This window comes from Agrobacterium sp. MCAB5 (assembly GCF_052114365.1).
GTDB lineage: Bacteria > Pseudomonadota > Alphaproteobacteria > Rhizobiales > Rhizobiaceae > Agrobacterium > Agrobacterium tumefaciens.
Genome location: NZ_JBFREP010000001.1, coordinates 283,683 through 512,060 on the forward strand (window position 1 = coordinate 283,683; position 228,378 = coordinate 512,060).

Below are 228,378 nucleotides of genomic sequence, written 5' to 3' on the forward strand. Positions count from 1 at the left end.
AATCGGTTTTCGTCGAGGAAAAATGGGTGCCTTTCTTCAAGACGGGCAAGGAACTGCGTGAGCGCCTGAACCCCGGTATGGGTGACGAAGAGGACGATTGATCGTTCTCACCCGCCGCCCCGGAAACGGAGCCGACGGAATGCACGCCGCGATGGAGTAATGTCGGATGTCGAAAAAAATCATCAACCTCATCATCCTGCTTCCGCTGGCGATTATCCTCGTCATCCTGTGCGTGGCCAATCGTCAGTCCGTGACGCTCGCGCTCAATCCGTTCCGGCCGGAGGATGGTGTACTTTCCTTCACCGCGCCGTTTTTCGTGTTCCTGTTTCTGGCCGTCATTTTCGGTGTGCTTCTGGGATCTTCCGCCACATGGTTTGCGCAGGGCAAGCATCGCAAGCGCGCCCGTATCGAGGCGAAGGAAGCCGTTCGCTGGCATGACGAGGCGAACCGGCACAAAGCGGTAACAGCCGCGCAGCTTCCGAATGCGGGCCAACTCCCGGCAAAGTGATGGTGCCGACATTCGTTGCGGCTCTAGTCGAGCGACGCTTGGAATGCTATTTGCTGGCGCGATAAGACGCGGGCAGAAGCGGAAAGATTTCCATTGAAGAAAAAAGACAGCCGGCCGGGCAATCGCGTGCGTGCCGGGAGCGAGAAAAAACAGGTTCATGCCGCAAAGCCGGCACGGCGAGTGGACGCGGCGCCTAAAAAGCGCGAGCCGGACGCGGTGCGCAGCGCGCCCAAATCTGCGCCGAGGGAAAAGATAGCCCCAGTACCGGCCGTTGAGCAGGTGCCTGCGCGGCCCCTCAAGCATCGCACCGGCGAACGTCCCGCAGAACAGGTTCCGGTGATTCTGGAATCGAGTGGCGCGGGTGATTTTCATCTCATCGACAGCGGCAATGGCCTGAAGCTTGAACAATACGGCGAATATCGCGTCGTCCGTCCCGAGGCGCAGGCTCTCTGGCAGCCGTCGGTTCCCGACCGCGTATGGCAGAATGCCGACGCCATTTTTACCGGCGACACGGATGAAGACGGCATGGGCCGTTGGCGTTTTCCAAAGGCAGCACTTGGCGAAACCTGGCCATTGTCGCTGCTCGGCGTCGAGTTTCTCGGCCGTTTCACGGCCTTCCGGCATGTCGGCGTCTTCCCGGAGCAGATTGTCCACTGGGAATGGCTGAAAAATGCCGTCGAAACGGCTGACCGGCCGCTGAAAGTACTGAACCTGTTTGGTTACACCGGCGTCGCTTCTTTGGTCGCCGCTGCTGCAGGCGCTGAAGTGACCCATGTCGACGCCTCCAAGAAAGCGATCGGCTGGGCAAAGGAGAACCAGGCGCTTGCCGGGCTCGAACAGGCGCCGATCCGCTGGATTTGCGAAGACGCGATGAAGTTCATCCAGCGCGAGGAGCGTCGCGGCAGCACCTACGACATCATTCTCACCGACCCGCCGAAATTCGGCCGCGGCACCCATGGTGAAATCTGGCAATTGTTCGACCATCTTCCGTTGATGCTCGATATCTGCCGGGAAATCCTGTCGCCCAAAGCGCTCGGTCTGGTGCTGACGGCCTATTCTATTAGGGCCAGCTTCTATTCGATGCATGAATTGATGCGCGAAATCATGCGCGGCGCCGGTGGCGTCGTTGCGTCCGGCGAGCTCGTCATTCGCGAGGCCGGGCTTGATGGGAAGACGCCGGGCCGGGTGCTTTCCACATCGCTGTTCAGCCGCTGGGAGCCGAAATGACGAACGACATGCGCGAAAACACGACGCGCCGGGTTGGCCAGGTCAAGGAAATCACCAGCCTTGCCAATCCCATCATCAAGGATATCAAGGCGCTTACCCAGAAAAAGGGCAGGGAAGAGACCGGCACCTTCATGGCGGAAGGCCTGAAGCTGGTTATCGACGCGCTCGAACTGGGCTGGACCATCCGCACCCTGGTTTACGCCAAGGCGGCCAAGGGCAAGCCGCTGGTGGAGCAGGCGGCCGTAAAGACGGTCGCTTCCGGCGGGCTGGTGCTCGAAGTCAGCGAAAAAGTCATCGCCTCGATCACCCGACGCGACAATCCGCAAATGGTCGTTGGCATCTTTGACCAGAGATGGAAGCCATTGAAGGATATCCGTCCGGAAAAAGGCGAGACCTATATCGCGCTCGATAGGGTGCGTGATCCCGGCAATCTCGGCACCATCATCCGCACGGCGGATGCGGCGGGTGCCTCAGGCGTCATTCTGGTCGGCGATTGCACCGATCCGTTTTCGCTGGAAACGGTGCGTGCGACCATGGGTTCGGTCTTCGCTACGCCGGTTGCCCGCGCCTCGGTTGAGGAATTCCTCTCATGGAAAAAATCAGCCAATGTCAGTGTCGTTGCCACCCATCTTGCCGGGTCGGTGGATTATCGAAAAATCGATTACGCCGGAAAGCCCGTCGTGCTTTTGATGGGTAACGAACAATCCGGCCTGCCGCCTGAACTGGCCGGCAAGGCAGACCAACTGGCGCGCATTCCCCAACAGGGCCGTGCCGATAGTCTCAATCTCGCCATCGCAACCGCTGTCATGCTTTTCGAGGCGCGGCGACATCTCCTCGAACTGGCACCGGTGAAGTAATGGCCAAAGCGGCGTTGTTTTCGAAATTCGGCCCGGCTTTCGCGCTTATCGTTGCTGCCCTTGTGCTGGACCAGGTCGTCAAGCAACTGGTCGAGACCTATCTGCCGTTGCAGGAGATGGTGCCGGTCATTCCGTTCCTGGCGCTTTACCGCACCTATAATCTAGGTGTGGCGTTTTCGATGCTGGCGGACATGCACGGCTGGTTCATCGTCAGCATGCGGCTCGTCATCGTGGTCTTCGTTCTGTGGCTCTGGCGCAAGACGGCGGCGGATCGGACTTTTGCCCATCTTGGCTTCGCCTTCATCATCGCTGGAGCGGCCGGCAATCTTCTCGACCGCTTTTTCTACGGTCACGTCATCGACTACATCCTGTTTCACACCGATACATGGTCGTTCGCGGTCTTCAATCTGGCAGACACTTTCATAACAATCGGTGCCGGTTGCGTCATTCTCGATGAGTTTCTGCACGCCCGGGCGGCTAAAAAGTAAAATTTTAGCGTTTGAGCCAAACATATCAAAACCGCTGCCGTGGTAGCGGTTGTGCATGAGCGAACTGGCACGACTGCGGGAAAAAGTTTCAGATGGCCTCGCCGCCACCCCGGCGCAGCCGGCGGATCGCGTCGACACGACATCTCACCATGGCGGTGCGGGGCGCGGGATAGATGCCAGATCGATCACGCTATACGTTGCCGCGTCATTGTCGGTGGGTGCCTTCTCCGCAGCCTTGATCGCGCTTGCGGTGCCTTATTCGGTCACCGTCGCCTTGGCATCCTTCTTCGGTGCGGTGCTGGTCGGTCTCCTGTCCTACGCCATGTTCGGCAAATCCTTCCAGTATCCCGGCAAACTATCTGCAGATGATTTGGATGTACGGCTACGCCAAACTCAAAATCGATCGCTGATTGCCGAGATCCAGGAGGCCATGGGCGATATCATCGTCATCCGCAATATGGATCGGCGCATCGTCGAGGCGAATGCGGTTTTTCGTGAAGTGACGGGCTGCTCGGCACCCGAAGGGCTGAGCTGTGAGGAAATCGGCATCGCTTTCCGGCCAGGCGACAAGGCCCACACTTATAATGTGGAAATCGCGACCCCGTTCGGTCAGCGCATTTTCTCCTGGCACGATGTCGTCACCCGCGATCTGGCAAGCAGTCGTCTTCTCATCAGCAGCATCGCGAGAGATGTCACCGAGGAGCGGCTGGCACTCGGCGAGCGGGAAAACGCCCGGTTACGCGCGGAAAAGGCCGATGCCGAAAAGGCAAGGCTGCTGGCAACTGTTAGCCACGAGATCCGCCTGCCGCTTTCCGGCATGCTCGGCATGAACCATCTTCTATCGCAGACGAAGCTCAATGAAGAGCAACGTAATTATCTCGACGGCATGAAGCAGTCCGGTCAGTCGCTGGTACAGTTGGTCGAGGACCTGCTGGATTATTCGACCATGGAGGCGGGCCGTTTCAAACTCAATCCGCGTGCGGAAAACCTGCGCCGGCTGATCGAGAGCATTGTCGAGATGCTGGCGCATCGCGCCCACGAAAAGGGCATCGAAATCACCTCCTTCGTCACGCCGGATGTGCCTGATTATCTGGATTTCGATCCGGCAAGGCTGCGTCAGGTTCTGTTCAACCTCCTCGGCAATGCCGTCAAATTCACGCAGGTGGGCGGGGTCGTCATCCGAGCGCGCATGGTTGAAGGCGAATTGCATATCACCGTCGAGGACACCGGCCCCGGCATGAGCCAAGCGGAACAAGCCCGTATCTTTGGCGAATTCGAACAGGCAGGCCCGATGTCGCAGCAAAGTGGGGGAACAGGGCTTGGGCTCGCGATTTCCGCCCGCATCGTCCGGGAATTCGGCGGCAGCCTCACGGTCTTCAGCCGCAAGGGTGAGGGCAGCACCTTCAAACTGGCATTCCGTCCGGGCAGTTCGTCCACCGGCACGCCGGACCCGGACCGGCACCATTGCCTGGAGCATACCAATGTCCTGCTGGTCGCGCCGAGGGGCGTGGCAGCGACGGTGACGATGGAGGCGATCGAGGCTTTCGGCGGTAAATGCGCTCTTATCCACGAACCGGAGGATTTTGAAAGGCTGCACGGTACAGTTGCCGATCTCACCGATATCATTGTCGACAGGCGTATTTCGCCTCTGTTCAGAGACGCGCTAAGGGATTGGCCGCAACAGAATGTACGTCGCACGTTGCTGGTCAGTCCCGAAGAGCGGGCGTCGACCATGCATGGGTCCTTCGACGCCTGGTTGATCCGGCCGCTGCGCGAAAAGTCCCTGATTGACGTCCTCTGCGGTCGTCTGCGCGGCATAGAACGGCGCGATGCCATCAACGACAACCATCCGGATGTGGGGTTTTCGTCACGGGTGACGGAGGGGGTAAGCGGCATCGATATCCTCGTGGCCGAGGACGACGCCGTCAATGCGCGCATCATCCGGGCCGTTCTGGAAAAAAGCGGTTACATCGTGCGCGGTGTCGACGATTTTCAGGCCCTGCAGCAAGCCGTGGCCCCCGGCACAACCCGCCTGCCGCACCTCATCATATCCGATCTCAATATGCCGGGCGGCGAGGGGCTTGAGGTGCTGCCGGAGCTTCTCGGCACGCTGAAGGGTGGAAGAAATATTCCGCTCATCGTGCTCAGCGGCGATGCGAGCGTTGAAACCGCCGAAATCCTGCTGAATGCCGGTGCGGCCAAGGTTTTGACCAAGCCTGCCGACCCGAGACGACTCGTCGAGGAAATCCGCCGCTTGCTGGAGGCGAAACGCCTGTTGCCATCATGACTTGAGAGACTCGCAATGGCTGCATTTTGTCACTATTCTGTCGTCAATTAGTGATTTATGACAGGAAAAATCTTTTGGTGGCGGAGCGATTCCCCATGGTTGCCGAAATCTACAGTCACGACATTTGTGAAAACAAAGTTGTTATTCATCCTCGTCCAGACACCGCTCAGGACAATGAGGGGCTTTTCGGCCGTATCGGCTCGCTGGAAACACGGCTCGCAAGAAACGAGCGGGAGATCGACGCGGCGCAGTCCGTGCGTTACCGGGTTTTCGTTGATGAAATGAAGGCGCGCCTTCCCGCAGACGCCATGCGCCGCAAGCGCGACATCGACGCCTGGGACAGTGTCTGCGACCATCTGCTCGTGCTCGACAAGGCGATTGAAGGCGACAGCGAGGACCAGATCGTCGGTACCTACCGTTTGTTACGTCAGGAAACTGCACTCGCCAATAACGGTTTTTATTCCGCAAGCGAATTCGACATCGCCGGGCTGGTAGCGCGCCATCCGGGCAAGCGCTTCATGGAGCTTGGCCGCTCCTGCGTGCTGCCGGAATATCGCACCAAGCGCACGGTTGAGCTTTTGTGGCAGGGCAACTGGGCCTATGCCGTGAAACACCGCATGGATGCCATGATCGGTTGCGCCTCGTTCCCCGGCGTGCAGCCGGAAGCCCACGCGCTTGCTCTGTCCTTCCTGCATCACAATTGCGTTGCAAAGGGCGAGTGGGCGGCTTCCGCTCTTCCCGAGCTTTATCACGAGATGGACCTGGTACCGGCTGAGGCGCTGAACGCCCGCAAGGCGCTGAACGCCATGCCGCCGCTGATCAAGGGCTATATGCGTCTCGGCGCTATGTTCGGCTCCGGCGCCGTGGTGGACCATGCCTTCAACACGACAGATGTTCTCGTGGTCCTGCCGGTTTCCTCTATCGCCGGCCGCTACATCAGCTATTACGGCGGCGAGACCGAGCGCATCAACGGCTGACCGGTTCTAACTCGGATCTAGCGGGATGTTCCTGTGGGCAGCGATGTCGTGTGTGTTGTCTTGGTGCGGCCATTGCCGCTAGTGTCGGCGCTCCCTTTCCGCAACACGATATGACATCGGCAAGCCATTGACGGACGTTTTGACCACCGCTTCCCTGATCTCGGAAGAGAGCCGCGCTACGGCCACTCCCATGATGGAGCAATATATCGAGATCAAGGCGAACAACCCCGGTTCGCTGCTGTTTTACCGCATGGGCGATTTTTACGAATTGTTCTTTGACGATGCGGTGGAAGCCTCGCGGTCGCTCGGCATCACGCTGACGAAACGCGGCCAGCATATGGGGCAGGATATTCCCATGTGCGGCGTTCCCGTTCACGCCGCCGATGATTATCTCCAGAAGCTCATCCTGCGCGGTTATCGCGTCGCCGTCTGCGAGCAGGTGGAGGACCCGGCCGAGGCGAAAAAGCGCGGATCGAAATCCGTGGTGAAGCGTGATGTGGTGCGGCTTGTCACGCCTGGCACGCTCACCGAAGAAAAGCTCCTGTCGCCGACGGAATCCAACTATCTTATGGCGCTCGCTCGTATTCGCGGCAGTGCGGAGGCACAGTTTGCGCTTGCCTGGATTGATATTTCCACCGGCGTCTTCCGCTTGGCGGAAACCACGCTGACGCGGCTCCTCGCTGATATCTGGCGCATCGATCCGCGCGAGTTGATCGTTGCCGACAGTCTGTTCCATGACGAAGAGTTGCGACCGGTTTTCGATATGCTTGGCCGTGTCGCCGTGCCGCAGCCGGCCATTCTGTTCGACAGCGCTACGGCGGAAGGGCGGATCGCGCGTTACTTCAACGTCTCGACCCTCGATGGTTTCGGCACATTTTCGCGCGTGGAAATGGCCGCTGCCGCTGCCGCGGTTGCCTATGTTGAAAAGACCCAGATTGCCGAGCGCCCGCCGCTTGGTGCGCCGGAACGCGAAAGCGCTGCCTCCACGCTGTTCATCGATCCCGCGACCCGCGCCAATCTGGAGTTGGTGAAGACGCTATCGGGCGAAAGGGACGGATCGCTCCTGCATGCCCTCAACCGCACGGTCACGGGCGGCGGTGCGCGGCTTCTGGCCGAGCGGCTGATGTCTCCCTTGACCGATCCGGAAAGGGTTAATGCCCGTCTCGATGCGGTCGCCTATCTCATTGATGACGTATCCCTTTGCGATGGCCTGCGCGATGCCTTGAAACAGGTTGCCGATATGCCGCGCGCGCTCTCCCGTCTTGCGCTGGAGCGCGGTGGCCCGCGCGATCTCGGGGCGATCAGGCAGGGCCTGGCGTCGGCCGAGAGAATTGCCGCCATTCTCGATCAGGGATTATTGCCGGAGGAGCTTGCTGCTGCACTTGCGAATCTGAAGGCTTTGCCGGGCGGGCTGGAAGCCATGCTCGGATCGATGCTGGCCGACGATCTGCCGCTTTTGAAGCGTGATGGCGGTTTTCTGCGTGAGGGCGCCAATCCAGAACTCGACGACGTGCGCGCATTGCGTGACCAGTCGCGCCGGGTGATCGCCGGGCTGCAGCTGCAATATGCCGAGGAAACCGGCATCAAGTCGCTCAAGATCAAGCATAACAACGTGCTTGGTTATTTCATCGAGGTAACGGCGGGCAACGCCGATGTCATGATGGCGACGGATGAGGCGAAGGCGCTCTTCATTCACCGCCAGACCATGGCCGGCGCCATGCGCTTCACCACCACCGAGCTTGCCGATCTCGAAAGCCGCATCGCCAATGCCGCGGCTGAGGCTCTAACCATGGAGCTGGAAGCCTTCGAGCGCATGGTCGAGGCCGTGGTGCAGCAGGCGGAGGCGATCAAGGCGGGTGCGCTGGCGCTTGCGGTGATCGATGTCGCCTCAAGCCTTGCTTATCTCGCTACCGAACAGGCCTATTGCCGCCCGATCGTCGATGCCTCCATGACCTTTGCGATCACAGGCGGGCGCCACCCCGTTGTGGAACAGGCGCTGCGGCGGCAGTCGGCTGGGCCATTCATCGCCAATAATTGCGATCTGTCGGCAATCGATGGTGGCAAGAACGGTGCGATCTGGCTGCTGACCGGCCCTAATATGGGCGGTAAGTCGACTTTCCTGCGTCAGAATGCGCTCATCGCCATCCTCGCGCAGATCGGCTCCTTCGTTCCGGCAGAAGCCGCCCATATCGGCATCGTAGACCGGCTGTTTTCCCGCGTCGGCGCGTCCGACGATCTGGCGCGTGGCCGCTCGACCTTCATGGTGGAAATGGTGGAAACGGCCGCCATCCTCAATCAGGCGACGGATCGCTCGCTGGTCATTCTGGATGAGATCGGCCGTGGCACGGCAACCTTCGACGGCCTTTCGATCGCCTGGGCGGCGGTGGAGCATCTGCACGAGGTCAATCGTTGCCGTGGCCTCTTCGCCACGCATTTCCACGAACTGACGGTGCTGTCGGAAAAACTTGGTCGCCTTTCCAATGCCACGATGCGGGTGAAGGAATGGGAGGGTGACGTCATCTTCCTGCACGAGGTCGGACCGGGTGCTGCGGATCGTTCCTACGGTATTCAGGTGGCAAGGCTCGCCGGACTTCCGGCATCGGTGGTGGAGCGCGCCCGTGAGGTGCTGACGAAGCTCGAAGATGCCGATCGCAAGAACCCGGCCAGTCAGCTGATCGACGATCTTCCGCTGTTCCAGATCGCGGTTCGCCGTGAGGAAACCCGCAAGGCTGGACCATCGAAGGTGGAAGAAGCTTTGAAGGGGTTCAACCCGGACGAAATGACACCGCGTGAGGCATTGGACGCGCTCTATGCGTTAAAGAAAGAACTTGGCAAGGCTTAAGAGGATAGACTGCCTGTCCATCGCCTTTGAAACTCGCTATAGGACAATCCCATCGCAAGCGGTGGCTTTCCCACAGGACATGGATAACGGCATAAATGGCCATCAAGGACCTGGATTTTTCCGAAATTCTCGATGTTTCGGCGCTGAAGCGCGAATGCGACATCATCTTCAAGAACGACGGCAAGCGCATCGCCGATGTCAGGTCAGACCTGCTGCCGATCTTTCGAAAGGCCAGCACGGAAGGCCGGGAAAAGGCTCGCGAACTGCTGAAATCCGACGGCAGCGGCATCGATTGCGCCCGACGTATCTCCTGGCTCCAGGACCGGCTGATCGAAATCCTCTATGATCTCGCCTGCCAATATGTCTATCCGAAAGACGCGCCGCAGATCGCCGTTGCAGCGGTGGGGGGGTACGGTCGCGGCACGCTGGCGCCGGGATCGGATATCGACCTACTGTTCCTGCTGCCGGCCAAGAACACGCCGGATATGCACAAGGCCGTGGAGTTCGTGCTTTATCTGCTCTGGGATCTCGGCTTCAAGGTCGGCCACGCCACGCGCACGGTGGATGAGTGCGTCCGCCTGTCGAAATCCGATATGACCATCCGCACCGCCATTCTGGAAGTGCGGGCAATCTGCGGCAAAAAATCCCTGACCGATGATCTCGAAAAACGTTTCGAGTCGGAAGTTGTCACCGGCACCGGGCCGGAATTCATCGCCGCCAAGCTGGCCGAGCGTGACCAGCGTCACCGCAAGGCGGGCGATACGCGCTATCTGGTGGAGCCGAACGTCAAGGAAGGCAAGGGCGGCCTGCGCGACCTGCACACGCTGTTCTGGATCGCCAAATATTATTACCATGTCCGCGATACAGCCGATCTCGTCAAGCTTGGCGTCCTGTCTAAGCGCGAACTCAGGCTGTTCGAAAAGGCCGATGATTTTCTCTGGGCGGTCCGTTGCCAGATGCATTTCATCACCAACAAGGCGGAAGAGCGCCTTTCCTTCGACATTCAGCGCGAGATCGCCGATGCGCTGGGCTACCAGCCACGCCCCGGGCTTTCCGCCGTCGAACGTTTCATGAAGCATTATTTCCTGGTGGCGAAGGATGTGGGTGACCTGACCCGCATCGTCTGCGCCGCACTGGAGGACAGGCAGGCAAAGGACGTGCCGGGCCTGTCGGGTGTTCTCAGCCGCTTTGCCCACCGCGTCCGCAAAATTCCCGGCTCTGTTGAATTCGTTGAGGATCGCGGCCGCATCGCGCTGGCCAAGCCGGACGTGTTCAAAAACGATCCGGTCAATCTGATCCGGCTCTTTCACATCGCCGATATCAACAATCTCGAACTTCACCCGGATGCGCTGCGTGTCGTTACCCGGTCGCTGTCGCTGATCAATGACGGGCTTCGCGAGAACGAGGAGGCGAACCGGCTGTTTCTGGCGATCCTCACCTCGAGGCGTGATCCGGCGCTCACCTTGCGGCGCATGAACGAGGCTGGCGTCCTCGGCAAGTTCATTCCCGAATTCGGCAAGATCGTCGCGATGATGCAGTTCAACATGTATCATCACTATACGGTGGACGAGCATCTGATCCGCTCTGTCGGCGTACTCTCGGAGGTGGACAAGGGAACGGCTGTGGATGCCCATCCGCTTGCCAACCAGCTGATGCCGGGTGTCGAGGAGCGTGAGGCACTTTATGTGGCCGTTCTGCTGCACGATGTGGCCAAGGGCCGGCAGGAGGATCACTCGATTGCCGGCGCGCGGGTGGCCCGCAAGCTTTGCCAGCGTTTCCGGCTGACCGGCAAGCAGACCGAAATGGTGGTCTGGCTTATCGAGCAGCATCTTCTGATGTCCATGGTCGCCCAGACGCGCGACCTGCACGACCGCAAGACCATCACCGATTTCGCCGACAAGGTACAATCCATGGAGCGGCTGAAGATGCTGCTTATCCTGACGGTCTGCGATATCCGCGCGGTCGGTCCGGGTGTCTGGAACGGCTGGAAGGGTCAGTTGCTCCGCTCGCTTTATTACGAGACCGAGCTGCTTCTCTCCGGTGGCTTTTCGGAAGTCTCCCGCAAGGAAAGGGCGCATATTGCCCGTCAGGCGCTTTACGACGCGCTGGAAGACTGGGGCCAGAAGGCACGGCGCAAATACACCAAGCTGCACTATGAGCCCTATCTGCTGACGGTGGCGCTGGAAGATCAGGTGCGTCACACCCGCTTCATCCGCGAGGCCGACAAGCAGGAAAAAGCGCTGTCGACCATGGTGCGCACACATTCCTTCCACGCCATCACCGAAATCACCGTGCTGGCGCCCGACCATCCGCGCCTGCTGTCGATCATTACCGGCGCCTGTGCTGCGGCCGGCGCCAACATTGCCGACGCGCAAATCTTCACCACATCCGATGGGCGGGCGCTCGATACGATCCTGATCAACCGCGAATTTCCGATCGACGAAGACGAGACGCGGCGCGGCAACAATGTCGGCAAGCTGATCGAAGAGGTTCTGTCCGGTCGTCAGCGCCTGCCGGAAATGATTGCCACCCGCACCAAGAGCCGGAGGAAGAAAAGCGCCTTCACCATTCCGCCCTCCGTCATCATTTCCAACGGGCTTTCGAACAAGTTCACCGTTATCGAGGTCGAGTGCCTCGACCGGCCGGGGCTTCTGGCGGATATGACGGCTGTCATTGCCGATCTGTCGCTGGATATTCATTCCGCACGCATCACCACCTTCGGCGAGAAGGTCATCGACACATTCTACGTGACTGATCTCTTCGGCCAGAAGGTTACCAACGACAACCGGCAGGCCAGCATTGCCACGCGCCTGAAGGCCGTGATGAGCGAGCAGGAAGACGAATTGCGCGATCGCATGCCAAACGGCATCATCGCCCATCCCGATGTGGCGGCGCTGCCGGCCACGCGCACGGCAAAGGCTTGAAATTCCCATGAGCTTGATCGGAAAGTTCGCCACGGTCGGCACGGCCACGCTCGGAAGCCGTATCTTCGGTTTCCTCCGCGAGACGCTGATGGCCGCAGCCGTCGGTACCGGCCCGGTCGCCGATGCCTTCAATGCTGCCTTCCGGTTCCCGAACACCTTCCGGCGCCTTTTTGCCGAAGGCGCGTTCAACTCGGCCTTCGTGCCGCTTTTTGCCAAGGAAATCGAGGCGAACGGCATGGAGGGCGCAAGGCGCTTTTCCGAAGAAGTTTTCGGCGTTCTGTTCACCGTGCTTCTGGCTTTGACGATCCTGATGGAACTGTCGATGCCGTTCATCGTGCGCACCGTTATTGCGCCGGGCTTTCTGGAAGACCCGGTGAAATTCGACAACACCGTCCGTCTCGCAACCATCATGTTCCCCTATCTCGCCTGCATGTCGCTGGCGGCGATGATGGGCGGCATGCTGAATTCGCTGCACCGCTATTTCGCTGCCGCGATTGCGCCGGTCTTCCTGAACATCATTCTGATTGGTGTTCTGATGCTGGCCTGGTGGAAGCATTACGACCCGCTTCAGGTGGGTTATGCCCTGTCCTGGGGTGTCATGGCGGCGGGTGTGGTGCAGCTTGGCATCGTCTGGATTGCCGTGCGCAATGCCGGCATGCGGATCGGTTTCCGCAGACCCCGGCTGACGAAGAATGTCCAGCGCCTGCTGGTCCTTGCTTTGCCGGCCGCGATCACCGGCGGCATCACCCAGATCAATCTCCTGATCAACACCAATATCGCGTCTGCCGGTGAGGGTGTGATCTCCTCGCTCGCCTATGCCGACCGGATTTACCAGCTGCCGCTCGGTGTCGTCGGCATCGCCGTTGCCACCGTGCTTTTGCCGGAGCTGGCGCGGGCTTTGCGTGGCGGACATATGGTCGAGGCGGGAAGCCTGCAAAACCGCTCGGTCGAATTCGTGCTGTTTTTGACATTGCCCGCTGCCGCTGCCCTTCTCGTCATGGCGGAGCCCATCGTGCGCTTTCTGTACGAGCGCGGCAATTTCGCGCCTTCGGCCACCGTCACCGTCGCGCAGATCCTCGGTATTTATGGCCTCGGCCTGCCGGCTTTCGTGCTGATAAAGGCGTTCATTCCCGGCTTCTTTGCCCGCGAGGACACCCGCACCCCGATGATCTTCGCGGCGATTTCCGTGGTTGTGAACGTCTCTCTGGCGCTGACGTTGTTTCCGCGTCTCGGAGGTCCGGGCATCGCCATTGCCGAGATCACCGCCGGCTGGGTCAATGCCGCCCTGCTGTTCGGCATGCTGTTGTGGCGGGGTCACTGGCATGTGGACATTCCGCTCCTCACCCGCATTCCGCGCTTGCTGCTGTCCGCCGCCCTTATGGCGGGCTTCGTTCACTATGCGCTGACCTATCTCAGCTTCGAGCTGTCCTCCGGCTCCTCCATTTTCGTCCGGGCCGGAACCATCATGAGCCTCGTGCTCTCCGCCATGCTCGTTTATTTCGTGCTCGCTTTCGTTTCGGGTGGTGCCGATCTCGGCATGGTCAAGAGAGCCATCAAAAAGCGCCGCAACAAGAATGCCCAGACGGAGACAAGCTAATGTCCTTTGCAGAAAACCGTCGCATCGCCCTCATCACACTCGTGGTGGACGATTATGACCGGGCAAAGACGTTTTATTGCGAGGTTCTGGGGTTTGACTGCCTTTCCGACCAACCTCTTGATGACGGCAAGCGCTGGCTGGTGGTGAAGCCTCAAGGGACCGATGGCTGTGCCCTCTTGCTTGCCGAGGCGGATGGCGAAGCGCAGCGTCTTGCCATCGGCAACCAGGCCGGCGGCCGTGTCGGGTTTTTCATGCATACCGACGATTTCGGTCGTGACTACGAGACGATGCTTGCGCGCGGCGTGCGCTTTCTGGAGGAACCGCGCCATGAGGTTTATGGCTCCGTCGCGGTCTTTGCGGACCCTTATGGAAATCACTGGGATCTTCTTCAGCCGCGCGGCTGACGCGCCCTGAAACCGCTTGATTGCGAGGGGCTGTAGGTGCATAAGCGCGCGTGCAATTCCAACCACGGGGCGGGGCCCTCCACAAGCCTTTTCGAGGACGACAATGAACGCATTCAAGCCGCTGGTTTTCTCGGGCGTCCAGCCGACCGGCAATCTGCATCTCGGCAATTATCTCGGGGCCATCCGCAAATTCGTGGCGTTGCAGGAAGATAACGACTGCATCTATTGCGTCGTCGACATGCACGCCATCACCGCCCAGCTCGTTCATTCGGACCTGAAGGCGCAGACCCGCTCGATCGCTGCCGCCTTCATTGCCGCGGGCATCGATCCGGTGAAGCATATCGTCTTCAACCAGTCGGCTGTGCCGCAGCACGCCGAACTCGCCTGGATCTTCAATTGCGTGGCGCGTATCGGCTGGATGGAGCGCATGACGCAGTTCAAGGACAAGTCCGGCAAGAATGCCGAGCAGGTGTCGCTTGGGCTGCTTGCCTATCCGAGCCTGATGGCTGCGGACATTCTCGTCTACCGCGCGACCCACGTTCCTGTCGGCGACGACCAGAAGCAGCATCTGGAACTGGCCCGCGACATCGCCCAGAAATTCAACATCGATTTCGGCGACCATATCCGCAACGCCGGTCTCGGGCTCGACATCACCGTGGGCAATGAGCCGGTGCATGCCTATTTCCCGATGGTGGAGCCGCTGATCGGCGGTCCGGCACCGCGGGTGATGTCGTTGAAGGACGGCACCAAGAAGATGTCGAAGTCCGATCCGTCGGATCTGTCGCGCATCAACCTCATGGACGATGTCGACGCCATTTCGAGAAAGATCAAGAAGGCGAAGACGGACCCGGATGCACTGCCGAGCGAAGTGGAAGGCCTGAAGGGCCGCCCAGAGGCCGAAAACCTCGTTGGTATCTATGCGGCACTGTCTGACAAGACGAAAGCGGAGGTTCTTTTAGAATTCGGCGGACAGCAGTTCTCGGCCTTCAAGCCGGCTCTCGTCGAGCTTGCCGTCAATGTGCTGGCTCCGGTCAACAACGAGATGCGCCGCCTTCTCGACGATCCCACCCACATCGATGCCATCCTCAAACAGGGTGGTGAGCGCGCGCGCGCGATCGCTGAAAACACGATGAACGAGGTGCGCGACATCATCGGGTTCCTGCGCTGACCACGCATCGCCTTGCGGATCACGGCGGGCGGTTTGCGCCTGCCGTGATTTGATATAATCTCCGCCCGAACCGTCGGGCGGTTTTTCGGATCGCGGCGGACACAGGGAGTGCGGAATGGTTTCAAAACGGCTGTCGCGTCTGGAAGGGCATCGTCGCAAATTTCTCGCTGTTATCGATGACACACCGGAATGCGAAAGGGCCGTGCATTATGCCGGTCGTCGCGCCAAGAACTCCAATGGCGGACTGGTTCTGCTTTACATGATACCGGAAGGCGATTTCCAGCAGTGGCTGGGCGTCGAGCAGATCATGCGGGCCGAGGCGCGCGAGGAGGCGGAAGCAACGCTTGCCAAGATCGCCCAGAAGGTCCGTGAGACCATCGGCATCGAGCCGGAAGCGGTGATCCGTGAAGGCGGCGCAACCGAGCAGATCCACGGGCTCATCGAGGAAGATCGCGATATTGCCATTCTGGTTTTGGCGGCAGGATCAACGAAGGAGGGGCCGGGACCGCTCGTCTCCTCCATCTCAGGACGCGGTGCGGCCTTCCCCATCCCCGTCACCGTGCTACCGGATACGCTGACGGATGAGGAAATCGACGCCCTTTGCTGACCTTCGTTCGACCCCGAAAGGCAGGAACGGATTCGGGCAAGAATTTGGGGCTGACGATTTCTTGAATGTAATTATCATGTCAGGGCTTGAAGTAAGGCTTCGCCAGGCGTATTTTTTGGAAGAATTCTAAATTGCGGGGCGTGAACGGCGACCTCGAAGGAGACAGATAATGTTCATTCAGACGGAAGCCACGCCGAACCCCGCGACCCTCAAGTTCCTGCCGGGCAAGGTGGTGCTGGAAAGCGGCACGGCTGAGTTTCTCAACCCTGCGCAGGCGCAGGCCTCGCCGCTGGCAGAGCGCCTCTTCACCATTCCGGGTGTCACCGGCGTTTATTTCGGCTTCGATTTCATCACCGTCACCAAGGATGACGCCGAATGGCAGCATCTGAAGCCCGCCATTCTCGGTTCGATCATGGAGCATTTCATGTCTGGCCGCCCCATCATGGGCACTGCCATTGCGGCTGAAGTGTCGGATGAGGAAGGCGAGTTCTTTGAAGCGGGTGACGAAACCATCGTCGCCACCATCAAGGAACTGCTGGATACCCGCGTCCGCCCCGCCGTGGCGCAGGATGGTGGCGATATCACTTTCCGTGGTTTCCGCGACGGCACCGTGTTCCTGAACATGAAGGGCGCCTGCTCCGGTTGCCCGTCCTCCACCGCCACGCTGAAGCACGGCGTCCAGAACCTGCTTCGCCATTTCGTGCCGGAAGTGCGCGAAGTCGAAGCTGTATGACGTTGTAAGCCAGGCCGCGCCATGATTGTTCTCGCACTCGATACCTCAGGTGTGGACTGTTCCGCCTGCGTCTATGACAGCGCCTCCGACACGGTGCTTGGCGAGGTATGCGAAACCATCGGAAAAGGTCATGCCGAGCGGCTGATGGCTGTGATTGATGGTGCCCTGCAGCAGGCGCAGCTACCGCTTCAGAAAGTCGGGCGCATCGCGGTAACGATCGGACCGGGTTCCTTTACCGGCATTCGCGTCGGCGTTGCCGCCGCGCGTGGTTTCGCCCTGTCGCTCGGCATAGAGGCAGTCGGCGTAACCACGCTTGAGACGATCGCCTTGCATCATCTGCTGGAAAATCCCGGCCGGCCAGTGGCTGTCGGGCTCGACGCCAAACGGGGCGAAGCCTACCTCCAGACATTTGCAGAGGATGGATCGCCGCTCCTCGAGGCCGCGCTTTTGTCTCTGGCGGATGCCAAAACGGCTCTCTCCGGTTTCGATGGCGCCATTATCGGTTCCGCCGCACCCCTTTTTCAGGGTTTCGACACGGGGTCAGGTCCCGATCATTTTCCGATTTCCACTGTAGCGCGGGCGGGTGGACGCAAGCCGAAAGGCATGTCGAAACCCGCACCGCTTTACCTTCGCGGCCCGGATGCCCGGCCGCAGACGGGTTTTGCGCTGGCACGCCAGAGCGTTGCCTGATAGGTGGCACCCGTAAATGCGTGCGGATGATTCCTTGTTATGTTTGACGAATATCTAAGCTGGAAGCCCTATTTCGAGATCGTACCGATGCAGCATGAGGATTGCGCCGGAGTGGCGGAATTGCATGCGCTGCGCTTTCCGCGCCCCTGGAATGACGGGGAGTTTTCCGGGCTGTTGACGCAAGGCTCGGTTTTCGGTGCCGTCGCGCGGCAGACGAACGCATTTTTCAGCAAACCGCTCGGTGGTTTCGTGCTTGCGCGCGAAGTGGCCGGCGAGGCGGAAATCCTGACCGTTGCGGTGGCCGACAAGTTCGCGCGCACCGGCCTCGGCTGGCGCCTGATGCAATCGGCCGTCCGTGAGGCGATGATGCGCGGTGCCGAAACGATGTTCCTGGAAGTGGACAGCAACAATGCCTCCGCCCTGGGACTTTATAAAAAGCTCGGCTTCAAAACGGTCGCTGAGCGCAAGGCCTATTACACAGCCAAGGATGGCGCGAAGTCGACGGCGCTTGTCATGCGCCGCGATCTTCGCTAGTTCCCTGCGACAGGCATTTTTCGGCGACAGCCCCGAAATTCAACCGGAATACTCAAAAGGCCAGAAGACGTGATAGACCTTTCGAAAACGCTGGAGGAACTTTGTGCCGAACGCGGCATGCGGATGACGGACCAGCGCCGTGTCATCGCCCGCGTGCTGCAGGAATCGGCAGACCATCCGGATGTCGAGGAGCTTTACCGCCGTTCCTCCGCCGTGGATCCGCGCATCTCGATTTCTACCGTTTACAGAACGGTGAAGCTGTTCGAGGACGCCGGCATCATCGAGCGTCATGATTTTCGCGATGGCCGCTCGCGTTACGAGACCGTGCCTGAGGAACATCACGATCATCTGATTGATCTGAAGAACAGCGTGGTCATCGAGTTTCATTCACCCGAGATCGAGGCGCTTCAGGAAAAGATCGCCAGGGAGCATGGCTTCAAGCTCGTCGATCACCGGCTCGAACTCTACGGCGTACCGTTGAAGCCCGGCGAACATTGAGACGCTGGTGAGCAAGCGCACGGTTCAATCATGATGTGGCTTCGGACAGCCTATATTGCGGTCGTTCTCCTGATCGTCACGCTTATATTGCTGCCGCTGCAACTGTTGGGCCTTGCCTTCGACTGGCAGCTTCGCCGTCGCATTCCACGCATCTGGCACCGCATAGCCTGCCATGTCCTTGGCATCCGCGTGCATGTCCATGGGGATGTGGAGCGGGCAAAACCGCTGATGCTGGCGGTCAACCACGCCTCGTGGAAGGACATTCTCGTTCTCGGCAGTATTGCGGACGTGGTGTTCATCGCCAAGACGGAAGTGCGTGACTGGCCCGTCTTTGGCTGGCTCGCCCGTCTGCAGAAAAGCATCTTCGTCCAGCGCGAGCAGAAGCGCAGCACCGGTGCGCAGGTCGGCGAGATCGCCGCCCGCATGGCCGATGGCGAGATCGTCGTGTTGTTCCCGGAAGGCACTACCTCTGACGGCAACCGCATGCTTGCCGTCAAATCCTCGCTGTTTGGCGCAGCCTCCACGGCTGCCGAGCAGGTTCCGGGCAAGCTCGTCTATGTGCAGCCGGTCGCAATCGCCTTTACGCGTGTGCAGGGCATGGCCATGGGACGTTACCACCGGGTCATTGCGGCCTGGCCGGGCAGCATAACTCTGGTGCCGCATCTGCTCGGTATCATCAGGGCAGGTGCTATCGACGTCGACGTTACATTCGGTGACAGCGTTCCGTTTCACAGCACGGATAACCGCAAGCGTCTGGCGACCGATATTGCCGCTTCTATCCGTTCCATGTTGGCCTTCAGCCTGCGTGGTGGCTGGCGGAAATAGAGCATTGCAGCTTTTCCGGTATTTTTCTGTTTAATCCGGGCGTGAAAAACACTAGATAACCGCCATGACCCAGGAAACGCTTGGCCTCGATGCCCCCGAAATGATTGCCCGCGAGGGCTCTAACAGCAGGAAGGTCTTCATCAAGACCTATGGCTGTCAGATGAACGTCTACGATTCCGTCCGCATGAGCGATGCGCTGGCGAAGGACGGTTACGTTCAGACGGAGGATATGGGCGAGGCGGATCTGGTGCTTCTGAACACCTGTCACATCCGCGAAAAGGCCGCTGAAAAGGTCTATTCGGCGCTCGGCCGCCTGCGCGACATGAAAAAATCGCGCGAAGAACAGGGCCGCGAATTCGTGATCGGCGTTGCCGGATGTGTGGCACAGGCAGAAGGCGAGGAAATCCTTCGCCGTGCGCCAGCCGTCGACGTCGTCATCGGCCCACAGACCTATCATCGCCTGCCGGACGCCCTGAAGCGGGTTCGCGGCGGCGAGCGCGTCATCGAGACCGAATATGCCGTTGAGGACAAGTTCGAACATCTGCCGGTGGCCGAAAAGGCAACACTGCGTACGCGCGGCGTCACGGCATTTTTGACGGTGCAGGAAGGCTGCGACAAGTTCTGCACCTTCTGTGTTGTGCCCTATACGCGTGGTTCGGAAGTTTCGCGTCCCGTGCGCCAGATCGTGGATGAGGCGATGAAACTGGTAGATGCCGGTGTGCGCGAAATCACGCTGCTCGGCCAGAACGTCAATGCCTGGCAGGGCGAAGGCCCGAAGGGCGAAAAATGGGGACTTGCCGAGCTTCTTTACCGGCTGGCGGAAATTCCCGGTCTTGCACGCCTTCGCTATACCACCAGCCATCCGCGCGACATGGATGACCGCTTGATTGGCGCACATCGCGACCTGCGCATTCTGATGCCCTATCTGCATTTGCCTGTTCAGTCCGGGTCGGATCGCATTCTGAAGGCGATGAATCGTCGCCACACAGGTGAGGAATATATCCAGCTCATTGAAAAAATCCGGGCCGCCCGCCCTGATATCGCCATGTCCGGGGATTTTATTGTTGGCTTCCCCGGCGAGACGGATCGTGATTTCGAAGACACGATGGCGATCATCGAACAGGTGAAATATGCGCAGGCCTTTTCATTCAAATATTCCACACGCCCCGGAACGCCGGGCGCCGATCTGACGGATCAGGTTGCGGAAGAGGTGAAGGCCGAGCGGCTGGAACGATTGCAGGCGCTGCTCTTGCGGCAGCAGAAGGAATTTGCGGAATCGCTGGTCGGAAAGACGATGGATGTGTTGCTGGAAAAGCCCGGCCGCATGCCTGAACAGTTGATAGGTCGCTCTCCCTGGCTGCAATCTGTGAATCTTGATGCAAAGACTTTGAAAATCGGTGACATTGTTAATGTACGAATCACCGCAACGGGTCCAAACAGCTTGTTTGCCGAGGTGGCAGAGAGTTAGAGTGAGGAGCCGACACTGATTGGGACAGGAGCCTGACCGCTTGAACGCACATGAATTGGTATCACCTTCATCGCGCCAGCCACGCCAAGCCGCGACCGACGCCAATCACTTCGTCCTCACGTTCGAGAATAACAGGATAGCGGGAGAGCTATTCGGTCAGTTCGATCAGAACCTCAAATTGCTGGAACAACGCCTCAACATTGATGCGCGCCCGCGCGGCAATTCCGTTGCCATCACCGGCGATGTCGTTGCCACCAATCAGGCTCGCCGGGCGCTGGATTTCCTTTACGAGCGTCTGCTCAAGGGCGGAACCGCCGAGGTTTCCGACGTGGAAGGCGCGATCCGCATGGCCATGGCGGCAGATGACCAGCTGACCTTGCCGACGATGGAGCGCAAGGCGAAGATCTCCATGGCGCAGATTTCCACGCGCAAGAAGACCGTCGCTGCCCGAACGCCCACCCAGGATGTCTACATGCGGGCGCTGGAGCAATCCGAACTGGTTTTCGGCGTCGGCCCCGCCGGCACCGGCAAGACCTATCTTGCCGTGGCGCATGCAGCGCAACTTCTGGAGCGTGGTGCGGTCGACCGCATCATCCTCTCGCGTCCCGCAGTAGAAGCGGGCGAACGCCTTGGCTTCCTGCCGGGCGACATGAAGGAGAAGGTCGATCCTTATCTGCGCCCGCTTTACGACGCGCTTTACGACATGATGCCGGGTGACAAGGTGGAGCGCGCCATTCAGGCGGGCGTCATCGAAATTGCGCCGCTGGCCTTCATGCGCGGACGCACGCTTGCCAACGCCGCCGTCATTCTGGACGAAGCCCAGAACACCACGACCATGCAGATGAAAATGTTCCTCACCCGTCTCGGTGAGAAAGGCCGCATGATCGTGACCGGCGACCCAAGCCAGGTGGACCTTCCGCGCGGCGTGAAGTCGGGCCTTGTCGAGGCCCTGCAAATCCTCACCGATGTGGAAGGTGTATCCGTCGTGCGCTTCAAGGATGTGGACGTCGTGCGCCATCCGATGGTGGCGCGCATCGTGCGGGCCTACGAATCCCACACGGCGGTGCCGGATGAAAGCCTCCTGAAGGGCAACTGACGCAAGACAATGACAGCTCTGGATATTCAAATCAGCGTCGAGGCCGAAGGGTGGTCCTCGGAAGAGGACCTTCTTGCCTTTGCCACCAAGGCGCTGGATGCGGCGGTTGATTTTTTGAAGCGGGAAGAGAAACAACCCTTCCCGAAAATGCCGGTGGAACTGTCGCTGGTCTTTACCGACGATGAAAATATCCGGGAAATCAATGCCGAATGGCGCGACAAGGACAAGGCAACCAATGTCTTGTCTTTCCCCGCTTTTCCGCTGGAACCGGGCGGCATGCCCGGCCCGATGCTGGGCGATATCGTCATCGCGCGCGAGACGGTTGAACGCGAGGCTCTTGAACTTGAGAAGAGTTTCGAGGATCATCTGACCCATCTTCTTGTTCATGGGTTCCTGCACCTGTTCGGTTATGACCACATGGATGAGGAGGAGGCGGAAGAAATGGAGTCGCTTGAGACTCGCATTTTGGCGGTGCTTGGCCTATCTGATCCTTACGCGGGACAGGAACCGCTTTGAATATTGTCTGGAGCCATGAACGAACATTCTGCACGACCTGCCAATGAGGGCAGAGAAAACGGCGAGCAGTCCTCCTCGGAGGAGGGCAGTAGTCATTTACGGAACGACTCCAATGCAAAGCCGAGATCGACGATCTGGTCGCGCATTGGACGGTTGCTGAAACCGTCACAGGGCGAGCGCCTGCGCGAGGATTTGACCGACGCGCTGATGGACGACACCGAAATCGGTGCAGCCTTTTCGCCCGAAGAGCGGGCGATGCTGAACAATATCCTGCGTTTCCGGGAGGTTCGGGTCGAAGATATCATGATCCCACGCGTGGATATCGACGGTCTCGACCAGAATATGACCATCGGCGAAGCTCTGATCCTCTTTGAGGAAACCGGGCGCTCCCGCATGCCGGTCTACGATGAGACGCTGGATAATCCGAAGGGCATGATCCACATTCGCGATCTGCTGGCCTATGTCGCCAAGCAGGCGCGCAACAAACGCCGAGTGGGATCGCGTGGCGTTGCCTATGGCGAGACGAAGGCTCCGCGCTCGCCGCGACCGAATTTTGACCTGGCTCGGGTGGATCTGGAACAGACGGTCGCCGATGCCGGGCTGGTGCGTAAAATTCTTTTTGCACCCCCCTCCATGCTGGCCTCCGATCTTTTGAAGACCATGCAGGCACAGAGAACACAGCTTGCCCTGGTGATCGACGAATATGGTGGCACGGACGGTCTCGTCAGCCATGAGGACATCGTCGAGATGGTCGTGGGTGACATTGATGACGAGCACGACAAGGACGAGACGATGTTTTCGCGTTTGTCCGCCGACGTGCTGGTGGCGGATGCCCGCGCAGAGCTTACAGAACTTGCCGAGGCAATCGGACCGGAATTCGATGTCCGCGAACATCTTGAAGAAATCGATACGCTCGGCGGCCTGATATTCTTCGCACTCGGCCGCATTCCGGCCAAGGGTGAAGTGGTCAGGGCCGTACCTGGTTTCGAGTTCCAGATCCTCGATGCGGATACAAGGCGTATCAAGGGTGTCCGTATCGTCCGCGATCATGGCTCGGAAGGGCAGGATGACCGCGCGCCGGGCGATGCCGATGCCGATGAGGTTATTCCGCTGCCCGCGCCGGATGTTCGCCTCATCACCCACCAGCAAAACGCTGACTGAGGTGGGCGACGGGATGCTCCCCGTCGCCGCCGCTCCTTGAACGCGTCATCAAGAGTCCAAAAGGACGCACGGTGCTCCGGCGATCATCCCTTCTGTGGACTGCGAATCTTTTTTCCTTTACGTCGAGTCTAAAGGGAAATTCCTTTGCGCGGCCATGCCGGGTTGGGCTTTTCCGGGTGGGCATTAAACGGAGATGGCATGGAGCGTCTTGCAGGCAGGGTAATGCTGGCCGGCGGCAAAAGCCGCGCAGTGATGGCGATTGCCGCAGGCGCGGTTGGAGCGCTTGCCTTGCCTCCGGTTGGCTTTTTCGCAGCGCTTTTTTTGTCTTTCACCCTGCTTGTCTGGTTGGTCGATGGCTGCACCGGCAAGCCGGGCGGCGGCATCTTCAGCCGCATCATGCCCGCTTTCGGCATCGGTTGGTGTTTCGGCCTTGGTTATTTCGTGGCGGGCCTGTGGTGGCTGGGCAATGCGCTCCTGCTGGAAGCTGACGAGTTCGCCTGGGCGCTACCGCTCGCCATCCTCGGCCTTCCGGCTGTTCTCGCCGTGTTTTACGGTTTTGCGGTCGCAGCCGCCAATATCGTCTGGTCGGACGGTCTCGGCCGTATCGCCGCACTTGCGGCCGCATTCGGCCTTTTGGAATGGCTCCGCAGCTTCATAGCAACTGGCTTTCCCTGGAACGCTATCGGTTATGGCATCATGCCTGTGCCGATCATGATGCAGTCGGCGCATCTGCTTGGTCTTTTTGGTGTCACCACGCTTGCCGTCTTCATCTTCGCCTCGCCTGCCTTGATCGGCACGAAAAAAGGCATGTGGCCGGGTCTCATTGTGGCGGGCCTGCTGCTGGCTGGCCATTTTGGTTATGGCTTTTACCGCCTTCAGACACCGTTGGAGACACCTGCGGATGCGCTGACCGTGAGGATCGTGCAGCCGTCGATCGACCAGTCCCGCAAGATGCTGAATGCAGACAGGGCCGAGATTTTCAGCGAGCATCTGCGCTTGACGGGCCTGCCGCCCGGCGAAGGAAAAAAACGCCCAGATATCATTGTTTGGCCGGAAACCTCCGTGCCTTTCATCCTGACGCAAAATCCGGACGCTCTGGCGGAAATCGCCAAGACGCTTGAGGACGGGCAGGTCCTGTTTACCGGTGCGGTCAGAATGGAAGATGCCGGTGCCGGCCGGCCTCCGCGTTACTACAATTCGGTCTATGCGATTGACAGTCAGGGCGAGATCATCGGCGCGACCGACAAGGTCCATCTGACACCCTTTGGAGAATATGTCCCTTTCGAAGATATTCTACGGGGATTCGGCATCAATAATGTCATCAGTCTGCCGGGCGGCTTTTCAGCCGCGTCTTCGCGCACGCCTTTGACGCTTCCTTCCGGTAAAACCCTCTATCCCCTGATCTGCTACGAGATCATTTTTCCCGAAGAGATGACCCCTGGTCTGGCGGGCGCCGCAGCGATCCTGAACGTCACGAATGATGGCTGGTTCGGCGATACACCCGGCCCTTATCAGCATTTTCTGCAGGCAAGAGTACGGGCCGTTGAAACGGGAGTGCCGGTGATTCGCGGCGCTAATACCGGAATTTCAGCCGTTATAGATCCCTATGGTCGTATTATTGCCGGGTTGGATTACGGCCGGGTCGGAATTGTTGACGCCACCTTGAGTGGTGGGGCAAATGACGCTGTTACTTACGACATACATCGGACGTATTTCTGGTTGATTTTTTCTATCATGCTGACCGTTTCGGTATTTTCTGCCTGGCGTTTTGCCCGGCGCCAGAATTGACCGGGAACCCCTACAATTGCATAGTGAATACGTCAGTCGTAAAACAAGTTTAGACGCTGTCGAAATACCAGCTCATTTCTTCGAATAAGCAATGAAACGAGATATCAACCCTTTCCGAGTGTCAGGACCGCATGATGACCGAAAATAAGAAAAAGCCTAACCCCATCGACATTCATGTCGGAAGCCGAATTCGTCTTCGCAGAACCATGCTGGGCATGAGCCAGGAAAAGCTGGGTGAAAGCCTCGGAATTACTTTTCAGCAAATTCAGAAGTATGAAAAGGGCACGAACCGCGTGGGCGCCAGCCGCCTGCAGAATATCTCCGCGATCCTGAATGTGCCGGTTTCCTTCTTCTTCGAGGACGCGCCGGGTGATCAGGCCGTCGGCACGACGGGCATGGCAGAAGCATCGAGTTCCAATTACGTGGTGGATTTCCTGTCGTCTGCCGAAGGCTTGCAACTGAACCGCGCTTTCGTGAAGATCGCCGACCCGAAGGTTCGCCGCCGCCTCGTTGATCTCGTCAAGTCGCTCGCCGCCGAAGGGGATGCCGAGTAGCACTCGCAGGCGACTGCTTTATTTTCCAGCGTACGGCGCTGGACACTCAACGGTCCGCAAGGGCCGTTTTTTTGTGCCCAATTAGAAAGGAATTCTCACATAAAGATATATTTATGTGGTTGTGTCCTTGTCTTTCATGGCCGAAATGACTAACAAACTCGAAGACCGTTCTTTGAGGGGAATCCCGCATGCGTGCCAATTACCTGTTCACCAGCGAGTCCGTGGCCGAAGGTCATCCGGACAAGGTTTGTGATCGTATTTCCGATGAAATCGTGGATCTCATCTATCGTGAGGCATCCAAGACGGGTGTCGACCCCTGGACCGTGCGCATCGCATGCGAAACGCTTGCGACGACGAACCGCGTCATTATCGCCGGTGAGGTTCGGGTTCCCGATACCCTGCTGAAAAAGGACAAGGACGGCAAGGTTCTCAAGGATGCTGCTGGCCACCCGGTCATCAATCCCTCGAAGTTCAAGTCGGCTGCCCGCAAGGCGATCCGCGACATCGGCTACGAGCAGGATGGTTTCCACTGGAAGACGGCGAAGATCGACGTTCTCCTGCATCCGCAGTCGGCGGATATCGCGCAGGGCGTGGACAACGCCTCCGACAAGCAGGGCGACGAGGGTGCCGGCGACCAGGGCATCATGTTCGGTTACGCCTGCAAGGAAACGCCGGACCTGATGCCGGCTCCGATCTATTATTCCCACCGTATTCTGCAGCTGCTCGCGACCGCCCGTAAAAGCGGCGAAGGCGAAGCTGCGAAACTCGGTCCCGACGCCAAGAGCCAGGTGACGGTTCGTTACGTCGACGGCAAGGCTTCGGAAGCCGTTTCCATCGTTTTGTCCACGCAGCATCTCGATGCCAGCTGGGATTCGAAGAAGGTTCGCGAAGTTGTCGAACCTTATATCCGCGAAGCGCTGGGTGACCTGAAGATCGCCGATGATTGCCAGTGGTATATTAACCCGACGGGCAAATTCGTCATTGGTGGTCCGGATGGCGATGCGGGTCTGACCGGCCGCAAAATCATCGTGGACACCTATGGCGGTGCTGCCCCCCATGGCGGCGGTGCATTCTCCGGCAAGGACACGACCAAGGTCGACCGTTCCGCGGCCTATGCTGCCCGCTATCTGGCCAAGAACGTGGTGGCTGCCGGTCTGGCCGAGCGCTGCACCATTCAGATTTCCTACGCGATCGGCATCGCCCAGCCTCTGTCGATTTATGTCGATCTGCACGGTACCGGCAAGGTCAGCGAAGATCAGGTCGAAGGCGCCATCCGCAAGGTCATGGATCTGTCGCCGTCGGGCATTCGCCGTCATCTCGATCTCAACAAGCCGATCTATGCCAAGACGTCCTCCTACGGCCATTTCGGTCGCAAGGCGGGCCGTGACGGTTCCTTCTCTTGGGAGAAGCTCGATCTGGTGAAGCCGCTCAAGGAAGCTTTGAGCGCTTGAAGCATTTCCAGTAAAATTGCGTAGCGATTTTACGTTCGGAAAATGCGGGGACTTGTTCTAAGCCTTGTCATTCGACGGGGATTGAGAGATACCGGTTGCACCATTTGTAACCCGCATAGTGCCATTCAAGTGGCCCTGTGCGGGTTTAGTCTATTTGTTCTTGAGAGTATGACATGACGGAAGAGCGGCGTTCGCGCGCAACGGAAGCGTTTTTTGGCAGACGCAAGGGCAAGCCCCTGCGCAATCAGCAGATCGATACAATCGAAAACCTGCTGCCTTTGCTGAAAATCGATCTGGAAAGCGCGCCTCCGAAAAATCTCGTCGCTCTCTTTCCGGCGGATGTGAAATCGGTCCGTCTGGAAATCGGTTTCGGCGGCGGCGAGCACCTTGCCCACCGCGCGGCTGAAAATCCTGAGACCGGCTTTATCGGCGTCGAGCCCTTCGTCAATTCCATGGCCAAGCTGCTGGCAAGCGTGCGTGAAGGCGAGTTGATGAATATCCGCCTTTACGATGATGACGCGACGCAATTGCTGGATTGGCTGCCGGATGGGTCGATCGATCACATCGATCTACTCTATCCCGATCCCTGGCCGAAGAAGAAGCACTGGAAGCGCCGTTTCGTTTCCGACGTCAATCTTGCCCGTTTCCATCGCGTCCTGAAACCCGGTGGCAAGTTCTGCTTTGCTTCCGATATCGATACCTACGTCAACTGGACGCTACAGCATTGCGCCCGCCACGGCGGTTTCGAGTGGACGGCGGCAAGTGCCGAGGACTGGCACACCCCCTATGCCAACTGGCCGGGCACGCGTTATGAGAACAAGGCGAAAAGAGAAGGCCGCAGCTCGGCCTATCTCACTTTCATTCGCATTTAACAGCTCGAACCGTCAGATATTCGCGTCCACTTCGGCAGCAACCGGAATGGAAGGCTGTGCGCCGGCGCGGGTGCAGGCGAGCGAGCCTGCGACGGCGGCGCGCTTCAGCGCCTTTTCGAAATCCATACCCTGATCGAGGCTGGCGGCGAGATAACCGCAGAATGTATCGCCAGCGCCAACAGTATCGACCGGCTCGATCTTGAGACCGGACGCCTTGAAGACCTTGCCGTTGCGAATGGCGATTACGCCATCAGCACCAAGCGTCACGATCAATGTCTGGCCGGTCTGCTCATGCAGGGATTTGAGTTCATTTTCCCGTTCGGAGGCTGAAAGTCCGTTTTTGCCGATCAGCAGTTCGAACTCGGTTTCATTGGCGATGACGATATCGGAAAGGCTGGCAAGGCGCGGCCCGTCCGCGGTCAGCGGCGCGGTATTGATGATAGTGGTGATACGTTTAGCCTTCGCGGCCGTCAGTGCTGCTTCGATTGAGGGTGCGGGCACCTCGAACTGAAGCATCAGAATATCGCCCGCTGCCATCTCCGCCACGGCTCTTGCGGCGTCGGATGCGGAAACTTCGCCATTGGCGGCGGGAATGACCGAGATCATGTTCTCCCCGCCTTCACCGATCAGGATTACGGCGGTTCCCGTGGGGCCGGGCGCAGTCTTGACGAGCGACAGATCGGTGCCGGCATCGCGCAGCAATGTCAGCGCTGGCGCGGCAAAGGTGTCATCACCCGTAGCGCCCGCCATTTTGACCGTTGCACCTGCGCGCCGTGCGGCAAGCGCCTGATTGGCTCCCTTTCCGCCGGCCGCCGTGGAAAAGGTTTCTCCCGTCACGGTTTCACCGGGTTTGGGCAGGCGTTTGGCGGTGGCGACGAGATCCATGTTGATGGAGCCGAAAACAGTAATCATCAGGGCATGTCCGTATGAAATTCAAAGCAAGGCGGCGACTTTGCCCGAGGGGATCACTCGTCGTCAACCACCCGCAACTTGGCCGTTCCTGCCCTGTTCTCTGCAAAGCGTCGCGCCTGCTCGATTTCGCTATGGGAGGTCTCCTTTTCCGTCGGCGAAAAATCGAGGCCCTCGATCTTCTGGCCACGCGCCAGCACCTTGTCGGAGGAGATCAGCATCATGTCGACATCTTTCTGCGCCAGCCCGAAATGGGCTTGCAGCTTGCGCGTCCGGTCGTCCAGCCGCCGCACGTCATCCATGAGAAGCGCGACTTCACCCTGAATGAGGTGCGCCTGCTCGCGCATGCGCTGGTCCTTCAGCACCGACTGGATAACCTGCACCGACAGCATCAAAAGCGATGGCGAGACAATGACGACACGAGCGCGATGGGCACGCTGTACCAGATATTCGAAATGCTGGTGAATATCGGCGAAGATCGATTCCGACGGCACGAAGATGAAGGCCGTATCCTGGGTTTCGCCGCGTATCAGATATTTCTCCGCCACGTCGCGAATATGCACTTCCATATCGCGGCGGAACTGCTGGGTCGCAGCCCGTTTGCCCTCGGGCGTTTCATCCGCCTTCAGCGCATTCCACGCCTCCAGCGGAAACTTGGCGTCGATGACGAGGGACGGGGCGTTATTCGGCATCCTGATGATGCAATCCGGTCGGTAGCCATTCGAAAGCGTGGGCTGAAGCTGAAAGGCCCCGGCGGGAAGCGCATCGGCGATCAGCGCTTCCATGCGCGCCTGCCCGAAAGCGCCGCGCGTCTGCTTGTTGGAGAGGATCGCCTGAAGCCCGACCACGTCCTTTGCCAGATCCTGAATATTACCCTGGGCGGCATCGATAACCGCAAGCCGCTCCTGCAGGCGGCTTAGATTCTCGTGTGTCGACCGGGTCTGCTCGGTCAGCGTCTCGCCCAGCCGCTGCGACATGCCGTCGAGGCGCTGGTTGATCGTCTGGCCCATCTCGCTCTGGCGCGTGCCGAGCGTCTCGGCCATCGCCGCGATCCGGCCGTGCAGTTCCGACTGGGTCTTCAACAGATCGGAAATTTCACCATCGGCTTCCGCTTTTTTCCCACGACTTTTCGTGACCATCCAGAAAGCGGAAAGGCCGAAAACGAGAGCCGCAAGAAGCCCGCCGAAGCTGATGTCGACGGAGCCGGCCCGCAAGGCGGGATCGAGGAGAAAAGAGAAATCGATGCTCATGGCTAAATCTACCAGATTTCCAGTGATTCGTAAGATCAAAACAAGAACATTCATGCGGCGGAATTGAGTCGGGCAAAACCAGCCGAAGGTCCCATTTCGACCGCGTATTTTTTATTTCCTCCGCGCAAGAGATACGTTATGGGAAGCCATGACTATCAAACCGCTTATCATTTTGCCCGATCCCGTGCTGCGCCAGCAATCAAGGCCCATCGAACAGGTGGATGCCGAAGTGTTGCGCCTTGCCGACGATATGCTCGAAACCATGTATGATGCGCCGGGTATCGGCCTTGCCGCCATTCAGGTGGGCGTGCCGCGCCGCATGCTGGTGATCGACGTTTCGCGCGAGGACGAGGAGAAAAAGCCGGTCGTCTTCATCAATCCGGAAATCCTCAGAGTGTCGGACGACGTCTCGGCCTATGAGGAAGGGTGTCTCTCCATTCCCGATTATTATGCCGAGGTAGAGCGTCCCGCATCCCTGACAGTGCGATATGTCGATCGTGACGGAAAGCAGCAGACGGTCGATGCGGACGGACTTCTGGCGACGTGTCTGCAGCATGAGATCGACCACCTGAACGGCATTCTGTTCATCGACCATATTTCGCGCCTGAAGCGAGAAATGGTCATCAAGAAATTCACCAAAGCAGCCCGCGCTAAGGTCTGATTCGTCTTAAATATGTAGACGGACCGGCATAGAGGGCAGGGGGCGATATGGCTCTTCGCATCATTTTCATGGGCACGCCGGATTTTTCCGTTCCCACGCTGCGTGCATTGGTGGACGCTGGTCACGAGGTCGTTGCCGTTTATACGCAGCCGCCGCGTCCAGGCGGTCGCCGTGGCCTCGATCTGCAGAAATCGCCGGTGCATCAGGCGGCCGAACTGCTGGGTCTGCCCGTGCTGACGCCGGTGAATTTCAAGGCCGAGGAAGACCGGCAGCAATTCAGGGAATTCAACGCCGATGTCGCTGTTGTCGTTGCCTATGGGCTGCTATTGCCCGAGGCAATCCTGAGCGGTACGCGTCTTGGCTGCTATAACGGCCACGCCTCGTTGCTGCCGCGCTGGCGCGGCGCTGCTCCCATTCAGCGGGCGATCATGGCTGGCGATGCCGAGACGGGCATGATGGTCATGAAAATGGAAAAGGGGCTCGATACCGGCCCGGTGGCGCTGACCGCCAAGGTCACGATCGGTGAGAATACCACGGCAGGTGAATTGCACGACAGCCTGATGCTGACAGGCGCGCGGCTGATGCGGCAGGCGATGGACAAGCTGGAAGCAGACGATCTTCCTCTCGTTGCGCAGCCGGAAGAAGGCGTCGTTTATGCCTCGAAAATCGACAAGGGCGAGACCCGGATTAATTTTTCCCGGCCGGCACAGGACGTCCATAACCATATCCGCGGCCTTTCGCCTTTCCCCGGCGCCTGGCTGGAAATGGAAATCGGCGGTAAGGCCGAGCGCGTGAAGGTTCTGGCGTCAGAGCTGGCGAGCGGTATGGGCGAAGCGGGCGCTGTGCTCGATGACGCCCTGACCATCGCCTGCGGCAGTGGCGCGGTGCGGCTTACCCGTTTGCAGAAGGCGGGTGGCAAGCCGCTGTCGGCTGCCGATTTCGTTCGTGGCACACCCGTTCCCGCCAGAACGAGGCTCGGCTGATGCCGCGTTTCCGCATGACCGTCGAATATGACGGTACGCCTTACTTCGGCTGGCAGAGACAGGATAACGGCCCTTCAGTTCAGGGCGCGCTTGAAGCTGCCGTCCGGTCGCTGACCGGCGAAACCGTTTCTATTCGCGGCGCTGGCCGCACCGATTCCGGCGTGCATGCCGTGGGACAGGTAGCTCATGTCGATCTTTCCCGCGATTGGGCGCCATATAAGCTTCGCAATGCTCTCAACGCCCATCTGGCCATGGCGAAAGAGGCCGTCTCGGTTGTCGACGTAACGGCGGTGACCGAGGATTTCGACGCGCGCTTCTCCGCGCTTCGCCGCCATTATCTGTACCGCATCATTTGCCGGAAAGCGCGGCTGGCACTCGAGCACAAGCGCGCATGGTGGGTATCGAAAGATCTGGACCACGAACACATGCATGAAGCTGCACAGATGCTCGTCGGCCGGCACGATTTTACCACTTTCCGCTCGGTTCATTGTCAGGCGAGCAGCCCGGTCAGAACGCTCGACCGGCTGGATGTGACGCGCAATGGCGATCTTATCGAGATACGCGCCACCGCGCAGAGCTTTCTCCACAACCAGATACGCTCTTTTGCCGGAACGCTTAAAATGGCCGGTGAAGGCAGCATGACACCGGAAGACGTGCGCGCGGCACTGGAAGCACGGGATCGCAAAGCCTGCGGCCCAGTCGCGCCGCCGGATGGTCTCTATTTCATGCAGGTCGATTATCCCGACGTCATTCCGCCGCGTGTCTATTCAAAGGTCGAGACGGTCGAAGACACGGACTGAAGTCCGTCTCGTTTCTCAGGCCGGATAAACGCCGAGAAAACGCTGCAGTGCCTCGGACAGAAGCATGCCCGGCACCAGCAGGGTCATAACGATCGCCGAGACAAGCAACGACTGGTCGCGGATGAAGAAGCGCACGATCCGCGAAAAGGCGAAGACCAGCGACAGCAGGAGTGCCAGCCAGAGAATGGCGATCAGCCCCTGCAAGGGCGGCAGAAAAAACGCGATCAGGATCAGAACCGCATAGGCATAGGAAAATGGCAGCGACAGCCAGTTCATGGTGGTGACCAGTGCGGTGAATTTTTCCCGTGCGCCAAAGGCGAACAGCAGCATGCCGATCAACAGCAGCGGCACGATCCAGCAGATAGCCTCGACCATCGCAAGGCGGAAAAAGAAGATGAACCCCGTTCCTGTTCCGGGCGGATAGCTTGCCAGGAACGCAGCGCGCAGCCACAGCCAGGACACCAGCATGGCGGGCAGGCACCAGAGGGCGGAGTAGAAGGACCGCCACATGCCGCGCTCGGAAAGATCCAGATAACGCGCGCCGGTATGGTCGCCGAGCAGCAGCAGCCAGAGGCCTTTCAGATAGAGCCTTACTTCACTTGCCGTCGGCATGGGAGAACCAGCGTTCGATGAAGGTCTCGTAGATGCGTGTCAGCGTCTCCAGATCGGCGACTTCCACGCGCTCATCGACCATATGCATGGTCTGCCCGACGAGGCCGAATTCCACGACGGGGCAATAATCCTTGATGAAACGCGCATCCGACGTGCCGCCGGTGGTCGAGAGCTTGGGCTCCTTGCCTGTCACGGCTTCCACGGCGCCGGAAAGCGATGAGATGAGCGCATTGTTCCGGGTCAGGAAAACATGGGCCGGACGGTCCGCCCAGACGATCTCATATTTGACCGGGCTGCGGTCGGGACGAAGTTCTCCCTCGGCAGCGGCGGCATCGAGGCGGCGGATGATTTCCGCCCGCAGGCTCTCCACCGTCCAGCTGTCATTGAAACGGATGTTGAACGACGCCGTCGCCCGCGCCGGAATGACATTTGTGGCGGCATTGCCGGTGTCGATGGTCGTCACTTCCAGATTAGACGGCTGGAAGTCGTCCGTGCCGTGATCGAAGGGCGGATGCATCAGCGCGTGGGTCAGTTGCAGCAGCCCGCGAATGGGGTTGTCGGCCAGATGCGGATATGCGGCATGACCCTGCACGCCATGCACGGTGATGCGGCCCGAAATCGATCCCCGGCGGCCGATCTTGATCATGTCGCCCAGCTGGTCGGGGTTGGTCGGTTCACCCACCACGCAGGCATCCCATGTCTCGCCTTTGGCGGCGGCCCATTCCAGCAACTTGGAGGTGCCGTTGATCGAGGGGCCCTCCTCGTCACCGGTGATCAGGAAAGAAACGGAACCTTTCGGTTTTCCGTGTTTCTCGATGTAGCGGGCGATGGCAGCAACGAAACAGGCAATGCCGCCCTTCATGTCCACCGCACCACGGCCGAACATTTCGCCGCCGGCAATTTCAGCGGCAAAGGGCGGATGGCTCCATGCCGCCTCGTCGCCCACCGGAACGACATCGGTATGGCCCGCAAACATCAGGTGCGGACCTTCCGTGCCAAGCCGGGCGTAGAGGTTTTCAACGTCAGGCGTTCCCACTTCCCTCGCCACCATCTTTTCCACCGCAAAGCCAAGCGGTGAAAGCAGGGTGTCTAGCAGCGATAGCGCGCCACCTTCGGCGGGCGTCACCGAAGGGCAACGGATGAGGGCAGCGAGATTGGCAACGGGATCGGTCGTGGTCATGGTATCAGCTTTTATCAGTCGCGCAGAAGCTCGTTGATGCCGGTCTTGGAGCGGGTCTTTTCATCGACGCGCTTGACGATGACGGCGCAATAAAGGCTCGGGCCCGGCTCGCCGTTCGGGAACGGCTTGCCCGGCATGGTGCCGGCAACGACGACGGAATAGGGTGGCACTTCGCCATAGGTGATCTCGCCGGTGGCGCGATCGACGATCTTGGTCGACTTGCCGATGAAGACGCCCATGCCGAGAACGGCGCCCTCGCGCACGATGCAGCCTTCTACGACTTCCGAACGGGCACCGATGAAGCAATTGTCCTCGATGATGGTCGGGCCGGCCTGAAGCGGCTCCAGAACGCCGCCGATGCCAACGCCGCCGGACAGATGCACGTTCTTGCCGATCTGCGCGCAGGAGCCGACCGTCGCCCAGGTGTCGACCATCGTGCCTTCATCGACATAGGCGCCGAGATTGACGAAGGAAGGCATCAGCACCACGTTCTTGGCCACATAGGCCGAGCGGCGCACGACGGCGTTAGGCACTGCGCGGAAGCCCGCAGCGCGGAACTGGTTTTCACCCCAGTTCTCGAACTTCGACGGCACCTTGTCCCACCAGGTGGATTCACCGGGGCCGCCGGTGACGATCTCCATGTCGTTCAGACGGAAGGAGAGGAGCACGGCCTTTTTCAGCCATTGGTTCACTTTCCAGTTCCCGTCCGCCTGCTTTTCGGCGACGCGTACCTTGCCGCTGTCGAGAAGTTGAAGAGATGTGTTCACCGCGTCGCGAACCTCGCCCTTTGTCGATACGTTCACACCGTCACGGTTGTCGAAGGCTGTTTCGATGGTGGTTTCGAGAGAGGTGAGGTCCGGAAGGCTCATGGAAAATTCCTTGAATGTCGCGTGTGTTCGTGGCCACGGATGGTCCCGCGCCGCTGGAAGGCTCTGGTCATTTGATCTAAGGGAGTGTTGGAAAGGCGTCAATGTGATTTGGGTGATTTGGCGCACCAGACGAAAGGCTTGGAAATGACACGACTGAAAAACGGCAAATTGCGGCGCAAGGATGGGGTGTGGGACCCGTTGAAGCGTAGCTCTGCGGACAAGCAGCAGGCCGATGTCATTCCCAAAACACCGCAGTCGGATTCCCCATCCTACCGGCTTGCCTACGCGGATATGGATTTTCTTTGCCGCGAGGAGTTGCGCCCCGTCAGGCTTCAACTCGAACTTCTGAAGACGGAAATGGCGCTGACCGAGCGGGGCATCAAGTCCACCGTCGTCATGTTCGGCGGCGCGCGCATTCCCGAGCCCGGCGGCGAGGCTTGGGCGGCCCGCAACGAGACGCAGAAACGCAATCTGGAGCAATCCTCGGTTTATTACGAGGAGGCGCGCAAGTTCGCCCGGCTCTGCACCGACTACGGCGCGAAATCGGACCATCTGGAATATGTCGTGGTCACCGGCGGTGGTCCCGGCGTCATGGAAGCGGGCAATCGCGGCGCAGCCGATGTCGGAGGCCCGTCCATCGGCCTCAACATCGTTCTGCCGCATGAGCAGGCGCCCAACCCCTATGTCACGCCGGAGCTGAGCTTCAACTTCCACTATTTCGCCATCCGCAAGATGCATTTCCTGATGCGGGCCAAGGCCGTGGTGATCTTCCCCGGCGGTTTCGGCACGCTCGATGAACTCTTCGAGACGCTGACGCTGATCCAGACGAAGCGCATGGCGCCCATCCCGCTCGTTCTCTTCGGAGAGAAATTCTGGCGCTCCGTCGTCAATTTCGAATTCCTCGCGGATTTCGGAACCATTGCGCCCGAAGATATGGAGCTGCTACATTTCGCCGAAACGGCCGACGATGCATGGAACATCGTATCCGCCTATTACGAGCACTGATTTCGGCTTGATGCGACGGGGGAATTTTAGGGGTTAATTAGCAAAGATATTCTAATTTCCCCTCGTCGCGTTGCAGCGCACTGCCCCTAGCGGGCGGGCCTCCATGACGGAGATTTCTCATCCGTTGACGCCAGCCTTTTCGGCCGGCGATTTGATCGAGGCCAAAATGTTCAATTTCAAAGTGAAGTCGCTTGCGACCAAGCTGATCCTTGTAACCGGCTGTGCAATCACCACGGTCCTTGTCGCATCGAATTCCTTCCTCATTTCCCAGACCAGCGACCGTGTCCATTCGCTGACCATGGATCAGGCGAACACCGAGGCACGCGCCATCGCCAACGTCATCGCCGCAGATGTCGGTGAACTCGGCAGTGCTGCCCGCTCCATGGCCGGTATCATCGGCCGTGCGCACCAGGCGAAATCGATGGACCGCCCCGGCATCGTCAACATCCTCAAGGCCAATGTCGAGCAGAATGCTTTCGCTTTCGGAAGCTGGTTCTGTGAGCAGCTGGGCCTTTTCGACGGACAGACCACCGAGATCGCCAACAGGCTCGATCTCGGCACCAATGCAACGGGTGCATTTGCCCCCTACTGGTCGAAGACCCAGAAAGGCGACATCCAGTTTTCGACCTTCAAGAACGACTATGCGGCGGAGTGGTATTCGCTGGCCGCCAAATCCGGCAAGGGCGCCATTACCCAGCCCTATCTGGCCGAAGGCACGGAAGTGCCCACCACAATGACCTCGCTTGCCTATCCCGTCATGTCTGATGGTAAGATGATTGGTGTGGCGGGGGTCGATATCTCGCTGGCAGCTCTGTCGCAGAAGCTGCAGGCGCTGCATCCTTTCGAAACCGGCCGTGTGACACTCATTTCGCAGGGCGGCCAATGGCTGGTACCGCCGACGCCCGAGCAGAACATGAAGGCCTATGACGGAGAGGGTGCAAGCACCGTTCAGGCGGCGATCACATCCGGCAAGCAGGGTCTGATCGAAAATCTCGGTCTTGATACCGACGCGCCCTATAACCGCCTTGTCTATCCGTTTGCGGTGCCGGGCCTCAATGCCACCTGGGTGGTTCTGGTGGATATCCCGCATCAGGCGTTGAACGCGCCGGTGCAGGAGCAGACTTATCTGATGATCCTTGGGGCGATCGTCATTCTTGCGGCGGTTATTGCCGCGCTCTATTTCTCCGTCCGCTATTTCGTCCGCAATCCGCTCGCCTCGCTGGTCTCCGATGTGAAAACACTGAGCGACGGTCGTTACGATGTGCCGGTTTCCGGACAGGAACGCAGGGATGAGACGGGCGCGGTGGCAACGGCTCTGGAAGGCTTCCGTGCGAAGCTTGCCGGTATCCGCGAAATGGAAGCGGATGCCGCCGTGCAGCGTGGCAATGCGGAAACGGAGCGCCAAAGGTCCGAATCCGAGCGCAATGAGAACAGCCGGATGCAGCAACATATCGTGAGCGTACTCGGCGCGGGTCTCAATGCGCTCTCGCAGGGCAATCTGACCTATCGTATCGAGGACCAGTTCCCCGGTGAATATGCAAAGCTGCGCAACGACTTCAACTCGGCGCTCGCCAGCCTCGAGGAAACCGTTTCCACCGTCAACGGAACCGTTGCCAGCATCGGCAACGGCACCGGCGAGATCACCCGCGCTGCGAGCGATCTCTCCCACCGCACGGAACAGCAGGCTGCAAGCCTGGAAGAGACCGCTGCCGCCCTCAACCAGCTGACGGCGCAGGTCAATTCCAGTGCGGAAAACGCAGCGCAGGCGGCGACAGCTGTCAGCAATGCCTGCGACGACGCCGGCAAGTCGGGCGAGGTCGTGCAGCAGGCCGTCAGTTCCATGGAAGGCATCGCTCAATCCTCGGCGGAAATCTCCCGCATCATCGGGGTAATCGACGAAATCGCTTTCCAGACCAACCTTCTGGCGCTGAATGCCGGTGTGGAAGCTGCCCGTGCGGGCGAGGCTGGCAAGGGTTTTGCCGTCGTCGCGCAGGAAGTACGTGAACTGGCGCAACGTTCCGCGACAGCCGCGAAGGAGATCAAAGGTCTGATCAACACCTCCGCAAGGCAGGTGGGCGAGGGCGTCCAGCTGGTCGGCAAGGCCGGCGAGACGATGAGAAAGATTGCCGATCAGGTTCTGCAGATCAACCAGCTGATACGGCAGATTTCGGCCTCCGCCAGCGAGCAGGCGGTAGGTCTCAAGGAGATCAACTCCGCCGTCACTCAGATGGACCAGGTCACCCAGCAGAATGCTGCCATGGTGGAAGAAACAACGGCGGCAAGCGTGACGCTGAACAGCGAGGCGGAAACGCTGAAATCGCTCGTTGCCGGCTTCTCCGTATCCGGCGGTCATTCCAGCCAGTCGAGCCAGCAATTGCGCGCCACCGCGGCGGCAATGCGTGCGCCTGTCGCCTCGTCACAGGCATCGGGCCGCTCGGCTGCGACCCAACGTTCCCGCCCAAGAACCAGCGGCGCAAACGCGCTGGCACAGGACGACTGGACCGAGTTCTGAGAATATCCCGTGGTTCCAAATGAAAGGGCCGCTGGTCATGCCAGCGGCCCTTTTCATGTCTGCGTTCCCATCAGAGGCGGGCGAAACGTTCCGTCAGCAATTCGAAAAAGCCGTCCGCATCCACATTTCGCATCACGCGGGCGTTGACCGGGCGCTCGGTCACCCGCCACCAGTCCACCACCGTCATGCCCATGGTCAGTTCGGAATTGACCTCGATTTCGACATTGCAATCGCGGCCCTGAAACAGCTCGGGCTTGAGGAGATAGGCGATGACGCTTGGATCGTGCAGGGGGCCGCCGTCCGAACCGTATTTCTCGATGTCGAAACGCTCGAAGAATTCCAGCATTTCCGCCATGGCGATTGCCGGGCGTGTGCCTATATCGCGAATGCGGCTGACACGCGCCTTGGTGGTCAGCAACTGGTGGGTTACGTCAAGCGGCATCACGACGATGGGCACGCCGGAACGGAAGACGATATCGGCAGCCTGCGGATCGACATAGATGTTGAATTCCGCAGCCGGTGTGATGTTGCCGCCTTCAAAGAAGCCGCCACCCATCATCACCAGTTCCTTGACGCGGCCTGCAATCTCGGGGGCCTTCTGCAAAGCCAGCGCCACATTGGTCAGCGCGCCGAGCGTGCAGAGCGTCACGGTGCCCGCAGGCTCCCGCAGCAGCGTTTCGATGATGAAATCGACGGCGTGCTGCTTTTGTGCCTCCATCGTCGGCTCGTCGAGAACCGGGCCATCAAGGCCGGTGCTGCCGTGAACATGCTCGGCAGTGATGGGCTTTCGCACCAGTGGCCGCTCGGCACCCTCATAGACGGGAATATCGGTGCGGTCGCACAATTCGCAGATGATGCGGATGTTGCGGCTGGTCAGTTTCAGCGGAACATTGCCGGCGACGGCGCACAGACCGAGAATTTCAATTTCTTCCGGGCTTGCGAAAGCCAGCATGATCGCTGCCGCGTCGTCCTGACCTGGATCCGTGTCTATGATGATTTTTCTGCGTTCTGCCATGTCTTGCCCGCCGTTGAGATAAGGCGCTTTTTTCGAGCGGCGGACGCTCACTTGTCAAGTCTCATTCCTCGGCGTGCCTGCCTTTGCCTTGTGGCCCCGCCTTGCGCATCGTGGTTTTGCTTCCCATATTGCGTACAGCCGGTAAGATTGACCGGCAGGGTTGCCGGAAGCGGGACCGCGAAACGTCGCTTGGTTGCAAGGACAGAGACGATATGAGCCGCATGACGCCATTCACCCACCCGCTTTTGCTGGGTTTTGATGCCATGGAAAAAACGCTGGAGCGTATGGCGAAGGCCAATGATGGCTATCCTCCATACAACATCGAGCGCCTGCCCGGCGCTGAAGACGTGCCGGAACGCCTGCGTATCACGATTGCAGTCGCCGGTTTTTCGCAGGACGATCTGGATGTGACGACGGCCGACAACCAGCTCGTCATTCGCGGTCGCCAGCAGGAGCAGGAAAAGCGGGATTTTCTCTACCGGGGTATCGCTGCCCGGCAATTCCAGCGGGTCTTCGTGCTTGCAGACGGCATGCAGGTGAGGGACGCGCGCCTGCGCAATGGCCTTCTTGCCATCGATCTGGTGAAGCCCGAAATTTCAAACGTGGTAAAGAAAATTAATATTTCCGTCTCAGAGTAGAACGTGAACGCCGGAATCCGACACGAATCGCTCGGCGTGAAGAAGGAGGCTGAAATATGCTTTTAAAAGAAGCGCATGCGCGTCTCACCCGGTCCCAGCTCGCTCATATCGGCGAGGGAGAAGTGGGCTATATCCGTAAAATCCGTGCGGAAGACGTAAGCCGCTGTTTCCCGGAAGCGCCTGATCTCGATCCGCAACTCGATCTCTGGGCCCTGTTTGGCGCGGATGGCACGCCGATCCTCCTGACAGACAATCGTTCCAGCACGTTTTTCAAGGCTGCCGAAGACGATCTGAAAACCGTCAGCCTGCATTGAAAGGAAAAAAGCCCGCCGATTGAGCGGGCTTTTTCTTATGTGATTAAAGGAACGGGCGGTCTGGCATATCATCGATAGAGATGACGCCGTCCTTGTTCCTGTCCAGCCGTTCGAACATTTTTTCGCCGGCTGCGGTGAATTCGGCCTTGCTGACTTGGCCGTTTTCATCGGTGTCGGCCATGCGCATCATCGCGAACGCCCCACCCTTGCCGCCATGCTTGCCCCAGCCCTGACGACCGCCATGTTCGCGTTCGGCGCGCTTGCCCTCAGGTCCCTTGCCTTCGCCCGCTTTGGCGTCAGCAGCCTCTGGGCGCGGATGAGCCGCACGGAACGCCTCCATTTTGGCCTGGCGGTATTCACGCATTTCCTTTGGCGTGATCGAACCGTCCTTGTCCTTGTCGATCTCGGCAAAAAGCGCGTCCTGACGTGCGGCGAACTCTTCCTTGGTAATCTTGCCGTCCTTGTTGGTGTCGGCCACCTTCAGCAGCTGAACGAACGCCAGTTCCGGGCGGAACGGCATGCGCTCGCCGTGGCCTTTGCCGTGCGCTGGCGGGGCCGCAAAGCTGGCTGTAGCGGCCGAGCCGAGCAAGAGGGCTGCGCCAAGAGCAGAGAGTGCGATCTTTCGTGTAGACATCGTCATTACCTTCCGTTGGTGTCCCTGAGGAGGAAGATAGTGGCGCAGGTGGCAGTTCACTACTTAAACATCCGTAAGGTGCATGAAGCTTCGGTAATGTCGTCTGCGCTCGATTTCGATGTTACCTGTCAGCGGGCGATCGTTTTGATCAGGAAACCGGTCAGATCGTCAGTGATGTAGTCGATATGCTCATCCGTCGCGGCGGGGATCTCCCAGCGCTCCATGATGACGCCTTCGAGGTTCGAAGGAACGAGCAGCACGGTCTTCATGCCAAGTGCCTTGGGTGCCGCGAGATTGCGCGGCAGGTCCTCGAACATGGCGGCTTTTCTGGTGTCGAGCTTCGCAAGCGCGGCAAACTTCTCATAGGTCGCACTGGCCGGCTTTGGCAGATAGTCCGCGGCGACGATATCGAAAATATCCTCGAAATGGTCGAGAATGCCGAGCGCGCCCGCCGCTGCCTGTGCATGCTTGACGCTGCCATTGGTGAGGATGAACTTGCGGCCCGGCAACGCCTTGATTGCCTCGCCGAGCTCCGGATGCGGGCTCAGCGCGGAATAGTCGATGGCATGCGCGCGCTCCAGAAACTCGTCCGGGCTGATGCCGTAGTGGATCATCAGGCCCTGAAGCGTGGTGCCATGTTCGTGGTAATAGCGCTTCTGAAGCGCGCGAGCCTCGTCGGGCTCGAGCTTTAAAAGCTCCGCAACATAGGCCGTCATGTTACGATCGATCTGGGAAAACAGATTGACGTGATGCGGATAGAGCGTGTTGTCGAGGTCGAAGACCCATTCGCTGACGTGGGCGAAATCGGCGGCATCGGGCAGGTTTTTCGGCTTTGTGTCCATGGGCAGCTTTATGCCCGTTTCGAATGCCGAAGAAAATCGAAAAGACGACGACAGACGGGAAAATCGGGCTTGGCTGCGGCCTCCAGCGCATGATACCGCCAAGACCATGGAACTCTGGATAGGCATAACCTTCGCAAGCGCGTTCTTGCAGAACCTGCGCTCGACCCTGCAAAAACACCTGAAGGGCATGATGGGCACCACGGGCGCAACTTTCGTGCGCTTCGTTTTTGGAATGCCCTTCGCTCTTGCCTATCTCGGTTTTCTGCATGGTGTACTTGGCCGGCCGCTGCCGGTGCCGAACATGTCATTCGCCGTCTGGGCGATGGTCGGGGCCATGGCGCAGATCGCCGCCACTTTCCTGTTGGTGCACCTGTTTTCCTTCCGCAACTTCGCGGTTGGCACGGCCTATTCCCGAACTGAGCCGGCGCAGGCGGCATTGTTTGCACTGATTTTCGTTGGCGAAAGCGTCAATGGCGGCACTCTTGCGGCCATCGCTATTTCGGTGGCCGGCGTCATGCTGATTTCGGTTGCGCGCACGGAAGTGACCCCTGCCTCCATTCTCACCTCCATCTTCAGTCGGACGGCGGGCATCGGCCTCGCCTCGGGGGCTTTTTTCGGCCTGTCGTCTGTCGCTTACCGTTCGGCCTCGCTGGCGCTAGCACCCAGCCTGCCGGCACCGGATGCGGTGATGCAGGCCGGCTTTACCCTCGTCGTTGTCATCGTGACGCAGACCTTGGCGATGTTCTTGTGGATCATATGGCGGGAGAGGGACGAATTGCGGCGGATCGCGAAGGCATGGAAACCGTCGCTTGCGGTCGGTTTCGTGGGGGCCACGGCGTCATTCGGCTGGTTCACGGCGATGACGTTGCAGCAGGCGGCTGTGGTCAAGGCGCTGGCGCAGGTGGAGATGCTCTTCGCCTTCGCCTCGACCGTGCTCTTCTTCAAGGAAAAGATCAGCCGGCTGGAACTCTCGGGCTGCCTGCTGATCGTGCTGGGCGTGCTGTCGCTTCTGATATTCGGCTGAAAGTGTTGTCGTGGCGGACAGGCATTCCCGTCCGCCACATGAACCGTATCAGGGCACGATGAGCGTGCCCGCGCCTTCCGTGAAGATTTCCAGAAGAACGGAATGGGCGGTCTTGCCGTTGAGGATCACCACGCCCTGAACGCCAGCCTTGATGGCCTCGATGCAGGTCTCGACCTTCGGGATCATCCCACCGGAAATCGTGCCGTCCTTGATCAGCGCACGCGCCTGGGAGACTGTCAGTTCCTTGATGAGTTCCTTGTTCTTGTCGAGAACACCAGGCACGTCCGTGAGGAACAGGAGGCGGGTGGCGTTGAGCGCACCGGCGATTGCGCCGGCAAAGGTGTCGGCATTGATGTTGTAGGTGGCGCCATCGCGACCGGGAGCGACGGGAGCGATGACCGGGATCATCTCCGACTTGGCAAGCAGGTCGAGCAGGGTGCGGTCGACCTCGACGACTTCACCGACAAAACCAAGATCGAGAACGCGCTCGATATTGCTGTCGGGATCGACGACGGTCTTTTTCGCCTTTTCGGCGAAGACCATGTTGCCGTCCTTGCCGCACAGGCCAATGGCCCATTCGCCCGTCTGGTTGATGAGCGCGACGATCTCCTTGTTGATCGAGCCCGCCAGAACCATTTCGACAATCTCGACTGTCTTGGCATCGGTGACGCGCAAGCCGCTTTCGAACTTCGATTCAATGCCCATCTTCGTCAGCATCGCGCCGATCTGCGGGCCGCCGCCGTGCACGACGATGGGGTTGATACCGGACTGCTTCAACAGGGCGATATCTTCCGCAAAAGCCTTTCCAAGTGTGGAGTCGCCCATGGCATGACCGCCATATTTCACCACGATGGTCTTGTTCTCATATTTCTGCATAAAGGGCAGAGCTTGTGCGAGCAGCCGCGCCTGAGTCTCGCTTTCGGAAGCAGTCATGGAAAAACCTCGGTCTGTGGTTGCGGCCCTTGAGAGCCTTTCATCGCTCTACAGCATCGGCGCAAAAATCGGAATCGATTTTTGCGGTGCAGGATGCGCAGATTCGACATGTCGATGCGTTTGCAAAGACAGGTGAATACGCGGGGTGAATGAATGAAGTAACCTCCGGGCCATATTGTGTCGGCGCATAGTAAAATTCCGCTTTTGGGCGGCATGCGGCGCGTAATGAGATTGACATAAAGCACCAATCGGACCAGCCTTGTGGCGAGCAGGGGAGGGGTTATTCAGCAGGGCGACGGAGGATCGTTGCGCATCGCAAAAAACGATGCTGGCCTGAACGACCGAGGAGTTTGAAAACATATGACAGTACCGGATCGAGACAAGCAAAGCGGTTTGCGGGACGAAGTACTCGCTGGCGAATATGTGCTGGGTGCCTTGCCACCGGAAAGCATGGCGGAGCTTGCAAAACGCGTCAAACGCGACCGCCAGTTTGCGGCCATGGTCAGGCGCTGGCGGGACAATCTGGCGGAAACCGAATATCGCGAAAGAGCGGGCGTCGCAGCCCTGCTTGACAGGGATCCGCTTCGCTCCGGTCTGCCATTCAAGGGCCAGCCGCTTCGCAATGGCAGCATATTCGCCGCGATGCTTTTGGAGGTGTGGAATTCCGTGCGTTTCTGGCGGCTTCTGGCATTGACGGCGATGCTGTGGACCGCCGTCCTGCTTTTCACCATCGCCTGAAGGCGATGGTCTTTTAGAGCGAGACCGTTCGTACGATCTCGGCGCGCAGGCTATCCAGCCCGAAGGATTTCTCCGAAGAGGTAGCGAGAACTTCCGGATAGGCGGCGGGACGCTTGCGGATTTTCTCCAGCGTTTCACTGATCAGCCGGGGAACGCCAACGTCCTTGATCTTGTCCGTCTTCGTCAGCACGACCTGATAGGACACGGCCGCTTTGTCGAGCAGGCCAAGAACCTCCTCGTCGTTCTTTTTTATTCCGTGGCGGGAATCGATCAGCACGTAGACGCGCTTCAGTGTCGCACGTCCACGCAGGTAATCGAAGACGAGCTTCGTCCAGGCATCGACATGGTCCTTAGGCGCCTGCGCATAGCCGTAACCCGGCATATCGACTAGCGCCATCGGCGGCAGGTCGCCCGGCTCACCGGAATAACCCTCAGGAACGAAGTAGTTCAGTTCCTGCGTGCGTCCGGGTGTGTTGGAGGTGCGGGCAAGGCCTTTGTGGCCCACCAGCGCATTGATGAGCGAAGACTTGCCGACATTCGAACGTCCGGCGAAGGCAATCTCCGGCGGGCCTTCGGGCGGCAGGAATTTCATCGCGGGAACGCCGCGAATGAATATCCAGGGTCGCCCGAAGAGGGGCTTTTCGGTTGCCGGGCCGGTTTCACTCATTTCGATTGCACCGGCTTTCGCTTGAATAGCCCTTTGAGATTATCGAACAGTTCGATCTTGGCACCGTGACGCTTCATGATGAGGGCCTGCTGCGAGATCGACAGCGTGTTGTTCCATGCCCAGTAGATAACCAGACCGGCGGGGAACGAAGCCAGCATGAAGGTGAAGATCAGCGGCATCCAGGTGAAGATCATCGCCTGTGTCGGATCGGGTGGGGTCGGGTTCATGCGCATCTGCAGGAACATCGTGATGCCCATGACGAGCGGCCAGACGCCGATCATCAGGAAGTGCGGCACGTCGTAGGGCAGAAGGCCGAACAGATTGAAAAGCGAGGTCGGATCGGGCGCGGAAAGGTCGTGAATCCAGCCGAAGAACGGTGCATGCCGCATTTCGATGGTGACGTAGATGACCTTGTAGAGCGCGAAGAAGACCGGAATCTGCAGCAGCATCGGCCAGCAGCCGGCAACCGGATTGATCTTCTCTTCCTTGTAGAGCTGCATCATCGCCTGCTGCATGGCCATGCGGTCATCGCCATGCTTGGCCTTCAGTTCTTCCATCTTAGGCTGCATGCGCTTCATGTTCGCCATGGATGCATATTGCTTGCTGGCGAGCGGGAAGAAGAGAGCCTTGACGACGATGGTGGTCAGCAGGATGGCCACACCGAAGTTGCCAAAATAACGGAAGAAGAAATCCATCATTTTGAACATCGGCTTGGTGATGAAGTAGAACCAGCCCCAGTCGATCAACAGGTCGAACTTCGGAATGGAATATTCGGTCTCATAGCGGTCAACCAGCGGCACTTCCTTGGCACCGGCGAAGACAAGGCTCTTAAGTTCGATGGACTGGCCGGGTTCGACCGTCATCGTGTCGCTCTTGAAATCGGCCTGGTAGCTCGGCTGATTGCCCTTGATGTGCGAGTAACGCGTTTCGAACGGCGTCATCTGCGGCGGCACAATGGCAGCGGCCCAATATTTGTCGGTGATGCCGAGCCAGCCGCCGGTCGCCTTGGCAATCGTTACCGGGGTTTCTTCGACATCCTTGTATTTTTCTTCCGTCAGGCTGCCGTCTTTGCCCGAGACGCCGAGGAAGCCTTCATGGATGACGAAAACGGGCGGTATTGCGGGCTTGTTGTTGCGCGTCACGCGGCCGTAGGTGGCAAAGGAGACGGGCGCCTGCCCGGGGTTCTCGACCTTGTCGTTGACCGTGATCATGTAATGCTGGTCGATCGAAACGGTACGGGAGAAAACGACGCCATTCTGGTTGGTATACTTCAGCGTAACCGGTGTGGTCTCCGTCAGCTTGTCACCGCTTGCGAGTGTCCACACGGTCGCAGGACCGGGAACGCTGCCGGCATCGGCACCGCCAACGTAACCGAGTTCGGTGAAGTAGCCGTCCTTGGTGTCGGAAGGCGAAAACAGCGTGATGATCGGGCTCGAGTCATCGACGGTCTCATGGTAGCCCTTGAGCCGGATGTCATCGAAGCGGGCGCCGGTCAGATTGATCGAGCCGGCGATGGCGTTGGTGTCGATGGCGACACGCTGGCTTTTTGCAATCGCTTCTTCACGCGTCGCCGTGGCGGCGGCCTGCGTGGAGGAGGCAGGCGGTGCGCCGTCGACGGTCACGCCGGGTGCGGCACCCGGTGCCGGCTGTTGCTGCGTCGTCTGCTGCTGCGCCTGGCGGGCCTCTTCGGCGCGGCGCTGCTGCTCGATGCGCGGATTCATGTAAAGGAATTGCCAGGCGAGGACGATGACAACCGAAAGGGCTATCGCGATGAAGTAATTGCGGTTCTTTTCCATCATTCTTTCCTGGAGCGGGTGTCCTGGGACCGTTTCGGTTTCGCCGTTCCTTCAATTCGCTCGGTAAGGAGAGACTGAAGTTTCGGGAAGGCCGTCTCGAGCACGTCCCTGCGGGCGACAATCACATAGTCATGGCCGGGCTTCATTGCGAATCCGGCAGAAAGCCTGACGGCTTCCTTGAGACGGCGGCGCATGCGATTTCGCTCGACCGCGTTGCCTTGTCTTTTCGTTACGGTGAAACCGACCCGAGGTTCGGTTTCCGGGGTTTTCCTGTCGAGAACCTCCAGAAGAAAGGTGCCTCCCCGACGCTTTTCCCCCGTCTGCACGGCAAGAAAATCCGACCGGTTTTTAAGCCGGCCGGGCAGTTTTTTTGTCTTGCTCATGTGCCCGCGACTTTCATCGGGCCACAGAGACGGCAATTAAGCCGACAGACTTGCGCGGCCGCGCGCACGGCGGGCTGCGAGAACTTTGCGACCGCCGGCAGTAGCCATACGGGCACGGAAACCATGACGACGCTTGCGAACAAGCTTGGATGGCTGGAATGTACGCTTCGACATTTATTTAATACCGCGGTGTGCGGCCCTTCTTGAATTTGCACTATTTGCAAGAGCGTTTCGTTTTTTGCACGGCTAACCCCGCCTGGGCGAGCTTTTAATGGCCGAGCGTGCGCGGCTTATAAGGGCATAGGCCGAGCAAAGTCAATTGCCGAAGGGGTTTTCGCGCTTCACCTTTTGCGGAAGCGCCATGAAATCGGCTTCGCTCACGGGCGCTGCGGGCGCATTCCGATCGCACGATCGGTAAATTCTGAAATTCTTTCTTAAGGCGGTATTGATAAATGTTGTGATGGGAAAAGTTATGCCAGCTTCCCATTTTCCATCGTGCGGCTGGCTTTTGGGGGAACGAAATTGAGAATTCGCGGTCGTATCAATCTTCTTGTCGGGCTTATGAGCCTTGTGGCCTGCACCATCGGCGGCCTGTCCATATATGCGGTCAGCGAATTTCAGGTGCGCACGGTCGGATACGAAAAGGCAGCGGAGCGCGCCTATAAGGGTGAAGCGCTGAACCGGCTTGTGACTGCGGTCGTCATGGAGGCGCGCGGGGTCTACGCTGCGCCCGATATCGAAAAGGCGGCACCTTTTGCTGATGGCATCGTCAAGAACCTCGACGCCATGGAGAAGCTGATCGCAACCTGGACCCCTCTCGTTCCGGCAGAACAGAAGGCGGCCTTCGACAATCTCTCCAGTCGCTTCAAGGAATTCAAGGCCTTCCGTCTGGAAACGGCGCGGCTTGCCCGCGAGGCCGGCCCGCAGGCCGCCAACCAGCAGGGTAACAACGACGCGAACCGGGCCAACCGCAAAGCCTATCAGGCGGAAATCGATGCTGTCGTGAAGAATGACATCGCCGGGCTTGAAGCCGTCAAGGCGGGCATCGACGGGTTTGTAACGACGACCTTCTGGCTGGTCATCATCGTCACCGGCAGCGGCATATTGGCCGGCGCGGCGTTCGGCCTCTACATCGGAGCGCGGCAGCTGAGCGCGCCCATCCGCAAGGTTTCGGAAGTGATGAATGCCGTTGCGGACGGAAATCTGGATGCGGACGTTCCCTATCTCGGCCGGACCGACGAAATCGGCGAAATGGCAGCAGCAGTCGAAGTCTTCAAGAAGAACGGTCGTGAAGTGCGCCGCATGAATGCGCAGGAAACCGCCATGCGTGCCAAGAGCGATGATCTGCAGGCCGGCATGGCCGTTGTCGTCGACGCTGCGGCCCAGGGCGATTTCAGCCGCCGCATCAACAAGGATTACGGCGACGAAAACCTCAATCGTTTCGCTGCGACGATCAATGCCCTGCTCACCGGCGTGGACAATGGTGTTTCCGAGACCAGCCGCGTCATCGAAGGTCTGGCGCGGGGCGATCTGACGGAAAAGATGGATGGCGAGTTCCGCGGCGTGTTCGCCGAGCTCCAGACCAATGTCAACGAGACGCTGGCCAAGCTGCGGGAGACGATGCGGGAAGTGCGCAGCAGCACGGAAGGCATCAGCGGCAATGCGAACGAATTGCGTTCGGCGGCCGACGATCTTTCGAAGCGGACGGAACAGCAGGCTGCGGCACTGGAGGAAACCTCCGCCGCCCTCGACGAAATCACCGCCGTCGTTCGCAATTCCACGGATCGGGCGCAGGAAGCCAGCACCATGGTGGCCGAGACCAAGCAGAAGACGGCAGAATCCGCCAATGTCGTGCGCGATGCCGTCTCCGCCATGGATCGGATCGAGCATGCCTCGCGGGAAATCAGCCAGATCATCAATGTCATTGACGAGATCGCCTTTCAGACCAACCTCCTGGCGCTGAACGCCGGCGTTGAGGCCGCGCGTGCGGGTGAGGCGGGCAAGGGCTTCGCTGTCGTCGCACAGGAAGTGCGTGAACTGGCGCAACGCTCTGCGACGGCTGCGAAGGACATCAAGGCGCTGATCACAAAATCCGGCGAAGAGGTCGGACGCGGTGTGTCGCTGGTGCAGAGAACCGGCAGCGCGCTGGGCGAGATCGAGACCCGCGTTTTGGCTATCAACGAACATATCCATTCGATCGCCACGGCGGCGCGGGAACAGTCGACCGGCCTGCATGAGGTGAATACCGCCATCAACCAGATGGATCAGGTGACGCAGCGCAATGCCGCAATGGTCGAGGAAACCTCGGCCGCAACCCACAAGCTGAGCGGTGAAGCGGGCCATCTCGTCACGCTGGTGTCGCGCTTCAAGGTCGGCGTAGAGGATGGTCAGATCCGCTCTCGCGCAGAACAGCCGATGCGGCCCGTGGCGGTGTCCGGAAGGGCAGCGGCCGTGGCCTCTCCGGCACGTAAATTGATGAGCAGCGTCAGCCGCGCTCTCAACGCCCAACCAGCCGCTGCCGTAGCGAACGGGGACTGGCAGGAGTTCTAAGCCATTCCGCCTGCGGTTTCGCTTGAGACCGGTTCTAAGTCAAACGCCGCCCTCCCGGGCGGCGTTTTGTTTTTCAGGCGATGGAAACGTTTGTTTTGCAACGCATTTGAAAAATATCTGTTAGGTCCTATTATCGTGCTTGCATATAAACCGAGCCGTTCCACCGAAGCGGCGGCGCGCATACAGGATCAGGGCCCGGTGTTTTCTAAAGGCGTAGACAGCTTGGACGGCACGGAAGACAATCCGGTGCACTGCATGCCGGGATTGACCGGGGGGCTTTCCGGGCGCCTGCTGTTGCTCACCGTTATTTTCGTGATGATTGCCGAAGTGCTGATCTTCGTGCCTTCGGTCGCCAATATGCGCCTTTCATGGCTGCGGGACCGTCTGAACACGGCGGCAGCAGCCGGCGCGGTGATCGATGGCTTGCAGGCCGAATTGCCGCGGAGCGTGCAGAACGACACGCTGATGGCCACCGGGGCGAAGCTGATTGCGCTGCGCAAGGATGGCACATCGCGCCTGCTTGCCGTGGCGGAAACGCCACCCGGGGTCGATGAGCAATATGATCTATCCGATGTCTCGCAACTGGCAGCGGTGCGGGATGCCTTCTCCACATTGCTGTTTGGCGGCAATCGCGTCATCCGTGTTTTCGATGTGGTCGGAGACAGCGACACCATCATTGAACTCGTGCTGGGTGAAAACAAACTACGGGCGGCGATGCTGGCTTATGCCCGCAATGTTTTCCTGATCTCCATCGTCCTGTCGCTTGTCACCGCCGGTCTCATCTTCGTTTCCATCAACCGCATCATGATCCGGCCCATACGTCGCCTGACGCTCGGCATGCAGCGTTTTTCCGAGGAACCGGGCAATCCCGAGCGGATTTTCGTGCCGGAGGAGGGAAGCGACGAGCTGTCCGTCGCGGGCCGTCACCTGGCCGACATGCAGACGGAGTTGCAGAAAACCCTGCGGCAACAGAAAAACCTCGTGGATCTCGGTCTGGCGGTTTCGAAGATCAACCACGACATGCGCAATATCCTGTCATCCGCACAGCTTATGTCGGACCGGCTGGTGGACGCCAAGGATCCGATGGTCAGGAGCTTTGCGCCGAAACTGCTGCGCACGATCGACCGCGCCGTGGCCTATACAACCGAGGTTCTGGCCTACGGGCAGGCGACGGAAGGCGCGCCGAAACGCAAGACGGTGCAGTTAAGTCTTCTGGTGCGGGATGTGCGTGACATTCTGGCGCTCGATCCGGAAAGCGGCATCGAGTTTCACGATAGCGTGCCGCCCGATCTAACCGTCGATGCCGATGCCGAGCAGCTTTTCCGGGTGATCCACAATCTCTGTCGCAACGCCGTTCAGGCACTGCAATCCGACACGGCGAACGCGGCGCCTCGGCATCTGTCGATTGCAGCCCAGAGGGCCGGCAACGTCGTCAGCATCGTGATAGACGACAACGGGCCGGGAATGCCGCGCAAGGCGAAAGAGAACCTGTTTTCCGCCTTCAGGGGATCGGCCCGCTCCGGCGGCACCGGTCTCGGCCTCGTGATTGCGCGGGAACTTGTGCTTGCCCATGGCGGCACGATAGCGCTTGTCGAAAAACCCGGTCCCGGCACGCAGTTTCGCATCGAGATCGCCGACCGCGCCGCCTCCGTACATGCCGCTCGAACCGCCTGATGACTTCGCCTGAACATGGTCCTGCACAATCGCCGCACCTCCCGGAATATGCGCCCCATATGGCCACTCAAAAATGCCCTTGATGGAATTTCTAGTATAATCAATAAGATACATGAATTGCTGCGGAAAAATGACAATTTCGAAACGAAATCGCTTGCAATCGGAATGAGGACGTTTTAGAGGATCGCCACGCCACCGGAAATGACCGGAACGGCACGCACCCGTAGCTCAGCTGGATAGAGCACCAGACTACGAATCTGGGGGTCAGGAGTTCGAATCTCTTCGGGTGCGCCATTTCTCTTCCCACAAAAATACTATGATACGGCCTTCGCCTAAAGCTGTTTGTCGTGTCGCTAGAATATCGGCACCGTTGGCATATACGTAAAACCCATGTGGCCGAACAGATTCCGAATTTCCCTCATATGTGCTAAAGTTCCGGGGTCATCAGCTGACCGCAGGGTGAAAGCCATGTTGGAAACGGACAAGGTTTTTGCCGGCTCTATCCCGGAGAACTACGACCGCTATATGGTGCCGTTGATTTTCGAGCCATTCGCCCGCGATCTGGCACGGCGGGCGGCGGGGTTGACGCCGATCAATGTTCTGGAAATCGCCGCAGGTACCGGGGTTGTCACGCGTGAACTGGCACCAGGATTACCGCCCGCGGCAAACTATGTCGTGACAGACCTCAACCAGCCGATGCTCGACTTTGCGGCGTCGCGCCAGGTGCCCGACAATCGCATCCAGTGGCGCCAAGCCGACGCTCAGGCGCTGCCGTTCGAAAATGCTGCTTTCGATCTCGTTATCTGCCAGTTCGGTGCGATGTTTTTTCCCGACCGCCCGTCTGCCTATCGCGAAGCGAAGAGGGTGCTGAAGCCCGGCGGCCATTATTTATTCAACGTATGGGACCGCATCGAGGATAATCATCTCGCGAATGAGGTGACGAACGCCCTTGCAAGCCTGTTTCCCGACGATCCGCCGCGCTTCATGGTCCGCACCCCGCACGGCTACCACGATACGACATTGATTCGTGGTGAGCTGGAAAGTGCTGGCTTCTCTCGGGTGGTGATCGAGACGATAGCGGCGCAAAGCCGTGCATCGTCACCGCGCATTCCTGCCATCGCCTATTGTCAGGGAACCGTTCTCCGGACCGAAATCGAAGCCAGAGCGCCGGGAAAACTTGAAGCCGCGACGGACTGCGCCGCATCCGCCATTGAAGCGCGCTATGGCAGCGACGAAGTCGTCGCCAAAATTCAGGCTCATGTGATTCTTGCAGCCGTTTAGAAACCGGGCCCGCGAGGCTCGCGGAGCCGGTGAACAAGCGTCGAGCTCGGATAGTCGAACTGTCCCCTGATATTAGCGGCTTTTTGTGAAGCTCGGCATCGCAAGGCATGGCGATGAGCCGGGATTGCCGGGCTTTTCAGTGTCACGGAACTTTCTGCAAACCTTCGTCATATTGTCATACAATATAAGCATATGCGCTCCAGAAAAGGAGCGCAGAATGACGCCACAATCACTTGAACTTTCGGGTATCGGAAAAGGCTTTGGAGCTGACGATGTTCTGAAAGAAATCGATCTCTCGATCCGTCCCGGAGAATTTTTGTCCCTCGTCGGCATGTCCGGCTGCGGCAAGTCAACGCTGCTGCGCATCATCGCGGGGCTGGAAACGCCGGATCGCGGTTCGGTGACGATCGGCGGTCAGAATGTGACGGAGATCGATCCAAGTGACCGCAATCTGGCGATGGTGTTTCAGTCCTACGCGCTTTATCCGCATATGAGCGTGCGTCAGAACATCGCGACGCCGCTTCGGATGCGACGTCTGCCGCTTGCTGCACGCTTGCCACTGATCGGAAGATTTGCGGCGCCTGCCGAAACTTTGCGCCAGATCGATGCTGCCGTCGAACAGGCGGCCGAGACCCTGCAGATCGCGCATCTGCTGGACCGCAAGCCGGCCCAGCTTTCAGGCGGCCAGCGCCAGCGCGTGGCTCTGGCCCGGGCACTGGTGCGCTCGCCTGCCGCATTCCTCATGGACGAACCACTCTCCAACCTAGATGCAAAGCTTCGCGCCCACATGCGCGAGGAGCTTGCCGGGCTGCACCGGCGGTTGGGCGCGACGTTTATCTACGTCACCCATGACCAGATCGAAGCGATGACAATGTCGGACCGCATCGCGCTGATGTCGGAAGGTCGTATCGAGCAACTGGGCACGCCGGACGAGCTTTACCGGAAACCGGCGACACTGACGGTTGCGCGCTTCATTGGCACGCCGTCGATCAACCTGCTGCCGGTGGAAATCCATGCTGAAGGTAAGGTCACGGCTTTCGGCCGCGATCTTGGCGTCGAGGCTTCTGGTCGTGATGCCGGCCCGGCGACGCTTGGCCTTCGCGCCGAGGATCTGCGCCCGGGTGCGGAAGGCTTCGCGGTGCGGGTGACCCGCAGCGAAACCCACGGCGCGGACCGTTTCGTGAACTGCCGTCTTCTGAGCGACGAGACCGTCGCCATTACCCTGCGTCAGGCCGCGGGCGAGGTGTTGGGCGCCGATGAGAACGGCGTGATGAACCTCGGCTTTGCGCCGGAGCGCGTGCATCTTTTTGCCGCAGACGGCCTGCGTCGCAAGACGACGGTGCGTGAAATGGTGCCGGCATGACGGCGGTTGATTTCTCCTCGGCCACGCGCGCAAAGTCTCGCCCGCGCCTCTCGAAGGCGGACCGACGGATGATCTGGCGTGGCCTGATGTTCGCGGCACCGGCAAGTCTGCTGCTTTTGGCGATCTATATCGTTCCCATATTCGTTCTGGCCGGTTTTTCCGTCACAGATTACAAGCTCGGCGCACTCTCCACCCGCTTTGTGGGTCTCGACAATTTCGTGAAGGCTTTCCACGACCCGGTCTTCCTGCGCGCGCTGGCGAATACCGCCATTTATGCGGTCATCGTCATTCCCTTCGGCGTGTTCCTGGCGCTCGGCGTGGCTTTGCTCGTCTATAATCGCAAGCGCAGCCGTGCCTTCTGGGAAGTCGCTTATTTCCTGCCCGTCACCGCAACGCTCGTCGCCATGGCGACCGTGTGGCAATTTCTGCTGCATCCTTCGCTTGGCCCGGTGAATGCGGCGATCAAGTGGTTCGGCTTCGAGCCCGTCGCGTTCCTCTCCAACCCGGTCATGCTCATTCCCACCATGGCGCTGATGGGTGTCTGGCAGGTTCTGGGCTTCAACATGGTGCTGTTTCTCGCCGGCCTCACCGCCATTTCGAAGGATCTGCACGAGGCATCGAGACTGGACGGCGCGAAAAACCCGATCGACCGGTTCCTTACGGTGACTTGGCCGATGCTGGGGCCGACGACGATGTTCGTGGTGGTCACCACCTCGATCTCGGCCTTCAAGGTGTTCGAGACGGTTGCCGTGCTGACCAAGGGCCGCTTCGGTTCCGAAACCCTGCTTTTCGATCTCTATCTTGAAGGGTTCGAATATTCCAACACCGGTTATGCCGCCGCGCTGACGGTGATCTTCCTCGCTATCGTGTTGATCCTCTCGATCGGCCAGACGCTGCATATGGACCGGAAGGTGCACTACTGATGGCCGCGCTCCGCAAATACTTCCCGCATCTCGTGCTGGCACTCGGCGCTTTCGTGATGCTCCTGCCGTTCTACTGGATGATGTTGACGTCGATCCGCTCGCCTGCGGAAATATTCGACGTCTCGCTCTGGCCGATCCCGGCGAAATTCGATGCCGTCGAAAACTATACCCGCGCAGCGAGCCAGGTGCCGATGGCACGTTTCATGCTGAACGGCGTCATCGTCTGCGTCGGTATCCTCGTCGTGCAGGTCCTGACATCGGTGCCGGCGGCCTATGCGCTGGCGAAGCTCAGGTTTCCGGGCCGCAAGCTGCTGCTGGGTCTCATCATCGCGGCACTCTGCGTGCCAATTCAGGCACTTGCCCTGCCGCTTTTCGTCGGTCTGGCGAAGACGGAACTGCTGAACACCTATTTCGCGATGATGATGCCGTTCTTCCTGTCGGTCTTCGCCATCTTCCTGTTCAACCAGTCCTTCCGCAGCTACCCGGATGAAATCATCGAAGCGGCCCGCATGGATGGTTTTTCGGAAATGGAGATTTGTTGGGGACTGGTGCTGCGCGGCTCGCTGCCTTCGCTCGCGGCTTTCTCGATCTTCTCGCTCGTCGCCCACTGGAACGACCTTTATTGGCCGATGATCGTGGTCTCCGACACCAATCTCGCCCCGCCGCCGCTCGGCATGATGCTTTTTGCGGATGTCGAATCCGGCGCCAATTACGGTGCCCTGATGGCGGGCGCAACACTGATTACCGCGCCAATGGTGCTGTGCTTCCTCCTCGCACGGCGGCATTTCATCGCCGGTATTACCATGACCGGCGTCAAGTGACGTCGTTCGAACTCCTCCTCCCAACCCATTTTGGAGAATGACATGAAAATCAACCGACGCGCTCTGATGGGCGGTCTGGCACTCGGCGTGGCCTTTGCAGGCCTCGCAACGCCGGTTCTTGCCAACGAAATCACGCTGAACGTTCTCTACAACCTGCCGGGTTTCACGAAATTCCATCAGCCGCTGGCCGATGAATTCATGAAGAAGAACCCGGATGTGAAGATCAACTTCCTCGCTCCGGCCGCAGGCTACAATGAAGGCCAGCAGCAGGTCTTGCGCTCGGCCGTCACCGGCAATCTGCCTGATGTTTATTTCTCGGGTTACAACCTGACGGCGGAACTGGTGCACACGCTCGCACCGCGCAACCAGATCACCGATCTTAGCCCATTCATCCAGGCTGAAGGCGGTCAGGCCTTCCTCGACAAGAACTACAGCCCGAAGATGGCAGCTCTCGGCCAGATCGATGGCAAGCAGTACGGCCTGCCGGTCAACGCTTCCTCGCCGATCATCTACATCAACTCCGACCTCGTCACCAAGGCTGGCGGCGACCCGGACAAGATGCCGACGACCTTCCCGGAGCTGATCGCTCTCGCCAAGAAGATCAAGGCACTCGACCCGAAGTTTGCGGGCATGAGCTACGACATCAATGGCTGGCCGGATGACTGGTTGTGGCAGGCGCTCGTTTTCGAACAGGGCGGCAAGCTCGTTGACGAGAAGACCAAGACCGTTGCGTTCGACAACGAGATCGGCCTCAACGCCCTGAAGATGACCCGCCAGTTCGTCACCGAAGGTGGCCAGAACCTGCTCGACTGGGACCAGTCGCGCCAGCAGTTCGGTGCAGGCCTTACCGGCTTCATCTTCTCGACGCCCGCTCACGTTCAGACAATCCAGGGTCTGGTTGGCGATCGCTTCAAACTGAAGACGGCAACCTTCCCGCTCGACAACAAGGAAAAGGGCGGCGTGCCGACCGGCGGCAACTCTGCCGTTATCCTGACGCAGGAAAAAGCCAAGCAGGATGCTGCCTGGAAGTACCTGAAGTGGATCACCGGCCCCGAGGCGCAGAACACCATCGTGCGCATCACCGGCTACCTGCCGACCAACAAGCTGGCAACCGGCGCCGACTTCCTGGCTCCCTATTACGCCGAGAACCCGAATGTGAAGACAGCTTCGCTGCAGGCCGATCGTTCTCTGCCGTGGGCCGGTTATCCCGGTGGCGATTCCGTCCGCATCTGGCGCACCCAGCGCGATATCATCGGCACCGTCATGCGCGGTGAAGTGTCGCCGGAAGCTGGTCTCAAGCAGATCGTCGAGCAGACCAACGCCCTGCTGAAGTAAGCGACACCATGGAAAAGGCTGCGGGAACCACATTCCCGCAGCCATTTTATGCAGAGAGACCGACAATGAAGATCATCCAGATCACAGACACACATCTTTTGCCGCCAGGCATCGCGATAAACGGCGTGGATCCCGAGAAGCAGTTGCGCGCGGCGATATCAGATATCGTCGAAAAACACGCAGACGCCGACCTTCTGGTGATGACGGGCGATCTTTGCAATTATGGCGAGCCGGAGGCCTATGAACTCCTTCGCGACATTTTGGCGTCCGTGTCCTTGCCCGTGCGGCTGATGCTCGGCAATCACGACCGCCGTCCGGAATTCGTGGCGGCCTTTCCCGAACAGCCACGGGATGAAAACGGCTATATCCAGTCCTTTATCGATACCGAATTCGGCCGGCTGCTGTTTCTCGACAGCCACGAGGCCGATGTCATCGGCGGCATGTACGGTGCGGATCGCCTGACATGGCTGGACAAGGCGCTTGAAGGCGCTGGCGACCTTCCCGTGACGGTTTTCGTTCACCACCCGCCAATGGATTGCGGTATCCGGCATTTCGAAAACATCGGCATGCATGATGACGGCGCGGTTATGCAGCGTCTAGGCAGACATCCGGCTGGCGTGCGCCATATTGTTTTTGGCCATATCCACGTTCCGATGGCGGGCACCAGCGCTGAAGGGATCGCCTATAGTTCCGGCCAAGCCTGCGCGCATCGCTTCATCACCGATATCGAGGTTGTCGATCCCCTGTGGACCGGCGGCAACCCCTGTTACCGGGTGATCAGCCTCGGTACATTTGGCATGCGTGCCTATGATGTCGAGGTAGGGCAGGTCGTGCTGGGTCAGGCCTCCGCATGCGAAGGCCCCTGATTGCGGGCAATAGCTGAGGCAACCCTCCGGTATGTGACGAGGCGATCCATACGCCTCATCAGCGGTTGCGGTCGGCTGCGATGCTGCGATCGCCCCGCAGCCTGTCGCGCCGATGCGCCACTTGCGGTCTGTCGATCAGATTTGATGGATCAAAGCCATGGTCCCGTTCACACCCTTGATCTATGTCAGCTTCATCGTTGAAACTCCGCGCCATAGTCACTGGTGAGGTGGCCAGCCACGTGACGCGGCATCTGGAATGCAGATCATGGAGAAGTGCATGCTTGAAAAGCGTATCCGCAACGCGTCCCTCTTGAACAGGATCGTCAGCGCCGAAGAGGCTGCCGGCCTCATTCAGGATGGCATGACGGTGGGCATGAGCGGCTTTACGCGGGCCGGCGAAGCAAAGGCGGTACCGCTGGCGCTGGCCGAGCGTGCGAAGACGCACCCGATGAAGATTACCCTGATGACCGGTGCATCGCTTGGCAATGATCTCGACAAGACCATGGTGGAGGCGGGCATGCTGGCGCGCCGTATGCCGTTTCAGTCCGATCCCGCTTTGCGCAAGGCGATCAATGACGGCAAGGTGATGTTCATCGACCAGCACCTTTCTGAAACGGTCGAGCAATTGCGCGGCGGCCAGATCCACGGTGTGGATGTGGCCATCATCGAGGCGGTGGCGATTACGGCGGACGGCGGTATCGTGCCCACCACATCCGTCGGTAATTCGGCGAGCTTTGCCATTCTGGCTGAAAAGGTCATCGTTGAGATCAATCTGTCGCAACCCGACGTTCTCGAGGGGTTGCATGATATTTTCATCCCCGCAAAACGCCCGACCCGCATGCCCATTCCCGTGGTGGCAACGGACAGCCGCGTCGGTCTGCCGTTCATTCCGGTGCCGCCGGAAAAAATCGCCGCAATTGTCCTGAGCGACAAAAGCGACAGTTTTTCGACGGTGCTGCCGCCTGATGACGAGACCAAGGCGATTGCCGGCCATCTCACCGAATTCCTGCTGAATGAGGTCCGTCATGGCCGCATGAGCCACGAACTCCAGCCGTTGCAGGCCGGTATCGGCACCATCGCCAATGCCGTCATGCACGGTTTCATCGATACGCCGTTTCACGATCTCAAAATGTATTCGGAAGTTCTGCAGGATTCGACCTTCGAGCTTTTCGACGCGGGCAAGCTGACTTTCGCCTCCGGTTCATCGATCACGCTCTCCTCTGCCATGAACGAACGGGTCATGCCGCGACTGGCCGATTACAAGAGCAGGCTGATCCTGCGTCCGCAGGAGGTCAGCAATCACCCGGAGGTCATCCGCCGCCTCGGCATCATCGGCATCAATACCGCGCTGGAGTTCGATATTTACGGGAACGTCAATTCCACTCATGTCGGTGGCACTCACATGATGAACGGCATTGGCGGCTCGGGGGATTTTGCCCGCAACGCCTATATGTCCATCTTCGTCACCAAGTCGATTGCCAAGGGCGGCGCCATCTCTAGTGTCGTGCCGATGGTCAGCCATGTCGACCATACCGAACATGATGTGGATATTCTGGTCACGGAAATCGGGTTGGCCGATCTGCGCGGCCTTGCTCCGCGTGAGCGCGCTGCGGTCATTATCGCAAATTGCGTGCATCCCCACTATCGCGATGCCCTGACGGACTATTTCCAGCGAGCGGTGGCACGCGGCGGACATACGCCGCACCTCATTGAAGAGGCGCTGTCCTGGCACAATGCCCTTCGCGAAAGGGGCACAATGCTGCCGCAGCGATAGAACTCGCCTGCACGTCACAATCACGTCTCCCGGCTCCGCAAGGCGGGAAAATTGGGTCTGTTTGGACACACCGGCGCGGAAATCTCCGCGCTTGCGCGATGGTTGCTGGCGCGGCAGTTCCGCCTCCGGTAGAAATTCCTGTCCTCTGGCCGCTATCCGGCTGCCTTTGGGTTGCAGGAGAATGATGTGATGCCCATCCGCTTCGTAGCCATAATCGCGATTGTTGCCCTGCTCGCTGGCTGCGGGGGGCGTCCCATCGGGGTCATGACGCCAACAGGGCAGACCGTGGCTGGAACCACGCCCGTCAATCTCCTGGTCGCCACCACGCGAGCGCCCTCGGACAATGCCGCGGTGCTTTTCGGCGGCGAACGCGGAACCGGGTTGAAGGTCGATGCCGTCACCATCTCCATTCCGCCCAAGGCCAACCGCAAGGTCGGGCAGGTGCAGTGGCCGAAGAAGCTGCCGCCTAACCCTCTGAAGGATTTCACCACGGTGGCGGTTGAGCCTGTTCGTTCCGAAGCGGAGACCAAAAGCTGGATCAGCAAACATATCCATAAGGACCGCCGCGTTCTGGTCTTCGTGCACGGTTTCAACAATCGTTACGAGGAATCGGTCTATCGCTTTGCGCAGATCGTCTATGATTCCGGCTCGGATGTCGTGCCTGTGGTTTTCACATGGCCGTCACGGGCGAGTATTTTCGACTATAATTACGACAAGGAAAGCACCAATTACTCGCGCGATGCGCTTGAGGAAATGCTGACCCGTCTGGCAAAGGACAAGTCGATCGGCGAGGTCACGGTCATGGCGCATTCCATGGGCACCTGGCTTGCCGTGGAGGCGCTGCGCCAGATGGCCATCCGCAACGGCCGCGTCGATCCGAAGATCAGCAATGTCATTCTGGCAGCACCAGATCTCGATGTGGACGTGTTCAGCCGGCAGTTCGCCAGCTTCGGCAAGGCGCCGCCGAAATTCACCCTGTTCGTCTCGCAGGATGACCGTGCGCTCAGCCTGTCGCGCCGCATTTCCGGCAATGTCGACCGTCTGGGCCAGATCGACCCTTCCGTCGAACCCTATCGCAGCCAGCTGGAAAAGGCCGGTATCACTGTTCTTGATCTGACCAAGCTGCAATCCGGTGACCGGTTGAACCACGGCAAATTTGCAGAAAGCCCTGAAGTCGTGCGCCTGATCGGCGACCGCCTCATTGCCGGCCAGACTGTGACGGATTCCGATGTCGGTCTGGGGGAGGCGCTGGGCGCGGTCAGCATCGGTGCCGCGCAAACTGTCGGAACGGCGGCAAGCGTCGTGGTCAGCGCGCCCATTGCGGTGTTCGATCCGCGCACGCGTGAAAATTACGGCAGGCAGGTGGAGAGGCTCGGCCGCTCTGTTGAAAACACCGTCGGATCGGTTGGTGATACGGCCGGCTCCGTGGTGGACGATCAGGCGGTTCAGTCTTCGAGAGTGAATTGCGACGCCGCCGCCAATCGTAACCGGGCGGAGTGCCGCAATCGCTAGATCACGATGAGAAGTGTATGGCGAAAACCATAAGCGATTTTCGCCATCCAGCTCGCGCAGATTTGTATACAGCTTGTATTTTTACCTATATGGTCCGGTCAACAGCTCAACTTCCGGAGTAAGATCCCATGCGTTGGAAACGCACCTTGCAGCTTCTCGATGTTCATTGCGAAGGCGAAATCGGCCGTGTCGTCACCGGCGGCGCGCCGAAAATTCCCGGCAACACCGTGGCCGAGCAGCTTAACTGGATGAATACCGATCCAAAAGGGGAAGCCCTGCGCCGCTTTCTGACTCTGGAGCCGCGTGGCACGCCCATGGGGTCAGTCAATCTTCTGCTGCCGCCGAAGCACCCGGATGCCCATACGGCCTTCGTCATTCTCCAGCCGGATCAGGCGCATGCCAGTTCCGGCTCCAATTCCATCTGCGCGACGACAGCACTTCTGGAAAGCGGCATGGTGGAGATGCAGGAACCGGAAACGGTCGTCATTCTGGAAACGGCCGCCGGTCTGGTCAAGGCCACCGCCACCTGCCGCGACGGGCGCTGCGAAAAGGTCAAGCTGACCATGGTGCCGTCCTTCGTGCATGAGCTGGATGTGACCATCGACACGCCCGAATGGGGCAAGGTGACGATGGATATTTCCTATGGCGGCATCTTTTACGCGCTGGTCGATGTGCGCCAGATCGGCCTGACCATCGAAAAGGCTAATGCAGCGAAACTGGTTGCTGCGGGCATGATCCTCAAGGACCTCGTCAACAGTGAAATGACGGTCGTGCATCCCGAAATCCCCGCCATATCAGGCGTGGCCTATGTGATGTTCCGCGATGTGGATGCCGATGGTTCCATCCGCACCTGCACCACCATGTGGCCTGGCCGGGCGGATCGCTCGCCCTGCGGCACCGGCAACTCCGCCAATCTCGCCACGCTTTATGCGCGCGGCAAGGTGAAGGTGGGAGACGAATACAAATCCCGTTCGATCATCGGTTCGGAATTCGATGTCGGCCTTTCCGCCGTCACCGAAGTGGCAGGTCGTCCGGCGGTCATTCCCACCATTGCCGGCCGCGGTTTCACCTTCGGGCTGCACCAGGTCGGCCTTGACCCCTTCGATCCCTTTGCGGACGGCTTTGCCATGACGGATGTGTGGGGTCCCGAAGCGGGCGGCATCTGAGGCTCGCTTCAAAAAAATGACATTTACAGCCGCCCGATGCCTCTCGGCGGCTGTTTTCCTGTGACGAAAGATGCTAAGCGGGCGCCAATTCCGTCATGCTCCGAGGTATCCCGATGAAGTCGCTCACCCTTCGCCGCCCTGATGACTGGCATCTGCATCTGCGCGATGGCGCCATGCTGGAAGGCGTGATCGGGGATACGAGTCGCCATTTCGCCCGCGCAATCATCATGCCGAACCTGGTGCCACCGGTAGTCACCTGCGCCGATGCCCGCGCCTATCGCGAACGCATCGTCAAGGCAATTCCGGCGGGCGACCGTTTCGAGCCGCTGATGACGCTTTATCTCACCGAGGACACGCAGGCCGACGACGTGGAAGAGGGCAAGAAAAGTGGCCTTATCACCGCCGTAAAGCTCTATCCGGCCGGCGCGACCACCAATTCCCACGGCGGCGTGCGCGATTTCAACAAGGCGATGCCGGTTCTGGAACGCATGGCGAAGATCGGCCTGCCGCTTTGCGTGCATGGCGAGGTGACGACGCCGGAGGTCGATATTTTCGACCGCGAGAAAGCCTTCATCGACACGGTTCTGGAGCCGCTGCGCCAGCGCCTGCCTGAGCTCAAGGTGACGATGGAGCACATTACCACCCGCGATGGCGTGGACTACATAAAGTCGTCCAAGGCCAATCTCGCCGGATCCATCACCACTCACCATCTCATCATCAACCGCAACGCCATTCTGGTCGGCGGTATCAAACCGCATTATTACTGCCTGCCCGTCGCAAAGCGCGAGGAGCATCGCTTGGCACTGCGTGCGGCCGCGATTTCGGGTGATGCCCGCTTCTTCCTCGGCACCGATTCCGCCCCGCATGTCGATCCGCTGAAGGAATCCGCCTGCGGCTGCGCCGGCATCTATACCTCGATCAACACCATGAGCTGTCTTGCGCATGTCTTCGAGCAGGAAAACGCTCTCGACAAGCTGGAAGCCTTCGCTTCCCTCAACGGCCCAGCCTGGTACGGGTTGGCGCCAAATGAGGAGACGATCACACTGGTGAAGCGCGAGGAGCCGGTGTCGTTTCCCGCCAAGATCGAGACGGGCGCCGGGCCGGTGACCGTATTCGATCCGATGTTCCCGCTTCATTGGGACGTGAGCTGATTTTTTTTAATGACCGCCGGCACTGCCGGCGGTTTTGTTATGAAGGCCGAAAAAGGAGAACGCCTATGAACCATTTCACATTCACTGACCGCACTGTCGTTGCAGAACTGGTTGCGAAGATGTTGTGGGAAATCAAGGCGGTCCACTTCAATTCGGAAAGCCCGTACACCTTCGCTTCGGGCATGAAGAGTCCCGTTTATATCGACATGCGCAAGCTCATCTCCTTCCCGCGCATTCGCTCGGCGGCGATGGATTTTGCGGCGGCGGCGGTGATGCGCGAGGCCGGTTTCGAGAAGTTCGACTGTGTCGCAGGCGGTGAAACGGCGGGCATTCCCTTCGCGGCTTTCCTTGCCGAGCGTCTTGGCCTGCCGATGATCTATTGCCGCAAGAAGCCAAAGGGCCATGGCCGCAACGCCCAGATCGAAGGCCATATGCCGGAAGGCGCCCGCGTTCTCGTCATCGAGGACCTGACGACGGCCGGCGGCTCGATGTTCACCTTCATCGACGCCATCCGCGCGGCAGGCGGCATTGTCGATCACGGTATTGCGCTCTTCTATTACGGCATTTTCGAACAGGCCGAAGCGCGCTTCGCCAATGGCAATGTCAAGCTGCATTATCTCACGACCTGGCGCGATGTTCTGGCTGTTGCCCGGGCTGAAAAGCTGTTCGACGAAAAGACCCTGTCGGAGGTCGAGGCCTTCCTCGATAACCCGTTGCCATGGTCTGCAAAGCGCGGCGGCGTCAGCGAATTGCCGCAATCTTAATTTCGGATGCGGCCAGCCAGCTTGTGGCTGGCCTTCCGATCGATCTTCGTCTAAATCGATTTAAGTCCATTTGATTTGCTGTTTGAGGAGGACCGTAATGATCCTGTGTTGTGGTGAAGCCCTGATCGACATGCTGCCCCGGCAGACGACGCTGGGTGAGGCGGGTTTTGCCCCCTATGCAGGCGGAGCGGTCTTCAACACGGCCATTGCGCTCGGGCGTCTCGGCGTCCCGTCCGCGTTCTTCACGGGTCTTTCCGATGACATGATGGGCGATATCCTGCGGACAACCCTGCGGGCGAGCAACGTGGATTTCAGCTATTGCGCAACACTTTCGCGGCCGACCACCATCGCCTTTGTCAAGCTCGTCGATGGCCATGCCACCTACGCCTTTTATGACGAAAACACCGCCGGCCGGATGATCACCGAGGCCGAGCTTCCGGCCTTAGGCGCCGATTGCGAGGCGCTGCATTTCGGCGCGATCAGCCTCATTCCGGAACCATGCGGCAGCACCTATGAGGCGTTTATGGTGCGCGAGCATCAAAGCCGAGTCATCTCCCTCGATCCGAATATCCGCCCCGGTTTCATCAAGGACAAGCAGTCGCATATGGCCCGCATCCGCCGTATGGCTGCCATGTCGGATATCGTGAAATTCTCTGACGAAGACCTCGAATGGTTCGGTCTGGAAGGTGATGAGGACACGCTTGCTCGCCACTGGCTGCACCATGGCGCGAAATTGGTCGTCGTCACCCGTGGCGCCAAGGGTGCGGTCGGTTACACCGCCAATTTCAAGGTAGAAGTGGCTTCCGAGCGGGTGGAGGTCGTCGATACCGTCGGCGCGGGCGACACCTTCGACGCCGGCATTCTCGCCTCGCTGAAAATGCAGGGGCTTCTGACGAAGGCGCAGGTCGCTTCGCTGACGGAAGAGCAGATCAGAAAGGCTTTGGCGCTCGGCGCAAAGGCTGCTGCGGTGACCGTCTCGCGAGCTGGCGCAAATCCGCCCTTCGCGCATGAAATCGGATTGTAAAGGATATGGTTGAACCGTTTTGAAAAGGCGGTTCATCACTCCTGCCTGGGCCAGGGTCGTAAAAAACCGATATTTGGATATCAAGAAGCTTGTGTCGGCCGGTCTTTCACGAAACAAGCATCGCATGAGCGTTCCAACAACCCATCCTTTCGATTTCGACCCGACCTATGGCATGCGGCGCGAGCAGTTGCTGGCCATTATCCCGCCTGAGGCGCCGCCGGGCTTTGATGATTTCTGGAAGAAGCGTTATCGCCGCGCGCTGGCCACGGATCCGCGACCGGTGCTGCGCAAGAGCAAACTCAGCCATCCCCGCTGGCATGTTCTCGATATCTCATACACATCCACCGGCGGCTTCCGCATCGGTGGATGGATGCTTCTGCCGCGCAAAGGACAGGTGCGGCGCGGACTTGTTGTCGGCCATGGTTATGGCGGGCGGGGAGAGCCCGATTTCGACGTGCCGGTGGAAGAAACGGCCGTGCTGTTTCCCTGTTTTCGCGGGCTTTCGCTAAGCGCCTGTCCGCCGATTTCGTCCGACCCGGCCCTTCATGTCCTCTACAACATCGAAAGAAAAGACGACTACATCATCGGTGGCTGTGTCGATGATCTGTGGATCGCCGTCTCCACGCTCGTCACGCTCTATCCATGGCTGGAAGGGCAGGTGGGTTACAGCGGCATCAGCTTCGGGGGCGGGATTGGGGCTTTGGCGATACCATATGATGCGCGCATCGACCGGGGCCATCTGGTCGTACCGACATTCGGACACCGGCCGTTCTGGCTGACGCTGCCGACCGTCGGCAGCGCGGATGCGGTCCAGACCTATCAGAAGACCCATGCCAATGTGCTGGAAATGCTGCGTCTGTTCGATGCCGCTTCTGCGGCTTCCCGCATAAAAGTGCCGATGCTGGTCGCGCCCGCCCTGTTCGATCCGGCGGTGGCGCCGCCGTGCCAGTTTGCGGTTGCCAATGCCCTGCCGCTCTCAAAATTTAATGAAATCTTCATCCTAGACGCGGGACATTTCGAATACGCTGACAGTGCATCCCAAGATGCGGTCCACAGGGACAAGGTCAGACAGTTTTTCAAGGTGCCATGAAACGCGAATATCTCCGCTGGTATAGTCAAAGGCTTCATCGTGATATGGAGCTGTTGATATTCGGTCATTCTGGCGCCAAGGTGCTGATGTTTCCCACACGCGACGGGCGCTTCTTCGAATATGAGGAACTTGGCCTTGTCGACAGTCTGGCCGATAAAGTGGAGGCCGGTCATCTTCAGCTCTATTGTATCGAGGGGCTGGCCAAAGAGACCTTTTATGCGGCCTATAATCACCCGGCCGAGCGCATTCGCCGCCATGCCGCCTTCGAAGATTATATTCTCAATGAAGTGCTGCCGCTGATGGCTGAGAAAAACCCGCATGGCGATACCATCGTGCAGGGCTGCAGTCTCGGCGCGTTTCAGGCCGCCAGCCTCGTCTTTCGTCACCCACATCTTTTCCGCAAGCTCGTCGCCTTTTCCGGCCGCTACGATCTGACGATGAAGGTGGAATCCTTCGGCGATCTGTTCGACGGTTACTACGATGACGATGTCTATTTCCACATGCCGAGCCACTTTCTGCCGGACCTCGCCTGCGGCTGGCGGCTTGAAAGCCTCCGCCGCATCGACATGGTTTTCACCATCGGCGATGCCGATCCGTTTTTGGACAACAACCATCACCTGAGCCGCGTTCTTAATGACAAGCAGATAGGGCATCAGTTGCATGTCTGGGAGGGACGTGCCCATCGGGCAGGTCCCTGGCGCAAGATGGCGGCGCTGTATATCTGAGGCGACCGGCGCCGTCTCAGGCGAGGAGAAATTCCATCAGGGCATTCTGCGCGTGCAGAAGAAATGCCTTTGCGGGCCGGCTTTGACAGGCCGGATGGGTCATTGCATCTGCCGTCACTTCCTGACCACGGGCGACCGGCGGGCAGGGTAAAAAGATCACCTCGGGCTGCATCCTGTCGAGAAGGGATGCGGATATACGGTAGTTGATCAGGATATGATCCGAACCGGCGGGCCAGGAATCGGTAATGACCACATCCGCGTCTAGCAACTCCGCCATATCAGAGCTGGCCCGAAAATTCGGGTTGATGAGCGCAGCATCGGTGACGTGCCATTGTTCGGGGTAAACTTGTGTGACCTGAATTGGCAGGGAAATCGAGGCCTCGACCCACGAGCGCAAAATATTGGCATCCGGCGCGACGCCGACGATCTTGAGACCGTCGACCCGGCTTCTCAAGCTATTGATGTGGGCAAGATCGCCAAGCGTCTCGCAGGGATGATTGGACTTGGTCCGCGCGTTGATGACGGGTGCGCGCATTTCGCCCGCAAGCGCCCGGAGGGTCGAGAGTTCTTTCGTGCGGATAATGACTAGATCGAACCAGTTGTCGAGATAGCCCGCCAGATCGGCAATTTCTTCGCGACCATTAAAGCTGATCGGGACGGTGACACAAATACCGCCCATGGCCTGAATGCCGAGATCGAAGGCAGCGGTGTTGCGCCAACCGGTGTCGTCGACGATCAGCCCGATGCGTTTTCCCTTGAGCAGCTGTGGCATCGTGCCCTTTGACCAGTCCTGCGCCAGACCGCCTGCACGATCTATGATCGACAGCACCGCATCTTCAGGCAGGTCATGAAACGCCAGAAAATCCTTGCCTTGCTGCAGTGCCATATGTGCCTCCAATCGGCGTTCCATCGATGCTGAATTGAAAAAGCCGGAAGTTTCCTTCCGGCTTTCGTAATCATCAAGGGAGCAAGAATTTTACCCCGCCAGTCCCGACAGGGCCTTCACCAGACCCTGTGTCGAGCTGTCATGGCCGGCTGCACTTTCCTTGCCTTCAACGACGGGAAGCAGGCCGGTTGCCAGTTCCTTGCCAAGCTCCACGCCCCACTGGTCGAAGGAGTTGATGCGGAACAGCACGCCTTCCACGAAGACGCGGTGTTCGTAGAGCGCGATCAGACGGCCAAGCGCAAATGGCGTCAGCTTGTCGTAGACGAAGGTAATGGACGGGCGGTTGCCGGTGAAAACGCGGTGCGGCGCGATGAAATCGGCTTGGTTGTCTTCCATGCCCTTGGAGGTAAGCTGGGCTTTCGCTTCGGCCAGCGTGCGGCCCTTCATCAGGGCTTCCGACTGCGCCAGGCAATTGGCGATGAGAAGCTGGTGCTGATGGCGCAGTTCCGGTTCGAAACCGTTGGCGGCGATCATGAATTCCGCCGGAATGACGCTCGTGCCCTGGTGGATGAGCTGGTAGAAGGCGTGCTGGCCATTGGTGCCGGGTTCGCCCCAGACGACCGGGCCGGACTGGCCTTCGACAGGTGTCCCGTCGATCGTCACGCCCTTGCCGTTCGATTCCATGTCGAGTTGCTGCAGATAGGCAGGAAAACGCGACAGGCGCTGGTCATAGGGCAGGATCGCCCGCGTAGAATAGTTCAGCACGTTGCGGTGATAAAATCCGATGAGACCGAGCAGCATCGGCAGGTTTTCACGGATCGGCGCATCGCGGAAATGCTTGTCCATGGCATGCGCGCCATCCAGAAACTTGCCGAAATTCTCCGGCCCGATGGCGATCATCAGCGGCAGGCCGATAGCCGACCAGATCGAATAACGTCCGCCAACCCAGTCCCAGAAACCGAAGATGCGATCGCTCTCGATGCCGAAGGCGGCAACCTTTTCCAATGCTGTCGAAACGGCGGCGAAATGGTGCTTCACAGCCTCTTCACCCAGCTTTTCGGCAATGAAACGGCGCGCGGTCGCGGCATTCGTCATCGTTTCGATTGTGGTGAAGGTTTTGGAGGCGACGATGAAGAGCGAGGTCTCGGGATCAACGAGCTTCAGCGTGTCGGCAATATGCGCGCCATCGATATTGGAGACGAAATGCGCACGCGGACCATCATGGAAAGGCGCAAGCGCCAGCGTCGCCATGACGGGGCCGAGATCGGAGCCGCCGATACCGATATTGATGATGTCGGTGATCTTCTTGCCGGTCGCACCTTTCAGGGAACCGGAGCGAATGGCGTCGGCAAACTTGCCCATGGCGGTAAGAACGGCGTTCACATCCGGCATCACATCCTTGCCGTCAACGAGAACCGGCGTGTTGGAGCGATTGCGCAGTGCGGTGTGCAACACGGCACGATCTTCGGTGAAATTGATCGCCTTGCCGGAGAACATCTCCTCGCGCTTTGCCTCGACGCCACCGTCGCGCGCCAGCTGTTCGAGAAGCGTGACGATTTCGTCATTAACAGCGCATTTGGAATAGTCCATCAGCAGGTCATCGAATTTGGCGCTGAAACGGCTGAATCGTTTGTCGTCGGCCGCAAAAGCAGCGCGCAGATCGGTTGCGGCTGTGCTGCTTGCCGTTGCTTTCAGTTTTTCGATGGTGGCCTGCATCTCGTGCTCCTCGGCTTCCTGGAAGGATGAGGAAACTATTCTTTTTCAGGCGACCAAATCAAGGCGACTTCGGTAAAAGAAATGGACTGGGAGAAAAGAAAAGAGCCGGTTACCCGGCTCTCGTCCTTCAGTTCAGATTGCGCAACTCACGCCGCAAGATCTTGCCGACGTTCGATTTCGGCAGCTCCGTTCGGAACTCGATGATTTTCGGCCGTTTGTAGTTTGTCAGGCTTTTGGCGCAGAAGGCCTTGAGTTCCGCTTCCGTCAGCGACTGATCCTTCTTGACGACGAAAAGCTTGACGGTCTCGCCGGAATGTTCGTCGGGAACCCCGATTGCCGCGCATTCCAACACGCCGGGATGGCTGGCGGCCACTTCCTCGATCTCGTTCGGATAGACGTTGAAACCGGAAACGAGGATCATGTCCTTCTTGCGGTCGACGATCTTGGTGTAGCCGCGCTCGTCCATGAAGCCCATGTCGCCTGAACGGAAGAAACCGTCTTCGGTCATTGCTTTCGCGGTTTCATCCGGCCTCTGCCAGTAGCCGGCCATGACCTGCGGCCCGCGAATGCAGATCTCGCCGACCTCGCCGGTCGGCAGGCTTTTGCCTTCCTCGTCGCGAATGTCGATTTCCGTAGAGGAAATTGGCAGGCCGATGGTGCCGCTGAATTCCGTGGCATCGAGTCTGTTAACGGTGGCAACAGGCGATGTTTCCGATAGCCCGTAACCTTCGGCGATCGGGCAGCCGACCATGGAAAGCCAACGCTCGGCCACCGGCCTCTGCACCGCCATGCCGCCGCCGAGAACGAGAATGAGCGAGGACAGATCGAGCTTGCGGAAATCCTCATTGTTCATCAGCGCGTTGAACAGCGTATTGATACCCGGAAAAATATGCGGTCGATAATGCGACAACTCTTTCACGAAGCCGGGAATATCGCGTGGATTGGCGATCAGCAGGTTATGGCCGCCAAGCGCGATGCCCATCAGCGAATTCACTGTCAGCGCAAAGATGTGGCACAGGGGCAGCGCGCAGATGAAGTTGAGGACTTCTGGACGGTCCTTGCGTTGGGTGAAAGCGGCATCCAGCCACAGGCTGATCTGGGCCTTGTTGGCCAGAAGATTGGCGTGGGTGAGGATCGCACCTTTGGAAATGCCCGTCGTTCCGCCGGTATATTGCAGGAATGCGATATCCTGCGGCAGGAGGCGGACCGCCTTCAGGGAAAATCCCTGACCTTCCTTCAACACGGCCTTGAAGCTGATGGAGCCGGGAATAGCGTAGGCCGGCACCAGTTTCTTCACCTTGCGAACCACAAGATTGACGATATGTCCCTTGAGGCCGAGGAGATCACCCATGGCTGCAACGACAACATGTCTGACCGCGGTTTTCGGCACCGCCTGCTGCGCCACATGGGCGAAATTCTCCAGTACGAAAAGCGCTTTTGAGCCGGAATCCTTCAGCTGGTGTTCCAGCTCGCGCGGCGTATAGAGCGGATTGACGTTGACCACGATCATGCCTGCCCGCAAAATTCCGTATACGGCGACGGGGTTCTGCAGGATATTCGGCATCATCACCGCAACCCGGTCGCCTTTTTCCAGCCCTCTGGATTGCAGCCACGCGGCCACCGCGCGGGTTTCAATATCCAGATCCCGGTAGGTCAGGGACTTTCCCATGCTGGAAAAGGCCTTCCTGTCGGCAAATTTCGCGCAGCTCTTTTCGAGAAGTTCGACAAGGGAGGTATTGGCGGATGCGGGGATTTCGGAAGGTACGCCCGGCGGGTAGGATGCCAGCCAGCGCTTCTCTGCGCTGACATTTTCCGGATGTCCCAGGGACAATTCACTCATGCTTCTCCTCCCAGAGTCTCTGTCGCGCCGTGCGTTCGATGGAACGCATGAAAGGCGCTATAAGCTGCCTGATCATCATGAGACCCCCAATCAACCGGCGTAATGGCCGGATTGAGGGAACCGCATGTGGCGTCACCGGATCGACTGCTCCTCCGCTCCCCGATGACGAATGATAGACGTCTAATCACCTGACGTCCATCGTATCGGCAAAGCCTATTTAACTCTAACGTAAACGTCAATATTCCTGCCGAACATCTCGCAACCTCGTGAATGGAAACCTATTTTCCCCGCCTTTTGACTTTAATCCTGATTTGAGCGATCAACATAATTCGCAAAGCAGGGCAGGATTGGAAATGGCAGGCAACGCAGCGCTTGAACTGAAATCGGTCGGAAAAAGATTCGGCGATACGGATGTATTGTCCGATATCGATCTGACCGTCGAACGCGGCGAAATCATTTGTCTGGTGGGACGTTCCGGCTGTGGAAAATCGACCCTGCTGCGCATTATAGCGGGTGTGGAGACGCCGGATCATGGCAGCGTTTGCGTGAATGGCGCAGTCGTTGCTGGTCCGGCTGGTTTCGTGGAACCGGAAAAGCGCAATATCGGTTTCGTCTTTCAGGATTATGCGCTCTTCCCGCATCTCACCGTCGAACAGAATGTGATGTTTGGTCTCAGGTCATTGCCAAAGGCCGAGGCCCGCCGCCGGGCTGCGGAGATGATCGAGCACGTTCATCTGCAGGAGTTGGCCAAGCGCTATCCCCACACGCTTTCGGGCGGTGAGCAGCAGCGCGTAGCCCTCGCCCGCGCCCTTGCCCCGCAACCGGGCCTGCTGTTGATGGATGAGCCCTTTTCCAATCTGGACCGGGGATTGCGCGACACTGTGCGCGAGGAAACGCTGGGCGTCCTGCGGCAACTGGGCACGACGGCGATCATGGTCACCCATGATCCGGAAGAAGCGCTTTCCGCCGGCGATCGTGTGGTGCTGATGCAGCGCGGTCGTATCGTCCAGAGCGGCACGGGCTACGAAATCCACGATCATCCCAAAAGCCGCTACGCCGCCGATTTTTTCTGCGCCTTCAACAAGATCGAGGGCAGGGTGAGGGAGGGGCGCGTGGAAACGCCGCTCGGGCCTCTGGGCGATGCGTCCGGTCTGGCGGAAGGTCTTGCCGCCACCGCCTATGTTCGCCCCAATGCGATTTCGATCATCGAGGACAGCGCTGTGAAAGACGGGATTGCCGGCGAAATATCAAGTCGTGTGTTTCTCGGCGAGATCGAACAACTCGGCATAGCCGTTCCCGGCCTTCCAGCCGACCTGCGCGTTAGGACGATGCAGCGCACACCCGCCAAGACCAAGGCCGTGCGCTTCGGCATCGATCCGAAGGGTGTCCTGATATTTACCTGAAGTTGAATGAGTGGATTTGCATGTTTATTTTCGCTCCATTTTCAACTGTTGGTGATCGAAACCCTCCTGAAAACGGCCAAATAAAACTTGATTTGATACGTCATGTATGATGTTTGCTCCCCCTATATTGCGCCATCGAAGAGGGAGACACACCATGACGAAATTTGCCAAACTTGCCCTGCTTGCCAGCACGGTCGCCTTTGCAGCGGGATCAGTCAGCGCTGCTGAACTGAACATCTACACCACGAGAGAGCCGGCCCTGATCCAGCCCCTGCTGGAATCCTTCACGGCCTCCAGCGGTGTCAAGGTCAACACCGTATTCCTCAAGGATGGCCTTGCAGAGCGCGTTCTGAGCGAGGGCGCAAGCTCACCTGCCGACGTGCTGATGACGGTGGATGCCGGCAATCTCGTCGATCTCGCGGAAAAGGGTGTTACCCAGCCGGTTGAATCCGAAACCCTGAACAAGGCGATTCCGGCGGAACTTCGCGACGCCAAGGGCCACTGGTTCGCACTTTCCATGCGTGCCCGCGTTCTCTATGCGGCGAAGGATCTCGACCTTGCCTCCTTCAACTATGAAGACCTGGCAGATGCGAAGTGGAAGGGCAAGATCTGCATTCGCGCCGGCCAGCATCCCTATAATACGGCTCTCTTTGCCGACTACATCGCTCACTATGGCGCAGCGGACACCGAAAAGTGGCTTGCCGGCGTCAAGGAAAACCTGGCCCGCAAGGCAGGCGGCGGTGACCGTGACGTTGCCAAGGATATCCTCGGCGGCATTTGCGATATCGGCATCGCCAACTCCTATTATGTCGGCCTGATGCGCTCGGGCAAGGGCGGCGAGGAGCAGGTGAAGTGGGGCGACGCGATCAAGGTCGTTCTGCCGACGTTCAAGAATGGTGGCACGCAGGTCAACATCAGCGGTGCGGCTGTTGCCAAGAACGCTCCGAACAAGGCCGAAGCCGTCAAGCTTCTGGAATACCTTGTTTCGGACGAAGCCCAGAAGATGTATGCCGAAGCCAACTTCGAATATCCGGTCAGGCAGGGCGCTGCACTCAACGACATCGTTGCCTCCTTCGGCACCCTGAAGGTTGACAACAAGTCGCTGACGGAGATCGTCTCTCATCGCAAACAGGCGAGCGAGCTGGTCGACAAGGTCGGTTTCGACCAGTAAAGGCCAATTGGCGACAACAAGTTGGAAGGCGTTCGCATCCGCGGGCGCCTTTCCCTGTATTTTCAAGAAGCTCATGAATCCAGACGCCGTCCAGCCATTGATGCCCCGCGCAAGACCAAGGTTTTCATCCTCCTTCTGGTGGCTGAGCCTGTCTCTGGCAGCGGTCTGTGGCGCCATGCTGCCGGTTCTGGCACTCGTCTCGCAGGCGGTGCAGGGGTCTGATGGCCTGTGGTCCCATCTCGGTTCCAGCGTGATTTTGACGGCTTTGCCGGATACCGCAGTTCTGATGCTCGGCGTCGGGTTGCTGGCCGGTGTTATCGGCACATTTGCCGCCTGGCTGGTTACGGCCTATGATTTTCCCGGCCGCAAAATACTGGAATGGGCGCTGCTGCTGCCGCTCGCCATGCCCACCTATATCGTCGCTTACGCCTATCTCGATATCCTGCATCCGATCGGGCCGGTGCAGGGGGCGATCCGCTGGCTGCTGGGCTATTCCAGCCCGCGTGAATTCCGCCTGCCGGACATAAGGTCCATGACGGGCTGCATCATCCTGCTCGGTTTCGTGCTGTTTCCCTATGTCTATATTCCCGTGCGCGCCATGTTCCTCACGCAGGCGGGCAACCTGCTTGAAGCGGCACGCACGCTTGGCGTTTCCAGACGCGCGGCTTTCTTCAAGGTTGCGGTGCCTTTGGCGCGCCCGGCCGTCGCGGTCGGCATCAGCCTTGCCCTGATGGAAGCGCTGAACGATATCGGCGCATCGGAATTCCTTGGTGTCCGAACACTCACCGTTTCGGTCTATACCACATGGGTCACGAAATCCGACCTGCCCGGTGCGGCGCAGATCGCGCTTTCCATGTTATTCATCGTGGTTGCCCTCGTGGCATTTGAACGATGGGCGCGGCGTAAGCAGCGTTATACCGTGTCGGCGCAGAAAAGCAGGGAACTGGAGCCTGTGCGTCTCACCGGTCTTAAAGCTTGCGGTGCCTTTGCGCTCGGCAGCCTGCCGGTTCTGATCGGCTTCGTGGCGCCGGCAAGCTATCTCGTCACCGAGGCATGGAAGCGTTTCCGGTTCAGCGGACTGTCGTCCCGTTTTGCCGATGAGGCTCTGAATACCATCCTCTTTGCCGGACTGGCGACGGCGATCACCCTCGTCCTCGGCCTTGCGGTCGCTTACGCGATGCGCCTTGCTCCGGGACGCCTCTCGCTCTGGTCCTACCGGCTTTCCACGGTAGGTTACGCGGCCCCCGGCACGGTCATCGCCATAGGTGTACTGATCGCGCTTGGCGGCTTCGACCGGTTTGTCGACCAGACCATGCGCGACTGGTTCGGCATATCCACAGGCCTTATTTTCATCGGCAGCGGTGCGGCCCTGATTTACGCCTATTCGGCGCGGTTCCTCACCATTGCGGCTGGCGGCGTCGATGCCGGCCTGAGCCGTATCCCGCAATCCTTCGATCACGCCTCGCGAACGCTGGGACGATCCGCAACACAGACATTCCGACAGATCCATCTGCCGCTTTCAAAGGCATCGCTGGCCGCCGCCGCCTTGCTGATCTTCGTCGATTGCGTCAAGGAACTTCCCGCCACACTCCTGTTACGGCCGCTGAATTTCGAGACTTTCGCAACCCATCTTTACGGTGAGGCGGCGCGTGGCACCTACGAGGAAGCGTCGATTGCGGCCTTGGCGATTGTCGTCATCGGCATCCTGCCGGTCATGCAGCTTGCAAGGATCGGGCGGCGCAAGAGCTGACGCCTGCACCATAAATGACAGGCGCAAAACTGTGCGAGAAGCCAATAAGCTTCAAATCTGCCCAGAAAACGACAAGCATCCGGCCTTAATCCTGATGTAAATACTCAGCTTAATTGAGGTGCTGCGGCCTGCCGTATATAAACGTCGGCCGTGATCTGTTTCGGGGCATATCTTGAAAAATTTGCATGAGATGTTTTTGGGCCGCCTGGCTTTGGGAACGGCTGCCATTGTCTTGATGGCGCCATTGGTAGGTCAAGCACAGCAGACGACCGTCCTGCGTGAGATTACCGTCGAGGGGCAGGGCGCGGAAAACGCCACCGGTCCGGTCCGGGGGTACGTCGCGAAGAAAAGCGCGACGGGTTCGAAAACTGAGACGGAAACGAAGGACATTCCTCAGTCCGTATCGGTCGTCGGCCGCAAGGAAATGGATGACCGCGGTGTCGTGACCAAGATCGACGAGGTACTGCGCTACACGCCCGGCGTAACGGCGGAACCTTTCGGCACCGATCCGGATACGGACTGGTTTTACATTCGCGGTTTCCAGGCAACCCAGACCGGCGTGTTTCTGGATGGGCTGAACCTGTTCAGCTACGGTTTCGGCGGTTTCCAGATGGATGCCTATGGTTTGGAGCGGGTGGAGGTGCTGAAGGGACCGGCTTCGGTGCTCTACGGCGGCGCCAATCCCGGCGGCATCGTGCAGATGGTTCGCAAGCGCCCGCAGGATGAGCCAGTCCGCGAAACGGAAATCGGCATCAACAATTTCGGCAATACTTTCTTCGGTTTCGATCTCGGCGACAAGGTTGACGGTGAGGGCGTGTGGAAATACCGCGTCACTGGCAAGGTCTCGGGCGGCGATAATTACACCGACTACTCCGAGGATCTGCGCGGCTTCATCATGCCGCAGATCACCTTCGAGCCGGATGCTCAGACCAGTGCCACGCTCTACGGCTATTTCTCGGCGCTGGATCAGGTCCATGTCGGCAATGGCTTCCTGCCCTATGTCGGCACTGTGGTTGACGCACCTTTTGGCAAGCTGGACCGCAAGGGCTTTTATGGCGAGCCTGATATCGACAATGGTCGCGTCTACCAGTCCATGGTGGGTTACGAAGTCAGCCACGAATTCGACAATGGCTGGAAGATCAGCCAGAATGCACGCTACGGCCACCTCTACAAGCACGAAACCGGACCCTATGCGGGCGGCTGGGCCAATACCGACGCCAATGGCCAGCCAATCCTCGATGCCACCACCAATGACTATATGCTGACCCGCTTTGGTTATGACGGCCTGTCGAAGGTCGACAGTTTCGGCGTCGACAACCGCGTCGAAGGCCAGTTCGATACCGGTGCTGTCAGCCATTCGCTGCTCTTCGGTCTCGATTATAAATACTACAAGCTGGATCAGGTGCAGGCGTGCTGCGGATCGAATGCGATCGGTGCGCTCAACCCGGTCTATGGTTCGACGCAGGGAACGAATTTCGTCTACGCCAATAACGTCGTGACGCAGCAGCAGATCGGCATCTATGCACAGGACCAGCTGCGTTTCGGCGATGGCTGGCTGGTAACGCTGAACGGGCGCTACGATTACGTCGATACCGAACTGAACAACAGGCTGCCAGCGAGTATGTCTCGCCGCTCAAATGACGATGCGCTGAGCGGTCGCGCCGGTCTTGCCTATGAATTCGACAATGGCCTGACGCCCTATGTCTCGGCGGCCACCTTCTTCAATCCGCTCATCGATACACTTGCGGATGGCAGCTCCGCCGTACCCGAGGAAGGACATCAGTTCGAGGCCGGTATCAAATACGAGCCGACCTTCTTCGATGGCAGCATCACCGCCTCTGTCTTCAAGCTTGTGAAGGACAACGCCATCGTTTCCTATACCGCCGGCGGCGTAACGACGAGCGGCCAGTTCGGACAGGTGGAGTCCACCGGCTTTGAGCTGGAGGCGAAGGCCAATCTCACCGACAACTGGAAAACCATCGCCTCCTATTCCTATACCGATCTCGATATCACCAAGGACGCCAATCCTAACCTGATCGGCAAATCTCCGTGGATTGTGCCTGCTCACACCGCGTCGCTTTGGGTGGATTACGCCTTCACCGATGATACGTTTGAAGGTCTCAGTATTGGCGGCGGCGTGCGTTATCAGGGCAAGTCCTGGGCAGATGCGGCAAACACGCTGCGTGTTCCGGATGCTGCGGTCTTCGATGCCGCGATCCGCTACGAGAAGAACGACTGGACGGCATCCGTCAACGTCGCGAATGTCTTCGACAAGGAATACGTCAAGAGTTGCGCCGGCGTCTCGGTTTGCGGCTGGGGTGACAGCCGCACCATCACCTTCAAGCTTTCCAAGAAGTGGTAACGGGTAGCTGGCAGTTGCGGGAAAAATAGTTTGCCCCTATAAACATGAATAATCTTATCATGTTTATAGGGGCGCCTTTGCGCCTTGCGGGATCGAGAGGCCATGGCTTTCCGCGTTCGGATGGAAAATGAGATCGAGGGCTTTGCCGTTATCGGCGGCCCACGCTCGCGGGTGTGGAACGGCATCGTCGCCGATCTGTGGGACGTGCGTTGCGCATCGAAGGCGGGTGGCCGCTATGTCGGCAAGGACCCGCGTTTCGTTTTCCTGCTTGATATGGATGGGACGGATGATGGGCGGTTCATGATGAATCGTAGCCGCCGCGACAATTACGCGTCATCCGAAGCGAACCGCATTTCCTTCGTACCGGCCGACCTGGACGTACATGCGGAACTCAGCAATGTTTCCTTCGTGCGCCATCTCGATCTGCACTTCGATGCGGGATTGCTGGGGGCGCGGCTGGTGCAGGGGTTCGATCCGCACGGATTGCTCGATCCGCACCTGATGTTCGAGGATGAGCGCCTGCTGGTGCTTGCGCGGCTGATCGCCGCCGAATGTGATAATCCAGACCCTTTGCACGATCTATACGGCGAAAGCCTCGTGCTGGCGCTGTTGACGGATTTCCTCAAGGTGAAGCGGGAGCCGGTCAAAAAACGCAGCAAGCTGGCCTCCTGGCAGTTGAGAGCGGCGACCGATTACATTCGCGAACATTGCCTGCGGTCAATAAGGCTGGAGGAACTGGCAGAACTCACCAACCTGTCGCAATCCCATTTCAGCCACGCCTTCAAGGCGTCGACAGGCGTGCCGCCGCATCAATGGCAGATGCAGGCGCGTATCGATCGGGTCAAGGACCTGATGATGCGAACCGACATGGCGCTGACCGACATCGCCATCGCAGCCGGGTTTTCGGATCAGGCGCATTTTTCTCGCGTCTTCCGTAAAATGGTCGGTGTTTCTCCTTCCGTCTGGCAAAAAATCCGCCAATAGGGCTTTTTTTCGCGCCTCGTGATCCGCGTCTTCAGTCCACAGCGCGCGAAAAGCTTCGGAACGAATTTCCGGTGGAGGGGTTTACCAAGTGTAATACTCACGAGGAAAAACCAAGGAGGAAAGACGTTATGTTGCATCAAGAACCCCGTGCCGGGCAGGACCCTTACGTCAAGGATACACCGAGCCTGATCGCCAGCGACAAGGTTGAAGGCACGCGCGTCTATGGCGCCGATGGCAAGCATATCGGCTCGATCCAGCGGATCATTCTGGAAAAACGCGGCGGCCGTGTCGCTTATGCGGTTTTGAGCTTCGGTGGCTTTTTCGGAATCGGCGACGACTATTATCCGCTGCCGTGGGAAAAGCTGCATTATGACGAAGAGCTTGACGGCTATCGCATCGATCTTACCAAAGAGCAGATCGAAAATGCGCCTCACTTCGCCAACCTGGACGACGACGACCTGCTGCATGCGCGAGACCGCAAGGTTTACGACTACTACGGCGTCGCACCTTACTGGATGTAGATCGAACGAAATATGGCAAGCATGAAAATGGCCCCTTTCGAGGGGCCATTTGTCGTCTGAATATGATCAGTGCGGATTTTTCTGCATCTCGGAAACCGCGTCGGTAAAGCACTTGCGCGCTTCCTCCGGCGATTTGCGTCCATCAAGCGCAGCGCGGCAGGCGCTTCTGGCTCTCACGAAACTCAATCCGCGAATTTTGGGCCAGCCTTCCGTCAATAACATCAGTGCCTCGAACGGGCCGGCGATAACGCTTTTGCCCTTCGCCTCGAGATTGACCTCGACAGGCTCTGTCCATCTCTCGTTCTTCATCGTGCACCTCCCAGAGCAACGCGATCCCGAAATACACCCGACAGCAAAGCAACCCATGAACGCAGCCGTGTGTTACCGCTGATTAGAATAAGCGCAAGCGATCGAATTGACAACGGTGATCAACGAAAGCCGAAAAACGAAAGAATCGCCAGAACGATGACGACAAGGCCCACGATGTAGATGATCTGGTTCATGATTTTCTCCTTAGCTGGTGTCATCACCATAACGTGAGGGAGAAGATGAGGTTCCAGTCGGAATTACGAATTTAATCACGTACTAAAATATTGTGCGCATCTGATGGTTGTCCCGTCATATGCCGCGCAAATCTCATTTGCGCAGGATCACCCAGATCGCGTGAATGATGCCGGGAATGTAACCGCAAAGCGTGAGCAGGATATTCAACCAGAAATGCAGGCCTAGTCCGACCTGGAGAAACACGCCAACCGGCGGAAGAATGATGGCGATGAGAATACGAAGGACATCCACGATGGCAAGCTTTCCACTTGATTGCGACTTGCTGCTCAACGTGCGGAGGCCTGTTTGGTTTCAAAGGTTTTATGATTGCAGCAGCAGCGCCAAATGACGATTTCCGCCAGTGGACAACGCCGCGCCAAAGGCAACTCAGTGTCGGAAATGAATTTTTAAGGAACAAATGGTGCCGCTTACGTGACTCGAACACGTGACCCCGTCATTACGAATGACGTGCTCTACCAACTGAGCTAAAGCGGCCCGATTGTGACCCGTTTGTTACGGATCAGCTTCATGGCGGGCTGATACAGGCAATGCTGACGGATTTCAAGCCTTGAATGCGCGGGTTTCGAAAAATCCGAAAAAAAGCTTTGCCTGCCCGTTGTTTATAGGTGGCCTCAGCCTCTCGCGCAGATGCGCTGTCTGGCTGCCTCATACTCGCGTACCAGCCGATCGACGAGGTCAGCCACCGGCTCCACCACCTTGACCGCGCCGATGCCTTGTCCGGCGCCCCAGATATCCTTCCAGGCCTTTGCGCCGCCGGTGGCGGTTTCGAAGTCCATCTTGGAAGGGTCCGCTTCCGGCAGGTTGTCGGGGTCCATGCCTGAGGCGACGATCGAGCTTTTCAGGTAGTTGCCGTGTACGCCCGTGAAATAGTTCGAATAAACGATGTCCTTGGCCTGTGCCTCCACGATCGCCTGCTTGTAAGCGTCGGAGGCCCGGGCTTCCTGCGTCGCGATGAAGGGGGAGCCTATATAGGCCATATCCGCGCCCATGGCCTGCGCCGCAAGGATGGAGCCGCCATTGGCGATGGCGCCGGCCAGCAGCAGGGGACCATCGAACCATTCGCGGATTTCCTGAACCAGGGCGAAGGGTGAAAGCGTGCCCGCATGTCCGCCGGCACCCGTTGCCACTGCAATCAGCCCGTCCGCGCCCTTGCGGATGGCGGAGCGGGCGTGGCGATCGTTGATGACATCATGCAGCACGATACCGCCATAGGAATGCACGGCCGCATTGACTTCCGGTACTGCACCAAGCGAGGAAATCACCACCGGCACCTTGTATTTGACGCAGAGGCCGAGATCGTGTTCCAGCCGCCGGTTGGACATATGTACGATCTGGTTGACGGCGAAAGGAGCGGCCGGGCGCTCGGGGTTGGCCTTGTTGTGGGCGGCCAGATCCTCGGTGATCATTGCCAGCCATTCGTCCAGCTGGCTTTCGGGCCGCGCATTCAGCGCCGGGAAAGCGCCGATGACGCCCGCCTTGCATTGCGCCAGCGTCAATTGCGGATGCGAAATAATGAATAGCGGTGACGCTATGACCGGAAGACGCAGATTGTCTTTCAGCACGGACGGCAGCATGTCTCCTCCCACGGATTACGTTTACGCGCACGTAAGTCAATATCGTGTTCGGCAGCGGATTGAAAGCGAAAACAGCGTCGCACTGGCCCGCCAGACCTGCGCTCGCAGCGCCACAATGGATCGATTTTCCCCAAGGCAATCCGGTCTTTATCGCAAACGATGCTTGCGGAGGCGCGGCATAGCCGTTACCGAATCGTAAACCAATGGCGCACTGCCACATATTTTTCGCGAAGAGCAGTAGAATAAGGATCGGTCGTGAGCGGACTGGAAACGGCAATCAGAAATGCTCTGGAAAAATCGGACAGATCGAACGCCGAAGTTCGTGCACGAATTTACCAATCGTCCCGTCAGGCACTGGAAGCGGGCCTGCGCAAGCAGGGCATAGACGACCCGCAGATTGTGGGCCAGCAGCGCCAGCGGCTCGAAAGCCTGATCCATGTTATAGAGAATGAAGAGCGGAATCGTCTTCTGGACAGGGTGGAGCAGCAGTTGCGGCCGCCTGTGCCGGAAAGTGCGGCGCATGACGGCCCCTCGGTCGATCCCGTCTCACAATCGCAGCATCACGGCGATATGGCAGTCGAGCCGGAATTGCGTGGCGAAACGCGCGATGTGCGGCCGGGCGCCGCTGCGGCTCCGGAACCCCTGAGTGCTGGACGTCGTAGTGGAAAACCGCCAAGGAGAGGCTCCAGCGCAGGTGACGCCTCGCTCGCGTTTCGTCCGGAAGGTGCCGTTGGGCGCCGCAAGCGTCGCGGACTTTTCGCCCGGCTTTTCATGCTCGTGACACTGCTTGCCTTTGTCGGTTTCGGCGCCTGGTGGGTCTATTCCTCCGGCCTGCTGCTCACGCCGGAGCAGCGCGATACCAGCGTGCCCAATCCGCCGGCACAAGTCCAGGCGGAGGACTTCAACGGTACTGAGCCCGCGCCGAGCCTTTCCGCCGGCCGCGGTTTTTCTGACGACTGGGTGGAAGTATTTAATGCGGAGCGCGGCAGTTCCGGAGTTTCGGCAGGCTCCCGCGCCAGTGTCGAGAACATCGCCACACCCGCCGGCAAGGCGATACGGGTGACGTCGAGAAGCGTCTCTCAGGACGGCGCAATCAGCGTCGAGGTTCCGGTGGAAGTGATGCGCGACATGGCGGGTAAATCCTCGACCATCTCGATCACGCTGCAATCCTCCAGCGATCGGCAAACTCAGGTTTCCGTAGCATGCGATTTCGCCACGTTGGGCGATTGCTCCCGTCACCGTTTCACGGCCACGGCCGAGCGTGCGGATATGCTGCTGAACACGACGTTCGAGCGTTCGCTTGCCCCGAATGCGCCCGGCAAGATCTTCATCAACAGCGATATCGATGGCAATGCCCGCCCGGTGAACCTGTACTCCGTGCGCATTTTGCCTGGTCAGTAAGAATCCAGCAAGAAGAGGGAACAAGCGCCGCAGCCGGGGCGCTTGTTGATGTCTCCCAGTCTTATTTCAGAAAACCCGGTCCTGATCCCAGGATCTTGTCGTCGATTTCGCCAATCGCCTTTTTGTCCTTGCCGTCGTAGTCAAGCGTATTGAGGATGTGGCGAATGAGGTTCACCCTCGCACGGCGTTTGTCGTTGGCGCGCACCACCGTCCAAGGGGCGACATCGGTGTGGGTCTTTTCCAGCATCTCGTCGCGCTTTTGTGTGTAGTCGTCCCACTTCGTCAGCGCGGCGATATCCATGTCGGAAAGCTTCCAGCATTTCAGCGGGCTGTGGCGACGGTCATGGAAGCGCTCGATCTGCGTTTCGCGGCCGATATCAAGCCAGAACTTGAACAGATGAACACCCTCATGGACCAGCATCTTTTCGAGGCGTGGTGTTTCCTTGAGAAAGCGCTTGTGCTCTTCGGGGGTGCAGAAGCCCATGACAGGCTCCACCCCGGCGCGGTTATACCAGGAACGGTCGAAGAGGACGAATTCTCCAGCCGTCGGGAAATGCGAGATATAGCGCTGGAAATACCATTGGCCACGCTCGGTCTCGGTTGGTTTGGTCAGCGCCACGACACGGGCATAGCGGGGGTTGAGGTAAGCGTGGGCCGCAAAGATCGCGCCGCCCTTTCCGGCGGCATCGCGTCCTTCGAAGACTGCCATCACCCGTTTGCCGGTGTCCTGCAGCCAGAACTGCACCTTGACCAGCTCCACCTGCAGCGCCTCGAGGGTGGCGTCGTATTCCTCCCGCTTCATCTTTTTGTCGTAAGGAAAATCTCCGGCGGAAAGCTTCTTCTCCTCCACCCAGTCGGGAAGAACCGGATCGTCGATGTCGAAGCTGCGCAGCTTGCCGCCAATGGTGATCTCCACCGATCGCTTCTTCGTTTCTTCGCCCATGCTTTCCTCCTGATGTTGTTGTGTAAAGGCAACTCGCTGCCAATGAGTTCATATCCACCCGCATAATTCAAGTGAAAGAGGATTGGTTAGCCGGAGTGCTACCGCAGTGACGATTGCGGCGCAGATTTTGCGCATATACGCTGTGGAAAATACGCGATGATGAATCTCTGTCATGAAGCTGGCCTATGAGACTCCGATGCGCTGTCAGGTGAAAGTGGAAAGTGTGCTGAAATGGCAGTCATGAAAGGCGAGAGTGGATTGAAGCTTTTTGCGAAAAAGCTTGGCCGAAACTGGTTGCCTGTTCTCGTCGTCAGCATGCTTGCCGTCGCTGCCGTTTCTGAGTTGCAAACGCCCTATATGCCCGCCGTCCTGTGGCTCTGTGCCGTCATCGCTATTTTGACCGCTCGGCAAAAGCCGGAGGAGCCGGCTAAGGATGAAACCGCAGCTGCTGAGGCGGAAGAGCCTGATGTGCCCGGCGAAAACGTCATTTCCGGGGTGAGGGCGGGTCTGGCCGTTCTGGATACGCCGGTCTTCATCCTCGATAAAAACGCAGGCGTTCTTTATCAGAACGGCGCGGCGGAACGCGCCTTTGGCCAGCTTCCGGCCGGCGCGCATATTTCCGCCCGGCTGCGTTCGCCGGGCTTGCTGGATGTCATTCGCGAGACCATCACCACCGGCCAGCCCAACCAGGTCGAGCATTCCGAGCGTTTTCCCTCAGAGCGGGTCTTCATCGTCCGCATTGCCCGGGCGGATGCGGGAGAGGCAGCGGGTCCACCGTTCTACATCCTGTCGTTCCGCGATGTTTCGGAGCTTCGCCGCATCGACCGCATGCGCAGCGACTTCGTTGCCAATGCAAGTCATGAATTGCGCACCCCACTCGCCTCGCTGCGCGGTTTCATCGAAACCATGCAGGGGCCGGCCCGCAACGACCCCAAAGCGCAGGAACGTTTCCTCGCCATCATGCTCGATCAGGCCACACGCATGAGCAGGCTGGTGGATGACCTCATGTCGCTTTCAAGGCTGGAATTGCGGGCGAATATTGCGCCGGACCAGAAGGTCGATCTCGTCCCAGTCATCGGCCATGTCCGGGATGCGTTGCTGCCACTCGCCAACGAGCTGGATGTGGTTATTACGCTGCATCTGCCCGACCGGTCGGCAGAAGTGCAGGGCGACCGCGACGAGCTGGTGCAAGTGTTTCAGAACCTCGTTGAAAATGCTTGTAAATATGGCCAGGAAGGCAAGGTCGTGGATGTCTGGCTGCGTGCCGAACCCGGCAAGCCGGTGGAGGTGAGCGTCATTGACAAGGGGCCGGGCATTCCTGCTGAACATGTGCCGCGTCTGACGGAACGGTTTTACCGCGTCAGTGTCGCTGACAGTCGCTCCAAAAAAGGGACCGGCCTCGGGCTTGCCATCGTCAAGCACATCCTCACCCGCCACCGCGCCCGCCTCATCATTAAATCGGAACTGGGCAATGGCACGGACTTTACCGTCAGATTCTGACATAGAGTACATTACAGTCTTTAGCTTCGAAAAATTTTATAAATAAAATCAATAATTTAGGCTGTCACAAATCTTTCACCGAAGTGACATAAAAGGAAGTGGTTACGGTGGTTAAGAAGAGACCGCCGAGCGCATGCTAAGAGCGTCTGCCGCTATCGGCTGCGTCCACAAACAAGCCCACGACGGGAGAGACAAATGAACTTCGTTAAATTTTCCGCAGCAGCTCTGGTGGCTTCTGTCGCCTTCGCTGGCGCCGCCGCTGCTCGCGACCAGATCCAGGTTGCTGGTTCCTCCACGGTTCTGCCCTATGCCAAGATCGTTGCCGAAACTTTTGCTGAGACTTTTCCGAACTTCAAGGCTCCGGTTGTTGAGTCTGGCGGCACGGGCGGCGGTCTGAAGGCGTTCTGCTCCGGCGTCGGCGAAGGCACCATCGACATTGCAAACGCTTCGCGCCCGATCAAGAGCGACGAACTTGCCGCTTGTAAGGCCGCTGGCGTTGCCGACGTTCAGGAAGTGAAGATCGGCTACGACGGCATCGTCTTCGCAATGGACTCTTCCAACAAGGACATCAAGCTCGAGCCGAAGGATCTGTACCTCGCGCTCGCCGCTGAAATCGTCAAGGACGGCAAGCTCGTTGCCAACCCTTACAAGAAGTGGTCGGAAATCAACAAGGAACTGCCTGATGTAGCGATCGCCGCTTACATTCCGGGTTCCAAGCACGGCACACGCGAAGTCTTCGAAGAGAAGATCATGGCTGACGGCTGCAAGGAAGCCAAGGCGACCGACGCCATCAAGGCGCTTATCACCGACGCCAAGCAGGCTGCTGCCAAGTGCGTTGCAGTTCGCAAGGACGGCGCTGCAGTCGACATCGACGGCGACTACACCGAGACGCTTGCCCGCATCGACGCCAACAAGACCGGCCTCGGCGTTTTCGGCCTGGCATTTTACGAGAACAACGCTGACCGCCTGAAAGTTGCGACCGTCAGCGGCGTTGTTCCGTCCACGGAAACCGTTGCCAGCGGCAAGTACCCGGTTTCGCGCCCGCTGTTCTTCTACGTGAAGAAGGCTCACCTGGGCGTTATCCCGGGCCTCAAGGAATATGTCGAGTTCTTCGTTTCTGACGAAATGATCGGCCCCGACTCCCCGCTCGCAAACTACGGCCTCGTTGCCGCTCCGGAAAAAGAACGCGAAGAAATTCGCTCCAAGTTCGCTGCCGGCGCTTCGATGTAATAAACAAGGAGGGGTGCGGCCTGCCGCACCCCTCTCTCCGCTCCGGTACCGTTGTGCTTAAGGCGGCTGTCTCCGGTTGACAGTTCCCATCCATCGCCGTCCACATAATTGTTGATGGATTACAGATGGATAGGATGTATCAACCTTGACGCTTGCCAGACTTTGTTACAGTCAGGCGGCAAGCATCTCTGGATGGTCCAGCGGTCTCGTTTTGATGACTTTTTGATTTGCCCGATATCGCACCGTGCTCTTGAGGCACGACGAGGGAACTCTAATGAACACATCGATCCTTTTGCTGATACTGGTGTTGATCGGCATCGGCAGTTATCTGCTCGGCAGCCGCCGCGCCGTTGCTTTGTCTGGTGGGCGTCCCTCCAGCATGCATTCCCGTGCCGGTTATCACGGTTCCTACGCTGTCGTCTGGGCGGTGCTGCCTGCAGCGCTCATTCTCTGTATCTGGCTTGTTATCAGCCCGCTGATCGTTACCTCTGCGGTGCGTGGCGAATTTCCCGAAGATGTGCGCTCCCAATCCGAAGCGCAGCAGAGCCTGACCTATGGCATGGTAACGTCCATCGCCCGCGGTCTTCAGCGTCTGACGCCGGAAGAAACCGCAAAGGTTGATGCGGATACGGCTGCGGTAAGATCGCTTCTGGCATCGAAGGGCGTGGCAATTGCCGGCGAACCCCAGCGTTTCATGGTCGATGCCGCCCAGACGCTGAATGCGATGACCTCCACCAGCCGCCTGGGCATGATCGCCACCGTGCTGCTGGCCGCATTCGCCGGTGCCGCTTATGCACTGCGCTCAATCGCGCCGCGTTTTCGGGCGCGCAACAGGGTGGAGCGGGTCATTCTCGCGGCTCTGGTCGTCGCGTCGTCCATCGCCATCCTGACGACCATCGGCATCGTCCTTTCGATGCTTTCGGAAGCAATCCAGTTCTTCACCATGGTTCCGGCGCACCAGTTCTTCTTCGGAACGGTATGGGATCCGCGTTTTGCCGCTGCCGGTGCGACCGACTCTTCCGGCCAGTTCGGCCTTATCCCGCTGCTCGCCGGCACGCTCTATATCGGTTTCGTCGCCATGCTGGTCGCCGTTCCGGTCGGGCTGTTTTCGGCGATCTATATGTCGGAATATGCGACGCCGCGCCTTCGCTCGATTGTAAAGCCGCTGCTCGAGGTGCTCGCGGGCATCCCGACAATCGTCTACGGCTTCTTCGCGCTGACGACCGTTGGTCCTTTCCTGCGAGATATTTCCACGCAGATCAGCGGTCTTGCGACAGGCAACTACGCCAACTTCATCCAGGCGCAGAGCGTCATCACCGCCGGCTTCGTCATGGGCATCATGCTGATCCCTTATGTTTCGTCGCTGTCTGACGACATCATCACCGCCGTGCCGCGTTCGCTGCGCGATGGCTCTCTCGGTCTCGGCGCCACGCGCTCTGAAACCATCAAGAAGGTCATCCTTCCCGCCGCTCTTCCCGGCATCGTCGGCGCCGTGCTGATGACGGCGTCGCGTGCGATCGGCGAGACCATGATCGTGGTTCTTGCGGCTGGCGTCGCTGCCCGCCTGCAGCTCAACCCCTTCGAACCCATGACAACAGTGACGGTCAAGATTGTCAGCCAGCTGACGGGTGACCTTGAGTTTACCTCGCCGCAAACGCTGGTGGCCTTCGCGCTGGGCATAACTCTTTTTGCAATCACGCTTTGCCTGAATATCTACGCGCTTTACATCGTGCGCAAATACCGGGAGCAATATGAATGACCGACATCGTTTCCCCGGCGGCCGGTGCTGCCGCCGTGAACAAGGCCACGCGCCGTGATATCGGCATCAAGCGTCGCTATGCTGCTGAACGCCGCTTCCGCGCCTATGGATTGGCAGCAATCTCGTTCGGCCTCATCTTCCTCTTTCTGCTGCTCTGGTCGGTCGTATCCAAGGGTCACACCGCCTTCCAGCAGACGATGATCACCGTTCCGGTCGAGTTTTCCGAACTGATCATCGATCCAAAGAACGAGCGCGCAACCAATCCGGCAAAGCTGATGACGGCCAACTACCCCGTCCTCGCCCGTGATGCGGTGGCAAAGGTTCTCGGCGTCGCGCCGACGGATAAGGCCGGTCTTCGCGCCGTCAACGTCATGATCTCCGACAGCGTACGCACCCAGCTGCGTGATATCGTCGTCGCCGATCCGTCCGTCATCGGCACCACGCGCAGCGTCACGCTTCTGGCGTCGGGCGATGTCGACAGCGCCTTCAAGGGCCAGGTCGACATGTCGGGGGATGAAGCAAACCGCCGTATCTCGAACCAGCAGCTCGGCTGGATGAACCAGCTCGTGGAAAGCGGACAGCTTGGCAAGCATTTCAATACCGGCATCTTCGTCAACGGCGCTTCGAGCCGTCCGGAAGCCGCGGGTGTTGGCGTTGCGCTGATCGGCTCGTTCTACATGATGCTGATCGTGCTGGTGCTGTCGCTGCCGATCGGTGTTGCGGCCTCCATCTATCTGGAGGAATTTGCCCCCAAGAACCGGTTGACGGACCTTATCGAGGTCAACATCAACAATCTGGCGGCTGTTCCCTCCATTGTTTACGGTCTGCTCGGTCTCTCCGTCTTCATCAACTTCATGGGCTTTCCACGCTCGGCCTCGCTGGTCGGCGGCCTCGTCCTGACGCTGATGACCCTGCCGACGATCATCATCGCCACCCGCGCTGCATTGAAGGCCGTGCCGCCGTCGATCCGCGCCGCCGCACTCGGTCTTGGCGCTTCCAAGATGCAGACGATTTTCCATCACGTCCTGCCGCTGGCAATGCCTGGCATTCTGACCGGCACCATCATCGGTCTCGCCCACGCACTGGGCGAAACGGCGCCGCTGCTTCTGATCGGCATGGTGGCATTCGTCGCGAACTATCCGACAACGCCTATGGATCCGTCCACGGCCCTGCCGGTGCAGATTTACATGTGGGCGAACGAAGCTGAGCGTGCCTTTGTCGAACGGACATCTGGCGCTATCATCATCCTGCTTCTGTTCCTCATTCTCATGAATGTTGGCGCAATCCTGTTGCGTCGCCGCTTTGAGCGGCGCTGGTAGAGGGAGCTAGAGCAATGAACATGTTGTCGGAAGCAGCAGTTGAAAAGGCGCTGGACAAGAAAATGAATGAAGTCTCATACAAGATGATCGGCAAGGATGTTTCGGTTTATTACGGCGAAAAGCGCGCGCTTTACGACGTGAACCTCAATGTCCGCGAAAACACGGTGACTGCACTTATCGGCCCGTCCGGTTGCGGTAAATCCACTTTCCTGCGCACCTTGAACCGCATGAACGACACGATCGACGGTTGCCGGGTCACCGGCAAGATCACGCTCGATACCGACGATATCTACGATCAGCAGATCGACGTCGTGGAACTGCGTGCCCGCGTCGGCATGGTGTTCCAGAAGCCGAACCCGTTTCCGAAGACGATTTATGAGAACATCGCCTACGGCCCGCGTATCCACGGTCTCGCCCGCAACAAGGCGGATATGGACCAGATCGTCGAGCATAGCTTGCAGAAAGCGGGTCTCTGGAACGAGGTGAAGGATCGTTTGCTGGAATCCGGCACGGGCCTTTCCGGTGGCCAGCAGCAGCGTCTGTGCATCGCACGCGCGGTTGCCGTCAGCCCGGAAGTGATCCTGATGGACGAGCCGTGCTCGGCGCTGGATCCGATCGCGACTGCGAAGGTCGAGGAACTGATCCACGAACTGCGCACCAACTACACCATCGTCATCGTCACGCACTCCATGCAGCAGGCGGCGCGCGTTTCCCAGCGTACGGCCATGTTCCATCTTGGTCACCTTGTCGAAGAAAACGAAACCGACAAGATGTTCACCAATCCGGACGACCAGCGCACGCAGGACTACATCATGGGCCGCTTCGGCTGATCCCCGGCCGGTGCTTTATCGTAACCGTACAAGACTGGTGCCTCTGCCGTGCCCCGCTGTTGGGCACGCGCATGCAGGCCAAGCCGGAGGAATAGACCATGACACAGACAACGACCCATTCGCATATCCTGTCTGCCTATGACGACGAACTGAAGTTTCTGACGCGCCGCATCGCCGAAATGGGCGGTCTTGCCGAGCAGATGTGCGGTGACGCCGTGCGCGCACTCGTCAATTCTGATGCTGCGCTCGCGCAGAAAGTCATTTCGGACGATACCATTCTCGACCATGCTGAGCGCGAAATTGGCGACAAGGCGATTGTAACCATCGCCAAGCGTCAGCCGATGGCGGCAGACCTTCGCGAGATCATCGGCACCCTGCGTATCGCCGCCGATCTCGAACGCGTCGGCGATCTTGGCAAGAACACGGCCAAGCGCGTTATCGCTGTCGCCGGCACCGGCGTTCCGCGCAAGCTCGCCCGCGGCATCGAGCATCTGTCCGACCTGGCGCTGGTGCAGCTCAAGGAAGTCCTCGACGTCTATTCCACGCGTTCCGCCGAAAAGGCCAATGCGATCCGTGAACGCGACGAGGAAATCGATGCCATGTACACGTCGCTCTTCCGGGAGCTTCTGACCTACATGATGGAAGACCCGCGCAACATCACCACCTGCACGCATCTTCTGTTCTGCGCCAAGAACATCGAGCGTATCGGCGATCATGCGACCAATATCGCAGAGACGATCTATTACATGACCACCGGCAGCCAGCCGGAGGGCGAGCGTCCGAAGGACGACAGTTCCAACACGCTTGGTTCGGTGACCGAGTAACAGACAAGCAGAAGCTTGCGGAGTTCAGCATATGGTGCCCAAGATTGCAGTTGTGGAAGACGAGGAAGCGCTGAGCGTCCTGCTTCGTTACAATCTCGAGGCTGAGGGATACGACGTCGACACGATACCCCGTGGCGATGAGGCGGAAATCAGGCTGCAGGAGCGCATTCCGGATCTTCTCATCCTGGACTGGATGTTGCCCGGTGTCTCCGGTATCGAACTGTGCCGGCGCTTGAGAATGCGGCCGGAAACAGAACGCCTGCCCATCATCATGCTGACGGCGCGTGGCGAAGAGAGCGAACGGGTTCGCGGTCTCGCTACGGGCGCTGACGATTATGTCGTCAAGCCGTTCTCGACGCCGGAACTCATGGCCCGGGTCAAGGCCATGTTGCGCCGGGCCCGTCCGGAGGTTCTGTCGTCGGTGCTCAAATGCGGCGATATCGAACTGGATCGCGAGACCCATCGCGTTCACCGCAAAAGCCGCGAAGTGCGCCTCGGCCCGACGGAATTCCGCTTGCTGGAATTCCTGATGACGTCGCCGGGTCGGGTGTTTTCCCGCTCGCAATTGCTGGATGGCGTCTGGGGTCATGATATCTATGTCGACGAGCGTACTGTCGATGTGCATGTCGGACGTCTGCGCAAGGCCCTGAATTTCTCGCACATGCAGGATGTCATCCGCACGGTGCGTGGTGCGGGATATTCGATGGAAGCCTGAGCGATGCGGAACCAGATAGTTTCGCTGGCGAAGTAGTGCACCAAAAAATCAGGAAGCCCGAAATCTGAAACGATTTCGGGCTTTTTCAATATGAATATCCGCCAAACTCGATGCCATTGTCCGTTTTGACCGGAAGAGATCGGCGGCGCGTTGAAATCCGGATTGAAGGGTCACGCCCGATAGTAAGGGGAAAGGGTGAGGCCTGCCATCAAGCCGCCCAGAAAGCGGCTTTATTTTTGTCATAAAAAAACGGGCCCGAAGGCCCGTAATTTTTGAGTGCTGAATGCGTGCCGCAACACTCAAGCCTTGCGGCGCTCGCTCACCGGCTGGTAGGCGAGTTTCGCATGGAACTTGCAATAGGGCGAAGATTCCAGCGCTTCACAACCGCAGAAATGGAAGTCGTCCTTCAGCGGATCGCCAACCGGCCATTTGCAGGTGCGCTCGGTCAGTTCCGTCAGCGTCAGGCGACGGGAAATCGGCGTGACAACGTTCTTGGAAGGAACGTAATCGAGCACCTGCGCGGTCTCGATATCGATCTCCTCGTGCAGCGCCGTTGCAGCGTTCGAACGGGTGAGGATACGCGCCGGTGCCGCGTTGACGCGACCTGCGAAAGTCGTCGCGCGCGGGGCAGGGGCAGCTGTGCGCTTCGGCGCGGAGCGTGCCGAAGTCACTGGACCGCCAGCCTTGACGCGTCCCGGCAGATTGAGACGATGGACCTTGCCGATCACGGCATTACGGCTGACGCCGCCCAGCTGCGCTGCAATCTGGCTGGCGCTAAGGCCCTCGGACCACAATTTCTTGAGCTTTTCGACTCGTTCGTCTGTCCAGTTCATGCCGCTTCTCCGCTTGTCGCGTGTATTTTCGGCAGAATCCCTCTCCGTCTCGCGCGCATGCCGCAAGCGTGGTTTCCGCCTGATTTTCGGTGACTAGTTCCGCCGCAATGCAGTCTAGTAATTAGCGATTAACCTAGTGCCAGCCCGACTCCGTGGCAAGAGTCGCGGGAATCATCTGGAATCGATTTTCCGGTTTTCCCCAACTTGCTGGCGTATTGAGTCTGAAAGGCAACACCTTGGGGCTGGCCCGCCGCCGCATACTAGTGCTCGAGAAGCCCGGGAAACGCTGACTTTTGTTGACATCGGCAAACGAAGTGACAATAGTGCCCCTGCCGCCGCAAGGCGGCATTTTGATTTTCAGGCGAGGGATAACCCCGCAAGCCTATTGACAACAGTTTGACAGCGCATCTGCGCAAGGAGTGATACAGCCATGGCCGAAGCCGGCGCGCCATTGTTTGATACGTTTTCAAGAGCCCCCCTGCGCTTCGAGCGCGGTGAGGGTGTATGGCTGTTCACGGAAAGCGGCGAGCGATATCTGGATTTTGCGGCCGGTGTCGCTGTCAACTCGCTGGGCCACGCCCATCCTCACCTCGTTGATGCGATCAAGACGCAGGCCGAGAAGGTCTGGCACGTCTCGAACCTTTATGAAGTGCCGGGACAGGAAAAACTCGCCAGGCGCCTGACGGAAGCGACTTTCGCGGACAAGGTATTCTTCACAAATTCAGGCGCGGAAGCCCTGGAATGCGCCATCAAGACCGCCCGCCGTTATCACTATACCAAGGGCCATCCGGAGAAGTTCCGCATCGTGTCCTTCGAAGGCGCTTTCCATGGCCGTACACTGGCGACGATCGCCGCGGGTGGCCAGCAGAAATACCTCGAAGGTTTCGGTCCCAAGGTCGAAGGTTTCGATCAGGTTCCGTTCGGTGATGTCGATGCCCTCAAGGCCGTCATCACGGCTGAGAGTGCAGCACTTCTGATCGAGCCCATCCAGGGCGAGGGCGGCATTCGCTCGCCCAGCAAGGAATTCCTGCAAATCCTGCGCGGATTGTGCGACGAGCACGGCCTGCTGCTGATTTTCGATGAGGTCCAGACGGGTGTCGGCCGCACAGGCAAGCTGTTTGCTTATGAACATACCGGTGTTGCGCCCGATATCATGGCGGTCGCCAAGGGTATCGGTGGCGGTTTCCCGCTCGGCGCATGCCTTGCCACGGCAGATGCCGCTTCCGGCATGACGGCGGGCGTACATGGCACCACCTACGGCGGCAACCCGCTGGCCATGGCAGTCGGCAATGCCGTGCTTGACGTCGTTCTCTCCGAAGGTTTTCTCGAGAAGGTCCGTGACGTCGCGCTGGTCTTCCGGCAGGGTCTGGCCTCGCTCAAGGACCGTTATCCTGACGTGATCGAGGAAATTCGCGGCGAAGGTCTGCTTCTGGGCATCAAGGCGAAGATTCCTTCGGGCGAATTGTTGCAGGCCATGCGCGCAGAGCATCTGCTTGGCGTGCCTGCGGGCGACAATGTCATCCGTCTTCTGCCGCCGCTCGTCACCACGGCGGAAGAGGCCCGTGAGGGTCTTGCACGTATCGACGCGGCTGCCGCCTCCCTGACGGTTGCGAAACAGGCAAAAAGCGCCTGAAAAAATCAAGAGCGGGCCTCTCTTCAGGGGCTCGCAAGCATGGGACAGATTAGAATGGGTTCACCAAAACATTTTCTGGACCTCTCGGCCGTCGGGTCGGAGGATCTGCGGACAATTCTTGATGATGCGCGCACGCGCAAGATTGCTACCAAAACCGGCACGGCGGAAAAGCCGCTTGCTGGCAAGATGCTGGCAATGATTTTCGAAAAACCGTCCACACGCACCCGCGTCTCCTTCGATGTCGGCATGCGCCAGCTCGGCGGTGAGACCCTGTTCCTGTCGGGCACGGAAATGCAGCTGGGCCGCGCGGAAACGATTGGCGATACGGCCAAGGTGCTGTCGCGCTATGTCGATGCCATCATGATCCGCACCACGGATCACTCGCGTCTGCTCGAGCTTGCCGAACACGCAACCGTGCCTGTTATCAATGGCCTGACGGACGACACGCATCCCTGCCAGATCATGGCGGATATATTGACGTTCGAGGAACATCGCGGCCCGGTCAAGGGCAAGACCATTGCCTGGACGGGTGACGGCAATAATGTGCTGCATTCGTTCGTGGAAGGCTCCGCCCGTTTCGGTTACCGTATGGCGATGGCTGTACCGATGGGTTCCGAACCGCACGACAAGTTCCTGAACTGGGCACGCAACAATGGCGGCGAAATCTCGCTGTACCACGATGCCGACAAGGCAGTGGCGGGCGCTGATTGCGTCGTCACCGATACCTGGGTGTCCATGAACCAGGAACACAAGGCGCGCGGCCACAATATCTTCCAGCCTTATCAGGTCAATGAAGCGCTGATGGCGAAGGCCAACAAGGAAGCGCTGTTCATGCACTGCCTGCCGGCGCATCGCGGCGAGGAAGTAACGGATGCAGTGATCGACGGGCCGCAATCGGTGGTCTTCGACGAGGCGGAAAACCGGCTCCATGCACAGAAGTCCATTATCGCATGGTGCATGGGCGTCATCTGACCGCTATCGGCCGGGTGCTTGAACTCGGCGATGCACATTCCCATCTGTGGGGCTTCGAAGACGCTCGTCGGCTTTTCGCTGGCGGGCCACCTCACGATTTGCACGATTTTCCCCGGAGGCGGTTTCGCTTCCCGGATCTCTGTGCGACAAGCTGAAAAAGTACATTTTAAAAGCCGGACTTTTGGACGGTAGCGGCGCAACGGCTGCGCCAAGGAGTTATGACATGGCAGATGTAACGGTTGAACTGGACAATCTCGATTTAGCTGGCGACGACAAGGTTGTGCCCTTTCAGGTCGAAGGTCTGGACGTGCGCGGTCGCGCCGTACAGGTCGGGCCGCTGTTGAATGCCATCCTCGAACGTCACGAATATCCCGAGATTGTCGCCCGCCTGCTCGCGGAAGCAACGGTTCTGACGGCGCTGATCGGCACATCCCTGAAATTTTCCGGCAAGCTGACTGTGCAGACGAAGGGCGACGGCCCGGTTGACCTTCTGGTGGCGGATTTCACCGCGCCCGAGAGCATGCGCGCTTATGCCCGTTTCGATGAGGAGCGGCTGGCGGAAGCTGTTGCTGCGGGGCAAACCTCGCCCGAACAACTGCTCGGAACCGGCATTCTGGCCTTCACCATCGATCAGGGCGTCGGCATGCAGCCTTATCAGGGCATCGTGCCGCTGGACGGTTCTTCGCTGGAAGAAATCGCCGGGGTTTATTTCCGTCAGTCGGAACAGCTTCCCACCCGCGTGCGCCTCGGCGTTGCCCAGTTCTTCGACCGTGACGGCGAAGGCAAGCCGCGCCATAGCTGGCGTGCAGGCGGCGTGATTGCCCAGTTCCTGCCGCAGGCGCCCGAGCGTTTGCGCATGCGCGATCTCCATGGCGGTGACGGCGACGAGGGCGATTATGAAGTGGCGGAGGACGATGCCTGGACAGAGGCAGTGTCGCTGCTGAATACGGTGGATACCGACGAGCTGACCGATCCGCAGGTGCCAGTGGAGCGTCTGCTTTACAGGCTTTTCCACGAGAGCGGCGTGCGCATCTACGATCCGCAGGTCATTTTCGACCGTTGCAGCTGTTCACGGGACAAGATCAAGGGTGTGCTGTCCGGTTTCACCGCCGAAGAGATCAAGGCGAGTGAGGAAGACGGTGCGATTGCCGTGACGTGCGAGTTCTGCTCCACGACCTATCGCTACGATGTCAGCGAGTTTGAAAACGTCTGACGAGGAGAGCCGCGCTTGTGAATGGCGCGGCTTTTTTGTCAGTTCAGCACCCGCAACAGGCCGGGTGAATCCAGTGAAAAGGCGGGGATGGTGACGTTGAACACCTCGCCTTTGTCCGTTTCCATTTCGTAATGGCCAAACATAAGGCCTGACGGCGTATCCAGCGGGCAGCCGGATGAATATTCGTAACTGTCGCCGGGGTTCAGATGCGGTTTTTCGCCGACGACACCCGGCCCGTAGACCTCATCCACCTGTCCGTTCTGGTCGGTGATGTGCCAATAGCGGTTGACGAGTGTTATCGGAACATCGGAATTGTTCGAGATCACGACTTTATAGCCCCAGACATAACGATCGTCATCCGGGTCGGACTGCTCCTCGAGATAATACGGATCGACCGTTACCTCGATATCCCTTGTCAGAGCACGATACATACGCGCCACACCTCGATATTTTCCCTGCTGCCATCATCCTACACTACAGGTTCTGGCTATCGTCAAGAAAATGAATGACTTGACGACCACGCGCATCTTCTGTTGCGCCGTTTTTTCACCGTTAGGGATAACGGTAAAGGTAAATATTGGTTGCCAGACGCGGGCTTTCACCCAGGCGGGATGTGTGCCATGGCCCGACGGGAAGTCGGGCCATGGCGATATGTCGATTGAATCCTTAAACTGAAACGGCCGCAAGACCCTTCGCCAGATCTTCCAGCAGATCGTCCGTATCTTCGATACCGCAGGAAAGACGCAAGGTCCCGCCGGAAATACCCAGTTCGGCACGCGCCTCGTCGGTCAGGTTCTTGTGCGTCGTGGTGCCAGGGTGGGTAATGAGGCTCTTGGCATCGCCGAGATTGTTGGAAATCTTCACGATATCAAGCGCGTTCTGCAGTGCGAATGCCGCTTCCTTGCCGCCCTTCAGTTCGAAAGCCACGAGCGTCGAGCCGCCCGACATCTGCCGCGCGATGATGTCTGCCTGCGGATGGTCGGCGCGACCCGGATAGATCACTTTGGCAACCTTGCCGCTGTCGGCGAGGAAATCGGCGATCTTCGAGGCATTGGCCGTCTGCTGCTTGACACGCAGCGGCAGGGTTTCGATGCCCTTCAGCAGCGTCCAGGCATTGAACGGCGACATGGCTGGGCCGGTGTGGCGGAAATAGTCCTGCAGCTCTTCCTCGATCCACTTCTTGTCGGAAAGGATCACGCCGCCAAGGCAACGGCCCTGACCGTCAATATGCTTCGTCGCCGAATAAACGACGATATGGGCGCCGAGTTCGAGTGGCTTCTGGAAAAGCGGTGTGGCGAAAACATTGTCGACAACCACTTTCGCGCCGATCTGGTTGGCGAGCTTCGCCACGCCGGCAATATCCACCACTTCGAGCGTCGGGTTGGTCGGGCTTTCGAGGAAAAACAGCTTGGTGTTCGGCTGGATCGCCTTTTCCCAATTGTTGAGATCGCGTCCGTCGATCAGCGTGCACTCGATGCCGTATTTGGGTGCAAGCGTTTCTACCACCCAACGGCAGGAGCCAAAAAGCGCGCGGGCAGCAACGATGTGATCGCCGGCACGCAGCTGGCACATGATGGCGGCTGTCACGGCGGCCATGCCGGAGGCAAGCGCACGGGCGTCTTCCGCACCTTCCAGCAGGCACATGCGCTTTTCGAACATGTCATTGGTCGGGCTTGCATAGCGGGCATAGATGAAGCCATCCGTTTCGCCCTTGAAGCGCGCTTCGGCGGCTTCGGAGTTTTCGTAAACGAAACCCTGGGTCAGATAGATCGCTTCCGACGTTTCACCATAGGGTGAGCGTAGCGTACCACCGTGAACGAGCTGGGTTGCCGGGCGCCATTTATTGCTCATGTGATCACCTCAAAACAAAAAAACCGGTCGCAAAAGCAGACCGGTTCCTAGCACCCGGTCTTTTTAGCCACTTGTTTAACGTGGCTGCAAGCCGACCGGCCAAATCACCACGGGATAAGCTTGCCATACTGCCGTTACCGGCTTGCGTCAATGCTTTCCTTTTGGTTTTGTCGCCGTAAAAAGGAATGATGATCATGACCAGAACCACGGGCATTTTGGCGGATGGCGCGATCAGGGCGCTGTTTGCGGGCGGCAAGCTGAGAAGCGAGGCTGATCTCGATGTCGATCAGGTGCAACCCGCCAGCCTCGATCTGCGACTGGGCTCCAAAGCCTATCGCGTGCGCGCCAGTTTCATGCCCGGCCCCGGAACCCGAGTCATCGACAAGCTCAACCGCTTCAGCCTGCACGAGGTCGATCTGAGCGAGGGGGCGGTGCTGGAAACCGGTTGCGTCTACATCGTGCCCTTGATGGAGAGCCTCGAGCTGCCGGCGGATATGTCGGCTTCGGCCAATCCGAAAAGCTCGACGGGGCGTCTTGATATCTTCACCCGCGTCATGACCGACAATGCGCAGGAATTCGACAAGATACCTGCGGGCTATGCCGGCCCGCTATATCTGGAAATCAGCCCGCGCACCTTCCCGGTCGTCGTGCGCCGTGGCTCGCGCCTCTCGCAAATCCGTTTCCGCATCGGCCACTCGTTGCTCAACGAAGCCGAGCTTCTGAAATTGCACGAGACGGAGATGCTGGTCGCCAGCGAAACCCCTAATGTGACCGGCGGCGGCATCGCGCTTTCCATCGACCTTAAGGGTTTTGGCGAAAAAGGGCTGATCGGCTATCGCGGCAAGCATCACACAGCGGTGGTAGATGTCGACAAAAAGGCTCAGCACGATGTTCTCGATTTCTGGGAACCTCTATACGCCCGCGGCCGTGCCGAACTGATCCTCGATCCGGATGAGTTCTATATTCTCGTTTCGCGTGAAGCGGTGCATGTACCGCCACTTTATGCGGCCGAAATGACACCCTTCGATCCCTTGGTGGGCGAGTTCCGCGTGCATTATGCGGGCTTCTTCGATCCAGGCTTCGGCCATGCGCAGGCGGGCGGCACGGGCAGCCGCGCCGTTCTCGAGGTGCGCAGCCACGAGGTGCCCTTCATCCTCGAACACGGCCAGATCGTCGGCCGGCTGGTTTACGAGCACATGTTGCAAAAACCTGATGGCCTCTACGGTAGCGGCCTTGGCTCCAACTATCAGGCGCAGGGCCTGAAGCTCTCCAAGCATTTCCGCGCGGAGTAATGATCCTGTCGGGTGCTTGACACCCGATAAGAACTGTCCGATGTCTTGTGCGCGGCGCGGGTGTAGCTCAATGGTAGAGCAGCAGCTTCCCAAGCTGAATACGAGGGTTCGATTCCCTTCACCCGCTCCATATTTTCAAGGCAATCCAAACCACTTCCTGGCCAGCCAAAAGCGCGCATGTCACCGCCATCGCTCCGGCAAACGTGCGACTATGCGATTTAGCTTGACTACAATTAAATTGCACGTAATAGTTGATGCGGTCGTAACATTATTGGGGGAGTGTTATGAGTCGCAAGCTTCTTTCGGAATTTCTTGGCACTTTCTGGCTCGTGTTCGGAGGTTGCGGCAGTGCGGTTTTTGCCGCTGCTTTCCCTGAACTCGGCATTGGCTTTCTTGGTGTCGCTTTCGCTTTCGGTCTGACGGTTTTGACCATGGCCTATACGGTCGGGGGTATTTCGGGCGGTCATTTTAATCCGGCCGTTTCCGTCGGTCTGTCCGTTGCTGGCAAATTTCCGGCATCGAACCTCGCTCCTTACATAGTGGCGCAGGTTCTGGGGGCGATTGTCGCGGCGGGGGCGCTTTATGTCATCCTTACCGGCAAAGCCGGTGCCGATATTGGCGGTTTTGCCGCAAATGGTTACGGGGAACATTCGCCGGGTGGATATTCGCTCGTGTCGGCGCTGCTGATCGAAGTCATTTTGACGGCATTTTTCCTGATCGTCATTCTGGGATCGACGCATGGCAGGGTTCCCACTGGTTTTGCGCCGATCGCAATCGGCCTTGCTCTCACACTTATTCATCTGATCTCCATTCCGGTCACCAATACATCCGTCAATCCGGCCCGCTCGACGGGACAGGCGTTGTTTGTTGGTGGATGGGCGCTGCAACAGCTCTGGCTGTTCTGGCTCGCTCCGATCCTCGGCGGCGCAATCGGCGCCGTGGTCTGGAAACTTTTCGGCGAGAAAGACTAAGGCTCAAGGCCCGCTTTCTCCGGCCCGCACAGACATGAATGGGAAGCATTGTTTCCCCGAATGGTCGGGGAAACCTGTGAGGAGGGTGACATGGATCTTGCTTCGATATTGGCCCAAATTGTCGGCGGTGCGGTTGGCGGTTCGGCCGGCGGAAAAATACTCAAGGATTCTGATCTCGGTGCGCTCGGCAACCTGATTGCCGGCGCTATTGGCGGCATCGGCGGAGGAACCGTGCTCGGATCGCTGCTCGGGACGGCGGGAACTGCTGCCGCCGGCGGCATGGATATAGGCGCTCTTGCCGGCCAGCTTGTTGGCGGCGGCGTCGGCGGCCTGATTGTCCAGATCATTGTCGGCCTCATCAAGAACAAGCTCGTTACCAAGTAGAGCTGCTCGGCCGATCTTTTGCGAAGCGATAAACCTTGCCGGTGGAGAAGCCTCGTTCGGCAAGGCGTTTTGGTTTGTGCCATATCCGCAGTGGCGGCGCTGACGGAACCGGAATTCGTTTATAAAATCTGGTCGTCAGGCCTTGTTCCTGATGACCGGCATATGCGGCGTCTTGTTCCAGACGAACGGCTTGGTTTTCAATTCCACCACGGCGCGCCATGCGGCGAGTGACAGCATCAGCCAGTAAAGCGGGATCGCCAACCAGCGCCGTCCGACCTGTTGTTTCTCATGAGCTATCATCCTGTTTCTGCCCATCAGTACGAAGATGGCGTAGCTTCCGAAAATATTCAGCGTATCGATGAAAAACAGAATGCCCTGCCAGGAAAGCAGCATATCCGTGCCGTTTTCCCGGATTGCCATGGCCATGAAGGCGAAGGAAACAAACAGCAAGGGATGGGCCAGCGACGACAGAAGCATGCCGCCAATCAGCAGCTGAAAGACGATATAGGCGATCCATCCCATGCGGCGCGCGGTCGTGAAGGGCGAGCGGGTCATGACCAGCCAGCTTTGCAGCCAGCCCTTGTACCAACGCGCGCGCTGGTTCAGCCAGACGGAAAGGGAGGTCGGAGCATCCTCCAGTGTCTGCCGCCGGATGACACCGCAGCGATAACCCAGCCTGTGCAGCCGGAGGCCCATATCGGCATCTTCCGTCACATTATACGGGTCCCATCCTCCCACCCGGCGTAACACGGCGGTGCGAAAATGGTTGGAGGTGCCGCCAAGCGGCAGCGGCAGCTTGCACGCTGCAAGAACGGGCAACATGCAGCGGAAAAGGCCGGAATATTCCAGTGCGAAACAGGCGCTGAGCCAGGAGGAGCTGGCATTGCTGACAATAAGCGGCGCCTGCACACAGGCCACCTCGTCCGGCTGGCCGCGGAAGGCGGCATAGGCTTCGCGCAATTGCAGCGGATGCGGCCGGTCCTCGGCGTCGTAAACGGCAACGAAAGTGCCACGCGCGCCGGAAAGCGCATAGGTCAGGGCCTTGGGCTTCGTGCGTGGCATGGATGGCGGCACCTTGACGATCTCGATATGCGGACCGGGATTTATCCGCTGGATGGCCTCGATCGTCGCTACGTCGTCTGCCTCGCATACGAGCTTGATATCGAGCCGGGATTTGGGCCAGTCCAGCCGCTCCAGCGCATGAATGAGCTGCTCAACGACCGCCTCTTCGCGATAAAGCGCCACAAGAATAGTGTAGACCGGCAGCTCCCCGTACTGCTGGAGTGGTATGACGGTTTTCGCATCGTTTCCTTTTGGCGTATGGACGAGTGCAAACAACCTGAAAAGCAAGGTGGAGAGATAAAGCATCGTGAGGGTGACGTGAATATAGGCCAGGGCCGCCTGCGTATAAAACAGTAGCGACAGAACGAGCAGGGTAACGAAAATGCCGCTGACAAAACCCTGCTCGCCATGCAGCGTGATCCTTGCGGAATGCTGTGGCGCCGCGTTGAAAAGCTGATGTCGCGTGTCTCGGCAGCGGCGTGCTTCGCCCGCCTTCCAGATCGCGCTGCGCATGGCCTGTGGCGTGGTCACGGCAAGTTCTTCAAGAAGATACGGACGCTGATCGAGGATGCCTTTCAGCAATTCCATTCTTGCCAGTTCCGGCACGATCAGCAGCACTGGCTTACCATTCAGCGGTGTCAACCGCAGGAGCCGTGGTTCGGCTAGTTGCGCGTCCAGGTGATTGATGTCTGCGACACGACCCGGATCGATTTCCGGTCGAAACGGCAATCGCAACAATCTGGCAAACGCACCGTAATACGCATCCGCATCGACTAGGCCGCTCGCCAGCAATTCGTCTTCCACGGTTGAGCCGTTTTTGAGGGCTTGCTCTTCGAATGCAGCGATGTAAGGCTTGCCGAACCCCAGCGAAGAGAGAAAGCGTGTTGGCCCATGCTCGTCCGGTTCGGGCGCTGTCCAAAGCGGATTGTCGCCGATGAGCGAAAACGCAATTTTTCGCCCCGTTGACGTCGTGCGGAACGATTCTCGTGTATAGTGCCTAAAATAATCCATGCATCGCCGCCGCCGCCATGGTAACGCCCTGCTTCTTGCTACGGATAGTATAGATGAGAATGATGAATGTAACGCGAAATATAGTTATTAGTTTTACTTTAGCTATCGCTTTACAATTCGGTGGTAATTTGGGAGAACTTCACGCGGAAGGTCTCTCGGACAGAAACCGCATGCCGGTGCTGTTTGATGCGCAGGAGCGGTTTCCGGGTGGCGATCTCTCCTCCGTGCCCCGGATCAGGTTTTTGATGTCGGTCGATTTTCCACCCTTTAATTTTACCGATCAGGAAGGCCGGCTTGCCGGTTTTCATGTCGATCTGGTGCGCGAAATCTGCGCCCAGCTGAAGGTTGAGAGCAAATGCCAGGTGCAGGCACTGCCGTTTGACGAGCTGGAGGCAGCGCTGGAAATGGGAGAGGGCGAAGCGGTGATTTCCGGCATTGCCACCACCGCCGATCTGCGAAAGAGTTTCACCTTCTCGCGACCCTATCTGCTGTTGCCCGCGCGTCTTGCCGTCAACAAGGCGGCGAAATTCACTGGCTCCGGCGCAGATGCCCTGTCGGGAAAGAAGGTGGGTGTGGTCACGGGCTCGCGGCACGAACAGATGCTCAAGGCATTTTTTCCCAAAGCCTCGGCCGAACGCTTTAATGGTTACGAACCCATGTATGAGGCGTTGAAGACGGGCAAGGTGGACGCGGTTTTTGCGGATGGGCTGCGCCTGCCTTTCTGGGTTTCGGGAAGCGCGTCCGGTGCTTGCTGTGCGCTTTTCGGCGGACCTTATTTATCCGACAGATTTCTTGGTGAAGGCCTTTCCATCATGGCAGTTGATCCGGACGATGTGCTTGTACCGGCCTTTGATCAGGCGCTTGCCGCACTTTCGCGCAATGGCCGGCTGGAAGAAATCTACCGGCGTTATTTCCCCTACGGGCTTTATTAGAGAAATCCGGTTTCATTCGGATCTGCGCCCGGATGACGTTCTATTTGGCGGGCGCAAAGGCTTCTTCGTTGCGCCGCAATCGCAAAAGCGCGATCCAAACGGCGGCGGCGATGGCGGCTTCCACGAAGAAATAGCTGCCGATCGTTCCGGAAATGCTGAACGACCAGGTGAGGAAGGCGACGATAACGGAGCCGATGAGATTGCCGCTGTTCCATATCTTGGCGCGGATATCCTGCCGTCCGGATGCGCCAAGCGCCTCAAGCGCGGTCGCCGCAACGGCCATCGGCAGCACGACCCAGCAAAGGATACGGGTGATGATCGGCAGCGAGACATATTCGTCGCCGAACAGTAGCGGCAGGAAGGGTGCGATGATGAAGATGACCAGTGCGCTGCCGACTGCGATGACTAGCGCTGCCTTCAGCACATTATAAGCGCGCTCTATAGTCTTTCCGATACCCTGCAGGGCGGCTGAGGCCGACCCCGGATAGATCAGCCGGTTGAGAGCCTCGACGGAGAGGTAGGAGCTGTCGAGAATTCGCCGGGCAATGGAGTAGCTGCCCAGAACCTCGGCGCTGGCAACGGCACCGAGAACGAGAATATCGGCATTGCCACGCACGGCCTTGAACAGGAACTGGGTGGAAAACAGGATGCCGATGCGGATTTCATCGCGAACGATCCGGAAGACCGGCCGACCGAGCCTGCCGATCGCCTTCAGCGAAATCACTGCCGCAATCGTATGGGCAGCCAAGTTCCACAGGGCCCAGGCCTCCACCGTCTCCACCTTGAAGATGAGACAAGCGACCACGGCGGCAATTGTGCGGGCAACGGCGAACATCACTTCCAGCTTGTTGGCGGAGGCGAAGTCGGAATGGGCGATGAAGCTTTGGGTGGAAAGCGAAATGACTTTCAGAAGGATGAGGTTCGTCACCAGGATCACGAAAGTGGTGATGAGGGTATGCAGTAATGTTTCCGACGTCGGGAAAAACACCGGGATCGTGACCATGCCGATGATGGTCAGCACAATGCCGGTAGTGGCGCTCAAGAGATAGCTGTGGCCGAGCATCACGGGAAACATGCTGCGATCCTGCGCCACGCGGCGGATCAGCGATTCCTGCGAACCGAAACCACAAATCTGTACGCCGAGATTGGTCACGGCCGTGATCGAGGCATAGAGCGCGAATTGTTCCACGCCGAGATGGCGGGCAAGCAGGGCGAAGGTCAAAAGCTGGGCGGCGCTGGACATCAAAAGCGCCCCGCCGGATGCCATATAGGTCAATCCCAGTCTGACTAGATGGCTGAACCGCGGCGTATTCAACGACACCTTATTCTCCGTGCTTTCCGGCGTCGCCGGGCGAATTCAAGATAACTGCCGTGTTTTTAAAATTGATGAACTGGAAAAACCCGGCAAGGGGGCAATAATTCGAAGGCCGTTGACCTCTATGAATGGCAGTTGCCCAGTCTTAGCCTTCTTGAGGTAAGAGAGGGTTAAAGCAATTGTATAATAATGATGATAATGACTGTTATGGTTATTTGGACATGGCCCGGTTTCAAAAAGGGTTTCGTTGTTCGTCACAAGGCAGGCCAATGATCCGATTATCCTTTTTCGATGTGGCCGACGATGCCGCCTTTTACTGATACGCAGTCCATTCCTGTACAAAGCAACAGCATGTCGCTTACGGGCGGCCGTCGCGACGCGATTTTTTTCGTCGTCACGATGCTTTATATCTGGATTTCCGTTGCGCCTTTTGAAAATCTTGCGGCTGCACCCGTGCCGCACGCCGCCGCAAACCAGCTGACCGGGCTGGTGATTGCGCTGATGCTGGGTGTTTTTGCCCTGCGTCATCGGCTGACAGGGCTTTTGTTGCGGCCGCGTCTGCCCATTCTGCTGTTGTTTTCCTGGCTGGTGATTTGTTCGGTGCTTGGCTCCCAGCCTGGCACTTCGCTGCAACGTTTGCTCTTTACGGGCCTTCTGTGCTTCATCACCAGCGTCCTCGTCGTCATGCCGCGCGACAGGCGGCAGTTCGACCGGATGATGGCCATCTTCGCCGTCATCCTGCTGGCGCTCTGCTACTTCGGGGTGATCTTCCTGCGCTCGCGCTCGATCCACCAGCCCTACGATCTCGATGAAACGGCGCTCGCCGGCGATTGGCGCGGCATCTTCAATCACAAGAATGCCGCCGCTCCGGCCATGATCATTCTCGTCATGATCGGGCTTTACCTGCGCAATAGCTGGTCGACGGTCGGCGGCATTGTCATCACGCTTCTGGCAGGGTTCTTCCTCTGGAAAACCAACGGGAAAACCGCAGCAATGCTGTTGCCCGTCACTGTTGCGCTGGTCTGGGTCATGGAAAGACATGCCGGTCGGACATTGCTGATGATCGGAGGTCTTCTGGCTTTCCTCAACATCCTCGCGGTCGGCTCCACCTATTTTCCGAGCATACGGCATGTGGTTGATAGTCTGGGGATCGATTCCACCTTTACCGGCCGAACGGATATATGGCGCCTGTCCTTCGACACGTTTGCGCAATCGCCGATCTTCGGGCAGGGTTTTCAGGCATTCTGGACGAGTGACCGGCTTCTGGAGCAGGCCGATACCGCCGGCACCTGGGCGGTCACCGCCTTCCATGCCCATAACGGCTTTGTCGAAAGCCTGCTGAATGGCGGCCTGCCGGCCTTTGTTCTCATCGTCATATGGCTCGTCATCATACCCGCAAACGATTTTCGTATAGCTGTGAACAAGGGTACCGATCCGGCATTAACGCGGCTTTTTGCACGAATTTGGGTGTATGCACTGCTTTCTTCGTGTCTTGAGAGTAATTTCTTTACCGGAACCGGGCCTATCTGGTCTTCTCTACTGATTGCAATCTATTGTTTGAGGCATCAGGCGTACGACATACTTGAGCAGGGGCAGTAATTTGCAGACAGGCCGGGGGGCTTATGCATGACACAAAAAATCGGGACATTTGCAGACAGGATCAATAACCGGCTGGTGCAGTACTTTCCAGGACCGGCGGCGCTGATCAAAACGTCCGAACCAATCGTCTCCTTCACATTCGATGATGTGCCGGCGACCGCCTGGACGAAGGGCGCGCGCATTCTGGAAAGCGAGGGTGTTCGCGGGACATTTTATCTCGCAGGTACTTTTATCGACAAGCACTATGAACAGCAGGACATGATTTCAACCGAAGGCTGTTCGGAACTTGCAGCGGCCGGCCACGAGCTTGCCTGCCATACTTTTTCCCATCGCAAACTCTCGAGCTTTTCACGGCGCGGGCTTGAAGAGGATCTTGATCACAACGAAACCGTGCTGGGATCGTTCGCCGAAAACCGAGGCAGGCGGAATTTCTCCGTTCCTTTCGGCATGGCCTCGCCCGTCATGCAGCCCCTGTTACGACGAAGGTTCAAGACCGCTCGCGGCATCATGCCTGGCATCAACCGGGGCAGCATCGATCCGTACAATCTTGCCGGGGTGGAGTTGCGCGCGGACCCAAACTATCTCGATGCCGCCGATCGTTGGCTCGAGGATGTTTTGCAAAATGGCGGCTGGCTCATCATTTTCACCCATGATGTTTCGCAGACGCCGAGCTTTTACGGTTGCCCGGAAGACAAACTTCAGAGCCTTGTCCGCTGGGCAGCTTCCGGCGGTGCGAAGATCATGACGGTTGATGCCGCGGCAACGTCACTCGGTCTGTAAAGGGATAGTATCGACGCCTGCTCTCTGAGTTGTGCCCGGGCAAGTAGGACGCCTGTCTTCGCAATGGCGGGTGTCTATTGGCTGGCCCAGATGATGCGGGCGATCCATTCCACATCGGCCATGTCGAAGCTGCGGTTCGGATGTTCGGGATTGAGCGAAAGAAGCTCGATATTCTTGGGGCTTTGCCGCGCCAGCACCTTGGCCATCACTTCGCCGTCACGGCTTTTCAGCACAACGCGGTCGCCGCGCCGCACCTGCGCGCCCGGCTCCACGATCAGGATATCGCCGTCGCGGTAAAGCGGCATCATGCTTTCGCCCTGCACTTCCAGCGCGTAGACGCCCTGCTTGCGTTCGGGAGAAGACGGGAACTCCACCACATCCCAGCCTTGACCGGCCGGAAAACCGCCATCGTCGAAAAAGCCGCCGGAGCCCGCCTGCGCAAAACCGAGCAGGGGGATGGCATTGTCCGCACCGGAAGGCTGCATTGTCTGCGTCCTGCCGAAAGCATAACCAAAAAACTGGTCCACGCTTGCCCCCGTCGCCTCCAGCACCTTGGATACCGATTCCGTCGAAGGCCAGCGTTTGCGGCCATCCGGGCCGAAACGTTTCGATTTGTTGAACGAGGTGGGATCGAGACCGGCACGCTTCGCCAAGGCCGAAGGCGTCAGTTGGTGACGTTTGGCAAGCGTATCGATGGCGCTCCAGATCGTCTCGTGTGAAAGCATAATGAAAGCCCGCAGGTGGAGCCCGTGGCGGAAAAGCTCCTGTCGTTTACTCCGCGGAATCTAGACCATATCCCGTCAGGAGTAAAGAAAAGAAAGGAATAAAATCCTCGATTATGCCACCATGGCCGATGTGTTTATCTTGCTGAGCTGTATCACCGCCTGTGTACGGCTATCGACCTTAAGCTTCAACAGAATAGCGGAGACATGCGCCTTGATGGTGGCTTCCGAAACATTCAGCGCATAGGCGATCTGCTTGTTCAGCAGGCCTTCCGCCAGCATGCCCAGAACCCGGCTCTGTTGCGGCGTCAGCGTTCTGAGCCGGCCGATGAGATCAGCCACGTCAGGATCATGCTCCTTTTCGCCCTGACAGCTTGCCGGTATCCACACATCGCCTTCAAGAACCGCGCGAATGCCATCCCTGATATCGTCGATGCCCGAGGATTTGGAAATAAAACCGGAAGCGCCGAGTTCGATGGACCGGCGAACAGTGGTCGCGTCGTCCGTTGCCGAAACGATGACGATGGGCAGGCTGGAAAATTCCGCCCGCAGCGCCATCAGGCCTGAAAATCCGCTGACACCCGGCATGGCGAGGTCCAGAAGCATCAGATCGGCGTCGTTGCATGCCGTCGCGGCACTTCTGGCAGCCTCGAAATCCCCGGCTTCCATGATTGTCTGCTGCCCATCAAGACCGGATACGGCCTGTTTGAGGGCACCGCGAAAAAGCGGGTGGTCGTCTGCGATGATAATGACAAGTTCCGACATTCTGGCCCCCTCCCAAGGGCGTTATGCGGTTCTTTGAAAGGTATGGCGCACTCCCGTTTGCCGGCAGTCTAGACTGCTTCCGGCTCCTCTTCTGAAAGGTTGCTCTAATCGGTTGCGTATTACAAGAAAAAGCTTGGGAACAGCCGTCGCGGCAATAAAAATGCCGTGGAAACTGTGGACAATCGACCCGCTTTGCGGCAAACCGCCCAGACTGAAAAGCCTTGGAAAGCCTTCGGAGAGCCCCATGCACGAAACGCCCGCGATCATTTATAAAATCGTGCCGGAGACGTTGTGGAATGCAGCCAGGGCACAAGGCGTCTTCGAAGGCGCCGCCATCGATCTGACTGATGGGTTCATTCATTTTTCAACGGCAAAGCAGGCGGCCGAGACTGCCGCCCGGCATTTTTCCGGCCAGACCGACCTGCTTCTGATCGCTGTTGATGGTGCAGCACTTGGCGACAAGCTGGTTTATGAACCCTCGAGAGGCGGCGATCTTTTCCCCCATCTCTATGCGTCTCTTCCCTTGACCGCCGTGCTTTGGGAAACGCCGCTTTCACTTGGCCATGATGGCCAGCACCAGTTTCCGGAGATTTTGTGATGAGCGGATTATTTTCCTCAATCGGCCGCAAGGGCCTGTTTCTTGTCGATCCGGAAAAGGCACATGGCCTGTCCGTAGCGGCGCTGAAAAGCGGCTTTCTGCCCACCTGCATGGTGCCGCACGATCCGCGTCTGCAGCAGACCGTTGCAGGCCTCGTTTTCCCCAATCCGCTCGGCATGGCGGCGGGTTACGACAAGAATGCGGAAGTCCCGGGACCACTTCTGAGGCTCGGTTTCGGCTTTACTGAAATCGGCACCGTCACGCCGCGTGGGCAATCCGGCAATCCCAAACCGCGCATCTTCCGTCTGGTTGAGGATGAAGGCGTCATCAACCGCCTCGGTTTCAACAATGAAGGCCATGCCGCGGCGCTGGAGCGCCTGAAGCAGGCGCAGCTACGCGGCATCGTCGGCGTCAATATCGGTGCCAACAAGGACAGCGAAGACCGCATCGCCGATTATGTGCAGGGCATCGAGGCCTTTTATTCGGTCGCATCCTATTTCACCGTCAACATCTCTTCGCCCAATACGCCGGGTCTGCGTGACTTGCAGGCGCGCGAAAGCCTCGCGGCACTTCTTGGCGCCGTGCTGGAGCGCCGCAGGGCAGAAGCCGAACGCTTTGGCAAACGCATTCCGATCTTCCTGAAGATCGCGCCCGATCTGACCGAGGAAGGGCTGGATGACGTGGCGGAAGAGGCGCTGGCCCATGATCTCGATGGCCTGATCGTCTCCAACACCACGCTCTCGCGTGAAGGCCTGCGGCCCGGTCCGCATAAGGGTGAGGCGGGTGGATTGTCCGGCAAGCCGCTATTCGAGCTTTCGACCACTGTTCTCGCCAAGATGCGCCGGCGCGTCGGCAGCAATCTGCCCATCATCGGCGTGGGTGGCGTTTCTTCGCCGGAAACGGCATTGGAAAAGGTAAGGGCAGGGGCCGATCTGGTTCAGCTCTATTCCTGCATGGTCTATGAAGGCCCCGGCCTGCCGTCGTCCATCGTCAAAGGCCTGTCGAAGCTGGTCTCTCGCGAAGGTGTGCAGTCCATTCGTGACCTACGCGACAGCACGGTCGACCGCTGGGCCGACCGCAAGCTTGGATGACGATGACCTGAACGGTCGAGACGCTGCGTCGGTTAAGATAAGTGCTTATCGTGGCGGTGTGCTCTCCTGCCTCATCCCTGTGACAGGGACAGGAATGAGGGTGGAGGGGGCGCCCCCCGTTATCTCACGCGCAGAGCACCATCGCCCAATAGGGCCGGTTGCGGCTTGCGGCATCATAGGCAACCGCGACGCCAAGGCCATTATATGGTCCGAGCATGTTTTCGAGATGATGTTTCGAGCCGATCCAGGCCTTGACGACACGCTCCACGCTGTCCTGCCCGGCCGCCACGTTTTCCGCTGCTGGTAGCGGCACATTGCCGTCCTTCATGCGGATGAGGAAACTGTCGGTCAGGCCGATCAGATGCGCCATCTTCTGCGCCTTGACCATGCGTCCGGCCTGATAAGCGGCCGCACCACTTGCCGCACTACTGAAGGAGAGTGGCGAAAGCCCTTTCGAGCGGCGCAACTCGTTGACCATTGGAAGCGCTGCCGCGGTCTCATCGCGGGTGCCTGACGGCATGCCCTTGTTTGTAGGCACGGAAACACAGGCGGAAAGAACGGAACCGGCGGAAATCAGCACGAAGCCGCGCCGCGTAAGCGTCTGGAAAGATGTGTCGGTCATGTCAGCGGCGATAGCTCAGGAGGCGCAGGATGATGAAAATGGGTATGACGATCGTCGCGCCAAGGATCAGATAGTCGCCGATTGCGCCAAGCGCGTGGAAACCGCTGCGCCACAGATCGACCACGAAGTCGCGTGCGCCATAGATGATATTCCATGGCGTCAATCCGAAGATCGCCATCAGAAAGCCGACGAGCAATGAAACCACCAGCAGCTTCACCACGGTGCGGGCCACCGTATCACCCAGCATTTTGTTGACCTCACCGGCCATCAGCAAGTCTCCTGTTTTGTCCTGACATATGAAGCACGCTGCTTCGATGCAAGTTTCGGTGCACTATATCGCGTCATATTCGCAATTCCATGAGTGCGCCATGAAATAGGACTTGAGTTTTTTTATGGCTTGATAAATGACAGCCGACATCTTCTCAGGAAATCTTGAATGGCCCCAAACCAGTTTTCTTCCGGTGACGTCATTGCCGACCGCCGGGCGGACTATGCCCGCATGTTGGCGGAGAGTGGTGATTATCCCGCCGCCGCCGAACTCATGGAGCAGGCGCTTGAACTTGCGCCACGGTGGACGGCGGGCTGGTTTCGCTTCGGGGAATATCATGAAAAGGCGGGGGAAACGGACAAAGCCGTGGCGGCTTACGAAAAAGTCGCCGAACTGGATACGGAAGGGCTGTTTGCAGCGGAACTGAAACTTGCGGTTCTCGGCGCCGCGGACACACCGGAGCAGCCGCCGAGCCGTTATGTGGAAGGGCTGTTCGACGATTATGCAGACCGTTTCGAAACGTCGCTCGTCGAGAAACTGGATTACAGCGTACCGCAGAAGCTGGCGGAACTGATCGGCAAGGCGGCGGGAGGCGGCGTCTTCGACACCATTGTCGATATTGGCTGCGGCACCGGCCTTCTCGGAGTTGAAATCCGCTCCCTGGCGAAGCGGCTGGAAGGTTTCGACATTTCCCAGAACATGCTCGCCAAGGCGGAGGAAAAGGGACTTTACGACCATCTCGGCCAGGCCGATCTATCGCTGGAAGCTGACGCCTCGGGACTGTTCGCGTCGGCAATGCCGCACCACCGCGCGGACCTCGTCGCCGCCGCCGACGTGATGATGTATCTCGGCAGTCTCGAAACCGTCATGCCCCTCGTTTCGGCCCTGCTTGTGCCCTCCGGTTTCTTCGCCTTTTCGGTGGAGGACGCAGGGGATGAAGATGGTTTCGTGCTGCGGGAATCGCTGCGTTACGCACATTCGAAAAGCTATGTGACCGGCCTTCTTGAGCGGGCGGGCTATTCTCTTATCGAAATCCGCAAAACCACCATTCGCAAGGATGCCGGAAAACCCCTTTCCGGCATTCTTTTTCTTGCCCGCGCCAAAGCCTGAACATTTCGTTTCTTGCCTTTTTCACGATAGGTCAGCCGTCCTTACGTATCCATCTTGATCGCGTGTTTGTTGCAGTGCAAAATGCGCGGAAACCTGAGGGAAAAAGCGTGAGCAGAACGAGAAGCGTTTACAGCATGTGGAGTTCGGATCCGGCCAAACATGCGCCGGTGGAAGACGTGCAGGGCATCGTTACCGGAGCTATCGTATCGGCGCTCGGTTTTTATCTGCTGAACAAGGTCGGCCTTTTGACCGGTGGCACCGCCGGCGTCGCCTTCCTCATTCACTATGCCTTCGGCATCAGCTTCGGCCTCCTGTTCTTCCTCGTCAATCTGCCCTTCTATTACCTCTCCTTCCGCCGCCTCGGTCTTGCCTTTTCCATCAAGACCTTCATTGCCATCGGTCTTGTTTCGGTGCTGACGGAAGTGGAAGCGCGCTGGATGGTCATTGACAGCATCAACCCGCTCTGGGCGGCGCTGCTCGGTGGCCTGCTCCTCGGTTACGGGTTGCTGGCGCTTTATCGCCATCGCGCCAGCCTCGGCGGCATCGGCATTCTGGCCATCTATATTCAGGACCGCTTCGGCATCCGCGCCGGCCTGATCCAGCTTGCCTTCGATGCATTCGTGATGCTCTGCGCCTTCCTCGTCATCGATCCGGCCACCGTTGTCTATTCGATTGTCGGCGCTTTCGTCCTCAACATGTTTCTCGCCATCAACCACCGCTCGGACAGATACATCGTTGTGCGCTGAATAAAGTACGCTTGAAATCTCTCGCGCTTGGGCGCAATAGCTCGATCAAGGCCGGAAAATCAGGGGAACAGGCATGGGCGATACGACTACGCGCAAGCGCGTGAATATCTGGGCTTCCGCGCCCGATCGCCATTCGCTGCTGGAAGATGCCCAGGGCGTTCTGGCGGGCAGCATGCTGGTCTCGCTCGGCGTGACGCTGCTTTCCGCTGCGGGCCTCCTCACCGGGGGTGTGGTGGGTATTGCCTTTCTGGTGCACTATTCGATCGGCTTTAGCTTCGGCGCGGTGTTCTTCCTCGTCAATTTGCCGTTTTATTATCTCGCCTTCCGCCGTCTCGGCCTTGCTTTCACGGTCAAGACCTTTTGCGCCATTGCCATGACGGCGCTGCTTTCGGAATATATGCCGGGCTTCTTCGCTTTCGAAAGCATCAATCCCGTCGCGGCCGCCCTTTTCGGCGGGTTGACGGTTGCGGCAGGCATGCTGGCACTGTTCCGCCATCGCACCAGCCTCGGCGGCTTCGGCATATTGGCGCTTTATCTCCAGGACCGTTTTGGCTGGCGCGCCGGTCTCGTCCAGCTCGCCTTCGATGGCATGGTGCTGGCCTGCTCATTCTTCGTGGCGACACCCTTCGTCATCCTCTGCTCCATCCTCGGCGCGCTGGTCATGAATCTCGCGCTCGCCATCAATCATAGAAACGACCGCTACATCGCCATGTAACGGTCGTCCGGTGCAGGTAAAGCGGATCAGGCTGCTTTTGCTGCCGTTTCGACCGGGTGCTGCGAACGGAAGCCGACGGCGATGCGGTTCCAGGTGTTGATGGCACCGATGGCAACGGTGATCTTCACGATGTCCTCATCGGAGAAATGCGCCTTCAGGGCCTCGAAGGCGTCATCCGGAGCGCCGGTTTCGGCAATCTTCGTTACCGCATCCACCCAGCCGAGCAACGCCCGTTCCTGTTCGGTATATACCGGGGATTCCCGCCAAACGCTCATCAGGTTGATCCACTGTTCGGAAAGACCGTCGTGACGGCTTTCCTTCACATGCATGTCCACACAGAACGCGCAGCCATTGATGATTGATGCGCGCAGCTTGATGAGATGAACGAAGCGGCGCTCGAGGCCGCTGCTTTGGACGTAGGTTTCGAGCGCCATCACGGCTTTGAAGGCTTCGGGGGACGCTTTGGCATAGTTCAAACGGGTTTTCATGTGTCTCTCTCCATTCGTGGTTCAGTTTGAGGGGCATGTGTCATCGTTCCGGGAAGCTGCGAAGCTCTCCGGTATTTCAGATGGTCGGGTCTTTTTAGGTTCTAGCGCGTCGCCGTCCTGCGCTCGTTCAGCTCCAGAAAGGCGCAGCCGCGTGCCGCAATGCCGCCGTCGTCAGTGGCGGCAAGGTCGCCCAGAATGTCGGCAATGCTGGTTTTAGCGAGTTCCGCCCGATAGGCTTTCTCCGCCTTCAGCATCGCGGCGTTGATGCCGCAGGGCTTGGTGAAATAACGTCCCGGCAGGGGGTTCGGCCCGCGCTGGCGAATTTCTGCGCAGCGAAAGGCAGGCTGTGGTCCCTCCACGGCCAGAACAATATCAAGCAGGGTAATCTTGTCGGTTGTCCGGGCCAGACGATAACCGCCCTTCGGCCCTGGTACGGTGGAAACTATTCCGGCACCGGAAAGCAATTGCAGGTGCTTCAAGAGATAACTCGTGGAAACGCCATGGAATTCTGCCAGCGCCGCCGCCGAAAGCACGCCGCCTTCGGAAAGTCCCGCTAACATGCCTACGCTGGGAATGGCCTGTTCAACGCCGTCGCCGAGTTTCATCCGATTTGCTCACGTTTGGTTTGCTTTAGTATCGTGGATATTATTTATCCATGATTATGCATTCCTGTCAAGCAGCTCTGTTCCGCTCTTCTTTTTTCAAGGTTTCTCACTACCTTGAAGGCGTGAAACACGCTGAGTCTCCCATTTCCGGCACGCATGTCGGCACCTTGCCCCCTTCATTCCAGAAATGGTTTGCCGAAAAAGGGTGGTCCCCGCGCGCGCATCAATTGGAGCTGATGGCTCGGGCGCGTGGCGGCGAAAACATGCTGCTGATTGCACCGACGGGTGCCGGCAAGACGCTGGGCGGCTTCATGGCGTCGCTCACCGATCTTGCTGAACGCGGCAAGGTGCCGCCGGGCTCCGCCTTTGTCGGCGTGCACACGCTTTACATCTCGCCGCTCAAGGCCCTTGCGGTGGATATCGAACGCAATCTCACCAAGCCTGTCACGGAAATGGGCCTGCCGATCTCAATCGAAACCCGCACAGGCGATACGCCGCAGGCAAAACGCCAGCGCCAGAAGGTCAAACCGCCCGATATTCTCCTGACGACGCCGGAACAGGTGTCGCTGCTGCTTGCCAACAAGGAAGCCGAGCGCTTTTTCCGCGACCTGAAATATGTGGTGCTGGATGAGCTGCACTCGCTCGTCACCTCCAAGCGTGGCCATCTGCTGTCGCTCGCGCTCGCGCGGGTGCGCAGGCACGCGCCGCATGTCCGCTTCATTGGCCTTTCCGCCACGGTGGCGGAGCCGATGGATTTACGCCGTTACCTGGCACCGCAGGGGCAGGGAGAACCGCCCGCAGGTCTTATAACAGTGGAAGGCGGAGCCAAGCCAAACATCGCCATTCTGCAGACGGAGGAGCGTATTCCATGGTCCGGCCATTCCGCGCGCTACGCCATGAAGGATTTGTATCCCGCTCTGAAGGCGCACCAGACGACGCTCATCTTCGTTAACACCCGCTCGCAGGCGGAACGGATTTTTCAGGAACTCTGGAATGTAAACGACGATAATCTTCCGATCGCCTTGCATCACGGTTCGCTGGATGCCGGACAGCGCCGCCGGGTGGAGGCCGCGATGGCTGAAAACAAATTGCGCGCGGTCGTCGCCACCTCCACGCTCGATCTCGGCATAGACTGGGGCGATGTCGATCTCGTCGTGCATGTCGGCGCGCCAAAGGGGGCGAGCCGCCTTGCCCAACGCATCGGCCGCGCCAATCACCGCATGGATGAGCCGTCAAAGGCAATCCTCGTTCCCGCCAACCGTTTCGAGGTGATGGAGTGCCGGGCCGCACTCGATGCGAACTATATCGGCGCGCAGGATACGCCCCCCATCGCGCAAGGCGCACTGGATGTTCTTGCCCAGCATGTGCTCGGTATGGCCTGCGCCGAACCTTTCGATGCGGATGATCTCTATCGTGAAGTGACCAGCGCTTCACCCTATGCTGATCTACCGCGTTCTACCTTCGACCGCGTCGTGGATTTTACCGCTACCGGTGGATACGCACTGCGCACCTATGAACGTTACGCCCGCATCCGCCAGATGAAGGACGGCCGCTGGCGTGTCTCCAATCCGGCGGTCGCGCAGCAATATCGCCTCAACCTCGGCACCATCGTCGAGGCTGCGGAACTCAATGTCCGCATGGTCAAGCGCAATGCCAAGGGCTCGGTCGGACGCGGTGGCATGTCGCTCGGCAAGGTCGAGGAATATTTCCTCGAGCAGCTGGTGCAGGGCGATACCTTCCTGTTTGCCGGCAAGGTTCTGCGCTTCGAAGGCATCCGGGAGAATGAATGCCTGGTGTCGCAGGCCTTTTCGATGGACCCGAAGATACCCTCCTATGCCGGCGGCAAGTTTCCGCTTTCCACCTACCTTGCGGACCAGGTGCGCTCCATGCTGTCCGATCCCGCCCGCTGGCAGTCGCTGCCGGATCAGGTGCGCGACTGGCTGGCAATCCAGAAGGAAAAATCGATCATTCCCAAGCGCGACGAGCTGCTGGTCGAGACATTTCCCTTCCGCAAACGCTTCTTCATGGTCATGTATCCTTTTGAAGGGCGTCTGGCTCACCAGACCCTCGGCATGCTTCTGACACGGCGGCTGGAACGGGCGGGCGCAAAGCCCATGGGCTTCGTTGCCACCGATTATTCGCTCGCCATCTGGGCCATGGAGGATATTGGCAGGCGGCTGAAATCCCGCCGCCTGTCGTTGGCGGAACTTCTTGACGAGGACATGCTGGGCGACGATCTCGAGGCGTGGCTGGACGAATCCTTCATGCTGAAGCGGACCTTCCGCAACTGTGCCGTCATTTCAGGCCTCATCGAACGCCGCCATCCCGGAAAGGAAAAGACGGGCCGTCAGGTCACGGTCTCCGCCGATCTTATTTATGACGTTCTTCGCAGCCATGAGCCGGATCATATTCTGCTGGAGGCAACCAGACGTGATGCGGCGGCGGGACTTTTGGACATTGGCCGTCTTGGCGATATGCTGAAGCGAATCAAGGGTCACACCACCCATCGTGCACTGGATCACGTCTCACCGCTTGCCGTTCCCGTCATGCTGGAAATCGGCCGCGAGACGGTGGCGGGCGAGGCGATGGATCAGGTGCTGGCCGAGGCCGCAGACGAGCTTATCGCCGAAGCCATGTCCTGAGGCATCAAACTGGAATGAAGGAACGACCACAAAAGTGCTGAGCCGACTGACATTGAGCGACAGGTTTTCCAATGGCTTCGAATGCCTTGGCAGCGAAACTGCCATCAACGGCGTAGCCGCCTGGTGTGACCCGTTGGGTGGGCTTTACCTGCCCGATCTGTCGCTGCTTGTTGTCTCGGACCTGCATCTGGAAAAAGGTGCGGCCTTTGCCCGGCGCGGGCGCATGCTGCCGCCTTACGACACGATCGCTACCCTCAAAATCCTGTCTTCCCTTGTCAGCCGTTACGATCCGAAGATCGTCGTCAGCCTCGGCGACAATTTCCACGATCGGGTCGGGTCCGAGCATCTGCCGCTTATGCTGCGCGAACTGATCCGCGAGATGGCCCGTGGCCGTGACTGGATATGGATCAATGGCAATCACGATCCGGATGGCACGGTCGATCTGCCGGGGTCTTCGGTAGATGAGATGTTTTATGGCAATCTCGTTTTCCGCCACGAGCCTAAGGTAGGAGATGCCGCGGGTGAAATCGCAGGCCATCTGCATCCCTCCGCCACTGTTCGCCGTCGCGAAAAAACGGTGCGGCGTCCCTGTTTCGCCACCGATGGTTCCCGCCTGTTGATGCCGGCCTTCGGGGTGATGAGCGGCGGACTGGATTTGCGGCACAAGGCCATGCGCGGTCTCTTTGACCACGCTGCACTCGTCGCGCATCTGATGGGGCGGGACCGCATCTATTCGGTACGGTTTTCAAATCTGCTCGGCTGAGCGCATCGCTCCGCCCGTCTATTGGCGGTATACCAGCACCGGTATCTTCGAGTTTTTCAGCACCTTGGCCGTAACGCTGCCGACAAGCATCTCGACGAAGCTTCTGCGCCGGTGTGAAGCCATGGCGATGAGGTCGCAGCCGGTCCTGTTGGCGATTTCGACAATCGCCTCATCCGGCCGTCCCGCCCGCGCCAGCAGGGCTTCGCAATCCAGCCCCATCGATGCGGCGTGCGCCTGCGTATCTCTCAGAAAATGCTCCGCCTCCTCGCAACGGTGGAATTCCTCTTCGGCAATGGCGGCAATGTCCTCGACATCGCTGGCAATCACGTGAAAGGGTTCGGACACCGTCACGACGGTCACCTTTGCGCCTGCCTCTCTGGCGAGAGCGAACCCTTGGTCGATTGCGATCTGCGCCAGCGGCGAGCCATCGGTGGGAATGAGAATGTGCTTGAACATGACATTTCTCCTTTTCATCCCGGTCACAACCGCACTTGCCGCCATAAGCTGCGTACGTGGTTGTAACGTCTTGAATTTTACCGCAAACCATTGAAGGAAGCGAACGCTATCTTTTACGCCGAGGGCGAAAGACGCGCTCTTTTACGGGAATGAAAAACACTCAGTCCTTGCGGAAAATAATACTGGCACTCCAGCCCGTGACGACGGCGAGGAGAACGCACAGCGCGCCATAGGCAAGCGGTGTCTGATGCGCGGCATCGGTGATTGCCTGTTCCATGCCGGTCTTGACGACGCGCAGTTTCAGCTCGCGCTGGGCGATGAAATTGCCGCTCTTGAAGAGATAGGCACGGGCCGTATGCACGCCGTTCGGGACGTTGGCGGGCAGGCGCAGGGTTGCCCAGAACAGGCCGGTGCGTTCAAGCCGCACGCCGGTCGTGTCGTTGCGATAGATGCCGCTTGAAAGCCGCAGGCGCCGATAGGCCTCCTGAAAATCGAAGACATTGTCGGGCACGCCGGAAAACACCGCACTTTTGAGCGACAGATGTTCGACACCCAGCCCCATTGCCCGCAAGGTTCCAGGCGAAGCGACGGCGCTGATATCGCGCGTGCTGGCCATGGAATAGGATTCCGGCAGCGGCGTGAAGGTGATGGCGCTGGTATTGATCCAGATACCGGCCACGCGCTCCTTCTTGCGCACCGTCATGTAGTCGCTAGGGCCTTCGAGGGTGACGACGATATCATATTGGCCGATAGCGAGCAGCAACTGGTCGGTATTGTTGAGAGCGCCGAAAAGCGTGAAATCCGCCCCGCGAAAATCGGAGGTGATCGGAATCTCCGTCGTCGATGCGCCGATTTCGATATTTTCCTGCAAGGACCGCTGCTGTGTGCCGGGAGGCAGGGCAAGCGGCGGTGTCTGCGCCGAAGCGTTAAAGGCAAGACAGGAACCGATAAGCAGAAAGGCGCAAAGCAGCAGGCGGTGGGTCAATAACCTAACCCTCCGACGGCGACCGAAAACAGGTCTTCGGGGCGAACAACCAGTGCCACGGCAAGGCGAAGGGCGACTGCAAGCACCAGAAGCGCCAAAAGCGCGCGCAGCTGTTCGCCGCGCAGTTTCTGCCCGACGCGCACGCCATATTGCGCGCCGATGACGCCCGCGACCATCAGGATGAAGGCCAGCACCACATCGACGGAATAGTTCGTCGCGGCCTGAACGATGGTCGTATAGGCGGTGACGAAAATGATCTGGAACAGCGAAGTCCCGACAACGACGTTGGTCGGAATACGCAGAAGATAGATCATGGCCGGCACCATGATGAAGCCGCCGCCGACACCCATGATCGAGGTCAGGATGCCGATACCGAAACCCAGCGTGACGACGGGAATGATGCTGAGATAGATCTTCGACTTCTTGAACCGCATTTTCAGCGGCAGGCGGTGAACCCAGTTGTGATGGCCGGGGCGGCGCAGTGTCACCGTCTCATTACGGGCAGCACGGCGCAGGGCGGAAATGCTCTCCTTCAGCATCAAGGTGCCGACAGTGCCGAGCAGGATGACATAAAGCAGCGAAACGATGAGATCGAGCTGGCCGATGCTGCGCAGGAAGGAAAATATCCACACGCCCACCGTCGCGCCTACAAGACCGCCGACCAGCAGGACGCTCCCAAGCTTCACATCCAGCGTTCCGCGCCGGAAGTGCGTGATCGAGCCGGAGACGGAAGAGGCCACCACCTGGTTTGCGCCCGTCGCCACAGCCACTACGGGCGGAATATTGTAAAAAATCAACAATGGGGTGATGAGAAAACCGCCCCCCACACCGAACATGCCGGAAAGAAAACCGACGGCCGCGCCCATGCCGAGAATGATGAAAATGTTCACCGACAGTTCTGCAATCGGCAGATAGACAGTCACGGCTCGGACCTCGGGCAAATGGTTCCGGGCGGCAGGGCTTGTCCGGGTGTGGGGCCGCGCCGCGATTTACATTTTCTGTCTGAAAAGACCGGGCATGCCCAGCCTTCATCCGTCATGCCCGCGAGGGTCCGACGTGTCAACATTCAACGGTAAATACGTTGATAATTTGGAAAGATAGCGATCAGGCGTGGGAGCAGCGCCACATTCCGGCGCCAAACTGTAGGGAAGCGGCCGGGAAGGCCGCCTCATCCGTTGCGAAACGGTTATTTGTTGCGGGCGAGCAGCGCTGTCACCAGCTCGTTGGTGATGCGCCCGTCGGGTGTCTGGCCAACGGATTTCTGGAAATCCTTGATGGCGGTAACCGTGTTCTTGCCAAGCTTGCCGTCGGGCTGGCCGGCATCGAAACCGTTCTTGTTCAGGATTGCCTGAATGTTGCGGATAGCCTTTTCCATGTCCACGGAGGCAGTCTTCACGCCGTCCTTGCCAGCCCATTCCTCGGGCGGGTTGACACTGTTGGCGTCTTCCGAAAGCGGCTTGACCTTCCACGCGTCGGCTTTCGCACGTGCACTCTGAAGCTGCTGCGGGTTCATCGCTCCCGCAACCTCGTCACGCTTCTGGGCAGCGTCCGTGTCGCCATCCTTGGCCGCAATGGAGAACCACTTGTAGGATTCCTCGATATCCTGCTTCACGCCGCTTCCGCGCGCGTAGAGAATGGCAAGGTTGAACTGGCTGTCGCGGACACCGAGTTCGGAAGCCTTGATGAACCATTGCGCGGCGGTGGTGAAATCCGGCTGGCCGGCCGCATCGGAGGCGAGCAGGACGGCGAGATTGTGCATGGCGCCTGCATTGCCCTGTTCGGCTGCCAGCGTGTAATAGCGCTTCGCCTCGGAAAGGTTGCGCTCGACGCCATTCGCCTTCTCGTAAAGGTTGGCGAGACGATATTGTGCGGGAGCAAGGCCGCGATCCGCAGCCAGCTTGTACCATTTGGCGGCCTCCGCGCGATCGGCGGCAAGGCCGCGACCCTCGGTGTAGCGTGCTGCGATCTCGTACAGCGCCTGCGTGTCGCCCTTCGCTGCGGCTTCCGCCAGCGATGCTGGCTCGATACCGGCGGGAACTACAATCGCGCCCTGGGCGGCGGCAGTTGTGGTAGCGGCCTGCACCGGTGCCTGCGGCTCACTCTGTGCGACAGTGCCTGATGTCGCCGCATCCACAGCGGGCGCATCGGCAACAGGCGGTTCATTGGCAAGCGGCGCGCCGCCAATGGTACGCGGATCGATGGTGTTTTCCGATGGTGCTGCGTTTTCGATGCTGTCGGCGGATGCTGCCTCTTGCGGATCGATAGCCAGTTCGGACGGAATGGTCACGGCCTTGTCGCCGGTCTCGGGAAGTGCGGAGACCGGGGCATCGCCCATCTTCTCTTCGATGACCGGTGCCGGGGCTTCCGCGCCGCCCATCATCGTCTTGACGAGCGGCATGGCCATCATCGCAAGAAGAATGGCGCCGATGCCGAGCAGCAGCGGGCGACGATAACGTGAAAGCGCCGAAGCGTCTGGCTTGCGATTTTTCTTGCCGGTCTCAAGCTTCTCCGGTGAGGTTTCCATGGCGGCAGCCTGCGCTGCGCGACGGGCGGCGGCGATGAAATCCGTGCGGCCTTCTGCGTCCGCCGCCTTGCCGCTGGAAGCGACCTGGCTGGCGCGCACCCGTTCCAGTATTTTCTTGATATCAGGTGCGCCAGAGCCGGGCTCCAGAAGTTCGTTCTCCTGGCCCGCGGGCAGCACGTCGATCGGATCGAGCGAAGGGGCGGGTTCCACCTGTGTGCGGGTGGTGGTTGCCGATACGGGTTCTTCTGCCGATTTGGCGGTCTTCGCCGTGCCGGTTTTGAAACGCTTGGTCAGGCCGGCAAGCAGGCTCTTTTTCTCTGCTTTTGCGGGTTTTGCAGCGGCGGGCGGCACGATTGCCATCGCATCCGCGCCGTTTTCGCCGGCATCGCGCGTGTCTTCGAGAATAAGCTGTTCTTCGGCGATGTAGCCCTCTTGCGGGAAGATGGCGGCCGGCATGGCCACGTCTTCGCGGGCGGGCGTAATCATATGCTGCGCGACGTTGCGTGGCGCTGCCTCTTCGCGATAGGCGGGAGCGGGAGCGCGATTATCAAGGCTGTCCAGTCGACCGGCAATCTGCACCAGCGTTTCGTGCAGCGCCTCGAAGGTGCGGTGCGTGCGTTCTTCCGTGTTGCGGCTCAGCGCCTCGAGGCTGCGAAGATCGGTGGCAAGATCGGTCAGCATCGTCATATCGGCGAGGTTTGCGCCGGAGGAGACATTGTTGCGCGTAAAGGCGTCCAGAACGGCCTCGGCCGCCTGTCGAGCCGCTTCGATGATATATTCATCGTTGGACGCCATGTAGTCCTCGATCGCCGACATGCGGGCATCGAGTTCCGGCGACATGCCCGCCGGCTGGTGATGACCCGGCTGGCTGATTAGCGAGGAGAGATGGGCGATCTGATTTTCTAGGCTGAGCAAAGCGCCGCTGTCGGCGGGTGCGGCATGGGCGGTCTCGTCCAGACGGGCCGCGATATCGCCAAGCCGTTCTTCCAGGCGCGAGAAAGTGCCTTCGTTGAAACCAGCAACGGGCTGCGGCTGGCTGTAGCGATAGTCGAGGTCTTCGATGCGCCGAGAAAGCGTGTCGAGCCGTTCCGCCAGGCCGTCATTGACGGTGCCGTGATCCAGCGCGTCGATCTTGCGGGAAATGTCGCTGAGGAACGATGTCAGTTCCGCCTGCTGTGAGGGGCGCTGCGAACGCTCCAGAAGCAGGGAAAGCTGGTCCAGTCGCTCGTGCAGCTGTGCCGCGTCGCGCGCCGTGCTCAATTCGTCGATCTTGGCGGCCAGCGTTTCAAGACGGGCGGTGAGATCCACAGCAGGATCGGGCTTTGCGGCGGCAATACGATTGATATCGCCGAGCTGTTCGGCAAGGCCGTTCAGGCGGGTTTCCAGCCGCTGTGCCAGTGCGTGGTCGGTGGCCTGTGCATTGTTGGAGCGGGCGCCAGTAGCGGCAATGGCGCGGCTGATTTCATCCAGTCGTTGGTCCAGACCGGAAAACTGTTCGGTAAAGGCAGCCTCGTTCGGCTGCATATGCTTGCCGAGCTGCTCCACCGCGCTTGCGATGGTGATCAGCTTTTCCTCAAGCACGCGCACGGCGGGATTGTTGCTCATGCCGCCGAGCTGGGTCTTGATGTCGTCGAGACGATAGGCGAGCGAGACGATTTCGTCCTGCAGCGAGGCCGTGTCGAAACCGCGCAACGTGTCTTCCACGGTGTTCCAGCGGCTTTCGATCCGATGTACGCTGTCTTCACGCGCAAGCTGGTCGATGGTGAGGCGCAGGTCATCGAATTCATTGCGCAGCCCGTAGGCATCGGGAGAGGCCAGATTGCCGAGCTGGTCGATGCTGCCGGCAAGCCTTGCAATATCGTCGCGCAGGTCGCCGATGAACTGCTGGTCTTCCGCGATCGCGCGAATGTTTCGGATTTCGGCTCGCAGCCCTTGCGCTTCGCGCGCCACGCCTTCTGAAATATCGTGCTTCAGCTCATGCCGCAGGTTGACGAGCGCCTGCGCGATCTCCTGCAAGGCCGCGTCGTTTCGCTGCTGCTCCTGATAGGGCGGGATGGAGCGCGCGCGCGGTGCGGGGTTGGCCGCCGCGTTCTGCACGTCGTTCGGCCGGTATTCAGGCGCAAGCGGTCTGGTAATGGTTCGTTCCGGGCGCGCAACGGGCTCCTGCGGGCGCTGGAAGCTTGCCTCAAGCAGGCGCTGGCGCTGGCGGATTTCGTTGACCGGGTCGAGTTGCGGCGGGGTGACGGTGGCGCGTGGCTCGCGCGGCGCGGCATGGGCCTCGTTTTTCGGCTCAGCTGTCGTGGCCCGGGGGTCGCGCGGAAATTTCTGGCTCATCAGCCCTTCGATGCGGGCTTCAAGGCCTTCAATGGTGCGATTGAGAGCATCAAGAGACGACCTGTCGCTCGGGCTTTGGTTTTTCGATCGCAATCCGTTCATCTTTTCGCTCGCTTCGCTTCCGTCCGGCGTGCCCGGTGTTTGTTGCAACGGCTACCCGCCTGATAATGCCGTCGCACAACATGCAGCAATTCTAGAGCCGGTATTTGCCCCCATGGAGGAAAATGCTTCGATTGACGAAGCAGTTACCTCGTGTCGGAGAATTCACGAAACGTGGTAAAGAAGTGGTTAACTATGGTTGGAATTTTTTAACTTTTGCGGCGCGTAACGCTTTCGCGTGGGGCTGGCCAAGCATTGCGCGGAAAAAGGGCCATGACATTCGACCGGAATTTATTTGACGTTTACGCGCACGTCAAATATTGTCATCCCATATCGGCCGGATCGGCTCCGGCTTTCACGATGCGGAGGAACATCGGTAATGCCTGTTTACAAGGCCCCAGTTAAAGACACGCTTTTTATTCTGAACGACGTTCTTGGCCTCGAGCGGTATAACAACCTGCCCGGCTTCGAGGATGCAACCCCCGACATGATCGAGGCTATTACCGGCGAGGCGGCGAAACTTGCCGAGGAGCGGCTTTTCCCGCTGAACCTGTCTGGCGATCAACAGGGCTGCAAGCGTGCAGATGATGGTTCGGTTTCCGTTCCTGATGGTTTCAAGGAGGCTTACGACGCCTATTGTGAAGGCGGCTGGATCGGCCTCGCCGTACCGCCGGAATTCGGCGGGCAGGGCCTGCCCTATACGCTGCATGCGGCGATTGGCGAGTATATGTCGTCCGCCAACCTGTCGCTGATGATGTATCCCGGCCTGACGCAGGGCGCCATCGCTGCCGTCCTCGTCCATGGCACTCAGGAGCAGAAAGAAACCTATCTGCCGAAGATGGTCGAGGGAACATGGTCCGGCACCATGAACCTGACAGAACCCCATTGCGGCACCGATCTCGGCCTGCTGCGCACAAAAGCAGTTCCGCAGGGCGACGGCAGCTACAAGATTTCCGGCCAGAAGATCTTCATTTCTGCCGGCGAACATTCCATGACTGATAATATCGTCCATCTGGTGATTGCCCGCATCGAGGGCGCGCCGGAAGGCACCAAGGGTATTTCGCTGTTCATCGTGCCGAAATTCCTCGTGAAGGAGGACGGTTCGCTCGGCGAGCGCAACGGCGTCACCTGCGGCGCGATCGAACACAAGATGGGCATCCACGGCAACGCCACCTGCGTCATGAACTATGACGATGCGACGGGGTATCTCTTGGGTGCGGAGAACAAGGGTCTCTCCGCCATGTTCGTGATGATGAACGAAGCCCGCCTCGGCGTCGGCCTTCAGGGCCTGTCCGTGGGTGAGATCGCCTATCAGAATGCGGTCGAATATGCCCGCGAGCGCATTCAGGGCCGTTCACTTTCCGGGGCGAAATTCCCCGATAAAAAGGCCGATCCGATCATCGTGCACCCGGATATCCGCCGTACGCTGATGACTATCAAGGCCTATAACGAGGCTGGCCGCGCCTTCCTTCTGTGGACCGCGCTGCAATCCGATATTGCCCACCGGTCGACCGATGAGAAAGAGCGTCAGACGGCAGATGACCTGCTCGGTCTCGTCACGCCGATCCTCAAAGGCGTGCTGACCGACAAGGGCTTCGACCATGCCGTCATGGCGCAACAGGTCTTCGGCGGTCACGGCTATATCGAGGAACATGGCATGAGCCAATATGTCCGCGATGCCCGCATCACCATGATCTATGAGGGTGCGAACGGCATTCAGGCGCTCGATCTGGTCGGCCGCAAGCTCGGCATGAATGGCGGCCGTGCCGTCATGGCGCTGTTCAAGGAAATCGGCGATTTCTGCGAGGAAAACCGTGCCGACGAAAAGCTTAGCCTTTACACAAAGGGCCTGAAGAAGGGCTTGAACGATCTGCAGGCCGCAACCATGTGGTTCATGCAGAACGCCATGGCCAAGCCAGACAATGCCGGTGCCGGTTCGACCGATTACATGCACCTCTTCGGTATCGTGGTGCTGGGTTACATGCAGGCCCGCATGGCGAAGGCGGCGAGCGAAGCCCTTGCGGCAGGTAGCACTTCGGACGAGGATTTCCTCAAGACCAAGCTTGTCACGGCGAAGTTTTATATGGAGCGCATCATGCCGGAAACGGCGCTACGCAAGGCCCGCATCGAAACCGGCGCGGACACCATGATGGAACTGGCTGCGGAAGCATTCTGACAGGGCGTGTCACGCGCCGAGGGAGAGAGTTAATGACCGACGTTTACATTTATGACCATGTCCGCACCCCGCGCGGACGCGGCAAGAAGGATGGCAGCCTGCATGAGGTGCCCTCCGTTCGCCTTGCCGCCAAGACGCTGGAAGCCATCCGCGACCGCAACGGGCTCGATACGTCTGCTGTCGATGACATCATCATGGGCTGTGTCGATCCCGTCATGGATGCCGGTGCAGTTATCCCGAAAGCCGCCGCCTTCGAGGCCGGTTATTCCAACAAGGCACCGGGAATGCAGATCTCGCGCTTCTGCGCTTCAGGTCTCGATGCCATCAACTTCGCGGCCGGCAAGGTCAAGGCAGGCTCCGACGATATCGTCATTGCCGGCGGCGTGGAAAGCATGTCGCGCGTTGGCATGGGCATGTCTGGTGGCGCCTGGTACATGGACCCTTCGGTCAACTTCCCCGCCTTCTTCATGCCGCAGGGCGTGTCGGCAGATCTCATCGCCACGAAATACGGTTTCTCCAGGGACGATGTCGACGCCTATGCTGTCGAAAGCCAGAAGCGCGCCGCGCATGCCTGGGAAAAGGGCTATTTCAACAAGTCCGTTATCCCCGTGAAGGACCGCAACGGCCTGACGATCCTCGACCGCGACGAACATATGCGCCCCGGTACGGACATGCAGGCGCTGGCTTCCCTCAACCCCTCTTTCCAGATGCCGGGTGAAATGGGCGGCTTCGAAGCCGTTGGCATCATGGCGCACCCGGAAGTGGAGCGTATCAACTACGTGCACCATGCGGGCAATTCGTCCGGTATCGTCGATGGCGCGGCCGCCGTTCTGGTTGGTTCCAAGGCGGGCGGCGAGGCGATGGGCGTGAAGCCGCGTGCCCGCATCAGGGCTTTCGCCAATATCGGTTCCGATCCGGCGCTGATGCTGACCGGCCCGGTGGATGTGACCGAGAAGCTTCTTAAAAAGACCGGGATGTCGCTTGCCGATATCGATCTTTTCGAACTCAACGAGGCCTTCGCCGCCGTCGTGCTGCGTTACATGCAGGCCTTCGACATCAGCCACGACAGGATGAACGTCAATGGCGGCGCAATCGCCATGGGCCATCCGCTGGGTGCGACAGGAGCGATGATCCTCGGCACGGTGCTTGACGAGTTGGAGCGGCGCGATCTGAACACTGCCCTCGTCACGCTCTGCATCGGCGCGGGCATGGGCACGGCGACGGTTATCGAGCGGGTTTGAGAGGCTGGTCATGAGGCGCGAGGTTTACGAGCGACCCAAGAACGAGATCGAACAGCAACTGGCTAGGCACAATCTGGAAAAGGACATGGCGCAGGATCATAGGGCGTTCGTCAGCCCCGTTTCTTCTGCACATGTCCGCCGCCTCCGAGCCGAACGTTGGGGTTTGATTGTGTTTCTCGTTCTCGTGGTCGGTTCTCTCGGCCTCGCCATCGGCCTGTCATAACCTCAGGGAAATTCAGGGAAGAGGAATCCCAAAATGAGCACTTATACCAATTTCACCATCGAGACGGACGCAGACGGCATTGCCCTTGTCACCTGGGACATGCCGGAAAAGTCCATGAACGTCTTCACGTCGGAAGTGATGGATGAGCTGAACGCCATCGTTGACGCGACTGTCGCCGATAGCGCCGTCAAGGGTGTTGTCTTCACCTCCGGCAAGAGCACGTTTTCAGGCGGTGCCGATCTTTCGATGATCAAGTCGATGTTCTCCTTCTACAATGACGAGAAGGCGAAGGACCCGGATCAGGCAGCCGCCAAGCTGTTCGAACTGGTCGGCCGCATGACCGGCTTGTTCCGCAAGCTGGAGACCAACGGTAAGCCCTGGGTCTCAGCCATCAACGGCACCTGCATGGGCGGCGCTTTCGAGCTGTCGCTTGCCTGCCACGGTCGCGTCGCGTCGAATGCCAAGAGCCTCAAGATAGCCCTTCCTGAAGTCAAGGTCGGCATCTTCCCTGGTGCCGGCGGCACCCAGCGCGTGCCGCGCCTGACCGATGCGCAATCCGCCTTGCAGATGATGACCACCGGTCAGTCGCTGACCGGTGCGCGCGCCAAGGCCATGGGGCTGGTTCATCAGGTGGTGGATCCGGATCAGCTCATTTCCGCTGCCAAGCAAATGATCAAGGACGGCCTGAAGCCGGTTGCCCCCTGGGATGAAAAAGGCTTCAAGGCCCCAGGCGGCGGCATCTGGACGCCGGCCGCTGCCCAGCTCTGGCCGGCCGCTCCGGCGATCCTGCGCCGTGAAAGCGCCGGCAACTATCCGGCAGCACTTGCTATCCTGAAATGCGTCTATGAGGGTCTGCAATTGCCGTTCGATACGGCGTTGAAGGTGGAGCAGCGTTATTTCACCGAAATCCTTCGCTCGAAGGAAGCCTTCGGCATGATCCGCTCGCTGTTCGTTTCCATGCAGGAACTGGGAAAGGGTGCGCGCCGCCCGGCCGGTCAGCCGAAGACGGAGTTCAGAAAGGTCGGCGTCGTCGGCGCGGGCTTCATGGGCGCCGCCGTTGCTTATGTCACCGCCGCAGCCGGTATCCCCGTCACGCTGGTGGACCGCGATCAGGAAGCCGCCGACAAGGGCAAGGGCCATTGCGAGGAAAGCGTCAAGGCCGCCATCGGCAAGGGCAGGCTGACGCAGGATGAAGGCAAGGCCTTGCTCGACCTCGTTACCCCGACAGCAGATTACGCGGCGCTCTCCGACGCCGATCTCGTCATCGAGGCCGTCTTCGAAGACCGCGACGTGAAGAAGGCCGTCATCGAGGCCGTGGAAGCCGTGTTGCCGCAAGGCGCAATTTTCGCCTCCAACACCTCCACTTTGCCGATCACCGGGCTTGCGAAGAACTCCAAGCGCCCGGTGGATTTCATCGGCATCCACTTCTTCTCGCCGGTCGAGAAGATGATGCTGACGGAAGTCATCCTCGGCAAGGAAACGGGTGACAAGGCGCTGGCCGTCGCGCTGGATTATGTGGCGAAGATCAGGAAGACGCCGATTGTCGTCAACGACACGCGCGGCTTCTTCGTCAATCGCTGCGTGCTGCGTTACATGGCGGAAAGCTACGACATGCTGATCGAGGGTGTGCCGCCCGCCATGATCGAGAATGCCGCGAAATTCGCCGGCATGCCGGTCGGCCCGCTGGCGCTGAACGACGAGGTGGCAATCGATCTTTCCTACAAGATCCTGAAAGCAACCGTCGCCGATCTCGGTGAAAAGGCTGTCGATCCGCGCCATATGGAACTGGTGAAGAAGCTGGTGGAAGGCGAGGGCCGTTTTGGCCGCAAGAATGCCAAGGGCTTTTACGACTACCCGCCAAAGCCCGCCAAGAAGTCCCTCTGGCCCGGCCTGAAGGATCTCTATCCTCAGCAGAAGCCGGAGGATGTGGATATGGAAGTGCTGAAACAGCGCTTTCTGGTCACCGTGGCGCTGGAAGCCGCCCGCACCGTGGAAGAAGGCATCGTCACCGACCCGCGTGAGGCCGATGTCGGCTCCATCCTCGGTTTCGGCTTTGCGCCCTACACCGGCGGCGCCCTCTCCTATATCGACGGCATGGGCGTGAAGACCTTCGTGGCGCTGGCCGAGAAGCTGAGCGAGACCTATGGCCCACGCTTCAAGCCGACGCCGCTTCTGAAGGACATGGCGGCCAAGGGCGAGACCTTCTACGGTCGCTTCGATCCCTATGGCAGCACCGCGAAAGCGGCATAAGCCTTCAAGACACACAAATGAACAGGCCCTTCGGGGCCTGTTTTTTTATCGGCCTATCGTGCCGATACCGTCGCTTTATGTGCATCCTTTGCCCGGCTGGGGCGTTGAGAAGGCGTGAACGGGCGATGCGCGCCCGGTGCCGCAATTCAGGACACTTCAGGAGACTGCAATGAAGACATCGCTGCGATCCCATGGTTTCGACAAACCATCGGACCTTGACGACCACTTGGCTGAACTTGATGAAGAAGCTGCGGAGAAAGAGGCAGAAAAGCCCGCTGTCCGAGAGGCGCGTGCTTCCGCTACGGTGGACCAGTCGATACGCGCGGAACTGGACGAACTCCGCAAACAGTTGGAAAAGCTGCGCCGCGATGTGAAAAAGCTGGAATCGGCGTCCCATCCAACCCGCCACAAACCCACAGATATCAGGCACGAGAAAGACCACGAGAATTCGCGCCTGATGATGGTTGTGCGCTCCGTTGCCGTTACCTCGCTTGCCAGCCGCATCTTCGCGTCCTCACCCGTCATGGCGGCTCTGGTGGCTGTGGTGCCTTTTGCGCTTGGACTTGCCGCACGGCGCAGGGAAGGGGCATAATTGCCCCAAGCCGCCCAACCGCCGCTCGCCCGGATCAGCCGCGCCTGAACCCGCCACCTGACTGATGTCGATCAGTTCTGGCGGATTGCCGATAGCGCGTTTCCAGCCACGATAAGGCCTTCACAGCGCACGTATTCCAGCCATCCACAGGCGCCGTGAAAAAACTGTCAAAAAACTTCGCTATGGCGCTTGCCATGTCCGAACAAGATGTTATAACCCCGCTCACTTTCGGGGCACCAAACAGCCCCGCCCGCCAAAAGCGGAGGTTCTTCAAGGACCTGAAGTGCCCGGATAGCTCAGTTGGTAGAGCAGCGGATTGAAAATCCGCGTGTCGGTGGTTCAAATCCGCCTCCGGGCACCATTCTTCTTAATTTCATTTTTTCCTGAATTGAATGCGTGTTGCCTCCTCCGCGCTGGCGAGAGCAGATTGCTTCCGTTGTCATCGGTTTTTTAGCGCGGACGATGTAACTCGATGCGTTACGTCTGCCTACTTGTCCAACAATCGGAAAGCCGCCCGCAAGTGGATCATCGGATAAGACTCGTCGCAGGAGAGTTTCCTTGATCTTCAGGAAGGTAATTCACGCAAAAATTATCTGAGTCCGCGGTGCTACAGATGCTCCCGGTTATCCGTATTCTGCTCCGCCCGGTCCCGATAAAGTGCGGCACGCCCCAGCAGCATCAGCGACACTGGCGTCGTCACCGTCACGAAGATGCCGATGAAGATCTCGTGGAAGGCGAAGCGGTCGCCGGAGACGGAGAAATAGATGATGGAGGCCATGACGATGCCGCCGGTGCCCCAGCTGGTGCCGAGCGTCGGTGCGTGCAGGCGCTCGTAGAAGCTGTTGAGCTTGGCAAAGCCGATGGTGCCGATCAGCGTCAGCGAGGCGCCCAGAAGGACGAAGAACGCCACCAGAATAGCGGCCCAGAGCGGAAATTCTGCGGCATTGTTCATTCAATCACCTCGCCACGCATCATGAATTTGGAAAGGGCAACGGTGGAGACGAAGCCGAGGATCGCAATGAGCAGCGAGGCCTCGAAATAGATGTCGTTGCCGGTGCGCAGGCCGAAGGTCAAGAGAAGCAGCATGGCGTTGACATAGAGCGTGTCGACGCCGAGCACCCGGTCCTGGGCGCGTGGGCCGATGGCGATGCGGTAAACGGAAATCGTCATGGCAATGGCGAGCATCAGCTGCGCGAGCGAAAAGGACCAGAAAAGGATAATCGAACTCATTCGAATATCTCCATCAACAGTTTTTCATATCGGTTCTTGATGAGGCTTATCCAGGCCGCCTCATCCTCATCGTCGAGAACATGAAGCAGAAGCGTGCCCTGGCTGGAATTATATTCGAGCCAGGCGCTTCCCGGTGTCGAGGTGAGGATTGTCGCCAGAACGGCCAATCCCATCGGATCGCGAATATCGAGCGGCACCGCGAGGAAACCGGATTTGCGATCTCTCTCGCGCTGGAACAGAATGATCTTCACGACGGAGATATTGGACAGGACGATGTCGTAAAGCACGATCGCGATCAGCTTGACGAGCTTGTGCCAGTTGCGGATGCGCGGTTTTGCCGGCCGGAGCGACGCCATAGCCCAGGAGGCGATCAGGGCCACACCGGTGCCTAGCAGCAGATGTCCGGCTGAAAAGCTGTTGATCGTCATCCAGAAGATGATCAGCGACACCGTCAGCAGCGGGTAGGGCAGGACACGGCTTATCATGGCTGCGCCTCCGGATTGGTTCCCGCTCTCGGGGCGGAAATGACGCCCTGAATGTAGCTGGCCGGCAGATCGAGAATACGCGCCGTCTCCTGCATGTAGCGCATCACCGGCCCCGCCTGCACGGTCATGGCGAGTGTCAGTCCCAGCAGAAGCATGATGGGCGCTATTTCGATGACGAGAACACGCGGTACTGTGCCTTCGAGGGAGGCCCAGAAGGTGCGGATGCCCGCGCGGGTCATCGAGATCAGCGAGGCGAAACCTGCAAAGACAATCAGGAAGACCAGCCACCAGGAAAGGGTGGAGACGCTGTCATTGGCCCCCAGCCCTGAAGGGTTGAGAATGGCGGTTAGCATGGAGAATTTGGCGATGAAGCCCGAGAGCGGCGGCAGACCGGCGAGGAGAATGCCGCAGGCTGCAAAACACGCCCCGAGCACTGCCATGGTGCCGGGCATGGTGACGCCGACTTCTTCTTCCTCTTCCTCCTCTTCGCCCTCGCCATAGGCTTCCATGGTTACGGCAAGAACGTTCGCGCCGGCATCCTGCCCGCGTTCCACCAGTTCGATCAGCATGAAGAAAGCGCTGATGGTGAGTGTGGAACTGACGAGATAATAGAGCGCGCCGGCTGCAACAGTGGGATTGCCGGTGCCCATGGCCGCGAGAAGCGTTCCCGAGGACACCAGAACCGAAAACCCGGCCAGCCGCCCAAGCGCCTGCGAGGCGAGTACGCCGATGGCGCCGAAGATGATGGTGGCGATGCCGCCGACAAGCAGGGCATCATGACCAAAACCGGCCGATTCCCCGGCCGTCTGCCCGAAAAGCAGGAAGGACAGGCGGGCAATGACATAGATGCCGACCTTGCTCATGATAGCAAACAGCCCGCCGACAGGTGCTGAAGCCGAGCCATAGGCGGAAGGCAGCCAGAAATTCAGCGGCCACATGCCAGCCTTGACCAGGAACGCGATGCCGAGAACCGCAGCGCCGGTTTCAAGCAGCATGCGCTGGTCCGGGTTGAGGCCGTCGATGCGGTGGGCAAGGTCACCCATGTTCAGCGTGCCGGTGACGCCATAGATGAGGCTGACGCCGATCAGGAAGAACAATGCGGCGACGAGGTTGATGGCGATGTAATGCAGCCCGGCCTTGACGCGCTGCTGACCGGAGCCATGCAACAGCAAACCATAGGATGCCGCGAGCATAACCTCGAAGAAAACGAAGAGGTTGAAGAGGTCACCGGTCAGGAAAGCACCGTTGACGCCCATCAGCATCATCTGGAACAGCGAATGGAAATGCGCGCCTGCCTTATGCCATTTCGCCAGCGAATAGATCAGCGAGGGAATGGCAAGCAGTGCCGTCAAAAGCACCATCAGCCCGGAGAGGCGATCGGCAACGAGCACGATGCCGAAGGGCGCCGGCCAGTTGCCGAGCAGGTAGACCCCGCTCGAAACCACCGCCGCAATCTCGGTATTGACCGTCGAGTTCACCTCGCGAAACAGCAGGATGGCGACAACAAGCAATATCACGGTCGAGGCAAGGCTGATGGCGGCCTTCGCCACGCGCTGGCGCTCGTCGAAGAACAAAAGGAGGGCTGCGGTGATCAGCGGCACCAGAATGGGCGCGATGACGATGTGGAAGGGGAACGACATCATTTCGATTCCCTCCCGTCCACATGGTCGGTGCCGGTAAGCCCCCGGGCGGCCAAAAGCACGACGAGGAACAGCGCAGTCGTCGCAAAGCCGATGACGATTGCCGTCAACACCAGCGCCTGCGGCACGGGGTCGGCAAGCGTGGAACTGTCGACGCCGTTCACCAGCACCGGCGGCGCATTGGTCTTGATGCCGCCGACGCCGAAGATGAACAGGTTGACGGCATAGGACAGCAGCGAAAGCCCGACGATGACCTGATAAGTGCGCGGGCGCAGGATTAGCCAGACGCCGGAGCCGGTCATGATGCCGATGCCGATTGAAAGAATGAGTTCCATTACACGTCCTCCGCTTTTGCGGCTTCAGGCGTGCGAACGCGGTAGTTACGCAACGATTGGTGTGCCAGTGCTATAAGAATAAGAACGGTGGAGCCGACGACCAGCGAGAAGACGCCGAGGTCGAACAGCAAGGCGGATGCTGTCGGCATTTTGCCGATATAGGGTATCTCCGTGTACTGGAAATAAGAGGTTAGGAACGGATAGCCGAAGTACCAGGACCCCATGCCGGTTGCCGCCGCCATCAGAAGGCCGAAGCCCATCCAGCGCAGCGGCAGGATGCGGATGCGATCCTCCGCCCAGCGCGCGCCGCCCGCGAGATATTGCAGCAGGAACGCGATTGCCATGGTGATGCCGGCCGCAAAGCCGCCGCCGGGCAGATCGTGGCCGCGTATGAACAGGAAGATCGAAAAGGTGACGATAACCGGGAACATCCATTGCATGACGATGGACGGTACATAGAGATAGTCGCGCACCGTATCGCCCTTGCTGCGGTCGGGCCGCTCCGCATCGAAGGCGTTTTGCATCTGCTGCTGTTCCGGCACCCCGATGCTTTCATGCGCAGGGCGGAAACGGCGAAGCAGCGCAAAGACCGTTAGCGCCACGATCGCCAGCACCGCGATTTCGCCGAACGTGTCGAAGCCGCGGAAATCGACGAGGATGACGTTGACGACATTGGTGCCGCCGCCTTCCGAATAAGCGCGCTCGAGGAAATAGGTCGCTATGGCGTTCGGCACGGGCAGGGTCATGACCGCATAGGCGATGACGGACATGCCAATGCCGCTTGCTGCGGCCAGCAGGAAGTCACGGGCGCGGCGAAGCTGCGCCGGCAATTCATCGCTGCTGTCCACCTTCTCGAAGCGTTTCGGCAGCCATCTGAGACCGAGCAGGATCAGAACGGTGGTGACGATTTCGACCAGCAACTGGGTGATCGCGAGATCGGGTGCAGAAAGCCAGACGAATGTGAGGCAGGTGACAAGGCCGGAGACGCCGAGCATGATGAGTGCGGCGAGACGATGATATTTCGCCTGCCAGGCGGCACCCAGCGCGGCGATCATGCCGATCAGCCACAGAATGGCAAAGATCGGATCGAAGGACGTCACGCGCGGCAGCGACAATGAAAATTCCGAGAGGAAAAGCGGCGAGAAACCGGCAAGAATCGCCACGAGGATCAGAAGCCTCAGCTGCGGCTGCAGGCGCCGGGTGCCGAGCGTGCTTTCCAGCCACCGCGCCCACTTCCAGGACACGGTGACGAGAATGCGCTCGAAGATGCGCTGTCCCCGAAGATGCCGGAAGATCGGCGGGCCGTCGTCGCAGCGGGAGAAATAGCCGCCGAGCAGGGCATAGATGGCAACGCCGCCGCCGAGTGCCGCAATACTCATGATGAGCGGAAGGTTGAAACCGTGCCAGATCGACAGGCTGTAGACGGGTGTTTGCGGACCGAGAACGGAAAGCACGGCCGAATGCAGGAACGGGCCGATCGACAGGCTCGGAACGATGCCGACGATCAGGCAGGCGAAAACCAGGAACTCGATAGGGAAACGCATCCAGCGCGGCGGCTCATGCGGATTGGGGTTCGGCAGGTCAACCGGCTTGGGCCCGAAGAAGACCGTGTGAATGAAGCGTAGCGAGTAGGCGACGGCGAAGGCGCCTGATAACGTCGCGACGTATGGCAAAGCCCGGTCCAGCAGCGAGTCTGCGTGGGTTTCGACGGCCTCGGCAAAGAACATTTCCTTGGAGAGGAAGCCGTTGAACAGGGGCACGCCGGCCATTGCAGCGCTCGCCGCCATGGCGAGCGTCGCGGTTGCCGGCATATAGGTGTAAAGCCCGCTCAGCCGCCGCATGTCGCGCGTGCCGGTTTCATGGTCGATGATGCCGGCCGCCATGAACAGCGATGCCTTGAAGGTGGCGTGGTTGACCATGTGGAAGATCGCTGCAACCGCCGCAAGCGGGCTGCCCAGGCTCAAAAGCGTGGTGATGAGCCCCAGATGGCTGATGGTCGAATAGGCGAGCAAGCCTTTCAGGTCCTGCTGGAACATGGCGAAATAGGCGCCGAGCAGCAGGGTGATGACGCCTGCAGCACCCACCAGCCAGAACCATTCCGGCGTGCCTGCCAGCACCGGCCAGAACCGCGCCAGCAGGAAAACCCCGGCCTTCACCATGGTGGCCGAGTGCAGATAGGCGGAAACGGGCGTGGGCGCCGCCATGGCATTGGGCAGCCAGAAATGAAACGGAAACTGTGCGCTTTTCGTCAGCGCTCCGCCAAGGATGAGAATAAGTGCGGGCAGATAAAGGGAATGGGCGCGGATATCGGCACCGGCCGCGATGATCTTGTCCAGATCGTAGCTTCCCGCCATGTGGCCGAGGATCAGAAGCCCGGCGAGCAGGCTGAAGCCGCCGATGCCGGTCACGGTCAGCGCCATGCGGGCGCCATCGCGCGCGCCGGCGTTCTGGTGCCAGTAGCCGATCAGCAGGAACGAGAAGATGCTGGTCATTTCCCAGAAGATCGACAGCAAAATGACGTTGCCGGACAGCACTATGCCGAGCATCGAGCCCATGAAGGCGAGCAGAAAGGCAAAAAACCGTGGAATAGGGTCCTGGGCCGACATGTAATATCGGGCGTAGAGAACCACGAGCAGGCCGATGCCGGTAATGAGGATCGCGAAAATCCAGGCGAAGCCATCCAGCCGCAGGGTAAAATTAAGCCCCAGCTGCGGCAGCCATTCCACATCGTATTTCAGCACGCCACCGCCACTGACATTTGGATAAAGAAGGATGCTGCCGACCAGGCCGAAGAGGGCTACGGCGCTAGCTACGTAGGCCGCGCTTGCGGCCGCGCCTTCGCGCGGCATGAAGGCCGTTATGAGAGCGCCGACGAACGGCAATGCGATAATAAATGGTAGAACGGTTGCAAGTGTCATATGCGGCGGCGGTTTTCTCTCTGGAATTGGAGCCTACGGCGGGTTTCCGACGACTCCGATCCCTCAAGGTTCGCAAGGAACCGAATGATGAGGACCGCCGGAATGACTAAGAGATAATATGCGGAGGTGCTCTTGGAACCACGTTCGCAAAGTCTCGGAAAGTTTGTGGCGCGATGGCAACAGGCGTGACGGCCGGTTTGGCGTCAGCCACGATCCGCAGGATGGTCGAGGGAAAACCGACGGGGCGAAGCCCCGAAGCACCGTTGTGAGCCTTGCAGCCGTGATCGTCGCCGGTGGTGCAGTCCTTATCGCGAAGCGAGGGGGAGTGGCTTAGGTCAGCCGTCTGCAATCGTTCCAGACGGCTGGTCTTTGAGATTGCCTTGATGCCGGATGGCGCCTGAAAGCCGATGATGACGAGCAGGCTCGCAACCACAAGACCGATCAACACTTGCGGATGGCGCCTTGAACAGCGGCATTTCTCCATCCGTAACAAGTTGGCGTCTCCTTGATCGTAAAGGTCTCTCTAAAGCATCACCGCTGAGCGAATATCCCGTTGATTTGTTTTAGGGGAAGGCGGACACGCTTGTCCAGCGCACAGGCTGGAAAAACCGCCTGTCGCGTCCGATTCCTTTTCGTTTTTGCCCGTTTGCGGCAAAGTAGGGGCGACAATGGCTAAAAGCTTTTACAAATTTTACCGTTTGACGCCGGTGCTGATGTTTCTTAACTTTCAAGCAAGGAATTAACCATAAAGATTGATGGTATTTCCACGGCGGAATGGGGTTATCTCCCCTTCCAGGCATGACGCCGCACTGCCGTACCGGGCCCGATCCGGTATTTCGTTTCTTGGTTCAAGAAGGTCAGGCAAGCGTCGATGCCGCATCGTCCGCGATGGGTATGTTCGTTCAAAAATCCCCCTTAAGGGTGCTGGCGTTCTGAACCTTGCCATTTGGCCGGGTTTTACCGGCCGTCATATTATTGGGGTCGTCGGTTGGGGCAGGACTTGCCATCAGAACAAGCGCGGAGATCGGCAGGCGCAAGCCTGGCGGGGCGGTTGCGCTTTGCCGGCCTCGACGAGACGCAATCCGATTTCCTGCGCAATTATCGCAGCATGCTGGAGCCTTACGTTAAGGCTGGCCTGCGCGATGTGATGAACCGTTTCCAATCCATGCCGGACTGTTCGCCGTCTTTCGAAAGCGAAAACCAGCTCGACCGCCTGCACGATTTGCAATCCTCGCACTGGAGCGTGCTGACCGATGCGCGTTTCGATGGGCTTTATGCCGAGCGGGTGAAAGTGCTTTCCGACAATGCCGGTCGCATGGGTCTCGATCCGCGCTGGCAGATCGCCAGCCATGCCGTCGTTCTGGAACATCTTCTGGGCGGGCTGGTGACTGAACACGCGCCGCGCTCCATCCTGCCCGGCAACCGCAAAAAGAGCCGCGAACTGGCGGAAGCCGTCAAGAACGTCGTCCGTCTGGTGATGGTCGATACCGAGATTGCCGTATCGTTGCGCTTCAATGAATTGCGCCTGCGCCATGGCCGGGAACTGGCAGAACAGCGCGACAATGACCGCTCTGAAGCAGCAAGGTTGCTGGGCGAAGCGTTGACGGCATTTGCCGCAGGCGATTTGCAGGCCCGCATCGGCGGCGACGTGCCCGACGCCTACCGCGACGTTGCTGCCACTTTCAATGCGGCACTCGAGACGATTGGCGCGTCACTGACATCGGCTCAAAACAGCATCGGCGAAGCCGAGGCGCTGAGCGCGCGGTTTGCCGACATTGGCCGTTCCATGGCGGAGCGCTCCCGCCAGCAGGCCGCAGCCCTTGCCGAGACCTCCCGTGCGATCCAGACGATGATCGGGGATGTGGCCGAAAACGGCGCCCGCATTTCGGCGGCGGAGACGGCGGTTTCCCATGCCCGTGAGGCGGCGGTCGAAAGCGGCAAGGCAATCGGCGAGGCGATAAACGCCATGTCGGATATCGAGCAATCCGCCGAGCAGATCGGACGGATCATCGGCACGATTGACGAGATCGCTTTCCAGACGAACCTTCTCGCCCTCAACGCTGGCATCGAGGCAGCACGCGCCGGTGACAGCGGACGCGGTTTTGCCGTTGTCGCGCAGGAGGTCCGGGCATTGGCCCAGCGTTCCGCAGACGCTGCAAGAGAGATCAAAAGCCTCGTTGGCTCCACGAAAAAGCAGGTCGAAGGCGGCGTGCACATGGTCAACCGCACGCAGGACGCAATCGGCGGTGTTGTCCGGCAGGTATCCGGCATCAACGACATGATCACTGAGGTCTCCCGGCACGCGGCAGAGCACGCCGGCGAATTGCAATCGGTCGCTGCCGACATCGGTGAACAGCAAAGACAGGCTGACCGGAACCTTGCCGATATGGGCAATGGCTCCTCGGAGGCCGATACGCTTCACACTGTCATTCTGGAACTCGGCCGCACCATTCGCGAATTCCGCATTGCCCGTCAGGGACAGGCGGCAGCTGTCGCCGCTACGGCTCGGCAGGACACATCATTTGTGGCCCGTGCGGATAACCGCACGGATTACGGCCAGGATTACCAACAATTCAGACGCCAAGGAGTCATGTAATGGCAGCCAGAAAAGCAGCTGAGGCGACGCTGAAACTGTCACCGGTGCTGGATCTCAACGAGGCATCGGCGCTGCACGGCAAGCTGATGACGCTGAGAGGAGCACCTTTGTCGGTGGATGCGTCCGAGGTGGAACGTATCGGTGCGCTTTGCGCCCAGGTCCTGATGGCCGGTGCGAAGTCCTGGGAAGAGGACGGCAAGCCGTTCGGTTTTGCCAGAGTGTCCGATGCATTCGACAAGACCATGAAACTGATAGGCGTCGAAATCGATCATTTGCTCCTGAAGGAGATCAAGAAGTGAAGAAAAAAGTTCTTACCGTGGATGATTCCAGAACGATCAGGAACATGCTCCTGGTCACGCTCAACAATGCCGGTTTCGAGACAATTCAGGCCGAAGACGGCATTGAAGGTCTCGAAGTGCTGGAGCAGAGCAACCCCGACGTCATCGTGACCGATATCAACATGCCCCGTCTTGACGGTTTCGGCTTCATCGAGGGTGTGCGTCGCAACGAGAAGTACCGGGCCATACCGATCCTCGTTCTGACGACCGAAAGCGACGCAGAGAAGAAGAACCGCGCCCGTCAGGCCGGTGCGACCGGCTGGATCGTCAAGCCGTTCGATCCTGCGAAGCTCATCGATGCCATTGAACGCGTAACTGCCTGATACGGGACATTTCACGATGGATATGAACGAAATCAAGGAAATCTTTTTCCAGGAATGCGAGGAACAACTCGCGGAACTGGAATCGGGGCTTCTTAAATTGAATGACGGTGACCGTGATCCGGAAACCGTCAACGCCGTTTTCCGTGCCGTTCATTCCATCAAGGGCGGGGCGGGTGCCTTCGGTCTGGATGATCTCGTGGCCTTCGCCCACGTTTTTGAAACGACCCTCGACTGCGTTCGCTCCAACAAGCTGGAACCGACACAGGACGTCCTGAAAGTCATGCTGCGTTCCGCCGACGTGCTGGCGGACCTGACCAATGCGGCAAGAGACGGCGGCAGCGTCGACGAAAGCCGCACCCGTGGCCTCGTCAAGGAACTGGAAGCCCTGGCCAACGGCGAAACCGTCCACGCATCCGCGCCGGTGGCAGCGCCGGTTGTCGCAAAGATGCCGGAACCCGTCGCGCCCAAGCCGACGGACGATAGCGGTTTCGAGCCGATCCCGTTCTCCTTCTCGGACTTTGCCGATGAAACGACGCCGTTGATGGAGACGCCGTCTTTCCAGATAACCTTCAAGCCGCACGCATCGCTTTATTCGAAAGGCAATGAAGCAGCCCTTCTCCTGCGCGATCTCTCGCGCATCGGTGAGATGAGCGTCAATTGCGACCTGTCGGAACTGCCCTCGCTCGACAAGCTCGATCCAGAAGCGTCCTATTTCTCCTGGACGGTTTCGATCTCGACCGACAAGGGTGAAGAGGGTATCCGAAGCGTCTTCGAATTCGCCGAATGGGATTGCGATCTCGAAATCACCCCGATTCTTTCGGAAACTGCCGCGGATGCGGAAGAGCTGCCGATGATCCCGGTTCCGTTCGACCTGTCGGCTCTCGACGGTGATGCGGAAGGGGAACCGGCCGTTGTGACCGCCGGGGCCGAAGAGCCTTACGTTGCCGCAGTCGTCGAGGCTGCCGTCGCAACGACGCAGATCGCCCAGAGCGTCAACGCCGCCATCGAAAAGCGTGAGGCTGCGGCAGCGCCGGCCGCAGCGCAGGCGAATGCCAATGCCGCGGCCAATGCAAGCGCCGGCCAGACCATCCGTGTCGATCTCGACCGTGTTGACCGCCTGATCAACCTCGTCGGCGAGCTTGTCATCAATCAGGCGATGCTGTCGCAGAGCGTCATCGAAAACGATGCGAGCGGCACGTCTGCCGTCAACATGGGTCTCGACGAACTCCAGCAATTGACGCGCGAAATCCAGGACAGCGTCATGGCGATCCGTGCGCAGCCGGTGAAGCCTGTCTTCCAGCGCATGTCGCGTATCGTTCGCGAAGTTGCCGACATGATCGGCAAGCAGATCCGCCTCGTTACCGAAGGCGAGAACACGGAAGTCGACAAGACGGTCATCGACAAGCTGGCCGAACCCCTGACGCACATGATCCGCAATGCGGTGGACCACGGCATCGAAACGCCGGAAAAACGCGAAGCCGCTGGCAAGAACCCGGAAGGCACCATCAAGCTTTCGGCCAAGCACCGGTCGGGCCGCATCCTGATCGAGCTTCAGGACGATGGCGCGGGCATCAACCGCGAGCGCGTTCGCCAGAAAGCGATCGACAACGATCTCATTGCCGCCGATGCGAACCTCACGGATGAGGAGATCGACAATCTGATCTTCGCGCCGGGCTTCTCCACCGCAGACAAGATTTCCGACATTTCCGGCCGTGGTGTCGGCATGGATGTGGTCAAGCGTTCCATTCAGGCGCTCGGCGGCCGCATCAACATCTCCTCGCGCCCCGGTCTTGGCTCGACCTTCACCATGAGCCTGCCGCTGACGCTTGCCGTTCTCGACGGCATGGTGGTAACCGTGGCTGGCCAGACGCTTGTCGTTCCGTTGACGGCAATCGTAGAAACCCTGCAGCCGGAAGCGAAGAACATTCACTCCTTCGGCGCCAACCAGCGGCTGATTTCCATCCGCAACTCTTTCTGCCCGCTGGTCGATGTCGGACGCGTTCTGAACTTCCGTCCGACCCAGGCCGATCCTGTGGAAGGCGTGGCGCTTCTGGTGGAATCGGAAGGCGGCGGCCAGCGCGCCCTGATGGTCGATGCGATCCAGGGACAGCGCCAGGTCGTCATCAAGTCTTTGGAAGCCAACTATACCCATGTTCCAGGCATTGCCGCCGCCACCATTCTGGGTGACGGACGCGTTGCGCTCATTCTGGATGTCGACGCCATCGTCAGCGCTTCGCGCGGGCAGCCACTGAAACAGGAAATGTCACTCGCGGCGACGGGTTGAAGGCGGATATCCAATGGCAGCACTTAATCTCAGCGATCAGCGACAGTCTCCCGATGACGTTCTTGCCAGCGGCGAATATCCGCTGACGAGACGCGATTTGTCGGAGATCGCTGCGATGATCTACGCGGATGCGGGCATCTATCTCAACGACACCAAGGCGTCGCTGGTCTATTCGCGCTTGTCCAAGCATATCCGCAATCTCGGACTGGCCGGGTTTCGGGAATATTGCGCACTGGTGTCATCGCCCGATGGAGCGGCTGCGCGCCGCGAAATGCTGTCGCACCTGACGACGAATTTCACGCGCTTCTTCCGCGAGAACCACCATTTCGAACACCTGCGCGACGAGGTCCTGCCGGGCCTCATTGCAAGGGCAAAGACTGGCGGGCGCGTCCGCATCTGGTCGGCCGCCTGCTCAGACGGGCAGGAGCCCTATTCGATTGCGCTCACCGTGCTCGCCATGTTTCCCAATGCGGCGGACTACGATTTCAAGATCCTGGCGACGGACATCGATCCGAAGATCCTGGCGCAGGCCCGTGCAGGCGTTTACGATGACAACGCTCTCGAAACCGTGTCTCCCGCGATGCGCAAGCAATGGTTCACGGAAGTTGATGCCGGCGGTCGCCGCAAGTTCCGCATCGATGACAAGGTCAAGCGCCTCATCACGTTCAATGAACTGAACCTGATGACGCAATGGCCCTTCAAGGGCAATTTCGACGTCATCTTCTGCCGCAACGTCGTCATCTATTTCGACGAGCCGACCCAGATGCGTATCTGGACGCGTTTTGCAGGCCTGCTGCCGGAAGGCGGTCATCTTTACATCGGCCATTCCGAAAGAGTGTCCGGCGACGCCAAGAACCTGTTCGACAATACCGGCATCACCACCTACCGCTACATTGGTCACACGTCCGGGAGGAAGGCATGAGCGCACTCGCACGGGTCCTCGTCGTCGATGATTCCCCCACCATGCGTGGCCTGATTTCCGCCGTCCTCAAGGCCGATCCGGAGGTTGAGGTGGTTGGGCAGGCCGGCAATGCCATGGAAGCGCGCGCCGCCATCAAGCAGCTCAATCCCGATGTCGTGACGCTCGACATCGAGATGCCGGAAATGAACGGCCTCGAGTTTCTCGAAAAGATCATGCGACTGCGGCCGATGCCGGTCATCATGGTCTCGTCCCTGACGCACCGCGGCGCGGATGCCTCGCTCGCCGCGCTTGAAATCGGTGCTTTCGACTGTGTCGGCAAGCCGGCTCCAGGCGATGCGCGTCCCTTCGGCGACTTGGCCGACAAGGTGAAGGCCGCCGCACGGTCGCAACACGCAGCTTACCGCGCGGCGCGCCCGGAACCCGTTGTCGCAGCCCAGCCGACCCCGGTCAGCGATTATCGTGCCGGCCGCAAAGTCGTCGCCATCGGCTCCTCCACCGGCGGCGTCGAGGCACTGATTGCCGTGCTCCAGAAGTTTCCGGCCAATTGTCCGCCGACGGTCATCACCCAGCACATGCCGCCGACTTTCACCAAGAGTTTCGCGGAACGGTTGAACCGCATCTGCGCGCCCGTCGTGGAAGAGGCGACCGATGGCGCGCGCCTGCAGACCGGCAAGATCTACCTTGCGCCGGGCGGTGAACGCCATTTGCAGATTTCCAATCGTAACGCGCCCTGCTGCCGGCTTATCGAGCGCGATCCCGTCAACGGCCATCGCCCTTCAGTTGATGTGCTGTTCGATTCGGTCGCCGAGCTTGCCGGACGCAACGCCGTCGGCGTCATTCTCACCGGCATGGGCCGGGATGGCGCGGCCGGGCTGCTGAAAATGCGGCATGCCGGTGCGCGAACCGTCGGCCAGAACGAAAAAACATGTGTCGTCTACGGCATGCCCAGAGTGGCCTTTGAACTTGGCGCCGTTGAACTGCAATTGCCGCTGGCCTCAATCGGCGAAGAAATCCTGAAACTAACCACTGCCCGCAAAGAAGGTGCTGACTAATGTCTCTCGCAGAAAAGATCAAAGTTCTGATCGTCGACGATCAGGTGACCAGCCGGCTGCTGCTCAGCGATGCGCTGACACAGCTCGGCTTCAAGCAGATCACTGCCGCTGGCGACGGCGAGCAGGGATTGAAGATCATGGAGCAGCAGCCCCATCATCTCGTTATCTCCGACTTCAACATGCCCAAGATGGACGGTCTCGGTTTCCTGCACGCCGTGCGGGCCAACCCGACCCTCAAAAAGGCGGCCTTCATCATCCTCACCGCACAGGGCGACCGTGCGCTGGTGCAGAAGGCAGCGCAGCTCGGCGCAAACAACGTGCTGGCCAAGCCCTTCACCATCGACAAGATGCGCGCAGCCATCGAAGCGGTTTTCGGATCGCTGAAATGATTGAAGCTGCGGCCAAGCGCGTACATATCATTCAGGGCGAGTACAAGGTTGTCAGCGATCCCGACGTGGTCATGACGACGATACTCGGTTCGTGCGTGGCCGCCTGTCTGAGAGACCCCGTTGCCGGCATTGGAGGAATGAACCACTTCCTGCTGCCGGGAACGGGCAACGTGACCGGTGGGGATGCGACGCGTTATGGCGTGCATCTTATGGAACTGCTGATCAACGGTCTTCTGAAGAAGGGCGCACGCCGCGACCGGCTGGAGGCGAAGGTTTTCGGCGGCGCAAAAACGATTGCCAGCTTCTCCAATGTCGGTGAGCAGAACGCCATCTTTGCCATGCAGTTTCTGAAGGATGAAGGCATACCGGTCATCAGCTCCTCCACGGGCGGGGATCATGGCCGCAAGATCGAGTTCTGGCCGGTTTCGGGCCGTGCACGACAGCATCCGCTGAGCGGCGCGGAAACCCAGAAGACGGTCGCCATGGAAACGCGTCCGGTGCCGGCCCCCAAGCCCGTCGCCAACGACATCGAATTTTTCTAGTCACGGAGTTTCCAATGCAGATTGCAAACAACACCGGCACCACTCCGTTCGAAGAAGCCTTGCCCGACGTTCTGATGCGCGTGGTATCGGAACTGCACGATGTCGCCTATCTGATCGAGCGCATCGAGCCGCAACTGCTGGAAGCGACAAGCGGCGAATTGTCCAGCGATGGCGTCAAGCTCTTGCAGGGCATCGACCTTGCCGTCCAGAAAACCCGCGGCCTTGCCGAGTTCATCGATACCGTCACCGGCTCTATTCCCGGTGATTGGATCGTGGATGTCTCGACCGCGCTCAGCCTCGTCAAGCTGGCAGAAATGCAAAAGGCGCTGGGCGCAGCCATCCGCCATGGCCATTCGCAGCCGCTGGACAAGGTCGCCGGAGACTTCGATCTGTTTTAGACAGCATTCATCTGGCGGTTCCCTTCCTTTCGCGGATTGCGGATAAAGGCAACGCTCGCGCAAGCTTCGCACCCTATTGTCATTACGGGGCCAAAAGGTCTCGGACTCTATGAATGACGGTGCGGAACAGAATGAATCTGTTAAATCAAATCCCTCAGGTCTTGAAGAATTTCGCGGCGCTGGGTCAGACACGGTTGTTGATGCTGGGCGGCGTGGGCATTTTGTCCATGGCCATTATCCTTGCTGCAGCACTTTACGTGAACCGTCCCGCTTACGAGACCCTTTATGTGGGACTTGAAAAAAGCGACCTCAACAAGATCAGCATTGCACTCGCCGAAGCGGGGCTGGACTTTCAGGTTGGAACGGATGGCGCCAGCCTCCAGGTTCCGGTCGGCCTCACCAGCAAGGCAAGGCTGCTTCTGGCCGAGCGCGGCCTGCCTGACAGTGCCAATGCCGGTTATGAGCTTTTCGACAATGTCGGTTCTCTCGGACTGACTTCCTTCATGCAGGAAGTGACCCGGGTTCGCGCGCTTGAGGGTGAGATCAGCCGCTCCATTCAGCAGATCGACGGAATTGCGGCCGCACGCGTCCATATCGTCATGCCGGATGTCGGTAATTTCCGCCGCGGTGAGCAGAAGCCCACCGCATCGGTCATGATTCGAGCCAATGCCACCGCCGGGCGCAAGGCGTCCGCTTCCATCCGTCATCTCGTCGCCTCGGCCGTTCCCGGCCTTGAAGTCGATGACGTGACGCTGCTCGATTCCACCGGCCAGCTCCTCGCTTCCGGTGACGACGTCACCAACGCAGCCATGAACCGCTCGCTGACGCTGGCGCAGAACGTTCAGCAGGAAATCACCACCAATATCGACAAGGCGCTGGCGCCTTTCCTCGGCATGGACAATTTCCGCTCCAGCGTGACGGCGCAGCTCAATACCGACAGCCGGCAGATTCAGGAAACCGTCTACGATCCGGAATCGCGCGTCGAGCGCTCCGTCCGCACCGTTAAGGAAGACCAGAAGTCCCAGGAAACGCAGCCCGATACGGCCGCGACCGTGGAACAGAACGTACCGCAGGCAGCGCCCCAGGGCGGCGCAGGTGGCCCGCAGTCCTCCGACCAGTCTGCCAAGAAGGAAGAGCAGACCAATTACGAAATCAATTCCAAAACGGTCGCCACCGTCAAGAATGGCTATACCGTCGAGAAGATTTCGGTCGCCGTGGTCGTCAACAAGGGTCGCATCGCCAAGATGGTCGGCGAACCCGTCGACCAGGCCAAGATCGACGCCTATCTTGCCGAAATGCAGAAGATCGTCACCTCGGCTGCGGGCGTTTCCTCCGATCGCGGCGATATCGTCACGCTTACGGCGATGGACTTCCTCGAAACGCAGCTGCTCGACGAAGCCGCAAGCGGGCCGGGCATCATGGAAGTGCTCAGCCGCAATTCGGCAGGCATCATCAACTCGCTCGCCTTCGTCGCTGTTGCTTTCCTCGTCGTCTGGCTCGGTGTACGCCCTCTGGTTCGTACGGTCACTGGCAACGGCGCGGCAGCAGGCCAGATCAGCCAGGAGACCGCAGGCCTCGAACTGCCGGACTTCTCTCCCGGCATGGATGCGGGTGCTGGTGGTCTCATGGAAGGGTTTGGGGCGGATTTCGGCTTCGACAGCACCGACGATCTTCTGGCGGGCGGCGACAGCGAAGGCACCTTCAACCGCCGGGTTCGCGAAGGACCCGAGCGGAGGCTCTCCCGCATGGTGGAAATCAGCGAAGAACGCGCAGCCAAGATACTTCGCAAATGGGCAGTGGAGAAAGCTGCATGATTTTGAAAAAGGCCGGGGTTATCCCGGCCTTTTGCGCATTTCCGGGTTCTTTGGTATCTTGGCGCCGCGCGCGGTCGCATTCCCGCTTTGGGACACTGTTTACAAAAAATTCAGCAACGATACAGTTTGCTGGGAATAGGCTGAGAATGCCGTTTATGGATTGGTCAGCTTTTCAGTATGTTTTTTAGGAATAGACGAACAAGGAAATACGTGGAAAGGCTGGTGTCAGGTAATGGCAAATCTCAGTCCGTTCCATAAAATGAAGTGATTCGGTCTCCGGGGGCTCACCATCCCATTTTGGTAAGCTTCTCGAATGGAATGATTCCATCCCGAGGTATAATCTCCCCATTGGGAGCAAGAGGGCGTAGGCGATTGAAAGTCGATGTTGATATCCGCAGGCTGTCTGCCAAGCCTATGGAGGGCATGGGTAAGCCCTTGCCACGCGACCAGCTTGCCAAGAACGTCGCAGCCTCGGCCGCTGCCGGCAACGTTTCAGGCGCGCTGGATCTGCTCGTAACCTACGCCGGCGCCTCGCATTATCTGCTGGCGCGGGAGGATCTTCTCGAAGAAACCGGACTGAAATTCATCATCACATCCGACTGGCCTTTCGATCTGGTGCGCAGGCTTGGTGCCGAACTCGCCAACAGCCAGAACAGATCGAGCGAAATGGAAAAGTGCCTTTCGCTTCTGCAGCCGCGATTGCTTGTTCTTCCGGACGACGTTTCTGTCCCTTTCGGCATCGACCGGCAATATTCGGCGCTTTCCTTCTGTGTGGGCCGCATTCGTCTTTCGCTTCTGCTGCTGTTTCCTGAACACTCGGTTCCTTCGCCGGATCGTCTGCGCGAAATCGCGCTTCTGACCGGCTATTGCGTCAGCTTCGGCATTGCCAGCGAAGCAAAGGCCGTGCGGGACATCGACCTCACAGAACGTGAGCTTGAGTGCCTGTTCTGGATCGCGGAAGGCAAGACAAGCGACGAAATTGCGATGATACTTGGCATTTCGCGCAATACGATCAATAATTACATTACAAGCGTGATGCGGAAAACCGCGACGAAAACCCGCTCGGAGGCAATCGCCTACGCCGTGCGCAACAACCTCGTATAGATGGTCGGGACCCATGGTACAGACGAAAGATAATGAGGGTACGAGTCAAAGCAGCGGTATGTTTTACCGCAGCCCTGTTGTGACAAGCCGGTCGGATCTGTTTCCGAAGCTGGTCGCCATGCAGAAACTGGTTGGCGCACGTAATTTCGTGGTGACGAAGGCTGCCGCCTCCGGCTTCCCCAACAAGAAGAAGCTGACCTGCGAGCTGGAGAACTGGGGCATGAATGCCGCCGAACAGAGCGCGCAGTTCATCCGCGCGGTCGGCGATATTCTTTTGGATCATATCGAGACATCGCTGCTGCCGGTCATCTGGCGTAACAAGAATGCCGGCGGTTTTGCCGATCTTCCTGACGTGCCGGCTTTGATGCGCCGGATCGAGAACGATACATTGCCCTATGCGGGACTGGCTTTGCCGGTGCGGCTCGGCACGATCGGCAACGGCTACATCGTTTTCTGTGGCAGCAACCTCGTTCTCGACAACGAGGTCGTCATCGAACAGCACATCAAATGCTGCGAGATCATGGTCGATATGCTGGCGCTGGATGAGCGCAAGGTGGCACCGTCTGAAGCGTTGAGCGAAAGGGAAATCGCCTGTCTGCAACTGGCGGGTGATGGCCGTATCAGCGAAGAAATCGCGGTGAAGCTCGGGCTTTCGGTACACACCGTCAACGCCTATCTGGGTTCAGCGACGATCAAGCTCGATTCCGTCAACCGTATCCAGGCGATCGCAAAGGCCATCCGGCTCGGCTATATCCATTGATTGAGGGGGCGGGCTTTCCCGTCCCTGTAAGCCGGCAGGCGCCGGCGCGGCTTGTGTCATCCACTCTAAAAGCTGCTATCGGTACTTCGCGTTTTTTTAACAGTTGCCAACTAGAACTTTTATAAGTTTGGTTTTGGGGAACTGTTTCATGCACAACCGGCTCTTTAAGTCCGTTGCGGGTAAGGTCGTCGTGCTGACGATCGGCCTGATTGCGCTCAGCGTCGCGGCAGTTGGTTTTTCGACATACATTCGCCTGAAGGACAATATCATCACCACTGCGCTGCGTGACACGCACAGCGCGATGCGCGGCATGGCGATCCTTTACGAGATGAAGGTCGGCGGTGTAGCCCTCGAAATGGTGGATGGAGAGCTCAAGAGTATCGGCCGCGCCAGCATCGGGACACTGCGCGACAATGATCTCGTCGACCGCACGGCTGCCGGTAATGGCGGCATCGCGACGGTTTTTGAAGCCAAGGCAGGCGATTATATTCGCATGACCACCAATCTGAAGAACGAAAAGGGCGAGAGAGCAGCGGGCACGAAGCTCGCCACCGACCATCCCGCTTTCGAAAAGGTCTCCAAGGGTGAGGGTTATTTCGGCGCCGCCACGCTTTTCGGCACCAATTACATGACCGGATACATGCCGGTTCTCAACAAGTCCGGAGCGACCGTCGGTATTCTTTTCGTGGGCGTTCCCATGGCCGTCTACGAAGCCCAGATTTTCGGCTTGCGCGACCTGATGCTGATCTGTGGCGCGCTCGCCATGGTCGGCGTGGGATTGCTCGCCTATTTCGTCATCCGGCGCACCCTGCAGCCTCTAGGCAAGCTTACCGATGCGGTTAAGTCCCTTTCGCACGGCAATCTCGATACGCCGATCCCCTATGCCACCAATACCAATGAATTCGGCAACATCGCCCGCGCTCTCGTGATATTTCGCGAGAATGCGCTTGAGAAACTCGCGATCGAGGGCAAAAGCGCCGAGGAACGGTCCGTGGCGGAATCGGAGCGTCACCGCAACGATGCCGAGAAGCAGGAGCTGGACGGCCAGATCGAATTCGCAGTCAGCGAGATCGCGTCCGGCCTCGGCAGGCTTTCGCGCGGTGATCTGAGCCGCACGATCGAGACACCCTTTAACGGCCGTCTGGATCGTCTGCGCACGGACTTCAACGAATCCCTTCTCAACCTGCGCGATGCGCTGGGGCAAATCCGCGAGCGCACCCTGGTCATCCAGCATAGCGGTTTTGAAATCGAGCAATCGTCGGTCGATCTGTCGAAGCGCACGGAGAATCAGGCAGCCTCGCTGGAAGAGACGGCAGCGGCTGTCGAGGAAATCACCGCAACGGTCAGATCGTCGGCCGAGCGGGCGCGTGAAGCCAACGAAGCCGTCCGCATCACCAAACAGAGCGCCGACAGTTCCGGTTCGGTCGTCAGCAATGCCGTGGACGCCATGGGCCGTATCGAAGACGCCTCGCGCAAGATCGAGCAGATCATCGAGGTCATCGATGACATCGCGTTCCAGACCAACCTTCTCGCCCTCAATGCCGGCATCGAGGCTGCGCGTGCGGGCGAGGCGGGCAAAGGTTTTGCGGTCGTGGCGCAAGAAGTGCGTGAACTTGCACAACGCTCCGCGGACGCGGCACGTGAAATCAAGCAGCTCATCAACCAGTCAACGCATGAGGTGAGCTCCGGATCGAAGCTGGTGCAGGAAGCGGGCACGGTTCTTTCAGCCATCAGCCATCAGATCGTCGCCGTCAGCCAGCATGTCGAAACCATCGCGACGGCGACGCAGGATCAGTCCTCCGCGCTCCACAATGTCAACGGGTCCGTCAACCAGATGGATCAGATGACCCAGCAGAACGCGGCGCTTGCCCAACAGTCGAGCGCAGCCAGCCGGGTGCTGTCGGGCGAAGTGGAAGCGTTGCTCGATCTGGTTCAGCGTTTTCAGATGGAGCAGGGCTCGGCGACCGGCCAGGATCGACTGAGCCGCGCAGCCTGACATTGGAATTTTTGAAAGTCGAAGAGCTCCCGGATCGCAAGGTCCGGGAGTTTTTTTATTCTGCCGCCGCGCGGGCCGTGCTGGATATCTGGTTGATATAGGCCCGCAGCGCCGCCGGTTTGACCGGCTTATGCTGGACGGTAATCCCATATTTTTCCGCATCGCTGCGCACTTCCGGGCTGCGGTCCGCCGTCACAAGCAGGGCAGGGATCGTTTTGCCGTAGAATGTCCTGATCAGGCGGATGGCGCTGATACCGTCGCCGTCGTCGAGATGATAATCGGCAATGATGACATCCGGCACCGCTGACATTGTCAGGAACGGTTCTTCGAGTGTGGCCACTGAACCTGCGGGTAAGACCTCACAGCCCCATCCCGTCAGCAATAACGTCATGCCCTCGAGGATTTTCGGCTCGTTGTCGATGCAGAGTACCCTGACGCCGGCAAGCCGGTCGCTCGCCACCGGATTGGCGATCCCGCCAGCGGCCTTGGCTGGCGTCAGGCGGTCTGCCTCGCGCAGCAGGTGGATACGGAATGTCGTACCTTTTCCGGGTGTGGAAATCAGCTGTACCGGATGGTGCAGCATGCGCGACAGCCGGTCGACAATTGAAAGACCAAGTCCGAGGCCGGAGGCCGTTTTTGCACCCTCATCCAGCCGGGCGAATTCCTTGAAAACCGTGCGGAATTTGGATGCGGGAATGCCGATGCCGGAATCCGTCACCTGAATGACGACATCGCCTCCCCGGCGGCGCGCGCCAACGATAACCTTGCCACTCAGCGTGTATTTGATGGCGTTGGAGACGAGGTTTTGTATCAGCCGCCGCAACAGGTTGGGGTCGGAGCGGACGGTGAGCGAGGTGGGCATGACCACGAGATCGAGGTTCTTTTCCTGCGCCATAGGCGCGAAATCGGTTTCGATGCGTTTCAGCAGCTCGTTCAGCGGCACCGATGTCATGCGCGCTTTCATCGAACCGGTGTCGAGGCGGGAAATATCGAGCACCGCGCCGAGAATGGTCTCTACCGACTCGAGCGCCGAATCGATGTTCTGGACGAGATCGCTTTCCCCCGAGGCGCCAAGCCGCTCGACCAGCGAGGAGGAATAAAGCCGCGCGGCATTCAGCGGCTGGAGGATATCGTGGCCGGCGGCAGCAAAAAACCGTGTCTTGCCGATGTTCGCCTCGTCGGCCGATGCCCTTGCCTCCGCAAGTTCGCGGTTGACGCGGGTAAGCTCGACGGTTCGTTCCGCCACCCGCTGTTCCAGCGTTTCATTGGCCTGTTTCAGTGCCTGATCGCTCGCCACTCTCTGCGTGATATCGGTGAAGGTGGCGACGATACCCTTGTCCGGCATAGTGTTGGAGCGCACTTCGATGATGCGCTCACCGCCGCCAAGCACCAGCGAGAAAGGCAGGTCCATGGTCAGGAAACTGGTGATCAGCTGTTCCGTGTCGCCCGGCGGCATGTCGCCGCGCTCCTGCAGCATGGAAACGATGTCCGTCAGCGGCAGCCCCACCTGCCCGAATTGCTCAGGTAGATCGAGAAGGGTGCGGAAGCGCCGGTTCCAGATCGTCAGCTGCTGCGAGCTGTCGAAAACGGCGATGCCCTGGTCCATCTGCGCCAGCGCCGTTTGCAGCATGTCCTGATTATATTGCAGCGCCTCGCTTGCCTGATCCAGCAGCCAGGCCGTGTCGGCGCTGGTGTCCTCCGCCTTCTGGAGAATGATCGAAAGCACGAGACGGGCTGAGGAGGAGCCGATGGCGCTGCCCAGCAATTGTTCGGAGAAATGGATCAGCGCCATGTCGGCGGGCTGGTCGTCGTTGAGCTTCCTGCCCGCCGTCTTTTCATAGGTCGCCAGTGAGCGCAGCATGCGCTCTTCACCGAGATAACGGGCAATCGCGCTTTTGAGATCGCCGACGCTGACGCGGGTTTTCCAGCCACGCGTGGCGAATTGTGATTTCGAATGGCGCTTCACGAAGATGCCGGACTGGATGCGCTCCACCGGTCGCGGGTTGCGTGAAAGCGAGCCAAGTACGAAAGCCATGCTGTTGACGAGCAGGCTGAGGATGACCGCGTTCACAAAAGGGTCGGCCTCGGGACCGTTGAAGACCGTACTGCCAGAAAAGAGGAAGCCGAGAACGGTGGCCGCGACCTCCGAATTATCAGGCCCGCCGAAGCTTGGCAGAAACAGCAGGTAGGCCCAGACAAAAAAGCCTGAACTCAAACCGGCAATCGCACCGCGCGCATTGGCGCGCCGCCAGAACAACCCGCCGAAAAGGGCAGGTGCCATCTGGGCGATGGCGGCAAATGCCAGGAGGCCGATGGAGGCAAGCCCGGTGGCACTATCGGCCGCACGGTAGTAGCCGTAGCCCAGAAGCATCACCGCAAAGATCGCTGTTCTGCGGATGTTGAGAAGCGTTTTGGCGAAGTTGTCCCGGTGCGGCGAACGGTTCAACAGCTTCTGCCGCAAAAAGATCGGCATGACGATGTCGTTGGAAATCATGATCGACAGCGCGACCGAGGCAACGATCACCATGGCGGTCGCCGCTGAAAATCCGCCAATGAAGGTAATCAGCGAAACGACCGGCATCTGATGCGCAAGGGGCAATTGCAGGACGTAAAGATCGGCGTTGCCATTGGCGCCGAGCGTCAAAATTCCGGCAAGCGCTATCGGCAGCACGAAGATGTTGATCGCAATCAGATAAAGCGGCAGCAGGAACCCCGCCATGCGCAGCTCTTCCGGCGTGCGATTTTCAACCACGGTGACATGGAACTGGCGCGGCAACAGGATGATCGCGAAACCGGAAAGCAGGGTCATCACGATCCAGCGGCTGATGGGCGTGTGATAGGATATGGCCCGCATGGCCCGTTCATTGCCCGACGCAAGTTCCCACAAATGCGAGGGGCCGTCGAATAGGACGAACAGAACGTAAAAGCCGACGGTGCACATGGCGACGAGCTTGACGAGCGATTCCATTGAAATCGCCAGAATAAGCCCGTCCTGATGTTCGGTGGCGTCGGTATGCCGGGTGCCGAACATGACGGCGAAGCCCGCCATGACGATAGTGACGAGCAGCGGCAGATCGAGGAAATAGAGGTTGCCGCTGCCAATGCCGTAATCGCCGGGATCGACCATCGTCGCCACCGAACTGGAAACGGCCTTCAATTGCAGCGCGATATAGGGAATGGCACCGACAAGCGCGATGATGGCGACAATCATCGCCACGGTGGAGTTCTTGCCGTAGCGGGCGGCAATGAAATCGGCAACCGACGTCAGCTTTTCGGTTTTGGCAAGCTCCACGATGCGGCGAATGATCGGCATGCCGATGGTGAAGGCAAGGATCGGCCCGGTATAGATGCCGAGGAATTCCAGCCCCTTGTCTGCCGCAAGCCCGACGCCGCCGAAATAGGTCCAGGAGGTGCAATAGATCGCCAGGCTAAGCGCATAGACGAACGGCCGCCCCTTTTTGGGAGCGTTTCTTTTCCGGCTGTTCCTGTCCCCATAACTTGCAACCGCAAACAGCAGCAGGACATAAGCGAAGGCCGAACCGAATATGATCCACCCAGGAAGCACGCATCCTCCCCATGCAACAATCCCTGAAAACGAGCATAGGCGAATTCCGGGCCGTTGAGAATGAGCGCGGTCTGATCATAAAGTTCAAGACTACCGTGCAAAAAGCCTAATAAATGCAATCTTGACGAATTCCAAATGGGACAGGGAATCTATATGGTTGAACCCGTAGGGACAGTCACATAGCTTCAGCTCGCGAAGCAGGAGAGGGACCATCTGATGCTTAACGAATTTAAAACCTTCATTGCCCGTGGCAATGTCATGGATCTGGCCGTGGGTGTTATTATCGGGGCGGCGTTCAGCAAGATCGTCGATTCCGTCGTCAACGACCTTATCATGCCGATCGTCGGTGCGATTTTCGGCGGGTTCGATTTTTCGAACTACTTCCTGCCACTCAGTTCCAGCGTCACCGCCAGCTCGCTTGCCGCCGCGCGCGATCAGGGCGCTGTCTTCGCTTATGGTAACTTTCTCACGGTCCTCATCAACTTCCTCATTCTCGCCTGGATCATTTTCCTGATGGTCAAAGGGGTCAACAAGCTTCGCGCTTCTGTCGACCGGAAAAAGATCGAGGAAAAGTCGGAACCGGCTCCGCCGCCGGAAGACGTCAAGCTTCTCACCGAAATCCGCGATCTGCTGAAGACGCGTTGAAGCTTAGATTGTCCCGGCGCGATATTGCTGACCATGGGTCAGCTCCCTCTCGCCGGGCATCCATCCATAAAGAAAATCCATGACTGTTGCACGGAATATCATGCATATCGCCCGTTCGATGCGATAAGAAGACACCAAACGGAGTGTCTTTAATGTCCATTTTGAACAGTCTGAGTGCGCGCTCTCTGGCGGCTCCCGAGAGCGGCATTGTCGAGGTCGTGAATTATGCCCGGGGACGGGACAATCTTCTGCCGCTTTGGGTCGGCGAAGGCGATCTGCCAAGCCCGGACTTCATCAACAAGGCGGCCATCGACGGGCTCAACAATGGCGAGACCTTCTATACCTGGCAACGCGGCATTCCCGAATTGCGCCAGGCGCTCAGCAGCTACTACGAGCGTCACTTTTCAGCCTCTCTATCCGCAGATCATTTTTACGTAACAGGTTCCGGCATGCAGGCGATTGCGCTTGCGGTGCAGGCGCTGACCTCGCCGGGCGACGAGATGATCTATCTCACGCCCACCTGGCCCAATATTGTTGCCGCCATCGGCGTGGCGGGCGCAAAGGCGGTCGCAGCCGGCATCGATTTCCACGATGGTCGCTGGGATCTCGATATCGGCAAGCTGGAAAGTGCGATCACCGGTAAGACGAAGGCGCTCTTTATCAACACGCCGTCCAACCCGACCGGCTGGACCGCAACGCGAGACAATCTTCGCGATGTTCTGGCACTCGCCCGCAAGCACGACCTCTGGATCGTGGCGGATGAGATTTACGCACTTTATCACTATACCGGCACCCGTGCGCCGTCGTTCCTCGACGTGATGGAACCGGATGACAAAATCGTCTTCGCCAATTCTTTTTCGAAGAACTGGTCCATGACGGGCTGGCGTGTTGGCTGGCTTGTGGCGCCACCCGTCATCGGCCAGGTGATCGAGAACCTTATTCAATATTCCACCTCCGGCGTGGCGCAGTTCATGCAGCGCGGCGCAGTCGCTGCTCTCGACCATGGCGACGGTTTCGTCCGCGAGAACTACGAACGCGCTCTGACATCCCGCGACATTCTCTGCGATGCGCTGATCGCGACGAACCGCGTGGAAACATTGAAGCCGGATGGCGCTCTTTATGCCTTCCTTAAGGTGGACGGCGTGACCGACAGCCGCGCCACGGCTCTGGATATCGTTGACAAGACCGGCGTCGGCCTCGCGCCGGGCACCGCCTTCGGCCAAGGCGGAGAGCTGTTTCTCCGTGCCTGCTTCCTGCGCAACCCAAAGCAGATCGAAGACGCAGCCGATCGGCTTGCGTCCTATATTCTCGGCAGATAACCGCAATCCTGCGATACCCCGCCCTGCCGCGCCGAATTTGGCCGCGGCAGGCAGATTTTCTACCAAAAGAATCATGGCGAGCCGCTAAAACTACAACCTCACGGCGTACCAATCGACGTGCGGGCTTTTCTGTGATATGCGCCTTGTGTTCCATTTATGAGAACATTTTCATCTAATAAATAAAACACACTTCATTGCGCTAACCAATCGTAAGCCACCTTTTCATAGGGGCAAGGGATTGGTGGGGTATTTGCTGTGCAAGTAATCAATGATGAAGAATTATTGGCTTTGATGGACGCAACAAAAGCAAACAGGGAAGTAATGTCATGGCTGTTCTGGTCACCGGTGGGGCCGGTTATATAGGAAGCCACATGGTGTGGGCTTTGCTCGACGCCGGTGAAGACGTCGTTGTTGTCGACCGTCTTTCGACGGGATCACGTTGGGCGGTCGCGCCAGCGGCGCGTTTCTATCTCGGCGACGTCGCCGATCGCGACTTGCTCGGCCAGATTTTCGAACACAACCAGATCGAGACCATTTTCCACTTCGCTGGCTCCGTCAGCGTCCCTGAATCGATTAGCCAGCCACTGGAATATTACGAAAACAATACCGGCACGACCCGCGCCCTTGTTGCGGCGGCAGTCGGTCATGGTATCCGCAATTTCATCTTCTCTTCAACTGCCGCGGTCTATGGGAACCAACCCTTTGATGGCCCGGTGCCGGAAACGGCAGTTCTCAGCCCGGAAAATCCCTACGGCCTGTCGAAACTCGCCTCAGAAATCATGTTGCGCGATGTCGTGCAGGCACATGATTTCAACTATGTGGCGCTGCGTTACTTCAATGTTGCCGGCGCCGACCCGAAGGGCCGTGCCGGTCCGTCCCCCACGGGTGTGGCGAACCTCATCAAGGTAGCGTGCGAAGCGGCAACCGGCCGGCGCGACAAGGTGGAGGTTTACGGAACAGATTATCCGACCGCTGACGGCACCGGCGTTCGCGACTATATCCATGTCAGCGATCTGATCGACGCGCATATGCTCGCCATGGCGCATCTGCGTGCTGGCGGCGGCACACGAACGCTCAATTGCGGTTATGGCGTCGGCTATTCGGTACTGGACGTGCTGCACGCCGTGCAGCGGGAATCTGGAAACGATTTCCCGGTTATCCATTGTCCCCGCCGCGTCGGCGACATTGCCACGATGGTTGCGGATTCGAGCCGCATCCAGTCGGAACTCGGATGGTCGCCGCGTTTCAATGATCTCACAACCATCGTTCGCACGGCCCTTCAGTGGGAGGCTAAACGTCAAGCCCAGCGAAGCGACAGGATTCTGCCTGGGCAGCATAAACTGGCAGCGATAGGCTGAGCGGCCGTTGGTTTTCGGGATGCGGTTCTACCTGACGGAAAAATAGAGGACCGGTCGATCCGAAAGAGTGGCAGCGGGAAGCCATTTCTCGCTGTCGAAATAGCTGCGCGTGAGCTTCAGTCCCGGCAATTGGTCCGTTGCCAGCAAAATCAGGTTCAGCCGATGTGGCGCAGACAGCTCCGGCTTTAGGGAGACCGAAATACCGAAATGCTCTGCCTGATAGGGTTGCAGCCTGCGTGCCGGCTCAAGCATGCTGGCAAGGTCCGCCCAGCGGGTCTGCTCGATGATCATCGCCAACGCGTCCTCAAGCTTCGTCAGAATAACGGCACCATCAGGTGTCTGCGGCGCAACCACTTTCATCCTGATAGAGCGAACCTCGTCGGACGCCTCGCCTCTGATGTCGAGAAAAAGCGATGCCCGTTCCGACGCGTTCGCTGTGTCCCCGACCACAAGATCGGCCATGCATTCGAAATTGCGGATCTTCACCGGGCTTGCGTGCCAGCCTTGCGGGTTGGAAAAGCCCGCCGCGGTAAAGCGGTCGCAGAGGTCCTTGCCGGACAGAACGAAGTCGCGGGCAAAGGATGCCCTGTCGCCGCCTTGCTCGAATTTCAGCAGATGCGGCGGTAGATTGAGCTTTTGGGCGGTAACCTTTTGCCGCTTGACGGGCTTCATCCGGGCTGGCTGCTCGGCGGAGCGTGTGGCAGGCGCAAGGTTGAGATAGCTCAGCAGGCTTTTGAGATGTTTCTTGTCATTGGCAAGCAGCACCGTTGCCAATATGGCAAGACAAACTGCCAGCACCGCAAACAGCAGCGCGCCAGGCCTTACTCTTTTTTGCAGGCTTGCGTCCATCGGGGAACCCTAATGGCTGCCGGGGGAGGGGCGTCAACCGGTTTGTGATATGGCTTTCGGGCTGTCGGTAACCCGGTGAATATACTGCGAGCTGAAGGTCATTAAAAATATTCTGTATTCCACCGCCGGATTTTCCGGCGGCGCAACGTTATTCGGAGGAATTTTTGAACGAGTCCTGCTCGTCCGCGCTGCTTTCGTCGTCGGCGACAGGAATGGCGTAGGAACCGTTCAGCCAGCGGGCGAGATCGAGCGAGCGGCAGCGATCCGAACAGAACGGATAGTCTTCCCGTGTCGAGGGCCGCCCGCACTCCGGACATGGCTTCGTTTTCCGAAGCGGCGTGACATTTCCCGAACCTTCAGGAGATGATTTTGTCATGGTCTATCCTTCGAGCCAGCCCGACGTCACCTCGAATCCTTCACCGGAAAGAAGCGACATGGTCTCATACAGCGGCAGGCCGACGACATTGGTGTAGGAGCCGGTCAGTTTCTGCACGAATGAGCCGGCAATGCCCTGGATACCATAGGCCCCGGCTTTGCCGCGCCATTGCCCGGAAGCGATATAGGCGTCGATCTCGCGCGTGGTAAGGCGTTTGAAACGCACCTTGGTTTCCACAACCTTCTGACGGATCTTGCCGCCGGGCGTCACAAGGCAGATGCCGGTATAGACCCAATGGCTGCGCCCCGAGAGAAGATGCAGCGCTGCGGAAGCCTCCTCGGTATATTCCGCCTTGCCGACAATGCGGCGACCCACGGCCACCACGGTGTCGGAGCCGAGAACATAGGCGTCTTTCCACGTCTGCTCGCTCTTCAGCGCCGCATGCGCAGCCTCGGCCTTCTGTAGCGACAGGCGACGGCACAGCGTGCGCGGATGCTCAAGCTTTACGGGCGTTTCGTCGATATCCATCGGCATCAGACGTGCCGGCTCGATGCCGATCTGGTGCAATAGTTCCAGACGCCGCGGCGAACCGGATGCCAGAACGAGCTTTTGTTTTGAGTTGGTCATTGCGCTGCCCGGGCTTCCGAATGCCGAAAACGGATTACTTGAAGCGATAGGTGATGCGGCCCTTGCTCAGGTCGTAAGGCGTCATTTCGACCAGCACCTTGTCGCCCGCCAGAACGCGGATACGGTTCTTGCGCATGCGGCCCGCCGTGTGGGCGATGATTTCGTGTTCGTTCTCAAGCTTCACGCGGAATGTTGCGTTCGGCAGCAATTCGGTTACGATGCCCGGGAATTCGAGGACTTCTTCTTTTGTCATGTAAGGGTTTTCTTCCTGTTGATAGTGCCGGACCTGTCGTGTCCGGGAAAATTGCGCGGAAACTACACAATCCCGGCACATTTGTGAACCTCTAAAGCATCACGGCGAAAATCGGAACCGATTTTCGCCAGGTGATAGGTGCGGATCGAATAAATGCCTGTCCTGTGCGGCGTTTGAAGTGTCTGGTCCGATCGAAACGGACACTCGACCTCAGTCTTTTGAAAGCGTATCCGCCGCCGGCTGCGGCCTACCTGGCAGGCGTTCGGTAATCAGCCTGGCAAGATGATCCCGCACCTCGCGATAGGCATCCAGAATCTGGTCCCGCGTGCCGGTGATGACGGTTGGGTCCATGGTTGGCCAATAGACAACGTCGAGCGAGTTGGAGCGTGTCAGTTCAAGTGCTGCGTGATGAGCTTCGGGTGTCAATGTAATGATCAGATCGAAAAAATCATCCTCGATCTCGTCCAATGTGCGCGGTTTGTGTTTGCCGAGCGAAAATCCCTGTTCTTCCAGCACCGCATCCACAAAGGGGTCACGCTCGCCCGCCCGCACGCCGGCCGACTGGATGTAGATGCCGGGTGCCACCAGTCGTTTGGCGATGACCTCGGCCATGGGAGAACGGATGGAGTTCATACCGCACATGAAGAGGACCGATTTGGGAGCCTGTCCCCCATTTGGAGCCGTGGCGGGATCTCTCATCTCTAACCCCGCCAATAAAGCACACAGACAAGGGTGAAGAGACGGCGCGCAGTATCGAAATCGATTTTGATCTTGCCGGAAAGCCGGTCCATCAAAGTCTGCGAGCCGTCATTGTGAATGCCCCGCCTGCCCATGTCGATCGCCTCGATCTGGCTTGGAGTGGAGGAGCGTATCGCCTCGTAATAGCTTTCGCAGATCAGGAAATAATCCTTGATGATGCGGCGAAACGGCGTCAGCGACAGGATATGGGTCGAGACATCCTTCTCGTCTTCGGTCTTGATCGAGAAAACCAGCTTGGCATCGACCAGCGATATGTGCAGCCGGTATGGGCCGCCCTCATGGCCGAATGGTTCGAACGTGTTTTCCTCTATCAGATCGAAAATGGCGACGGCGCGTTCATGCTCCACGTCCGGCGTGGACCGGCCGATGCTATCGTCCAGAACCACATCGCAGAGCCGGAAATCGCCTGAAGCCATCTCTTAACTTTCCGGGTTGAGGCGAATGGAGACGGAGCGCGCATGCGCGTCCAGCCCCTCCGAACGGGCAAGGGTGATCGCCGCCGGCGCAAGCTGCCGCAGCTGCTCAGGCCCGAGACGCAGGATCGAGGTACGCTTGACGAAATCCAGCACCGAAAGGCCGGAAGAGAAGCGCGCTGAGCGCGCCGTCGGCAAAACGTGGTTGGAGCCGCCGACATAATCGCCGATCACCTCAGGCGTATGGCGCCCGACGAAGATCGCGCCGGCATTGCGGATATGCGCCATCAGCGCATCCGGATCGTCAACGGCAAGCTCCAGATGCTCGGCCGCAATGCGGTTGGCCAAGGGAATGGCATCGGTGAGCTTTTCGACGAGAATGATCGCACCGAAATCCGCCCAGCTCGCCGCTGCCGTCTCGGCGCGCGACAGCCGCTTCAGCTGCCGTTCCACCGCCGCCTCCACCGCCTTGCCGAGTTCGGCATTGTCGGTGATGAGGATGGACTGCGCGCCACGGTCATGCTCCGCCTGCGCGAGAAGATCGGCGGCCAGCCAGTCCGGATCGTTGTCCCTGTCGGCAATGACAAGCACTTCGGAGGGCCCGGCGATCATGTCGATGCCGACAGTTCCGAAGACATGCCGTTTCGCGGCCGCCACATAGGCATTGCCGGGGCCGACAATCTTGGCGACAGGCGTGATTGTTTCCGTGCCGTAGGCGAGTGCAGCCACGGCCTGTGCGCCGCCAATGCGGTAGATTTCCTCAACACCTGCGATGCGCGCGGCGGCAAGAACGGCGGGGTTTATCACGCCGCCATTCGCCGGCACGACCATGACGATACGCTCTACACCGGCAACCTTGGCGGGGACAGCATTCATAAGGACGGAGCTTGGATAGCTCGCGGTGCCGCCGGGCACATAAAGGCCGACAGCTTCGATCGCCGTCCAGCGTGAACCGAGGCCCACACCGATCTCGTCTTCGTAGATATCGTCCTTCGGCATCTGCCGCGCATGGTGTTTTTCAATGCGCCGGGCTGCGAGTTCGAGAGCTTCGATGACACTTCTGTCAACGGCTGCGACGGCCGCATCGATCTCTTCCGCTGTCACCCGCATCGAGACCTTCGAGAAATCGATGCCGTCGAATTTAATGGAGTAGTGGGCAAGGGCCGCATCGCCGCGATTGCGGACGTCATCGATGATGTCGCGAACGGTCGCGTTGACGTCTTCCGAAACTTCCCTCTTGGTTGTCAGGAAGGCAGCGAATTTCTGTTCGAAATCAGCCGATGCCCGCTCCAGCCAGATTGCCACGCCATTACCCTCTCATTTTCCTCGCGGCGATCCCGCGAGGTGCACGAACTCACCGCAGAAAAATGCGGCTCTGGTATGTGGCATAAATCGAAACAGTGACGAAAGGCAACCGTTGCAATGGCGTGGAGAGCTTATTCGCTATCGGGATGATGCGGTTTGGCGGCAGTTTCCCAGGCGCCGCTCACATCCGTCAGCTGCGCCTCGATGCATTCGACATCGAGTGCGATAGCGCCACCGCCCGAAAGCGTCAGTTCGACGGCGCCATCAGGACCTTCGCCGTTCTGCACGAAGCGGATTGCAAGGAGCGAAAGCACCTGTTCCTTATCACTGCGATTGATGCCGTGCGAGCGGACGGCGGAGACCCGCTTCAGGAAAACCACGCTGCGGCATCGCTCCGGCGGCAGGTTCTTCTTATTCGCGCTTTCCCAGACGAAACGATTGGCGGAAAGTGTGAATTGGCCCTGCTTTGCCTCGAATGCAACGTCCTTCAGTTTGAAGACGCTGTCCTGCATGTGCGTCGAAATGACGGAGAGATCTTCAGTATCCAGCGCGAGCAATTTCAGGCCGCTCATCGTTTTCTTCCTTTTCCGCGGGGCCGCGCCCGCAATGTCTATTCCTTGTACAGGAAATAGGCAGTCGCGGCCCGCTCTGCAACGGGGAGAAAACGAATGAGCGGCGATGAAAGGATCAATCGCTGACGCGTTCGACCAGCGCACCGCAGCGGGTAAGCTTTTCTTCAAGCCGTTCGAAACCGCGATCGAGGTGGTAGACGCGCGAAACCATGGTCTCGCCTTCCGCCACCAGTCCCGCAATGACCAACGACACCGAGGCGCGCAGATCGGTTGCCATGACAGGCGCACCCTTCAGGCGGGTAACGCCTTCGATACGGGCCATCTGCCCGGAGAGCGAAATCTTCGCGCCGAGACGGGCCAGTTCCTGCACATGCATGAAGCGGTTTTCGAAGATGGTTTCGGTAATGTGGGATACACCCTGCGACCGGGTCATCAGCGCCATGAACTGCGCCTGAAGGTCGGTAGGGAAGCCGGGGAAGGGTTCGGTGACGATATCGACCGGCTGAATGCCGTTGCCGTTGCGCACGACGCGCAGACCGGTCTCCGTGTCGCTGATCGACACTCCGGCAAGCCGCAGCGTGTCCAGCGCATTGTCGAGCAGCGATGCACGCGTGCCTTCCAGCACCACATCACCGCCAGCCATGGCAACGGCCATGGCATAGGTGCCGGTCTCGATACGGTCAGGCAGCACCCGGTGGCGTGCGCCGGAAAGCGATGTGACGCCCTCGATGGTGATGGTGGAGGTGCCAGCGCCCTCGATCTTCGCGCCCATCGCAATCAGGCAGTGCGCTAGATCGACGACTTCCGGTTCGCGGGCGGCGTTGTGAATGACGGTGGTGCCTCTTGCAAGGCTCGCGGCCATCAGCATCACATGCGTCGCGCCGACGGAGACTTTCGGGAAGGTATAAACAGCGCCGATCAGGCCGCCCTTTGGAGCGCTGGCGTTGATATAGCCGCCATCGATCTCCATCGTTGCGCCAAGCGCCTGCAGGCCCTCGATGAACAGGTCCACCGGACGGGTGCCAATGGCACAGCCGCCGGGCAGTGAAACGCGCGCACGGCCTTCACGGGCCAGAAGCGGGCCGATGACCCAGAAGCTGGCGCGCATCTTGGAAACCAGCTCGTAAGGTGCGGTGGTATCGACAATGGTACGGCAGGTGAAGTGGACCGTGCGGGAATAGGCTTCGCCCTGGCTTTCACGACGGCCATTGACCGAAATATCGACGCCATGATTGCCGAGAATACGGATGAGCTGCTCGACGTCCGCCAGATGCGGCACGTTTTCGAGCGTCAGCGTATCGCTGGTCAGAAGCGAAGCGATCATCAACGGCAAGGCGGCGTTTTTCGCGCCGGAGATGGGAATGATGCCGTTGAGCTTGTTACCACCCGTAATTCTGATGCGATCCATGCGTCCCTACGGGCCTTTGCCCGCCTTTCTTAATCATGCCTTGCGGAAATGCGCGTCCTTAGACGAGTTTCCGCGGCGTTTCAAATGATGCTGGTGAATTCTCTATGAGGATGATTCGTCCGTTTTTGCGGCAGGCAGGCCAATCGTCTCATCCGCATCGCCGGCCCGGCGCGCGCGAACCTGCTGTTTGCGCTTCTGCAGGTTTTCACGCAGCTTCTTCGCTGCCCGCGCCTTGCGCTCCGCCTCGCGTTGCCGCGCCTTCTCGCCGGGTCCTGCCTGCGCGTTGCCGCTTGCCGCAACGGCAACGGGGTCTTCTGAAGCGTTCACGGAAAACGCCGCCTTTGCCTGTTTGTCATGATGTTCGTTCATAAATTCAGCAATATCCGAAAAATACGTTTTTCAACAGGGGGAACGCTTTTTTGCCCCGCTTGTTGAAGAATATCGTTTTGCGACTTGCGCTCGTCAAAAACCTATGGCAATAGGCCGCCACGCTTGATGCTGAAGCAAACGCTTCGGCACCGGATGCTGCTATAGCTCAGGGGTAGAGCACTCCCTTGGTAAGGGAGAGGCCGAGAGTTCAAATCTCTCTAGCAGCACCATTTTCCCCAATAAAATCAGAAATTTACGCAACGTGACGGTGGGTCTTGTCCACGATGTCGGCTTGCTTTTTCGCGCATTCTGCACCGGTCTCGGTAAATGTGAAAACCGCGCCTCTTGCGAAGCGCGGTTTCCATTTCCGAATATTCTGTTGCTGCCAGAGCGGGACGAAACCGCCCGTAGCCAACGGGCGCCGCTTACTGGCGGAATAGCGACAGGATATTCTCGGAGCTGGTATTGGCGATGGATAGCGACTGGATTGCCAGCTGCTGCTGGGTCTGCAGAGCCTTCAGCTTGGTGGACTCTTCGTTCATGTCGGCATCAACGAGACGTCCGACGCCCTTGTCGATGGAGTCTGTGAGCTTGTTGACGAAATCTTCCTGAAGATCGAGGCGCATCTTGATGGAGCCGAGATCGGCGCTCGCGCTGATCAGCGATTCCAGCTTGGTGTTGACGAACTGGATCATGTTGTCGAGGCCGTCATTGTCCGTCAGCGGCTGGCCCTTGGCGTCCAGCAAACCGCTGAGATCCTTGGTGATGTCGAGATCGATCAGCGAGTAGCCGAGCTTCTGTGCCATCTGGGAATCTGCGGCGGCGGTTTCGAGGTAAATATTGTTATTGGACGAACCGCCGGTTCCGATTGCCGTTACAGTGGTGCCTGCAGGCGTCGGCGCGGTATTGTTGGCTTTTACGTAGAGGGCTTCACCCGCTGCGTTTTCGCCGATCTTGAAGTAGGTGCCGTTGTTTCGTGCGGTTGTCGCCGCAGCAACGGTTACGAGGCCGGTTACTGCGTCTGGAGCAGAAACTGTGGTCGTCGTCCCCGAGGGGAAACCCAGAAGCTGGGATTGCGTGAACACCTTTGCGGTAGAGGGCGTGTTTGTGGCAGCACCTGCGGGTGTGGTCGTGGTAATCTCGAAATTGCGCAGGGAGCCTGTATCGGAATAATAGGCGGCGCTATCGAGGATACCGTTTTTCGCCGCACCGGTCGAGGTATCGAAAAGGGCAGTCTTGTTGTCGACCTGAACGTTGATCGTCTTGACTGCAACATTGCCCGCGCCGTCACGGATGAAGGAGCCGACGATCTGCTTCGTTATCGGGGTGAGGTTGCCGGATGCGTCGCTAATCTTGCCCTTAAGCCAGTTTTCGCCGGAGAAGGAGGCGGATTCGCCGATGCTTTTCAGCTGGTCCTGGAGCTGACGGATTTCTTCCTGGATCTTTGCCTTGTCGACGCCGGCCTCGCGGGCGGCAACCAGCTTCTTGCTGATTTCCTTGACGACATCGACAGTGGTTTCCATGGCGGAATAGGCTGTATCGACCTTTGCGGCGCCGAGGCCGAGGGCGTCCTGAACAGCGGAAAGAGCACCGTTATCCGAACGCATGGTGGTCGCGATAGACCAGTAGGCGGCGTTGTCGGAGGCGGTTTTGACGCGCAGGCCGGAGGAGACACGCGACTGCGTTTCTTCCATGTCGCTGCCGATTGCGCGGAGGGTCTGAAGGGCGGCCATTGCCGCGACGTTCGTCAAAATGCTGGTCATAATTATTTGCCCCTTGATTGGCTTAAATGAAAAGGGACATTCCGGATTGCCGCCGGTAACGATCGCGCGGCTTGATGCCTGTTAACCTCTTTTTCGTCTTGGTTAACCAATCGTTTCGATGGCTAGGTTTTAGGGCCCGAATGGTTAACAAAGCCTAAACTGTCGTTAATAAAAATTAGGAAATAATAATTTCTCTTAACCATGACGGAAAAAGCCGCACCCTTTCGGATGCGGCTCGATTTTTTGGCGACGTCTTTTCCGATTAACGGAAGAGCGACAGGATGCTCTGCGAGTCGTTGTTGGCGATCGACAGGGCCTGAACAGCCAGCTGCTGCTGGGTCTGAAGAGCCTTCAGCTTCGTGGATTCTTCGTTCATTTCAGCGTCGACGAGACGGCCGATGCCCTTGTCGAGCGAGTCGGTCAGCTTGTTGACGAAGTTTTCCTGCAGTTCGATGCGCATCTTGACCGAGCCGAGGTCGGCAGCGGCGGACGTCATGCTCTGGAGCTGCTTGTCAACGAAGGAAACCATGGCGTCGAGGTACTGGTTTTCCGAGACTGCCGAGCCGTCGCTGTTCTTGAACGTGCCGGTCAGGTCCTTGGTGATGTCCAGAGACGTCAGGGAGTAGGTGAGCTGCGTTGCGAGCTGGGCGGTTGCGCCTTCTTCCAGGTAGATCTTGGTGGTGCCGTCGAGGCCAACGGCAATGTTGGTCTTGGTTGCCGGCGAGGTCGGCGCAGTCGTGTTGATTTTCACATACTGGTCGTTGCCAAGATTGAAGTAGGTGCCGTTGACGTCGGGGGCTGTCGCATCGGCGTTAGCGATCGTGACGATACCCGTTGCAGCAGCGGTTGTGAAGGTGACGGGGGTGCCGGCAGTTGCTTCCTTCAGGCCCTTCAGCTGGGCTTCAGTGTAAACCTTGGCTGCTGCAACCTTGGTCACCGGCTGGGCGGCGCCTACGCCGTCCGAGTCATTGGTGATTTCGAACAGCTTGTAGCTGCCCGTGGAAGAAAAATAGGCGTAGGAGTCGAGGACGCCCTGCTTGTCCTTTGCAGCGCCCGAAGACGTGTCGAACAGCACCGTGTTGCGGCTCAGGTCAACGTTGACGGTCTTTACGGACACGTTGCCGGCAGCGTCGCGGATGAAGGAGCCAACGATCTGCTTGGTGACGTTCTTCAGTTCGCCAGCACCGTTGCTGACGGTTGCCTGCAGCCAGTTTTCACCGGAGAAAGACGAGGAGCTGGAGATCGACTTCAGCTGATCCTGCAGCTGGGTGATTTCTTCCTGGATCTTGGACTTGTCGACACCGGGTTCGCGGGCGGCAACCAGCTTGTTCTTGATTTCCTTGACGACGTCGATGGACGATTCCATACCCGAATAGGCAGTGTCGACCTTTGCGGCGCCGAGGCCGAGGGCGTCCTGTACAGCGGAAAGAGCGCCGTTGTCGGAACGCATGGTGGTCGCGATCGACCAGTAAGCGGCGTTATCGGAAGCTTCGCCGACGCGCTGGCCGGAAGACACGCGGTCCTGCGTCGTTTCCATGTTCTGGCCGATGGAGCGCAGGGTCTGGAGTGCAGACATAGCTGCTACGTTAGTGAGAATGCTCGTCATAGTAAATTTGCCCCTTGAATGGCTGATTAAAGAAGGGACATTCCGGTCTCACCGGGAACAGCGCACAGCATCATGCCTGCTAACCTGCTGATTTTTAATGGTTAGCTCGCCGTTTCGATGGCTCTAGCTAACCTCCATATGGTTAATGAAGAGCTAAGGGTCGCAAAAAAATGCACACGCTGAGATTTTATTATGCAATCTTCGCGCGCATGCGCGCGTAGCCTGAAATGTTTAAAAAATAATAAAGCCGCACCCGTTTCCGGATGCGGCTTTGGTAAAAGGGCAATACGCTTGGGTCAGCCTCCGTCACGTTTGCCTGTTTCACGCAATTGCAAGACAGTCAGCCTCCGCTTGCGATCCTGCGTGTTGTGTCATTCAGGCCAGCGGCTATCCGCCTGTCCATGCCCAAAATCTGACAGCCGGTGCTTTCCAATTCCCTAATTTCAGGGCGCTCCCGGCGCTTCGCTCAAATCGTGGTAAATGCTTTCAAAGCAAGGATGGTAAACGAAATCTTCCCGTTTGCGGAGCACTCCACAAATGCAAAACCGCGCCCTTTCGGGCGCGGCTCGACTTTTGTAATTTTCGGTCCGATTAACGGAAGAGCGACAGGATGTTCTGCGAGTCGCTGTTGGCGATCGACAGAGCCTGGATTGCCAGCTGCTGCTGCGTCTGCAGAGCCTTGAGGCGGGTCGACTCTTCGTTCATGTCAGCGTCAACCAGACGGCCGATACCCTTTTCCATCGTTGCCGTCAGCTTGGAAACGAAGTCGCCCTGCATCGAGATGCGGTTGGAGACCGCGCCCAGATCGGCAGCAGCGCTGTTGAGGGTTTCAAGCTGCTTGTCAACGTGGGTGATGAGCTTGTCGAGGATGTCGTTGTCCGTTGCAGCGGCAGTGCCGAGCATGGTGGCACCAGCGCCCTTGTAGATGCTCAGGTCGGAAATATCGAGGTTCGAAACCGACTGCTTAACGCCATCTGCGACAGCTGCCTTGTCGAGGATGCCCGTACCCTTGCCGTCTGTTACAGCGCCGGTATCGAACAGAACGTTCGAGCCGCTGAGCTGCAGATCGACGCGCTGAACCTTGACGGCGCCAGCGGAGTCACGGGTGAAGGAAGCAACAACCTGCTTCTTCAGGTTGGCAATAGCCGCATCGTCAGTACCGGCAGCAAATGCTGCGCCGTCGTTGGATGCTTTCGTCTTCAGCCAGTTTTCACCGTTGAAGGTCGCGGAGTCGGCGATCGACGTCAGCTGCTTCTGGAGCTGGCCGATTTCCTTCTGGATCTTCTTCTTGTCGGCAGTCGGGTCCTGGGCAAGGATCAGCTTGTCCTTGATTTCCTGAACGACCTTGATCGTCGCTTCCATGCCGGAGTACGCGGTGTCGACCTTGGCTGCGCCGATGCCGAGTGCGTCAGAAACGGTGGAGAGCGCCGAAGCGTCCGAACGCATCGTGGTCGCGATGGACCAGTAAGCGGCGTTGTCGGAGGCGGAGCCTACCTTCAGGCCGGTCGAGATACGACCCTGCGTGGTCTCCATGTTGTTGCCGATCGAACGCAGCGTCTGGAGAGCAGCCATAGAGGAGGCGTTGGTGAGAATGCTTGCCATAGTATTTTGTCCCTTGTTTTTACGAGATACTGGAGTTGGGGACATTCCGGACTTTGTATTACCGGTCACAACGTTTCGGCTTCATGCCACTCGGTTCCGAATTACTTGCCTTTGGAAACCAAACCCGCTGTGTGTAGGGAGAATTTGGCAGCAAAGAATTGCCCAATTGTTAATTTGAGCATTAAGAAATGCTAGAAAATACTTATGGTTACTGCGAAGTATATTTAATTGGTAAGTTTTTAATTTAAAATTATAGTTATCCGACCCCTAGCAAAAACGGTAACCAAAGGGTTAAAACGCGAAAACCCCGCAGCCGTGGGGCTGCGGGGTTAACAAACAGGATTAACGAAGATTATTTCGGCACAGTTGCCGTCAGTTGAACGATCTCACAAGGCTGCCGACCAGCAGGTTCCAGCCGTCGATCAGCACGAAAAAAAGGATCTTGAACGGTAAGGAAATCGAGGTGGGTGGCAGCATCATCATGCCCATGGCCATGGTGATGGTGGCGACGATGAGATCGATGACCAGAAACGGCAGGATGATCAGGAAACCGATCTCGAAACCGCGCCGGATTTCCGAAAGCATGAAGGCCGGAACGAGCACGCGGTAGTCGACCACATTGTCGGTCATCACGACCTGTCCGCGCTCGCGGGCGATATCGACGAACAGCTTCAGATCCTTGTCGCGCGTATTGGCGTTCATGAACGTACGGAAGGGTTCGGCGATGCGCCCAATCGCCTGCTGTTCGTTGATCTGGTTCTGCAACAACGGCTGCACGCCGTCTGTCCAGGCTTTATCGAAGGTCGGCGACATGACGTAGAAGGTCATGAACATCGCCATGGACAAGAGAATCATGTTCGACGGGGTCGAGGCAAGCCCCATGCCGGAGCGCAGGATCGAAAAGGCGATCACGAAGCGCGGAAAGCTCGTGACCATGATCAGGATGCCCGGCGCGACTGACAAGACCGTCAAAAGGCCGAAGGTGCGGATGATCCATGCGGCGACGGATCCGTCTATCTGTGTATTGAACAGATCGGTCGGAAATTGCTGGGCGTTGGCAAGGCCCGGCAAAGCCAGAAGAACAGCGATGGTAACAAGAAATCGAATCATTCGATGACAAAGGTCCGGAACATGACCTTGGATACGCGCCCTTGAGAGCGCAGGTCAACTCGTTCCTGAATGTCATCCTTAAGATATTGAAAGCCGCGTGGCCCTTCCAGCTGCTGAAGGGAAACGGTGCGGACGTAGGCCATGATATCCTGATGGATATCCTCCGCGAGATTGACCTCTACCGGACCCTTGAACATCAGCGCCACTTCAAGCCGCACCCAGTTCGTGGAGGGGTATGCAAGGTTGGTGGTGATGGGATCGAGCTGGACGATACCGTTAGCCTCTGCCGGGATTTTATCGATGCCCTCGCCCTTCTTCTCGCCATGCTCGCCGGCGGCAGCCGGGGCATGCGCCTCGGCGCCGGCGATCTTCGGGGCGACCATGCCGCCCACGAACCAGCCGCCGCCCGCACCCAGCAGGGTGAGGATTGCAACGCCAGCGATGGTCATGATCATCGGCGAGGATTTTTTCTTGCCCTCAGTCTGTTCGTTTTCCATGGGTCAGTCCCGCTTTCGCATGTCGGCGTCAGAGCGGCGAGAACAGGTCGACGACCTGCTGACCGACCGGGGGCTGCTGCACTTCCGTCAGGCGGCCGCGGCCACCGTAGGAGATGCGCGCCTCGGCGATGCGCTCGTAGGAGATCATGTTCTGCGCATCGACATCCTGCGGCCTGACGATACCGCCGACGTTGAGGATGCGGATTTCGTGATTCACGCGCACTTCCTGCGAACCGCTGATGATGAGGTTGCCGTTTTCGAGAATGCCGGTCACCACGGCCGCCACCATCAGCGTCAGCTTTTCGGAACGCTTGGTCTTGCCCTTGGCCTGGGTGTCTGTATCGGAGCCGTATTTGATGTTGGAATCTGCCTCCGGCGTCCAACCTAAGATTTCCGCCTTTGCCTTCCAGTTCAGGCCGCTGGAATTAGTACGGTTGCGCTCGGTTTCGTTGTCGAAATCGGCCTTGTCGTTGATCTGGATGTTGACGGTCAGGATGTCGCCGATGTTAAGCGCACGTAGATCCTTGAACAGCGCACCCTGGCTGTCGCTCCACAACGAATAGCCGCTCGCCATGTGCTTTGGCTGCTTCGGATACATGCCCATCTGCGGCGTCTGGCTGAATTGCAGGCCGCTGCCGATCGGGCTCATCGCGGGAGCGTTGCCGATTTCCTTCAGGGTCTGGTTGTTCTGGCAGCCGGCAAGCAGGGCAAGCGGCAGGAGGAGGGCCGGAAGACGCGGGGTCATGAAGGATCCTTCGAAGTGTTTTTGTCGATTGCCTGCGACATGATGCCGGCGACGATTGCGGCTTTCTGAGCATCCATTTCACTGAGGATGAGGCCCGATTGGCGCGGCGGAAGCTGCATGATGATGGCAGCCGCGATTTCCACATGCATCTTCTCGAGCTGCGGTGCTGCGGCATCCGCCTTCATCGTCTTGTAGATATCGACCAGATTGCTTTTCGCCTGCTCGAGGAAATGATTGCGGCGTGCCAACCAGTCCTCATATTCCGCCTTGCGGTCCTGCAACGCGGAAATGCGCTCGTTGACGTCAGCCTGAAGCTTTTCCAGCTCCTGCTTCTGCATGAGATAGCGCTGGTCGCGGGCCGCATCGGCAATATTGGTGCAGAATTTCTGGATTTCATCCTGCGTGCTGAGTTCGGACACCACGTTCTGCTGGCTTTCGGCGCCAGCGGCGGGCAACAGGAAAAGCAGCGAGGCAACGGCCGCGAACCGGGTAAAGCCGTTCCTGAAAGCAGTTTTCTTCTGAAGTTCCATCATTGCAGCACGAGCTCCGCCTGAAGGGCGCCGGCAGATTTGATGCCTTGCAGAATGGCGATGATGCCGTCCGCCTTGAGCCCGATGCTGTTGAGACCGGCAACCAGCGTGCGAAGGTCAGGGCCTTCGACGATGGCGACCTTGCTGCCTTCCTGCAGCGCCATGATATCCGTCTGCGGTTGCACCGCCGTCTCGCCGCGCGAGAAGGGCGCCGGCTGGATGACCTGCGGCGATTCCGTCACCTGCACGGTCAGCGTTCCATAGCTCACCGCCACGCGGGAAATACGCACATCCGCGCCGATGACGATCGTGCCCGTGCGCTCGTTGATCACGACTTTCGCCGGCGTATCCGTCTGGACCGTCAGGTTTTCGATTTCCGCCATCAACCGCGTCAGGTCGGCGGTGCGGGGCTTCTGCACCGAGATTTCCTGCGAATCGCGCGGTTCGGCGATGCCATCGCCGTAACGGGCGCGGGCAAAGGCGTTAACGACATCGGCGACGCGCACCGCGGTCGAAAAATCGGGATTGCGCAGCTGAAGGACCAGATTGACCGAATCCTTGAATTTCGACGGCAGTTCCCGCTCGATGATCGCGCCGTTCGGCACGCGCGCCGAGGTCGTCACGCCCTGCGTCAATGTCGCTGCGTCGCCCTGGGCCGAAAAGCCGTTGACGATCAGTGCTCCCTGCGCGACCGCATAGATCTGCCCGTCTGCACCGGAAAGCGATGTCATGATGAGGTTGCCGCCGCGAAGCGAGGAGGCGTCGCCGAGCGAGCTGACCGTCACGTCTACACGGCTGCCGGGGCTGGCGAATGGCGGCAGGTTGGCCGTCACCATCACGGCGGCGATGTTCTTGGCATTGGACTGGCCGCCCTGCGTGGTGATGCCGAGGTTCTGCAGCATGGCGCGCATGGACTGTTCGGTGAAGGGTGAAGAGCGCAGGCTGTCGCCGGTGCCCTGTAGGCCCACGACGAGACCATATCCGATCAGCTGGTTGTCGCGCCCGGCCTGCAGGGATGCGATATCCTTGATACGGGACGTGTCTGCCTGGGCTGGCGGCGTCGAGAGGAAGGGCAGGGCCGAAATGACCAGAGCCGCACAGAGGATACGAAGCACTTTCATTTCGCCATAACCTGAATGGTTCCGTCCTTCATGACGGTACCGCTGACCATCACGCCGGAATCGATGTTGCGTACCCTTACGACCTCGCCGAGCGAGCCGTCGCTCATGGGCGTTCCGGACGCCATCAGCGTCATGTTGCCGATGTGGAAAACGAGTTTGACGCTCGTGCCGCGCACCACAAGTGACGGTTCACGAAGCGCTGCAATGGGGATTGTGCGGCCGGGAAGCAATGTCTGCTTGGAGATCATGCCTTCCACTTCGCTGATATCGCTCGCGTAACCAGCGGAAATGTTGGGGTTGGTCACTTCCACCGGCTTCACTTGTTCGGGCGTGATCGTCTCGCCCGGATAGATCGTGCGAGTAGGAACCAGCGCCGTCGGTGCCTGTGCAAAAGCGGGTGCCATGGCACCCAGTGAAAAGGCAGACGCAAGGCACATACGGACGAGTGCCGTTCTGCAGCTGCTATGTTTCCGGCCAAACCTCATGTCCGCCTGCCTTTCCGTTCTTACTTCAGGTTCTTGCTGACAATCGAAGCCATTTCGTCAGCGGTGGTGATGACCTTGGAATTCATCTCGTAGGCGCGCTGCGCCGTGATGAGGTCGGTGATTTCCTTGACGGCATCGACGTTCGAGCCTTCGAGGTAGGATTGCTTGATGTAGCCGTAGCTCGGATCGTCAGGCACGCCGATAACGGCGGCGCCGGAGGCCGGCGTCTGGGAAAAGAGGTTGTCGCCGAGCGGCTTCAGGCCCGCCTCGTTGGCAAAGTTGGCGATGGTCAACTGGCCGAGTTCAGTGAAATCCGCAGCGTTGCCGATGCGGGCGGTCACCTGACCCGTGCGGGTGATGGTGATGTCCTGCGCGTCGGTCGGGATATTGATGTTCGGGATGACATTGTAGCCATCAACCGTCACGAGGTTGCCGTCAGCATTCTTGTTGAAGGCGCCAGCGCGGCTGTAGAGCGTAGAACCGTCGGCCGCCTCGATCTGAAACCAGCCCTGGCCGATAATTGCCACGTCGAGCTTGTTGCCGGTTTCGATCAGGTTGCCCTGGGTGTGGATGTTGCGCACCGCGGAAGTCTGCACGCCGAGGCCGATATTGGCTCCCTCAGGCACGATCGCCTGGTTGGCACGGTTCGGCACACCCTGCATGCGTTCGGTCTGGTACAGAAGATCGGTAAACTCTGCACGCGCGCGCTTGTAGCCGGTGGTGTTGATGTTGGCGATGTTGTTGGCAATGACTTCCAGATTGGTCTGCTGGGCGTCCATACCGGTGGCAGCGATGGCAAGAGCTCTCATGTCATTTTTCCTGCGGGGCTAGAGCATTTCCAGTAAAGGCGCGGAGCGGTTCTCCGTCCGGAAAGTGCTTAAAAACAAAGGCCTAGAGCGCGGCCAACGATTGGCTTCAAACCGGACGCGCTCTAGATCTGCATCTTGGTAATGTCGAGATAGGCCGACACGATCTTGTCGCGGAACGCGATGGCCGTTTGCAGCGACTGCTCGGCCGAAAGCACGGCATCGACCACTTCGCGTGTGTTTGCCTTGCCCTGAATACCTTCGAAGGAGGCCACTTCCGCCTTCTTCAGGTTGTTCATCGCATCCGTCGACATATTGCCGAGAACGCTTGCGAAGCTTGCGCCCGTCTGCTGGGCGGGCGTCGTCTGCTGGCTGCCGAAAATGCTGTCGGTCAGCGAAGAGACGTTGCTCGTGCCACGCGTGAGCGAGAGGGAACCGAGTTGTTTGATGCCGTCGATCATTGCGATGCTTTCAGAAGGTCGATGGTGGAGGCGACGAGGTCGCGTGTCTGGCGGATGACCTGAAGGTTGGCGTCGTAGCTGCGGTTGGCTTCGCGCATATCCGCCATTTCGATCAGGACGTTGACGTTCGGCATCTTGACCATGCCGCTGGTGTCGGCGGCCGGATTGCCGGGGTCGTATTCATGGACGAAATCGCCGCGGTCGACGCCAAGCTTCTTTACCGTCACGCGCTGCACGCCGCTTACGCGGTCAAGCTCGGAGCCGAATGTCACGGTCTTGCGGCGATAGGGGTCGGCGCCAGGCGTGTCGCCGGTCGATCTTGCGTTGGCAATGTTTTCCGAAACGATACGCAGTCGGGTGGACTGCACTTCCAGGCCGCTGCCCGCGATCTTGCTCGCCGCACTCAAGGGATCCATGGTTTACCTCTTTACCGTCATCAGCATCATGCGATGGAAGGATTTGACGAGACTGGCGTTCAGGTCGTATTGCCGCTTGATCTCGCCGGTCTTGGTCATTTCCTCAGCAAGCGCGACCGAATTGCCGGACTCCTGCATGCCGATCTCGTTATTGATCGGGTTGTCGCGCACCGCGATATTTTCGCTGAGCTCGCTAGCACCGAAATGGGCGGGATGGGTCTTCGCCATGCCAACCTGCTGGCTGGTGGCCTGCATGACCGCTTCGAAAGGACTGACATCCTTGGCGTGAAACTTGGGTGTGTTGGCGTTGGCGATGTTGGTCGCCACGACTTCCTGCCGCACGCTCAGCCATTCCGCTTGGCGGGAGGCCAGATCGAACAGTTGAATCGGTTGCATAGACTTCTCCATCTCGTATGGCCCGAACCTACGGTGCTAATCTTGCGTCAGACTTGCGGTGAGGGGCGCAGGTGCGGAAGCACTGGAGAATCTGATCCCGAAGGCGATTGCGGAAACAAAAATGGCGCGCCGGCAAATGCGGCACGCCTTGGGATCGAATAGTGGATTGCGAAGACGTCTCCGTCCTGCCGGACTGGATCCGGCGACGGCAGCAGACTTCAGCAGAGTGCCGGTCTGACTACTTCTCGGGATGATAGGTTTTCCCGGAAGAGGTCTCTATCATCCACTCGCCGTCGCGCTGCTCGATTTTGGTCAGGCGCGCATTGTCGGGCAATGTGGAGCCCACCCGTACCATATACATGCCCGATCCGTCCTCGATGAGGGCGCGGCCGTTGGAGACATGCAGCAGGCGGAAGGAGGTCTGGCCGGGGAAGGGCTGGTCTTCAAGCCCTGCGGCGAGATTGTTCTGCTTTTCCTTACCCTTTTCGCTGACCGTCGCCGTCGTCAGCATGTCCGGCAATTCGCCGGGCGCTAGCGCGTCTTCCTTGTTGCGATTGGTCATGGCAAGGGGCGAAACGCTGAAGACTTCACGCGGACCGGTATGGGGCAAGTCGCGCGTGCGGTCGCCGTCTGCCACTCTCATTCCAAACTTGTCCTCGTTGAAGAACACGTACCAGGGGAAAAATGCGGCTGCGGCGGCAAGTCCTATTCCCGTCCACGCCAGAATACGGTCGGGCGTGAAGAAGGGAGGCTGCGGCTGTACGTTCTCGAGGTCGCTATCGTCGATCTTGTCGATCTGTTTCTTTTTCACGGGTCAGCCTCTCATTCTCGGGTTTACCTGTGGCTGATTATTTTGCACTCCACCGCGCAACGCGGTCGCCAGATCGGCGTAGGCGTCCTGCGCCGCCGGTTCATTCGGAAGCTGTTTCAGCGTTTCATAGATGATCGGAACCTGTTTCACCGCCATGTCGAGATCGGGATCGGTGCCGGGTCGATAACCGCCGATGAGGCGCAGATCCCGCGTTTCCTCAAAGCGGTGCACCAGCGCTTTCAGACGCGACACCAGCTTTTCCTGATCCGGGGTCCATGCCTTCTTGGCGAGACGCGAGATCGAGGCCAGAGGATTGATCGGTGGATAGCGGCCTTCTTCTGCAAGGCTGCGATCCAGCACGATGTGGCCGTCGAGAATACCGCGGGTCGAATCGGCAATCGGATCGTTGTGGTTGTCGCCGTCCACCAGAATGGAGACGATGGCGGTGATGGTACCGCTGCCTTCGGCGCCGGGTCCCGCCCGCTCCAGAAGGCGCGGCAATTCGGTGAAGACCGAGGCCGGATAGCCGCGTGCCACCGGCGGTTCACCCGAAGCGACCGCCACTTCGCGGATCGCATGGGCAAAACGGGTCACGCTGTCGATGATAAGAAGGACGTTGTCGCCCCTGTCACGGAAATATTCGGCGATGGTGACGGCCGAAAGCGGCGCCATCTTGCGCAGCATCGGGCTTTCGTCGCTGGTCGCGACAACGGCGACGGACTTGCCCATATTCTCGCCCATCGTATCCTCGATGAACTCGCGCACTTCGCGACCGCGCTCGCCGACAAGCCCGATGACGACCTTGTCGAAGGCATCGGCCTTGGCAAGCATCGATAGGAGCGTGGATTTGCCCACGCCTGACCCTGCAAAAATGCCGAGACGCTGGCCAAGGCAGAGAGGCGAGAAAATATCGATTGCCCGGACACCCGTCTTGAAAGGCGTCTCCACCCGCTTGCGCGTCATCGACGGCGGTGCATTGCTGGAAATCGGACGGCGCTCCGTGCCTGATGCAAGCGGACCCTTGCCATCGATGGGTTCGCCAAGCGCATTGATGGTGCGGCCGCACCAGCTGTCGTCAGGCGCAACGCGGAAGGCACCCTTACGGATGACGGTGTCGTGAATGCCAATCGGCTCGCCCGGTTCGATGGGGCAGACGTAGCAGATATCGGGTTCCACGCGCACAACTTCGCCGAGATGGATACCGGTCGCGCTGCGATGGGCGACGAACTCGCCCAGCCTCACATGCCGCGACAGGCCGGAAACCGTGTAGTGTCCGGCGGCGATGGTGCGGACATGGCCGCCCGGCGCCACCGAAAACTCCGGATCGGCATAGTGTCCGGCAAGGCTGGCGAGCTGGGCGAGCTTGGGTGAAATCGCCTCGACCGTGAGCGTGGATTCCGGCATTGTCATCGCTCAGTTCCTTAACGTGCGCCGCCAAGCGTCTTGATGGCATCGCCGAAAGTGGATTCGGTATCGCGCATCAGCGACGAAATGCTCTCGAAGGCCCGGTTGACCTGGATGAGCTGCGTCATCTGGGAAATGCCGTTGACGTTCGACTGCTCGAGATAACCCTGAACGACGCCGACCTCGTGATTGTTGACGACCGGCGTCGGCGGGGCCACGGGCTTCACACCGCTATTGGGATGGCGCAGGAAGCCTTTCGAGAAATCCGCCTGGAAGATGCCGAGCGTGGCGACGATGTTGTCGTTCTGCCTGATCGCGCCATCGAGACTGACGGTGATCGGGCCACCATTCGCATTGAGCTGGATGGGACCGCCGCCGGCGTCGAGAACCGGATAACCGCTTGAGGAGATGAGTGCGCCGTCCGGGCGCATGGTGAAACGCCCGTCGCGGCTCAGGATCTGGCCGTCGGGTGTGTCCATCGCGAACCAGGCATCGCCCTTGATGGCGAAATCGAAACTATTGCCAGTCTGTTCGAAGGCGCCCTGACGGGTGGAGAGATAGTCGTTACCCTGCGACACGAACGCCACCTTGGCATTCATGTCATTGTGGTTCTTGGCGACCATTTCGTCGAATTTCACTTCGGAACCGCGGAAACCCACCGTGTTCGCATTCGCCATATTGTCGGAAATGGTGGTGAGACGACGCTCCAGCGCAATCTGCGAGGAAAGGGCGACGTATAGTCCGGATTGCATATCATTTGCCTCCGAGTTTCAGGGAGTTGATGGAGATCAGCAGGTCCGGGGAAATGCCGTAGCCGCTGGAGGAGCCGAAAACGGCCAGAGGATCATAGGTCGTGGAGGGATTTTGCATCTCCCACATGATGGTGAAACGCTCGAGCAGCTTGCCGACCTTTTCAGGATTTTGCAGATCCTTGATATTGATGGATTTTTCGATGAGCGCGGCCTGTTTTTCGACGCTTCCTGCCGCAATTTCGTCAGGCAGGTTGTAGGCGGTGCGGAACACCTGCGCGAGCGCGTCGTCGGCTAGAAAATCGAGACCCGATTTGATCGTTGGTGCCTTGCGCTCGAAGTAAAGAGCAAGCCGGACACCGTTATTGTCGCCGCCCGCCTCCTGCTCCAGCGTCTGGCGGGTGTATTTGCTGATGATGCCGGACTGGGCCGCTTCGGTCGCAGTTGCAGCTGCACCGAGACTTGCAAAGTCGAGCGATTTCGCAAGGTCCGAATAGCGGCTGTCGGAAAGCTTGTTGGCGAAGGCGTTCTTGTCGGCCGTGCCTTCGGTCAGCACCTTGCGGATGAAGGCTTTCGCATACGCCATGTCCTCGAGGCCGTTGGCTTTCAGCGCATAATTGTAAAGACGGGTATCGGCCATGAAGTCGTCGACGGATTTCACGCTGCCGATCTTCGACCGGTAATATTCGGTTTCGCGCGCCACGTCGGGTTGCTTCGACACACGCTCAAGCGATTTGCCGATGTCCTGACTGATCAGTCTGTAGCTGGTGTAGGTGGAAGTCACTGAACCGCCGCTCTCGTTTGATCCCGATACCAAGGCGCACGTCCGCCTTTGTCGGGATAATGCCGGATGTTGCTTGTGCGAAACTGGCTGCGGCGACGAGGGACAGAGGCTCCGCGGACAGGTTCACGCAAGCCACATTTTCTAGAGATGGCGGCATGGAACACTGTTCGGGCGTGGTCGATCAATGAATATTGTAATTGGACTTATAATCACCTTCGGCTGCATCATCGGCGGCTACATGGCGATGGGCGGCCATCTGAACGTGCTGGTTCAGCCGTTCGAATTGTTGATTATCGGCGGTGCCGGCCTAGGCGGCTTCATCATGGCGAACCCGATGAAGGTCGTGAAGGATTCGGGCAAGGCGCTCGGCGAGGCCTTCAAGCACTCGGTCCCGAAGGAGCGCAACTATCTCGACGTACTCGGCGTACTTTATTCGCTGATGCGCGACCTGCGCACGAAATCGCGCAACGAGATCGAGGCGCATATCGACAATCCGGAAGAATCCTCGATCTTCCAGAGCGCACCCTCGGTGCTGAAAAACAAGGAGCTGACGTCGTTCATCTGTGACTACGTCCGCCTCATCATCATCGGCAACGCGCGCAGCCACGAAATCGAAGCGCTGATGGACGAGGAAATCGAGACCATCCTGCACGACAAGCTGAAACCTTACCACGCGATCACCACCATGGGCGATTCCTTCCCCGCCATCGGTATCGTCGCGGCGGTTCTCGGCGTCATCAAGGCCATGGGCAAGATCAACGAATCACCGGAAGTGCTGGGTGGCCTCATCGGCGCCGCGCTGGTGGGCACCATGCTCGGCATCATCCTGTCCTATTCGATCTGCAACCCGCTCGCTTCGCAGGTCAAGATCGTCCGCACCAAGCAGCACCGCCTCTACATCATCGTCAAGCAGACGCTGATCGCCTACATGAACGGCTCGGTGCCGCAGGTCGCGCTTGAATACGGGCGCAAGACCATCTCCAACTACGAGCGGCCGTCCATCGACGCCGTCGAACAGGAGATGATGAACCCCGGCGGCGAAAACAAGGCGGCATGACCATGGCTAAAGCTGCACAGCAAAGAGCACCCGTCATCGACACGTCGCTGCTCGCGAAACTTACCGGCGGGCTTTCCGACCGCAAGACAATCGCGAAGGTCGGTTCCGATATCGGCCATCTCTACAGCGAATTCCTGCCTGATATCTTTCACAGCGAGACCGGCATTGCGATAGACGTCGAATATATCGGCTCCGAATCGGGGTTGATGACCGATCTCATCGCCAATATCGGCGGCAATTTCTCGGTTGCGGATTGTTCTCTGCGCAACTGGTGCCCCAATTTCATGATGGCGGTCGGCAACGGCTTCGTCATCGCGCTCATGGAGCGCATGCTGGGCGCGGCGGCCGACACCATCGGCGAGCCGGACGAGCGCAGCCTGTCCCACATCGAACTCGACCTGGCGGCCATGGTTCTCGGGCGCATCGGGGGTGTCCTGCGGTCGGGCGTCAACGCGCCGGGCGGTTTCGAGGCGACGATCGACCCGCCCTTTACGGCCAATGGAAAAAGCGCCTTCGAGGAGATGATCGCCGGCCTCTACGGCGTGACAGTCCGCATGAAGATCGCCATCGGCAAGGTTTCTTCGGAATTCGCGCTGATCGTGCCGCAGCGGCCCCTTCTCAAGACCTCCATCGCCGCTCCCAAGGCTTCAGCCCAGGCGCTGAAGAAGCAGGCGGAATGGGTGGATTTGATCTCTGAGCAGGTGAAGAGATCGCAGGTAACGCTCGAGGCGCGCATCAAGCTCGAAACCTTGACCCTGCGGACGATCTCCAGGCTGGTGGCCGGCGACGTCATTCCGTTTCAGGATCTGAAGCAGGACGACATCGGCGTCGAGGTCAGCGCCAACGGCTCCAAGCTCTATAATTGTGAATTCGGCAAGTCCGGCGACCGCTACATGGTTCGGGTAAAGAACAATGTCAGCACGGACGACGAGATCTTGCGACATCTGATGGGTTAAAACCTGTCCACCTTTTTTGGGTTCTGGGCAGGCTGACGCAAGTTTCAAAGGGAATAATCAGCGCATGGCTACGAAGAAAACACCTGTGACCGATGATATGGCGCTGCCGTCGCTTGAAGATGGCGGTGAGCTCGACCAGGCTATCGGCGATCTGCGTGGCGTCCTCAAGACGGATGCGGAAGGTTCGCTGTCCGACTTTGGCGACTTCGGGGATTTCGGGAGCGTTGACGACGCTTCCGCCGACAGCGACCTTTCCGCCTTCGGTGGCGGAGTGGGCGATTTTGCGATGAACGATTTCGCGGCCACCCCACAGGTCGCGGGCATCAAGGCGCCGCTCGGCAGTGGCCTGTCCGACAATATGGACCTGATCATGGATATCCCGATCGATGTCCAGATCGTTCTCGGCACCAGCCGCATGCTCGTCTCGGGTCTGATGAGCCTTGAAGAGGGTGCAACGATCGCGCTTGACCGCAAGATCGGTGAACCGGTCGAGATCATGGTGAATGGCCGCCGTATTGCGCGCGGTGAAATAACGGTACTTGAAGACGACGATACGCGCTTCGGCGTAAAATTGATTGAAGTAATGAGTACGAGAAAAGCCTGATCCCTGTGGGGACGGAGAGGAAAGACCATGATGGACTTCGAGGATTTCGGTAACCCGCTGGCAGGGAAGCCGTTGTCTCAGGCCGACAAGGCGGCCGCGGTGCTTCTTGCCATGGGCAAGGGCGTCGCCGGCAAGCTGCTGAAATTTTTCACGCAGCACGAATTGCAGATGATCATTTCCTCGGCCCAGACGCTGCGTGTCATTCCCCCTGACGAACTCGCCCAGATCGTGGCGGAGTTCGAAGACCTGTTCACGGAAGGAACGGGTCTGATGGACAATGCCAAGGCGATCGAAAGCATTCTCGAAGAGGGCCTGACACCGGAGGAGGTGGACAGCCTTCTCGGCCGTCGTGCAGCCTTCCAGGCCTATGAAGCGTCGATCTGGGATCGCCTGCAGGAAGCGGAGCCGGAATTCGTCGGCAAGTTCCTGCTGCGCGAGCATCCCCAGACCATCGCCTATATCCTCTCCATGCTGCCCTCGTCCTTCGGTGCCAAGGTCCTTCTGACCATTCCCGAAGAGCAGCGCGCCGATATCATGAACCGCACGGTGAACATGAAGGAAGTCAGCCCCACGGCTGCCCAGATCATCGAGAAGCGTGTGGTCAACCTCATCAACGAGATCGAAGCAGAGCGCAATGCGGGCGGTTCCACGAAGGTTGCCGACCTGATGAACGAAATGGAAAAGCCGCAGGTCGATACGCTGCTCAGCTCGCTCGAAACGCTCAGCAAGGAAGCTGCCAACAAGGTCAAGCCGAAGATCTTCCTCTTCGACGATCTCATGTTCATGCCGCAGCGCAGCCGCGTCCTACTGCTCAACGATGTCTCGGCGGACGTTCTCACCATGGCGCTGCGCGGCGCAACCATGGAAATCAAGGAATGTGTGCTGTCCAGCATCAGCCCGCGCCAGCGCCGCATGATCGAATCGGACCTCGCCGTGCCGCAGGCTTCCATCAACACCCGCGAAGTGGCGATTGCACGCCGCGCCGTGGCGCAGGAAGCGATCCGGCTGGCCAATTCCGGTCAGATTCAGCTGAAGGAAGCCTCCACAGAGGAACAATCCGCAGCAGCCTGAGCGGAAGCCGGTTGATAACCCGCCTTACAGGTAATGCCGGCCATTGCGATGGCCGGTCTCGGGCGCTAGTTTCGGAATGACGGCCTGCCGCGATCGGCGGGCCTTTTTTTATCCCGGGAACGTGCCTTGGCAGACGATCAGGACAAGGACAGTAAAACAGAAGACCCAACGGAGAAAAAACTCCGTGATGCGGCGGAAAAGGGCAATCTTCCCTTTTCCCGCGAGGTGCCGATCTTTGCTTCTTCACTCGCCTTTTACTGCTATCTGGTTTTCTTTTTGCCCGACGGCGCCGGTCGCCTCGGCGTAACGCTGAAGGACCTGTTCGGCCAGCCCGAACAATGGAACCTCAGCACCAGGCCGGATGCCCTGTCGCTGCTTTATTTCCTCGGCACGTCCATGGCCTATCTGCTCATGCCGGCCATGATCATGTTCATCGTCTTCGGCCTTGCCTCCTCGTTTTTCCAGAACCTGCCGTCGCCGGTGCTTGAGAGGGTGCGTCCGCAATGGTCGCGCATCTCGCCCGCAAAGGGGTTCGGCCGCATCTACAGCAAGCAGGGATTTGTGGAATTCGGCAAATCGCTGTTCAAGATCTTGATCGTTTCGATCATCATGTTCCTGTCTCTGCGCGGCGATTTCTACAGTCTCATCGACCTGATGTTCTCCGACCCGCAGGTCATTTTCGTCAGGGTTGTCGAGCTCACCAAAAAGATGATGGTCGTGATTCTCTTTTCGACCGCGCTGCTTGCCGCCGTCGACCTTTTGTGGACGCGCCACCACTGGTTCAGCCAGCTGAAAATGACGAAGCATGAGGTGAAGGAAGAGTACAAGCAATCGCAGGGCGACCCGGTGGTCAAAGCCCGTCAGCGTTCGGTCGCCCGTGACCGCGCCCGCCGCCGCATGATCGACAATGTGCCGCGCGCGACACTGGTGATTGCCAACCCGACACACTTTGCAGTGGCGTTGCGTTACGTTCGCGAAGAAGGCGACGCGCCTGTCGTCGTTGCCAAGGGTCAGGACCTTATCGCATTGAAAATCCGCGAGATTGCGGAAAAAAATAATATCCCCGTTTTTGAAGATCCGCCGCTCGCACGCTCCATGTTTGCGCAAGTCTCGATCGATAGTGTGATTCCACCAGCTTTTTACAAGGCTGTAGCTGAGCTCGTTCATCGGGTTTACGCCATGAAGTCATCGAAAATACGGGTTCAATAAAACCAATGAAAAAATCCGCCTATTCTGAAAAGCGGGAAATGATCGTCGCAGAGGCGATCAACCCGATCGCCACCGAACTGCGCCTGCTCGATCCGGCCGACCTGATTTCATTGCTCAGATTCGAGTGCTACGGCAGCATTGCCGACCTCGTCTCGTCGGCCGCGGAGCTTTATTATCATCCGGGCACGATCAATTTCGGTGCCGGTGGCGAATACAGGCTCGAATGGGAAGGGGCGCCGGAGATCGTCCTCGATCTCGAACTGAAACCGCACGGCGCGACGGTTTATGCGCAATTGATTCTGGCCAACGAGCATGCTGCGGTCGAGATCAATCATGTTTCGTTTCAGAACCCTTCGGAAAATCCGGACGAGAACACCGAATTTCTCCGTCAGAGCCTGACGGCTGCCCGATTCGTGTCGGCCCGCCAGGGCGAAGCTGCCTGAGCCAGTCCAGCGGACATTTTCATATATTATCCATTGCGCCTTCCGAATTCGCGGGCGCGATGGCTTCATTCGGGCACTTTTTCACCCGACCTTGCCTGAAGCGTGTCGGTTTATGCAAAACCGGCCTGTGAAGGCAAGGAACGCCTTGCAAATCAGCGTTGTTGTTTGGTACCTATCGAATTAACGATTTGTTAACGAACGGCAGGTCGCGGTGGCTCTTTTTACCATCGCTGATGCGCATGATGCCTCTGCTCGTTTTCGGCGCAGCGCCGGATTTTTCCTGACAGTACCAATTGGGTGGACCCAATGACCAGCATTTTGACCAATGCGGCGGCGATGGCCGCGCTGCAAACCTTGCGCATGATCGACAAGAATCTCGAAACGACGCAGGCGCGTGTGTCGTCCGGCTACCGTGTCGAAACAGCGGCGGACAATGCCGCCTACTGGTCTATCTCCACAACCATGCGCTCCGACAATGCAGCGCTCTCGGCCGTGCAGGATGCATTGGGACTGGGCGCCGCCAAGGTTGATACGGCCTATGACGCCCTTGCGAACTCGATCGAGGTCGTCAAGAAAATCAAGGAAAAGCTTGTCGCCGCCTATGGCGTCGGGGCTGACCGCGGCAAGATCCAGGACGAAATCAAGCAGCTTCAGGAACAGCTGAAGAGCACGTCGGAATCTGCCTCCTTCTCCGGCGAGAACTGGCTGCAGGCCAGCATCAGCAATGGTGGCACGCCGCCGGTTGTAGAACCCATCACCAAAAAGGTCGTCGCGTCCTTCACGCGCACCGGTTCGGGCAATGTCGGCGTCACCACGGTTGACTATGTGCTGGACGGCAGTGCCGTGCTTTTCGACCTCAGCGGCGGAAAACTCGGTATTCTCGACAAGAGCGCCGTTTTTGTCGCGAAGACGGAACAACAGATCACCCAAACATCGACGACAGCCGGCGTGACCACCAATGCGGGTTACGTCGTCAAGAAATTGACAGACGCGGAAATCGGCACGCTGAATGCGGCGACGCCGGATACGAATGCCGACCCGAGCGTCTACAGCAACGGAACGGTGAATTATCTTCGTCTGTCCGAGAATACCTGGGTCAAGGTGACGGCGACCAACCCTTCGAGCGGCACCACCACCGTCGCGGCGGCCTATCGAGACACAGGCAGCAACGATTGGTTCTATGACACGACCGGTGCGCCGACCTCCGTTGCCAGATCCCTCGGTCTTTCCGTCTCCACGCTCGATCTCGACAATCTCGATGTCGTGGCGGCAGCCATGAGCGGTTTTTCCGGCGGCACCACGAACTACACCGCTTCCGACGCCATCGATGTGATGATGAGTTTTGTCGACAAGCAGCTCGAAGCCATGACCAGTACGGCCTCCAGCCTCGGCTCACTACAGAGCCGCATCAACATGCAGGAAAACTTCGTCTCGAGCCTGATGGACGTGATCGACAAGGGTATCGGCCGTCTCGTGGATGCGGATATGAACGAGGAATCAACCAGGCTGAAGGCTCTGCAGACACAGCAGCAGCTCGGCATCCAGGCGCTCTCGATCGCCAATGCCAACGCGCAAAACATCCTTCAGCTCTTCAAGTAAACCGGCGTCGGTCCGGCGGGTTCGGGGGAGTTGGTTGCAAGGTTTCTGAAAACGGGGCCCGCCTTCATCCTCGCACAAGTTTGAACACCTAACGTCGGGGCAATATCGGGTGGATCGCATGGCGTGATCCGGCCGGAAACAATTGAAGAGACGGGCAGGGTAGCAAGGATGACGGTGGTGCCGCCAAACGGCTTAGATCGCAGGCAACGAAACATGTCTCGCCCCTTTGGCCTGTCTTGCCGGGGGCCGGCATGAGCGCGTCCATTGCAAGATATCTCAAGGATTTCGGTGACGTGCAGCCCGCGGGACTGACGTTCGGCGAACCGTTGGCGGATGTCGACGGCATTTCCGGTCTTGGCGATATTGCGTCCGGTTTCGATGAATTCGAGCCGCTCGACGTCGAAAGCGAAAAACAGGCCGCCTATGCCCGTGGTCACGAGGATGCGACCCGCGAGATCACGGAGAAAATGCAGGCCGAGCGCGAGGAGCTTCTTGCCGCTCATGCCGCAGAACTCGAAGGCTTACGTTCCATCTATCTGGAAGAAATTGCCGTTTTCCTGTCGCTAAGGCTGCGTGAAGGCATCGATGCGATCGCCACCAATCTCAGCGAACAGACCGCCAATATCCTTGCCCCGGTTCTGACCGAAGAGTTGTCGCTGAAGGCGGTTTCGGCGCTTGCGGATGTCGTTCGTGCTTCCATGCCGGATGGCGAGGCCGTGACCCTTGTCGTGAAAGGCCCGAAAGATTTGTTTGAGCAGCTGAAGACGCAGCCGGGCTTTGAAGAAGAGACGATGAAATTTACCGAGACGGCAGATATCGACCTCTCCGTTGAGTTGGGTGAAAGCGTGTTCGTCACGCGCATGTCCGCCTGGGCGTCCAGTCTTCGCAAGGTGATGAAATGAGTGAAGGCGAAAATCACCACCACGGCAAGAACGAGATCATCATCGTCAAACGCCACAAGGGCGGGCACGATGGCGCCCATGGCGGCGCGTGGAAGATCGCTTATGCCGACTTCATGACGGCCATGATGGCGTTCTTCCTCGTCATGTGGCTGGTCAACGCCGCAAACGAGGAAACCAAGGCCTCGGTCGCCAGCTATTTCAATCCGATAAAGCTGTCCGATGAGAAACCCTCGTCCAAGGGGCTGGAAAAACCCGTGGACAAGGAAGAGGGCGTCGAGAAGAAAGACCAGTCCAACATAAAGGCGGAAAAGGTCACCCAGGGTTCGGCCGCTGCGACAGGTGAAGACCTGACCTCGCAGACCGGGGAGCAGTCGAACTTCTCAGAAGCGGACTTTTTCGAGAATCCCTATTCTGTTCTGGCGGAAATTGCCCAGCAGGTCGGGCAGCAGGCCAATGTCAGCGCCAAGGGCGAAGGTGGTGCTGCCGATTCCGGCCCGGCGACGGGTGCGAGCGGCGGTGAGGCTTACCGCGATCCCTTCGATCCCGATTTCTGGACCCAGCAGGTGAAGATCACACGTGCGGACCAGCAGCAAAATCCGGTCGAACAGCAGCAATCTGCCGAGAACAAGCAGCAGGACGCTGCCAAGGATAATGAAGCGGTTGCGGCTAAATCGTCTCAGCAGCCAGCCGATGGTGCAGATCACGGCAAGGCCATGGAAGTCGCCGCCGTTGTGCCGCAGCAGCGGCCGGGTGCCGCAGAGCAGGCAGCACTTACGCAGCCTCAGCCGGAGCAGCAGCAGCAAGGTACTGCTGCGCAGAAGGAAGAGGCCAAAGAGCTGCGCCAAGAGATCGAGAAGCAGATATCCGGCATCAGCGGCAAGCTCGCCGAAGGTCTGGTGGTGACGCCCGCCGAAGGCGGATTGCTGTTGACCATTTCCGACCAGACGGAAACGCCGATGTTCAATGTCGGATCGGCTGTGCCCCGCGGCGAAATGGTCCTGGCCATGGAGAAGATCGGCAAGTTGCTTCAGGAGCGTGGCGGCAGCGTGGTGATCCGCGGCCATACCGATGGACGCCAGTTCAAGGGTGAGGCCAATGACAATTGGCGGCTTTCCATGGACCGCGCGCATAGCGCCTATTACATGCTGGTTCGCGGCGGCCTGTCGGAAGAGCGGGTGAAACAGGTTTCGGGTTTTGCGGATCGCAGATTGCAGGTGCCGGCAGACCCGCTGGCGAATGCGAACCGCCGTATCGAAATCCTGCTTGAGGCCGATCGGGGGTGAGTGTGACGAAATCCTCGAAACGTTGGGTTTTTCTTGCGGCGACACTGTGTGGTCTCGGTGCCGAACCGGCGAAGGTTTTTGCGCAATCGCAAGACAACCTCATGCCCTATGCCATGTTGCGTTCCCTGCAGTTCGTGCAGGATTCGGTCACCATGGGAGACCATTCGGCAACCGAAATGCAGCGGTTTCTGCTCCAGACGATCGACGAGCGGCTTAAGAGCGCACCTTCGGCGATCTTCAAGGATCCGCGCAATGTCGATGCGGCGCTTGTCTACGCGATGAGCGGCGGCAATCCGGCCACGCTCGAATTGCTCGTCGCGCGGGATGTGGACGGCAATTTCGACAGCCGCGTCGCCGATATTCTGCGCAAATATCTGTCCGGCAAGGGAACGCTGGTCGCCCAGAGCATCGCTGCCATGGTGCCCGAGTATCGCGGCACGAGAATTGGCGCCTATCTTGCATTGATCGGCGGCAATGTGACGATCCCCCGCGATCCGGTGGCTGCCCTCGGTTTCTATGACATAGCCCGGCTCGAAGCGCCCGGTACCATCGTGGAGGAGGCTGCACTCCGCCGCTCGCTTGCTATCGCCGTTGAAGACGGCGATGCCGGGCGTGGCGTCGAATATGCACAGCGTTACGCGCGGCGGTTCCTGCATTCGCCCTATGCCAGCCAGTTCGCGGACCTTCTGGTCTCACTTGTGGTCAAACGTGTCGATTCCATCGGGCACGACATGATAGAGGAAACATTCGCCATGATGGACGCGGAGAGGCAGAAGGAAGCTTATCTGCGCCTGTCCCGTCTCGCGGCGATCAGCGGCAAGGATTCGCTGGCGCGCATGGCGGCGTTGAAGGCGAAAGCGCTGTCGCCGGATATGCCGGACCAGCCGCAAGTTCAGGCAAATCTCTATGAAAGCCTTTCCAATATCGGCACGCCCGATGTGGTGAGCGCGATTGAAACAATCGGGCAAATTCCCGAAGCCCAGCTTTCGGATCGCGACAGGGCCCTGCGGGACGCGGCAAGGGCAATCGCCGACCAGGTGGTTCGTCCGCCTTCCCCGCAGCCTGGCGCCGATCCCGGTGTCACGGCAGGGCAGGGGGCCGGGTCGGGCGCGCCCGCGAATGAGGCGGCCAGTGCCGAGACCAAGGGCATATGGAGAGTTGAAAACCACAAGGCTGAGGATGAGGGCGAGAACGTCCGGCAACTCGTGACGAGCGGCCGCAGTAAGCTCGATGAAATCGACAGCCTTTTGAAGAAAGGCGAGGGGGCACCATGATCGACGCAACCATCAACGCGATAGTGAATGCGCCATATAACGATCCGCGCGCTGGCAGCGCCAGTGTGAGGGACGACGCCAAAGGCGGAAGTTTCGGCGACACTCTCGCGACGGTCAGGGACGAGCGCCCGCCGCAGGCACCGCATTCGCGTCATCAGCAGGAAGCGGGATCGGCTGAGGAGCAGCATGCTCAACCGGATGACGATGCGGAAAAGACGGATGTGCCGGTCAAGCGGCCCCCGAGCTTCCTGAACGTGATCGTCAAGGACCATTCCGGAGAAGGCCATGGTCACGAGGCGCTGGCGGAACTTCAGAATGCGATTAAGACGGCGCATACATCGCCTGAAAACGGCAAACCTGGCAAGAAGGTCAAGGACGCCGACAAGGAGAGCCAGACGGCGGCGGATGCAATCGATCCGAAGCTGGCAGAGCTGCAGACGCTCACGGCCAATGTCGGCGATATCGTGACAGCCAAGACGCCCCTTGAGGAAATTGCGCAGGCGATTGCCGGCAAGGCCGATGTCAAATCCGAAAAGGTCGAAACTGTCAGGGGCAAGGCTGAGCCTCTGGCGAAGGACATGCACGCACGGACCGAGCTTGCCGGAAACGAAGCCGGATCCGGATCGGGCACTGAAGGCGACGCCTCGGCATTCCGCTTCGCATCTCCTCGTTCCGGCACAGCCCGCGCTCTCGATATGAGTACGGTTCAGCGGGATGGCCGCGTCGAGTTCGACGCCCGGGAAAGCAGTGGCAAGGCGACCGAGACGATTACCGTTCTCGATTCGCGGCGGTTCATTGGTCTGGCACCTTCATCCAACGCCTCGGCTCTGACTGGCCTCATCGCCAATGATTCTGAATGGGTTAGCGCCATGCAGCCCGGCTCGTCGCTGTCCAATGAGGCGGCCCAGAGCAGCACCGGCAAAGTCGTCCATACGCTGAAGCTGCACATGACGCCGATCGAGCTGGGATCGGTGACGATGTCGTTGCGTCTTGCCGGTGATGAGCTTGCCGTTCACATGACGGTGGAGAACGTGGCCGCCTACAAAAAGCTTCAGCAGGACAGCAAGAGCATCCTCGAGGGCCTCAAGGCGCAGGGTCTGACGGTCGATAACATCACGATCAGCATTGCTTCTTCTGACAAGAGTGACCAAACGGGCACACAAGCCAACAATCAGCAAAATCAGCAGGCGCAGCAGCAGGGCCAACAGGCCGCCGCAGGGCGCAACCGTGACGAGTCCGGCACACGCGGCGGACGGCAGGGCAATGGTGATAATTTGGGGGTGCATAATGAAGGCATGGATGGCGCTCTTGGCTCTGCCCGCACTTCTGCTGACAACGGCGTTTACCTCTGAAAACGCCTCCGCTTCGGCAACGTCAGGTGTCTGTGAAAGGGAAATTCAGTCCGCTGCCCGCAAATACGGCGTGCCGGAGGGAATTCTCTATTCTGTCGGCCTGACCGAGACCGGTCGCAAGGGTCGGCTTGACCCCAACGCCATGAATATTGAGGGAAAACCGGTATTTGCCTCCTCCACCGAGGAGGCATTGACCACTTTCGAGACGGCAAAGCGCAACGGCGCCAAGCTGATCGACCTCGGATGCATGCAGATAAACCACTATTTCCATGGCGAAAACTTCACATCCGCGCGTGAAATGTTCGATCCGCGCCGCAATGTCGAATATGCCGCCATGTTCCTGCGCAATCTCCACAACAGGCACGAAACCTGGACCATGGCGGTCGCCCGCTATCATGCCGGGCCCAACAACGACCCGGCTCAAAAGAAATATGTCTGCCGGGTGATCGCCAATCTGGTGGCGACAGGCTACGGAAAATGGACCGCCAACGCGAAAAATTTCTGCGACGGATAACAACCATCGGTTGTTTTGATGCGGTCAAGGACTCGCAATTTGAAATGTGGCGAGAGAAAGCCCTAAAAAAGGCGTCGCAAGCGATTTTTTCGGATTTTTGAAATTTTTACACAAAAATTTTGTACCGTATATGGTTAACAACCACTATATATAGATCAAATCGGCACAAAATGGTTAATCAATTATTAATAACTATCGATGATTTCCTACAGTTGTCGCTGAATCCCCCGATTCGTACCAATGCCGCATTGGAAAACACCACACTGATTCGGAGGCGGACGAATGATCGTAGTGGTTGATGAGCGCGAGCTCGTTAAAGACGGCTATACTTCTCTATTTGGGCGTGAGGGCATCCCCTCGACCGGTTTCGATCCGGTCGAATTCGGGGAATGGGTCTCGACGGCAGCGGACAGCGATCTGGCGGCCGTAGAGGCATTCCTGATCGGTCAGGGCGACCGGAGCTTCTCCTTGCCGAAGGCGATCAGGGATCGCACGACGGCACCGGTGATCGCGGTCAGCGACCAGCCATCGCTGGAATCGACGCTGGCGCTGTTCGACAGCGGCGTCGACGATGTCGTGCGCAAGCCGGTTCACCCCCGTGAAATCCTTGCGCGTGCGGCGGCGATCCGTCGCCGCCTGCAGGTTATCTCGAATTTCACCGATGCGGGACCGATCCGGGTTTTCTCAGACGGTCGTGATCCCGAAGTCGGTGGCGAGGTCTTTGCCTTGCCGCGGCGCGAGCGCCGCATCCTTGAATATTTGATTGCCAATCGCGGACGCCGCGTTTCCAAGGCGCAGATTTTCAATGCCATCTACGGCATCTTCGATGATGACGTCGAAGAGAACGTCGTGGAAAGCCATATCAGCAAGCTGCGCAAGAAGCTTCGCAAGAAGCTCGGCTACGATCCGGTCGATTCCAAGCGTTTCCTCGGTTACAGCATTGATTGGCAATAATATTCATTCATCCGCGTGGTCTTTTTCAAACGCGGTATTTCAGACAGCTTCACGCAAGCCAAACGCTTTACCTTCTCCCTGAAGATGACCACGAGGGTTTTTGAATGAGTATTTTCGGCACTATGCGAACCGGTGTGTCCGGCATGAATGCACAGGCTAACAAGCTGGGAACCGTTGGCGACAACATCGCTAACGCAAGCACCACCGGCTACAAGCGCGCATCGACGTCGTTCTCCTCGCTCGTTCTGCCCTCCTCGTCGGGCAGCTATGCCTCCGGCGGCGTGCAGTCCAACGTTCGCTACAGCATTTCAGAGCAGGGCAACCTGTCCTACACCACGTCGAGCACCGATCTTGCCATTCAGGGCAACGGTTTCTTCGTGGTTCAGGATGGTGGCGGCACGCCTTATCTCACACGTGCCGGCTCGTTCGTGAAGAATGCGGAAGGCTACCTGGAAAACGCAGCGGGCTTCCAGCTGATGGGTTACCCCTACGGGGCAAATGCGCCAGCTGCCGTCGTCAACGGCTTTACCGGCCTTGAGGCCGTCAACGTCAATAATTTCGGCCTGACAGCATCGCCCTCCACGCAGGGCAGCTTCCCGGCCAACCTCAATCGCGATGAAGCCGCTGTTGCGGCGGGCTCGCGTCCGAGCGACAACCTTGCAACATCGACGATCGGTAACAAGACATCGTTGACGGCGTACGACAGCGGTGGCGCGAAGGTTCTCTACGATTTCTATTACACCAAGACCGGCGCCAATACCTGGGAAGTGGCAGTCTATCGTCAGGACCAGTCGACCAATGGCGGCTTCCCTTACACGGCGACCCCAGCAGCGAACCTTGTCAAGGAATCAGTCACGCTGGCATTCGACCCGGCGACCAATAAGCTCACACCTACCTCTCAAAAGTCGATCACCATCAACGACACGGTCAGCGGCGTCCCGCAGGCAATAAGTATCGACCTGTCCGACATGTCGCAGTTCTCGACGAAGTTCACGCCGGGCACCGCGATCCTGAACGGTAACGGCCCGAGCCAGATCAAGGACGTGGAAATCGGCAAGGACGGCGTAGTGACTGCAGTCTATCAGGATGGTGGCCGCCGCAACATCTACCAGCTGGCGGTTGCCACGGTGCCGAGCGTCGACAACCTCTCCCCTCAGAACGGCAACGTTTATCTGCCGAGCAACGAGTCGGGCGTCGTCACCATCGGTTTCCCGCAGACGGGCAGCTTCGGTTACATCCAGAAGGGTGCGCTTGAGGGCTCGAACGTCGATATCGCCAGCGAACTCACCGATATGATTGAATCCCAGCGTATCTATACAGCGAATTCGAAAGTCTTCCAGACCGGGTCGGATTTGATGGATGTCCTGATCAATCTGAAGAGATAGTAATTCTCACGAGGACAAATGAATGTCGCTCACGTCAGCAATGAATACTGCGCAGTCGATCTTCAACAATACAGGTAAGCAGACGGACGTTACTTCGAAAAACATTGCCAATGTGGGTAATGCGAACTACGTCAAGCGAACCGCCATTCTCGGCACGACCATGTCAGGTGCAAGTATTGTCGCCAACGGCCGTGCCCAGAATGAGAGCCTCCTGAGGCAGACGATCTCCAGTGCATCCCTCGCTTCCGGCCAGAAAACCGTTCTGACCGGGCTCGAGGAGATGAAAAGCCTTTTCGGCGGCAACGATTACGAGAGTTCGCCTGCCACCTATATGAAGGAACTGCTGAAGAGCCTTGACGGTTATGCCTCAAAGCCGAGCGATTCCGCGCTTGCTGCGACGGCGGTGACATCCGCCGTGGACGTCGCCAATTCCCTGAACAAGGCTTCGTCCGAGTTGCAGGCGATGCGCCTGCGTGCCGACAAGGAAATGTCCCTTCAGGTCGACAAGCTGAACGGCCTGCTCGCGAAATTCGAGGAAGCCAACAACGAGGTCAAGGCGCAGACCGCGATCGGCGGCAATCCAAGTGATGCTCTCGACCAGCGCGAGACGCTGCTGAAGGACATTTCGTCCATCATCGGGATCAATGTCGTCAATCGTGAAAACAACGACGTGGCGCTCTACACGGCGGATGGCGCGACCCTGTTCGAAGTCGTGCCGCGCAAGGTTACTTTCAAGGCGCAGCCGGGCTACGACGCGACGGTCACGGGCAACGCGATCTACGTTGATGGCGTCGCGATCAAGGCGAGCAGCGGCAGCAACACGACAGCGGAAGGTTCGCTTCAGGGTCTGATGCAGGTTCGTGACGACCTGGCGCCAACCATGCAGAGCCAGCTCGACGAAATTGCGCGCGGCCTCATCACCATGTTTGCGGAAAAGCCGGCCAGCCCGACCAGCACGCTGCCGAAGATGCCAGGCCTCTTCACCTACGGCTCGCCTGCGGCCACAACCATTCCGGCAAGCGGTGTTGTCTCTCCCGGGCTCGCTGCGAGCATTACCGTCAACCCTGCGTTAATTATTTCCAAAGGTGGAAACCCGGAATTGTTGCGCGACGGCGGTATCAACGGTACCGCTTATGTAATCAACAGCACAACTTCAGGCGGAACCGGGTTTTCCGCACTGATCGACAGCTATGTCACTGCTTTTGACGCGCCCATGAATTTTGCCGCGTCGACACGTATCGATACGAATACAAGCATCCTGAAATACGGCACCAACTCGGTGGGGTGGCTCGAACAGGAACGATCCGGCGCAACTTCGGCAAACGAAGCGAAAAGCGCGCTCTATGAGCGCTCCGCCACCTCCTATTCGAACAATACTGCCGTCAGCCTGGATGAGGAGCTTTCGCTGCTCATGGATATCGAGCAATCCTACAAGGCCGCCACGAAGCTGGTGACCACCATCGACGACATGCTCAAGTCGCTGATGGATATGGTGAGGTAATAGATGAAAACGTCCTTCATTTCATCGCTGGCGATGCAGAACAGCATGCGCAGCACCATCCTCAAGGCCCAGCTTGAGATGACGAACCTCAATACCGAGCTGACCACGGGTAAACATGCGGACCTGGGCGTGACGCTGGGTGCCAACACGGCCCGCAGTCTTGACCTTAATCGCGATGTCGATCGTCTCTCTTCGCTCGTCAGCGTCAATTCCATCGCCACGCAGCGCCTCAAGTCCTCTCAGGCGGCACTTGATGGCATGGCAAAGGCTGCCCAGGAAATTCAGAAGGTTCTTGTTCCGAATACCAGCAGCGCAGCACCAACGCTGGCAACGGTCGCCAAAACCATTTCGAATGCGTTCAACACCTTCACCGGTTTTGCCAATACGGCAGTCAGTGGCGAATTTCTGTTTTCCGGCATCAATACGGATGTGAAGCCTATCGATGACTACTTTGCCGACGGATCGACGCTGAAGGCAGCCTATGAGGTTGAGCTGAACGCGTTCATGGCCGCACAGACACCTGCGGTCGGTAACATTGCCGACCTGTCCAAGGATCAGGCCGCGGCATTCATGACCCGTATCGAAGGCGTGTTCAACGGTACTACGCCGGTTACGAACCCACCGCACAGCGATCTGACGGCCGGCCAGAATTACGATTTCTGGACGACCTATGGGTCGAAGGCGAGCGACACGAACATGACGAGCCGCATCAGCCAGAACGAGGTGGTCGAGACATCGACCAACAGCAACTCGCAGGGCATGCGTTATTTCGCGATGACAGCAATGACGGCGATGACGTTCCTTGATGACAAGGTCCCAAGCGACGTTCGCGAATTGGTGGCAACCAGGTCGGTGACCAATATAGGCACGGTCATTAGTGGTTTGAACCAGCAGCAGAGCCAGCTCGGCCTTTCCGAAAGCCGTGTTTCGAAAGCGAACGACTCGCTCGCCGCCCAGAAAAAGATCATCGAGACTCATCTGCTGGATATCGAGGGGATCGATACCTACGAGGTGAAGACACGCCTGGATCTGCTCCAGCAGCAGATTGAAATTGCCTACAGCCTTACGTCGCGTCTGCAAAAAATGAGTCTGGTAAACTACCTCTGATGAACAGGGGTGGCGGCAGATAAAGGATACATGAATGTACCAGTTTTCCTACGCCGAAATCATGGAGGATGGTGTCGCAGATGCGAAGGATCGCGAGCGGCAGGCGTTGACAAAATCGATCGATCTACTGGTGGAGGCAAAGGATTCCTCTTCCCAGCGCCACACGATCGAAGCGCTTTTTTACACTCGACGGGTCTGGATCCGCTTCATTGAGGACCTCAAGCAGCCCGAAAACCAGCTGGCCATGGAACTCAGGGCAAATCTGATTTCTATCGCGATCTGGATTTTGAAAGAGTGCGAACTGATCCGGAAACGTCAGTCGACGAATTTCCAGGGTATAATTGACGTGACAACCATCATCAGGGATGGACTGAAATGAAAAGTACACTTCGAATCTCGCTGAAATCGGGCGAAAAGATTTTCATCAACGGCGCGGTTTTGCGGGTGGATCGCAAGGTGGCCCTCGAATTCCTGAACGATGTCACGTTCCTGCTTGAAAACCACGTCCTGCAGCCGGAGCAGGCGACGACGCCGCTCAGACAGCTTTATTTCATCGCCCAGATGATCCTCATCAACCCGGAAGGACGCGAACAGTCGACGAACCTGTTCCGTAAATCCGTGAGCATGCTGCTGAATTGCTTCCAGCATGAGGAGATTCTGGCCGAACTCAAGCGTATCGACGGTCTGGTTGCCTCGGGTAAGGCTTTCGAAGCGCTGAAGGCCATTCGTGGCCTGTACCCGACCGAGGAAAAGATCCTCAACAATCAGGAAATGACCCCCGCAACGATCGAGCAGATTCGCAAGGAGATCGCACCATGGCGGTAGATGCAGTCACGTCGGCAGCCTCTAACCCCTGGGCAAATGCCGGGGCGAGCAGCAACGACAAAAGCGCGGCCTCGCTTAACTACGACAGCTTCCTGAAGCTTCTCATCGCCCAGATGAAAAACCAGGATCCGACCAGCCCGATGGATGCCGGCCAGCAGATGTCGCAGCTTGCGAGCTTCTCGCAGGTTGAGCAGACGATCAAGACCAACACCCATCTGAAGAGCATGCTGCAGGCCGAAGCCCTGACGCGCGCTTCCGACCTGGTTGGCAAAACGGTCAAGAGCGCCGACGACAAGGTCACCGGCGTGGTAAAGGAAGTCGAAGTCTATTCGGACGGCGTCGTCGCCATCACAGAAGCTGGTGACAAAGTGCTGCTGCAGGCCGGTGTGACCTTCTCGAACGGTCCGATCGCGACTACACCTGATAGCGGCACCGATTCGGACGTGCCGGCAGGTTCCTGACATTGAAGAGGCGGCATGATGCCGCCTTTCCGGAATAAAGGATGCGACGATGAACGAGGCCGATGCGCTTGATATCATGCAGGCGGCAGTCTGGACGGTTCTCGTCGCGGCCGGTCCCGCCGTTCTCGCGGCCATGATCGTTGGTGTCGCCATCGCCTTCATCCAGGCCCTGACCCAGGTTCAGGAAATGACGCTGACCTTTGTCCCTAAAATCGTAACGATCATGATCGTTCTCGGCGTTGCCGCCCCGTTTGTGGGCGCGCAGATCGCCCTTTTTTCCAATCTCGTCTTTTCGCGGGTTCAGTCGGGCTTCTGACGCCCGTCCCGTCTGGATGCCATCCTCGCGCAAGCTTCAGCGACTAGGGATAGGCTGAAGCATCGGGCTGAATTGCGTCAGCGATTTTAGAAAACCGGTGCCGCGGAACCGTGCGGCGGCTTTTCCGTCGCCCTTCTCATGAAGAGACAGGACGATTTTATGGCGCAACCACCAGTCATTTCCTTGCCCAAGGTAAGCCCGAGCATGCGGGATGTCGGTTTCGCATTGGGCATCGTGTCGATCCTCTGCGTGCTGTTCCTGCCCATTCCGGTCGTTCTGGTGGATGTCGGTCTGGCCTTTTCCATAGCACTTTCGGTCCTCATCCTCATGGTGGCGCTCTGGATACAGCGTCCGCTGGATTTCTCGTCTTTTCCAACCGTGCTGCTGATCGCGACCATGATTCGCCTGTCGCTGAACATTGCGACGACGCGTGTCATCCTTTCGCACGGCAACGAGGGGCCCACGGCGGCGGGCGGCGTGATTGCGGGCTTCTCCAGCCTCGTCATGTCGGGCGACTTCGTGATCGGTCTGATCGTCTTTCTGATCCTGATCACCGTCAACTTCATCGTTATCACCAAGGGTGCCACCCGTATCGCCGAAGTCGGCGCGCGCTTTACGCTGGATGCCATTCCCGGCAAGCAGATGTCGATCGATGCGGATTTGTCCGCTGGCATCATCGATGAAAAGGAAGCGCAACGCCGTCGCCGCGAACTGGAAGAGGAAAGCTCGTTCTTCGGTTCGATGGACGGTGCCTCGAAGTTCGTACGCGGCGATGCGATCGCCGGCCTGATCATCACCGCGATCAATATTTTCGGCGGCATCATCATCGGTTACTTCCGCCACGGCATGCCGATCGGCGAGGCTGCCGATGTTTTCGTAAAGCTTTCGGTCGGCGACGGTATCGTTTCGCAGATCCCGGCCCTTATCGTGTCGCTGGCGGCTGGCCTTCTGGTGTCGCGCGGCGGCACCTCCGGATCGACGGATCAGGCCGTCATCAATCAGCTGAGCGGATATCCGCGTGCCTTGATGGTCGCAGCCATGCTGATGGGGCTTCTTGCTGTCATGCCGGGATTGCCCTTCCTGCCCTTCACGCTTTTGGGCGGCATCATGGCCTTCGGCAGCTGGTATATTCCGCGCCAGGTCGAAGCGGAAAGCGCGCAGCGCCGTCAGGAAGAGGAGGACAAGGTTCTCCAGACCAACGAAGCGGAAAAGGACTCCGTCAAGCAGGTCCTCAAGACGTCCGAAATCGAACTTGCCCTCGGCAAGCAGGTTTCGACCCGCCTCCTCGGTGCGCATCAGGAACTGGCTTTCCGTGTCGGCAAGATGCGCAAGAAATTCGCGACCCAATACGGCTTCGTCGTGCCGGAGATCAAGGTCTCCGACGACATCATGATCCCGGAAAAGGCCTACCAGATCCGTGTCCATGGCACGACGATCGCGTCGAGCAATCTGCGCGTTGGCGATGTTCTTGTCGTGACGGGGGCAGGGCGCAAGCCGAGCATTCCGGGCGACGAAATCCGCGAACCCGCCTTCGGCATGCCGGCCGTTTCCATTCTCGAGACATTCACCGAGGATTTGAAGCGCGAAGGTTTCCACCCGATCGACAATGTCTCTGTGGTGCTGACGCATCTGAGCGAGGTCATTCGCAACAATCTCCCGCAATTGCTGTCCTACAAGGACGTCAAGATCCTCATCGACAGGCTGGACCCGGAATACAAGAAGCTTGCCGACGAAATCTGCTCGTCGCACATGTCCTATTCCGGCCTGCAGGCCGTGCTGAAACTGCTGCTCGCCGAACGTGTGTCGATCCGCAACCTGCATCTCATTCTGGAAGCGGTCGCCGAACTTGCCCCGCATGTGCGCAAGACCGAGCAGATCGTCGAACATGTACGGGTGCGCATGTCGCAGCAGCTCTGCGGCGATCTTGCCGACAATGGCGTATTGCGTGTGCTTCGCCTCGGCAATAAATGGGACATGGTCTTCCATCAGGCGCTCAAGCGCGATCAAAAGGGCGAAATCGTCGAATTCGATATCGATCCCCGCCATCTCGAGGAATTTTCCGAGCAGGCATCGAAAGTTATCCGTGAATTCATGGATCGCGGACTACCCTTTGTCCTTGTCACGTCGCCGGAAACACGGTCCTATGTGCGCATGATCATCGAACGACTCTTTGCGACCCTGCCGGTTCTCTCGCATGTGGAACTGGCCAAGGGGCTGGAGATCAAGATTCTGGGCGCCATTTCATGATAACCGACCCGCAAGGGACAATTATCGCATTGTTCCTTGCAATTTGCCGTATCGGCGCCTGCTTCATGACCATGCCGGGCTTTTCCAGTTCGCGCATCTCGCCGCAGATACGCATTCTCCTGTGCGTTGCGGTGTCCATGGCGCTTCTGCCGGTACTGTGGGATACGATCTATCCGAAAGTCTCCGGCGCAAGCCAGGGCGCCGTTGTCGGCCTCATCTTCACCGAGATCGTCATTGGCGCAATGTACGGGCTGATCGCGCGGTTTTACACGCTCGGCTTCCAGTTCACGGGCGCGCTCATCGGCGCATCCATCGGGCTTAGCGCTCCCGGCGGAGCGGATGCCGTTGAAGACGTGCAGGAAAACCAGATATCGAACTTCATCACCTTCGGTGGGCTCATGGTGCTGTTCATCCTGGATTTCCACCATATCGTCCTGCGGGCGCTGGTCGATTCCTACGCCACGACACCGGTCGGCGCGCTCATCAGCGGCCAGAAGATGCTGATAACCCTGACAGACACGCTGCGCGCCTCCTTTTCCATCATGCTGCGGCTTGCCAGCCCCTTTGTAATTTACGGTCTGATGTTCAACGTTGCGGTCGGCCTCATCAACAAGCTGGCGCCGCAAATCCCAGTCTACTTCATATCGACGCCTTTCGTTCTTGCGGGCGGTATTTTCATGCTTTACCTGTCGATCGCGGCCCTCATCCGGCAATTCGTGGATGGTTTCGGCCCGGTCTTCATCGGCTTCTGATCTGGAGAAAACGCCATGGCTTCGGACAAGCGTTCGGCCAAACTCAAGCGCCTGGTAACGGTCCAGCGCCACATGGAGAAAATGGCCGAGGTTGAACTGGCCGACACCACCCGCGTGCGTGCCGAAGTGGCGCAATCCATGGAGAACGTGCTTGAAGCGATGAGTTCCATGGAGCCGGTCCACCAGACGTTCTCCAGGCACTATTCGGATCGTTACGGCCGCCTTGTCGTCAAAGATCGCCAGCTCTCCGGCGTGCAGCAATTGCAGGAAAACAAGGTGCTTAAGGAAAAGACCAAGGCCGACCGGCTGGAGGACAGGATGCATCTCGCCCGCGATCTCGAGGATCGTGAGGCCGACGACAATGCAATCTATGATCTGTTAGAAATCACGAACGCATCCCGGACACCAGCCTCCAGCAAGGTTGGCGATCCATAGTCTGTCCCGTTGTTGCATCGTTGGGCGTCCAGAGAGACGTGTTCAGCGGTGTTTCTTGATTGAGCGAACGCCCCGGTTTTAATGCCGCCCGTTCGTCAGCTCGGGAGTTCTGGACGTGGCGATATCGGTTATAAGCGATCTGGTGATGGATGTGGTTCGCGCTGCGGACCCTCAGGAAGTGCAGGTCGCCCAGGAAAAATTGAAGGCGAACAAGGCGGCTTTCGCTGCGACGAGCCTTGCCGATTCGGGCAAGGGCTTTGGCGCTGCCATTGATATGCTTGACAGCGCCACCTCGAAGGCAGGTCTCGGCAATACCAACATCCGCTCTGCCCGTACCGAAGTTCCGGAAACATATCGCAAGTATGAGGCTTCCGTGCTTCAGACCTTCGTTGCCAACATGCTGCCGAAAGACAGCGAGGAGGTCTACGGCAAGGGCAACGCCGGCGAGATCTGGAAAAGCATGATGGCGGAACAGTTTGCCGACACGATTTCCAGAAATGGCGGCGTTGGCATTGCAGAACAGGCCTACAAGGATGCGTTGCGGAAAGCCGAGAGCAAAGGCATTACCGACGTATCCATGAATGACAAAGACCATAATGCTGCAATTCGGATGGTGGCGGAGTTCGAAAGGCAGGTCCTCGGCGTTTCCAATGATAAAACGGACGAGGCTTGAGCATGATAAATCATAACGAGGAGACAAGCATGGACCTTATGTCGAACGACCACCGCATCAAATCCGTTCTCGGCCGTCTTGAAATGATCATCGACAATGAGAATGACAATATCGGTAAGGACCCCCAGTTCGATTTCAAAGTCTCCAATGCCCATAAAAGCCGTTGCCTCTATGAGTTGACGATGTTGTTCCGCGATACCCCCCATGAGGAAATCGCCGCCGGACATCTCGATCAGGTGCAGGGCATCAAGTCCAAGCTCGCGACCAATGCCAGCCGCGTGGAGGCGCATCTGAATGCGGTTCGCGCTGTTGCGGATCTTCTCAAGACCGCGATCCAGGAAGCCGATACGGACGGCACCTATTCCCAGGAACAGTTCATGTACGGCGCAGCCTCCTGATGTTGAAGCTTCTTCTCACCGGCGTCTGGGTTTGCGCCGTCACGCTCGGCGCGGTGTATTTCTCCGTCCAGATGGCGACGGCCCCCTCGTCGGGAGATGAGGCGGGGGCGAAAAAGGCAAGTCTGCAACTGGTCAAAGGCGAAAGCATCACCATCCCCGTCATCAATGACGGTGGTGTGAACGGTTATTTCCTCAGCCGCATTTCCTTGCGTGTCGACAAGGACAAGATGGCGAAGATCGAACTGCCCGCAACGCAATTGATGACCGACGAACTCTTCACGCTTCTTGCGGGTTCTTCCATGGTCAACATCGCCAATATCTCCACCTTCGACCCTGATGTCTTCAAGCAGCGCATCCGAGAGGGGCTGAACAAGAAACTTGGAGACGAGGTGGTCGGGGACGTACTGATCGAGCAGCTCGATTATCTGTCTAAGGCCGATATTCGCGAGCAAAAGGGCAACGGCTCGCCCCGTTCGGTCAAGCTTGTCGAAGGCGAGAAAGTCGACACCGGAAAAGAAGCGGCCCCAAGCCACTAACGGCGGCGCGGTGCAGGCCACCGGTCTGGTTAATCGCCCCTTTCTATTTTCCGAAATATTCGATCGGTTGCCTTCAGGGTAAATTCAACCAGTACCTGTATAAACAGACCCATGAGCTGCCGTCCCGCAAACCATGCGCCGGATTGGCGGCGGTGGATTTGGCATTCGGGGGCTGGCATGAATTTCGCGGCAGATTTTGCGCGGACGGGATCGCAACGGAATATTCACGGACTGCGCGTCTGTGATCTGGACTGGAACGCGGCGCTGGAAATGGTCAGCGGCCAGGCTTCGGCTTGTGATGGCCACACGATGCTCTCGTTTCTTACCATCCAGAATGCCAGGCTGTCCCTCAAGGACATTGCTTACAGGCAGATTCTGGAAAGCTGTCTGCTTCTGCCGCAGGGCAGGGGGATGAATGCCGCCGCACGCGCCGAACACGGCAAGCCTCTGCCCGAGACCATCGATGGCGTTGCCTTCGTCATGGCACTTCTGACCTATATGGCGGTGCCGAAACGTATCGGCGTTGCGGGGGATGATGCAGCACAGGTCGGAGAGGTCCTCGCCAAGCTGCGCGCACATGCGCCCTGGCATGATTTCGTGATGCTGAACCGGGATACTTCGGGCGTGAAGGTGGATGTCGTGCTGGCGGGCATGCTTGCGGAAAACCAGGAGAAATGGCTGCATCGCAGCATCAATCGCGATGATGCGCGTCTCGTCATCGCGGTCGGTCCCCTGTTCAAGGTGCTGGCGTCCGAAGTGGCTGGCATGCCCGAAATCTTTCGCAAGCTGCATATGAGCTGGCTTTACAGCCTTTGCGCCGAGCCCTGGCACATCGCGCTCGGCAAGGGCTGAGGCGGGTCGGCAAGGCCCGCGTTAACCATTTGTTTGCCACGATCCTTTAACCTCCCGTAAGGTTTTGAAAGCCGCCTGTTGCGGGCGGCGCCGAGCGTGGCAGACGGCTTCAGATGGTTGATCACAGTCCCGATATGATGGCGACGCGCCCTGATGAGGATGGTGTTGCCGTGCCTGCGTCGCAATTTCGCAAACGTTGTCTGCGGCTTCTGACAGCCGGTTGCGTAGCCGCCGCCACCGTTGTGGGGGCTGCACTTCCGCTGCTGCTCATCGATTCCGGTTTTCGCGGATATGTTTCGCAGGCGCATGTCGAGGTTACCCAGACCGGCTACGATGCACCCGATGCGGCACGCTTTCTTGCCATGGCCCGCCGCACCCTGCTTTCTCCTTCCGGTCTGGACCGTATAACGGGCGACCTCAAATTGAAGCCCGCCGACATGGTCGGCGTTCGCAATCAGGGCGAACTTGGCCTGCTTTTCGACCTTTTGACCGGGGCGGATACCCGTTCGCTTTCCCCACGTGAAGCATTGAACGGTGCTGTGGGCGAGGCGATACGTCTGGAACTGACGCCAGATGAAAACACGCTGATCGTAACCTCGAAGGCAGCGACGCCGGAAACAGCGATGCGGCTTACGGATTATCTTTCGATGCGTGTCATGGCGGATGGCAAGGCCGGCACCATGACGCCCGCCATGCGCGAGACGGAGCGGGCGCGCACCCGGTTGGACGAGGCGGAAGCCGCCTTGAACGGTTTCCAGATGCGCCACGGCGAGACCGTCCTGGCGGAAGTGCAGCAACTCGAGCAGCAATTGCGCGACCTCAATGACAGCCTTGCGGGGACGACCCAGCAGCAGCAGTCGCTTCAGACGGATCTGGCGGTGGCCACCGGCCTCAAGCCGAATGACGTATTGTCAAAGCCCCTGCCGTCAGGCGCTGCTTTCTCTGTGATTGAGGACATCAGGCAAAGACATGCAAGTGCCAGCATGGCGCTTTCAGGCGTCTCGGTCGATTACGGCCCGAAACATCCCCGCCGCATCGCCGCCCAGAATGCCGTAGACGCCGTGCAGGCGCTTGTCGCTCCCGCATTGCGTCAGCTGGTCGATGGCTTGCGCGCCGATGAGAAGCGCGTCGCACAGGAAGTTGCAACCGCGAACGCCGAACGAACGAAACATCTCGACCGCCTGAGCAGCCTTGGTGTCACGCCCGGTGAATTCTCCAGATTGCAGGGTGAACTGGAAACGGCGCGAAATGCCTATCTTGAGGCGAGCGAGCGTCGGGACATGTCCTCATCCACCACAACCGCCGTTGAGACCCGCCTCACCAGGAAGGCCGGACCGGGCGAATTGTCGCGCGACCTCACACAAGCCGCGATGCTGGCAGGCGGTGGCGCGTTGCTCGGCCTGTTGGGCAGCCTGTATCTCCTGAGCTACCGTCGCCATGACGAGGAGGAGGCACTCGTCTTTGATGATGCGCACGTTCTGCCCTCCGAAAAAGCGCCTGAGCAATCGGGGCAGTTTCCCGAGTTCGAGCCGATCGAGCCGGATGTGTTCCATGATCTGGAAGAACTGGCCGCGGATAGCGAATTCGAGCCGGAGGCTGAGTTCGCGGACTATTACGCCGGGGCGGCGAACGATAGCGGATTCGATACCGATGACATTCCGCTGGACGAGCGTGTGCGGCAGGTTCTGATGGGCAACCGCACCGTCAGGAATACCCCCCAGACGACACCGGAGCTGCCGCCCTTGCTCAGTGAAGCCCTTGCCGGGCATTTCGATCACGAGCAGGCCGAAGCCGAGGAATTGGCGGAATTGAGACTCGAGTTGGCGCTCTTGAGGGAGCGCCTCGCCGATTACGCCGAGCATCGCGACGACTACCGCAAAACTGCCTGACGAAGCTGCATTTTTGCTTGCATTCCTGCAAAGTCGGCACCATACGGGGCCAACGTAATCCAGCAGGAGCAGGACGCATGGCAGTTGTGATTGACGGAAAGGCAAAGGCGGCTTCGGTAACGGAGGCGGTCCGCAAATCGGCAGAAACGCTTGAGGCGGAACAGGGTGTGAAGCCCGGTCTCGCGGTTGTCATCGTCGGCAACGATCCGGCCAGCCACGCTTACGTGAATTCCAAAAGCAAGACAGCCAAGCAATGCGGTTTCAATTCCGTTCAGCACACGCTGCCGGAAGAAACAACTCAAGATCAGCTTCTGAAGTTGGTCGGCGAACTGAACGCCGATCCCTCCATCCACGGCATTCTGGTACAGCTTCCTTTGCCGAAACACTTCAATTCCGATGAGATCATCCAGTCGATCCTGCCCGAGAAGGATGTGGATGGCCTGAGCGTGCTGAACGCCGGCAAGCTGGCGACCGGCGATCTCGCAACCGGCCTCATCTCCTGCACGCCAGCCGGCGCCATGCTTCTGGTGCGCAGCATTCACGGCGAAGATCTTTCCGGCCTGAACGCCGTGGTCATCGGCCGCTCCAACCTCTTCGGCAAGCCGATGGGCCAGCTTCTCCTGAATGCCAACGCCACGGTGACGATGGCGCATTCGCGCACCAAGGATCTCGCCACCGTCTGCAAGACGGCCGATATTCTCGTGGCGGCGGTGGGTCGCGCGGCAATGGTGAAGGGCGATTGGGTGAAGTCCGGCGCGACCGTCATCGATGTCGGCATCAACCGCATTCCCGCTCCGGAAAAGGGTGAAGGCAAATCGAAGCTGGTCGGTGACGTCGCCTATGATGAGGCAAGCGCAGTCGCTGCTGCCATCACCCCCGTTCCGGGCGGCGTAGGCCCGATGACGATTGCCATGCTGATGGCCAACACCGTCATCGCCGCCTATCGCGCGCTTGGAAAGACCGCACCGAAGTTCTGAAATCGGTAGTTACTCTTTCGGAGCCGGTCCTGTGGAGGCGCGGACGACAAGTTCCGCCTTCCAGAGTTCCTGATGAGGTTCGGTCTGGTTAAGCTTGATCCGGTTGATCAGGCGCTGCCCGACACGCACCCCCGCCGCCCGCAAGGATGAGCGGGTGGTGGTGAGCGGCACCGAGAAATTGTCGGGCTTCAACAGCGGCAACACATCGTCATGGGCAATCAGCGAAATATCCTTGCCCGGTTTCAAGCCGCGCTGGTTGAGCGAGCGGATCACGCCGAGTGCCAATGCGGTACTCGCGCATACAATGGCGGTTGGTCGTTCCGGCTGTGACAACAGCGCTTCCATGCCGAGATAACCCTCCTCGTCGGTCATGCTGCTGTGTCTTGTATTTTCCGGGCGCAATGTCAGCCCGTTTGCCGTCAGTGCCTTTTCCACCCCGAGACAGCGGCGGAAGGTGAAGTCGTAGCCCTCCGGCCCGTTAAGAAGCCCGATCCGCTTGTGGCCAAGCTGAAGCAGCAGCTGGGTCGCATCGCGAAATGCGGCCTCATTGTCCACGTCGAGAAAGGGATAATCCTCTTCCACGCCGATGGAGCGGCCATGGACGAGGAAGGGCAGGGAAAGCGATTGCATCATGGCGATGCGGGCGTCGTTCTTCTTCATATAGGCGAGGTAGATGCCGTCGACGCTGCCGCTCGCCGCCAGCCCCCGCAGGGCTTCCCGTTCCTTTTCCGGCTCCGTGGGCGTGATGACGAGGTGAAATCCGCTGCGAGCCGCTTCTTCGCCTAGACCGCTCAGGAATTCGCCGAAATGCACATCCGAGCGGTGATGTTCGCCAACCGGCATGACCAGTCCAATGGAGCCGACCTTGCCGGTCGCCAACCGTTGCGCCGCGGCATTCGGGCGATATCCGGTCTTTTCGGCGGCTTCCATGACGCGGCGGCGCGTCTCTGCGCTCACCTCGGGATATCCGTTGAGCGCTCTGCTGACGGTTGTCTGAGAAATCCCCAGCAGTTGCGACAACTGTTTCAGGTTCATGTCTGTTTTTCCTCCATGCGCGCGCATCGGAAATGGCAAAAGCCTCTCCTCTAACTCCCAAAGCGCTTTAGTTTTTTACCAGTCCCTGCCGGTTTTCTCAATCGAAAACGATAGCCGCCTTTCTAAGTAAGTATGACTATTCATACGACAATGCGGCATGTCCAGCGAAAGAGCCTCTTGACTCCTTCTCAATGACAATGAGATGAATAGGCAGCCAAAGCGCTTTGATTTATGGGAGATGCTTTGAGCCTTTTATGTGATGGGAGGTAAATCACATGCAGAAGACCTTTTTGGCGACGGCGGCTTCTATAGTGCTGCTGTCGGGTTCAGCCTTTGCCGCCGATCTGAAATTCGCGCCCGGTCAGGATGCCAAGTTCAACTGGAAAAGCTACGAAGACTTCAAGGCGGCCCATGCCGACCTGAAAGGTCAGACGCTGACGATTTTCGGGCCCTGGCGCGGTGAGGACGAGGCGCTGTTCCAGACGGTGCTGGCCTATTTCTCCGACGCGACCGGCGTGAACGTCCGCTATTCCTCCTCGGAAAACTACGAACAGCAGATCGTCATCGACACGCAGGCTGGTTCTCCGCCCAACATCGCCATCCTGCCGCAGCCCGGTCTTCTGGCCGATCTCGCCGCCAAGGGTTTTCTGGTTCCGCTCGGCGATGAGACCGCAAGCTGGGTCAAGGACAATTACGGCGCTGGCCAGTCCTGGGTTGATCTCGGCAGCTACAAGGGCAAGGATGGCAACAAGGCTTACTTTGCATTTCCCTTCAAGGCCGACGTGAAGTCGCTCGTCTGGTACGTACCTGAGAACTTCGAGGAAGCGGGCTATAAAGTGCCCGAGAGCATGGAAGACCTGTTCAAGCTGACGGACCAGATCGTTGCCGATGGCGGCACACCCTGGTGCATCGGCCTCGGTTCCGGCGGTGCGACCGGCTGGCCGGCAACGGACTGGGTGGAAGACCTGATGCTGCGCACGCAGCCACTCGACGTCTATCAGAAATGGACGACGAACGAGGTGAAGTTCACCGATCCGGCCGTAGTTGCGGCAATCAATGAATTCGGCAAATTCGCCAAGAACGAAAAATATGTCAGCGGCGGCGTTGCGGCTGTGGCCTCCACCGACTTCCGCGACAGCCCGAAGGGTCTCTTCGACATTCCGCCGAAGTGCTACCTCCACCATCAAGCGTCCTTCGTGCCGTCCTTCTTCCCTGATGGTACCAAGGTCGGAACGGATGTGGATTTCTTCTATATGCCGACCTATGCCGCAAAGCCGGAACTCGGCAAGCCAGTTCTGGGCGCCGGCACGCTCGTCACCATTACCAAGGAAGCGCCCGCCGCCAAGGCTTTCGTCGACTTCCTGAAAACCCCGATCGCCCATGAAGTCTGGATGGCACAGTCCAGCTTCCTGACGCCGTATAAGGGTGTGAATGTCGATACCTATGCCAATGAGCAGATGAAGCGCCAGGGTGAAATCCTCACCTCCGCGACCACCTTCGGCTTTGACGGTTCCGACCTGATGCCGGGCAAGATCGGCGCGGGTGCATTCTGGACCGGCATGATCGATTTCGTCGGCGGCAAGTCGGCCGATCAGGTCGCTGCCGATATCCAGAAGGCCTGGGACGGCCTGAAGTAACCTCAAAAGAGCTTGGCCCGGCGGTGATGCCGCCGGGCCTTTGCCAACGGAACGGCCGTCGACCGCATAAAATCAGCGCGGCGCGGAGAGGATCAAGGGAGGGAACATGGCTCAACAACTCGTTTCTGCCATCGGCGTCATGGTGGCCGGCGTTTTTGCCTGCGCTGCCTATTATTGGCTATCCGACAAACTGTTGCAGGTAATCTTTCCCGTCCGCTCGGGAGACGTGTTGCAGGCATCCCGCAACCTCAACCGCCGCGCGTCGGTCAGGCCCTGGCTGTTCATCGGCCCCGCTCTTCTCCTTCTTCTCGTCTATCTGGTCTATCCCGTCATCGCGACGCTCATCCTCTCGTTCTATGACCGGACCGGCGCCGAATTCGTAGGTCTTGCCAATTATCGCTGGGCATTTTTCGATGCCGGCTTCAGGCAATCGATCTTCAACAACATCCTCTGGCTGGCCGTGGTGCCGGCCGCCTGCACCTTCTTCGGCCTCGTTATTGCCGTCATGACCGACCGCATCTGGTGGGGCAACATCGCCAAATCCATCGTCTTCATGCCGATGGCGATCTCCTTCGTCGGTGCCTCCGTCATCTGGAAATTCATTTACGAGTATCGCGCCGAAGGTCAGGTGCAGATCGGCCTCCTCAACGCCGTCGTCGAGTTTTTCGGCGGCAGCCCGGAGGTATGGATTTCCATGCCCTTCTGGAACAACTTTTTCCTGATGGTCATCCTCATCTGGATTCAGACCGGCTTTGCCATGGTCATCCTGTCGGCAGCGCTGCGCGGCATTCCGGAAGAGACAATCGAAGCGGCCGTCATCGATGGCGCCAATGGCTGGCAGATCTTCTGGAAGATCATGGTCCCGCAAATCTGGGGCACCATCGCCGTCGTCTGGACGACGATCACCATTCTCGTTCTCAAGGTTTTCGACATCGTGCTGACCATGACCAACGGTCAGTGGAACACCATGGTTCTCGCCAATCTCATGTTCGACTGGATGTTCCGCGGCGGCGGTGACAGTGGCCGAAGTGCTGTTATCGCGCTCATCATCATGGCGGCCGTCACCCCGATCATGGTCTGGAACATCCGCCAGGCGAACCGCGAGATGGAGGGCCGCTGAGATGGATATCGTAAAACGTCTGCGCCGCGTCGGCCTGCCGCGCCTCATCGTCCATGCCAGCGTGCTGGTCGTCGTGCTTCTCTGGCTTCTGCCCACACTCGGTATTCTCGTAAGTTCCCTGCGCGACAAGGACCAGATCACCGTGTCGGGCTGGTGGACGGCCTTTTCCAGTTCCGAGCAGACCGCGGCGGTTCGCCTTGCCGACGCTGCCGTGCAGAGGCAGGACGGGAACCGCTACGTCATATCAGGTAATGTTTTTGAAAGCGGACAGGGGGGCAAGGTTGCAGCCTTCGGCGTTCGCGTGCAGGAGCCGACGGCCTTCAAAGCCGGTGAAGCGGCAGATATCGGCGACGGGGAAACGCTGCTCGTCAACACCGATGGCACCTACGAATACAGCAAGGCCTCAAGCTTCGAGGGCTCTCGCGGCAAGCGCGTCTATATTTCCGTCGCGACACCGCCGGTCTTCACACTCGACAATTATCGAACCGTCCTGACCTCGGAAGGCATCGGCCAGTCCTTCGTCAACTCGCTGACAGTCGCCGTGCCGGCAACCGTCATTCCGATCCTCATCGCCGCCTTTGCCGCCTATGCGCTGTCATGGATGAGCTTTTCCGGCCGCAATTTTCTGATTGCGATGGTGGTGGGCCTGATCGTCGTACCGTTGCAGATGTCGCTGATACCGCTCCTGAAACTCTACAACGAAATCGGCAATATCTTCGGCGTACCGTCCAAGACCTATGCCGGCATCTGGCTGGCGCACACCGCCTTCGGTCTGCCGCTCGCCATCTACCTGTTGCGCAACTACATTTCCGGCCTGCCGAAAGAGATCATCGAAAGTGCGCGTGTCGACGGCGCGAGCGATTTCGAAATCTTCGTCAAGATCATCCTGCCGCTGTCCTTCCCGGCGCTCGCCTCCTTCGCCATCTTCCAGTTCCTGTGGACCTGGAACGACCTGCTTGTCGCCATGGTCTTCCTCGGCACGCAGAAGGATGAGCTGGTGCTGACCGGTGCGCTAAACGCGCTGCTCGGTTCGCGCGGCGGCAACTGGGAAATCCTCACCGCCTCGGCCTTCGTTACCATTGTCGTGCCGCTTGGCGTCTTCTTTGCCCTTCAACGTTATCTCGTGCGTGGCCTGCTCTCAGGCTCCGTCAAGGGAGGCTGATTATCCATGAACGCCCATACCAGACAGGATGAGACTATGACCGCTCCGGTGACTTCCGCTTTGACGCCCAACAAGGATTGGTGGCGCGGCGCCGTGATCTATCAGATCTACCCGCGCTCCTATCAGGACTCCAATGGCGACGGCATCGGCGATCTCAAGGGCATCACCGACCGGTTGGCGCATATTGCCGGTCTCGGTGCCGACGCCATCTGGATTTCGCCCTTCTTCACCTCGCCGATGAAGGATTTCGGTTATGACGTCTCGAATTATGTCGATGTCGATCCGATGTTCGGCACGCTTGCCGATTTCGACGGGTTGATCGCGGAAGCGCACCGTCTGGGTATCCGCGTCATGATCGACCTCGTCATGTCGCACACGTCTGACCAGCATCCGTGGTTCGTGGAAAGCCGCGCCAGCCGCAACAATCCGAAATCGGACTGGTATGTCTGGTCGGACAGCAAGCCGGATGGCACGCCGCCCAACAACTGGCTGTCGATCTTCGGCGGCTCCGGCTGGCAGTGGGACCCCACCCGCATGCAATATTACATGCACAACTTCCTGACCTCGCAGCCGGATCTCAACCTGCATAATCCGGAAGTTCAGGAAGAACTGCTCAATATCACCCGCTTCTGGCTGAAGCGCGGCGTCGATGGTTTCCGCCTCGATACCATCAATTTCTATTTCCATGATCTGGAATTGCGCGACAACCCGGCGCTGGCGCCGGAGCGCCGCAACGCCTCTACGGCACCTGCGGTCAATCCCTACAATTTCCAGGAACATCTCTACGACAAGAACCGCCCCGAAAACATCGCCTTCCTGAAACGCTTCCGCGCCGTGCTGGACGAGTTTCCGGACATCGCCGCCGTCGGAGAAGTCGGCGACAGTCAGCGCGGACTCGAAATCGTCGGTGAATACACCTCCGGCGACGACAAGATGCAGATGTGCTACGCCTTCGAATTCCTGGCGCCGGATGCGCTCACGCCACAGCGTGTTGCCGATGTCCAGGCGGATTTTGCCAGGGCGGCGCCGGAAGGCTGGGCCTGCTGGGCTTTCTCCAACCACGATGTCGTTCGCCATGTCAGCCGCTGGGGCGAGCATGTCGAGGATAAGGATGCTTTCGCCAAGGTGCTTTCGGCGTTGTTGATGACGCAGCGCGGCTCCGTCTGCATCTATGAGGGTGAAGAGCTGGGCCTTACTGAAGCCGATATTGCTTTTGAGGATTTGCAGGACCCCTACGGCATCCAGTTCTGGCCGGAATTTAAGGGCCGCGACGGTTGCCGCACACCGATGGTGTGGGATGCGGGCCATGCGCAGGCCGGCTTCTCGACCTCGGACAAGACCTGGCTGCCCATTCCGGCCGAACACAAGCAGCGCGCCGTCCGCGCCCAACAGGGCAATGAGGCATCCGTGCTGGAGCACTACCGCCGCTTCCTTTCCTTCCGCAAAAAGCATCCCGCTTTTGCCAAGGGCGGCATCGAATTCCAGCCAGTGGAGGGCGACGTGCTGAGCTACACCCGCACGCTCGGCAACGAAACCGTTCTGTGCCTCTTCAATCTGTCCGCGACACCGGCAAAGGCGACGCTGCCGGAAGGGAACTGGGAGGTTCTCGAAGGCCACGGCTTTGCAAACGGTGTGGACGGCAGAAGCGTAGAACTTCCGGCATGGGGCGCTTTCTTCGCCCGTTACGCCTGATAGAGCAGGGAGGAACAACCCATGACAAGTCTCGTTCTCAAGGATATCCGCAAATCATACGGGCAGGTAAAAGTCCTGCACGGCATCGATCTGGAGATCGAACAGGGCGAATTCATCGTTTTCGTCGGGCCGTCCGGCTGCGGGAAATCGACGTTGCTGCGCATGATTGCGGGTCTGGAGGAAATCACCGGCGGCGAAATGTTCATCGACGGACAGCTGGTCAATGAAATCCCGCCCTCGCGTCGCGGCATTGCCATGGTGTTCCAGTCCTATGCGCTTTATCCGCATATGACTGTTTACGACAACATGGCCTTCGGCATGAAGATCGCCAAGGAGAACCGTCAGGAGATCGACCGTCGCGTGCGCGCCGCTGCCGAAATCCTGCAGCTGACGCAATATCTGGAGCGTTTGCCCAAGGCTCTTTCTGGCGGCCAGCGCCAGCGCGTCGCCATCGGCCGTGCCATTTGCCGCAATCCCAAGGTGTTCCTGTTCGACGAACCCCTGTCGAACCTCGATGCCGCGCTGCGCGTCGCAACCCGCATCGAGATCGCCAAGCTCAATGAGCAGATGGCAGACACGACGATGATCTACGTCACCCACGATCAGGTGGAGGCGATGACGCTGGCCGACCGTATCGTCGTTTTGAATGCGGGTCGTGTGGAACAGGTCGGCCCGCCGCTGGAACTTTACGAAAACCCCGCCAACCTCTTCGTGGCGCGGTTCATCGGCTCGCCCGCCATGAACATCATTGCGGCAAAAATTGCCGTAACCGGAGAGCGGACTTCGATCGAACTTGCCGGAGGTAAGACGCTGAACATCGTCGTTCCCACGCCTGCAACCGAGCAGGGCAAGGCCGCGAGCTTCGGTGTCCGGCCGGAGGATTTGAGCATCGTCACCGGCGACGATTATCTTTTCGAGGGAAAAGTCGCGATCGTCGAGGCTCTCGGTGAAGTGACCCTGCTTTATCTCGAAGCGCCCAAGGGGCAGGAGCCGATCATCGTCAAGGTGCCGGGCATCGTATCCGTCGCCAAGGGTCAGACCCTGCGTTTTGCGGCACCGCAGGCAAAGCTCCATCTCTTTGATGCCGAGGGCAAGAACTACCGCAGATAGTTGCGGAGACAATGGCCGTGAGCTTCAGGAAACATGCCCCGGAACGTCCCGTTCCGGGGTTTTTTCATGATATTTTGCCGCTGTGGAAAAATGCCAAAAATGTTCCGTCTTCGGTCTGTTTAAGGTGACGCTGATATGAATTGTTAAAGACTACGTTTTAATCTTGGAGACGTTGAAAGAGCATGGAGGTCAGGGCGTGCAGAGCAGTGCGGGTGTTATCAAGAACAGTTACCTGACCAAGGAAGAATCCTTCATGTACGACCGCGAAGGCCGGTTTCGCATGGAAGACACCATGAATGCGGCGCGCATCGAATATACCGAGAAGGCCGTCATGCATATGGCCGCTCGCCGTTGCGACGTCATTCGCATTTCCCAGACCGAGGCCGTGCTGGCACTGCTGACGAAATACAATCTTCCGAACCAGTTCTATCTGGATATTCCCGACGCCCGCATCACCAAGATCGGCTGCGTTATGTTGCGCGTCAACGCCAACAACACCATCCACGTCCGTTTTCTGCGCATGTTGACGCAAAAGGAACTCGACCGCATTTTCGTGTTCAGCACACATCCGGCGCATAAGGACCGGAAGCTCGATATCCGGTCTTTCTAAGGGGCTGGAGAATCTCCGGCTTCAGGAAAGCCCACCCAGAACCGTCTGCTTCAGCTTCACATCGGGCACTTCCGCAAAGGCAAGATCGCTGCGGCCGAAATAGGATTTCTGGTTGGTGGCGGACCAGTCGTTGCAGACCAGTTTGTAGCGCTCTCTTGCGACCGGTTTTTCCGGCATGGCGTAGAGATAATCGCCGGTGCGGTCAGCAAGCGGAATGTCGCCGTCCTGGTTGCAGCGCTTGAGGATTTGCGCAAGCGCTTCGCCATCCACTTCCGTTACCATCAGCTTGCCGTCGAAACGCAGAGAGGCGTTGAAATCGTACCGGCGGATATCACCCTTTGGCAAACCAGCGCCGAAGGAGGTGTGGCCTATGAAGCCGACATCCGCGCCGGTTTTTGTGGCGATCAGTTGCGCCACACGGCGTCCGGCCTCGTCAACTGTCATCGCCTTTTCCGTTTTGCCGACAACCGCCTTCTCTTCTGCCGTCAGATGTTTGTCGAGTGTCTGTTCGATCAGGCCTTTGAGCGCCGGGGAGGAGGGGGCGTCGCTGTCAATGGCGACGGTCTCGATCGTCGGCGCCTTGCCAGAAGCTTCGATCGTCCCAATGGCCATGGATGTGCACCATGAGCCCGTGTGGACATAGCGCGTCGCACCCTGTTCATGCACGAAGTTCAGGTGATCGTGGCCGCCGACCAGCAGGGTGCCATCGGGCAGCAACGGCAGGATATCGCGGTCGGCAACGACACCGGCGTGGCTGAGAACGACGTTGATCGCCTCCGGCTTGACGATTGCAGGCAGATTCGCCTTGGCCCATTCCACAGGCTGCGGAATATCCAGCATCTCACGCGTCGCCTTCGGATAGGTATTGATCGCGTTGGTGGCAAGGCCCGCAACGACGACCGGCCGTCCGCCGACACTCACCTCCGCACTGGCCGGTGCATAGGGTGCGCCGCTGCGCTTGTCGATGATGTTGGACAGCACGGTGATGCCGAGCGCGCGGGCACGACGGACGAAATTGGCGAGGTCGTTATCGATATCCGGTTCATGGTTGCCGATATTGATGACGGTGGGCGCGAGCCTGGCGAGCGCCGAGAGGAACGTCCACTCGATTTCGCCGGACGACCGTGTCGCCACCGCATTGCCGGTTTCGAACAGGTCGCCGTTCAGAAGAATAATGTTGGGTGCCTTGTCAGCCGCGATGCGCATTTCTATGGCTGCTAGGAGCTGCCCGATGCGCTCATAGGCCGAATGCAGGTCGGAAATCACGATTGCACGCAGGGCCACATCCTGCGCCTCCGCCGGCGTTGCCACCACCATCAACGGCAGTATGGCGGTGCCAGCCATAAGCTTCAGCACGTCACGGCGTTTGCTTGAGAAAATCGTCATGTCTGGCCCCATCATCTTGAAATGCGTGATCGTCCCGCGGCTGGCTGAGAAGCCCCTATAGGGCGATCATCACAGCCGCATGACAAGTTTGGCGTTTAAGAGACGGGAAATAAAGCGGTTTCAGCGCGGGTTGTGCAGGTCATGCCAAGAGGGTGCGGAGGCGAGGCCGAATCCGGCCTTCGCCTCCGGGCGATCAATGGAACAGAACGCTGGCGCCCTGGTCGGCAGGGCCGACATTACGGCGGAACGGGGCGAAAAGTTCGCGGCCCATGCCCCATTCGTTGGCGGAAAGGTCGGCGCGCGCCGGTTCGCGCTTTGCCAGCTCTGCGGCTGGAACAAGCACTTCAAGCGTTCCGGAAATGGCGTCGAGACGGATGATGTCGCCATCGCGGATGAGCGAGATCGGGCCGCATTCGGAAGCTTCCGGCGTGACATGGATGGCGGCCGGCACCTTGCCGGAAGCGCCGGACATGCGTCCGTCCGTTACCAGCGCCACCTTGAAGCCGCGATCCTGCAGCACGCCAAGTGGCGGTGTCAGGCGGTGCAGTTCCGGCATGCCGTTGGCCTTCGGACCCTGGAAACGGACGACAGCGATGAAATCGCGGTTGAGCTTGCCGTCCTTGAAGGCATCCTGAAGCTCCTGCTGGTCGTTAAAGACGATCGCGGGCGCCTCGATGATATGGCGTTCGGGCTTGACGGCGGAGATCTTGATGACCGATTTGCCGAGGTTGCCGGTCAGCATCTTCAAACCGCCGGTCGGCTGGAACGGCGTTTCAATGCTGGCGAGAACCTTGGGGTCGTGGCTCTGCTCGGGAGAAGGCTCGCGGGTCACCGCGCCGTTTTCGTCAAGCTTGGCATCCACGGTGTAGGCTTCGAGCCCCTGTCCGAAGACGGTGCGGACATCGTCATGCACGAAGCCCTGTTTCAAAAGCTGCTTGATGAGGAAGCCCATGCCGCCTGCGGCGTGGAAATGGTTCACATCCGCAAGACCGTTGGGATAAACGCGGGCAAGCAGCGGCACGGTATCCGACAGGTCGGAAATATCCTGCCAGGTGAGGATGATGCCGGCTGCGCGCGCCATGGCGATCAGATGCATGGTGTGGTTGGTCGAGCCGCCCGTCGCGTGCAGGCCAACGACGCCGTTGACGATCGAGCGCTCATCGATCATTTCGCCCGCAGGCGTGAATTCGTTGCCCTGCGCGGTGATGGCGAGCGCCCGCTTGGCGGCCTCGCGTGTCAGCGCGTCGCGCAGCGGCGTGCCGGGATTGATGAAGGAAGAGCCGGGCATGTGGAAACCCATGATCTCCATCAGCATCTGGTTGGAATTTGCCGTGCCGTAGAAGGTGCAGGTGCCGGGACCATGATAGGATTTGGACTCCGCCTCCAGCAGCTCGGCGCGCCCAACCTTGCCCTCTGCATAAAGCTGGCGAATGCGGGATTTCTCGTCGTTCGGCAGGCCGGTGGTCATCGGCCCGGCGGGGATGAAGATGGAGGGCAGGTGACCGAAGGAAAGCGCTGCGATGACGAGGCCGGGAACGATCTTGTCGCAGACACCGAGATAGACGGCGGCGTCGAACATGTTATGCGACAGGCCGATGCCGGCAGCCATGGCGATGGCATCACGGGAGAATAGCGAGAGCTCCATGCCCGGCTGGCCCTGGGTTACGCCGTCGCACATTGCAGGCACGGCACCCGCGACCTGCGCCACGCCGCCGGCTTGCGCTGCGGCCTCGCGGATGATTGCCGGAAAGGTCTCGTAGGGCTGGTGCGCCGACAGCATGTCGTTATAGGCGGTTATGATGCCGAGATTACCAACCCGGTCGCCGGCAAGGAGGTCCTTGTCGGCGGGGGAACAGACAGCAAATCCATGCGCGAGGTTACCGCAGGAGAGAGTGGAGCGATGAACCCCCTTAGAAACCTGCAGCCGCAGCCGCTCGAGATAGGTCTCGCGGTAAGGCTTGGAGCGTTCGACGATGCGGGCGGTAATGGCCTGAATGCGGGAATCGGCGGACATGAGCGTTCATCCTGTTCGTTGGTCGAGAACCGGTGTTCCGGGAGATGAAGGACCGGTTATCGTGTTTTCGTCTTGTGTCGTCGGGCGCTGTCGCGGGGCCGCTTGCGCGGCAACCGCATCCAGTTATGGCGCCCAGTAAATATCCACGGCGGTTTCTGCCCGGTTCAGCACGGCGCGGATCGGCATTTCGTCCTCATCCTCGCCCGACTGTGCTTTTTCAAGCGTCGCCTTTTTTGCTGCACCTTCGATGTGGAGCACCAGAAAACCTGCATCGTGAAGGCTGGAGAAGTTGAACGTTAACCGTTCTTCCCCCGCGGTTTCCGCCGCCATGGTCAAAACGCCGCGCGGTTCGTCAAGGTCGAGCGCTTCGTAGAGATTGTCGCCACCGGGAAAGAACGATGCCGTATGCCCATCCGTTCCCATGCCCAGCACGACGACATCAAAAGGATCGCAGATCGCCTCGGTCTTGACGGTCGCAAGCGTCGCTGCATCCTCAGGCGAGGCCGCGGGCTGGAACAGCGGCACGAAATAGGCCGCCTTCGCCTTGTCCTGCAACAGGTTCTCGCTGACCAGCCGGTGGTTCGAGCGCTCGCTCTCCGGCGGCACGAACCGTTCGTCCACGAGCGTCACGCTGATGTTGCTCCAGTCGAGATCATGATGGGAAAGCGCCTGGAAGAACAGCTTGGGCGTTGAACCGCCCGAAACGGCAATGCTTGCCGTTCCGTATTCTTTCGTTGCCGCGTCGAGACGCGCGGCAACATCCGCCGCCAGGGTTTTCGCCAGTTCAGCGGCTGTGTCGAAGACATGGATTGTTTCGCTCATACCCGCGCCCTCAGTCAGCGTCGTGCCAGGTGCGACCGTCGCGCTCGATCAGTGCGATCGAGCCGCTCGGACCCCAGGTTCCGGCAGTATAACCCTGTACGCCCTGTCCCAGCTCTTCCCAGCTCTTGAGGATCGGATCGACCCAGTCCCAGGCCGCTTCCACTTCGTCGCGGCGCATGAACAGTGTCTGGTTGGAGCGGATGGTATCCATCAAAAGCCGCTCATAGGCATCGGGGCTGCGCACATTGAAGGCTTCGGCAAAGCTCATGTCCAGCGAAACCTGACGCAGACGCATGCCGCCCGGGCCGGGATCCTTGATGAGCAGCGACTGCTTGACGCCTTCGTCCGGTTGGAGGCGAATGACCAGCTTGTTGGCTTCGATCTTGCCGGCCGCATCGTCGAAGATCGAATGCGGGATCTGCTTGAACGTGACGACGATTTCCGAAACGCGGGTCGCAAGGCGTTTTCCCGTGCGAATGTAGAAAGGAACGCCGGCCCAGCGCCAGTTGGCGATTTCGGCCTTGATGGCGACGAAGGTTTCCGTGTTGGAAACGCCGCCCTCCAGCTCCTCCAGATAACCTTTCACCGGGCCGCCTGCGGAAGCGCCGGCGCGGTACTGGCCGCGAACCGTCAGCTTTTCGACATTGGTGGTGTTGATCGGCTTCAGCGAGCGCAGGACCTTGAGCTTTTCGTCACGCACAGCTTCCGCGTTCATGGAAGCGGGCGGCTCCATGGCAACGAGGCAAAGCAATTGCAGAATGTGGTTCTGCACCATGTCGCGCAACGCACCGGCCGTATCGTAATATCCGGCGCGACCCTCAAGGCCGACAGCTTCTGCGACCGTGATCTGCACGTGGTCGATATGGGCGGAATTCCAAAGCGGCTCGTAAAGCGCGTTGGCAAAACGCAGTGCCATCAGGTTCTGCACCGTCTCCTTGCCGAGATAGTGGTCGATGCGGAAGATCTGTTCTTCCTTGAAGACATGGCCGATGGTGTCGTTGAGTTCCTGCGCCGAGGCAAGGTCGCGGCCGATCGGCTTTTCAACGACGATGCGGGTCGAGCGGGTGATAAGCTTGTGTTCGCGGATCTTGTCGGCGATATCGCCGAAAATGCCGGGCGCAACAGCGAGATAGAAGGCGCGTATGCGCTCCTTGCCCTCATCGAGCAGCTTCTTCAACACGTCCCATCCGTTGCCGGATTTTGCGTCGACGGGAACGTAGAAAAGCCGGTTGAGGAACAGCGCAACCTGCGCATCATCATATTCACCCGCCTTCAGATGCTCCTTCAGCGCGTCTTGCGCGAATTTGCGATATTCCTCATGGCTCATGACCGAACGCGACGCGCCGATGATGCGGGTCGGCTCCGTGAACTGGCCTTCGACCTGACGGTGATAAAGGGCCGGCAAAAGCTTGCGCTCTGCCAAATCGCCTGTGCCGCCGAAAACGACACAATCAAAAGCTTCAACAGGAATGATCTGACTGCTCATATCGATACTCTCGATCTTCAAGGGTTGGGGCATCCATAATCTAATCGATTTAAAAATGCCAGTCTCAGTTATGTGAAATTATGAATTTTGGTTTCACGGGTCGAAAACCCGTACCGATTGTCATTGAGTGATGCCGGCTAGAAAGCAGGGTTCTTGAACAAGCCTTTGGCCGGCGGCGGAACGGAAAAAAAGAAAAAAACGACGATTGCTACGATTTTCCCCATCCATGATCGCAGCGATGGCTCATCGACCTTGTGCGAGGCATCTATACTGTCCAGCAGCAGTCTTGCCTCATGCCGCTGCCACTCCGGCACCCGGATTTCCATGCCTCCGAAAGCGACCGTCAAATGCCAGTTCACGGAAACGATATGGGCCGAGGGCACGGTGGTGTGGATGCCATAGGCGCGCAGAAACGAACACGTCACGGCGGTTTCCGCCATCCCGTAACCGGTCGCAATCGCTACAAGCCTGTCGCTAGGTCTTTCCATAAGATCTCCAGAGGTGGGCGGATTTCCTAAAACCTGTCTCGCAACGCGTACCATGAGAGCGCCAGGAAAAGCAGCGGTGCCCGCAGCGATGCGCCGCCGGGGAACGAAGGAACCTTCAACCGCGCGAATGGCGCCAGCATATCCTGTCTGCCGAGAACGAGATCGGCATAGAGCTTGCCGCAATAGTTCGACAGCATAACCCCGTGTCCGGAATAACCGCCGATGGAGGTGACCCCTGGCATGACTTCCCGCACGAACACCCGCCTTGGCAGGGTGATGCCGACGGAGCCGCCCCAGGAATGGGTGATCTCGACATTTCCGAGTTCGGGATAGATTTCCGCGATCTGCCGGCGAATATGGCTGGAAATGTCGCGCGGCGTATCGGCCGTATAGGCCTCGCGCCCGCCGAACAGCAGCCGGTTGTCGACCGTCTTGCGGAAATAGCGCACCACGAAACGGGAATCGGCCACGGCTTCCTTGCCGGGAATAATGTCGGGATAAGCGTCAAGCGGTGCGGTCGCGCCGATGAAGGAGCGGATGGGCATGATATGGGCCGCCGTCACCGGTTCCAGATTGCCGATATAGGCATTGGTCGCAATCAGCACCCGCGTTGCGGTCAGCGTGCCGGAGGGCGTTTCGATGATGGTCTTGCCGCCCGCCTGGCGTATGGATTTGGCGGGCGTCATTTCATGGATGCCGGCGCCCGCCTCTTTTGCGGCTTTCGCAAGCCCGACCAGCAGCTTCAGCGGATGGATATGGCCGGTGCCGGTATCGCGTGTGCCGCCGAAATAATGGCTGGAGCCGACACGTCTGCGTGCGTCCGCCCGCTCCATGTAGGAAATATGCGGATAGCCGTAGCGATTGTTCATCGCATCGACGCTTTTGCGGTAATCGTCTTCGTAAGCAGCCTTGTGCGCAACATAGAGCTGCCCCGGCAGATACTCCATGTCGATGCCGTGATCGCGGGCGAAGTTGAGGACGTAGTGCTTGGCATCCTCGGCGATATCGAACAGTACCTTGGACTGCTCGAAGCCGATCTCGTCTTCCATCTCGTCGGGAAACGAGCGCTGCCCGGTGCCGAATTGCCCGCCGTTGCGGCCTGATGCGCCGTCGCCGAAACGATGCGCCTCGATCAAGGCGACGGAGACACCGTTGGCGGCAAGATTAAAGGCGGCCTGAAGCCCGGTATAGCCGCCGCCGACGACCGCGACGTCCACTGCTTCCGACCCGTCGAGCGCCGGATATTGCGGCCGCTCCTGGGCGCTTGCCTGATACCAGGAAATCCCCGGCGCTATCGGGCTTTGCCACGTCATGCTTCAGACCTCACACGTTGAGAAGCAGGAATTCCCGCTCCCATGGGCTGATGACCTGCATGAATGTCTCGAATTCCCCGCGCTTCAGGCCCGCATAAAGGCCGACGAATTCATGGCCGAACACCCGCTCGAACTGTTCTTCGCCTTCCAGCAGCGCCACGGCTTCCAGCAGCCCGCGCGGCAGGTCGATGGAGCCTTCATTGGCCGTATCAGCGGTCGGTTCGGTCGGCTCGATATTGTTGACGATGCCGAGCCAGCCGCAGGCAAGCGAGGCGGCAAGCGCGAGATAGGGATTGGCATCCGAACTCGGCAGGCGGTTTTCGACACGCCTTGCCTGCGGGCTGGAAATCGGCACGCGGAAAGCCGTCGTGCGATTGTCGTAACCCCAGGCATTGTTGACCGGGCAAGCCATGTCAGGCGTCAGGCGTCGATAGGAATTCACGTAAGGAGCAAGCATCACCAGCGCGTTCGGAACATAACGCTGCATGCCGCCGACGAAGGCGAAGAACTCCTTGGACGGGCCGCCGTCCTTGTTGGAGAAGATATTGCGGCCGCTGTCGATCTCCACCACCGACTGATGGATATGCATGGCCGAACCCGGTTGACCCTGCATGGGCTTGGCCATGAAGGTGGCGTAGATGCCATGCTTCAATGCTGCTTCACGGATCGTGCGCTTGAACAGGAACACTTGGTCGGCAAGTTCGATCGGATCGCCATGGCGCAGGTTGATTTCCAGCTGGGCCGGGCCTTCCTCATGGATCAGGGTATCGATCTCGAGCCCCTGTTTTTCGGAGAAGTGATAGATATCGTCGATCAGTTCGTCGAACTCGTTGATGCCGGCGATGGAATAGCTCTGCCCACCGACAATGGAGCGTCCGGAGCGGCCTTTCGGCGGATGCAGCGGATAGTCAGGGTCGTCATTCATGGCGACCAGGTAGAATTCGATTTCCGGCGCGACGACCGGCTTCCAGCCTTTTTCCGTATAAAGCGAAAGCACGTTTTTCAGCACGTTGCGCGGCGTATAGGGAACGAAATTACCCTCGGCATCCACGACATCGCAGATCACCTGCGCGGTCGGGTCGCTTTCCCATGGCACCACGGACAGCGTGGAAAGATCAGGCACAAGCTTCAGGTCGCTGTCGCGCGGCTCATAGCGGAAGTTTGCCGTCTCATCCGGATATTCGCCCGAGATCGTGTGGCGATAGAGCGCGGAGGGCAGGGCAAGCGAGGTGTCGCCCGTAAATTTCGCCGTCGGCATCATCTTGCCACGCGCAACCCCGGCAAGATCGGGTGTTATGCATTCAATATCCTCAATACCGCGCGCCCTCAACCATTGCGAAGCTTCGCGCCAGGAGGAAACGCCACGGGTAGAGGAAAGGTCGAGGGGAGGTTTCTTTGCCATGGTTGCCTGTTTCTTCGGGCGGAGCATGGTTTTCTTCGGGGGCATGTATCACCGGGTCTGTGTTTCGACTGGCGCCATCATAACCGGAGTTTGGCAATTGGCGAGGGGGAAAGCGCCATTGACAACGGGCGACACTTCGAAAAGAGGAAAGGGAGAAGCAAACGGAAAACAACTATGGCAGACAAATGTGACGTGCTGATTTTGGGGGCGGGGGCTGCCGGCATGATGTGCGCCATCCGTGCCGGCCAGCGCGGCCGCTCCGTCATCATCCTCGACCATGCCAAGGCG

At 58.9% G+C, this 228,378-nt stretch carries 216 protein-coding genes, 5 tRNA genes and 1 riboswitch (2 of these 222 running past the window's edge); of the genes, 142 read left to right on the top strand and 79 right to left on the bottom strand.

Going from position 1 to position 228,378, the window contains the following annotated elements:
* The 26 genes from AB4Z23_RS01420 to trmB all read left to right on the top strand — a co-directional run.
* Positions 1–101, top strand: the 3' portion of a protein-coding gene (locus tag AB4Z23_RS01420) for an integration host factor subunit beta (RefSeq protein WP_219256707.1). The gene continues 226 nt to the left of window position 1, outside the view; 101 of the gene's 327 nt are visible here — the last part of the coding sequence; its start codon lies off the left edge, out of view; it ends in the stop codon at positions 99–101.
* 65 nt (positions 102–166) lie between these two features.
* Positions 167–508 carry a LapA family protein gene (locus AB4Z23_RS01425; protein ID WP_421475965.1) on the top strand — a complete coding sequence of 114 codons (342 nt, stop codon included), beginning with the start codon at positions 167–169 and terminating at the stop codon, positions 506–508.
* 93 nt (positions 509–601) lie between these two features.
* The gene (locus tag AB4Z23_RS01430) at positions 602–1,735 is read left to right on the top strand and encodes a class I SAM-dependent methyltransferase (protein WP_141193511.1); all 1,134 of its coding nucleotides are present in this window, start codon (positions 602–604) and stop codon (positions 1,733–1,735) included.
* Complete coding sequence (locus AB4Z23_RS01435; RefSeq protein ID WP_421475963.1) at positions 1,732–2,592, top strand: TrmH family RNA methyltransferase; 861 nt, start codon at positions 1,732–1,734, stop codon at positions 2,590–2,592. Before AB4Z23_RS01430 ends, AB4Z23_RS01435 begins: the two co-directional genes overlap by 4 nt.
* Positions 2,592–3,080 carry a signal peptidase II gene (gene lspA, locus AB4Z23_RS01440; RefSeq protein WP_003514769.1) on the top strand — a complete coding sequence of 163 codons (489 nt, stop codon included), beginning with the start codon at positions 2,592–2,594 and terminating at the stop codon, positions 3,078–3,080. Before AB4Z23_RS01435 ends, lspA begins: the two co-directional genes overlap by 1 nt.
* Positions 3,081–3,135: 55 nt before the next feature.
* Positions 3,136–5,367, top strand: coding sequence for a hybrid sensor histidine kinase/response regulator (locus tag AB4Z23_RS01445; RefSeq protein WP_421475961.1), 2,232 nt, complete (start codon positions 3,136–3,138; stop codon positions 5,365–5,367).
* A 95-nt stretch (positions 5,368–5,462) separates the two neighbouring features.
* A complete protein-coding gene (locus AB4Z23_RS01450) occupies positions 5,463–6,344 on the top strand; it encodes a GNAT family N-acetyltransferase (RefSeq protein WP_003514771.1) in 882 nt (293 codons plus the stop codon).
* A gap of 190 nt (positions 6,345–6,534) precedes the next feature.
* Positions 6,535–9,186, top strand: a complete 2,652-nt coding sequence (gene mutS, locus AB4Z23_RS01455; RefSeq protein WP_421476043.1) for a DNA mismatch repair protein MutS — start codon at positions 6,535–6,537, stop codon at positions 9,184–9,186.
* Positions 9,187–9,281: 95 nt separating this feature from the next.
* Positions 9,282–12,110, top strand: coding sequence for a [protein-PII] uridylyltransferase (locus AB4Z23_RS01460; protein WP_003514778.1), 2,829 nt, complete (start codon positions 9,282–9,284; stop codon positions 12,108–12,110).
* 7 nt (positions 12,111–12,117) lie between these two features.
* Positions 12,118–13,707 carry a murein biosynthesis integral membrane protein MurJ gene (gene murJ, locus AB4Z23_RS01465; RefSeq protein WP_421475959.1) on the top strand — a complete coding sequence of 530 codons (1,590 nt, stop codon included), beginning with the start codon at positions 12,118–12,120 and terminating at the stop codon, positions 13,705–13,707.
* Positions 13,707–14,111 (top strand): VOC family protein, encoded by a 405-nt coding sequence (locus tag AB4Z23_RS01470; RefSeq protein ID WP_421475957.1) that lies wholly within the window; start codon positions 13,707–13,709, stop codon positions 14,109–14,111. Before murJ ends, AB4Z23_RS01470 begins: the two co-directional genes overlap by 1 nt.
* Before the next feature lie 103 nt (positions 14,112–14,214).
* The gene (gene trpS / locus AB4Z23_RS01475) at positions 14,215–15,279 is read left to right on the top strand and encodes a tryptophan--tRNA ligase (protein ID WP_003514781.1); all 1,065 of its coding nucleotides are present in this window, start codon (positions 14,215–14,217) and stop codon (positions 15,277–15,279) included.
* 115 nt (positions 15,280–15,394) lie between these two features.
* Positions 15,395–15,886: a universal stress protein gene (locus tag AB4Z23_RS01480; RefSeq protein ID WP_003514782.1), complete on the top strand. Its 492-nt coding sequence runs from the start codon at positions 15,395–15,397 to the stop codon at positions 15,884–15,886.
* Positions 15,887–16,055: 169 nt separating this feature from the next.
* Positions 16,056–16,619 carry a NifU family protein gene (locus AB4Z23_RS01485; RefSeq protein WP_003514783.1) on the top strand — a complete coding sequence of 188 codons (564 nt, stop codon included), beginning with the start codon at positions 16,056–16,058 and terminating at the stop codon, positions 16,617–16,619.
* Between the two features lie 21 nt (positions 16,620–16,640).
* Positions 16,641–17,309, top strand: a complete 669-nt coding sequence (gene tsaB / locus AB4Z23_RS01490; RefSeq protein WP_421475955.1) for a tRNA (adenosine(37)-N6)-threonylcarbamoyltransferase complex dimerization subunit type 1 TsaB — start codon at positions 16,641–16,643, stop codon at positions 17,307–17,309.
* 39 nt (positions 17,310–17,348) lie between these two features.
* Positions 17,349–17,843 carry a GNAT family N-acetyltransferase gene (locus AB4Z23_RS01495; protein WP_003514785.1) on the top strand — a complete coding sequence of 165 codons (495 nt, stop codon included), beginning with the start codon at positions 17,349–17,351 and terminating at the stop codon, positions 17,841–17,843.
* A gap of 69 nt (positions 17,844–17,912) precedes the next feature.
* Positions 17,913–18,341, top strand: coding sequence for a Fur family transcriptional regulator (locus tag AB4Z23_RS01500; protein WP_003514787.1), 429 nt, complete (start codon positions 17,913–17,915; stop codon positions 18,339–18,341).
* 30 nt (positions 18,342–18,371) lie between these two features.
* Positions 18,372–19,166 (top strand): lysophospholipid acyltransferase family protein, encoded by a 795-nt coding sequence (locus AB4Z23_RS01505; RefSeq protein WP_441359972.1) that lies wholly within the window; start codon positions 18,372–18,374, stop codon positions 19,164–19,166.
* 64 nt (positions 19,167–19,230) lie between these two features.
* Entirely contained in the window at positions 19,231–20,634 is a 1,404-nt protein-coding gene (miaB, locus tag AB4Z23_RS01510; protein WP_019564423.1) for a tRNA (N6-isopentenyl adenosine(37)-C2)-methylthiotransferase MiaB, read from the top strand.
* A 40-nt stretch (positions 20,635–20,674) separates the two neighbouring features.
* Positions 20,675–21,730 (top strand): PhoH family protein, encoded by a 1,056-nt coding sequence (locus tag AB4Z23_RS01515; protein WP_026330651.1) that lies wholly within the window; start codon positions 20,675–20,677, stop codon positions 21,728–21,730.
* A gap of 9 nt (positions 21,731–21,739) precedes the next feature.
* On the top strand, positions 21,740–22,246 hold the full coding sequence (gene ybeY / locus AB4Z23_RS01520) for an rRNA maturation RNase YbeY (RefSeq protein WP_019564421.1): 507 nt from the start codon (positions 21,740–21,742) through the stop codon (positions 22,244–22,246).
* Positions 22,247–22,261: 15 nt separating this feature from the next.
* Positions 22,262–23,407 carry a hemolysin family protein gene (locus AB4Z23_RS01525; protein WP_421475953.1) on the top strand — a complete coding sequence of 382 codons (1,146 nt, stop codon included), beginning with the start codon at positions 22,262–22,264 and terminating at the stop codon, positions 23,405–23,407.
* A gap of 198 nt (positions 23,408–23,605) precedes the next feature.
* Positions 23,606–25,195 carry an apolipoprotein N-acyltransferase gene (lnt, locus tag AB4Z23_RS01530; RefSeq protein ID WP_421475951.1) on the top strand — a complete coding sequence of 530 codons (1,590 nt, stop codon included), beginning with the start codon at positions 23,606–23,608 and terminating at the stop codon, positions 25,193–25,195.
* A 134-nt stretch (positions 25,196–25,329) separates the two neighbouring features.
* A complete protein-coding gene (locus AB4Z23_RS01535) occupies positions 25,330–25,749 on the top strand; it encodes a helix-turn-helix domain-containing protein (protein WP_003514807.1) in 420 nt (139 codons plus the stop codon).
* Positions 25,750–25,937: 188 nt separating this feature from the next.
* A complete protein-coding gene (gene metK, locus AB4Z23_RS01540) occupies positions 25,938–27,200 on the top strand; it encodes a methionine adenosyltransferase (protein WP_003514808.1) in 1,263 nt (420 codons plus the stop codon).
* A gap of 173 nt (positions 27,201–27,373) precedes the next feature.
* Complete coding sequence (gene trmB / locus AB4Z23_RS01545; RefSeq protein ID WP_421475949.1) at positions 27,374–28,072, top strand: tRNA (guanosine(46)-N7)-methyltransferase TrmB; 699 nt, start codon at positions 27,374–27,376, stop codon at positions 28,070–28,072.
* 12 nt (positions 28,073–28,084) lie between these two features.
* Here trmB and AB4Z23_RS01550 read toward each other — a convergent pair whose 3' ends face one another.
* Both AB4Z23_RS01550 and AB4Z23_RS01555 read right to left on the bottom strand, forming a co-directional pair.
* Positions 28,085–28,984 (bottom strand): ribokinase, encoded by a 900-nt coding sequence (locus AB4Z23_RS01550; protein ID WP_421475947.1) that lies wholly within the window; start codon positions 28,982–28,984, stop codon positions 28,085–28,087.
* Between the two features lie 53 nt (positions 28,985–29,037).
* Complete coding sequence (locus tag AB4Z23_RS01555; RefSeq protein ID WP_003514811.1) at positions 29,038–30,231, bottom strand: DNA recombination protein RmuC; 1,194 nt, start codon at positions 30,229–30,231, stop codon at positions 29,038–29,040.
* Between the two features lie 148 nt (positions 30,232–30,379).
* Between AB4Z23_RS01555 and def the strand changes: the two genes are divergently transcribed.
* The 3 genes from def to truA are packed head-to-tail and all read left to right on the top strand — an operon-like array spanning position 30,380 to position 32,675.
* Positions 30,380–30,892, top strand: coding sequence for a peptide deformylase (def, locus tag AB4Z23_RS01560; RefSeq protein ID WP_065703749.1), 513 nt, complete (start codon positions 30,380–30,382; stop codon positions 30,890–30,892).
* A 47-nt stretch (positions 30,893–30,939) separates the two neighbouring features.
* The gene (gene fmt / locus AB4Z23_RS01565; RefSeq protein WP_112154791.1) at positions 30,940–31,875 is read left to right on the top strand and encodes a methionyl-tRNA formyltransferase; all 936 of its coding nucleotides are present in this window, start codon (positions 30,940–30,942) and stop codon (positions 31,873–31,875) included.
* Positions 31,875–32,675 carry a tRNA pseudouridine(38-40) synthase TruA gene (truA, locus tag AB4Z23_RS01570; RefSeq protein WP_003514816.1) on the top strand — a complete coding sequence of 267 codons (801 nt, stop codon included), beginning with the start codon at positions 31,875–31,877 and terminating at the stop codon, positions 32,673–32,675. Before fmt ends, truA begins: the two co-directional genes overlap by 1 nt.
* Positions 32,676–32,690: 15 nt before the next feature.
* Here the strand turns inward: truA and AB4Z23_RS01575 are convergent, their stop codons facing one another.
* Genes AB4Z23_RS01575 through dapD form a run of 3 tightly spaced genes read right to left on the bottom strand, consistent with a single transcriptional unit; the run spans position 32,691 to position 35,336 of the window.
* Positions 32,691–33,287: a hypothetical protein gene (locus tag AB4Z23_RS01575; RefSeq protein ID WP_019564415.1), complete on the bottom strand. Its 597-nt coding sequence runs from the start codon at positions 33,285–33,287 to the stop codon at positions 32,691–32,693.
* Positions 33,271–34,467 (bottom strand): succinyl-diaminopimelate desuccinylase, encoded by a 1,197-nt coding sequence (gene dapE, locus AB4Z23_RS01580; protein ID WP_065688372.1) that lies wholly within the window; start codon positions 34,465–34,467, stop codon positions 33,271–33,273. The genes AB4Z23_RS01575 and dapE overlap by 17 nt, the downstream gene beginning before the upstream one ends.
* Positions 34,468–34,481: 14 nt before the next feature.
* Complete coding sequence (dapD, locus tag AB4Z23_RS01585; RefSeq protein ID WP_003514821.1) at positions 34,482–35,336, bottom strand: 2,3,4,5-tetrahydropyridine-2,6-dicarboxylate N-succinyltransferase; 855 nt, start codon at positions 35,334–35,336, stop codon at positions 34,482–34,484.
* A 144-nt stretch (positions 35,337–35,480) separates the two neighbouring features.
* On the opposite strand from dapD, the gene AB4Z23_RS01590 reads away from it, so the two are divergent.
* Together AB4Z23_RS01590 and AB4Z23_RS01595 are read left to right on the top strand one after the other, a co-directional pair.
* Complete coding sequence (locus AB4Z23_RS01590) at positions 35,481–36,341, top strand: LOG family protein (protein WP_421475945.1); 861 nt, start codon at positions 35,481–35,483, stop codon at positions 36,339–36,341.
* Between the two features lie 166 nt (positions 36,342–36,507).
* Positions 36,508–38,853 (top strand): methyl-accepting chemotaxis protein, encoded by a 2,346-nt coding sequence (locus AB4Z23_RS01595; RefSeq protein WP_421476041.1) that lies wholly within the window; start codon positions 36,508–36,510, stop codon positions 38,851–38,853.
* A 70-nt stretch (positions 38,854–38,923) separates the two neighbouring features.
* Here AB4Z23_RS01595 and AB4Z23_RS01600 read toward each other — a convergent pair whose 3' ends face one another.
* Complete coding sequence (locus tag AB4Z23_RS01600; protein WP_013635386.1) at positions 38,924–39,868, bottom strand: nucleoside hydrolase; 945 nt, start codon at positions 39,866–39,868, stop codon at positions 38,924–38,926.
* 212 nt (positions 39,869–40,080) lie between these two features.
* Between AB4Z23_RS01600 and AB4Z23_RS01605 the strand changes: the two genes are divergently transcribed.
* Positions 40,081–40,506, top strand: a complete 426-nt coding sequence (locus AB4Z23_RS01605) for an Hsp20 family protein (RefSeq protein WP_019564411.1) — start codon at positions 40,081–40,083, stop codon at positions 40,504–40,506.
* Positions 40,507–40,562: 56 nt separating this feature from the next.
* The gene (locus tag AB4Z23_RS01610; RefSeq protein ID WP_003493591.1) at positions 40,563–40,820 is read left to right on the top strand and encodes a DUF1150 family protein; all 258 of its coding nucleotides are present in this window, start codon (positions 40,563–40,565) and stop codon (positions 40,818–40,820) included.
* A 43-nt stretch (positions 40,821–40,863) separates the two neighbouring features.
* Here AB4Z23_RS01610 and AB4Z23_RS01615 read toward each other — a convergent pair whose 3' ends face one another.
* Both AB4Z23_RS01615 and AB4Z23_RS01620 read right to left on the bottom strand, forming a co-directional pair.
* Positions 40,864–41,460, bottom strand: a complete 597-nt coding sequence (locus AB4Z23_RS01615; RefSeq protein ID WP_025592284.1) for an EF-hand domain-containing protein — start codon at positions 41,458–41,460, stop codon at positions 40,864–40,866.
* Between the two features lie 122 nt (positions 41,461–41,582).
* Positions 41,583–42,296 carry a pyrimidine 5'-nucleotidase gene (locus tag AB4Z23_RS01620; RefSeq protein WP_013635389.1) on the bottom strand — a complete coding sequence of 238 codons (714 nt, stop codon included), beginning with the start codon at positions 42,294–42,296 and terminating at the stop codon, positions 41,583–41,585.
* Between the two features lie 106 nt (positions 42,297–42,402).
* Between AB4Z23_RS01620 and AB4Z23_RS01625 the strand changes: the two genes are divergently transcribed.
* Positions 42,403–43,320 (top strand): EamA family transporter, encoded by a 918-nt coding sequence (locus tag AB4Z23_RS01625; protein ID WP_421475941.1) that lies wholly within the window; start codon positions 42,403–42,405, stop codon positions 43,318–43,320.
* A 48-nt stretch (positions 43,321–43,368) separates the two neighbouring features.
* Here AB4Z23_RS01625 and argB read toward each other — a convergent pair whose 3' ends face one another.
* Positions 43,369–44,253: an acetylglutamate kinase gene (gene argB, locus AB4Z23_RS01630; RefSeq protein WP_003514834.1), complete on the bottom strand. Its 885-nt coding sequence runs from the start codon at positions 44,251–44,253 to the stop codon at positions 43,369–43,371.
* Between the two features lie 360 nt (positions 44,254–44,613).
* Between argB and AB4Z23_RS01635 the strand changes: the two genes are divergently transcribed.
* Complete coding sequence (locus tag AB4Z23_RS01635) at positions 44,614–44,991, top strand: hypothetical protein (protein WP_003514836.1); 378 nt, start codon at positions 44,614–44,616, stop codon at positions 44,989–44,991.
* A gap of 13 nt (positions 44,992–45,004) precedes the next feature.
* Here AB4Z23_RS01635 and yihA read toward each other — a convergent pair whose 3' ends face one another.
* From yihA to rpmH, 4 genes are read right to left on the bottom strand one after another with little or no spacing between them, the layout of a single operon-like run.
* Positions 45,005–45,658 (bottom strand): ribosome biogenesis GTP-binding protein YihA/YsxC, encoded by a 654-nt coding sequence (gene yihA / locus AB4Z23_RS01640; protein WP_003514838.1) that lies wholly within the window; start codon positions 45,656–45,658, stop codon positions 45,005–45,007.
* A complete protein-coding gene (gene yidC, locus AB4Z23_RS01645) occupies positions 45,655–47,454 on the bottom strand; it encodes a membrane protein insertase YidC (protein ID WP_003514840.1) in 1,800 nt (599 codons plus the stop codon). Before yidC ends, yihA begins: the two co-directional genes overlap by 4 nt.
* A complete protein-coding gene (gene rnpA / locus AB4Z23_RS01650) occupies positions 47,454–47,837 on the bottom strand; it encodes a ribonuclease P protein component (RefSeq protein ID WP_003514841.1) in 384 nt (127 codons plus the stop codon). Before rnpA ends, yidC begins: the two co-directional genes overlap by 1 nt.
* 36 nt (positions 47,838–47,873) lie before the next feature.
* On the bottom strand, positions 47,874–48,011 hold the full coding sequence (gene rpmH / locus AB4Z23_RS01655) for a 50S ribosomal protein L34 (protein ID WP_013635393.1): 138 nt from the start codon (positions 48,009–48,011) through the stop codon (positions 47,874–47,876).
* A gap of 348 nt (positions 48,012–48,359) precedes the next feature.
* Between rpmH and AB4Z23_RS01660 the strand changes: the two genes are divergently transcribed.
* The 17 genes from AB4Z23_RS01660 to AB4Z23_RS01740 all read left to right on the top strand — a co-directional run bounded on the left by AB4Z23_RS01660 (position 48,360) and on the right by AB4Z23_RS01740 (position 67,856).
* Entirely contained in the window at positions 48,360–50,387 is a 2,028-nt protein-coding gene (locus AB4Z23_RS01660; RefSeq protein ID WP_003514848.1) for a methyl-accepting chemotaxis protein, read from the top strand.
* Positions 50,388–50,642: 255 nt separating this feature from the next.
* Positions 50,643–52,061 (top strand): sensor histidine kinase, encoded by a 1,419-nt coding sequence (locus AB4Z23_RS01665; protein WP_038492672.1) that lies wholly within the window; start codon positions 50,643–50,645, stop codon positions 52,059–52,061.
* A gap of 217 nt (positions 52,062–52,278) precedes the next feature.
* A tRNA-Arg gene (locus tag AB4Z23_RS01670) sits at positions 52,279–52,355 on the top strand.
* Positions 52,356–52,529: 174 nt separating this feature from the next.
* On the top strand, positions 52,530–53,342 hold the full coding sequence (locus AB4Z23_RS01675) for a class I SAM-dependent methyltransferase (protein ID WP_421475939.1): 813 nt from the start codon (positions 52,530–52,532) through the stop codon (positions 53,340–53,342).
* A 217-nt stretch (positions 53,343–53,559) separates the two neighbouring features.
* Positions 53,560–54,705, top strand: coding sequence for an ABC transporter ATP-binding protein (locus AB4Z23_RS01680; RefSeq protein ID WP_421475937.1), 1,146 nt, complete (start codon positions 53,560–53,562; stop codon positions 54,703–54,705).
* Entirely contained in the window at positions 54,702–55,628 is a 927-nt protein-coding gene (locus AB4Z23_RS01685; RefSeq protein ID WP_421475935.1) for a carbohydrate ABC transporter permease, read from the top strand. The genes AB4Z23_RS01680 and AB4Z23_RS01685 overlap by 4 nt, the downstream gene beginning before the upstream one ends.
* The gene (locus AB4Z23_RS01690; RefSeq protein WP_003514860.1) at positions 55,628–56,449 is read left to right on the top strand and encodes a carbohydrate ABC transporter permease; all 822 of its coding nucleotides are present in this window, start codon (positions 55,628–55,630) and stop codon (positions 56,447–56,449) included. The genes AB4Z23_RS01685 and AB4Z23_RS01690 overlap by 1 nt, the downstream gene beginning before the upstream one ends.
* Positions 56,450–56,491: 42 nt before the next feature.
* Complete coding sequence (locus AB4Z23_RS01695; RefSeq protein WP_025592292.1) at positions 56,492–57,784, top strand: ABC transporter substrate-binding protein; 1,293 nt, start codon at positions 56,492–56,494, stop codon at positions 57,782–57,784.
* Positions 57,785–57,849: 65 nt separating this feature from the next.
* Complete coding sequence (locus tag AB4Z23_RS01700) at positions 57,850–58,650, top strand: phosphodiesterase (RefSeq protein ID WP_025592294.1); 801 nt, start codon at positions 57,850–57,852, stop codon at positions 58,648–58,650.
* Between the two features lie 277 nt (positions 58,651–58,927).
* A complete protein-coding gene (locus AB4Z23_RS01705; protein WP_112290910.1) occupies positions 58,928–60,424 on the top strand; it encodes an acetyl-CoA hydrolase/transferase family protein in 1,497 nt (498 codons plus the stop codon).
* 189 nt (positions 60,425–60,613) lie between these two features.
* Positions 60,614–61,936 (top strand): alpha/beta hydrolase, encoded by a 1,323-nt coding sequence (locus AB4Z23_RS01710; protein WP_013635402.1) that lies wholly within the window; start codon positions 60,614–60,616, stop codon positions 61,934–61,936.
* 128 nt (positions 61,937–62,064) lie between these two features.
* On the top strand, positions 62,065–63,102 hold the full coding sequence (locus AB4Z23_RS01715; RefSeq protein ID WP_038489725.1) for a 4-hydroxyproline epimerase: 1,038 nt from the start codon (positions 62,065–62,067) through the stop codon (positions 63,100–63,102).
* A gap of 113 nt (positions 63,103–63,215) precedes the next feature.
* Positions 63,216–64,253, top strand: coding sequence for a dihydroorotase (pyrC, locus tag AB4Z23_RS01720; protein ID WP_421475932.1), 1,038 nt, complete (start codon positions 63,216–63,218; stop codon positions 64,251–64,253).
* A gap of 65 nt (positions 64,254–64,318) precedes the next feature.
* A complete protein-coding gene (locus AB4Z23_RS01725; protein WP_003514873.1) occupies positions 64,319–65,017 on the top strand; it encodes an orotate phosphoribosyltransferase in 699 nt (232 codons plus the stop codon).
* A 97-nt stretch (positions 65,018–65,114) separates the two neighbouring features.
* Positions 65,115–66,041 (top strand): carbohydrate kinase family protein, encoded by a 927-nt coding sequence (locus tag AB4Z23_RS01730; protein WP_421475930.1) that lies wholly within the window; start codon positions 65,115–65,117, stop codon positions 66,039–66,041.
* A gap of 124 nt (positions 66,042–66,165) precedes the next feature.
* Positions 66,166–67,131 (top strand): acetylxylan esterase, encoded by a 966-nt coding sequence (locus AB4Z23_RS01735; RefSeq protein ID WP_065703908.1) that lies wholly within the window; start codon positions 66,166–66,168, stop codon positions 67,129–67,131.
* Positions 67,128–67,856, top strand: a complete 729-nt coding sequence (locus AB4Z23_RS01740) for an esterase family protein (RefSeq protein WP_421475928.1) — start codon at positions 67,128–67,130, stop codon at positions 67,854–67,856. Before AB4Z23_RS01735 ends, AB4Z23_RS01740 begins: the two co-directional genes overlap by 4 nt.
* 16 nt (positions 67,857–67,872) lie before the next feature.
* Here the strand turns inward: AB4Z23_RS01740 and AB4Z23_RS01745 are convergent, their stop codons facing one another.
* The 3 genes from AB4Z23_RS01745 to AB4Z23_RS01755 all read right to left on the bottom strand — a co-directional run bounded on the left by AB4Z23_RS01745 (position 67,873) and on the right by AB4Z23_RS01755 (position 72,298).
* A complete protein-coding gene (locus AB4Z23_RS01745; protein WP_421475926.1) occupies positions 67,873–68,742 on the bottom strand; it encodes an ornithine carbamoyltransferase in 870 nt (289 codons plus the stop codon).
* 90 nt (positions 68,743–68,832) lie between these two features.
* On the bottom strand, positions 68,833–70,458 hold the full coding sequence (pgi, locus tag AB4Z23_RS01750; RefSeq protein ID WP_080799610.1) for a glucose-6-phosphate isomerase: 1,626 nt from the start codon (positions 70,456–70,458) through the stop codon (positions 68,833–68,835).
* A gap of 127 nt (positions 70,459–70,585) precedes the next feature.
* A complete protein-coding gene (locus AB4Z23_RS01755) occupies positions 70,586–72,298 on the bottom strand; it encodes a long-chain fatty acid--CoA ligase (protein WP_003514883.1) in 1,713 nt (570 codons plus the stop codon).
* 353 nt (positions 72,299–72,651) lie between these two features.
* Here AB4Z23_RS01755 and AB4Z23_RS01760 point away from each other — a divergent pair, with 353 nt between their 5' ends.
* From AB4Z23_RS01760 to AB4Z23_RS01785, 6 genes are all read left to right on the top strand, one after another.
* Positions 72,652–73,701, top strand: a complete 1,050-nt coding sequence (locus AB4Z23_RS01760) for an ABC transporter ATP-binding protein (protein ID WP_421475924.1) — start codon at positions 72,652–72,654, stop codon at positions 73,699–73,701.
* 154 nt (positions 73,702–73,855) lie between these two features.
* Positions 73,856–74,872 (top strand): extracellular solute-binding protein, encoded by a 1,017-nt coding sequence (locus tag AB4Z23_RS01765; protein ID WP_065688368.1) that lies wholly within the window; start codon positions 73,856–73,858, stop codon positions 74,870–74,872.
* A 73-nt stretch (positions 74,873–74,945) separates the two neighbouring features.
* The gene (locus AB4Z23_RS01770) at positions 74,946–76,622 is read left to right on the top strand and encodes an ABC transporter permease (protein ID WP_026330643.1); all 1,677 of its coding nucleotides are present in this window, start codon (positions 74,946–74,948) and stop codon (positions 76,620–76,622) included.
* A gap of 172 nt (positions 76,623–76,794) precedes the next feature.
* A complete protein-coding gene (locus AB4Z23_RS01775; protein ID WP_441359973.1) occupies positions 76,795–78,984 on the top strand; it encodes a TonB-dependent siderophore receptor in 2,190 nt (729 codons plus the stop codon).
* Between the two features lie 102 nt (positions 78,985–79,086).
* The gene (locus AB4Z23_RS01780) at positions 79,087–79,968 is read left to right on the top strand and encodes a helix-turn-helix transcriptional regulator (protein WP_003514892.1); all 882 of its coding nucleotides are present in this window, start codon (positions 79,087–79,089) and stop codon (positions 79,966–79,968) included.
* Between the two features lie 128 nt (positions 79,969–80,096).
* Entirely contained in the window at positions 80,097–80,489 is a 393-nt protein-coding gene (locus AB4Z23_RS01785; RefSeq protein ID WP_003514894.1) for a PRC-barrel domain-containing protein, read from the top strand.
* A 66-nt stretch (positions 80,490–80,555) separates the two neighbouring features.
* On the opposite strand, the gene AB4Z23_RS01790 is transcribed toward AB4Z23_RS01785, so the two are convergent.
* The 4 genes from AB4Z23_RS01790 to AB4Z23_RS01805 all read right to left on the bottom strand — a co-directional run bounded on the left by AB4Z23_RS01790 (position 80,556) and on the right by AB4Z23_RS01805 (position 82,627).
* Positions 80,556–80,798: a DUF982 domain-containing protein gene (locus tag AB4Z23_RS01790; RefSeq protein ID WP_003514896.1), complete on the bottom strand. Its 243-nt coding sequence runs from the start codon at positions 80,796–80,798 to the stop codon at positions 80,556–80,558.
* Between the two features lie 327 nt (positions 80,799–81,125).
* Positions 81,126–81,284 (bottom strand): YqaE/Pmp3 family membrane protein, encoded by a 159-nt coding sequence (locus AB4Z23_RS01795; protein WP_003514897.1) that lies wholly within the window; start codon positions 81,282–81,284, stop codon positions 81,126–81,128.
* Positions 81,285–81,451: 167 nt separating this feature from the next.
* Positions 81,452–81,527: transfer RNA gene (locus tag AB4Z23_RS01800), tRNA-Thr, on the bottom strand.
* A 137-nt stretch (positions 81,528–81,664) separates the two neighbouring features.
* Positions 81,665–82,627, bottom strand: a complete 963-nt coding sequence (locus AB4Z23_RS01805; RefSeq protein ID WP_111799287.1) for an NAD(P)H-dependent flavin oxidoreductase — start codon at positions 82,625–82,627, stop codon at positions 81,665–81,667.
* A 255-nt stretch (positions 82,628–82,882) separates the two neighbouring features.
* On the opposite strand from AB4Z23_RS01805, the gene AB4Z23_RS01810 reads away from it, so the two are divergent.
* On the top strand, positions 82,883–84,028 hold the full coding sequence (locus tag AB4Z23_RS01810; RefSeq protein ID WP_065688366.1) for a hypothetical protein: 1,146 nt from the start codon (positions 82,883–82,885) through the stop codon (positions 84,026–84,028).
* A 61-nt stretch (positions 84,029–84,089) separates the two neighbouring features.
* On the opposite strand, the gene ppk2 is transcribed toward AB4Z23_RS01810, so the two are convergent.
* Positions 84,090–84,971: a polyphosphate kinase 2 gene (gene ppk2, locus AB4Z23_RS01815; RefSeq protein WP_421475906.1), complete on the bottom strand. Its 882-nt coding sequence runs from the start codon at positions 84,969–84,971 to the stop codon at positions 84,090–84,092.
* A 240-nt stretch (positions 84,972–85,211) separates the two neighbouring features.
* Here ppk2 and phoR point away from each other — a divergent pair, with 240 nt between their 5' ends.
* The 7 genes from phoR (at position 85,212) to phoB (ending at position 93,148) form a co-directional block, all read left to right on the top strand.
* On the top strand, positions 85,212–86,471 hold the full coding sequence (gene phoR, locus AB4Z23_RS01820; protein WP_050923853.1) for a phosphate regulon sensor histidine kinase PhoR: 1,260 nt from the start codon (positions 85,212–85,214) through the stop codon (positions 86,469–86,471).
* Positions 86,472–86,666: 195 nt separating this feature from the next.
* Positions 86,667–87,701, top strand: a complete 1,035-nt coding sequence (locus AB4Z23_RS01825) for a substrate-binding domain-containing protein (protein WP_003514907.1) — start codon at positions 86,667–86,669, stop codon at positions 87,699–87,701.
* 274 nt (positions 87,702–87,975) lie between these two features.
* Positions 87,976–89,460, top strand: a complete 1,485-nt coding sequence (gene pstC / locus AB4Z23_RS01830; RefSeq protein WP_003514909.1) for a phosphate ABC transporter permease subunit PstC — start codon at positions 87,976–87,978, stop codon at positions 89,458–89,460.
* Entirely contained in the window at positions 89,457–90,779 is a 1,323-nt protein-coding gene (gene pstA / locus AB4Z23_RS01835; protein WP_003514911.1) for a phosphate ABC transporter permease PstA, read from the top strand. Before pstC ends, pstA begins: the two co-directional genes overlap by 4 nt.
* Before the next feature lie 14 nt (positions 90,780–90,793).
* Positions 90,794–91,609, top strand: a complete 816-nt coding sequence (gene pstB, locus AB4Z23_RS01840) for a phosphate ABC transporter ATP-binding protein PstB (RefSeq protein ID WP_003514913.1) — start codon at positions 90,794–90,796, stop codon at positions 91,607–91,609.
* 98 nt (positions 91,610–91,707) lie between these two features.
* The gene (gene phoU, locus AB4Z23_RS01845; RefSeq protein WP_003514921.1) at positions 91,708–92,433 is read left to right on the top strand and encodes a phosphate signaling complex protein PhoU; all 726 of its coding nucleotides are present in this window, start codon (positions 91,708–91,710) and stop codon (positions 92,431–92,433) included.
* A gap of 31 nt (positions 92,434–92,464) precedes the next feature.
* Positions 92,465–93,148, top strand: coding sequence for a phosphate regulon transcriptional regulator PhoB (gene phoB / locus AB4Z23_RS01850; RefSeq protein WP_003493692.1), 684 nt, complete (start codon positions 92,465–92,467; stop codon positions 93,146–93,148).
* Between the two features lie 299 nt (positions 93,149–93,447).
* Here the strand turns inward: phoB and AB4Z23_RS01855 are convergent, their stop codons facing one another.
* Positions 93,448–93,981 (bottom strand): GcrA family cell cycle regulator, encoded by a 534-nt coding sequence (locus tag AB4Z23_RS01855; protein ID WP_003514924.1) that lies wholly within the window; start codon positions 93,979–93,981, stop codon positions 93,448–93,450.
* A gap of 430 nt (positions 93,982–94,411) precedes the next feature.
* Here AB4Z23_RS01855 and AB4Z23_RS01860 point away from each other — a divergent pair, with 430 nt between their 5' ends.
* The 3 genes from AB4Z23_RS01860 to AB4Z23_RS01870 all read left to right on the top strand — a co-directional run bounded on the left by AB4Z23_RS01860 (position 94,412) and on the right by AB4Z23_RS01870 (position 97,799).
* Entirely contained in the window at positions 94,412–95,614 is a 1,203-nt protein-coding gene (locus AB4Z23_RS01860) for an aspartate aminotransferase family protein (RefSeq protein WP_441359974.1), read from the top strand.
* Between the two features lie 54 nt (positions 95,615–95,668).
* On the top strand, positions 95,669–96,586 hold the full coding sequence (gene argF, locus AB4Z23_RS01865) for an ornithine carbamoyltransferase (RefSeq protein ID WP_003514928.1): 918 nt from the start codon (positions 95,669–95,671) through the stop codon (positions 96,584–96,586).
* Positions 96,587–96,809: 223 nt separating this feature from the next.
* On the top strand, positions 96,810–97,799 hold the full coding sequence (locus AB4Z23_RS01870; RefSeq protein ID WP_003514930.1) for an Hsp33 family molecular chaperone: 990 nt from the start codon (positions 96,810–96,812) through the stop codon (positions 97,797–97,799).
* Positions 97,800–97,837: 38 nt separating this feature from the next.
* Here AB4Z23_RS01870 and apaG read toward each other — a convergent pair whose 3' ends face one another.
* Both apaG and AB4Z23_RS01880 read right to left on the bottom strand, forming a co-directional pair.
* The gene (apaG, locus tag AB4Z23_RS01875) at positions 97,838–98,230 is read right to left on the bottom strand and encodes a Co2+/Mg2+ efflux protein ApaG (RefSeq protein WP_003514932.1); all 393 of its coding nucleotides are present in this window, start codon (positions 98,228–98,230) and stop codon (positions 97,838–97,840) included.
* Positions 98,231–98,465: 235 nt separating this feature from the next.
* Positions 98,466–99,650 carry an O-succinylhomoserine sulfhydrylase gene (locus AB4Z23_RS01880; RefSeq protein ID WP_003514934.1) on the bottom strand — a complete coding sequence of 395 codons (1,185 nt, stop codon included), beginning with the start codon at positions 99,648–99,650 and terminating at the stop codon, positions 98,466–98,468.
* Positions 99,651–99,692: 42 nt separating this feature from the next.
* Positions 99,693–99,771, bottom strand: a riboswitch (SAM riboswitch).
* A 73-nt stretch (positions 99,772–99,844) separates the two neighbouring features.
* On the opposite strand from AB4Z23_RS01880, the gene AB4Z23_RS01885 reads away from it, so the two are divergent.
* The 4 genes from AB4Z23_RS01885 (at position 99,845) to AB4Z23_RS01900 (ending at position 102,297) form a co-directional block, all read left to right on the top strand.
* Positions 99,845–100,942 (top strand): 2'-deoxycytidine 5'-triphosphate deaminase, encoded by a 1,098-nt coding sequence (locus tag AB4Z23_RS01885; protein WP_065659892.1) that lies wholly within the window; start codon positions 99,845–99,847, stop codon positions 100,940–100,942.
* A gap of 56 nt (positions 100,943–100,998) precedes the next feature.
* Positions 100,999–101,072 (top strand) — tRNA-Gly (locus tag AB4Z23_RS01890).
* Between the two features lie 154 nt (positions 101,073–101,226).
* Entirely contained in the window at positions 101,227–101,913 is a 687-nt protein-coding gene (gene aqpZ, locus AB4Z23_RS01895; protein WP_111782833.1) for an aquaporin Z, read from the top strand.
* A gap of 90 nt (positions 101,914–102,003) precedes the next feature.
* A complete protein-coding gene (locus AB4Z23_RS01900; RefSeq protein ID WP_162696531.1) occupies positions 102,004–102,297 on the top strand; it encodes a hypothetical protein in 294 nt (97 codons plus the stop codon).
* Positions 102,298–102,432: 135 nt separating this feature from the next.
* On the opposite strand, the gene AB4Z23_RS01905 is transcribed toward AB4Z23_RS01900, so the two are convergent.
* A complete protein-coding gene (locus AB4Z23_RS01905) occupies positions 102,433–104,370 on the bottom strand; it encodes a glycosyltransferase family 2 protein (RefSeq protein ID WP_441359975.1) in 1,938 nt (645 codons plus the stop codon).
* 170 nt (positions 104,371–104,540) lie between these two features.
* Between AB4Z23_RS01905 and AB4Z23_RS01910 the strand changes: the two genes are divergently transcribed.
* On the top strand, positions 104,541–105,302 hold the full coding sequence (locus AB4Z23_RS01910; RefSeq protein WP_421475870.1) for a transporter substrate-binding domain-containing protein: 762 nt from the start codon (positions 104,541–104,543) through the stop codon (positions 105,300–105,302).
* A gap of 40 nt (positions 105,303–105,342) precedes the next feature.
* Here the strand turns inward: AB4Z23_RS01910 and uppX are convergent, their stop codons facing one another.
* Positions 105,343–106,569, bottom strand: a complete 1,227-nt coding sequence (gene uppX, locus AB4Z23_RS01915; RefSeq protein WP_421476034.1) for a Wzx-type polysaccharide biosynthesis protein UppX — start codon at positions 106,567–106,569, stop codon at positions 105,343–105,345.
* 351 nt (positions 106,570–106,920) lie between these two features.
* On the opposite strand from uppX, the gene uppY reads away from it, so the two are divergent.
* Positions 106,921–108,216: a Wzy-type polysaccharide biosynthesis protein UppY gene (uppY, locus tag AB4Z23_RS01920; protein WP_421475868.1), complete on the top strand. Its 1,296-nt coding sequence runs from the start codon at positions 106,921–106,923 to the stop codon at positions 108,214–108,216.
* 27 nt (positions 108,217–108,243) lie between these two features.
* A complete protein-coding gene (locus tag AB4Z23_RS01925; RefSeq protein ID WP_441359976.1) occupies positions 108,244–108,996 on the top strand; it encodes a polysaccharide deacetylase family protein in 753 nt (250 codons plus the stop codon).
* Positions 108,997–109,070: 74 nt separating this feature from the next.
* On the opposite strand, the gene AB4Z23_RS01930 is transcribed toward AB4Z23_RS01925, so the two are convergent.
* Positions 109,071–109,721, bottom strand: a complete 651-nt coding sequence (locus tag AB4Z23_RS01930; protein ID WP_003514944.1) for a S24 family peptidase — start codon at positions 109,719–109,721, stop codon at positions 109,071–109,073.
* A gap of 111 nt (positions 109,722–109,832) precedes the next feature.
* A complete protein-coding gene (locus tag AB4Z23_RS01935; RefSeq protein WP_003514945.1) occupies positions 109,833–110,483 on the bottom strand; it encodes a response regulator in 651 nt (216 codons plus the stop codon).
* Between the two features lie 244 nt (positions 110,484–110,727).
* Between AB4Z23_RS01935 and AB4Z23_RS01940 the strand changes: the two genes are divergently transcribed.
* Entirely contained in the window at positions 110,728–111,081 is a 354-nt protein-coding gene (locus tag AB4Z23_RS01940) for a DUF952 domain-containing protein (RefSeq protein ID WP_003514946.1), read from the top strand.
* Entirely contained in the window at positions 111,081–112,172 is a 1,092-nt protein-coding gene (locus AB4Z23_RS01945; RefSeq protein WP_013635431.1) for a quinone-dependent dihydroorotate dehydrogenase, read from the top strand. Before AB4Z23_RS01940 ends, AB4Z23_RS01945 begins: the two co-directional genes overlap by 1 nt.
* Before the next feature lie 124 nt (positions 112,173–112,296).
* Here AB4Z23_RS01945 and AB4Z23_RS01950 read toward each other — a convergent pair whose 3' ends face one another.
* A complete protein-coding gene (locus AB4Z23_RS01950) occupies positions 112,297–112,794 on the bottom strand; it encodes a CAP domain-containing protein (protein ID WP_013635432.1) in 498 nt (165 codons plus the stop codon).
* A gap of 1 nt (position 112,795) precedes the next feature.
* A complete protein-coding gene (locus tag AB4Z23_RS01955) occupies positions 112,796–113,062 on the bottom strand; it encodes a DUF6460 domain-containing protein (protein WP_003514949.1) in 267 nt (88 codons plus the stop codon).
* A gap of 168 nt (positions 113,063–113,230) precedes the next feature.
* Between AB4Z23_RS01955 and AB4Z23_RS01960 the strand changes: the two genes are divergently transcribed.
* The 3 genes from AB4Z23_RS01960 (at position 113,231) to AB4Z23_RS01970 (ending at position 115,633) form a co-directional block, all read left to right on the top strand.
* Positions 113,231–114,172 (top strand): methyltransferase domain-containing protein, encoded by a 942-nt coding sequence (locus AB4Z23_RS01960; protein WP_421475866.1) that lies wholly within the window; start codon positions 113,231–113,233, stop codon positions 114,170–114,172.
* A 134-nt stretch (positions 114,173–114,306) separates the two neighbouring features.
* Entirely contained in the window at positions 114,307–114,918 is a 612-nt protein-coding gene (locus tag AB4Z23_RS01965; RefSeq protein ID WP_003514951.1) for a YitT family protein, read from the top strand.
* 73 nt (positions 114,919–114,991) lie between these two features.
* Positions 114,992–115,633, top strand: a complete 642-nt coding sequence (locus AB4Z23_RS01970; RefSeq protein WP_003514952.1) for a YitT family protein — start codon at positions 114,992–114,994, stop codon at positions 115,631–115,633.
* 26 nt (positions 115,634–115,659) lie between these two features.
* Here AB4Z23_RS01970 and AB4Z23_RS01975 read toward each other — a convergent pair whose 3' ends face one another.
* Together AB4Z23_RS01975 and AB4Z23_RS01980 are read right to left on the bottom strand one after the other, a co-directional pair.
* Positions 115,660–116,121, bottom strand: coding sequence for a carboxymuconolactone decarboxylase family protein (locus AB4Z23_RS01975; protein ID WP_003514954.1), 462 nt, complete (start codon positions 116,119–116,121; stop codon positions 115,660–115,662).
* Between the two features lie 101 nt (positions 116,122–116,222).
* Positions 116,223–116,726 carry an RrF2 family transcriptional regulator gene (locus AB4Z23_RS01980; RefSeq protein ID WP_441359977.1) on the bottom strand — a complete coding sequence of 168 codons (504 nt, stop codon included), beginning with the start codon at positions 116,724–116,726 and terminating at the stop codon, positions 116,223–116,225.
* 50 nt (positions 116,727–116,776) lie between these two features.
* On the opposite strand from AB4Z23_RS01980, the gene AB4Z23_RS01985 reads away from it, so the two are divergent.
* Both AB4Z23_RS01985 and pdeM read left to right on the top strand, forming a co-directional pair.
* Positions 116,777–119,368, top strand: a complete 2,592-nt coding sequence (locus AB4Z23_RS01985; RefSeq protein ID WP_421475864.1) for a ligase-associated DNA damage response DEXH box helicase — start codon at positions 116,777–116,779, stop codon at positions 119,366–119,368.
* A 34-nt stretch (positions 119,369–119,402) separates the two neighbouring features.
* Positions 119,403–120,131, top strand: a complete 729-nt coding sequence (gene pdeM / locus AB4Z23_RS01990) for a ligase-associated DNA damage response endonuclease PdeM (protein WP_025592414.1) — start codon at positions 119,403–119,405, stop codon at positions 120,129–120,131.
* An 18-nt stretch (positions 120,132–120,149) separates the two neighbouring features.
* On the opposite strand, the gene AB4Z23_RS01995 is transcribed toward pdeM, so the two are convergent.
* The 4 genes from AB4Z23_RS01995 to podJ all read right to left on the bottom strand — a co-directional run bounded on the left by AB4Z23_RS01995 (position 120,150) and on the right by podJ (position 126,532).
* Positions 120,150–120,587 carry a universal stress protein gene (locus tag AB4Z23_RS01995; protein ID WP_003514961.1) on the bottom strand — a complete coding sequence of 146 codons (438 nt, stop codon included), beginning with the start codon at positions 120,585–120,587 and terminating at the stop codon, positions 120,150–120,152.
* Positions 120,588–120,747: 160 nt separating this feature from the next.
* Positions 120,748–121,572: a TIGR02186 family protein gene (locus tag AB4Z23_RS02000; protein ID WP_003514962.1), complete on the bottom strand. Its 825-nt coding sequence runs from the start codon at positions 121,570–121,572 to the stop codon at positions 120,748–120,750.
* Positions 121,569–122,495 (bottom strand): sulfite exporter TauE/SafE family protein, encoded by a 927-nt coding sequence (locus AB4Z23_RS02005; RefSeq protein WP_003514964.1) that lies wholly within the window; start codon positions 122,493–122,495, stop codon positions 121,569–121,571. Before AB4Z23_RS02005 ends, AB4Z23_RS02000 begins: the two co-directional genes overlap by 4 nt.
* A 263-nt stretch (positions 122,496–122,758) precedes the next feature.
* A complete protein-coding gene (gene podJ / locus AB4Z23_RS02010; protein WP_421476032.1) occupies positions 122,759–126,532 on the bottom strand; it encodes a cell division protein PodJ in 3,774 nt (1,257 codons plus the stop codon).
* A 376-nt stretch (positions 126,533–126,908) separates the two neighbouring features.
* Between podJ and AB4Z23_RS02015 the strand changes: the two genes are divergently transcribed.
* The 6 genes from AB4Z23_RS02015 to AB4Z23_RS02040 all read left to right on the top strand — a co-directional run bounded on the left by AB4Z23_RS02015 (position 126,909) and on the right by AB4Z23_RS02040 (position 133,372).
* Positions 126,909–128,705: an acyl-CoA dehydrogenase C-terminal domain-containing protein gene (locus AB4Z23_RS02015; protein ID WP_065658363.1), complete on the top strand. Its 1,797-nt coding sequence runs from the start codon at positions 126,909–126,911 to the stop codon at positions 128,703–128,705.
* 32 nt (positions 128,706–128,737) lie between these two features.
* The gene (locus AB4Z23_RS02020; protein ID WP_025592421.1) at positions 128,738–129,946 is read left to right on the top strand and encodes an acetyl-CoA C-acetyltransferase; all 1,209 of its coding nucleotides are present in this window, start codon (positions 128,738–128,740) and stop codon (positions 129,944–129,946) included.
* A 10-nt stretch (positions 129,947–129,956) separates the two neighbouring features.
* The gene (locus tag AB4Z23_RS02025; RefSeq protein ID WP_003514982.1) at positions 129,957–130,169 is read left to right on the top strand and encodes a hypothetical protein; all 213 of its coding nucleotides are present in this window, start codon (positions 129,957–129,959) and stop codon (positions 130,167–130,169) included.
* Positions 130,170–130,202: 33 nt separating this feature from the next.
* On the top strand, positions 130,203–132,419 hold the full coding sequence (locus AB4Z23_RS02030; protein ID WP_421475861.1) for a 3-hydroxyacyl-CoA dehydrogenase NAD-binding domain-containing protein: 2,217 nt from the start codon (positions 130,203–130,205) through the stop codon (positions 132,417–132,419).
* 169 nt (positions 132,420–132,588) lie between these two features.
* The gene (locus tag AB4Z23_RS02035; protein ID WP_013635445.1) at positions 132,589–133,011 is read left to right on the top strand and encodes a hypothetical protein; all 423 of its coding nucleotides are present in this window, start codon (positions 132,589–132,591) and stop codon (positions 133,009–133,011) included.
* A gap of 285 nt (positions 133,012–133,296) precedes the next feature.
* Positions 133,297–133,372, top strand: a tRNA-Phe gene (locus AB4Z23_RS02040).
* A gap of 246 nt (positions 133,373–133,618) precedes the next feature.
* Here the strand turns inward: AB4Z23_RS02040 and mnhG are convergent.
* The 7 genes from mnhG to AB4Z23_RS02075 form a co-directional block, all read right to left on the bottom strand.
* On the bottom strand, positions 133,619–133,963 hold the full coding sequence (gene mnhG, locus AB4Z23_RS02045) for a monovalent cation/H(+) antiporter subunit G (RefSeq protein WP_003514988.1): 345 nt from the start codon (positions 133,961–133,963) through the stop codon (positions 133,619–133,621).
* Positions 133,960–134,241, bottom strand: a complete 282-nt coding sequence (locus AB4Z23_RS02050; RefSeq protein ID WP_003514989.1) for a K+/H+ antiporter subunit F — start codon at positions 134,239–134,241, stop codon at positions 133,960–133,962. Before AB4Z23_RS02050 ends, mnhG begins: the two co-directional genes overlap by 4 nt.
* The gene (locus AB4Z23_RS02055; protein ID WP_003514990.1) at positions 134,238–134,726 is read right to left on the bottom strand and encodes a Na+/H+ antiporter subunit E; all 489 of its coding nucleotides are present in this window, start codon (positions 134,724–134,726) and stop codon (positions 134,238–134,240) included. Before AB4Z23_RS02055 ends, AB4Z23_RS02050 begins: the two co-directional genes overlap by 4 nt.
* A complete protein-coding gene (locus tag AB4Z23_RS02060) occupies positions 134,723–136,369 on the bottom strand; it encodes a monovalent cation/H+ antiporter subunit D (protein WP_003514992.1) in 1,647 nt (548 codons plus the stop codon). The genes AB4Z23_RS02055 and AB4Z23_RS02060 overlap by 4 nt, the downstream gene beginning before the upstream one ends.
* Entirely contained in the window at positions 136,366–136,701 is a 336-nt protein-coding gene (locus AB4Z23_RS02065; RefSeq protein ID WP_003514993.1) for a Na+/H+ antiporter subunit C, read from the bottom strand. Before AB4Z23_RS02065 ends, AB4Z23_RS02060 begins: the two co-directional genes overlap by 4 nt.
* Positions 136,701–139,619 (bottom strand): monovalent cation/H+ antiporter subunit A, encoded by a 2,919-nt coding sequence (locus AB4Z23_RS02070; protein ID WP_065658358.1) that lies wholly within the window; start codon positions 139,617–139,619, stop codon positions 136,701–136,703. The genes AB4Z23_RS02065 and AB4Z23_RS02070 overlap by 1 nt, the downstream gene beginning before the upstream one ends.
* Before the next feature lie 106 nt (positions 139,620–139,725).
* On the bottom strand, positions 139,726–140,103 hold the full coding sequence (locus tag AB4Z23_RS02075) for a hypothetical protein (RefSeq protein WP_003514995.1): 378 nt from the start codon (positions 140,101–140,103) through the stop codon (positions 139,726–139,728).
* A gap of 504 nt (positions 140,104–140,607) precedes the next feature.
* Here AB4Z23_RS02075 and AB4Z23_RS02080 point away from each other — a divergent pair.
* The 13 genes from AB4Z23_RS02080 to AB4Z23_RS02140 all read left to right on the top strand — a co-directional run bounded on the left by AB4Z23_RS02080 (position 140,608) and on the right by AB4Z23_RS02140 (position 154,137).
* Positions 140,608–142,215, top strand: coding sequence for a globin-coupled sensor protein (locus AB4Z23_RS02080; protein WP_081308736.1), 1,608 nt, complete (start codon positions 140,608–140,610; stop codon positions 142,213–142,215).
* Positions 142,215–142,514 (top strand): STAS domain-containing protein, encoded by a 300-nt coding sequence (locus AB4Z23_RS02085; protein WP_013635450.1) that lies wholly within the window; start codon positions 142,215–142,217, stop codon positions 142,512–142,514. Before AB4Z23_RS02080 ends, AB4Z23_RS02085 begins: the two co-directional genes overlap by 1 nt.
* Positions 142,511–142,876, top strand: a complete 366-nt coding sequence (gene cheY1, locus AB4Z23_RS02090; protein ID WP_003493773.1) for a chemotaxis response regulator CheY1 — start codon at positions 142,511–142,513, stop codon at positions 142,874–142,876. Before AB4Z23_RS02085 ends, cheY1 begins: the two co-directional genes overlap by 4 nt.
* A 16-nt stretch (positions 142,877–142,892) precedes the next feature.
* Positions 142,893–145,160, top strand: coding sequence for a chemotaxis protein CheA (locus tag AB4Z23_RS02095; protein WP_025592437.1), 2,268 nt, complete (start codon positions 142,893–142,895; stop codon positions 145,158–145,160).
* A gap of 13 nt (positions 145,161–145,173) precedes the next feature.
* On the top strand, positions 145,174–146,082 hold the full coding sequence (cheR, locus tag AB4Z23_RS02100) for a protein-glutamate O-methyltransferase CheR (RefSeq protein ID WP_019564320.1): 909 nt from the start codon (positions 145,174–145,176) through the stop codon (positions 146,080–146,082).
* Entirely contained in the window at positions 146,079–147,134 is a 1,056-nt protein-coding gene (cheB, locus tag AB4Z23_RS02105) for a protein-glutamate O-methylesterase CheB (RefSeq protein WP_013635453.1), read from the top strand. Before cheR ends, cheB begins: the two co-directional genes overlap by 4 nt.
* The gene (gene cheY2 / locus AB4Z23_RS02110; protein WP_003515008.1) at positions 147,134–147,523 is read left to right on the top strand and encodes a chemotaxis response regulator CheY2; all 390 of its coding nucleotides are present in this window, start codon (positions 147,134–147,136) and stop codon (positions 147,521–147,523) included. The genes cheB and cheY2 overlap by 1 nt, the downstream gene beginning before the upstream one ends.
* On the top strand, positions 147,520–148,065 hold the full coding sequence (cheD, locus tag AB4Z23_RS02115; RefSeq protein WP_003515010.1) for a chemoreceptor glutamine deamidase CheD: 546 nt from the start codon (positions 147,520–147,522) through the stop codon (positions 148,063–148,065). Before cheY2 ends, cheD begins: the two co-directional genes overlap by 4 nt.
* Before the next feature lie 14 nt (positions 148,066–148,079).
* Positions 148,080–148,463, top strand: a complete 384-nt coding sequence (gene cheT, locus AB4Z23_RS02120; RefSeq protein WP_003515012.1) for a chemotaxis protein CheT — start codon at positions 148,080–148,082, stop codon at positions 148,461–148,463.
* A gap of 131 nt (positions 148,464–148,594) precedes the next feature.
* On the top strand, positions 148,595–150,277 hold the full coding sequence (fliF, locus tag AB4Z23_RS02125; RefSeq protein ID WP_003515013.1) for a flagellar basal-body MS-ring/collar protein FliF: 1,683 nt from the start codon (positions 148,595–148,597) through the stop codon (positions 150,275–150,277).
* Between the two features lie 372 nt (positions 150,278–150,649).
* A complete protein-coding gene (visN, locus tag AB4Z23_RS02130) occupies positions 150,650–151,381 on the top strand; it encodes a transcriptional regulator VisN (protein ID WP_003515014.1) in 732 nt (243 codons plus the stop codon).
* 58 nt (positions 151,382–151,439) lie between these two features.
* A complete protein-coding gene (gene visR, locus AB4Z23_RS02135) occupies positions 151,440–152,141 on the top strand; it encodes a transcriptional regulator VisR (RefSeq protein WP_003515015.1) in 702 nt (233 codons plus the stop codon).
* A gap of 148 nt (positions 152,142–152,289) precedes the next feature.
* Positions 152,290–154,137 (top strand): methyl-accepting chemotaxis protein, encoded by a 1,848-nt coding sequence (locus AB4Z23_RS02140; RefSeq protein WP_003515028.1) that lies wholly within the window; start codon positions 152,290–152,292, stop codon positions 154,135–154,137.
* A 55-nt stretch (positions 154,138–154,192) separates the two neighbouring features.
* Here AB4Z23_RS02140 and AB4Z23_RS02145 read toward each other — a convergent pair whose 3' ends face one another.
* Positions 154,193–157,702, bottom strand: a complete 3,510-nt coding sequence (locus tag AB4Z23_RS02145) for a PAS domain-containing hybrid sensor histidine kinase/response regulator (RefSeq protein ID WP_013635457.1) — start codon at positions 157,700–157,702, stop codon at positions 154,193–154,195.
* A gap of 216 nt (positions 157,703–157,918) precedes the next feature.
* Between AB4Z23_RS02145 and mscL the strand changes: the two genes are divergently transcribed.
* From mscL to galE, 3 genes are all read left to right on the top strand, one after another.
* Positions 157,919–158,347, top strand: coding sequence for a large conductance mechanosensitive channel protein MscL (gene mscL / locus AB4Z23_RS02150; RefSeq protein ID WP_003515034.1), 429 nt, complete (start codon positions 157,919–157,921; stop codon positions 158,345–158,347).
* 152 nt (positions 158,348–158,499) lie between these two features.
* Complete coding sequence (locus AB4Z23_RS02155) at positions 158,500–159,666, top strand: pyridoxal phosphate-dependent aminotransferase (protein ID WP_019564317.1); 1,167 nt, start codon at positions 158,500–158,502, stop codon at positions 159,664–159,666.
* A 326-nt stretch (positions 159,667–159,992) separates the two neighbouring features.
* Positions 159,993–161,024, top strand: coding sequence for a UDP-glucose 4-epimerase GalE (galE, locus tag AB4Z23_RS02160; protein WP_421614026.1), 1,032 nt, complete (start codon positions 159,993–159,995; stop codon positions 161,022–161,024).
* Positions 161,025–161,051: 27 nt separating this feature from the next.
* On the opposite strand, the gene AB4Z23_RS02165 is transcribed toward galE, so the two are convergent.
* From AB4Z23_RS02165 to AB4Z23_RS02210, 10 genes are all read right to left on the bottom strand, one after another.
* Positions 161,052–161,873, bottom strand: a complete 822-nt coding sequence (locus AB4Z23_RS02165; RefSeq protein ID WP_421477847.1) for a DUF6030 family protein — start codon at positions 161,871–161,873, stop codon at positions 161,052–161,054.
* 148 nt (positions 161,874–162,021) lie between these two features.
* On the bottom strand, positions 162,022–162,249 hold the full coding sequence (yacG, locus tag AB4Z23_RS02170; protein WP_003515047.1) for a DNA gyrase inhibitor YacG: 228 nt from the start codon (positions 162,247–162,249) through the stop codon (positions 162,022–162,024).
* A 3-nt stretch (positions 162,250–162,252) separates the two neighbouring features.
* On the bottom strand, positions 162,253–162,876 hold the full coding sequence (locus tag AB4Z23_RS02175) for a Maf-like protein (protein ID WP_003515050.1): 624 nt from the start codon (positions 162,874–162,876) through the stop codon (positions 162,253–162,255).
* Between the two features lie 34 nt (positions 162,877–162,910).
* Positions 162,911–163,129 carry a translation initiation factor IF-1 gene (infA, locus tag AB4Z23_RS02180; protein ID WP_003493814.1) on the bottom strand — a complete coding sequence of 73 codons (219 nt, stop codon included), beginning with the start codon at positions 163,127–163,129 and terminating at the stop codon, positions 162,911–162,913.
* A 210-nt stretch (positions 163,130–163,339) separates the two neighbouring features.
* Positions 163,340–163,828 (bottom strand): arsenate-mycothiol transferase ArsC, encoded by a 489-nt coding sequence (locus AB4Z23_RS02185; RefSeq protein ID WP_065688347.1) that lies wholly within the window; start codon positions 163,826–163,828, stop codon positions 163,340–163,342.
* Positions 163,829–163,830: 2 nt separating this feature from the next.
* Positions 163,831–164,304, bottom strand: a complete 474-nt coding sequence (locus AB4Z23_RS02190; RefSeq protein WP_003515052.1) for a UPF0262 family protein — start codon at positions 164,302–164,304, stop codon at positions 163,831–163,833.
* 3 nt (positions 164,305–164,307) lie between these two features.
* Complete coding sequence (hisD, locus tag AB4Z23_RS02195; RefSeq protein ID WP_065658353.1) at positions 164,308–165,606, bottom strand: histidinol dehydrogenase; 1,299 nt, start codon at positions 165,604–165,606, stop codon at positions 164,308–164,310.
* 131 nt (positions 165,607–165,737) lie between these two features.
* The gene (locus AB4Z23_RS02200) at positions 165,738–166,178 is read right to left on the bottom strand and encodes a DUF2948 family protein (RefSeq protein WP_003515054.1); all 441 of its coding nucleotides are present in this window, start codon (positions 166,176–166,178) and stop codon (positions 165,738–165,740) included.
* 115 nt (positions 166,179–166,293) lie between these two features.
* Positions 166,294–167,586 (bottom strand): UDP-N-acetylglucosamine 1-carboxyvinyltransferase, encoded by a 1,293-nt coding sequence (murA, locus tag AB4Z23_RS02205; protein WP_013635466.1) that lies wholly within the window; start codon positions 167,584–167,586, stop codon positions 166,294–166,296.
* Between the two features lie 102 nt (positions 167,587–167,688).
* Complete coding sequence (locus tag AB4Z23_RS02210; protein WP_003515056.1) at positions 167,689–167,955, bottom strand: hypothetical protein; 267 nt, start codon at positions 167,953–167,955, stop codon at positions 167,689–167,691.
* Between the two features lie 155 nt (positions 167,956–168,110).
* Here AB4Z23_RS02210 and AB4Z23_RS02215 point away from each other — a divergent pair.
* Positions 168,111–168,185, top strand: a tRNA-Thr gene (locus tag AB4Z23_RS02215).
* Positions 168,186–168,380: 195 nt separating this feature from the next.
* On the opposite strand, the gene AB4Z23_RS02220 is transcribed toward AB4Z23_RS02215, so the two are convergent.
* From AB4Z23_RS02220 to AB4Z23_RS02300, 17 genes are all read right to left on the bottom strand, one after another.
* On the bottom strand, positions 168,381–169,718 hold the full coding sequence (locus tag AB4Z23_RS02220) for a flagellin N-terminal helical domain-containing protein (RefSeq protein WP_003515057.1): 1,338 nt from the start codon (positions 169,716–169,718) through the stop codon (positions 168,381–168,383).
* Between the two features lie 262 nt (positions 169,719–169,980).
* On the bottom strand, positions 169,981–171,324 hold the full coding sequence (locus AB4Z23_RS02225) for a flagellin N-terminal helical domain-containing protein (RefSeq protein ID WP_026330633.1): 1,344 nt from the start codon (positions 171,322–171,324) through the stop codon (positions 169,981–169,983).
* A 591-nt stretch (positions 171,325–171,915) separates the two neighbouring features.
* Positions 171,916–172,926 (bottom strand): flagellin N-terminal helical domain-containing protein, encoded by a 1,011-nt coding sequence (locus AB4Z23_RS02230; RefSeq protein ID WP_003515059.1) that lies wholly within the window; start codon positions 172,924–172,926, stop codon positions 171,916–171,918.
* Positions 172,927–173,298: 372 nt separating this feature from the next.
* Positions 173,299–174,036 (bottom strand): flagellar type III secretion system pore protein FliP, encoded by a 738-nt coding sequence (fliP, locus tag AB4Z23_RS02235; protein WP_003515060.1) that lies wholly within the window; start codon positions 174,034–174,036, stop codon positions 173,299–173,301.
* The gene (locus AB4Z23_RS02240; RefSeq protein WP_111799329.1) at positions 174,033–174,533 is read right to left on the bottom strand and encodes a flagellar basal body-associated FliL family protein; all 501 of its coding nucleotides are present in this window, start codon (positions 174,531–174,533) and stop codon (positions 174,033–174,035) included. Before AB4Z23_RS02240 ends, fliP begins: the two co-directional genes overlap by 4 nt.
* 28 nt (positions 174,534–174,561) lie before the next feature.
* Entirely contained in the window at positions 174,562–175,278 is a 717-nt protein-coding gene (flgH, locus tag AB4Z23_RS02245) for a flagellar basal body L-ring protein FlgH (RefSeq protein ID WP_003515062.1), read from the bottom strand.
* Positions 175,275–175,811 carry a MotE family protein gene (locus tag AB4Z23_RS02250; protein ID WP_013635472.1) on the bottom strand — a complete coding sequence of 179 codons (537 nt, stop codon included), beginning with the start codon at positions 175,809–175,811 and terminating at the stop codon, positions 175,275–175,277. Before AB4Z23_RS02250 ends, flgH begins: the two co-directional genes overlap by 4 nt.
* Entirely contained in the window at positions 175,808–176,929 is a 1,122-nt protein-coding gene (locus AB4Z23_RS02255; RefSeq protein ID WP_013635473.1) for a flagellar basal body P-ring protein FlgI, read from the bottom strand. Before AB4Z23_RS02255 ends, AB4Z23_RS02250 begins: the two co-directional genes overlap by 4 nt.
* Positions 176,926–177,414, bottom strand: coding sequence for a flagellar basal body P-ring formation chaperone FlgA (gene flgA / locus AB4Z23_RS02260; protein ID WP_013635474.1), 489 nt, complete (start codon positions 177,412–177,414; stop codon positions 176,926–176,928). Before flgA ends, AB4Z23_RS02255 begins: the two co-directional genes overlap by 4 nt.
* Positions 177,415–177,434: 20 nt before the next feature.
* Complete coding sequence (flgG, locus tag AB4Z23_RS02265; protein ID WP_003515079.1) at positions 177,435–178,223, bottom strand: flagellar basal-body rod protein FlgG; 789 nt, start codon at positions 178,221–178,223, stop codon at positions 177,435–177,437.
* Between the two features lie 122 nt (positions 178,224–178,345).
* Positions 178,346–178,681, bottom strand: a complete 336-nt coding sequence (locus AB4Z23_RS02270) for a flagellar hook-basal body complex protein FliE (RefSeq protein ID WP_003515080.1) — start codon at positions 178,679–178,681, stop codon at positions 178,346–178,348.
* Complete coding sequence (flgC, locus tag AB4Z23_RS02275; protein WP_003515081.1) at positions 178,678–179,097, bottom strand: flagellar basal body rod protein FlgC; 420 nt, start codon at positions 179,095–179,097, stop codon at positions 178,678–178,680. Before flgC ends, AB4Z23_RS02270 begins: the two co-directional genes overlap by 4 nt.
* A 3-nt stretch (positions 179,098–179,100) precedes the next feature.
* Positions 179,101–179,493: a flagellar basal body rod protein FlgB gene (flgB, locus tag AB4Z23_RS02280; protein WP_003515082.1), complete on the bottom strand. Its 393-nt coding sequence runs from the start codon at positions 179,491–179,493 to the stop codon at positions 179,101–179,103.
* Between the two features lie 238 nt (positions 179,494–179,731).
* Positions 179,732–180,304: a hypothetical protein gene (locus AB4Z23_RS02285; RefSeq protein WP_441359978.1), complete on the bottom strand. Its 573-nt coding sequence runs from the start codon at positions 180,302–180,304 to the stop codon at positions 179,732–179,734.
* Positions 180,305–180,307: 3 nt separating this feature from the next.
* Entirely contained in the window at positions 180,308–181,714 is a 1,407-nt protein-coding gene (fliI, locus tag AB4Z23_RS02290) for a flagellar protein export ATPase FliI (protein ID WP_003515084.1), read from the bottom strand.
* An 11-nt stretch (positions 181,715–181,725) separates the two neighbouring features.
* Complete coding sequence (gene flgF / locus AB4Z23_RS02295) at positions 181,726–182,460, bottom strand: flagellar basal-body rod protein FlgF (RefSeq protein ID WP_003515085.1); 735 nt, start codon at positions 182,458–182,460, stop codon at positions 181,726–181,728.
* Position 182,461: 1 nt separating this feature from the next.
* A complete protein-coding gene (locus tag AB4Z23_RS02300; protein WP_003515087.1) occupies positions 182,462–183,241 on the bottom strand; it encodes a DUF1217 domain-containing protein in 780 nt (259 codons plus the stop codon).
* Between the two features lie 184 nt (positions 183,242–183,425).
* On the opposite strand from AB4Z23_RS02300, the gene motA reads away from it, so the two are divergent.
* The 29 genes from motA to folD all read left to right on the top strand — a co-directional run bounded on the left by motA (position 183,426) and on the right by folD (position 210,813).
* A complete protein-coding gene (gene motA, locus AB4Z23_RS02305; RefSeq protein WP_019564306.1) occupies positions 183,426–184,298 on the top strand; it encodes a flagellar motor stator protein MotA in 873 nt (290 codons plus the stop codon).
* Positions 184,295–185,254, top strand: coding sequence for a FliM/FliN family flagellar motor switch protein (locus AB4Z23_RS02310; protein WP_003515092.1), 960 nt, complete (start codon positions 184,295–184,297; stop codon positions 185,252–185,254). Before motA ends, AB4Z23_RS02310 begins: the two co-directional genes overlap by 4 nt.
* Before the next feature lie 64 nt (positions 185,255–185,318).
* Entirely contained in the window at positions 185,319–185,858 is a 540-nt protein-coding gene (gene fliN, locus AB4Z23_RS02315; protein WP_025592471.1) for a flagellar motor switch protein FliN, read from the top strand.
* A gap of 27 nt (positions 185,859–185,885) precedes the next feature.
* Positions 185,886–186,929, top strand: a complete 1,044-nt coding sequence (gene fliG / locus AB4Z23_RS02320; protein WP_003515095.1) for a flagellar motor switch protein FliG — start codon at positions 185,886–185,888, stop codon at positions 186,927–186,929.
* A gap of 126 nt (positions 186,930–187,055) precedes the next feature.
* Complete coding sequence (flhB, locus tag AB4Z23_RS02325) at positions 187,056–188,138, top strand: flagellar biosynthesis protein FlhB (protein ID WP_003515096.1); 1,083 nt, start codon at positions 187,056–187,058, stop codon at positions 188,136–188,138.
* A gap of 5 nt (positions 188,139–188,143) precedes the next feature.
* The gene (locus AB4Z23_RS02330) at positions 188,144–188,581 is read left to right on the top strand and encodes a hypothetical protein (RefSeq protein ID WP_003515097.1); all 438 of its coding nucleotides are present in this window, start codon (positions 188,144–188,146) and stop codon (positions 188,579–188,581) included.
* A 306-nt stretch (positions 188,582–188,887) separates the two neighbouring features.
* Positions 188,888–190,180, top strand: coding sequence for a flagellin N-terminal helical domain-containing protein (locus AB4Z23_RS02335; protein ID WP_019564305.1), 1,293 nt, complete (start codon positions 188,888–188,890; stop codon positions 190,178–190,180).
* 251 nt (positions 190,181–190,431) lie between these two features.
* Positions 190,432–191,082 (top strand): hypothetical protein, encoded by a 651-nt coding sequence (locus AB4Z23_RS02340; RefSeq protein WP_421477858.1) that lies wholly within the window; start codon positions 190,432–190,434, stop codon positions 191,080–191,082.
* Entirely contained in the window at positions 191,079–192,365 is a 1,287-nt protein-coding gene (locus AB4Z23_RS02345) for a MotB family protein (protein ID WP_065688344.1), read from the top strand. The genes AB4Z23_RS02340 and AB4Z23_RS02345 overlap by 4 nt, the downstream gene beginning before the upstream one ends.
* Positions 192,362–193,639 (top strand): chemotaxis protein MotC, encoded by a 1,278-nt coding sequence (motC, locus tag AB4Z23_RS02350; protein ID WP_421477859.1) that lies wholly within the window; start codon positions 192,362–192,364, stop codon positions 193,637–193,639. Before AB4Z23_RS02345 ends, motC begins: the two co-directional genes overlap by 4 nt.
* Positions 193,636–194,991 carry a flagellar hook-length control protein FliK gene (gene fliK / locus AB4Z23_RS02355; protein WP_174049184.1) on the top strand — a complete coding sequence of 452 codons (1,356 nt, stop codon included), beginning with the start codon at positions 193,636–193,638 and terminating at the stop codon, positions 194,989–194,991. The genes motC and fliK overlap by 4 nt, the downstream gene beginning before the upstream one ends.
* Entirely contained in the window at positions 194,939–195,505 is a 567-nt protein-coding gene (locus AB4Z23_RS02360) for a lytic transglycosylase domain-containing protein (protein ID WP_019564301.1), read from the top strand. The genes fliK and AB4Z23_RS02360 overlap by 53 nt, the downstream gene beginning before the upstream one ends.
* A 282-nt stretch (positions 195,506–195,787) precedes the next feature.
* Entirely contained in the window at positions 195,788–196,459 is a 672-nt protein-coding gene (gene rem, locus AB4Z23_RS02365; RefSeq protein WP_003515107.1) for a transcriptional activator Rem, read from the top strand.
* A gap of 104 nt (positions 196,460–196,563) precedes the next feature.
* On the top strand, positions 196,564–197,844 hold the full coding sequence (locus tag AB4Z23_RS02370; protein ID WP_003515108.1) for a flagellar hook protein FlgE: 1,281 nt from the start codon (positions 196,564–196,566) through the stop codon (positions 197,842–197,844).
* Between the two features lie 22 nt (positions 197,845–197,866).
* Positions 197,867–199,345, top strand: coding sequence for a flagellar hook-associated protein FlgK (gene flgK / locus AB4Z23_RS02375; RefSeq protein WP_003515109.1), 1,479 nt, complete (start codon positions 197,867–197,869; stop codon positions 199,343–199,345).
* 3 nt (positions 199,346–199,348) lie between these two features.
* Complete coding sequence (locus AB4Z23_RS02380) at positions 199,349–200,452, top strand: flagellar hook-associated family protein (protein WP_421477861.1); 1,104 nt, start codon at positions 199,349–199,351, stop codon at positions 200,450–200,452.
* 34 nt (positions 200,453–200,486) lie between these two features.
* Positions 200,487–200,831, top strand: a complete 345-nt coding sequence (gene flaF, locus AB4Z23_RS02385) for a flagellar biosynthesis regulator FlaF (RefSeq protein WP_003515112.1) — start codon at positions 200,487–200,489, stop codon at positions 200,829–200,831.
* Positions 200,828–201,277, top strand: a complete 450-nt coding sequence (flbT, locus tag AB4Z23_RS02390) for a flagellar biosynthesis repressor FlbT (RefSeq protein WP_003515113.1) — start codon at positions 200,828–200,830, stop codon at positions 201,275–201,277. The genes flaF and flbT overlap by 4 nt, the downstream gene beginning before the upstream one ends.
* Complete coding sequence (gene flgD / locus AB4Z23_RS02395; protein WP_003515114.1) at positions 201,268–201,738, top strand: flagellar hook assembly protein FlgD; 471 nt, start codon at positions 201,268–201,270, stop codon at positions 201,736–201,738. Before flbT ends, flgD begins: the two co-directional genes overlap by 10 nt.
* 49 nt (positions 201,739–201,787) lie before the next feature.
* Positions 201,788–202,054, top strand: coding sequence for a flagellar biosynthetic protein FliQ (locus AB4Z23_RS02400; protein ID WP_003515115.1), 267 nt, complete (start codon positions 201,788–201,790; stop codon positions 202,052–202,054).
* Between the two features lie 159 nt (positions 202,055–202,213).
* Positions 202,214–204,301 (top strand): flagellar biosynthesis protein FlhA, encoded by a 2,088-nt coding sequence (gene flhA / locus AB4Z23_RS02405; RefSeq protein ID WP_003515116.1) that lies wholly within the window; start codon positions 202,214–202,216, stop codon positions 204,299–204,301.
* Positions 204,298–205,053 (top strand): flagellar biosynthetic protein FliR, encoded by a 756-nt coding sequence (gene fliR, locus AB4Z23_RS02410; RefSeq protein ID WP_003515118.1) that lies wholly within the window; start codon positions 204,298–204,300, stop codon positions 205,051–205,053. The genes flhA and fliR overlap by 4 nt, the downstream gene beginning before the upstream one ends.
* Positions 205,054–205,068: 15 nt before the next feature.
* The gene (locus AB4Z23_RS02415) at positions 205,069–205,488 is read left to right on the top strand and encodes a hypothetical protein (RefSeq protein ID WP_003515120.1); all 420 of its coding nucleotides are present in this window, start codon (positions 205,069–205,071) and stop codon (positions 205,486–205,488) included.
* A 115-nt stretch (positions 205,489–205,603) separates the two neighbouring features.
* Positions 205,604–206,161: a rod-binding protein gene (locus AB4Z23_RS02420; protein ID WP_003515121.1), complete on the top strand. Its 558-nt coding sequence runs from the start codon at positions 205,604–205,606 to the stop codon at positions 206,159–206,161.
* A gap of 29 nt (positions 206,162–206,190) precedes the next feature.
* On the top strand, positions 206,191–206,559 hold the full coding sequence (locus AB4Z23_RS02425) for a hypothetical protein (protein WP_003515122.1): 369 nt from the start codon (positions 206,191–206,193) through the stop codon (positions 206,557–206,559).
* On the top strand, positions 206,559–207,095 hold the full coding sequence (locus AB4Z23_RS02430) for a hypothetical protein (protein ID WP_003515123.1): 537 nt from the start codon (positions 206,559–206,561) through the stop codon (positions 207,093–207,095). Before AB4Z23_RS02425 ends, AB4Z23_RS02430 begins: the two co-directional genes overlap by 1 nt.
* Positions 207,096–207,272: 177 nt before the next feature.
* The gene (locus tag AB4Z23_RS02435) at positions 207,273–207,947 is read left to right on the top strand and encodes a WecB/TagA/CpsF family glycosyltransferase (RefSeq protein ID WP_013635485.1); all 675 of its coding nucleotides are present in this window, start codon (positions 207,273–207,275) and stop codon (positions 207,945–207,947) included.
* A gap of 113 nt (positions 207,948–208,060) precedes the next feature.
* Entirely contained in the window at positions 208,061–209,836 is a 1,776-nt protein-coding gene (locus AB4Z23_RS02440) for a hypothetical protein (protein WP_421477862.1), read from the top strand.
* Between the two features lie 77 nt (positions 209,837–209,913).
* Positions 209,914–210,813 carry a bifunctional methylenetetrahydrofolate dehydrogenase/methenyltetrahydrofolate cyclohydrolase FolD gene (folD, locus tag AB4Z23_RS02445; RefSeq protein WP_112290872.1) on the top strand — a complete coding sequence of 300 codons (900 nt, stop codon included), beginning with the start codon at positions 209,914–209,916 and terminating at the stop codon, positions 210,811–210,813.
* A gap of 9 nt (positions 210,814–210,822) precedes the next feature.
* On the opposite strand, the gene AB4Z23_RS02450 is transcribed toward folD, so the two are convergent.
* A complete protein-coding gene (locus AB4Z23_RS02450) occupies positions 210,823–211,848 on the bottom strand; it encodes a LacI family DNA-binding transcriptional regulator (protein WP_003515127.1) in 1,026 nt (341 codons plus the stop codon).
* A gap of 275 nt (positions 211,849–212,123) precedes the next feature.
* On the opposite strand from AB4Z23_RS02450, the gene AB4Z23_RS02455 reads away from it, so the two are divergent.
* From AB4Z23_RS02455 to AB4Z23_RS02480, 6 genes are all read left to right on the top strand, one after another.
* A complete protein-coding gene (locus AB4Z23_RS02455) occupies positions 212,124–213,485 on the top strand; it encodes an ABC transporter substrate-binding protein (protein ID WP_038489846.1) in 1,362 nt (453 codons plus the stop codon).
* Between the two features lie 106 nt (positions 213,486–213,591).
* On the top strand, positions 213,592–214,605 hold the full coding sequence (locus AB4Z23_RS02460) for a carbohydrate ABC transporter permease (protein WP_065661359.1): 1,014 nt from the start codon (positions 213,592–213,594) through the stop codon (positions 214,603–214,605).
* 1 nt (position 214,606) lies between these two features.
* Positions 214,607–215,767, top strand: coding sequence for a carbohydrate ABC transporter permease (locus tag AB4Z23_RS02465; RefSeq protein ID WP_112290869.1), 1,161 nt, complete (start codon positions 214,607–214,609; stop codon positions 215,765–215,767).
* Between the two features lie 36 nt (positions 215,768–215,803).
* Positions 215,804–217,459, top strand: a complete 1,656-nt coding sequence (bglA, locus tag AB4Z23_RS02470) for a beta-galactosidase BglA (protein WP_421477969.1) — start codon at positions 215,804–215,806, stop codon at positions 217,457–217,459.
* Between the two features lie 21 nt (positions 217,460–217,480).
* On the top strand, positions 217,481–218,569 hold the full coding sequence (locus AB4Z23_RS02475) for an ABC transporter ATP-binding protein (RefSeq protein WP_013635492.1): 1,089 nt from the start codon (positions 217,481–217,483) through the stop codon (positions 218,567–218,569).
* A gap of 253 nt (positions 218,570–218,822) precedes the next feature.
* Entirely contained in the window at positions 218,823–219,179 is a 357-nt protein-coding gene (locus tag AB4Z23_RS02480; RefSeq protein ID WP_034501827.1) for a hypothetical protein, read from the top strand.
* A gap of 21 nt (positions 219,180–219,200) precedes the next feature.
* Here AB4Z23_RS02480 and AB4Z23_RS02485 read toward each other — a convergent pair whose 3' ends face one another.
* From AB4Z23_RS02485 to AB4Z23_RS02515, 7 genes are all read right to left on the bottom strand, one after another.
* On the bottom strand, positions 219,201–220,565 hold the full coding sequence (locus AB4Z23_RS02485; RefSeq protein WP_112496693.1) for a metallophosphoesterase: 1,365 nt from the start codon (positions 220,563–220,565) through the stop codon (positions 219,201–219,203).
* Between the two features lie 193 nt (positions 220,566–220,758).
* Positions 220,759–222,579, bottom strand: coding sequence for a phosphogluconate dehydratase (edd, locus tag AB4Z23_RS02490; RefSeq protein WP_003515140.1), 1,821 nt, complete (start codon positions 222,577–222,579; stop codon positions 220,759–220,761).
* A gap of 123 nt (positions 222,580–222,702) precedes the next feature.
* Positions 222,703–223,401: a 6-phosphogluconolactonase gene (gene pgl, locus AB4Z23_RS02495; protein ID WP_003515141.1), complete on the bottom strand. Its 699-nt coding sequence runs from the start codon at positions 223,399–223,401 to the stop codon at positions 222,703–222,705.
* A 10-nt stretch (positions 223,402–223,411) separates the two neighbouring features.
* Positions 223,412–224,887: a glucose-6-phosphate dehydrogenase gene (gene zwf / locus AB4Z23_RS02500; protein ID WP_038489859.1), complete on the bottom strand. Its 1,476-nt coding sequence runs from the start codon at positions 224,885–224,887 to the stop codon at positions 223,412–223,414.
* Between the two features lie 137 nt (positions 224,888–225,024).
* Positions 225,025–225,375: a hypothetical protein gene (locus AB4Z23_RS02505; protein WP_421477863.1), complete on the bottom strand. Its 351-nt coding sequence runs from the start codon at positions 225,373–225,375 to the stop codon at positions 225,025–225,027.
* Between the two features lie 26 nt (positions 225,376–225,401).
* Complete coding sequence (locus tag AB4Z23_RS02510) at positions 225,402–226,688, bottom strand: NAD(P)/FAD-dependent oxidoreductase (RefSeq protein WP_441359980.1); 1,287 nt, start codon at positions 226,686–226,688, stop codon at positions 225,402–225,404.
* Positions 226,689–226,698: 10 nt separating this feature from the next.
* Positions 226,699–228,135: a glutamine synthetase family protein gene (locus AB4Z23_RS02515; RefSeq protein WP_013635499.1), complete on the bottom strand. Its 1,437-nt coding sequence runs from the start codon at positions 228,133–228,135 to the stop codon at positions 226,699–226,701.
* 129 nt (positions 228,136–228,264) lie between these two features.
* Between AB4Z23_RS02515 and AB4Z23_RS02520 the strand changes: the two genes are divergently transcribed.
* A protein-coding gene (locus AB4Z23_RS02520; protein WP_421477864.1) for an NAD(P)/FAD-dependent oxidoreductase crosses the window boundary here: on the top strand, positions 228,265–228,378 show its start. 1,068 nt of this gene lie beyond the right edge of the window; 114 of the gene's 1,182 nt are visible here — the first part of the coding sequence; the start codon lies at positions 228,265–228,267; its stop codon lies beyond the right edge, outside the window.

Bases quoted from the DNA above. Each gene is read 5' to 3' on its own strand.
- AB4Z23_RS01425 (WP_421475965.1), top strand. From the start codon at position 167: ATGTCGAAAAAAATCATCAACCTCATCATCCTGCTTCCGCTGGCGATT.
- AB4Z23_RS01435 (WP_421475963.1), top strand. From the start codon at position 1,732: ATGACGAACGACATGCGCGAAAACACGACGCGCCGGGTTGGCCAGGTC.
- lspA (WP_003514769.1), top strand. From the start codon at position 2,592: ATGGCCAAAGCGGCGTTGTTTTCGAAATTCGGCCCGGCTTTCGCGCTT.
- AB4Z23_RS01445 (WP_421475961.1), top strand. From the start codon at position 3,136: ATGAGCGAACTGGCACGACTGCGGGAAAAAGTTTCAGATGGCCTCGCC.
- AB4Z23_RS01450 (WP_003514771.1), top strand. From the start codon at position 5,463: ATGGTTGCCGAAATCTACAGTCACGACATTTGTGAAAACAAAGTTGTT.
- mutS (WP_421476043.1), top strand. From the start codon at position 6,535: ATGATGGAGCAATATATCGAGATCAAGGCGAACAACCCCGGTTCGCTG.
- AB4Z23_RS01460 (WP_003514778.1), top strand. From the start codon at position 9,282: ATGGCCATCAAGGACCTGGATTTTTCCGAAATTCTCGATGTTTCGGCG.
- murJ (WP_421475959.1), top strand. From the start codon at position 12,118: ATGAGCTTGATCGGAAAGTTCGCCACGGTCGGCACGGCCACGCTCGGA.
- AB4Z23_RS01470 (WP_421475957.1), top strand. From the start codon at position 13,707: ATGTCCTTTGCAGAAAACCGTCGCATCGCCCTCATCACACTCGTGGTG.
- trpS (WP_003514781.1), top strand. From the start codon at position 14,215: ATGAACGCATTCAAGCCGCTGGTTTTCTCGGGCGTCCAGCCGACCGGC.
- AB4Z23_RS01480 (WP_003514782.1), top strand. From the start codon at position 15,395: ATGGTTTCAAAACGGCTGTCGCGTCTGGAAGGGCATCGTCGCAAATTT.
- AB4Z23_RS01485 (WP_003514783.1), top strand. From the start codon at position 16,056: ATGTTCATTCAGACGGAAGCCACGCCGAACCCCGCGACCCTCAAGTTC.
- tsaB (WP_421475955.1), top strand. From the start codon at position 16,641: ATGATTGTTCTCGCACTCGATACCTCAGGTGTGGACTGTTCCGCCTGC.
- AB4Z23_RS01495 (WP_003514785.1), top strand. From the start codon at position 17,349: ATGTTTGACGAATATCTAAGCTGGAAGCCCTATTTCGAGATCGTACCG.
- AB4Z23_RS01505 (WP_441359972.1), top strand. From the start codon at position 18,372: ATGATGTGGCTTCGGACAGCCTATATTGCGGTCGTTCTCCTGATCGTC.
- miaB (WP_019564423.1), top strand. From the start codon at position 19,231: ATGACCCAGGAAACGCTTGGCCTCGATGCCCCCGAAATGATTGCCCGC.
- ybeY (WP_019564421.1), top strand. From the start codon at position 21,740: ATGACAGCTCTGGATATTCAAATCAGCGTCGAGGCCGAAGGGTGGTCC.
- AB4Z23_RS01525 (WP_421475953.1), top strand. From the start codon at position 22,262: ATGAACGAACATTCTGCACGACCTGCCAATGAGGGCAGAGAAAACGGC.
- lnt (WP_421475951.1), top strand. From the start codon at position 23,606: ATGGAGCGTCTTGCAGGCAGGGTAATGCTGGCCGGCGGCAAAAGCCGC.
- AB4Z23_RS01535 (WP_003514807.1), top strand. From the start codon at position 25,330: ATGACCGAAAATAAGAAAAAGCCTAACCCCATCGACATTCATGTCGGA.
- metK (WP_003514808.1), top strand. From the start codon at position 25,938: ATGCGTGCCAATTACCTGTTCACCAGCGAGTCCGTGGCCGAAGGTCAT.
- trmB (WP_421475949.1), top strand. From the start codon at position 27,374: ATGACGGAAGAGCGGCGTTCGCGCGCAACGGAAGCGTTTTTTGGCAGA.
- AB4Z23_RS01550 (WP_421475947.1), bottom strand. From the start codon at position 28,984: ATGATTACTGTTTTCGGCTCCATCAACATGGATCTCGTCGCCACCGCC.
- AB4Z23_RS01555 (WP_003514811.1), bottom strand. From the start codon at position 30,231: ATGAGCATCGATTTCTCTTTTCTCCTCGATCCCGCCTTGCGGGCCGGC.
- def (WP_065703749.1), top strand. From the start codon at position 30,380: ATGACTATCAAACCGCTTATCATTTTGCCCGATCCCGTGCTGCGCCAG.
- fmt (WP_112154791.1), top strand. From the start codon at position 30,940: ATGGCTCTTCGCATCATTTTCATGGGCACGCCGGATTTTTCCGTTCCC.
- truA (WP_003514816.1), top strand. From the start codon at position 31,875: ATGCCGCGTTTCCGCATGACCGTCGAATATGACGGTACGCCTTACTTC.
- AB4Z23_RS01575 (WP_019564415.1), bottom strand. From the start codon at position 33,287: ATGCCGACGGCAAGTGAAGTAAGGCTCTATCTGAAAGGCCTCTGGCTG.
- dapE (WP_065688372.1), bottom strand. From the start codon at position 34,467: ATGACCACGACCGATCCCGTTGCCAATCTCGCTGCCCTCATCCGTTGC.
- dapD (WP_003514821.1), bottom strand. From the start codon at position 35,336: ATGAGCCTTCCGGACCTCACCTCTCTCGAAACCACCATCGAAACAGCC.
- AB4Z23_RS01590 (WP_421475945.1), top strand. From the start codon at position 35,481: ATGACACGACTGAAAAACGGCAAATTGCGGCGCAAGGATGGGGTGTGG.
- AB4Z23_RS01595 (WP_421476041.1), top strand. From the start codon at position 36,508: ATGTTCAATTTCAAAGTGAAGTCGCTTGCGACCAAGCTGATCCTTGTA.
- AB4Z23_RS01600 (WP_013635386.1), bottom strand. From the start codon at position 39,868: ATGGCAGAACGCAGAAAAATCATCATAGACACGGATCCAGGTCAGGAC.
- AB4Z23_RS01605 (WP_019564411.1), top strand. From the start codon at position 40,081: ATGAGCCGCATGACGCCATTCACCCACCCGCTTTTGCTGGGTTTTGAT.
- AB4Z23_RS01610 (WP_003493591.1), top strand. From the start codon at position 40,563: ATGCTTTTAAAAGAAGCGCATGCGCGTCTCACCCGGTCCCAGCTCGCT.
- AB4Z23_RS01615 (WP_025592284.1), bottom strand. From the start codon at position 41,460: ATGACGATGTCTACACGAAAGATCGCACTCTCTGCTCTTGGCGCAGCC.
- AB4Z23_RS01620 (WP_013635389.1), bottom strand. From the start codon at position 42,296: ATGGACACAAAGCCGAAAAACCTGCCCGATGCCGCCGATTTCGCCCAC.
- AB4Z23_RS01625 (WP_421475941.1), top strand. From the start codon at position 42,403: ATGGAACTCTGGATAGGCATAACCTTCGCAAGCGCGTTCTTGCAGAAC.
- argB (WP_003514834.1), bottom strand. From the start codon at position 44,253: ATGACTGCTTCCGAAAGCGAGACTCAGGCGCGGCTGCTCGCACAAGCT.
- AB4Z23_RS01635 (WP_003514836.1), top strand. From the start codon at position 44,614: ATGACAGTACCGGATCGAGACAAGCAAAGCGGTTTGCGGGACGAAGTA.
- yihA (WP_003514838.1), bottom strand. From the start codon at position 45,658: ATGAGTGAAACCGGCCCGGCAACCGAAAAGCCCCTCTTCGGGCGACCC.
- yidC (WP_003514840.1), bottom strand. From the start codon at position 47,454: ATGGAAAAGAACCGCAATTACTTCATCGCGATAGCCCTTTCGGTTGTC.
- rnpA (WP_003514841.1), bottom strand. From the start codon at position 47,837: ATGAGCAAGACAAAAAAACTGCCCGGCCGGCTTAAAAACCGGTCGGAT.
- rpmH (WP_013635393.1), bottom strand. From the start codon at position 48,011: ATGTCGAAGCGTACATTCCAGCCATCCAAGCTTGTTCGCAAGCGTCGT.
- AB4Z23_RS01665 (WP_038492672.1), top strand. From the start codon at position 50,643: ATGCCGGGATTGACCGGGGGGCTTTCCGGGCGCCTGCTGTTGCTCACC.
- AB4Z23_RS01675 (WP_421475939.1), top strand. From the start codon at position 52,530: ATGTTGGAAACGGACAAGGTTTTTGCCGGCTCTATCCCGGAGAACTAC.
- AB4Z23_RS01680 (WP_421475937.1), top strand. From the start codon at position 53,560: ATGACGCCACAATCACTTGAACTTTCGGGTATCGGAAAAGGCTTTGGA.
- AB4Z23_RS01685 (WP_421475935.1), top strand. From the start codon at position 54,702: ATGACGGCGGTTGATTTCTCCTCGGCCACGCGCGCAAAGTCTCGCCCG.
- AB4Z23_RS01690 (WP_003514860.1), top strand. From the start codon at position 55,628: ATGGCCGCGCTCCGCAAATACTTCCCGCATCTCGTGCTGGCACTCGGC.
- AB4Z23_RS01695 (WP_025592292.1), top strand. From the start codon at position 56,492: ATGAAAATCAACCGACGCGCTCTGATGGGCGGTCTGGCACTCGGCGTG.
- AB4Z23_RS01700 (WP_025592294.1), top strand. From the start codon at position 57,850: ATGAAGATCATCCAGATCACAGACACACATCTTTTGCCGCCAGGCATC.
- AB4Z23_RS01705 (WP_112290910.1), top strand. From the start codon at position 58,928: ATGCTTGAAAAGCGTATCCGCAACGCGTCCCTCTTGAACAGGATCGTC.
- AB4Z23_RS01710 (WP_013635402.1), top strand. From the start codon at position 60,614: ATGCCCATCCGCTTCGTAGCCATAATCGCGATTGTTGCCCTGCTCGCT.
- AB4Z23_RS01715 (WP_038489725.1), top strand. From the start codon at position 62,065: ATGCGTTGGAAACGCACCTTGCAGCTTCTCGATGTTCATTGCGAAGGC.
- pyrC (WP_421475932.1), top strand. From the start codon at position 63,216: ATGAAGTCGCTCACCCTTCGCCGCCCTGATGACTGGCATCTGCATCTG.
- AB4Z23_RS01725 (WP_003514873.1), top strand. From the start codon at position 64,319: ATGAACCATTTCACATTCACTGACCGCACTGTCGTTGCAGAACTGGTT.
- AB4Z23_RS01730 (WP_421475930.1), top strand. From the start codon at position 65,115: ATGATCCTGTGTTGTGGTGAAGCCCTGATCGACATGCTGCCCCGGCAG.
- AB4Z23_RS01735 (WP_065703908.1), top strand. From the start codon at position 66,166: ATGAGCGTTCCAACAACCCATCCTTTCGATTTCGACCCGACCTATGGC.
- AB4Z23_RS01740 (WP_421475928.1), top strand. From the start codon at position 67,128: ATGAAACGCGAATATCTCCGCTGGTATAGTCAAAGGCTTCATCGTGAT.
- AB4Z23_RS01745 (WP_421475926.1), bottom strand. From the start codon at position 68,742: ATGGCACTGCAGCAAGGCAAGGATTTTCTGGCGTTTCATGACCTGCCT.
- pgi (WP_080799610.1), bottom strand. From the start codon at position 70,458: ATGCAGGCCACCATCGAAAAACTGAAAGCAACGGCAAGCAGCACAGCC.
- AB4Z23_RS01755 (WP_003514883.1), bottom strand. From the start codon at position 72,298: ATGAGTGAATTGTCCCTGGGACATCCGGAAAATGTCAGCGCAGAGAAG.
- AB4Z23_RS01760 (WP_421475924.1), top strand. From the start codon at position 72,652: ATGGCAGGCAACGCAGCGCTTGAACTGAAATCGGTCGGAAAAAGATTC.
- AB4Z23_RS01765 (WP_065688368.1), top strand. From the start codon at position 73,856: ATGACGAAATTTGCCAAACTTGCCCTGCTTGCCAGCACGGTCGCCTTT.
- AB4Z23_RS01770 (WP_026330643.1), top strand. From the start codon at position 74,946: ATGAATCCAGACGCCGTCCAGCCATTGATGCCCCGCGCAAGACCAAGG.
- AB4Z23_RS01780 (WP_003514892.1), top strand. From the start codon at position 79,087: ATGGCTTTCCGCGTTCGGATGGAAAATGAGATCGAGGGCTTTGCCGTT.
- AB4Z23_RS01785 (WP_003514894.1), top strand. From the start codon at position 80,097: ATGTTGCATCAAGAACCCCGTGCCGGGCAGGACCCTTACGTCAAGGAT.
- AB4Z23_RS01790 (WP_003514896.1), bottom strand. From the start codon at position 80,798: ATGAAGAACGAGAGATGGACAGAGCCTGTCGAGGTCAATCTCGAGGCG.
- AB4Z23_RS01805 (WP_111799287.1), bottom strand. From the start codon at position 82,627: ATGCTGCCGTCCGTGCTGAAAGACAATCTGCGTCTTCCGGTCATAGCG.
- ppk2 (WP_421475906.1), bottom strand. From the start codon at position 84,971: ATGGGCGAAGAAACGAAGAAGCGATCGGTGGAGATCACCATTGGCGGC.
- phoR (WP_050923853.1), top strand. From the start codon at position 85,212: ATGAAAGGCGAGAGTGGATTGAAGCTTTTTGCGAAAAAGCTTGGCCGA.
- AB4Z23_RS01825 (WP_003514907.1), top strand. From the start codon at position 86,667: ATGAACTTCGTTAAATTTTCCGCAGCAGCTCTGGTGGCTTCTGTCGCC.
- pstC (WP_003514909.1), top strand. From the start codon at position 87,976: ATGAACACATCGATCCTTTTGCTGATACTGGTGTTGATCGGCATCGGC.
- pstA (WP_003514911.1), top strand. From the start codon at position 89,457: ATGACCGACATCGTTTCCCCGGCGGCCGGTGCTGCCGCCGTGAACAAG.
- pstB (WP_003514913.1), top strand. From the start codon at position 90,794: ATGAACATGTTGTCGGAAGCAGCAGTTGAAAAGGCGCTGGACAAGAAA.
- phoU (WP_003514921.1), top strand. From the start codon at position 91,708: ATGACACAGACAACGACCCATTCGCATATCCTGTCTGCCTATGACGAC.
- phoB (WP_003493692.1), top strand. From the start codon at position 92,465: ATGGTGCCCAAGATTGCAGTTGTGGAAGACGAGGAAGCGCTGAGCGTC.
- AB4Z23_RS01855 (WP_003514924.1), bottom strand. From the start codon at position 93,981: ATGAACTGGACAGACGAACGAGTCGAAAAGCTCAAGAAATTGTGGTCC.
- AB4Z23_RS01860 (WP_441359974.1), top strand. From the start codon at position 94,412: ATGGCCGAAGCCGGCGCGCCATTGTTTGATACGTTTTCAAGAGCCCCC.
- argF (WP_003514928.1), top strand. From the start codon at position 95,669: ATGGGTTCACCAAAACATTTTCTGGACCTCTCGGCCGTCGGGTCGGAG.
- AB4Z23_RS01870 (WP_003514930.1), top strand. From the start codon at position 96,810: ATGGCAGATGTAACGGTTGAACTGGACAATCTCGATTTAGCTGGCGAC.
- apaG (WP_003514932.1), bottom strand. From the start codon at position 98,230: ATGTATCGTGCTCTGACAAGGGATATCGAGGTAACGGTCGATCCGTAT.
- AB4Z23_RS01880 (WP_003514934.1), bottom strand. From the start codon at position 99,650: ATGAGCAATAAATGGCGCCCGGCAACCCAGCTCGTTCACGGTGGTACG.
- AB4Z23_RS01885 (WP_065659892.1), top strand. From the start codon at position 99,845: ATGACCAGAACCACGGGCATTTTGGCGGATGGCGCGATCAGGGCGCTG.
- aqpZ (WP_111782833.1), top strand. From the start codon at position 101,227: ATGAGTCGCAAGCTTCTTTCGGAATTTCTTGGCACTTTCTGGCTCGTG.
- AB4Z23_RS01900 (WP_162696531.1), top strand. From the start codon at position 102,004: ATGGATCTTGCTTCGATATTGGCCCAAATTGTCGGCGGTGCGGTTGGC.
- AB4Z23_RS01905 (WP_441359975.1), bottom strand. From the start codon at position 104,370: ATGGATTATTTTAGGCACTATACACGAGAATCGTTCCGCACGACGTCA.
- AB4Z23_RS01910 (WP_421475870.1), top strand. From the start codon at position 104,541: ATGCCGGTGCTGTTTGATGCGCAGGAGCGGTTTCCGGGTGGCGATCTC.
- uppX (WP_421476034.1), bottom strand. From the start codon at position 106,569: ATGGCATCCGGCGGGGCGCTTTTGATGTCCAGCGCCGCCCAGCTTTTG.
- uppY (WP_421475868.1), top strand. From the start codon at position 106,921: ATGCCGCCTTTTACTGATACGCAGTCCATTCCTGTACAAAGCAACAGC.
- AB4Z23_RS01925 (WP_441359976.1), top strand. From the start codon at position 108,244: ATGACACAAAAAATCGGGACATTTGCAGACAGGATCAATAACCGGCTG.
- AB4Z23_RS01930 (WP_003514944.1), bottom strand. From the start codon at position 109,721: ATGCTTTCACACGAGACGATCTGGAGCGCCATCGATACGCTTGCCAAA.
- AB4Z23_RS01935 (WP_003514945.1), bottom strand. From the start codon at position 110,483: ATGTCGGAACTTGTCATTATCATCGCAGACGACCACCCGCTTTTTCGC.
- AB4Z23_RS01940 (WP_003514946.1), top strand. From the start codon at position 110,728: ATGCACGAAACGCCCGCGATCATTTATAAAATCGTGCCGGAGACGTTG.
- AB4Z23_RS01945 (WP_013635431.1), top strand. From the start codon at position 111,081: ATGAGCGGATTATTTTCCTCAATCGGCCGCAAGGGCCTGTTTCTTGTC.
- AB4Z23_RS01950 (WP_013635432.1), bottom strand. From the start codon at position 112,794: ATGACCGACACATCTTTCCAGACGCTTACGCGGCGCGGCTTCGTGCTG.
- AB4Z23_RS01955 (WP_003514949.1), bottom strand. From the start codon at position 113,062: ATGGCCGGTGAGGTCAACAAAATGCTGGGTGATACGGTGGCCCGCACC.
- AB4Z23_RS01960 (WP_421475866.1), top strand. From the start codon at position 113,231: ATGGCCCCAAACCAGTTTTCTTCCGGTGACGTCATTGCCGACCGCCGG.
- AB4Z23_RS01965 (WP_003514951.1), top strand. From the start codon at position 114,307: ATGTGGAGTTCGGATCCGGCCAAACATGCGCCGGTGGAAGACGTGCAG.
- AB4Z23_RS01970 (WP_003514952.1), top strand. From the start codon at position 114,992: ATGGGCGATACGACTACGCGCAAGCGCGTGAATATCTGGGCTTCCGCG.
- AB4Z23_RS01975 (WP_003514954.1), bottom strand. From the start codon at position 116,121: ATGAAAACCCGTTTGAACTATGCCAAAGCGTCCCCCGAAGCCTTCAAA.
- AB4Z23_RS01980 (WP_441359977.1), bottom strand. From the start codon at position 116,726: ATGAAACTCGGCGACGGCGTTGAACAGGCCATTCCCAGCGTAGGCATG.
- AB4Z23_RS01985 (WP_421475864.1), top strand. From the start codon at position 116,777: ATGATTATGCATTCCTGTCAAGCAGCTCTGTTCCGCTCTTCTTTTTTC.
- AB4Z23_RS01995 (WP_003514961.1), bottom strand. From the start codon at position 120,587: ATGTTCAAGCACATTCTCATTCCCACCGATGGCTCGCCGCTGGCGCAG.
- podJ (WP_421476032.1), bottom strand. From the start codon at position 126,532: ATGAACGGATTGCGATCGAAAAACCAAAGCCCGAGCGACAGGTCGTCT.
- AB4Z23_RS02015 (WP_065658363.1), top strand. From the start codon at position 126,909: ATGCCTGTTTACAAGGCCCCAGTTAAAGACACGCTTTTTATTCTGAAC.
- AB4Z23_RS02020 (WP_025592421.1), top strand. From the start codon at position 128,738: ATGACCGACGTTTACATTTATGACCATGTCCGCACCCCGCGCGGACGC.
- AB4Z23_RS02025 (WP_003514982.1), top strand. From the start codon at position 129,957: ATGAGGCGCGAGGTTTACGAGCGACCCAAGAACGAGATCGAACAGCAA.
- AB4Z23_RS02030 (WP_421475861.1), top strand. From the start codon at position 130,203: ATGAGCACTTATACCAATTTCACCATCGAGACGGACGCAGACGGCATT.
- AB4Z23_RS02035 (WP_013635445.1), top strand. From the start codon at position 132,589: ATGAAGACATCGCTGCGATCCCATGGTTTCGACAAACCATCGGACCTT.
- mnhG (WP_003514988.1), bottom strand. From the start codon at position 133,963: ATGAACAATGCCGCAGAATTTCCGCTCTGGGCCGCTATTCTGGTGGCG.
- AB4Z23_RS02050 (WP_003514989.1), bottom strand. From the start codon at position 134,241: ATGAGTTCGATTATCCTTTTCTGGTCCTTTTCGCTCGCGCAGCTGATG.
- AB4Z23_RS02055 (WP_003514990.1), bottom strand. From the start codon at position 134,726: ATGATAAGCCGTGTCCTGCCCTACCCGCTGCTGACGGTGTCGCTGATC.
- AB4Z23_RS02060 (WP_003514992.1), bottom strand. From the start codon at position 136,369: ATGATGTCGTTCCCCTTCCACATCGTCATCGCGCCCATTCTGGTGCCG.
- AB4Z23_RS02065 (WP_003514993.1), bottom strand. From the start codon at position 136,701: ATGGAACTCATTCTTTCAATCGGCATCGGCATCATGACCGGCTCCGGC.
- AB4Z23_RS02070 (WP_065658358.1), bottom strand. From the start codon at position 139,619: ATGACACTTGCAACCGTTCTACCATTTATTATCGCATTGCCGTTCGTC.
- AB4Z23_RS02075 (WP_003514995.1), bottom strand. From the start codon at position 140,103: ATGGAGAAATGCCGCTGTTCAAGGCGCCATCCGCAAGTGTTGATCGGT.
- AB4Z23_RS02085 (WP_013635450.1), top strand. From the start codon at position 142,215: ATGGCAGCCAGAAAAGCAGCTGAGGCGACGCTGAAACTGTCACCGGTG.
- AB4Z23_RS02095 (WP_025592437.1), top strand. From the start codon at position 142,893: ATGGATATGAACGAAATCAAGGAAATCTTTTTCCAGGAATGCGAGGAA.
- cheR (WP_019564320.1), top strand. From the start codon at position 145,174: ATGGCAGCACTTAATCTCAGCGATCAGCGACAGTCTCCCGATGACGTT.
- cheB (WP_013635453.1), top strand. From the start codon at position 146,079: ATGAGCGCACTCGCACGGGTCCTCGTCGTCGATGATTCCCCCACCATG.
- cheY2 (WP_003515008.1), top strand. From the start codon at position 147,134: ATGTCTCTCGCAGAAAAGATCAAAGTTCTGATCGTCGACGATCAGGTG.
- cheD (WP_003515010.1), top strand. From the start codon at position 147,520: ATGATTGAAGCTGCGGCCAAGCGCGTACATATCATTCAGGGCGAGTAC.
- cheT (WP_003515012.1), top strand. From the start codon at position 148,080: ATGCAGATTGCAAACAACACCGGCACCACTCCGTTCGAAGAAGCCTTG.
- fliF (WP_003515013.1), top strand. From the start codon at position 148,595: ATGAATCTGTTAAATCAAATCCCTCAGGTCTTGAAGAATTTCGCGGCG.
- visR (WP_003515015.1), top strand. From the start codon at position 151,440: ATGTTTTACCGCAGCCCTGTTGTGACAAGCCGGTCGGATCTGTTTCCG.
- AB4Z23_RS02140 (WP_003515028.1), top strand. From the start codon at position 152,290: ATGCACAACCGGCTCTTTAAGTCCGTTGCGGGTAAGGTCGTCGTGCTG.
- mscL (WP_003515034.1), top strand. From the start codon at position 157,919: ATGCTTAACGAATTTAAAACCTTCATTGCCCGTGGCAATGTCATGGAT.
- AB4Z23_RS02155 (WP_019564317.1), top strand. From the start codon at position 158,500: ATGTCCATTTTGAACAGTCTGAGTGCGCGCTCTCTGGCGGCTCCCGAG.
- galE (WP_421614026.1), top strand. From the start codon at position 159,993: ATGGCTGTTCTGGTCACCGGTGGGGCCGGTTATATAGGAAGCCACATG.
- AB4Z23_RS02165 (WP_421477847.1), bottom strand. From the start codon at position 161,873: ATGGACGCAAGCCTGCAAAAAAGAGTAAGGCCTGGCGCGCTGCTGTTT.
- yacG (WP_003515047.1), bottom strand. From the start codon at position 162,249: ATGACAAAATCATCTCCTGAAGGTTCGGGAAATGTCACGCCGCTTCGG.
- AB4Z23_RS02175 (WP_003515050.1), bottom strand. From the start codon at position 162,876: ATGACCAACTCAAAACAAAAGCTCGTTCTGGCATCCGGTTCGCCGCGG.
- infA (WP_003493814.1), bottom strand. From the start codon at position 163,129: ATGACAAAAGAAGAAGTCCTCGAATTCCCGGGCATCGTAACCGAATTG.
- AB4Z23_RS02185 (WP_065688347.1), bottom strand. From the start codon at position 163,828: ATGAGAGATCCCGCCACGGCTCCAAATGGGGGACAGGCTCCCAAATCG.
- AB4Z23_RS02190 (WP_003515052.1), bottom strand. From the start codon at position 164,304: ATGGCTTCAGGCGATTTCCGGCTCTGCGATGTGGTTCTGGACGATAGC.
- AB4Z23_RS02200 (WP_003515054.1), bottom strand. From the start codon at position 166,178: ATGAGCGGCCTGAAATTGCTCGCGCTGGATACTGAAGATCTCTCCGTC.
- murA (WP_013635466.1), bottom strand. From the start codon at position 167,586: ATGGATCGCATCAGAATTACGGGTGGTAACAAGCTCAACGGCATCATT.
- AB4Z23_RS02210 (WP_003515056.1), bottom strand. From the start codon at position 167,955: ATGAACGAACATCATGACAAACAGGCAAAGGCGGCGTTTTCCGTGAAC.
- AB4Z23_RS02220 (WP_003515057.1), bottom strand. From the start codon at position 169,718: ATGACCAGCATTTTGACGAACGTCGCGGCAATGGCCGCCCTTCAGACC.
- AB4Z23_RS02225 (WP_026330633.1), bottom strand. From the start codon at position 171,324: ATGACGAGCATTCTCACTAACGTAGCAGCTATGTCTGCACTCCAGACC.
- AB4Z23_RS02230 (WP_003515059.1), bottom strand. From the start codon at position 172,926: ATGGCAAGCATTCTCACCAACGCCTCCTCTATGGCTGCTCTCCAGACG.
- fliP (WP_003515060.1), bottom strand. From the start codon at position 174,036: ATGATTCGATTTCTTGTTACCATCGCTGTTCTTCTGGCTTTGCCGGGC.
- AB4Z23_RS02240 (WP_111799329.1), bottom strand. From the start codon at position 174,533: ATGGAAAACGAACAGACTGAGGGCAAGAAAAAATCCTCGCCGATGATC.
- flgH (WP_003515062.1), bottom strand. From the start codon at position 175,278: ATGACCCCGCGTCTTCCGGCCCTCCTCCTGCCGCTTGCCCTGCTTGCC.
- AB4Z23_RS02250 (WP_013635472.1), bottom strand. From the start codon at position 175,811: ATGATGGAACTTCAGAAGAAAACTGCTTTCAGGAACGGCTTTACCCGG.
- AB4Z23_RS02255 (WP_013635473.1), bottom strand. From the start codon at position 176,929: ATGAAAGTGCTTCGTATCCTCTGTGCGGCTCTGGTCATTTCGGCCCTG.
- flgA (WP_013635474.1), bottom strand. From the start codon at position 177,414: ATGAGGTTTGGCCGGAAACATAGCAGCTGCAGAACGGCACTCGTCCGT.
- flgG (WP_003515079.1), bottom strand. From the start codon at position 178,223: ATGAGAGCTCTTGCCATCGCTGCCACCGGTATGGACGCCCAGCAGACC.
- AB4Z23_RS02270 (WP_003515080.1), bottom strand. From the start codon at position 178,681: ATGATCGACGGCATCAAACAACTCGGTTCCCTCTCGCTCACGCGTGGC.
- flgC (WP_003515081.1), bottom strand. From the start codon at position 179,097: ATGGATCCCTTGAGTGCGGCGAGCAAGATCGCGGGCAGCGGCCTGGAA.
- flgB (WP_003515082.1), bottom strand. From the start codon at position 179,493: ATGCAACCGATTCAACTGTTCGATCTGGCCTCCCGCCAAGCGGAATGG.
- fliI (WP_003515084.1), bottom strand. From the start codon at position 181,714: ATGACAATGCCGGAATCCACGCTCACGGTCGAGGCGATTTCACCCAAG.
- flgF (WP_003515085.1), bottom strand. From the start codon at position 182,460: ATGCAATCCGGACTATACGTCGCCCTTTCCTCGCAGATTGCGCTGGAG.
- motA (WP_019564306.1), top strand. From the start codon at position 183,426: ATGAATATTGTAATTGGACTTATAATCACCTTCGGCTGCATCATCGGC.
- AB4Z23_RS02310 (WP_003515092.1), top strand. From the start codon at position 184,295: ATGACCATGGCTAAAGCTGCACAGCAAAGAGCACCCGTCATCGACACG.
- fliN (WP_025592471.1), top strand. From the start codon at position 185,319: ATGGCTACGAAGAAAACACCTGTGACCGATGATATGGCGCTGCCGTCG.
- fliG (WP_003515095.1), top strand. From the start codon at position 185,886: ATGATGGACTTCGAGGATTTCGGTAACCCGCTGGCAGGGAAGCCGTTG.
- AB4Z23_RS02330 (WP_003515097.1), top strand. From the start codon at position 188,144: ATGAAAAAATCCGCCTATTCTGAAAAGCGGGAAATGATCGTCGCAGAG.
- AB4Z23_RS02335 (WP_019564305.1), top strand. From the start codon at position 188,888: ATGACCAGCATTTTGACCAATGCGGCGGCGATGGCCGCGCTGCAAACC.
- AB4Z23_RS02340 (WP_421477858.1), top strand. From the start codon at position 190,432: ATGAGCGCGTCCATTGCAAGATATCTCAAGGATTTCGGTGACGTGCAG.
- AB4Z23_RS02345 (WP_065688344.1), top strand. From the start codon at position 191,079: ATGAGTGAAGGCGAAAATCACCACCACGGCAAGAACGAGATCATCATC.
- fliK (WP_174049184.1), top strand. From the start codon at position 193,636: ATGATCGACGCAACCATCAACGCGATAGTGAATGCGCCATATAACGAT.
- AB4Z23_RS02360 (WP_019564301.1), top strand. From the start codon at position 194,939: ATGGCGCTCTTGGCTCTGCCCGCACTTCTGCTGACAACGGCGTTTACC.
- rem (WP_003515107.1), top strand. From the start codon at position 195,788: ATGATCGTAGTGGTTGATGAGCGCGAGCTCGTTAAAGACGGCTATACT.
- AB4Z23_RS02370 (WP_003515108.1), top strand. From the start codon at position 196,564: ATGAGTATTTTCGGCACTATGCGAACCGGTGTGTCCGGCATGAATGCA.
- flgK (WP_003515109.1), top strand. From the start codon at position 197,867: ATGTCGCTCACGTCAGCAATGAATACTGCGCAGTCGATCTTCAACAAT.
- AB4Z23_RS02380 (WP_421477861.1), top strand. From the start codon at position 199,349: ATGAAAACGTCCTTCATTTCATCGCTGGCGATGCAGAACAGCATGCGC.
- flaF (WP_003515112.1), top strand. From the start codon at position 200,487: ATGTACCAGTTTTCCTACGCCGAAATCATGGAGGATGGTGTCGCAGAT.
- flbT (WP_003515113.1), top strand. From the start codon at position 200,828: ATGAAAAGTACACTTCGAATCTCGCTGAAATCGGGCGAAAAGATTTTC.
- flgD (WP_003515114.1), top strand. From the start codon at position 201,268: ATGGCGGTAGATGCAGTCACGTCGGCAGCCTCTAACCCCTGGGCAAAT.
- AB4Z23_RS02400 (WP_003515115.1), top strand. From the start codon at position 201,788: ATGAACGAGGCCGATGCGCTTGATATCATGCAGGCGGCAGTCTGGACG.
- flhA (WP_003515116.1), top strand. From the start codon at position 202,214: ATGGCGCAACCACCAGTCATTTCCTTGCCCAAGGTAAGCCCGAGCATG.
- fliR (WP_003515118.1), top strand. From the start codon at position 204,298: ATGATAACCGACCCGCAAGGGACAATTATCGCATTGTTCCTTGCAATT.
- AB4Z23_RS02415 (WP_003515120.1), top strand. From the start codon at position 205,069: ATGGCTTCGGACAAGCGTTCGGCCAAACTCAAGCGCCTGGTAACGGTC.
- AB4Z23_RS02425 (WP_003515122.1), top strand. From the start codon at position 206,191: ATGGACCTTATGTCGAACGACCACCGCATCAAATCCGTTCTCGGCCGT.
- AB4Z23_RS02430 (WP_003515123.1), top strand. From the start codon at position 206,559: ATGTTGAAGCTTCTTCTCACCGGCGTCTGGGTTTGCGCCGTCACGCTC.
- AB4Z23_RS02435 (WP_013635485.1), top strand. From the start codon at position 207,273: ATGAATTTCGCGGCAGATTTTGCGCGGACGGGATCGCAACGGAATATT.
- AB4Z23_RS02440 (WP_421477862.1), top strand. From the start codon at position 208,061: ATGGTTGATCACAGTCCCGATATGATGGCGACGCGCCCTGATGAGGAT.
- folD (WP_112290872.1), top strand. From the start codon at position 209,914: ATGGCAGTTGTGATTGACGGAAAGGCAAAGGCGGCTTCGGTAACGGAG.
- AB4Z23_RS02450 (WP_003515127.1), bottom strand. From the start codon at position 211,848: ATGAACCTGAAACAGTTGTCGCAACTGCTGGGGATTTCTCAGACAACC.
- AB4Z23_RS02455 (WP_038489846.1), top strand. From the start codon at position 212,124: ATGCAGAAGACCTTTTTGGCGACGGCGGCTTCTATAGTGCTGCTGTCG.
- AB4Z23_RS02460 (WP_065661359.1), top strand. From the start codon at position 213,592: ATGGCTCAACAACTCGTTTCTGCCATCGGCGTCATGGTGGCCGGCGTT.
- AB4Z23_RS02465 (WP_112290869.1), top strand. From the start codon at position 214,607: ATGGATATCGTAAAACGTCTGCGCCGCGTCGGCCTGCCGCGCCTCATC.
- bglA (WP_421477969.1), top strand. From the start codon at position 215,804: ATGACCGCTCCGGTGACTTCCGCTTTGACGCCCAACAAGGATTGGTGG.
- AB4Z23_RS02475 (WP_013635492.1), top strand. From the start codon at position 217,481: ATGACAAGTCTCGTTCTCAAGGATATCCGCAAATCATACGGGCAGGTA.
- AB4Z23_RS02480 (WP_034501827.1), top strand. From the start codon at position 218,823: ATGTACGACCGCGAAGGCCGGTTTCGCATGGAAGACACCATGAATGCG.
- AB4Z23_RS02485 (WP_112496693.1), bottom strand. From the start codon at position 220,565: ATGACGATTTTCTCAAGCAAACGCCGTGACGTGCTGAAGCTTATGGCT.
- edd (WP_003515140.1), bottom strand. From the start codon at position 222,579: ATGTCCGCCGATTCCCGCATTCAGGCCATTACCGCCCGCATCGTCGAA.
- pgl (WP_003515141.1), bottom strand. From the start codon at position 223,401: ATGAGCGAAACAATCCATGTCTTCGACACAGCCGCTGAACTGGCGAAA.
- zwf (WP_038489859.1), bottom strand. From the start codon at position 224,887: ATGAGCAGTCAGATCATTCCTGTTGAAGCTTTTGATTGTGTCGTTTTC.
- AB4Z23_RS02505 (WP_421477863.1), bottom strand. From the start codon at position 225,375: ATGGAAAGACCTAGCGACAGGCTTGTAGCGATTGCGACCGGTTACGGG.
- AB4Z23_RS02510 (WP_441359980.1), bottom strand. From the start codon at position 226,688: ATGACGTGGCAAAGCCCGATAGCGCCGGGGATTTCCTGGTATCAGGCA.
- AB4Z23_RS02515 (WP_013635499.1), bottom strand. From the start codon at position 228,135: ATGCCCCCGAAGAAAACCATGCTCCGCCCGAAGAAACAGGCAACCATG.